At 41.0% G+C, this 169,021-nt stretch carries 142 protein-coding genes, 1 tRNA gene and 1 pseudogene (1 of these 144 only partly in view); 81 read left to right on the top strand and 63 right to left on the bottom strand.

Annotated elements, in window-relative coordinates:
- Positions 1 to 581, bottom strand: partial view of a tRNA (adenosine(37)-N6)-dimethylallyltransferase MiaA gene (miaA, locus tag H6G18_RS00685; protein ID WP_190405148.1) — the 5' portion only. 304 nt of this gene lie to the left of the window's left edge; the window shows 581 of its 885 coding nt (coding positions 1-581); its start codon is at positions 579 to 581; its stop codon lies beyond the left edge, outside the window.
- A 373-nt stretch (positions 582 to 954) separates the two neighbouring features.
- Here miaA and gyrB point away from each other — a divergent pair, with 373 nt between their 5' ends.
- The 3 genes from gyrB to rpoD all read left to right on the top strand — a co-directional run bounded on the left by gyrB (position 955) and on the right by rpoD (position 6,611).
- Complete coding sequence (gene gyrB, locus H6G18_RS00690; RefSeq protein ID WP_190405149.1) at positions 955 to 2,892, top strand: DNA topoisomerase (ATP-hydrolyzing) subunit B; 1,938 nt, start codon at positions 955 to 957, stop codon at positions 2,890 to 2,892.
- A 228-nt stretch (positions 2,893 to 3,120) separates the two neighbouring features.
- A complete protein-coding gene (locus H6G18_RS00695) occupies positions 3,121 to 3,762 on the top strand; it encodes a fasciclin domain-containing protein (protein ID WP_190405150.1) in 642 nt (213 codons plus the stop codon).
- Between the two features lie 1,676 nt (positions 3,763 to 5,438).
- Positions 5,439 to 6,611, top strand: a complete 1,173-nt coding sequence (gene rpoD / locus H6G18_RS00700; RefSeq protein ID WP_190405151.1) for an RNA polymerase sigma factor RpoD — start codon at positions 5,439 to 5,441, stop codon at positions 6,609 to 6,611.
- A gap of 149 nt (positions 6,612 to 6,760) precedes the next feature.
- Here the strand turns inward: rpoD and H6G18_RS00705 are convergent, their stop codons facing one another.
- From H6G18_RS00705 to H6G18_RS00735, 7 genes and pseudogenes are all read right to left on the bottom strand, one after another.
- On the bottom strand, positions 6,761 to 6,940 hold the full coding sequence (locus H6G18_RS00705) for a chlorophyll a/b-binding protein (protein ID WP_010999386.1): 180 nt from the start codon (positions 6,938 to 6,940) through the stop codon (positions 6,761 to 6,763).
- A 238-nt stretch (positions 6,941 to 7,178) separates the two neighbouring features.
- Positions 7,179 to 8,939 carry a serine/threonine-protein kinase gene (locus H6G18_RS00710; RefSeq protein WP_190405152.1) on the bottom strand — a complete coding sequence of 587 codons (1,761 nt, stop codon included), beginning with the start codon at positions 8,937 to 8,939 and terminating at the stop codon, positions 7,179 to 7,181.
- Between the two features lie 234 nt (positions 8,940 to 9,173).
- Complete coding sequence (locus H6G18_RS00715; protein WP_190405153.1) at positions 9,174 to 10,727, bottom strand: YcjF family protein; 1,554 nt, start codon at positions 10,725 to 10,727, stop codon at positions 9,174 to 9,176.
- Positions 10,728 to 11,098: 371 nt separating this feature from the next.
- The gene (gene hetL / locus H6G18_RS00720) at positions 11,099 to 11,812 is read right to left on the bottom strand and encodes a heterocyst differentiation pentapeptide repeat protein HetL (RefSeq protein WP_190405154.1); all 714 of its coding nucleotides are present in this window, start codon (positions 11,810 to 11,812) and stop codon (positions 11,099 to 11,101) included.
- A 238-nt stretch (positions 11,813 to 12,050) separates the two neighbouring features.
- Positions 12,051 to 12,161: pseudogene (locus H6G18_RS00725) on the bottom strand (transcriptional regulator); the annotation flags it as partial.
- A gap of 96 nt (positions 12,162 to 12,257) precedes the next feature.
- The gene (gene crtO, locus H6G18_RS00730) at positions 12,258 to 13,970 is read right to left on the bottom strand and encodes a beta-carotene ketolase CrtO (protein WP_277875548.1); all 1,713 of its coding nucleotides are present in this window, start codon (positions 13,968 to 13,970) and stop codon (positions 12,258 to 12,260) included.
- A gap of 82 nt (positions 13,971 to 14,052) precedes the next feature.
- Complete coding sequence (locus tag H6G18_RS00735) at positions 14,053 to 14,820, bottom strand: LmeA family phospholipid-binding protein (protein WP_190405156.1); 768 nt, start codon at positions 14,818 to 14,820, stop codon at positions 14,053 to 14,055.
- A 530-nt stretch (positions 14,821 to 15,350) separates the two neighbouring features.
- Here H6G18_RS00735 and H6G18_RS00740 point away from each other — a divergent pair.
- The gene (locus tag H6G18_RS00740) at positions 15,351 to 16,328 is read left to right on the top strand and encodes a carbohydrate kinase family protein (protein ID WP_190405157.1); all 978 of its coding nucleotides are present in this window, start codon (positions 15,351 to 15,353) and stop codon (positions 16,326 to 16,328) included.
- An 89-nt stretch (positions 16,329 to 16,417) separates the two neighbouring features.
- On the opposite strand, the gene H6G18_RS00745 is transcribed toward H6G18_RS00740, so the two are convergent.
- The gene (locus H6G18_RS00745) at positions 16,418 to 18,298 is read right to left on the bottom strand and encodes a sensor histidine kinase (protein ID WP_190405158.1); all 1,881 of its coding nucleotides are present in this window, start codon (positions 18,296 to 18,298) and stop codon (positions 16,418 to 16,420) included.
- 366 nt (positions 18,299 to 18,664) lie between these two features.
- Between H6G18_RS00745 and H6G18_RS00750 the strand changes: the two genes are divergently transcribed.
- Positions 18,665 to 20,218, top strand: coding sequence for a DEAD/DEAH box helicase family protein (locus H6G18_RS00750; RefSeq protein WP_190405159.1), 1,554 nt, complete (start codon positions 18,665 to 18,667; stop codon positions 20,216 to 20,218).
- Entirely contained in the window at positions 20,148 to 21,365 is a 1,218-nt protein-coding gene (locus tag H6G18_RS00755) for a DUF790 family protein (RefSeq protein WP_190405160.1), read from the top strand. The genes H6G18_RS00750 and H6G18_RS00755 overlap by 71 nt, the downstream gene beginning before the upstream one ends.
- Positions 21,366 to 21,372: 7 nt before the next feature.
- Here the strand turns inward: H6G18_RS00755 and H6G18_RS00760 are convergent, their stop codons facing one another.
- Positions 21,373 to 21,849, bottom strand: coding sequence for a TspO/MBR family protein (locus H6G18_RS00760; protein WP_190405161.1), 477 nt, complete (start codon positions 21,847 to 21,849; stop codon positions 21,373 to 21,375).
- A gap of 119 nt (positions 21,850 to 21,968) precedes the next feature.
- Complete coding sequence (locus H6G18_RS00765) at positions 21,969 to 22,496, bottom strand: CAP domain-containing protein (protein WP_199311499.1); 528 nt, start codon at positions 22,494 to 22,496, stop codon at positions 21,969 to 21,971.
- A 213-nt stretch (positions 22,497 to 22,709) separates the two neighbouring features.
- On the opposite strand from H6G18_RS00765, the gene H6G18_RS00770 reads away from it, so the two are divergent.
- Both H6G18_RS00770 and H6G18_RS00775 read left to right on the top strand, forming a co-directional pair.
- Positions 22,710 to 23,411, top strand: a complete 702-nt coding sequence (locus H6G18_RS00770) for a DUF6714 family protein (protein ID WP_190405163.1) — start codon at positions 22,710 to 22,712, stop codon at positions 23,409 to 23,411.
- A gap of 535 nt (positions 23,412 to 23,946) precedes the next feature.
- Complete coding sequence (locus H6G18_RS00775; RefSeq protein WP_190405164.1) at positions 23,947 to 24,747, top strand: ester cyclase; 801 nt, start codon at positions 23,947 to 23,949, stop codon at positions 24,745 to 24,747.
- A gap of 92 nt (positions 24,748 to 24,839) precedes the next feature.
- On the opposite strand, the gene H6G18_RS00780 is transcribed toward H6G18_RS00775, so the two are convergent.
- On the bottom strand, positions 24,840 to 26,399 hold the full coding sequence (locus tag H6G18_RS00780) for a cation:proton antiporter (RefSeq protein WP_190405165.1): 1,560 nt from the start codon (positions 26,397 to 26,399) through the stop codon (positions 24,840 to 24,842).
- A 130-nt stretch (positions 26,400 to 26,529) separates the two neighbouring features.
- Between H6G18_RS00780 and H6G18_RS00785 the strand changes: the two genes are divergently transcribed.
- Positions 26,530 to 27,525 (top strand): DUF389 domain-containing protein, encoded by a 996-nt coding sequence (locus H6G18_RS00785; protein WP_190405166.1) that lies wholly within the window; start codon positions 26,530 to 26,532, stop codon positions 27,523 to 27,525.
- A gap of 302 nt (positions 27,526 to 27,827) precedes the next feature.
- Here H6G18_RS00785 and H6G18_RS00790 read toward each other — a convergent pair whose 3' ends face one another.
- Complete coding sequence (locus tag H6G18_RS00790) at positions 27,828 to 30,854, bottom strand: MFS transporter (RefSeq protein WP_190405167.1); 3,027 nt, start codon at positions 30,852 to 30,854, stop codon at positions 27,828 to 27,830.
- Between the two features lie 433 nt (positions 30,855 to 31,287).
- Positions 31,288 to 31,821, bottom strand: a complete 534-nt coding sequence (gene infC, locus H6G18_RS00795) for a translation initiation factor IF-3 (RefSeq protein ID WP_190405168.1) — start codon at positions 31,819 to 31,821, stop codon at positions 31,288 to 31,290.
- Between the two features lie 349 nt (positions 31,822 to 32,170).
- On the opposite strand from infC, the gene H6G18_RS00800 reads away from it, so the two are divergent.
- Positions 32,171 to 33,103 carry an alpha/beta fold hydrolase gene (locus H6G18_RS00800; RefSeq protein ID WP_190405169.1) on the top strand — a complete coding sequence of 311 codons (933 nt, stop codon included), beginning with the start codon at positions 32,171 to 32,173 and terminating at the stop codon, positions 33,101 to 33,103.
- Between the two features lie 17 nt (positions 33,104 to 33,120).
- On the opposite strand, the gene H6G18_RS00805 is transcribed toward H6G18_RS00800, so the two are convergent.
- Positions 33,121 to 33,486 (bottom strand): BON domain-containing protein, encoded by a 366-nt coding sequence (locus tag H6G18_RS00805; protein WP_190405170.1) that lies wholly within the window; start codon positions 33,484 to 33,486, stop codon positions 33,121 to 33,123.
- A gap of 279 nt (positions 33,487 to 33,765) precedes the next feature.
- Here H6G18_RS00805 and ilvN point away from each other — a divergent pair, with 279 nt between their 5' ends.
- Complete coding sequence (gene ilvN / locus H6G18_RS00810; RefSeq protein WP_041456726.1) at positions 33,766 to 34,287, top strand: acetolactate synthase small subunit; 522 nt, start codon at positions 33,766 to 33,768, stop codon at positions 34,285 to 34,287.
- A 173-nt stretch (positions 34,288 to 34,460) separates the two neighbouring features.
- Here the strand turns inward: ilvN and H6G18_RS00815 are convergent, their stop codons facing one another.
- On the bottom strand, positions 34,461 to 34,847 hold the full coding sequence (locus H6G18_RS00815) for a hypothetical protein (RefSeq protein ID WP_190405171.1): 387 nt from the start codon (positions 34,845 to 34,847) through the stop codon (positions 34,461 to 34,463).
- 1,009 nt (positions 34,848 to 35,856) lie between these two features.
- Between H6G18_RS00815 and H6G18_RS00820 the strand changes: the two genes are divergently transcribed.
- Positions 35,857 to 37,419: a phytoene desaturase family protein gene (locus H6G18_RS00820; RefSeq protein ID WP_190405172.1), complete on the top strand. Its 1,563-nt coding sequence runs from the start codon at positions 35,857 to 35,859 to the stop codon at positions 37,417 to 37,419.
- 38 nt (positions 37,420 to 37,457) lie between these two features.
- Here the strand turns inward: H6G18_RS00820 and H6G18_RS00825 are convergent, their stop codons facing one another.
- From H6G18_RS00825 to patD, 3 genes are all read right to left on the bottom strand, one after another.
- Positions 37,458 to 38,501, bottom strand: coding sequence for a M42 family metallopeptidase (locus H6G18_RS00825; RefSeq protein WP_190405173.1), 1,044 nt, complete (start codon positions 38,499 to 38,501; stop codon positions 37,458 to 37,460).
- 184 nt (positions 38,502 to 38,685) lie between these two features.
- Positions 38,686 to 39,732, bottom strand: coding sequence for an SGNH/GDSL hydrolase family protein (locus H6G18_RS00830; protein WP_190405174.1), 1,047 nt, complete (start codon positions 39,730 to 39,732; stop codon positions 38,686 to 38,688).
- A gap of 251 nt (positions 39,733 to 39,983) precedes the next feature.
- Entirely contained in the window at positions 39,984 to 40,331 is a 348-nt protein-coding gene (gene patD, locus H6G18_RS00835; protein ID WP_190405175.1) for a heterocyst frequency control protein PatD, read from the bottom strand.
- A gap of 287 nt (positions 40,332 to 40,618) precedes the next feature.
- Between patD and H6G18_RS00840 the strand changes: the two genes are divergently transcribed.
- From H6G18_RS00840 to H6G18_RS00855, 4 genes are all read left to right on the top strand, one after another.
- On the top strand, positions 40,619 to 42,874 hold the full coding sequence (locus tag H6G18_RS00840; protein ID WP_190405176.1) for a RelA/SpoT family protein: 2,256 nt from the start codon (positions 40,619 to 40,621) through the stop codon (positions 42,872 to 42,874).
- A gap of 207 nt (positions 42,875 to 43,081) precedes the next feature.
- Positions 43,082 to 43,720, top strand: coding sequence for a tRNA (guanosine(46)-N7)-methyltransferase TrmB (gene trmB / locus H6G18_RS00845; protein WP_190405288.1), 639 nt, complete (start codon positions 43,082 to 43,084; stop codon positions 43,718 to 43,720).
- A gap of 189 nt (positions 43,721 to 43,909) precedes the next feature.
- Positions 43,910 to 44,164 (top strand): DUF4212 domain-containing protein, encoded by a 255-nt coding sequence (locus H6G18_RS00850; RefSeq protein ID WP_190405177.1) that lies wholly within the window; start codon positions 43,910 to 43,912, stop codon positions 44,162 to 44,164.
- Between the two features lie 9 nt (positions 44,165 to 44,173).
- Positions 44,174 to 45,850 carry a sodium:solute symporter family protein gene (locus tag H6G18_RS00855; protein ID WP_190405178.1) on the top strand — a complete coding sequence of 559 codons (1,677 nt, stop codon included), beginning with the start codon at positions 44,174 to 44,176 and terminating at the stop codon, positions 45,848 to 45,850.
- Positions 45,851 to 45,942: 92 nt separating this feature from the next.
- On the opposite strand, the gene H6G18_RS00860 is transcribed toward H6G18_RS00855, so the two are convergent.
- Entirely contained in the window at positions 45,943 to 47,784 is a 1,842-nt protein-coding gene (locus H6G18_RS00860) for a tetratricopeptide repeat protein (protein WP_190405179.1), read from the bottom strand.
- A 266-nt stretch (positions 47,785 to 48,050) separates the two neighbouring features.
- Here H6G18_RS00860 and H6G18_RS00865 point away from each other — a divergent pair, with 266 nt between their 5' ends.
- Positions 48,051 to 48,656, top strand: coding sequence for a Uma2 family endonuclease (locus H6G18_RS00865; protein WP_190405180.1), 606 nt, complete (start codon positions 48,051 to 48,053; stop codon positions 48,654 to 48,656).
- Positions 48,657 to 48,672: 16 nt separating this feature from the next.
- Here the strand turns inward: H6G18_RS00865 and rlmN are convergent, their stop codons facing one another.
- The 4 genes from rlmN to lgt all read right to left on the bottom strand — a co-directional run bounded on the left by rlmN (position 48,673) and on the right by lgt (position 52,306).
- On the bottom strand, positions 48,673 to 49,743 hold the full coding sequence (gene rlmN, locus H6G18_RS00870) for a 23S rRNA (adenine(2503)-C(2))-methyltransferase RlmN (RefSeq protein WP_190405181.1): 1,071 nt from the start codon (positions 49,741 to 49,743) through the stop codon (positions 48,673 to 48,675).
- A 132-nt stretch (positions 49,744 to 49,875) separates the two neighbouring features.
- Positions 49,876 to 50,229: a phenylpyruvate tautomerase MIF-related protein gene (locus tag H6G18_RS00875; protein ID WP_190405182.1), complete on the bottom strand. Its 354-nt coding sequence runs from the start codon at positions 50,227 to 50,229 to the stop codon at positions 49,876 to 49,878.
- Positions 50,230 to 50,347: 118 nt separating this feature from the next.
- Positions 50,348 to 51,130 (bottom strand): precorrin-4 C(11)-methyltransferase, encoded by a 783-nt coding sequence (gene cobM, locus H6G18_RS00880; protein ID WP_190405183.1) that lies wholly within the window; start codon positions 51,128 to 51,130, stop codon positions 50,348 to 50,350.
- A gap of 306 nt (positions 51,131 to 51,436) precedes the next feature.
- Complete coding sequence (gene lgt / locus H6G18_RS00885) at positions 51,437 to 52,306, bottom strand: prolipoprotein diacylglyceryl transferase (RefSeq protein WP_190405184.1); 870 nt, start codon at positions 52,304 to 52,306, stop codon at positions 51,437 to 51,439.
- Positions 52,307 to 52,513: 207 nt separating this feature from the next.
- On the opposite strand from lgt, the gene coaD reads away from it, so the two are divergent.
- From coaD to H6G18_RS00960, 15 genes are all read left to right on the top strand, one after another.
- Positions 52,514 to 53,089, top strand: a complete 576-nt coding sequence (coaD, locus tag H6G18_RS00890) for a pantetheine-phosphate adenylyltransferase (RefSeq protein WP_190405185.1) — start codon at positions 52,514 to 52,516, stop codon at positions 53,087 to 53,089.
- Positions 52,975 to 53,667 carry a DivIVA domain-containing protein gene (locus tag H6G18_RS00895; RefSeq protein WP_190405186.1) on the top strand — a complete coding sequence of 231 codons (693 nt, stop codon included), beginning with the start codon at positions 52,975 to 52,977 and terminating at the stop codon, positions 53,665 to 53,667. Before coaD ends, H6G18_RS00895 begins: the two co-directional genes overlap by 115 nt.
- 632 nt (positions 53,668 to 54,299) lie before the next feature.
- Positions 54,300 to 55,481, top strand: a complete 1,182-nt coding sequence (locus tag H6G18_RS00900) for a LeuA family protein (RefSeq protein WP_190405187.1) — start codon at positions 54,300 to 54,302, stop codon at positions 55,479 to 55,481.
- A 276-nt stretch (positions 55,482 to 55,757) separates the two neighbouring features.
- Positions 55,758 to 56,465 (top strand): thiaminase II/PqqC family protein, encoded by a 708-nt coding sequence (locus H6G18_RS00905; protein WP_190405188.1) that lies wholly within the window; start codon positions 55,758 to 55,760, stop codon positions 56,463 to 56,465.
- Between the two features lie 118 nt (positions 56,466 to 56,583).
- Positions 56,584 to 57,297, top strand: coding sequence for an L-threonylcarbamoyladenylate synthase (locus tag H6G18_RS00910; RefSeq protein ID WP_190405189.1), 714 nt, complete (start codon positions 56,584 to 56,586; stop codon positions 57,295 to 57,297).
- Between the two features lie 45 nt (positions 57,298 to 57,342).
- Entirely contained in the window at positions 57,343 to 58,038 is a 696-nt protein-coding gene (locus tag H6G18_RS00915; protein ID WP_190405190.1) for a Sua5/YciO/YrdC/YwlC family protein, read from the top strand.
- A 66-nt stretch (positions 58,039 to 58,104) separates the two neighbouring features.
- The gene (gene leuC / locus H6G18_RS00920) at positions 58,105 to 59,550 is read left to right on the top strand and encodes a 3-isopropylmalate dehydratase large subunit (RefSeq protein WP_190405191.1); all 1,446 of its coding nucleotides are present in this window, start codon (positions 58,105 to 58,107) and stop codon (positions 59,548 to 59,550) included.
- A 17-nt stretch (positions 59,551 to 59,567) separates the two neighbouring features.
- Entirely contained in the window at positions 59,568 to 60,182 is a 615-nt protein-coding gene (locus tag H6G18_RS00925; protein WP_190405192.1) for a 3-isopropylmalate dehydratase small subunit, read from the top strand.
- Positions 60,183 to 60,251: 69 nt separating this feature from the next.
- Entirely contained in the window at positions 60,252 to 61,631 is a 1,380-nt protein-coding gene (locus H6G18_RS00930) for an HlyD family secretion protein (protein ID WP_190405193.1), read from the top strand.
- A gap of 5 nt (positions 61,632 to 61,636) precedes the next feature.
- Positions 61,637 to 62,815 carry an MFS transporter gene (locus H6G18_RS00935; protein WP_190405194.1) on the top strand — a complete coding sequence of 393 codons (1,179 nt, stop codon included), beginning with the start codon at positions 61,637 to 61,639 and terminating at the stop codon, positions 62,813 to 62,815.
- A gap of 4 nt (positions 62,816 to 62,819) precedes the next feature.
- Entirely contained in the window at positions 62,820 to 63,248 is a 429-nt protein-coding gene (locus tag H6G18_RS00940) for a GlcG/HbpS family heme-binding protein (RefSeq protein WP_190405195.1), read from the top strand.
- Between the two features lie 135 nt (positions 63,249 to 63,383).
- Positions 63,384 to 64,394, top strand: a complete 1,011-nt coding sequence (locus H6G18_RS00945) for a sucrase ferredoxin (protein ID WP_190405196.1) — start codon at positions 63,384 to 63,386, stop codon at positions 64,392 to 64,394.
- Positions 64,395 to 64,713: 319 nt separating this feature from the next.
- Positions 64,714 to 65,619, top strand: a complete 906-nt coding sequence (thrB, locus tag H6G18_RS00950) for a homoserine kinase (protein ID WP_190405197.1) — start codon at positions 64,714 to 64,716, stop codon at positions 65,617 to 65,619.
- 16 nt (positions 65,620 to 65,635) lie between these two features.
- On the top strand, positions 65,636 to 66,175 hold the full coding sequence (locus H6G18_RS00955; protein WP_190405198.1) for a hypothetical protein: 540 nt from the start codon (positions 65,636 to 65,638) through the stop codon (positions 66,173 to 66,175).
- A 301-nt stretch (positions 66,176 to 66,476) separates the two neighbouring features.
- Positions 66,477 to 68,090, top strand: coding sequence for an NAD(P)H-quinone oxidoreductase subunit 4 (locus H6G18_RS00960; RefSeq protein WP_190405199.1), 1,614 nt, complete (start codon positions 66,477 to 66,479; stop codon positions 68,088 to 68,090).
- Positions 68,091 to 68,178: 88 nt separating this feature from the next.
- On the opposite strand, the gene H6G18_RS00965 is transcribed toward H6G18_RS00960, so the two are convergent.
- Both H6G18_RS00965 and dacB read right to left on the bottom strand, forming a co-directional pair.
- Positions 68,179 to 68,595 (bottom strand): 2TM domain-containing protein, encoded by a 417-nt coding sequence (locus H6G18_RS00965; RefSeq protein ID WP_190405200.1) that lies wholly within the window; start codon positions 68,593 to 68,595, stop codon positions 68,179 to 68,181.
- A 670-nt stretch (positions 68,596 to 69,265) separates the two neighbouring features.
- Positions 69,266 to 70,729 carry a D-alanyl-D-alanine carboxypeptidase/D-alanyl-D-alanine endopeptidase gene (gene dacB / locus H6G18_RS00970; RefSeq protein WP_190405201.1) on the bottom strand — a complete coding sequence of 488 codons (1,464 nt, stop codon included), beginning with the start codon at positions 70,727 to 70,729 and terminating at the stop codon, positions 69,266 to 69,268.
- Between the two features lie 133 nt (positions 70,730 to 70,862).
- On the opposite strand from dacB, the gene H6G18_RS00975 reads away from it, so the two are divergent.
- Together H6G18_RS00975 and H6G18_RS00980 are read left to right on the top strand one after the other, a co-directional pair.
- Positions 70,863 to 71,291, top strand: coding sequence for a hypothetical protein (locus H6G18_RS00975; RefSeq protein ID WP_190405202.1), 429 nt, complete (start codon positions 70,863 to 70,865; stop codon positions 71,289 to 71,291).
- 60 nt (positions 71,292 to 71,351) lie between these two features.
- Positions 71,352 to 74,018 carry a tetratricopeptide repeat protein gene (locus H6G18_RS00980; RefSeq protein ID WP_190405203.1) on the top strand — a complete coding sequence of 889 codons (2,667 nt, stop codon included), beginning with the start codon at positions 71,352 to 71,354 and terminating at the stop codon, positions 74,016 to 74,018.
- A gap of 683 nt (positions 74,019 to 74,701) precedes the next feature.
- Here the strand turns inward: H6G18_RS00980 and H6G18_RS00985 are convergent.
- Positions 74,702 to 76,117 carry a DICT sensory domain-containing protein gene (locus H6G18_RS00985; protein WP_190405204.1) on the bottom strand — a complete coding sequence of 472 codons (1,416 nt, stop codon included), beginning with the start codon at positions 76,115 to 76,117 and terminating at the stop codon, positions 74,702 to 74,704.
- Between the two features lie 415 nt (positions 76,118 to 76,532).
- Here H6G18_RS00985 and H6G18_RS00990 point away from each other — a divergent pair, with 415 nt between their 5' ends.
- The 4 genes from H6G18_RS00990 (at position 76,533) to H6G18_RS01005 (ending at position 80,054) form a co-directional block, all read left to right on the top strand.
- Positions 76,533 to 76,820 carry a glutaredoxin family protein gene (locus tag H6G18_RS00990; RefSeq protein WP_190405205.1) on the top strand — a complete coding sequence of 96 codons (288 nt, stop codon included), beginning with the start codon at positions 76,533 to 76,535 and terminating at the stop codon, positions 76,818 to 76,820.
- Positions 76,821 to 76,852: 32 nt separating this feature from the next.
- A complete protein-coding gene (locus H6G18_RS00995) occupies positions 76,853 to 78,352 on the top strand; it encodes a UDP-N-acetylmuramoyl-L-alanyl-D-glutamate--2,6-diaminopimelate ligase (protein WP_190405206.1) in 1,500 nt (499 codons plus the stop codon).
- A 159-nt stretch (positions 78,353 to 78,511) separates the two neighbouring features.
- Positions 78,512 to 79,348: a 4-hydroxy-tetrahydrodipicolinate reductase gene (dapB, locus tag H6G18_RS01000; protein ID WP_190405207.1), complete on the top strand. Its 837-nt coding sequence runs from the start codon at positions 78,512 to 78,514 to the stop codon at positions 79,346 to 79,348.
- Positions 79,349 to 79,373: 25 nt separating this feature from the next.
- Positions 79,374 to 80,054, top strand: a complete 681-nt coding sequence (locus H6G18_RS01005) for a phosphate ABC transporter permease (RefSeq protein ID WP_190405208.1) — start codon at positions 79,374 to 79,376, stop codon at positions 80,052 to 80,054.
- A 32-nt stretch (positions 80,055 to 80,086) separates the two neighbouring features.
- Here the strand turns inward: H6G18_RS01005 and H6G18_RS01010 are convergent, their stop codons facing one another.
- The 5 genes from H6G18_RS01010 to H6G18_RS01030 all read right to left on the bottom strand — a co-directional run bounded on the left by H6G18_RS01010 (position 80,087) and on the right by H6G18_RS01030 (position 83,378).
- Positions 80,087 to 80,707 (bottom strand): precorrin-8X methylmutase, encoded by a 621-nt coding sequence (locus H6G18_RS01010; protein WP_190405209.1) that lies wholly within the window; start codon positions 80,705 to 80,707, stop codon positions 80,087 to 80,089.
- A 145-nt stretch (positions 80,708 to 80,852) separates the two neighbouring features.
- Positions 80,853 to 81,662: a TPM domain-containing protein gene (locus H6G18_RS01015; RefSeq protein WP_190405210.1), complete on the bottom strand. Its 810-nt coding sequence runs from the start codon at positions 81,660 to 81,662 to the stop codon at positions 80,853 to 80,855.
- Positions 81,663 to 82,017: 355 nt separating this feature from the next.
- Positions 82,018 to 82,512, bottom strand: coding sequence for a DUF948 domain-containing protein (locus H6G18_RS01020; RefSeq protein ID WP_190405211.1), 495 nt, complete (start codon positions 82,510 to 82,512; stop codon positions 82,018 to 82,020).
- A 74-nt stretch (positions 82,513 to 82,586) separates the two neighbouring features.
- A complete protein-coding gene (locus H6G18_RS01025) occupies positions 82,587 to 82,937 on the bottom strand; it encodes a YtxH domain-containing protein (protein WP_190405212.1) in 351 nt (116 codons plus the stop codon).
- A gap of 114 nt (positions 82,938 to 83,051) precedes the next feature.
- The gene (locus tag H6G18_RS01030; RefSeq protein ID WP_190405213.1) at positions 83,052 to 83,378 is read right to left on the bottom strand and encodes a hypothetical protein; all 327 of its coding nucleotides are present in this window, start codon (positions 83,376 to 83,378) and stop codon (positions 83,052 to 83,054) included.
- 201 nt (positions 83,379 to 83,579) lie between these two features.
- Here H6G18_RS01030 and H6G18_RS01035 point away from each other — a divergent pair, with 201 nt between their 5' ends.
- The 3 genes from H6G18_RS01035 to H6G18_RS01045 all read left to right on the top strand — a co-directional run bounded on the left by H6G18_RS01035 (position 83,580) and on the right by H6G18_RS01045 (position 87,575).
- Entirely contained in the window at positions 83,580 to 84,764 is a 1,185-nt protein-coding gene (locus H6G18_RS01035) for a M20 family metallopeptidase (protein WP_190405214.1), read from the top strand.
- Positions 84,765 to 84,786: 22 nt separating this feature from the next.
- Positions 84,787 to 85,557, top strand: coding sequence for a hypothetical protein (locus H6G18_RS01040; protein ID WP_190405215.1), 771 nt, complete (start codon positions 84,787 to 84,789; stop codon positions 85,555 to 85,557).
- Between the two features lie 518 nt (positions 85,558 to 86,075).
- Positions 86,076 to 87,575 (top strand): aromatic ring-hydroxylating dioxygenase subunit alpha, encoded by a 1,500-nt coding sequence (locus tag H6G18_RS01045; RefSeq protein WP_190405216.1) that lies wholly within the window; start codon positions 86,076 to 86,078, stop codon positions 87,573 to 87,575.
- Between the two features lie 167 nt (positions 87,576 to 87,742).
- On the opposite strand, the gene thrS is transcribed toward H6G18_RS01045, so the two are convergent.
- Positions 87,743 to 89,590 (bottom strand): threonine--tRNA ligase, encoded by a 1,848-nt coding sequence (gene thrS / locus H6G18_RS01050; protein WP_190405217.1) that lies wholly within the window; start codon positions 89,588 to 89,590, stop codon positions 87,743 to 87,745.
- Between the two features lie 408 nt (positions 89,591 to 89,998).
- Between thrS and H6G18_RS01055 the strand changes: the two genes are divergently transcribed.
- Positions 89,999 to 90,316, top strand: a complete 318-nt coding sequence (locus tag H6G18_RS01055; protein ID WP_190405218.1) for a DUF2605 domain-containing protein — start codon at positions 89,999 to 90,001, stop codon at positions 90,314 to 90,316.
- Between the two features lie 241 nt (positions 90,317 to 90,557).
- Positions 90,558 to 90,908, top strand: coding sequence for a DUF2973 domain-containing protein (locus H6G18_RS01060; protein WP_190405219.1), 351 nt, complete (start codon positions 90,558 to 90,560; stop codon positions 90,906 to 90,908).
- Between the two features lie 86 nt (positions 90,909 to 90,994).
- Here H6G18_RS01060 and H6G18_RS24570 read toward each other — a convergent pair whose 3' ends face one another.
- Positions 90,995 to 91,285 (bottom strand): hypothetical protein, encoded by a 291-nt coding sequence (locus tag H6G18_RS24570; protein ID WP_206757206.1) that lies wholly within the window; start codon positions 91,283 to 91,285, stop codon positions 90,995 to 90,997.
- 199 nt (positions 91,286 to 91,484) lie between these two features.
- Positions 91,485 to 93,755 (bottom strand): amylo-alpha-1,6-glucosidase, encoded by a 2,271-nt coding sequence (locus H6G18_RS01065; protein ID WP_190405220.1) that lies wholly within the window; start codon positions 93,753 to 93,755, stop codon positions 91,485 to 91,487.
- A 1,205-nt stretch (positions 93,756 to 94,960) separates the two neighbouring features.
- On the opposite strand from H6G18_RS01065, the gene H6G18_RS01070 reads away from it, so the two are divergent.
- The 4 genes from H6G18_RS01070 to H6G18_RS01085 all read left to right on the top strand — a co-directional run bounded on the left by H6G18_RS01070 (position 94,961) and on the right by H6G18_RS01085 (position 99,898).
- Positions 94,961 to 96,970, top strand: a complete 2,010-nt coding sequence (locus H6G18_RS01070) for a DICT sensory domain-containing protein (RefSeq protein WP_190405221.1) — start codon at positions 94,961 to 94,963, stop codon at positions 96,968 to 96,970.
- A gap of 134 nt (positions 96,971 to 97,104) precedes the next feature.
- Positions 97,105 to 97,524 (top strand): photosystem I reaction center subunit II PsaD, encoded by a 420-nt coding sequence (locus H6G18_RS01075; RefSeq protein ID WP_190405222.1) that lies wholly within the window; start codon positions 97,105 to 97,107, stop codon positions 97,522 to 97,524.
- Positions 97,525 to 97,660: 136 nt separating this feature from the next.
- Entirely contained in the window at positions 97,661 to 99,175 is a 1,515-nt protein-coding gene (trpE, locus tag H6G18_RS01080) for an anthranilate synthase component I (RefSeq protein ID WP_190405223.1), read from the top strand.
- An 84-nt stretch (positions 99,176 to 99,259) separates the two neighbouring features.
- The gene (locus H6G18_RS01085; protein WP_190405224.1) at positions 99,260 to 99,898 is read left to right on the top strand and encodes a Uma2 family endonuclease; all 639 of its coding nucleotides are present in this window, start codon (positions 99,260 to 99,262) and stop codon (positions 99,896 to 99,898) included.
- 180 nt (positions 99,899 to 100,078) lie between these two features.
- On the opposite strand, the gene H6G18_RS01090 is transcribed toward H6G18_RS01085, so the two are convergent.
- The 3 genes from H6G18_RS01090 to purS form a co-directional block, all read right to left on the bottom strand.
- Positions 100,079 to 101,995, bottom strand: a complete 1,917-nt coding sequence (locus tag H6G18_RS01090; protein WP_190405225.1) for a hypothetical protein — start codon at positions 101,993 to 101,995, stop codon at positions 100,079 to 100,081.
- Between the two features lie 364 nt (positions 101,996 to 102,359).
- Positions 102,360 to 103,034, bottom strand: coding sequence for a phosphoribosylformylglycinamidine synthase subunit PurQ (gene purQ, locus H6G18_RS01095; RefSeq protein ID WP_190405226.1), 675 nt, complete (start codon positions 103,032 to 103,034; stop codon positions 102,360 to 102,362).
- A 73-nt stretch (positions 103,035 to 103,107) separates the two neighbouring features.
- On the bottom strand, positions 103,108 to 103,386 hold the full coding sequence (gene purS / locus H6G18_RS01100; RefSeq protein ID WP_190405227.1) for a phosphoribosylformylglycinamidine synthase subunit PurS: 279 nt from the start codon (positions 103,384 to 103,386) through the stop codon (positions 103,108 to 103,110).
- A gap of 145 nt (positions 103,387 to 103,531) precedes the next feature.
- Between purS and H6G18_RS01105 the strand changes: the two genes are divergently transcribed.
- A complete protein-coding gene (locus H6G18_RS01105) occupies positions 103,532 to 103,936 on the top strand; it encodes a Fur family transcriptional regulator (protein ID WP_190405228.1) in 405 nt (134 codons plus the stop codon).
- 16 nt (positions 103,937 to 103,952) lie between these two features.
- Here the strand turns inward: H6G18_RS01105 and H6G18_RS01110 are convergent, their stop codons facing one another.
- The gene (locus H6G18_RS01110; RefSeq protein WP_190405229.1) at positions 103,953 to 104,921 is read right to left on the bottom strand and encodes an SPFH domain-containing protein; all 969 of its coding nucleotides are present in this window, start codon (positions 104,919 to 104,921) and stop codon (positions 103,953 to 103,955) included.
- Positions 104,922 to 104,960: 39 nt separating this feature from the next.
- Complete coding sequence (locus H6G18_RS01115) at positions 104,961 to 105,395, bottom strand: NfeD family protein (RefSeq protein ID WP_190405230.1); 435 nt, start codon at positions 105,393 to 105,395, stop codon at positions 104,961 to 104,963.
- Between the two features lie 255 nt (positions 105,396 to 105,650).
- Between H6G18_RS01115 and H6G18_RS01120 the strand changes: the two genes are divergently transcribed.
- The 3 genes from H6G18_RS01120 to acsF all read left to right on the top strand — a co-directional run bounded on the left by H6G18_RS01120 (position 105,651) and on the right by acsF (position 109,944).
- Positions 105,651 to 107,594 (top strand): PP2C family protein-serine/threonine phosphatase, encoded by a 1,944-nt coding sequence (locus tag H6G18_RS01120; RefSeq protein WP_190405231.1) that lies wholly within the window; start codon positions 105,651 to 105,653, stop codon positions 107,592 to 107,594.
- A 647-nt stretch (positions 107,595 to 108,241) separates the two neighbouring features.
- The gene (locus tag H6G18_RS01125; RefSeq protein WP_190405232.1) at positions 108,242 to 108,505 is read left to right on the top strand and encodes a ferredoxin-thioredoxin reductase variable chain; all 264 of its coding nucleotides are present in this window, start codon (positions 108,242 to 108,244) and stop codon (positions 108,503 to 108,505) included.
- A gap of 362 nt (positions 108,506 to 108,867) precedes the next feature.
- A complete protein-coding gene (gene acsF / locus H6G18_RS01130) occupies positions 108,868 to 109,944 on the top strand; it encodes a magnesium-protoporphyrin IX monomethyl ester (oxidative) cyclase (RefSeq protein ID WP_190405233.1) in 1,077 nt (358 codons plus the stop codon).
- Between the two features lie 70 nt (positions 109,945 to 110,014).
- Here the strand turns inward: acsF and H6G18_RS01135 are convergent, their stop codons facing one another.
- From H6G18_RS01135 to H6G18_RS01145, 3 genes are all read right to left on the bottom strand, one after another.
- The gene (locus tag H6G18_RS01135) at positions 110,015 to 110,722 is read right to left on the bottom strand and encodes a 16S rRNA (uracil(1498)-N(3))-methyltransferase (RefSeq protein ID WP_190405234.1); all 708 of its coding nucleotides are present in this window, start codon (positions 110,720 to 110,722) and stop codon (positions 110,015 to 110,017) included.
- A gap of 77 nt (positions 110,723 to 110,799) precedes the next feature.
- Complete coding sequence (sir, locus tag H6G18_RS01140; RefSeq protein WP_190405235.1) at positions 110,800 to 112,752, bottom strand: sulfite reductase, ferredoxin dependent; 1,953 nt, start codon at positions 112,750 to 112,752, stop codon at positions 110,800 to 110,802.
- A gap of 398 nt (positions 112,753 to 113,150) precedes the next feature.
- Positions 113,151 to 113,687 carry a hypothetical protein gene (locus H6G18_RS01145; RefSeq protein ID WP_190405236.1) on the bottom strand — a complete coding sequence of 179 codons (537 nt, stop codon included), beginning with the start codon at positions 113,685 to 113,687 and terminating at the stop codon, positions 113,151 to 113,153.
- 404 nt (positions 113,688 to 114,091) lie between these two features.
- Here H6G18_RS01145 and H6G18_RS01150 point away from each other — a divergent pair, with 404 nt between their 5' ends.
- On the top strand, positions 114,092 to 115,033 hold the full coding sequence (locus H6G18_RS01150) for an ADP-ribosylglycohydrolase family protein (RefSeq protein WP_190405237.1): 942 nt from the start codon (positions 114,092 to 114,094) through the stop codon (positions 115,031 to 115,033).
- Positions 115,034 to 115,063: 30 nt separating this feature from the next.
- Here H6G18_RS01150 and H6G18_RS01155 read toward each other — a convergent pair whose 3' ends face one another.
- From H6G18_RS01155 to H6G18_RS01165, 3 genes are all read right to left on the bottom strand, one after another.
- Complete coding sequence (locus H6G18_RS01155; protein WP_190405238.1) at positions 115,064 to 116,290, bottom strand: hypothetical protein; 1,227 nt, start codon at positions 116,288 to 116,290, stop codon at positions 115,064 to 115,066.
- Positions 116,291 to 116,308: 18 nt separating this feature from the next.
- Positions 116,309 to 117,166, bottom strand: a complete 858-nt coding sequence (locus tag H6G18_RS01160; protein ID WP_190405239.1) for a hypothetical protein — start codon at positions 117,164 to 117,166, stop codon at positions 116,309 to 116,311.
- 113 nt (positions 117,167 to 117,279) lie between these two features.
- Positions 117,280 to 117,939, bottom strand: coding sequence for an Npun_F0813 family protein (locus H6G18_RS01165; protein ID WP_190405240.1), 660 nt, complete (start codon positions 117,937 to 117,939; stop codon positions 117,280 to 117,282).
- 364 nt (positions 117,940 to 118,303) lie between these two features.
- On the opposite strand from H6G18_RS01165, the gene H6G18_RS01170 reads away from it, so the two are divergent.
- A tRNA-Arg gene (locus H6G18_RS01170) sits at positions 118,304 to 118,376 on the top strand.
- Positions 118,377 to 118,495: 119 nt separating this feature from the next.
- Here H6G18_RS01170 and H6G18_RS01175 read toward each other — a convergent pair.
- Positions 118,496 to 120,289: a DUF1565 domain-containing protein gene (locus H6G18_RS01175; RefSeq protein WP_449224084.1), complete on the bottom strand. Its 1,794-nt coding sequence runs from the start codon at positions 120,287 to 120,289 to the stop codon at positions 118,496 to 118,498.
- Positions 120,290 to 120,531: 242 nt separating this feature from the next.
- Here H6G18_RS01175 and H6G18_RS01180 point away from each other — a divergent pair, with 242 nt between their 5' ends.
- Positions 120,532 to 121,638, top strand: coding sequence for a thiamine phosphate synthase (locus tag H6G18_RS01180; protein ID WP_190405290.1), 1,107 nt, complete (start codon positions 120,532 to 120,534; stop codon positions 121,636 to 121,638).
- Between the two features lie 34 nt (positions 121,639 to 121,672).
- The gene (gene thiS / locus H6G18_RS01185) at positions 121,673 to 121,885 is read left to right on the top strand and encodes a sulfur carrier protein ThiS (RefSeq protein WP_190405241.1); all 213 of its coding nucleotides are present in this window, start codon (positions 121,673 to 121,675) and stop codon (positions 121,883 to 121,885) included.
- On the opposite strand, the gene H6G18_RS01190 is transcribed toward thiS, so the two are convergent.
- Complete coding sequence (locus H6G18_RS01190) at positions 121,882 to 123,090, bottom strand: glycosyltransferase family 4 protein (RefSeq protein ID WP_190405242.1); 1,209 nt, start codon at positions 123,088 to 123,090, stop codon at positions 121,882 to 121,884. The two genes, thiS and H6G18_RS01190, sit on opposite strands and share 4 nt — an antisense overlap.
- 1,077 nt (positions 123,091 to 124,167) lie before the next feature.
- Here H6G18_RS01190 and H6G18_RS01195 point away from each other — a divergent pair.
- Positions 124,168 to 125,145, top strand: coding sequence for a DUF1517 domain-containing protein (locus tag H6G18_RS01195; protein ID WP_190405243.1), 978 nt, complete (start codon positions 124,168 to 124,170; stop codon positions 125,143 to 125,145).
- 217 nt (positions 125,146 to 125,362) lie between these two features.
- Here H6G18_RS01195 and H6G18_RS01200 read toward each other — a convergent pair whose 3' ends face one another.
- The 3 genes from H6G18_RS01200 to H6G18_RS01210 form a co-directional block, all read right to left on the bottom strand.
- On the bottom strand, positions 125,363 to 125,872 hold the full coding sequence (locus H6G18_RS01200; RefSeq protein ID WP_190405244.1) for a GNAT family N-acetyltransferase: 510 nt from the start codon (positions 125,870 to 125,872) through the stop codon (positions 125,363 to 125,365).
- Positions 125,873 to 126,130: 258 nt separating this feature from the next.
- Positions 126,131 to 127,981 carry a bifunctional serine/threonine-protein kinase/formylglycine-generating enzyme family protein gene (locus tag H6G18_RS01205; RefSeq protein ID WP_190405245.1) on the bottom strand — a complete coding sequence of 617 codons (1,851 nt, stop codon included), beginning with the start codon at positions 127,979 to 127,981 and terminating at the stop codon, positions 126,131 to 126,133.
- Between the two features lie 387 nt (positions 127,982 to 128,368).
- Positions 128,369 to 129,094 (bottom strand): ABC transporter permease, encoded by a 726-nt coding sequence (locus H6G18_RS01210; protein ID WP_199311503.1) that lies wholly within the window; start codon positions 129,092 to 129,094, stop codon positions 128,369 to 128,371.
- A 1,039-nt stretch (positions 129,095 to 130,133) separates the two neighbouring features.
- On the opposite strand from H6G18_RS01210, the gene H6G18_RS01215 reads away from it, so the two are divergent.
- Positions 130,134 to 131,219, top strand: coding sequence for a glycosyltransferase family 4 protein (locus tag H6G18_RS01215; RefSeq protein WP_190405247.1), 1,086 nt, complete (start codon positions 130,134 to 130,136; stop codon positions 131,217 to 131,219).
- A 134-nt stretch (positions 131,220 to 131,353) separates the two neighbouring features.
- Here H6G18_RS01215 and H6G18_RS01220 read toward each other — a convergent pair whose 3' ends face one another.
- On the bottom strand, positions 131,354 to 131,752 hold the full coding sequence (locus H6G18_RS01220; RefSeq protein ID WP_190405248.1) for a DUF1499 domain-containing protein: 399 nt from the start codon (positions 131,750 to 131,752) through the stop codon (positions 131,354 to 131,356).
- 162 nt (positions 131,753 to 131,914) lie between these two features.
- Between H6G18_RS01220 and H6G18_RS01225 the strand changes: the two genes are divergently transcribed.
- The gene (locus tag H6G18_RS01225) at positions 131,915 to 133,060 is read left to right on the top strand and encodes an alanine--glyoxylate aminotransferase family protein (RefSeq protein ID WP_190405249.1); all 1,146 of its coding nucleotides are present in this window, start codon (positions 131,915 to 131,917) and stop codon (positions 133,058 to 133,060) included.
- A gap of 353 nt (positions 133,061 to 133,413) precedes the next feature.
- Here the strand turns inward: H6G18_RS01225 and H6G18_RS01230 are convergent, their stop codons facing one another.
- Complete coding sequence (locus H6G18_RS01230; protein ID WP_190405250.1) at positions 133,414 to 135,765, bottom strand: tetratricopeptide repeat protein; 2,352 nt, start codon at positions 135,763 to 135,765, stop codon at positions 133,414 to 133,416.
- Between the two features lie 474 nt (positions 135,766 to 136,239).
- Here H6G18_RS01230 and H6G18_RS01235 point away from each other — a divergent pair, with 474 nt between their 5' ends.
- Both H6G18_RS01235 and H6G18_RS01240 read left to right on the top strand, forming a co-directional pair.
- Positions 136,240 to 136,488, top strand: a complete 249-nt coding sequence (locus H6G18_RS01235) for a hypothetical protein (protein WP_190405251.1) — start codon at positions 136,240 to 136,242, stop codon at positions 136,486 to 136,488.
- Positions 136,489 to 136,539: 51 nt separating this feature from the next.
- A complete protein-coding gene (locus tag H6G18_RS01240) occupies positions 136,540 to 136,767 on the top strand; it encodes a hypothetical protein (RefSeq protein ID WP_190405252.1) in 228 nt (75 codons plus the stop codon).
- A gap of 893 nt (positions 136,768 to 137,660) precedes the next feature.
- On the opposite strand, the gene purB is transcribed toward H6G18_RS01240, so the two are convergent.
- From purB to H6G18_RS01255, 3 genes are all read right to left on the bottom strand, one after another.
- The gene (gene purB / locus H6G18_RS01245; protein WP_190405291.1) at positions 137,661 to 138,956 is read right to left on the bottom strand and encodes an adenylosuccinate lyase; all 1,296 of its coding nucleotides are present in this window, start codon (positions 138,954 to 138,956) and stop codon (positions 137,661 to 137,663) included.
- 216 nt (positions 138,957 to 139,172) lie between these two features.
- Entirely contained in the window at positions 139,173 to 140,081 is a 909-nt protein-coding gene (locus H6G18_RS01250; RefSeq protein WP_190405253.1) for a YihY/virulence factor BrkB family protein, read from the bottom strand.
- Positions 140,082 to 140,395: 314 nt separating this feature from the next.
- Positions 140,396 to 140,632 (bottom strand): hypothetical protein, encoded by a 237-nt coding sequence (locus tag H6G18_RS01255; RefSeq protein WP_190405254.1) that lies wholly within the window; start codon positions 140,630 to 140,632, stop codon positions 140,396 to 140,398.
- 508 nt (positions 140,633 to 141,140) lie between these two features.
- Between H6G18_RS01255 and H6G18_RS01260 the strand changes: the two genes are divergently transcribed.
- From H6G18_RS01260 to H6G18_RS01270, 3 genes are all read left to right on the top strand, one after another.
- On the top strand, positions 141,141 to 142,142 hold the full coding sequence (locus tag H6G18_RS01260) for a cyanophycin synthetase (RefSeq protein ID WP_190405255.1): 1,002 nt from the start codon (positions 141,141 to 141,143) through the stop codon (positions 142,140 to 142,142).
- Positions 142,143 to 142,302: 160 nt separating this feature from the next.
- Positions 142,303 to 143,325 (top strand): L-histidine N(alpha)-methyltransferase, encoded by a 1,023-nt coding sequence (locus H6G18_RS01265; RefSeq protein ID WP_190405256.1) that lies wholly within the window; start codon positions 142,303 to 142,305, stop codon positions 143,323 to 143,325.
- A 117-nt stretch (positions 143,326 to 143,442) separates the two neighbouring features.
- The gene (locus H6G18_RS01270) at positions 143,443 to 144,114 is read left to right on the top strand and encodes a DNA-3-methyladenine glycosylase family protein (protein WP_190405257.1); all 672 of its coding nucleotides are present in this window, start codon (positions 143,443 to 143,445) and stop codon (positions 144,112 to 144,114) included.
- Here H6G18_RS01270 and dapF read toward each other — a convergent pair.
- Entirely contained in the window at positions 144,098 to 144,937 is an 840-nt protein-coding gene (dapF, locus tag H6G18_RS01275; protein WP_190405258.1) for a diaminopimelate epimerase, read from the bottom strand. The genes H6G18_RS01270 and dapF overlap by 17 nt on opposite strands.
- Before the next feature lie 117 nt (positions 144,938 to 145,054).
- Here dapF and H6G18_RS01280 point away from each other — a divergent pair, with 117 nt between their 5' ends.
- On the top strand, positions 145,055 to 145,273 hold the full coding sequence (locus tag H6G18_RS01280) for an Hfq-related RNA-binding protein (RefSeq protein WP_190405259.1): 219 nt from the start codon (positions 145,055 to 145,057) through the stop codon (positions 145,271 to 145,273).
- A gap of 133 nt (positions 145,274 to 145,406) precedes the next feature.
- On the opposite strand, the gene H6G18_RS01285 is transcribed toward H6G18_RS01280, so the two are convergent.
- Positions 145,407 to 147,701 (bottom strand): cation:proton antiporter domain-containing protein, encoded by a 2,295-nt coding sequence (locus H6G18_RS01285; protein WP_190405260.1) that lies wholly within the window; start codon positions 147,699 to 147,701, stop codon positions 145,407 to 145,409.
- Positions 147,702 to 147,971: 270 nt separating this feature from the next.
- Between H6G18_RS01285 and H6G18_RS01290 the strand changes: the two genes are divergently transcribed.
- Entirely contained in the window at positions 147,972 to 149,816 is a 1,845-nt protein-coding gene (locus H6G18_RS01290; RefSeq protein WP_190405261.1) for a vWA domain-containing protein, read from the top strand.
- A gap of 17 nt (positions 149,817 to 149,833) precedes the next feature.
- Here H6G18_RS01290 and H6G18_RS01295 read toward each other — a convergent pair whose 3' ends face one another.
- The 3 genes from H6G18_RS01295 to H6G18_RS01305 form a co-directional block, all read right to left on the bottom strand.
- Positions 149,834 to 150,523, bottom strand: a complete 690-nt coding sequence (locus H6G18_RS01295) for a DUF6745 domain-containing protein (protein ID WP_242040139.1) — start codon at positions 150,521 to 150,523, stop codon at positions 149,834 to 149,836.
- A gap of 8 nt (positions 150,524 to 150,531) precedes the next feature.
- A complete protein-coding gene (locus H6G18_RS01300; protein WP_190405263.1) occupies positions 150,532 to 150,873 on the bottom strand; it encodes a hypothetical protein in 342 nt (113 codons plus the stop codon).
- An 82-nt stretch (positions 150,874 to 150,955) separates the two neighbouring features.
- On the bottom strand, positions 150,956 to 151,573 hold the full coding sequence (locus H6G18_RS01305; protein ID WP_190405264.1) for a TetR/AcrR family transcriptional regulator: 618 nt from the start codon (positions 151,571 to 151,573) through the stop codon (positions 150,956 to 150,958).
- Between the two features lie 298 nt (positions 151,574 to 151,871).
- Here H6G18_RS01305 and H6G18_RS01310 point away from each other — a divergent pair, with 298 nt between their 5' ends.
- From H6G18_RS01310 to H6G18_RS01320, 3 genes are read left to right on the top strand one after another with little or no spacing between them, the layout of a single operon-like run.
- Entirely contained in the window at positions 151,872 to 153,092 is a 1,221-nt protein-coding gene (locus H6G18_RS01310) for an ABC exporter membrane fusion protein (protein WP_190405265.1), read from the top strand.
- An 18-nt stretch (positions 153,093 to 153,110) separates the two neighbouring features.
- Positions 153,111 to 154,322 carry an ABC transporter permease DevC gene (devC, locus tag H6G18_RS01315; protein WP_390824724.1) on the top strand — a complete coding sequence of 404 codons (1,212 nt, stop codon included), beginning with the start codon at positions 153,111 to 153,113 and terminating at the stop codon, positions 154,320 to 154,322.
- A gap of 15 nt (positions 154,323 to 154,337) precedes the next feature.
- The gene (locus H6G18_RS01320) at positions 154,338 to 155,033 is read left to right on the top strand and encodes a DevA family ABC transporter ATP-binding protein (RefSeq protein WP_190405266.1); all 696 of its coding nucleotides are present in this window, start codon (positions 154,338 to 154,340) and stop codon (positions 155,031 to 155,033) included.
- Positions 155,034 to 155,276: 243 nt separating this feature from the next.
- Here H6G18_RS01320 and H6G18_RS01325 read toward each other — a convergent pair whose 3' ends face one another.
- Positions 155,277 to 156,872 carry a nickel-dependent hydrogenase large subunit gene (locus H6G18_RS01325; protein WP_190405267.1) on the bottom strand — a complete coding sequence of 532 codons (1,596 nt, stop codon included), beginning with the start codon at positions 156,870 to 156,872 and terminating at the stop codon, positions 155,277 to 155,279.
- Positions 156,873 to 156,933: 61 nt separating this feature from the next.
- Positions 156,934 to 157,896, bottom strand: a complete 963-nt coding sequence (locus H6G18_RS01330; RefSeq protein ID WP_190405268.1) for a hydrogenase small subunit — start codon at positions 157,894 to 157,896, stop codon at positions 156,934 to 156,936.
- Positions 157,897 to 158,275: 379 nt separating this feature from the next.
- Here H6G18_RS01330 and H6G18_RS01335 point away from each other — a divergent pair, with 379 nt between their 5' ends.
- The 13 genes from H6G18_RS01335 (at position 158,276) to H6G18_RS01395 (ending at position 169,013) form a co-directional block, all read left to right on the top strand.
- Positions 158,276 to 158,542, top strand: a complete 267-nt coding sequence (locus H6G18_RS01335; RefSeq protein WP_190405269.1) for a hypothetical protein — start codon at positions 158,276 to 158,278, stop codon at positions 158,540 to 158,542.
- A gap of 8 nt (positions 158,543 to 158,550) precedes the next feature.
- Complete coding sequence (locus H6G18_RS01340; RefSeq protein WP_190405270.1) at positions 158,551 to 158,775, top strand: hypothetical protein; 225 nt, start codon at positions 158,551 to 158,553, stop codon at positions 158,773 to 158,775.
- Positions 158,776 to 159,007: 232 nt separating this feature from the next.
- Positions 159,008 to 159,991 carry a hypothetical protein gene (locus H6G18_RS01345; protein ID WP_190405271.1) on the top strand — a complete coding sequence of 328 codons (984 nt, stop codon included), beginning with the start codon at positions 159,008 to 159,010 and terminating at the stop codon, positions 159,989 to 159,991.
- Between the two features lie 55 nt (positions 159,992 to 160,046).
- Complete coding sequence (locus H6G18_RS01350; RefSeq protein ID WP_190405272.1) at positions 160,047 to 160,523, top strand: NifU family protein; 477 nt, start codon at positions 160,047 to 160,049, stop codon at positions 160,521 to 160,523.
- 26 nt (positions 160,524 to 160,549) lie between these two features.
- Positions 160,550 to 161,722: a hypothetical protein gene (locus H6G18_RS01355; protein WP_190405293.1), complete on the top strand. Its 1,173-nt coding sequence runs from the start codon at positions 160,550 to 160,552 to the stop codon at positions 161,720 to 161,722.
- Positions 161,723 to 161,815: 93 nt separating this feature from the next.
- Positions 161,816 to 164,209, top strand: a complete 2,394-nt coding sequence (hypF, locus tag H6G18_RS01360) for a carbamoyltransferase HypF (RefSeq protein ID WP_190405273.1) — start codon at positions 161,816 to 161,818, stop codon at positions 164,207 to 164,209.
- A gap of 227 nt (positions 164,210 to 164,436) precedes the next feature.
- Positions 164,437 to 164,685 (top strand): HypC/HybG/HupF family hydrogenase formation chaperone, encoded by a 249-nt coding sequence (locus tag H6G18_RS01365; RefSeq protein ID WP_010994870.1) that lies wholly within the window; start codon positions 164,437 to 164,439, stop codon positions 164,683 to 164,685.
- 30 nt (positions 164,686 to 164,715) lie between these two features.
- On the top strand, positions 164,716 to 165,867 hold the full coding sequence (gene hypD, locus H6G18_RS01370; protein WP_190405274.1) for a hydrogenase formation protein HypD: 1,152 nt from the start codon (positions 164,716 to 164,718) through the stop codon (positions 165,865 to 165,867).
- A 53-nt stretch (positions 165,868 to 165,920) separates the two neighbouring features.
- Entirely contained in the window at positions 165,921 to 166,136 is a 216-nt protein-coding gene (locus tag H6G18_RS01375; RefSeq protein ID WP_190405275.1) for a tautomerase family protein, read from the top strand.
- Positions 166,137 to 166,415: 279 nt separating this feature from the next.
- Positions 166,416 to 167,519, top strand: coding sequence for a hydrogenase expression/formation protein HypE (gene hypE / locus H6G18_RS01380; RefSeq protein ID WP_190405276.1), 1,104 nt, complete (start codon positions 166,416 to 166,418; stop codon positions 167,517 to 167,519).
- An 18-nt stretch (positions 167,520 to 167,537) separates the two neighbouring features.
- Positions 167,538 to 167,879, top strand: coding sequence for a hydrogenase maturation nickel metallochaperone HypA (gene hypA / locus H6G18_RS01385; protein WP_190405277.1), 342 nt, complete (start codon positions 167,538 to 167,540; stop codon positions 167,877 to 167,879).
- A complete protein-coding gene (hypB, locus tag H6G18_RS01390) occupies positions 167,870 to 168,715 on the top strand; it encodes a hydrogenase nickel incorporation protein HypB (RefSeq protein ID WP_190405278.1) in 846 nt (281 codons plus the stop codon). Before hypA ends, hypB begins: the two co-directional genes overlap by 10 nt.
- Positions 168,716 to 168,875: 160 nt before the next feature.
- Complete coding sequence (locus tag H6G18_RS01395; protein ID WP_190405279.1) at positions 168,876 to 169,013, top strand: hypothetical protein; 138 nt, start codon at positions 168,876 to 168,878, stop codon at positions 169,011 to 169,013.
- Positions 169,014 to 169,021: the final 8 nt, after the last annotated feature.

Raw genomic sequence — 169,021 nt, forward strand, 5'->3', positions numbered from 1 at the left:
AATCTTTCTACCTCACAATCCAACCCAATTTGTAAAATCGGATAATCTGGGGGATTTTCTCCTTGCTGTTCAGATATAGGAATACCTGTTACGTAAAATACTTCTAATGCTCGTAAAGTTCGCACAGGATCATGGGGATGAATCTTTTGAGCAGCAATGGGATCAACTTGTTGCAATATGCCGTAGAGTGTAACTTGTCCGAGAGATTCTAGTTGCGATCGCAATTCATAATTTGGCGCTACTCTCGGAATTTTCATTCCCTGGACAATTGAGCGTATATATAAACCAGTACCACCTACTAGCAGGATTGGCGAAATGGGAAGAGAATTAATTAATCCTTGTGCTTGTTCTTGATAATCTGCTACCGTCATCGTCTCTCTAGGATCGCAGATATCTATTAAATAATGAGGAACTGCTTTTTGTTCAGCCAATGTTGGTTTAGCCGTACCAATATTAAACTCACGATACACCTGACGAGAATCAGCACTCAGGATAACAGAACCCAAGCGCATAGCTAAGTTCAAAGCCAAACCAGATTTACCAGTCGCGGTAGCACCACAAATTACAATTAATTTAGTCATGAGTCAACAGTCATTCAATCCCTATTAAGGCTTTTGTGCTAAAATCTTTAAGCCTTTTGCTATTTTTAGATTTTGAGCGATTTCACAGACGATAGATGGAATTAAATGATTCCATTCATAAAATTTTGTTCGGAGACTAAACACTACAAAGTCTTAATCTCTTCTACTCAAAACTTGTTGAGTATGTTATAAATCGGTGAAATTTGCAATAGTAAGGCGATTAATTCAAAAATCTTATGGGGTTACATCCCCTATGTAAACTTCTCACAAAAATGCCCTACAGTCGCCGTTAAGGCTTTTGTGTTAAAATTTTGGAGTGATTTAACTTTTAAGCCTTTGGGCGATTTCCACCCCACGCATCAGGAGAATTTTCATGACGAGCAGTTACAGTGCCGATCAGATTCAAGTTCTGGAAGGTCTGGAAGCCGTCCGCAAACGACCGGGGATGTACATCGGTTCTACCGGGCCGCGAGGACTCCACCATCTAGTTTATGAGGTGGTAGATAACTCTATTGATGAAGCATTAGCAGGTTACTGTACTCATATAGAAGTTGAGATCAATGCTGATGGTTCCGTGGCTGTCACAGATGATGGTCGCGGTATTCCTATCGATACTCACTCGCGGACTGGGAAATCAGCTTTGGAAACCGTGATGACAGTACTGCACGCTGGAGGTAAGTTTGGCGGCGGCGGCTACAAAGTTTCTGGAGGACTGCACGGGGTAGGTATTTCTGTTGTTAACGCCTTATCAGAAGTTGTAGAAGTTACAGTCTGGCGAGATAAAAAAGTTCATACCCAGCGCTATGAACGAGGCGTCCCTGTTACCGAACTCATAACAAATCCTTACAAAGAAGCGAGAACAGGAACATCTGTCACCTTCAAGCCAGATACTCAAATCTTTACAAATAGTATTGAATTTGATTACATCACCCTATCAGGTCGCTTGCGCGAGTTGGCATATCTGAATGCAGGAGTAAAAATTACTTTTACCGACAACCGTTTAGAACTGATCAAAAGCGATACACCAAGAGTAGAAAGTTACGAATACAAGGGTGGGATAAAAGAGTATATCGCTTACATGAACCGTGATAAGCAACCACTGCATGAAGAAATCATCTATGTGCAGGGAGAACGGAACAATGTTCAAATAGAAGTCTCCTTACAGTGGTGTACCGATGCTTACACAGACAACGTACTGGGTTTTGCCAACAATATCCGTACCGTAGATGGCGGTACACACCTAGAAGGTTTGAAGGCGGTTCTGACTCGGACATTAAATACGATCGCCCGCAAGCGCAATAAAATTAAAGAAAATGAACCAAACCTCAGTGGTGAACACGTCCGCGAAGGTTTAACAGCAGTAATTTCTGTTAAAGTACCAGATCCAGAATTTGAAGGACAAACCAAAACCAAACTCGGTAACACCGAAGTCCGGGGTATTGTTGATTCTTTGGTAGGAGAAGTCCTAACTGAGTACCTAGAATTTCACCCTGGTATAGCTGACTCAATTTTAGATAAAGCCATCCAAGCTTTTAAAGCCGCAGAAGCAGCACGCCACGCACGGGAGTTAGTCCGACGCAAATCAGTTCTAGAATCTTCCCCATTACCCGGTAAATTAGCCGATTGTAGTTCCCGCGACCCTAGCGAATCCGAAATTTATATTGTGGAAGGTGACTCAGCAGGTGGTAGTGCTAAACAAGGACGCGATCGGCGCACCCAAGCTATCCTCCCCCTACGTGGTAAAATTCTTAACATTGAGAAAACCGACGATTCTAAAATCTATAAAAATAACGAAATTCAGGCGTTAATTACCGCCCTGGGTTTGGGGGTCAAGGGTGAAGAATTCGACTCCACCCAACTGCGCTATCACCGCATCATTATCATGACAGACGCGGACGTAGACGGGGCGCACATCCGTACATTAATATTGACCTTCTTTTATAGATACCAGCGAGCGCTCATTGAACAAGGTTTCATCTATATTGCTTGTCCCCCATTGTATAAGGTAGAACGGGGGCGCAATTATGAATATTGTTATAGCGAGCGTGAACTACAACAAGCGATCGCCAAATTCCCCGCTAATGCCAACTACACCATCCAACGTTTCAAAGGCTTGGGTGAAATGATGCCAGAACAACTCTGGACTACCACCATGAACCCAGAAACCCGCACCCTCAAACGAGTCGAAATTGAGGATGCTGCCGAAGCCGATCGCATCTTTACAATTTTAATGGGCGATCGGGTTGCACCCAGACGCGAATTTATTGAAACCTACGGTTCTAAACTTAACCTTACAGATTTAGATATCTAATCTGTTAACACTCTGAATATTTGATTTATGAATGGGTAATTGCTTCACATCAATTACCCATTCATTTGTATATGGCAAAACTCACGCAAAACACTGAATTCAATACCATCCCTCATCCTCAAGTTTCTATAAGAATTGTGTAAACTATCCCATTAGGATGAGGGAGTCTCACAAAAATTTCATGACTATTGTCATTAATTCCTTATTTAATGAAGTTTCAGTAAAGCTATGCCAGCAACTAACAGCTTGGTAGGAAAATCCCTATTCAATATTTTGGGTGTGATCAGTCTAATAGCGCTGTCTGCCTGCGCTCAACCGGCGGCAGAAACACCTACCGCCACAGTACCTCCTGACGCTTCAACTCCCGTATCAACTGTTCCTCCCGTCACCCCTAATGACACCACTGGCGATCGCAATTTAGCAGAACTAGCAACTTCAGCCGCGAATGAAGGACAGTTTCAAACATTAACACAGGCAGTAAAAGCCGCAGGTTTAACTGACCAGTTAGCTGCATCAGGGCCTTACACTGTCTTTGCACCTACTGACGCTGCTTTTGCTGCTTTACCAAAAACCACTTTAGATAACCTCCTCCAGCCAGCCAACAAACAGCAATTAGCTAGGCTTTTGGCTTATCACGTCATCCCAGGGCGGTTAACTTCCAATCAACTCAAATCTGGACAAGTCAAAACTGTTGAAGGTAGCCCCGTCACAATCAATGTTGACACCGCCAAAAACAGAGTCATAGTCAATGGTGCTACCGTCACTCAGGCAGACATCCCCGCTAGCAACGGTATCGTTCATGTCGTAGACCAAGTTATTTTGCCTCCCAATTTTCCCAAAGATGTTAACGCGACGCCAACACCACAGTAATGATAATTTAACTGAGGAAAGAGCTGAGAAAAGTCCGCCCCGATGAAAAAATTTCACAGCCAAGCATGAAAGAGGCACCAGGGAATTGAAACAACACACCCTACAGGAACGCGTTCGCGCAGGGAACGTAGAGAAGGGCGAACAGTACTCAACACTTTCAAGCTAGAGGGGGAAAGGGTGAATAAATATTTCCTCCTCTCCCTACTCTTGACTACTAGCAATATTTCATAGAGAAATTTTTTTATCTTTTTATTAGTTCGAGAAAATTGTTTGATAGGATACATAGAGAATACTACGCAAAATCATCAATTTTTCTTACATATACTGATGCACAAAAGTTACTTACTACCAAGTATTTTAAAGGACGACTGTAAAATTTTTATCATTTATCTAAGTAATATAGAACAATATTAGCTTTTGAGTTCTGGGTTAATGTCTCCCACAAACCAAAAAAGTATTTGTTAAGCTTGTAGAGCAAAGCTCAATCTTGTATTTCGAGTAGCATAAGCTTCAGTAAGTAGAGGATTGGAAGTCACAGAATAACAACTTTTTTTGGAAATTAACGTATTTTATTTCACAATTTTTCTCATATCAAGTTAGCTCGCAAAAAGTTTCCAGTCTAATCAGTTCTCTTGGCTTCTGTTTTCACAGAACATCTCTAGCATTAGAAAATATCCTGCTAGTAGCTTGCTATTTCGTCTTTGAAAAGGCTACATATTTTGTCAGTATTCGATAAAGTTTTGCCTTAAGTAGACAAATATCCGTAATTTTAAATGTCAAAGTCCTTTTGAATTGATTAAAATATCGTTGGATACAATAAAAAGAGTTTGTCAAGATTCAGAAGGTGGAAATGTCAGTGGTGCGCTAATGTGTGAATAAGACCAAATTAGTTAAATCTCAACTGCCAGCCTTTCGGCTAGTTTATCCATAGCTTTTACCTTGAGCTAAAAGTGGTGAACACGTAAAAAGTTGAGTATCTGGAAACAGCATCATCTCTTTGGCTGTATGCGCTTCTTTAGAACTCCTATCCAATTCTCCGGACTAATTTATTTATGAAGGAAATGTAAAAATGGGTGGGTTCATGATTTTCGCCTCAGTTAACTTCAAATATACGGTTTCTAAGTAATTTATGTTTCACGTAATACCAGAAATTGTGTAAAGATAACTTTAATTTTCTGAGGATGTAAAGATAATGTCATGGCAATTGCAAAAAGCTTTAGAGAAAATTTAAGGGGATTACTACCATTTTCAATTTCTTTTTGATATTGGGGGCTTCACCTTACTTAATCAGTTCATGATTAACACACAAAAAGAGTGCAATTTCTGTGAAACAGGCTACAATCGGAACAGTCTTTATAAGAAAATATGCCAACAGTCATAAATCATTTGTATGAAGTGGTAAATTTTTTTATCAAGACCAGTCTTTTTTTAGACAAGCCAGTTAAAAGTGATATGCGAGAGCAACACTTTTGGTTTGTACACAGATGAGTAAGTCAGCATTAAATGCGACTTTTCAAACTCACTCAGAAGTTCCTCTTTTTGAGGAACAAAACGTCCGAAAAAGATTAGGGAAATGAACTTAAAACCCTATCTTCGATTGTTAACTAGCTCGTTTTAAAAAGAGCAGTAAAAACATCTTGAGTAATTGATTCTGCAAGGAGCATGAGGAACGCGGCATGAACCAGGCTAACAACGTACTCGATAGCATTTATCAGCCTGACCTAGAAATAATGAATCAGCCTGAAATCGAGTTAGAAGACCTCCTAATTGAAGAAGACGAGGACTTGTTACTCGCTGATGATGGTGACGTTGATGAGTTTTTAGAGCCTCAGTCTGATGAGGACGACGCAAAGTCTGGAAAAGCCGCTAAGTCGCGTCGTCGGACACAAAGCAAGAAGAAGCATTACACCGAAGATTCAATTCGCTTGTATTTGCAAGAAATTGGTCGAATTCGTTTGTTGCGGGCAGATGAAGAGATTGAATTGGCCAGAAAAATTGCGGATTTGCTCGAATTAGAGCGTGTACGCGAGCGACTGTCAGAAAAGTTGGAACGCGATCCTCGTGATAGTGAATGGGCAGAAGCTGTACAAATACCATTGCCAGCATTCCGTTATCGCCTACACGTTGGCCGCAGAGCAAAAGATAAGATGGTGCAGTCAAACTTGCGCCTTGTGGTTTCAATTGCCAAGAAGTACATGAATCGTGGCTTATCATTCCAAGACTTGATTCAGGAAGGTAGCCTTGGTTTGATTCGCGCGGCTGAGAAGTTCGACCACGAGAAAGGTTATAAGTTCTCCACCTACGCTACTTGGTGGATTCGCCAAGCAATCACCAGAGCGATCGCTGACCAATCTCGTACTATCCGCCTACCGGTTCACCTTTACGAAACCATCTCCCGAATTAAGAAGACCACCAAGTTGCTCTCTCAAGAAATGGGGCGCAAACCTACGGAAGAAGAAATTGCTACTCGCATGGAAATGACCATCGAGAAACTACGGTTTATTGCTAAATCTGCCCAGTTACCAATCTCATTAGAAACACCTATTGGTAAAGAAGAAGATTCCCGCTTAGGTGATTTTATCGAATCCGACGGTGAAACCCCAGAAGACCAAGTTTCTAAAAACCTTCTTCGTGAAGATTTAGAAAAAGTTCTCGATAGCCTCAGCCCTCGTGAACGGGATGTTCTCAGACTCCGCTACGGTCTTGATGACGGCCGCATGAAGACTTTAGAGGAAATTGGGCAAATTTTCAACGTTACCCGTGAACGGATTCGTCAAATCGAAGCCAAAGCACTCCGTAAATTACGCCACCCCAATCGCAACAGCGTTCTTAAGGAATATATTCGGTAGTCAAAACTTAATAGTCACGAGTCAACAGTGAAAACTTGTAAACTTTCACTCTTGACTATGGACTATTAGACAAAAACAATAAAAAACCTGGAAGTGTAAATTTACTTCCAGGTTTTTTGTTTATCTTTTATTATCTATTTTTCTAGGTCTTACAGAATACCCCAGAAATGTAGGAAGCCTTGACCAGAGAACAGTTCAATTAATGTGGCTGCCAAAAAGCCAATCATTGCCAAGCGACCGTTCCAGATTTCGGCTTGGGGAGTGAAACCCCAGCGCCAAGAATTACGGTCTTCAACTACTGATGCAGAGATTTTTGTTGTGTCTGTCATGGGTGGCACTCCAAACTGAGTTTGATAAGAATCATTGCCTTATGTAAACTAATATAACAATATTTTGGGAAAATGCAACATTTGTTTATATTTTTATTGTTATGAATTAATTGTCATAGTTAACGCACTAATAGAAATATAAATATGCTTACAGTAAGGGCTTTAGCCCTTACTGTAAGCTTTGAAGTAATATGCGCCTCCCTGGGAGACTAAGATTTAATTATTAACGTTGGTCTACTTAGCGAATATTTACTTCTTGTAACTGAGTCTCAGATTGGACATTGTCAACCTTAACAACAGAATTATGAGCCATCAAAGATTTTGCTCTTTGATTTGCATTGACTACACTATAAGCTACCTTTTGACTTTGGGGTTGTGGGCGTAGTTTTTGCGTGTATTCATTGAGTTTAGCCTGAGCCTGATCATAAACAGGAGTACCTTGGGGAATTTTGCGGAGGTACTTGACAGCATTATCAAAGTTACCAGCTAATGCTTGTTTACTGGCTTGGTGTAAAAAGTAGGCGGCTCTAATTTGCCGTTTTTGATTATATTCAGTCAGTTTTTTTTGCACCAAAGCACCAGCAGAACTTTCTTGGGGAATTTGGCGTAAATATTCTAATGCTGAAGAAAAATCTCTAGCCTCGGCTTTAGCATAAGCTTTGGCTAATAAATCTTTTGTTTCTACTTCAATATTGACATTGGCTTGTTCGACTACATTTTTAATTTTAGATTGCCAATATAAAATATCAGGAACTTCGTTTGCAGCACTGAGGACATCTGACCATCTACTCTCAAGCAATGCTTGTTCAGCTAATGAATATTGTTTTGCTGCTGTTTGCCATTGTTGTTGCCATTCTTCGATGGTTGCTTGAGCGTCTGGATATACATTACTATGAGAAGGTATAAGTTTAGCTAAGGCGATCGCTTGTTGCAAGTCACCGTCTTGATATTCTTTTGTCGCTTTATATAAAATTTCTGTTTCTGTATTGGCTGGAGAATTACTCAGCAATGAATAAGTTCCCAGTCCCATTACTAAAGTATTAATGGCTAGTCCTACTTTCATTCCTGTGAGTAGGGGTGATATTTGTTCAGAAGTATCTTCTGGTTGAGTGTTCTCCATTCGCTGTGCGTTGACAACAGGCGCTAGGGAGGTTTCCCATTTCATCTGTTGGAGTACACGCAATACCTCACCCGCAGACTGGAAGCGCTCTTGGAAATTGTAGCGGATCATTTGGCTGAGAATAGCAGCTAGATAGTCACTAACTGGTGTATCAGCAGAACGCCAAATCATCTCATTAGTATTAGGATCTACTTTTAATTGCAGTGGTTCTAAACCAGTTAACGCCTGGATAGTAATCATTCCTAGAGCATAAATATCACTATTGATCTGGGTTTGACCAATAAATTGCTCTGGCGGTATGTATCCCAAGGAAGTAGCAGGAACTTGATAGATAGATAATTGTTCATCTATGCCAAAATTGACTGACTGGATAGAACCAAAGTCAATTAAAACTAATTTGCCATTAACAGAACGCCTAATTAAATTCTCTGGTTTAATATCGCAATGGATGACACCTTGCGAATGCACAAATTCTAAAATATTTAACGCATCTTCTAAAAATGTAATAACTTCATTCTCGCGCCACAGAGAACCCCAATTTTTCGCAATTGGCAATTCCGCAGTTAAAGCGTGTCCGGCGATGTACTCTTGCACTAAGTAGAAGCGCTCATTTTCCTCAAAACAAGCGATGAAGTTGGGAATTTGGGGATGTTGTCCCAAATGTTTGAGGGTTTCAGTTTCTGTCAAAAAACGTAATCTGATTGTATCTAAGTGGCTAGAGTGGAAACTGTTAACTTTAAGTTGTTTAACAACACATTTAGGTTGATGTGGGTAATTGATATCTACAGCAATGTATGTTTGTCCAAATACTCCTGAACCCAGGTTTTGGACAATTTGGTAGCGTGCTTGCAGTACTTTACCGATCATGTGGTGGTTCATGAGCTGGTTACTGAGTTAGTCCTTATATAAGTATTCTTTTTATTGTCTGCTGTTTCCGGAATAGCTAAAAGACAAATTACTCTAACGTAGAGTCTGAAAATGTCAGCTTAGTTCCTTAAGTATTGTTACTCTCAGTAAAAATGATTCTAATACTAAAACTGCCACCAGTCCTAAGTTAGTTGTAGAGTGGGAAATATACTGAATAAGTGCTTAATAAGTGACAAAGTATAAAATCTAACTATTAGCTTTTTCATCATGTTCCACTACTTCAGATTTATCTGTTAACGGTTTGACAACTCGTGCGATCGCTTCCTGCACAAATGCTTTAATAAACTCATCCCGGCGATTCATCTGAAACTGTTTCTGCACTACTTCCGTCATCCCACCATCACCCCAATCTTGGTCATGGCGAAAATATTCAATAAAACTCTTACCTGCTATTCTGGTTAAATAAGCAGCTGTTACCCCTTGAATGGCTTTTCCAATTACAAAGGTGGCAACATTAAGTTGTAAAGCCGTACTCAGTAATTGAATTGCACCCTTAACAATACCCAAACTGGCAATAGTTTTAGCTAGAGAAAGGGCTAACTCCCGTCCCCGTTCCATGTTTAATTCACAGCCGTAGACTTTGCCAATTTCTACAACCATTTGGGCATTGACCGCCGCCGTTGCCAGTAAATCTACTACAGGTAAAGGCGTAACTGATACTACACCTGCCCCAATCCACTGAAAACGCTCGACAATTTTATCAGCTTGACGACGACGTTGTGCGTCGATGAGTTTGCGGGCTTCTTCTCCCAAACGCAGAGATTGCAAAAGAATATTATCCGCCACCAAATCCTCACCCTCAGCCCGTAAAATCGCCGCCATCCGCCGCAGTAAGGGGATAATATCTGGTTCTGGTTGGAAAGGTTCCCCTGTTTCTAATTGTGCAGCTTCAGGATTAGCAGCGATCGCTACGACATCATTTGTAGCAATAAATCCCAACACCCGTTGACGTAACCTTGCCAAAATCACCTCTTTATCTTCATCTGTATAGAGGTCGGTTTTATTGAGGACTAAGAGCGATCGCTTACCAATTTCCGCTAAACTCTTTAAAGGTTCGTATTCTGACCGTCTTAAGTCATTATCCACCACAAACAACAGTAAATCTGCCTCTGTTGCCAATTCTCTGGCTAATTGTTCTCGTTCTGTTCCCGCCACCCCAGCCTCTAAAATCCCTGGCGTATCTGTAATTAAAATCTTCCTTTCTAAGCCTTTCAACCGCAAACAATAAGTTTCTCCGACTTGGGTTGTCCCCATTGGTGCATCTACTTTACCTACCATCCGTCCCATAATCGCATTGACCAAGGAAGTTTTTCCTGCACTCCCTGTACCAAAAACCACTACTTGAATTTCCCCCCTTGCTAAGTTGGTTTCGATCTCCTGAGAACGACTTAATAAAGCCTGTCGTGTAACTTCATCCTGAATTTGGGCTACCTGTTGCCGCACAGCCTGTAAGGTAGTAGAAGCTGCATCAGACTTAGCCGCAGGAATTTGTGCTGCTGTCACTCGCCTACGATTGCTACGGGAGCGTTGTTCACCAGCCTGCAACATCATGACGTAATAAATAAAGGCAGCAACTAAGCAGCCAATAAGAACAATCAGCAGCAACAACAGCAAATTACCCAGCAGTGGCGAATAAGATAACTGCCAGTAAAGGCGCGATAGGGAATCAATCAGCCACAGGGCAAGTCCCAATATAACAATTAAACCAACAATCAGCGTGACTATGCGCGACAGAGGCATGGGTGGCGACGGTAAAGATTAAATAGGCAGATGCTTCTAATCTTAATAGTTTCAGTATTTTTCACCAGAGTACAACAAGCAACTTTATCAGCAGTCAAAAGTAATAGTAGTATTAAAGTCGTTTAATAATTCCACAATAAATACTTAGTTATATAGAAAATTTATCCATTATCAACAGGTGAGAAAGACTATATGTGACGAAATCACTTAAAATTAAGTAATTTACTTTTTATATCTTAGTATTATAACAAATCAGTGTACACTCAAAAGATGATTTGCGGCTATGCTCCTACTCCGCAGCAATTTTCCATAAACTAGTGCAGTGCAGCGTAAATAAACATACCATTTTAAATCGCGTAAAAGTCCATTCCTCAATCATGTACTGTTCCATCAGGCATAATTGCTCCTCGTAGTTCAGCATCTGTGAGAATTGTTCCGGTTAAGTCTGCTCCTTGCAGATTTGCTTTTCGTAAAATGGCACTATCCAAATTTGCGTAACTCAAATCTGCATTTTGCAAACTAGCACCACTTAAATCAGCCGCCAGATTCCCCCACTGTATTGTTCGGCCAAAATTTGCTCGACACAACTTTGCCCCATCTAAATTGGCGTGATGCAGGGAAGCAGATCTCAGGTCAGCATAGCTTAAATCTGCCCCAGTAAATATCACATATCCTAAATCTGTACGCTGGTTGGAACTGGGACGCAAGTCTGCTTGAAATAGTAAGGAACGTGAGAGATTGGCACTGTTCAAATTAGCACCACACAAACTAGCTTTAATTAAATTGGCTTCTTCCAAACGAGTCTTAACTAATTTTGCACCAGTTAAATCTGCTTCTCGAAGAATAGCGCGATACAAATCTGCATGACTCAAGTCTATTCCCCAAAGGATGGCTTCGCTCAAATCCGCTTCTTGTAAACAGGTGTGGCTGAAGTTGCTTTTACCAAGTCGTGTCTGACGTAAATCGGCATAGCTCAAATCTGCGCCTGTGAGGGTTGCATTTGTTAACTCTACTTCTTGCAGATTGACTCGCTGAAAGTTACGTTTGCCAGCAGCATAAAGTTTAAGAATTTCACCCACATCCATAAATAATTAAAAATTTAAAAATTAATCAATTTCAATTCAAAGGGTATGATACCAACTCTTTAAATTTGTTTTCCTGTAATTCCCGTATTTTCTAGATGCCCCTGTCTAGTATTTATCGCCATGTTAGATTTCAATGGTATGAGGTTGGATGAATTCTGTCATCAGTTCTGCGACGGATATGATGCCCTGGTTGTAGCCAACATTCGTTCCCGAAAATATTAAACCATGTTCTACGTCTTTAGAAAATTGGCGTTTTATCGTGAAGTGCTTTCAGACTCTGTGTTTGTTGTAGTAAACGCTGACTGATGCGATCGCATACTAACTCACAAAGTTCAAATATCATGGGGTCAGTATTATAACTAAATACAATTAAAGTTTGTTGTAAGTAGTCAACAGTCAACAGTTAAAGGTTCTGCACTATGAACTGTTGACTATGGACTGTTGACTATTGATTAATCCCAAACACCGACCCAACCGTTGACTTAATTGAATCCCTAGCATCCTTGAGAGTCTGAGTAATGGGATGCTTCGTTTGTAAAAATACCCGCGCACAGTTACGTCCTGGCATTCCTGAAATCGAACCACCAGGATGAGTTCCTGCACCAGTCAGAAACAGATTGTCAATGGGGGTTTTGTAGTTTGCTATTTCTGGCAAGGGGCGGAAAAAGACCATTTGATCCAAGGTCATGTCAATATGGTAGTAATTGCCTTTGTATGCACCTAATCTTTCACCCAATTCTGCTGGACTTTCTACACGACGGGCAATAGTTGCGGTTTTGACGTTTGGGGCATAAGTTGCCAATTTATCAACTACCTTGTCTGCAACTTGGTTTTTCAATTCATCTGTCCAACCAGTACCTTTCAAACCAGAACCTTCTGCACCAGCGATTTGATAAGGCGCAAAAAATTCAATCCACACTGTATGTTTGCCTGGAGGTGCTAAAGTGGGGTCGAGATAACTAGGCATGACTACATACATTGATGGGTCAGCATCGGGTATTTCCCCCAAGGTACATTTACTATGTGCTTGTTCCACATGAGTAACAGAATCAGCAATTAAGATAGACCCAACTAAATATTCATCTTTATGGGCGTGGAAGGGAAAGCGGAGGGGTTCATCTAACGCCAAATCTATCTTGAGGATGGTTTCATTATTGTTGACAATGCGGCGTTCCAATCTTTCCCATAAATCTGGGTCTGCTGAATCCACATCGCTTTTATCGGTCATTTCTAAAAACAACCGTTTAGCGTCGATATTAGAAATCACACCATATTTAGCACGATATTCTTGGCCACCAGCCACCCGCACACCGACAGCTTTACCATCATCAATCAAAACTTTGTCAACGTGTTGGTCGGTGAGAATCACACCACCTTTACTTATAACCAAATTCACCAAAGCTTTTACCAATGCGCCAGTACCGCCGCGAGGTCTAGCCATACCAGGGTTATGACGCATCGCCATCATGATTGCACCAATGGCTATGGTTTTTTGGGATGGTGGCGCACCTAGTTCTGATGCTAGTCTTGCTAGGGGTGCTTTGAGAAATTCCGAATCAAACCACTCGTTGAGAATATCTTCAGCACTGGTCAACATATTCCGAACAAAGTCCAGGGTTTTGTTGGGAGAACCTATGACTGAAAATAAATCTTTAAATTTTGTGATGTCGTAGTTACCGAGTATATCTATGATTGATTTAGGCGGAGCATTAAACATAGGAATCATTGCACCTATTGCCCGTTGCCAATATTCAGTAAACTCGGCGTATTTTTTAGCATCACGTTCACTATAACGGGCAATTTCTGCACAAGTCTTTTCTAAAGATTTATGAGCTAAAAAGTACTTACCGTCAGGATGAGGACAGAAAACGACTGGATCACATTCTAGATATTCTAAGCCGTATTTTCCCAATTCTAATTCTTCAACTACTGGCCCCAAATGTATAAATTCGTGATCGATCGCACACAAGTTAAATAGAAACCCAGGTGCTTCTTTGGGTAAACACTCCTCTGTTGTGGCTGCACCGCCAGGAACAGGACGCTTTTCCAGTAGCAGGACACTATAGCCAGCCTTTAGCAAATAAGCAGCACAAACTAGCCCGTTATGTCCAGCACCGATAATTACAACATCATACTCTTGCATATTTGTTATTTGCAAATAAAGTGGCTTGGTAATATGAAAAAGGGTAACAAAGAAATGACAACCTTGATAATCAATAGTAACTAAAACTCAGGTATTTTTAATGCTGTGAATTATTATTACCTATGACTGACTCAGGGATTTGCATAACATTAACTTCTAATGATAAAATTAATATTCCTTGACGCATTTCCATATTTTTAATACAAATTTTCATGTCTTCCCAAACAAAATAAGGAAGATTTACTAGATACTTGGCTTTTTGCATCAAGGAGGTAACTAATTCTAAAGAAACTCCTTTCCCTTGAGTACAATGAAAGCTCTCTAGCATTATAGGTTGTGAGGCAGTGCGAGGGCGAATCATGGCAGTAAAACCTAATAGTTGACTATTATTTTTTTGTTTTAATAATAAATTTCCTCGAAAACCCATTTGATAATTACTAGGTAAAAATATTTGGATATGTTCCATTTCAAAATTGACAATTTCTCCATCTACATCCAAGTCAAAATTTTGCATTAACTTGCGAGTAAAATCTGAAGTAAGGGCGGAGTTAATATCTGCTTCGGAGAGGATAACACGAGCAGCTAAATTTACAGGCTTATCTAGTTGAATATCTCCAAAAATGGCGCTTAGAGGGTTGATAGCAATACTATCGGTCTTGACTTGGATTTCTTGGACGCGAATATTTTGTTTAGTGACCAAGCCTTGACCAGCAACTGTAACACCATCTGCTTGTCCCTGCACTACTTTTAAAATGTCAGTTTGTACATAAATATCAATTTGTTCGGCTGTATCTAGCTGATTAAATATACTTCTTTCAGCTACTTGGGATATTAAATGCTCTTCCAAATTTTGCTTGTCTGGCATGAACTCATACTTTCTTAATTTCCTATTACTAGTTACTGTAAACTCTAAATAGGTGTAAATGAATCTATAGGATGGTATATACAAAAAAGAGCATAATTAGTACGCAAATATTTTTGATGAGTAAAGACATTAATTTTCAATGAACCTTAAGGAAGATTTATTAAACAAAAATCATGGTGAGAAGTCAAATCATTCTTGAGGAATAGTTCTGATTAGAGTTGATTTTTTGTAAACTTTCATACGTTATTGTTGAATCTACTGTTAACCAACTCATGCCATTTTGCCCCATCGCTACCTCTGATGGAAAAATTGCGGCAAATTATACAACTACGAGAAAAATTGTCTGTATTTTCGTTGTGTTTTTAAACTAAAAACACCTCTAGAGACTAGAGTCTAGGGAAAAGAGGTTTTCATCCCTGATTGTGGATCATTGCTTGTGGTAAGACGACTAACAGTTAAATATGAGATTACTAATCTAAACCTAAAAATCTAAAATGAGATGAGCAATCCCCGTGAAAAACTAAAATGAGATGAGTAATCCCCGTGTTTTGTGCCTTGGTGAAGTTTTATTCGATTGTTTAGCTGATCAATTAGGGCTAAAGCTGGAAGAGGTGAAGTCTTGGACTCCTTACCCAGGAGGAGCGCCAGCTAATGTGGCCTGTGCTTTGGTGAAGTTGGGAACTCCCGCCGGATTTATAGGCGCGGTTGGTGAAGATGAGCCAGGAAATGAGCTAGTCAAGCTATTACAAGAGGTAGGTGTAGATACAACGGGTGTTCAACGTCATCCTACTGCACCAACACGACAAGTTTATGTGGTGCGAGATTTAGCAGGCGATCGCACTTTTGCAGGCTTCGGTCAATATGATACCTCTGAATTTGCCGATACCCATCTACAAGCCAAGCAATTACCAGAGTCAGTGTTTCGAGAGGCTGATTTCCTGATTTTAGGTACTTTGGAATTAGCCTATCCCGACAGTGAAAAAGCTATTTACCGCGCTTTAGAATTGGCAGAACAGTATGATCTGAAAATTGTATTGGATGTCAACTGGCGACCAGTTTTTTGGCAAGATGAAAATATTGCTCGGCAAAAAATTCAGGAAACATTCAAGCGCATCGATTTCCTCAAACTTGCCAAAGAGGAAGCAGAATGGCTATTTAATACAACTGATCCAGGTGCTATTACTTACCGTTTAGATTCAATTGAGGGAGTGTTAGTGACGGATGGAGATAATGGTTGTGCTTATTGTTTAGGTGAAAATGAGGGTAAAATACCAGCTTTTACCGTTGCTGTAGCAGATACCACCGGTGCAGGAGATAGCTTTTTGGCAGGATTTATTCACCAACTGAGTAAACATGGTATTCACAGCTTGAGTGATGCAGATACAGCAAAACGTATTGTTACTTATGCCAGTGCAGTAGGGGCGCTGACTACCATTAAACCAGGTGCGATCGCTTCTCAACCCACATCTACAGAAGTCGAAATTTTTCTAGCCTCCCATCAAGTTTAAGCAAAAATTCAAGCCACTGGGGTATCAGCTAAAATTGGCTGATACTTCAGGAGGGGACAGGGAGAAGGGAGAGAAAGAACGACTAATGACTAATGACTATTAACAACTTTCATCGGCAAATTAACTATAAAAGTTGCACCTTGTCCAATTCCTGGGCTTTCGGCTTGAACTGTACCACCATGCAATTCTACTAAGTGACGAACTATTCCTAATCCTAATCCTAGTCCGCCGTGTGATCGCGTGGTTGAACCATCGGCTTGACGGAAGCGCTCAAAGACGTAAGGGAGAAATTCGGGGGATATTCCCAATCCTGTATCGCTGATGCGAATTTGGACGCAGGTATCTAGGCGATCTAGTTCTACAGTAACTTTGCCACCTAAGGATGTGAATTTGACGGCGTTGGCAACTAAATTCCAGACTATTTGTTGTAGTCTGTTGGCATCACCCATCACTACCCCTACTGTGGGGTCGAATTGGTATTCAAGGCAAATATCCTTAGCCTCGGTTGCTGGTCTAAGGTTATCAATTGCGGCTTCTACAATTGGTATTAGGTCTACTGGTTGAGTATTAAGACGGAGTTTGCCGCGAATAATTTGGGAAACATCTAAAATATCTTCAATTAGTTGGGCTAAGGACTTACTATTACGCTCGATTGTCTCTAGGGCTAATGCAGTAGTATTTGCGTTAAATACGCGGGTTTTGAGTAGCTGTGTCCATCCGAGTATGGCATTGAGGGGGGTACGGAGTTCGTGGGAGAGTGTGGCGAGAAACTCGTCTTTGATGCGGTTAGCGGCTTCTGCGGCGCTGCGGGCTGCTTGTTCGCGGGCTAGGAGTTGCTCGCGTTCTTGTTCTACTTGTTTGCGTTCAGTCACATCTGTAACTAGAGCCACAAAGCCTTCGACTTGTCCATACTGGCTAAACCGAGGAACGTAAGTGGTACTAACATCGTGAATTACGCCACATTTGTCATGTACTTGGGTTTCAAAAGTTATTTGTTCTCCTGACATAACTATTTCTATATAGGGCAAAATTGACTGATAAACAGATTCACCCAAAATTTCTATAATATGTTTGCCATAAGTTTCTGATGCAGACAGCCCAAATAATTCTTCGTAGCCTTTATTATTAAAACGATAGCGTTGTTGGGCATCAACATAAGAAATCAAAACAGGCACAGAATCGGTGATTAGTCGCAGTTCCTCTTCTCGTTGACGCAAAGTTTCTAGTATCTGATGACTTTTACTGAGTGCGGCTTGCTGTTTGCTAATATCAAGTACAAAACCAATTACCTGTTTTTGATGATCATCTAACAAAGCACTACCAATGAGGACGGGAACACGACTACCATCTTTACGGATGTATTCTTTCTCTAAATGCTGACATACACCTGTGGTTTTCAATTCATAGATAGAGCGATCGCTAATTTCTTGATATTCTGGGGGTGTCATCTCTCGCCATCGTACTAACCCTGCGAGCATATCCTCCCGCGTATAGCCTACCATGTTCAAAAAAGCGTCGTTAGCTTCGGCGATCGCCCCATTGAAATCAGCGATAATTACCCCGATAATGTTCGACTCTACCAACCTTCTAAACCTGGCATCACTTAACTGTAGCTGCTGAGTAGTCAGTTCTAAACGCTGCTTGGCAAGACGTAATTCTGTGTTGAGCCAGTTGATAAATGTTGTCACCAGGATGAACAAACCTAAACGTACTTTGCTATCTGTATTGGCAACATACAACGAAAACACAGGGTCAAAAAAAACGTAACTTACTGCTAGGCTAGATAAAACAGTAGCAAACAGACCTGTTTTGAAGCCACCATACCAAGAACTGACCGCTACAGCCGCAAAAAATAGTACAAAAATAGTTGGTGTCAGTAGTGATTTATATAATAGTGTCAGTAACAAAGCGCCGCTAACTGCTAACAATGCCACAATATATGGCGCAAGCCTGGGGCGTATTCCTTTCAATCTGGCTCCTCCTTTGATGCCTCTAGCTACAGCATTATTCCCAAAATATCTAAGAAAATGCGTTCGCTCAACACCTATTTTGCCTTGGCTAAACCAATGCCTCTCGTTTCTACACCCAGAATCTATCTAAAGTAGTAATAGCTATGATTTTCAAGTGGGACATAATATGAGAAAATTCAAATAATTAATAATTTTATTTAAAATTTTGCTGAGTATCGTCACAAAAAAACACCTAAAAATTTCGGTTTTAAGATGGGCGTAAATCAGTATAAATATTCCTAACCTACAACTAATTTTTAAAGCAGACTATGGGAAATTGGAGACTTTAAATCTAAAATTTCTCAATCTCCAATCCTCAATCTCCAAATGGCTCGTACTCCCACATTAACTTACGATCGCGGCACACTCATATTACATCCACCTCCACGCGGCAAAGCTTGGATGGACTATGCCACATGGGATGATAGGGTGGAAAAGTTTCGCATTCCGGCGATGAGATACCGCGCTGTCGTGGAAGCATTACAGGCGGAAGAGGTCTACTTTCTCGATGAAGCCAAGGGATTTTACCCTGTGGATTTAGTCCCAAGTCTGGAAATGGAACCCTACCAACACCAGAGTGAGGCGTTAGCGGCTTGGAAGTTGGCGGGAAGACAAGGGGTAGTGGTGCTACCCACGGCGGCGGGAAAGACTTATTTGGCGCAAATGGCGATGCAGGCGACACCACGCACTACCTTAATTGTGGTGCCGACTTTAGATTTGATGCACCAATGGTATGCTCATTTAGTAGCGGCGTTTCCTGATGCTGAGGTGGGATTATTGGGGGGTGGTTCGCGGGATAAGTCACCAATTTTAGTTGCAACCTACGACAGTGCAGCCATCCATGCTGAAGCCTTGGGTAATCAATATGCTTTGATTGTGTTTGATGAGTGCCATCATTTACCCACAGATTTTAACAAAGTGATTGCCGAATATGCGATCGCTCCCTATCGTCTCGGACTTTCCGCCACACCAGAACGCACTGATGGTAAACACACCGATTTAAATATTCTCATTGGTGCTGAAGTCTATCGCAGACGTGCTGAGGATTTAGCTGGGAAGGCCTTAGCTGAACACGAAATCGTGCAAATGAAGGTGAAATTATCACAACATGAACGGGAAAGATACAACAATTTAATTCAAATTCGCAATGATTTTTTGCGCCAATCAAAAATTTCCTTAGGGAGTATTCAAGGCTGGCAAATGTTTGTGCAGATGAGTGCGCGATCGCAAGGTGGACGGAGAGCGATGTTAGCCCACCGTGAAGCCAAAGAAATCGCCTTAGGAACTGATGGGAAGTTAAGAATTTTAGCTAATTTACTCGCCAAACATTATCCAGAACGGGTGTTAATTTTCACGGCTGATAATGCTACCGTTTATAAAATTTCTCAAGATTTACTAATTCCCGCGATTACTCATCAAACACCAGTTAAAGAACGCCATGAAATATTAACTAAATTTCGGGAAGGTGAATATAATACTTTAGTTGCTTCTCATGTTTTGAATGAGGGTGTTGATGTACCTGCTGCTTCTGTCGCTATTATCTTATCTGGTACAGGTTCAACTAGAGAATATATCCAACGTTTGGGGAGAATCTTACGTAAAGGAAACATTCAAAATAAGCAGGCGATTTTATACGAAGTTATCGCAGAAGATACCAGCGAAGAAAATACTTCCGCAAGACGCAGAGGTGAAGACAGAAAAGGAAATTTACAGGTAGTTTATGGTAGCGGTAAAGGAACAACTACTAAAGCCGCCGAACAAATAGAAATCAATTATGTAGTCGATAATTCACAAGCAAACAACCAGGGAAATGCTACCAACGGAACTACTAAGCCATCGCTTAAACGGCGAAGAAATAATACCAAAAAGACTGAAGATTGACCAAAAACATCTAGATTTAACTAACGAATTAATCAATTGTTTTCAAGCAGCCAAAGGTAAAACTCTCGGTATGCTAGAAAGTCAACTTTTGGATTTAGAAGGAGACGCTACAGATTATCGAGTCAAGCGAGGATTAGCTTATATTATCAAAAGCAATTTCTGCACCTTTGAGGTAGTGAGTCCGCTAGAACCACCAATGTTAAGAGAAAGAGTCTTTTCTGCGGCTGCAAAATCTGCCCCTAGTAGGGAATCAACACAACTGACATTAAGCAAAATTGCTGATGAATTAACCAAAGAATTAGAACGAGAAGTTTTGCTAGAACAAGTGCGAGATGGACTCTATGCTGACTTATCTGAAAATAAGATTTTAACTAACTTTGATGTACCCACACCAGTAGATATATTAAATCGATATAACTTATCCCAGGTGCAGGGAATATTTTATAAAGCCAGTAAGTTAATTTTAAATGCCCATCGCAATGTTCCAGGGGAATATAAGCTGTTGTTTCGCTATCTCAAGTTATTTCAACTAATGGCTTATATTGAAGGCGATGCTGATCACGGATTTACAATTACCGTTGATGGGCCGACGAGTTTATTTAATTCTAGTACACGCTACGGGTTGGCGATCGCTAAACTCATTCCCGCCCTACTTCATGTCACCAAATGGAGTCTAGCAGCCACATTACAAACTCGTGATGTCTATACAGATACATGGAAAACAGGTAGATTTACCCTCAATTCCGAATGTGGTTTAGTATCTCACTATTCCAAAGGGAAACCCTACGATAGTATGCTAGAAGCATCATTTGCAGATAAATGGGATGCTTTAAAAACAGATTGGGTCTTAGAAAGAGAAGTAGATTTAATTCCCATTCCTGGTAGTGTGATGATTCCTGATTTCCGCTTAGTACATCCTGATGGACGAGAATTTCTCTTAGAAATAGTTGGTTATTGGCGACCAGAATACTTACAAAAAAAGTTTTCTCAAGTGCGGCGTTCTGGTTGTGATAATTTAATTTTGGCTATTTCTGAAAGATTGAATTTGGAAAAAGCCGGAATTAAATTAGATAATGTACCGGCAAGAATTGTTTGGTTTAAAGATAAATTACTACCGAAATCTGTGTTGGCAATAATTGATGAATAGACATGAATTAATTAGAAACAACAGGATTGAGTTGTAGTAATAACCACGTCAGATAAGTACCAAAAGGCCCCCATAAAGCGTAGGGAAGAAATAGCCAAGCAGCTTTTGTAGAAATAGGCTTAACGACAAAAGCCAAAATATAGACGAGTAGTGTTGCTAAACCACCCATGATGATCCCCCCCATCAGACTCCGCAGTTCTACCACAACAGGACTATAAGCGGAAGTAGATATAGCGATCGCCGCATAAATAGCCATTAAAAACCAAGGACGAACACCTTGTCTTGTCTTTTTTTCCCAGACAATAATGGCTGAAATAGTTGTACAAGCCCAAATGAACGTCCAAATAACCGGAATGAGAAATTCAAAAGTCAGCCAGTCAGGACGTTGTAAGTTTTGAAACCAGGGGTCGCGCAGTGATGTAAACAGGTTACCACCAAAAAATAGGGCTGCTGAAACTGCTGTGATGATCCATCTCGCTTTCACAAGGTTTTTCTGTAATATTGGTCTACTTGCAGTTTAAACAATAATGAGCGATCGCTGCACCTATTCATAGGAGTAACGAGTGCTGAGTCCTGAGTAAGAATTTCGCCCCCACTTCCCATTCATGGCCATCCAAGGGGCGATCGCCGCAAGAACAACTGGGTGATATAGTAGGTATTGCCTACTCGCCACACACCTACACCCGTTTCTGCAAATACTGGACGGAGAATATTTTCTCGGTGTCCGGGGCTTTTCATCCACCCTTCAATAGCTGATGGTACAGGTCGAGGAATATTTGTACTTGTGTATAGATTCTCACCTATCACCCAGTAAGAAACACCACCATCACGGACTCTATCTTGTAGGGTACTGCCATCTGCGCCTGTATGGCTGAAAAACTTCTTTTCTGCCATTTGTCGGCTGTAGTTACGCGCAACCTGCGCTAGTTTGACATTATTTTGTAAGGGTTGTAGCCCGTTTTTTTGTCGTACTTGGTTGATACCTTGGCGAACGGCTGTTTCTATTTGGGCAGTTGTGGCCGATTCAGCAGGAATTTGGGGTATGGAGGGCTGATCTGACGGTATTTCCACTACTGGTAGAGGCGGTAAAGATTCAATTAACTGCTCACAGCCAGTAGATAATAAGGCCATAACTCCCCATATTGCCCAATTTTTCTTGAGTAACAAATTTTGACATTGATAACGTATATTCACTTTATCTCCATACCAAAGTAATTTTGCTAATTAATTTTTGGTTATTAATATAAGTTTGAATAATTTCCGAATAGATGAAATTTATTTCTCACCGTTCGCATAATAAAATCTGACTAAGATAATGGTACAAAATATGAATATATTGGCAACATGAATATTGAAAAGCTCTACCCTTGCCCTTGTTGTGGCTACAGAACTTTTAACCTTAAGCCACCAGGAACATACCTTATCTGTCCAATATGCTTTTGGGAGGATGATGGAGATACAGGAGCAGTTTACGGATATAGCAGGGTGGGATCTAATCAAGTCTGTCTACGGCAGGCACAACAAAATTTTATTGCCTTTGGAGCTTGTGAGCCGCAATGGTTGAAGGATGTTCGTTCTCCAACACCAAGTGATGTGCGAGACACCACTTGGCAAACAATTGATGATTTCGCCGAAAAAACTCGATTCGAGCTAATCGAGAAGATTACTGTTGCTTTCAAAGATGTAGTCCTTGAGAATGGAGTCTCACTACATGAAGCACGGGCTTTAGATGATTATGAAGATCGAAAACAGGCACGTGAAATTGATTGCAAAATACGGTGGCAAGAGATTCCCGATGATTGGATTGAGAAATTCCATGATGTTTTTACATTCATGGATGCAAAAGGATTTCGATATGCTATTCCGGCATATATGATTTGGTGTCTGAAGTACAACAGGCATGATACAAATTCCTTTGCTTCAACGGTTATATTTTTAAAATCCTACAATTACCGCAGTAAATTTTTTAGTTGCCTGGACACAACTCAAGAAAAGGTAATATCCGAGTTCCTGGAATTTATTGATATCTTATTCCCTGGATACTAAAGGTATATTAACTGTTGGAATATCTAGACTTTGGAGACTTGGACAATCAATACTGTGATCGCTCTCGACAAATCTAGATTCCTGGCAATGTGTTTTGTGAAAGTTGGTATGCAAAAAACTATACCCTGGCTTAAAATATCAAAGCTAGAGATAGCAATACTTGCCAGTTTTTTTGTGAATTAATGATTTCCGAATTAAATGATGCGATCGCTGAGTTATTTGAATTTATTTTTAGTTATTTAATATTCATATTTTGCATAATTCCTGAGTGTCACAACAATTACCTGTGCTAAATTTGTTTGACATACTTTAATCATCCAATAGCCTCTAAAGTAACAACCTGAATTGAGCTAACTGGCATAATATAAAAGAAGCAAATACAGATAGTCTGTAAGCAGAGTCTTTTCGTAAACATCGCTACAAATTAATGCAAATAAACAGCCAATAATCTGTATATTTAACTGCAAAAATCGAGGGGATTTAGCTGCGAAATTCTGAACCTTATTGTTTTTACATTGATTTTGCAGAGGGGTTTATGAGCCAAATAGACATCGAAAAACTTCATCTTTGGGTACAAGACAGGGAAACTGTGTTGAAATACAGCACTCATGTTGAATGGCGTTATGGTAAAAAACCAGACTATACCCATTCTAATGAAAAACTTGCCCAGGAAAGTACACGTAATCACCCATCCAATTCACTGGAAGCACTAGTACAAAATTTGGTGCGAACTTTTGATATTGAAGCTAACTTCAAAACCAATCCTGCTCAGTGGCTTTCTGTTGTTCCCGATCAATTTCGCATGAGTACCAATGGTGGTTCTCGCCATACCATCACAGACTTGATTAATTCTGGTACTTATAAATTAATGATTGGCAATACCAAACATTATCAAGCAACAGCAGAAAATTTTGAAACTTCCACTGGTCTATTTCATACAGCCTTTCCTGATGGCTTCTTGTGGGAAGTACTAGAAGTTTATTCTGGCCCGCCGGAGATTGTTTTTAAATGGCGACACTGGGGAGAATTTAAAGGTGAATACAAAGGCTATGCACCCACAGGCGAGATGATAGAAGTCATTGGTACAAGCCTTGTTCGTGTCACAGATGATTTAAAAATTCTTTCATTGGAACACTATTACGACAATACCCAGTTCCTCGCCAAACTGACATCAGGTGGTAAATTACTCAAAACACCCCAAAACCAGCAAAAAAAATCCGATTCTCTCTGGCGCAGGTTTTGGAATTTCATTCAAAAACTTTGGGGACGGAAAGAAACATCACCACCAGCAAATCTACAAGCTAGTCGTTGTCCCTTCGCTGCTGTTGTTAAGTGAAGATGAGAAGTAGGGGGGAGAATAGAGAGAATAATTTTTCCCCTTGACTGACAACTCAGCACTCCTCACTCAGTACTTACTTTAACTGTCTACTAATTTTCATCCTGTAAAATATCTTCCAACATAGGAGCCAGTTCTTTATTTAACCGACCAGATTTGACAAATTCTGCATAAGTATCCGCCTCAACTGCTAGTAGTTCATCTCGGAATTGTTCTGTTGTGAAGTGCTGGAGATTGGGGTATTCATTGTGTAATTTATTGATTTTTATTTGCAACTCGTCAATTTCGCCTGAGACAAGTTTTCCTTGGTAACGAATAAACTCTGGGTCAATACCAGGACGTTTCTCTGTTTGGAGATATTGCAACACCCGTTCTAGGGCAACATGACGGGCGACTAGTTGTAAATACTGTTCGCGTAAGGGTGCATCACCGAGCAAATTGAGCTTTTGCAGTAGGGGTTTAATGGTTAATCCCTGAATAAGTAGAGTAAATAAAACTACGCCAAAAACAGTGGCAATAATTTTGTCTCGCTCTGGCAGTGCAATCGGTACACTTAATGCCAGGGCAATGGATACTGAACCACGTAAACCTCCCCACCACAGAATGGTTTGCTCCGGTAAGGAGACTTCTGATTGAGTCATCATGGCGCTCAATTTGCTCAGAATCAGCAGTGCAATTCCTCGCATTAAAATCATTGCGGCTACAGTGATAGCGATGATTTGTAGGTTTTCTCCTAAACTGGCAAATCGGATTTGGTCGCCAATTAAGAGAAAAACAATAGAATTGACAAAAAATGCCAGAAATTCCCAAAATTCGGAAACAATAATCCGAGTCCGGGGATTCATACCTATGCGAGAACCAAAGTTACCTAAAATCAAGCCTGTGGTGACAACGCCTATTACACCGGAACCTCCCAAGTCTTCGGTAACTAAGTAAGTACCGTAAGCAGACACCAAGGTTAAGGATTGTTCCACCATTGGCAAGTCAAAACGTTGGGTGAGGTAGGAAATGGCAAAGCCAATTAAACAACCTATCGCTACACCAATACCAACCACTTGTAGAAGCTGTAACAAAATTGGTTGGAAACCTAATTCGGCATTTCCCAAGGGCAAAGCCACCAAAAAACCAAAGGCAACTACTGCCATACCATCATTAAATAGGCTTTCGCCTTCCATGAGGGTGACAAGACGAGTACCTACACCCAATTCCCGAAACAAAGCAGTGACGGAAACCGGGTCAGTAGCAGCCAAACTCGCGCCGATGAGCAAGGCTGTAGTCAGGGAAATTCCAGCCAGTTGATTAAGTCCAATTGCTACACCGCCAATTGTAATGAGTACCCCAAATACCGCATATAGGCAAATTGGCAACAAATCTCGCTTCAAATCAGACCACTTTAAATTCCACGCGGCTTCAAATAATAGCGGTGGTAAAAAGATCGACAGAATTAAGGCGGGAGATAGGACAACCAGGCGCACATCGACAACGGCTAACCCCAAGCCGACAATTACCAATAGTAAAGTATAGGGGATTTGGCGAAACCAACTAAATACTTGGGGTAAGGTGGCTACACCTAAAGAAACTGACAGTACTAACAGAAACTGCTTGAGATTCGTGGCGATCGCTTCTTCACTAATTGCTGATTCAATTACCATAAGTAAATATCTGGTAGAATTTTGTACTTATTCTCTTGTGATTAGATTCAGATGATGTCATCTGAATCTAGGATTTTAATGATTTAGGCATGAATGATTGACAGTAAATTTAACCAGAAGGAGCAAGGTCTTGGGTCTTAACATTCGAGATCGGTTTAAAAACTTCCGACGCAGGAAAAGACAGCCAGAGCAACTGCAACTGTTGCAAGTAGATTTACTGGCAGAATCTAAGCTGGACATATCTTATATCGCTCTTATTGTTAGTTCCTGTGCGATCGCTACTTTTGGTTTGTTGTCAAATAGTAGCGCTGTAATTATTGGTGCCATGATTATCGCTCCCTTGATGTTACCAATTCGGGGACTAGCTTTTGGTGCTTTGCAAGGTGATATAGTTTTATTTCGCCAAGGTATCATATCAGTAGGCGTAGGTACATTACTGGCACTAGCGATCGCCTTCTTTTTGGGTTTAATGGTAGGGCTACCCAGTTATGGTAGTGAAGTGCTGGCTCGTTCGGAACCCACATTGTTAGATTTAGGTATCGCTGTTGCTGCTGGTGGTATCAGTGGTTATGCCAAAGTTGAGCAAAAAATTTCCGGTAGTTTGGCAGGAACAGCGATCGCTGTGGCGCTGATGCCTCCTATATGTGTAATTGGACTGGGTCTAGCTAAGGCAGATTTCCCACTCAGTTTCGGTGCAACCTTGCTCTACCTCACCAACTTACTAGGTATTAGCCTCTCCTGTATGGTGACATTTTTGGTAGCAGGCTATACTTCCATGAGCCAAGCGCGCCGCCCCCTGATATGGACTTTGGTCATGACAGCTATCCTGCTTGTTCCCTTGGGTATCAGCTTTGCTCGACTTGTGCGACAGACGCAATTGGAAGCTAGTCTACGTAGAGCATTATTGAATCGTACTGTCACCTTTCAACGGGTGCAATTGTTTAGAAGTAGTACCAACTGGTTAGTTAATCCTCCAGAAGTGCGCCTGAGTGTGCGAGCAAAAGACGCTGTTACACCCCGACAAGTACAATTACTAGAAGAATTTGTCGAGCGAGAAATGGGACAAGCTTTCACCTTGATTTTTGAAGTTGGTCAAGTTGAAGAAGTGAGAAATTCTGAACCTTAGTATCTTACCCAGGTAAAAATCGCCACATTATTCAGATTTGCAGAGCAATAAGTAGGTCGGCGTAAATAATTATTGTTGGAATAAGGCAGGGGGCAGGGAGCAGGGAGCAGGGGGAGAAAGAGTTTGAGCTTTATTTACTTTTCTTCACATAGTTTGGTTTTATTGCACCTATTTACTTAGACGTTTTTCAATTAATGATAAAAATTAGTTTTTAAAACTTTAAGTAAGTTAGTGTGAATATTTATCATTGGAATTAGGCAGGAGGCAGAAAGGAAGAGGGTTTTAGTTGAATTTACTTTTTGTTACATAGTTTTGCTTATTTCATTATTAGCTTTAATTGCGGTTTTCTTCCTCAATTCCTGAATTTGCGCCACTACCAGTGGGTGGGAATCTTTTTGTAATTTGGGCAAGAGTTCCAAAAGAACGCGATGAGAAACTACACTTAAATAAGCGATCGCGGCTTCTCTGACAAAGCCTGTAGGATGACGCAAAGCCAACAATATTTCGTTAATTGTCAGGCGAATTCGGCTAACTTGGGCAAAATGAAAGCAGCAAGCCAAGCACCAATCGGAGAGAAAATTACCCAAGGTGAGCATCTTCCGCAATCTTTCACTAGCTGACAACTTTTGATATTCTGTAAATTCTGCCTCCACAAGATAATGCAGCTTTTCTTGGTGCGATCGCTTATCTAAAATATTCAACAACAAAGATTTTGTTGGCAAATTCACTGTATGTTCTAATATTTCTAAACCCCGCGCTAAATTAACCATCGATTCAGAACGGAGATTAAAAGCTGCTGCCTGCATTTTCTCTGGAGAATACAACAGTTTTAATAACAATAATAACCGTTCCCTAATATCCCATTCCATCTCTCCTAAGGCGCGTTGTAGTAAATCACCAATAATCAAAACTCGTTTACTTGTTTGGCTATTATCTAGATTTAATTGTGGTTGTAAATCTAGATAAGCAGCATAAATTTCACCCAAAAATCGTAATTCCTGATCAATGAGATTTTCCACTCGACTGTGCTGAAACCTGTCTACTAAATTGGTGATTTCTGATTGTTTTTGGATTTTCAATAAGCTGCGGAGAATATGATATCTATTACCACCCCAAGAAGATTCCAATTGTAACCATAAGGTCTCTACTGCTTCTGTTGTGGAAATTTGTCCTATAGTTCGCCACGCATACATCCGTAATACTTCTGGTTTATGGGCGTTGGTAGCTAGATGTAATAGCAGATCTAAGCCTTCATTCTCCATTTTGACCAAGGCACGCATAGCTGTAGCGCGAGTTGATTTGTAATAAAGTGCTGTCAACAGTGCAGAATAATATTCTTCCATGCGTGTTGCAGCAATCATTTCCAACACAGCACAACGCACCCGTAAAGATTCATCCTGTAACAAATTGGGGATATGAATCCGCAGAGCCTGTAAATAGACCACTTCTCTGAGGGCTTTCACTCCATTTACTCGTTCTCGTTCTTGCTTATGAGTCAACATCCGGCGTAAGGTTTTTGTCGCGGCTACTTTTTGCATGGGTGTTCCCTGACTCAACAGTAAAGCCGCAGCAGTAGCACGGGTTAATGAGTGGTGGCGTTGGTTGAGGTATTCTTCCAGTTGGCTTAAATTAGGGTTGGGATCAGCTAGCCAGACATAGCGCAACGCTAAGGCAAAAACTTCTGGATCAACGTTCCCTGGGTGACGTTCTAACAACCAACGCACTTCCGATACATGAGTAGGATTAGCATCAGTTGCCAGCATCACCTCTAAACTGTGCCGTTGTAAATCTGGCGGTAGCTTGAATAGTATGGATGCTAAAACATCTGCTGCCCCTTGGGGATCAATTTGAGCTAACAATTCAATACAAGAGTGTTTATCTGCGGTGCTACCTTTTTCTTCTAAAGCTTTGACTACCCCTTGTTTAAAGGCACGCAAACCCACATTAGCGGCACTTAGTTCGCCGCGTTCGGCACTTAAGACTAACAAATCAACATAACGCGATCGCAGTAACCATACTACCTTCAAACAAGCAACGGCTACTACCATTGTTTCGCCGATAAATACCCACTTTTGCATGGTTGCAGGCACTAACAACCCACAAACAAACAAGGTAATAACAATGATGATACCAGCCGTACCAGTGGCGATCGCTTCCGCAGTTCCCCCTGATAATGCCTGCATCCGGCTACGAATGTGTTCAGGGATAGGTTGATATAGTAATGGCCCGCTACTGACAACGAAGGTATAACGCAGCAGTTCATCAAAGAATTTCAACCCTACTAATCCCCAGAAAAAAGCCACCGATTGTATTCCGGGTATGACATAAAGTAAAGCAATCAACCCTGGGACTACAAAGCCTACAGCCACAGGCAAAAGAGCAGCAGTAAAGAACACGCCAAAGCGTTCTATCAGTCGGCTGGAAAAAAACCACTGGGTGGCTAATTCACACAAACCGACGATACCACCAAATATCCCTAAAAAGCTGGCTAGTTCTCGATTACCCAAGTTGATTTTCAGTTCTTGGAGATATTGAAAATCTACTAATAAACCAATGATTTGTAAAAGACCGACAAACGCAAATAACTGTAATGTATAACGCTTGAGTGGTGCTTGGATACGCCGATGACGAGAGGCTTGTTCTTGGGGAACTAAGCGCTGTGGTGCATCGGGAAAGGAGGTACGATACTGATAACTTAAATAGCAGAGAATCGCCGAACCCATAATGATCACTGCACAGGCGATCATAATCACGCGGTTGAGTTTGGCAAACTCCAACAACCAAGGCAAACTAAAGCCACTGATCACATCAGCTACTAACAAACCACTACTAATCAGTGGGTAGGTGCGTTTAATTTCTCGAATGTTAAATAATTGGTTGGCAACGATGGAAGTATTCAAATCGTTGACCACATACAGGGAATCTACCCACAGCCGCAGCAGAAATACCACGATGACTGAAAAGTAGGAGACATTGATTCCCCAGCGTAATAATACTAACAACATTAACGGCACGACCATACAAGGTGCGATCGCCACAACCACCCAACGCAAAGGAAAAACCTTTTGCAGCCAAGAATAGACAAAAACCAGTGCCATACCCATCACCGCACTGGCAATATACATCCAAGGTAGTGGCCCAGCACCATATTCATCTAAAAATAGTGCAACCGTACTATCTTCAGCCCAACGCAACCCTATAGATACAGTCGTGTAGAAGGCGAACATCATCCAAGTCCGTTCGCCTTCTTCTGGTCGTAGATTCACCCATTTTAAAAGTTGTGCCAGCCAACTTGGATTAGCTGCCAACGAATAATTTTTCAATTCCATGTTTTACTTTCTGGTATCTTCACCGTCCGGTGAGGGAGTGAGGAGTGGGAAGCAAGGAAGCATTAATCATTAACTTCCCCCATCTCCCTCATCTCCCCATCTCTCTCCTGACTTTTCACGGAATCTGGAAAACCCCTCTCCAAACCTCTCCCCTACAAGGAGAGAGGCTTTAATTTTTCCCCCTTCCCTCGCAGGGAAGGGGGTTAGGGGGTTAGGTTTTACGTTAGCTTTTCCACATAACGTGAAAGGTCAGATATCTCTCATCTCCCTACTCTCTACTTCCATTCCCAAAATGGCAAAAGTCCTGAACAACTGAGTATTATGTTTCCCACTCAGCGTTCAGGACTATCAAGTTGCAATTAATTTCAACGACGGTGAAGCCGTTTTGATATTTTCAGTGGTGGATTACTTGGTTACAAAAATGCTTAGAGGATTACTTTTTAGGCGATATGAGCATCATCATATTTCGCCCCTCTTTTTTCGGTGCTTGTTGCACTTCACCAAACGGTTCTAGATCCGTTGCCATTCGCTTCAGCAAATGTTCAGCTAAGTCGCTGTGTTGAATTTCCCGACCCCGGAACATGACAGTTGCTTTGACTTTGTCACCATCTTTGAGGAAGCGTTCTGCTTGCTTAACACGCACATTGTAGTCGTGTTCTTCAATTTTGTAGCGCATCTTCACTTCTTTTACATCAGCCGTGTGCTGCTTCTTCCGGGCTTCCCGCGCCTTCTTCTCCTGCTCAAATTTGTATTTCCCATAATCCATGATCCGACATACTGGCGGGTCAGCCTTGTCACTGAGCAGCACTAGATCCAGATCCTTTTCCTCTGCTAGTTGCAGAGCTTCCTGTGGAGTCAGAATTCCTAACTGGGAGCCATCAGTGTCAATAACTCGAATTTTCGGGAAGCGAATCCGTTCGTTAATTTGGGGCAGATCGCGAGTTCTTTTTTTCTCAATCACAGGCATTATGATTTGTGGGAGCTTCTTTGTTAAGTGATGTAATGTGGACTTGATTGGTTGGTTTTGCTTGGTCTGCCTTAGCAGCACAATACTAAAATAACTGAGAACTTAAAAATGAGTCTATAGTTTTGGGGTAGTTAGTCCATAAAATAGTTTATTTGTCGCTGTATTTGTTATTCTACTCACTCTGAGAGAATTTCTCTGCGATCATTAATTTAAATCACACAATCTAGAGAAAAGTTAATTATTGTAACAATTCTTTTGCCAGGGCAAGAATAATAGTTTAATTAACCCCTACACTTCTACATCTGCCCCCTACTTTAAGATAGAAATTAATAACTGAGGAATTGTTACCATGACGGTACACTGGCAGGAACGGGTGGGTAATCAACGGGATTGGGTTTGGCGGGGGTGGCGGACTCGTTACACTTATATTCGTTCTAGCCAAGATTCTCCAGAAAACACGCCTCTGATTTTACTGCATGGGTTTGGTGCCTCTATTGGACATTGGCGACATAATTTAGAGGTTTTAGGCAAATCCCATACAGTGTATGCGTTGGATATGTTGGGTTTTGGTGGTTCGGAAAAAGCACCAGCAAATTACAGCATCGAACTTTGGGTAGAGCAAGTTTACGAATTTTGGCGCGCTTTTATCCGTCAACCAGTAGTATTGATAGGAAATTCCAATGGTTCTTTGATTTCTTTGGCGGCGGCGGCGGCTCATCCAGATATGGTTAAGGGGATTGTGATGATGAGTCTACCCGACCCATCATTAGAGCAAGAAATGATCCCGCCTTTTTTGCGTCCCGTAGTGACGACAATCAAGAATATTGTCGCTTCACCAATATTTTTAAAGCCTGTCTTTTATTTCGTGCGCCGTCCCAGCGTCCTACGTCGCTGGGCTAGTCTAGCTTACGCCAATCCCGCAGCCATTACCGATGAACTTGTGGATATTTTAGCCGGGCCTCCGCAAGATAGGGGTTCAGCTCGTGCTTTTAGTGCTTTGTTTAAAGCAGCGATCGGTGTTAACTTTAGTCCTAGTGTCAAAGCTATATTACCAAGTTTACAAATTCCCATGCTGTTAATTTGGGGGCAGAAGGACAGATTTGTCCCACCCATACTGGCTACTCAATTCGCGCAATACAACAAAAAGTTGCAATTGCTCAACCTAGAAGATGTCGGTCATTGTCCCCATGATGAATGTCCAGAAAAAGTAAACCAAGCAATTTTGGAATGGATGGACAAATCTTTGGGAGATTCCCAACATTTAGTCATCTCCCACAAATGACAGATATTTTCAGGTTTTTAGCCAATATTTACTTGGTTCGTGTCAACGTTTGTAGCACCGTGTACAGAACGCGCCACAGAAATCATTTTATTGAGGATGTCTTGGCTGGGAACGTTGCCTTTTAAAACTACAGTGCTTCCAGTTTGAGCCACCCATAGGGAGTTCATATCATCAAGTTGCTGGTCTTGATCAAATGCTAATGCTACACGCTTGGCTAAACCACTTTGGTCATATTCTCCATTTAACCCCAAACGTTCTGGTGGGATTGATTGGGTAGCAGTAGGTGCATTAGTAGTTGCAGGGGCTTGTGATACTTGTGGAGTGGGATTTACCTGGGCATTTTGAGGTTTTTCCATGCCAAAAAGTCTTTTTAACCAACTCATAAATGCTTTTGTCCTGATTTAAGGTTTGCAATATTACTTACGATAAGAGTTGAAAAAATAATCTACATCTGCCTATCAAAAGATATGCACTCTAAGTGACTTCTGCTTTTAGTTTGATTTAGACACAACTTTTTTGCATAACAGATGAGGAATGCAGGTATTAAGTTTAAAATAAGGTATAAGATTTATAGTTTATTAACCTAGTAAGCAGTACGTGTAGGGCAGTTGTTAGCTAATATTTGCATTAGTTATATGCTGTCTGAGCCTGTGTTGGCAAAGATGAAACATACTCTTTCAGTTCTGGTAGAAGATGAGGCGGGAGTTCTCTCCCGCATTGCTAGTTTATTTGCTCGTCGCGGCTTTAATATTGAAAGCCTGGCCGTTGGCTCAGGGGAAGAGGGCGGAGTTTCTCGTATTACAATGGTTGTACCTGGTGACGATCGCGTGATTGAGCAACTCACTAAGCAACTGTACAAGTTGGTCAACGTCCTCAAGGTACAGGATATAACGGAAACTCCTTGCGTGGAGCGAGAATTAATGCTCCTGAAGGTGAATGCTACTAGCAGCAACCGTTCAGAAGTCATCGAATTAGCTCAGATTTTCCGAGCGCGAGTTGTCGATGTGGCGGAAGATTCTTTAACTTTGGAAGTTGTCGGCGACCCTGGTAAAATGGTGGCGATCGTCCAGGTGCTACAAAAGTTTGGTATCAGGGAAATCGCCCGCACTGGTAAAATCGCCTTGACTCGTGAATCTGGCGTCAACACTGAGTTACTCAAGTCATTAGAAGCCAAGGTTTCGTAAGATTGAGATGATTCATTGGTTCCCAGTCTCTGGCTGGGAATTACAGCAGAATTCAGGAGTCAGAATTCAACATAGTCAAGAAAAGCTATACCTACAAAAGTAAAATAGGCTTGATTCTCTGTTTTGAAAATAAGTTTGTTTACTTGACTAACTGAACATTTGCTGTCAGTTCTCTACAAAATCTGATTAGAATCAAATTTGTCTTTTTTTGGTGAGTATTCAGAACAATTTTTAGCTTCTTCCGTGAGTACAACGCTAGGCTGTACTGCACATTTAAGATAATGATTATTGGCATAAAATTGGCAGTTTTTACAAGGCAATTGATGTAAGCCGTTAACTGTAAAAACCATCTTATTTTCTATAATTGAACGAATTTTACGCAAAATTATAAAAAATATTACCCAACTAAAAACTAATCCCACAGGAGTTAATGATATAGCTATATCGGAAATATCTATACTACTTGGCTGGGTTGTTTTTTGCTGAGATTCAGTACTAGTAACCGAGTTGATATTACTATTGGCTGTGATTTTAGATTGATTTATTACCTCGTAAAACATATTCTTGACCCTTACTTATATATATTAATTGCCTTGTCCGCTTTACTATTTTATTGTGCTTTTAAAACAGAAATATTTATCGATGAATAATATCACGGCTTTATGGATAAGACGTTGAACCTACATAAAGTACATATCAATAATTTTTACTGGAATCCTATAAAGATGTATCATAATTATCACCGTATTTAATTAAAGAATAATTATTTCTAAGCTTCAATTCTATATTTAACAAAATAAGATTTTACTCATCTCTGCCAATAGTTTTGCTTAGAAAATTGGCAGGTATATCTAAAGATATATATTAAAGACTTAATTTTTTAAATATATTTTTTACATTAAAATAAATTAGATAAAAATTTTAGCCATCGTGTATTATATAAAAATTATTCATATTTAAAATAGGGTAGTTAATAAATGTCGAAATTTGTTAAGAAAAACAAATCGACTCAAACAAATATTGATATGTTAGATAAACTAGAAAATATCAATCATACATAAAAATACCGAGATTGGTAAGTACTAATTAGCTCCCAAGGTAGTTATTAGTTTATATCTTGCATATCCTCCATTTTCTGCCAGAGAATGAATCCTCTAGATAACAGCACAAGTCAATGAAGACTGACTCAAGTACTGTTATAACCTGATAAATTTGACTTTGGCTATTAGGTAATAAAATCTTTGATTTTTGCTAAATTTTATCGTGGTAACTGTAGAGTGTCAGGGTGACAACATAGGTATTGAGCAGATTTTTGCTATCAACTTGCATCTGATGGGATGATGGCTGTTGAAGATATAAAATTTAACCCTTACTCTCAGCTACTTTGAACTAAAACTAGGAATCAGGAAGATAAATAGTCCAGAGTAAATACATACTCTACTATTTAAAATTATTCCGGTTTATTGGCGCTATTGGGTGAAAATTGCAAAAACAGTATTCGTATCATAAAAACCCTTAAAAATAATATTGATGAAATCAAGAACCATCAAGATTTCAGAGGAGGAGAAGATGGAAATCTTTGATTATGTAATTCTCGGAGCGGGCTTGGGTGGACTAGCAACAGCTGCTTGTTTAACCAAGCAAGGGTATAATGTGGCAGTTTTAGAAAAACATTATTTACCTGGTGGTTGTTGCCATACTTTTGATTATGGTGAATACAGTTTTTGTGCGGATGTGCATTACATTTCTCAATGCGGTTCCGGTAAAGCTATTACTCAATTTCTCAACTACATTGAGCAAGATGTACCCTTTAATAATCTTGACCCAGACTGCATAGATCGAGTCATCACACCAGAAGCAGATTTTAGAATTCCCTTAGGCTGGGAAAGTTTGCGCTATCGTTTACTATCTAACTTTCCCGAAGAAACCAGTGCTATTAACCGCTACTGCAATGAAATTCAGCAAATTCATCAAGAAATGCGTAATTTAGTCCAGGAAATACGTTGGTTTGACCAAAAGTGGTCTGACTGGTTAAAGTTACCCAAATATTTCCATCTATTTAAAAAGCGGAATTGGACTCTGCAAGATTTGTATAACTATGTCGGGTTATCACCCAAACTGCAAGTTGTGCTGGCGGGACAAAGTGGCGATTATGCACTACCACCAGCAGAAATCGCCCTGCTAACTCACACTTCTCTCGTTTGGGACTATTCTGAAGGTGCTTATTATCCAAAACATCACTTTAAGCACTTTGTTGATACTATTGTCGAGACAATTACCGCCAGTGGCGGTGCAATTGCTTATGCTACAACAGTTAATCATATCCAAGTTAGTGGTGGCAAAGTTCATACTGTAATTGCCGATGGCAAAATCTATCGAGCTACCAAAGCCTATATCAGCGACCTTGACCCCAAATTAACAGTGGAATTGATGCACGATGGTGAAGCCATCAGCCATAAAGAACGACGGCGGCTGACTGGTTATGAATATTCGGCGAGTGCTTTTAATATTTACTTGGGTTTAGATAGCCACTTTGATCCACAACGCTACGGAATTGGTAACTGGAACGTCTGGTATTATCCCACGGGAGATTTAAACAGAGGATATCAACGACAATTGCAAGGTGATTTCAGCAATCCGTGGATTTTCCTTTCTTGTCCGACGATGAAATCTAATCAACCCGGAATGGCTCCAGAGGGTCATCATGTGTTGGAAATAGCCACTGTCTGTCCTTACGAACCTTTTGCCTACCTGCATAAAAATGACCCCGCGGCCTATAAAGCTAAAAAGCGGGAAGTTTACCAGCAAATCATGAACAGTGTTCGGGATATTGTTCCAGATATAGACAATTACATCCGCATGAAAGTTTTCGGTACACCCACCACCAGCGAATATTATCTGGGACAGCCACAAGGCAATATTTATGGTGCGAAATTAGTTCCTAGACAAGTAGGGTTAAATCGTTTGGGATATGCAACAGAGTTACCTAACCTGTTTTTGGTGGGAGCAAGTGCTGGGTATCCTAGTGTTCCTGGGGTAATTGGAAATGGAATGGATGTTGTAGAAATACTAACTGGGGAATCGATACGACGGAAAAACACCACTACTCAACCATTGGTTGGGATGAGGTAAGGTCGTTTTAGTGAAGTACATCGCATTGAGATTAGGTTTCAATCAAACTCAGTTTCGCAAAAAGCTTTCAATAAATTAATACAGTTAGAAATCGCACCTAAATGAGCAATTTCATAACCGTGAGTATTTTGGGTAGGAAATGCTAAACAAGCCGCACGACCAACATGACCGAATTTCATAGCAATGGAAGCATCACTACCAAAGCCACTGAGGGTTGTTAGCTGCACTGACATATTTAATTGCTTGGCACATTGGCGCAGTTCTCCATTGAGTCCTTCATCATATATGCCATAAGCATCCTGAACTAAAAGTACTGGGTTTTCTCCATCTTTAACAGGATATTCCTCAGATAAGGGACAAATTTCTAAAGCAATCAAAGCATCTAATTGTTGATTTTGGGTAAAAAATAAGGCTCCAATTGCTCCTACTTCTTCTTTGGCGGAAGCTACTAAATAGACATCGATCGCTGGCTGTTGCAATTGTTGAGATAAAGCTAATAGAATCGCTACTGATGCTTTGTTATCTAAGGTATAGCTGGCAATATGATTCTGAAGTCTCATCGGACGTTTGCGATGTTTGCCGATGACCATTCTTGTCCCTGGACGAATACCAGCAGCTTCTAATTGCTCTGTTGTAAGTTTGGTTTCAATCCAAGCATTTTCCCAGGTGACTGGTGTATCTTCTTGCTGCGCCTTTTGTGGTGATTCGTGGGAAACGTGGCGAGAACCAAAACTGAGAATACCGCTAATGGTTGCGTTGTCTCCTAATAAATCGACCACACCCTCGCCGTAAACCCAAGGGTAAGCACCTCCAAGTTTGCGGACTTCTACCCGTCCTTCATCAGCAATATTTTTGACGATCGCGCCTATTTCGTCTTTGTGAGCTGTGATAGCGATCGCTCTGTCGTGATTCTTGCCGGGAATTTTGGCAATAATATTATCGGCGCGATCGCTCCACACTTCCACACCCAAGGCTGCAAATTTTTGTAGCAGAAATTGGTTAATTTCTGTTTCTACACCACTAGGTGAATGGTGCATCACTAATTCTTCAATAGTTGCAAATAATTGGTTGTAATTCCACATTAATACTTTTATTTAATCTCTATATCAGCCATATCTAATTATATTCCATTTATTGTCTGGGCAAGCTCTTTAAACTAGAACTACATGGTTATTGTTGGTATATTCGTAATTTAAAAATATCGCTCATTCATTTACATGAATGAGCAAGAGACGGCTAATTATTGAAAATTAACCTTTACCTTTGTTACTGAATTGAAGATTTAATTGATCTCTTTTGTAAGCGTTTGATGCTGCTCATTGCACCTAATGCACCCAAGAATAATACACCAATTGTGGTTGAAGACTCAGGAGTTGTTGCTGCCAATACTGATTCTGCTACTAACTTATGACCATCGGTTGATGGGTGAATATCATCCCAGAAAAAATACTTGCTGGTGTCATTAATACAGTTAGGAAACTGAGACAGACAAGAATCAGTTACATTTTCAAAACCAAATTCGCCCGGAGTTGCCAGCACACGATTAACTAAAGAATAAATATCAATTTCAATGATATTAACTTTTTGGTTTTTCCGAATTTCGTCTAGATTTTTGGCTAAATTTGAGTTGAAATCTTGAGTGGCTTGAGTTAGTATTGCAGGGTTGCGACCATTTGTTCCCGATGCTGGAACCTGACCCAAATCCGGCAAGTTAAACACTAAAATATTTTTAGCACCTATCGCCGCTAAGTTACTGACAGCCTGGGAAATATTAGTATAAGGTTGGGGTTGATTGGGGTCAAGAAATGCAGAACCAAAGAGATAGTCATTGGCTCCACCAGACACAGCATAGAGCGCATTAGAATCAAGATTCTGTTGATTGATCTGGAGTAATCCTTGAAAAGCAGAGACTTGCTCTAAAACTCCAGGTAAAGGGAAACCAAAAGAGTTACCTTCGCCGGAATTAGCACCACCGATAGCGAAATTAATACCTTGGGTAGGAAAGGGTGTAGCAGGAGGAGTAGCAAAATTTAAGGTAGGAAATAGGTTAGTGATGGGTGTGCTTGTTAAACCTAGCTTTTCTCCTAAATAATCTACCCATATTGGACCATTAGAAAAACGCCCTGCAAAGTAAGGAGGGCTGGGGGGAATAGGATTTGATGGATTAAATAAACTGGAAATGTTAGATGTATTACCTGTATCAGATAGACTATCGCCAAATACATAAAGCCCGGTAATAGTTCCAGCAGAAGCTTTTAGCGGCACAATACAAGAGAGGGTAATAAAACTTGCTGCTATGATTTTAGTTTTCATGTTTGATGAAATAAGGAAATGTTATTTTTGGGGAAGTTTGGTAAAGTTAGGCAAAATTTATTTAGTAGTACTAGGTTAGCCAGCACAGCTTAAAGTAATTTCTCTTAAGTAACTTTACGTAGCCATCAATAACATATCAAGAAAAACTAAAATAAGTATTAATATTTATGTGATTTTTATAATTCAAAATCACAAAATTAAGTATCCTTCATAAATGGATCAGATCAATTCTCTAGCATAGGGCAACAGATTTAATCTGGTGACTGTTGTTGCAGTATGGCATCCCCATATTGAATTAAGGTATTGAGGCGATCGCTAATTATCTTCAGTCTTGTTTGCACAGTAGAGGGTTGTCGCGCCCCTTGCAAAAACATGACATCTACCTCTAGAAGACGCAATTGTTTGCTAATTTCTGTCTTGTAGGACTGTATGCGCGAATCTTCCTCAGCCAAAGGTGCAATTTCCTCGGCAAACAATAGCTTTAAGCCAGCTAGGCGCTGATGTAGTTCTACTGCAACGATTTGATTTGTGCTGATCCCAGCACGAAACTCTAGTAGTAATGTTACCAGGAGTTGATATTTTTCAAGATTTAAAGACATCTAGTGCTATTTACGATAGTATTAATGTCAAGAAAATTTATTTATACAATAAACCTAATCGGGCTATTATCAGCATCACCAGCCTCAAGTATTTTGTTGAGGTTGTCCTTGCAATATACATTTTTTACAACTTATGTTTTTTTAAACCCGAAATAGACCACTACCATAGTCTTATAGGGTATCTTACACAGCTTTTACTGCCCACATCAGGGCTACAGCATTACCGTCAAAAGATGCTGTTAATTGCGTCCACCTCTCAACTATCCACCGATCACCTCTTCCATTGTATGAGCAGCATCGCTATTAGTTCCCCAACCGATCTTAGCCTTCCAGACTGGCTGAAGAAATGTTTGCGGGATTCATCAACACATGGCAGCAAAGCAGACGATGTCCGAATGTATAGTGATAACACTTTGATTTGTCGGGCATTTGATTTTGCTTACCAACTGCATCACGGGCAATATCGCAAATCTGGAGAACTATACATTAGTCACCCCATCGCTGTAGCCGGGCTGCTGCGAGATTTAGGGGGCAGTCCTGCTATGATAGCAGCTGGATTTCTTCATGATGTAGTTGAAGATACAGATGTCACAATTGAGGAAATAGAAGAGCGTTTTGGCCCGGAAGTCAAGCAGTTGGTGGAAGGTGTCACCAAGCTTTCTAAAATAAATTTCACAAGCAAGAAGGAAAGCCAAGCTGAAAACTTCCGGCGGATGTTTTTAGCGATGGCGCAAGATATCCGGGTAATTGTGGTGAAGTTAGCAGACCGTTTGCATAATATGCGAACTCTGCAATATATGTCAGAAGATAGCCGTCGCCGTTCAGCCCAAGAAACACGAGATATCTTTGCACCTTTAGCCAATCGTTTGGGGATCTGGCGAATTAAGTGGGAATTAGAAGATTTAGCATTTAAAAATTTAGAGCCGGAAGCTTTTCGGGAAATTCAAAAGTATGTTTCCGAAAAGCGGGATGCACGGGAAGAGAAATTAGCCAAAGCCACATCTATTTTACGCGATCGCCTCCAGCAAGCGGGGATTCGTTGTCTAGATATCAGTGGTCGTCCCAAGCATCTTTATAGCATTTATCAAAAAATGCACCGACAGCAAAAAGAATTTAATGAAATTTATGATTTAGCAGCCCTGCGAATTATTGTGGAGACCAATGAGGAATGTTATCGGGCCTTAGCCGTGGTACATGATGCTTTTCGTCCGATCCCCGGCAGATTTAAAGATTATATCGGACTACCCAAACCTAACCGTTATCAATCATTGCATACAGGAGTTATCGGTTTAACTGGTCGTCCTCTAGAAGTGCAGATTCGCACAATGGAAATGCACCGTATTGCTGAGTACGGGATCGCCGCCCACTGGAAGTATAAAGAAACGGGTAGTTCTAATAGCTTGTTAACTACATCCGATGAAAAGTTTACTTGGTTGCGTCAGTTATTGGAATGGCAAAGTGACCTCAAGGACGCGCAAGAATATCTCGACAGCGTTAAAGATAACTTATTTGAAGACGATGTTTATGTCTTCACTCCCAAAGGTGATGTCATTCCCTTGAGTCCAGGAGCTACCACTGTAGATTTTGCCTATCATATTCACACAGAAGTTGGTAATCACTGTGCCGGGGCGCGAGTTAATGGGCGGATGGTTCCCCTGTCAACTAGACTACATAATGGTGATATTGTCGAAATTATTACTCAAAAGAATAGCCATCCCAGCTTAGATTGGCTCAACTTCGCCAGAACTTCCGCAGCCAAGTATCGAATTAAGCAATGGTACAAGCGATCGCGTCGAGAAGAAAATGTAGCTCGTGGTCGAGAATTGTTAGAAAAAGAATTGGGGAAAACTGGTTTGGATAGTCTGTTGAAGTCAGACGCAATGCAGACTGTCTCAGAAAAGTGTAATTATCACAGTGCGGAAGATTTACTAGCAGGGATGGGTTATGGTGAAGTCACCTTAAACCTAGTGTTAAATCGCTGGCGAGAAGTGGTGAAATCCCAACAGCCAGTAGTAGATACACCGATATTGCTTCCTAAAGAGCCATCCACAGCAAAAACCTCCACACCCATAACCCGTGCGACAGATTCACCAATTGTAGGCGTAGAAGGTTTGGTGTATCACTTAGCCGGCTGTTGTACACCAATCCCCGGCGAAGCCATTATTGGGGTGGTAACGCGGGGTAGAGGAATTTCCATTCATCGCCAAGGGTGTCATAATTTAGAAAGCGTAGAGTGCGATCGCCTAGTCCCAGTCAGTTGGAATTCAGGTGTAGAAATTAGTAGTCGTCCCCACACTTACCCAGTGAGTATCCAAATAGAAGCCCTAGACAGAGTAGGGGTCTTAAAAGATATCTTGTCTCGCCTCAGTGACCAAGGAATTAACGTGCGTTACGCCCAAGTGAAGACAGCTATTAACCAACCAGCATTAATGGACTTAGGTATAGATATACGCGATCGCCCACAACTAGAACAAGTATTCACCCAAATCAAAAAAATGAGCGATATCCTGAATATTCGCCGTGTTGGTCAAATCGACGAATAAGCAGATAGTAACCCAGCATAAACCTTAGTGATGTTGGGTTTCCGCGACTCCTATTAAGAATTACGAATTGGTATAATCCACAAACAGTCAAACAATTTGGGATTTTAGATTTGGGATGTTAGATTGACTCAATAGATATATCTGAGGGCTTGTACCATTAAGGAAGTATTGATCATATTTGCAGTTGTGATTTAAGGAGTGTCAACTTTGTCATTTGTCCGCGTCCGTCAACACGTCAACCCACTAGCAAAAAAATATCTCACACCAGCCAATCCTCTGGAATGGGAAAAAATTTATAGTACTCCCCATCAACCACTACATCTAGATATTGGTTGCGCTAGAGGTAGATTTGTGTTGCAAATGGCGCAGGTAGAACACAACTGGAATTTTTTGGGGTTAGAAATTAGAGAACCTTTGGTAGTAGAGGCGAATCAATTACGTTCTCAGTTGGGTTTAACAAACCTCCATTATTTATATTGCAACGCCAATAACTCATTACAACCGCTATTATCATCCTTACCTACAGGGATTTTACAGCGTGTAACTATTCAATTCCCTGATCCTTGGTTTAAAACTCGCCATGCAAAACGTCGTGTAGTCCAACCAGAATTAGTTACAGATATAGCTAATTATTTAACAGTTGGGGGCGTTGTCTTTTTGCAATCAGACATGGAATTTGTGGCTGTAGAAATGTGCGATCGCTTTGCTGCCAATTCAGCTTTTAATAGAGTTGGCACAGGAGAATGGTTAACCGAAAATCCCCTACCAGTCGCAACAGAAAGAGAAATGACAACTCAAGGTAGGGGTGAACCAGTCTATCGCGCCTTATTTGAGCGAGTGATTTGAATCTTTGTAAACTGAGTTGTGTATGGGAAAATTTGGTAGGTTCTTAGTAAGGACTTTAGTGCTTTATAATCAAGGACTAAAGTCCTTACTGCTTACGAGTATTTGAATTTTTAATTCCTCCAGAGGGTGACTTTTCCACATGACGCGAAAAGTCATGTATTATTTGTGTTGCAGTTACGCTAAACACAGATGAATGAAGATCAACGACGCGCCTATTGGCGTGCTAATACTGCTTTAATTAGAAATCTTTTAATTATTTGGGCGCTTGTTTCGATAGTTTTTAGCATTTTGTTAGTTGAACCATTAAATGGAATACGTTTTTTTGGTGTGCCTTTTGGTTTTTGGATGGCACAGCAAGGATCAATCCTGACTTTTGTGGCATTGATTTTTATTTACGCTTTCCAAATGGACAAGTTAGACCGCAAATATAATATTAAGAAGTAAGGAAAAACTGTGTCAGTTGAAACTTGGACGCTTTTAATAGTTGGACTGTCTTTTGTTGCCTACATTTATATTGGTTGGCAATCACGAGTTAAAAGTAGCAAAGATTTTTATGTGGCTGGGCAAGGTATTCCTTCCATTGCTAATGGTGCCGCCACCGCCGCCGATTGGATGTCAGCCGCTTCGTTTATTTCAATGGCGGGGTTGATTTCTTTTTTGGGTTATGACGGTTCTATTTACCTGATGGGTTGGACTGGTGGCTACGTGCTGCTGGCTTTATTATTAGCGCCATATCTGCGGAAGTTTGGTAAGTATACTGTGCCGGATTTTGTAGGCGATCGCTACTATTCTAATGTGGCGCGTCTAGTTGCAGTGGTAGCAGCGCTTTTCGTCTCCCTTACCTACGTTGCTGGGCAAATGCGCGGTGTGGGCATTGTTTTTAGCCGCTTTTTGCAAGTTGACATCAACACGGGCGTCATCATCGGCATGGTGATTGTGGCTTTTTTTGCGGTGTTAGGGGGAATGAAAGGTATCACTTGGACGCAAGTAGCCCAATATGGTGTCTTGATTTTAGCTTTCTTAATTCCCGCGATCGCGATCGCCTGGAAACTCACGGGTAATCCGATTCCGCAGTTAGCATTCGCATTTAGTGATGTTGCTACTAAACTTAATCAAATCCAAGTTGATTTAGGGTTTCAGGAATACACCAAGCCTTTTGTCAACAAGTCAATGCTTGATGTACTATTCACCACAATCGCCTTGATGGTAGGAACGGCTGGTTTACCTCATATTATTGTGAGATTTTACACAGTCCGCAGTGTCCGGGCTGCTAGGTTTTCTGCTGGTTGGGCGCTGTTATTTATTGCCATTCTCTACACCACAGCCCCGGCGCTTTCTATGTTTGCCCGTTACAATCTGATTACCACCCTACATAATCAAACGGTTACCCAAGTACAGCAGCTAGACTGGGCGAATAAGTGGGAAAAAACTGGACTACTGAAGTTTGAAGATAAAAATCAAGATGGTCGTCTCCAGTTAACGCCAGCAAAAGACACTAATGAAATTACAATTGACAGAGATATTATTGTCCTTTCTACACCAGAAGTAGCACAACTACCGCCTTGGGTAATTGCTTTGGTAGCAGCTGGTGGGTTAGCGGCTGCTTTATCTACAGCCTCAGGGTTGTTACTAGTTATTTCTAGTTCCATAGCCCACGATATTTATTATCGCATCATCGATTCCAGCGCATCGGAGAAAAAACGGGTGTTTGTGGGACGGATTATGGTGGGTTTGTCCGTCGTTCTTGCTGGCTACTTTGGCGTCAATCCGCCGGGGTTTGTAAGTGAGGTAGTAGCCTTTGCCTTTGGTTTAGCAGCTGCCAGCTTCTTCCCTGTGATTGTACTAGGAATTTTTGACAAGCGCACCAATTCCGAAGGAGCGATCGCTGGGATGTTGTCAGGGTTAATTTTTACCACAGCCTACATTATTGGTGTGAAATTTGCCGGGATGCAGCCTTGGTTTTTTGGTGTATCTCCGGAAGGTATCGGCACTTTAGGTATGCTGATTAACCTCATGGTGACACTGATAGTTTCTCGCCTCACCCCACCACCACCAGCCGAAATCCAGGCGATGGTAGAAGATTTACGCTCTCCGATTATTGAAGAAGAAGTGCAACCGATTGGGCATTAGCAGTCTGTTTTCAAGCTGGTGATAGGTTTGTAGTAAGGACTTTAGTCCTTAATTACTTCAGCACTAAAGTGCTTACTACGAACTGACAATTACTAGATATCTTCGTGATATTTTACCAACAATTTCGGAATATAATCATATCCATCTACGCCAATAATTGATATGATTTTCCCTCGGCTTTGTTGTAATAGATTCTGAAAAGATTCTAACCCAATTTGTCCTTGTAAAATAGTTAATAATCGGGCTGGTTGTCGCCATTCACCAGAGGCAATTTGTTCTAATAAATACATTCCCAAGCAACCAGTATAAACTGATTTTTCTAGGTTATGTAATTGATAGTTTGCTTCTGCTAAATAAGCTAAATTTTTCCCTTGGAGGTACAAATCACCGGAAATTTGAGCTATTTTAAAACCATCTTCTAAATATTTAATAGCATCTTGTGGTTGATTAATAACTAAATATGCAATACCTAAACTACTTACACATAAAGCCTTACTTTGAATATCACCCGATTTCTCAGATAACTTTAACCCTTGTTCTAAATAATTAATTGCCCTTTCATAAGTTTCTGGTTCTACTTGTTCCAGCTTTTGTGCTTGCATGACTTCGCTGTAACCTAGATTTACCAGTGCATTAGTCTCACCTGTTTTATCACCTGATTGCCTACTCAACATTAATGCTCTCTGACTATTGTCGATCGCCTGATTATAATCTTGCTCCTGTACATAGGTACGGCTGAGGTGATTGAGATTGGCAATTTCGCAGGGGCGATCGCCTGCATTTCTGGCAATTTCCAATGCTTGCTCATGGAAGCGAATTGAGCGTTGATACTGCCCCAATGCCCGTTGTGAATAGCCTAAAAGTGTCAAAATTCGCGCTTTTTCTTGGGTTCTTTCAACTTTGCTTAAAGGTTCATCCAAATAATCCAGCGCATCCCGCAGATAGCTACCGGAGAATGACGCAAAAATTCCACCATAAAGAGGAAAGTACGGACGCTGGGCAAAGGTTCGCAGAATTTGCAACATGATTTGTGATGAGCCGTTGCTGTATTCTGCTTTATTCTGAAAACCGCTTGATAACTGGCTCCACAGCACTGCAAAGGTTAAGAAAGTAGAAATTGACAATTTTGACCCAGCTTGAATATTATATGCTTGTTGGTCAAACCAATTAACTAACCCCCGTTGTAAATACTGAAAAATGAGGGCAATTTCCACCCAATCGCTGAGGGTGATATTGCTATGTTGTTCTACAAATGGTATAGCTGATTGCTCTACAGCTAGGCTGCGAAATAAAGCTTGGGGTAATTCACTATTGACTTTTTTTGCCCAAGTCGCCCAAGGGCGGCTTTCTCCGGGTACACCACCAAACCCTAAAGCCTGATTTGGCTCATACATCCAACTTACCAAATAGTCTTGTAACCTTTGCCAAGCTGCTAAACCACGGCTAATTCCTTGTGATATTTGCCCAATATCAGGATCAAACTGGGCAAATTGTTGGAGAGATTTGGCTAATTGCTGGATTTGGGTAAAACTTAGGGGATTCTTGAGATTAGGGTCAATAATGCGTAAAAATATAGTCAGGCGATCGCTGGATGATGCTGTAGTGATTTCCTGTACTGCTGAGGCGATCGCTTCTATCGCTTTATTCTGCTCTGCGTATCTTTGCCATTGACTTTGAATCGTCTTAATAGCCCGTAAACCCCGGTTAGCCTTGGCTTTTTTCAGTTCATCTGTTTCACTATCCACCAGAGTTTGCATAGCATTGAGGCGATCACTCAAAACTAACTCAAACACTTCTCCTGTGCCAGCTAATATACCTTTTTGTAGCATTTGATATACCATCTCTACAGAGCTAATTTTGCCCTGGAGAGTAAGCTGGACAATTTCATCAATGAGTGCTAGGTAGCGATCGCGCAATGGCAAAGATTCTGTCACTTTAGCTAATAGAGAATTTCACATCAACTCTAATTCTAGTGTAGGGGCTAGGGACTTATGTTGTTTTACCCAAGTTGTAGGAAATTAGTTAAGTAAATTGATTGCAACGATATATTTCATGAATGGGATTAATCAATTTATCTGTTATGTGCATGATAATTGCAAATTTTGCTAGAGTCAAATTCTTATGTCAAGGTAGAAACAAAAGGGGATATTTTTGCGGGTGCAAAACGTTGTGTGTATCGAGTTTTAGTTACTAAAAAATTATGACGACAAACTTACCCTCCATAGCCGAAATTTTACCAGTAGTACTGCACTTAGAACCAGCGATCGCCATGAGTGACAATCAGTTTTATGAATTTTGTCAACTAAACCGCGATATCCGCATCGAACGTAATGCTATTGGAGAATTAATTATTATGTCCCCGACTGGTTCTGAAACTGATGAAAGCAACTTTAACTTAATTGGACAGTTATGGTTTTGGACACAGCAAGATGGTACAGGTGTAGGGTTTGGTTCTAGTGGTGGGTTTACTTTACCAAATGGCGCAGTGCGTTCTCCTGATGCAGCTTGGATAAAACGCACACGTTGGGAAGCCATACCATCAGAACTGCGTCAGAAATTCGCGCCCATTTGTCCTGAGTTTGTCATTGAGTTGCGTTCTAAAAGTGATAATTTGAAAATCTTGCAAGACAAAATGCAGGAATATATCGATAATGGAACGCAACTCGGTTGGTTAATTGATAGAAAACAACGCCAAGTTTTTATTTATCGTCCTCATACTGAAATTGAGGTCTTAGATAATCCTCAGATCCTTTCTGGTGAAACTTTATTACCTGAGTTTGTTTTAGATTTAAGTCAGGTTTGGTAGAAATATACAGTAGCTTCTACCTTGGTGACTTGGTTCTTAATTGTCCACAAGCTGCATCAGCTTCTAAACCGCGAGAATAGCGGACACTCACAGCAATGTGTTGTTGCTGGAGAACTGTCACAAAGGCTTGAATGCGATCGCCGCTAGGACGTTTGTAGTCTACCTCTGCAATAGGATTATAAGGAATCAAATTAACATGATTTTGAAAGCCCCGCAGATGCTTCGACAGTTCTAAAGCGTGTTCTGGCAAATCATTCACACCAGCCAGCAAGATATATTCAAAAGAAATTCGTCTTCCTGTGATAGCTACATATTCCCGACACTCAGCCAGCAAATCTTCGATGTGATAGGAGTGGGCGCTGGGTATAAGTTTTTCGCGCAGTGCTTGATTAGGGGCGTGGAGACTCACAGCCAGGGTAACTTGTAGATGGTGTTCGGCTAATTGACTGATGCGATCGCGTATCCCTACAGTAGATAAAGTGAGCGATCGCTGTCCAATACCCACATCTTGATTCAAGCATCTCACCGCCGCCAAGACATTATCTGTATTTAACAACGGTTCACCCATCCCCATAAATACAACATGGCTTACCCGTTGCTGAAAATCTTCTTGGACAGTTAACACCTGATCAACAATCTCATGTCTTTCTAGGTTACGTTTGTAGCCACCCTTCCCAGTAGCGCAGAAATCACAAGCCATTGGACAACCCACCTGGGTAGAAACGCAGACAGTCAACCGCTTTTCTGTGGGAATACCGACAGTTTCCACAATTTCACCGTCGCTAAGTTGCAGCAGATATTTTACCGTGCCATCGGGCGCAACAGACCGATAATGAATTGTAGAACGTCCAACAGGGACATCTGCGACAGTCGCCCGCCATTGTTTAGAGAATACCGAAATATCAAAGAGCGATCGCACTCCCTTTTGATAAATCCACTCATGCAACTGCTTACCTCTATAAGCAGGTTGTCCTTGCTGCTGCACCCATGCGGTTAACTCCGCAACTGAAGCACCTAATAAGGGAGGTAGCGTTGTTTTTTCTGAGACAAGTGAGTTAACTGGAGACGCAAGAGGTGTAGCAGACATAAAAAATCACAAATCAAATTGATGCTGGATCTCTATGGTAATTCGTAATTCGTAATTCGTAATTGCTAATTTATGATGGAGGACTGGATAGATTTCTGTTTTTTGTGATTTTTCCCCATCAAGTTGATATTCTTAGGCAAAAGTCGTGCCATTCCAACCCCACATAGCAGCTTTGGCATCAGCAAATTCTATATAAATGCGATCTTTCGGCACTCCTAAAGTTTGATTAATTTGCTGGCAAAAGTCCTGACTCATAGCTTGTGTTTGGTCTGATTTCATAGTACCAATGCTTTTAATCTCGATATAGCAAACTGGGTCAGTATTACCAGCAAATGTCATAGGAATGTCAGATTCAAAAGCGGTCATAACATAGGATTCTGGCTTTCCTAAATGTTTGGCTAACTTAGCTGAGAGGCTGTTTAACATTGCCTCAACTTGAGTTTTTTCAGGTGCAGATACAGAAGTTTGTACTTTAATTAAAGGCATAAGATTAATTGACAATTCCCAGTTTATATTATCGAACTCTAGAGATTTTTGATTTCCCAGTCTTCAATCCCCAGTCCCCTTTCAATTTTAGATTGAATAATCCAAAAGCTAAAATCTCCTAATTGCCAGATCCGCGAAACAGACGACTATACTCAGGATCATACAAGCGCGATCGCCCTGTGGTTGGCGATAATGCAGGACTAATCACATATAGCGTAGTACGAATCAGGTTTTCTTGTTGAGTACAGTCTGCCATCTCCTTCAGGGGAACCACACGGATTTTTTCATCTGGCCATCCTATGCGGAAGCAAATAGCTACAGAAGTATCAGACGGGTAGTGTTCTAGTAGCTTGGCTTGAGCATTTTCCACATGACGCGCACTCAGATATAAGCATAAACTAGCCTGATGGGCTGCTAGGGTGGCTAATTCTTCTGCTTGTGGGACTTCTGTACGTCCGCTAATGCGCGTCAGGATGATAGTCTGTACTAAACCAGGGACAGTCAATTCGACTTTAAGTTTGGCAGCTGCGGCTTGGAATGCACTAATTCCTGGGACGACTTCAAAAGGAATATTAGCTTCCGCGAGGAGTTGCATTTGCTCATTCACAGCACTGTAGAGGCTGGGATCACCAGAATGAAGACGAACTACAGATTTTTGCGATCGCACCTTTTCAATCATCAAAGGCATAATCTCCTCTAAGGTTTTGTTCGCAGTCTGAATAATTTCTGCATCTTTTCGACAAAACTGCAAAAGCTGTTCTGGTACTAGTGAATCAGCAAATAAAATCACATCTGCTACTGACAGTAATTTTTGAGCTTTAACCGTAAGTAAATCAGGGTCTCCAGGGCCTGCTCCTACAATATAAACTGCGGAATCTATCGTATTTATATGATTTTGCATACAAAAATTTATCTAAAGCTTAAGTAGTTACCTGTAGACAGAAAAAATTCAAAAAAGTTTTTTGAGAATTTGCTCCGTATCTTTCCGGATTCACTCTCTAGGCATAGTAGAGAGTAATGGTAGATGCACCCTGGTTAAGCCCTAGAGACAACTCTGGGGCATTTTTTATTTTTGGTCATTGGTCAACATTCCATAGTAATTAGTTCTTCCCTCTGCCCCAGGTTGGTGCGCGCAGTCGTACCACTCCGTGGAAGCAAGCTACGCGTAGCGTCTTGTAGAGAACTACTGCTCCCTGCCCTCTATTTCTCACATCTCCCCAATATCTTTCGTGGCAGTAACCACATCAGGTAAAGGACGTTTACGAACGTACAACCAAGCTAAACCAGCTAATCCTAAAGCAATACCTGTCAGACTGACTATTTGTGCTATTCGTAAAGGCCCTAGCATTAAACTATCAGTGCGTAAACCTTCAATCCATAAACGTCCTAAGCTGTAACTGGCTAGGTAAACCATAAATAATGTACCCACTCGCAGACGTGGTTTATTGGCTAAACTACGAAAAAATAAAGTGATTAGCAAGGCGAACACCATTAAGTCCCAGATGGATTCATAAAGGAACGTGGGGTGAAAGTATTCAAAATTTACTAAATCTGGAGGACGGCGTTCTATGGGAATGTATAGTTTCCAAGGTAAATTGGTAGGACGACCAAAAGCTTCTGAGTTAAAGAAATTACCCCAACGCCCGATCGCCTGCCCTAAAATCAGGGAAGGAGCCACTAAATCGGTTAATTGCCAAAAAGAAACTCGTTTGAGCTTGGCAAAAATTAACGCTGCCAAAGTCCCGCCAATAATGGCTCCATGAATTGCAATTCCTCCTTGCCAAATAGCAATAATCCGTTCTGGATTCTGGGCATATTCTGCCCATTGAAACAAAACGTAATAAATCCGAGCTGCGGGAATTGCCCCAATCACTAGCCAAATAGACAAGTCACTAAGTAACTCTGGATTAACCTGTCGGCGCTTTGCCAAGTATTGGGAGAGGCTAACACCAATTAGCACAGCCGAGGCAATCAACAAGCCATACCAACGAATAGTGATGGGGCCGATTTCCACCAGAACCGGCCCTGGAGAAGTAAACAGAAATGCTAAAGGCAAAGTTGAAAGATCCAGTGCCATGTAAAATTACCTAAGTAAATTATGTGAGTCCATAGTCCATAGTCAACAGTCAACAGTCAACAGTCAATAGTCATTCGTCATCAGTTCTCTTCTCTCCCTGCTATGCCACTTGTTCCCACTCCCTCAACTCCCCAGTTTTTTTGAATTTTGAATTGTTTCCCATTCCCCGGATATAATCACCTCAATAACTTTGATACATCGAAGATTGTGATTGCTATTTATCCTGGTAGCTTTGATCCGATCACTTTAGGACACCTTGATATCATTCAGCGTGGTAGTCGCCTGTTTGATCTGGTGATTGTTGCCGTATTACGAAATCCGAATAAAGTACCATTGTTTAGCGTACAGGAACGCCTAGAACAAATCCGTCGAGCCACTAAGCATTTACCTAATGTAGAAGCAGATGGTTTTGATGGTCTGACTGTCAAATATGCCCAAAATCGACAAGCACAAGTTTTATTACGGGGTTTACGAGCTATTTCTGATTTTGAAGTCGAGCTACAGATGGCCCATACTAATAAAACACTTTCTACTCAAATCGAGACAGTTTTTTTAGCAACATCAAATGAGTATAGTTTTTTAAGTAGTAGTGTGGTAAAAGAGATTGCAAGATTTGGTGGTTCAATCGATCATCTTGTCCCCCCACACATAGCTTTAGATATATACAAATGCTACAACCACAACTATCCAACGGCGAATCCAATTACAACGGAAAGTACTCCCCATCTCCAGACTATGACAACGGAAGCCCCCCAGGAGATACTCCAAGAACGGGAAGTGTAGATATTCAGCAAGAACTCGATCGCTTAGAAGAAATCATTCTATCTAGCTTTCGCGTCCCTCTAACAGGTCGGACACTAATAGATGAAGAAAAGTTATTAGAACAGTTAGATTTTATCAGAGTTTCTTTGCCATCTGTCTTTCAGGATGCAGGAGCAATCTTGGAACAAAAGCAGGAAATCCTTTTGGAAGCCGAAGAATATGGACAGCAGCTAGTTGATGCAGCTCAAGCTAAAAGAGCGCAAATTCTAGCTGAAAGTGATATTGTCAGACAGGCAAAACAAGAGGCTGACCAACTACGCCGACAAGTACAGCAAGAGTGTGAGGAAATGATGGAAGAAACCCTCACAGAGATTGACCGTAAACGCCGTGCTTGTCAGCAGGAGTTAGAAGAAATGCGACAAACCGCGATCGCTCAGGCTCAAGAAATTGAAAATGGTGCTGATGAATATGCTGATCATGTTCTGGAAGGAATCGAACAAGACCTGAAAGATATGTTAAGAGTTATTACAAATGGACGGCAACAATTAAGAAGTGATAGCCAAGCACAGCGTAATTCTCACTCTCAGAAAAAGAAGTAAAGGCTGATACTTGAGTTACTTTAATATTTTTTAGCCTCATCGCTAAATATCCCATACCGGAAGCAGTGGCGCAGGAGATCGCTACGTTGGGGAAAAGGTATGGACTGATACTCATTCACCAAAATTAAGGGACAGATGCAAACCCTGAAACCCAGACTAATTATCACTTTCTTAATTTTGAATTGATATCAATAACATTCAAACTGTGGATTAGTTTGAACTTTATAACTTTTGTAGTCATTGCTGAAACCCCTGGAATTTTTCTTTCAGCCTGTTTTTGCAGCCTTTTCAACTTGTTAAAGTCACATCAGGTTGCAATGGAAAGAGAATTTTTCTGTATTGTTGTCATTTATAAGTAACTTTATTAACTACAGAGCCACAGAGACATAAAGAAGAATATATTCTCAATCTACTTGTGCAATAAATCTTAATCTTTGGTAGACAAGTTAGTGCTGTCTGTAAATGAGATACGGCTTGTCAACTTCTAGCTAAAGGGAGAAAAAATATAAATTTTTGATTGATTGCATAAATTTCTCTCTTCCTACAGATAAATGATTAAAGGTTGCTGAACTCTGTATACAAGAACTCAATTTAACTTGAATTTATAGTTTAGAAAAATCAAGGAGTCATCTATGTTTGAATTGCATAAATTTCGCCAAGTTAACATTTTTGATACAACATTAAGAGATGGAGAACAAGCACCTGGCTATAGCATGACTGTAGATCAGAAAGTAAAACTTGCGGAAGAACTAGAAAGCCTTGGAGTAAATACAATTGAAACTGGATTTCCCATGTCTTCACCTGTTGACTTTGAAGCCACTCAAGCAATTTGCCGGACACTTAAAAAAGCCCAGCCTTGCGGTTTTTCACGTACAGTTAGTAAGGACATTGAAGCCTGCGCTAAGGCAATGGCAGATGCAACAAATCCGCAAATTGAGTTAGCCACGGTTGCTTCTGATATTCACATGATTTATAAACGTAATATGAATCGAGCGCAGGTAGTTAAAGAGGCGATAGATGGGATTAGTTGTGCTAGATCGTTAGGTTTTCAAGACATATCCCTTGGTTTAGAAGATGCTACTCGCGGGGATATGGAATTTATGAAAAAATTAATTGGTGAAGCTATTGAGCATGGGATTACGGCTATTGCAGTACCTGATACTGTAGGCTGTTGTCTACCAGATGAATTTTATAGTTTAGTTAAACAATTAAGAGAATTTGTAGGTGATAATATCCGCATCTCTATCCATTGTCATAATGATATGGGTTTAGCAGTTGCTAATAGTATTGCTGGGATTAAAGCTGGTGCGGATGAGGTGCAAACTACTCTATGTGGTATAGGCGAACGTGCAGGAAATACAAGCCTTGAAGAGTTGATTTCTGTACTTAATACAAAACGAGAAACCCTCTATAAAGTTCATAGTATTGTTAGCCATAAACTTGTTGAAGCCTGCCATTTATTACGCGAAATCTTAGATTTACCAATTCCCTACCACAAACCAATTGTTGGGAGAAATGCCTTTGCTTCCGAAGCTGGTATGCACCAACAAGGACTAATGAAACATCGATTCACCTACGAATGGTTACAAGCAGAGGATTATGGAGCCACTCCTCTGATGATGATTGGTCGTCATAGTGGTCGTAATATCATCAGAAATATGCTGTTACAAAAGGGTATCAAAAATATTGAAAACCAAATTGTTGACTATATTTACGAAGACATTATGGCAAATACTCATGCCGAGAAATATATTGCCAGAGATTTAATTTTTGAAAAATATAAATCTTTAACCCAAGTTACTTGTGTAGCATAATGTATATTTTGAGTTTTCCACAGTCAATGATGTTGATATATGGGGGATTTGACACATCTTAAAATGTTCTTTGTATTACCATTTCAAATTAAGTAAAAATCTCTTCATTTATTTTTTACTTAATTCTTGAAAAAGAATTCAAAATAGGTTGATTCATTGTTTAATTATTCCAATCAAAAGATATATCAACTATTTTGCAGAATTGCAATTCATCATTCTTAGTAGCTTTCGGATAATTTCCAATTAACACAATTCTCGTTTAGGAGTTAATTCATCATGACTATCGAACAAACCATTAAAGCTTGTCAAGCAATCATTGCTGAAAAAAGCTATTCCAGACATCCATTTGTTGCTAATCTCAAGAAAAATGCTCTTAATAAGAATGCGTTGAAAAATTGGGCGATTCAGAAATATTATCAGGTATATTTGCAAAATCAAATATTTAGTGCAATTCATGCCCAAACTTCTCATGAAGAAGTCCGCCAATTCATGATGGAGCAACTAATAGCGGAGGAAACTAATATTAATTGTGGTTCTGATACTCACTACAATTTAATGCGTCGATTCGCAGAAGCCTGTGGAGCGACTGAAGCGGATTTTAATTTAGAATTAGCATCTGAGCCAGTTAAAAACTATGCTGATAAATTAGTTTCTATTTGCCGTACTGAGCATTTTACTCTAGGTTTATTAGCTATATATGCTATTGAAAATCAATCTGGAGAAAGCGTTGCTAAGTTACTGGAATGGTTGAGAGATACAGAGGAATTTACTGAAGAAGAATTAGAGTGGTTTGCTGTTCATTCTGAAGCAGAAGACGAACACGCTAGTAAAGGCTTAACCTTTATTTTCAAGTATGGCAACTCTGTGAAAAACTTCGATAGTCGTGGCTTAAAGATTGTTAACGATATTTGTGATACATGGTTAGCTCTCCACGATTATTACTTCTCTTTGGTAAGTGATAATCAATTAGCTGTGGCTAGATAGATTAGCAAAATGTGCCTAAATTATGCAATTTGGTTTTCTAATTTAGGTACTAAATCCACACAATCATCCTTTTGAGAATAGACAATACACAACGATTTGCTTCAACCCTAACTTAATCATGGCAAAGATACTCAAGGCTCATCAAAATAACTACCTTGAACCTGTAATCAATACGCTACAAGCAGGCGGGGTAATCATTGCTCCCACACCGACAAATTACTGCATTGTTTGTGATGCTACCAATGCTCAAGCAGTCGATCGAGTGTTTCGGATTAAACAGCGCACTAAACTAGGCCCTTTACCTGTTCTTTTCCCTAACATCCGCGCAATTAATGAATATGTCCAGATACCCGACTGGTTTGATCGCACTATCTTAGACAGTATGCTACCAGGGGAAATATCATTTATTTTTTGGCAACGTTACCCCTTTCCCGAAAAATTGACCTGTGGATTACACACAGTTGCAGTCAATTGTACCACTCATTCAGTACTCAAGGCGATCGTATCAAGCATAAACAAACCACTGGCTGCATCATCCGCGAATATTTCCGGTCAAGGTAATATTTTTGTCACCTTAGAAAAGGCGATCGCAGATATTGGCGATGAAGTTGATCTAATCATAGACGCAGGCGAAACCCCAGCACATCAAGCAGATCACATCGAAAATCGAGTAGTTACCATCGTTGATTTGACCTTTGAGAAGCCTTTCCTTTGTCGTCCAGGTTGGGTACCAGTGGAAAGAGTATTGGAATTTATCCCCAATATCGAGACTGATGTTGAGGAATATAAGGTCTTACTAACAAATCGCGCTCAAGGTTGCATAAAAGTCTAAAAATTAACCGATAAATCAAAAGAAATTACCAAAAGGATAGTTGCAATGATTTCTGAAGCTGTGAATTACAAGTATTGGACAAATGAAGAAGCTAATCAAGCATTCAAAACAATCAAAGAAGGCGGTCTAGTCATCGCTAAAGGTGATATTGGTTATGGTTTTTTCGCCACTTCAGAAGCAGCGATACGCAAAATGTATCAGCTAAAAAACCGTCCTCATTCTAATCCTTGCATTGTGATTGCTAACTTACAAACTCTGCCAAAATTTGCTGATATTCCTCATCTGGAAATTCTCCAATGGATTGAAAAAATGGTAAGTTGGACAACGCTAGCAGTTGTATTACCTGTCAAAAAAGATAGTGAAATACTCAACTCTTTACCACCTTGGGTTTATTCACAAAGTGTTACTAATGGAACAGTAGCAGCCTTTCTTAACACTGGTTCTTTCTTGGAGTCTTTGGTACAACGAGCTGATGATGAAGGTTTTCTGTTCGTTGGTACTTCTGGTAATGTTTCTAGCCAAGGTAATACCTATAGTTTTACAGACCTACCAAAAGAATTTACCGAGCAGGTAGATTTGGTCATTGATCATGGAACAGCTAAATATGCAAATGACCAAAAATTAGCTACAACAATTGTCAATTTCACTAACTGGACTATCAAGCGACGTGGAGTTAATTGGGAAACAATAGAGCCTTCTTTCTATCAACTGAAAGAAAAACTGGAAAGTATTAAAGCTTGAGTTTTTTTGTTAGTAAGATTCATGTGAGCAATCATAACTGTCAATTAATCTAAGGAGTTGTGTCTCGTGGGAAAAAGCTTATATGAGAAAGTGTTTGAGTATCACACTATCAAACAATTACCTTCTGGACTCTATCAAATATTGGTAGGATTACATCTCATCCATGAAGCTACTTCCCCGCAAGCCTTCTCCATGCTTCAGGAGCGCAATTTAAATGTCATGTTTCCTGATCGCACCTTCGCCACAGTTGATCACATCATCCCTACATCAGGATGCGATCGCCCTTTGTCAGATCCACTGGCTGAAGATATGTTAGTAGCTCTGGAAAAAAATACTGCTGAATATGGAATTAAGTTTTTTTCTCCTAATACTAACCAGCAAGGAATTATTCATGTAATTGCACCAGAAAAAGGTTTGACACAACCAGGTATGATTATTTGTTGTGGTGATTCTCATACTTCTACTCATGGGGCATTTGGAGCCATTGCATTGGGTATAGGTACCACCCAAATTCGTGATGTTTTAGCCTCTCAAACATTGGCAATGCCAAAATTGAAAGTTAGAAGAATTGATGTCAACGGTAAACTCAAATCTGGTGTTTATGCCAAAGATGTCATCTTACATATTATCAATCATCTCGGTGCCAAAGCTGGAGTAGGTTACGCTTATGAATACGGAGGTGATTTAATTGATAATTTGTCAATGGATGAGCGCATGACTATCTGTAATATGTCTATTGAAGGAGGCGCACGCTGCGGATATATCAACCCAGATCAAAAGACTTATGATTATCTCCAAGGACGAGAATTTGCCCCTCAAGAAAATAGCTGGAAACAAGCTATTGCTTATTGGGAATCTATAAAATCTGACCCTGATACCTATTACGATGATCGGGTAATGTTCAAAGCAGAAGATATTGAACCGATGGTGACTTGGGGTATTAGCAGTGACCAATCTATAGGTATTAATGAAACCATTCCTAGCTTCAGTCAGTTTCATGAATCAGAGCGCAACTTGATTGCAGAAGCTTATCAATATATGTCCTTTCAACCAGGTGCTTCCATCAAAGGTACTAAAATTGATGTAGCATTTATCGGTTCTTGCTCCAATGGTCGGTTTTCAGATTTAGAAACAGTTGCTCAATTATTAATTCAAAATAGAGGACTGAAAGTATCTCCCCATGTCAAGGCTTTAATTGTTCCTGGTTCTCAACAAGTCAGAGCCGAAATAATTAAACATGGTTATGACAAAGTATTCCAAGATGCTGGCTTTGAATTCCGAGAATCGGGATGTTCAATGTGTGTAGGAATCAATCCGGATAAACTCATCGGAAATCAAATTTGCGCCTCTTCATCAACTCGTAATTTTAAGGGAAGACAAGGTTCTCCTCAAGGTAGAACATTATTAATGTCTCCAGTTATGGTAGCTGCTGCTGCTATTGCAGGTGAACTTGTTGATGCGCGAAATTTTTGGAAAATTAATTCAATTACACCCGCATTAGTTGGCGCTTGAGTTAGAAGATAAGCACAATGAAAAATAATAAATCTATTATCTCTGCAACAGCAATTAGTATTCATGGTGATGATATTGATACGGATAGAATTTTACCTGCTCGTTTTGTAAAAACACTAGTTTTTGACAAATTAGGTCAATACATTTTTGCAGATGAAAGAATACAAAAACAACAACAATTTCAAATACATCCTTTAGATAATCCTGTCTATGCTGATGCTCAGTTGATGTTTGTTAATAAAAACTTTGGCTGCGGCTCTTCACGAGAACACGCGCCGCAAGGTATCAAACGATGGGGTAAAGGTATCAAAGCAATTATTGGTGAATCATTTGCAGAAATTTTTTTTGGTAACTGTAACGCTATTGGTCTTTTGTGTCTAACAGCTAGTACTGATATTCTAACGCAACTGATTAACTTGAATAAATGTGATCCGCAAATGAAATTTCATTTAGATATTCAGTCTTTAACTATTGCTTGTGAAAATAACAAATTTCCTGTATGGATGCCTGAAGGATTAAGGCAAAATTTTCTATCTGGTCATCAAGATTCGTTACTGGAATTATTATCAGTTAGGCAGGAAATTATTAATACTGCTGAAAGAGTTCCTTATTTCCAATATTTAGAAGCATGAAGCAAATAAAAATCTTGTTTTAGTGTAGATATTTACATTTTTTTGAGTGTTAACTGTGGAAAAACGTCAATGAGTAATGATAAAAATTCAGTTGCAGATATGAAGATTGAGCAACTTAATGGAAGTAACTCGGTAACTACAATTATTAAAGAAGAAGAAACTCTCACTAACAATTTAACAAAAGAACCTAGTCCAGATTCTGTAAAAAATCCTGAGCATCAATCAGATTTTCGATTTAAGAAACAATTTTTGATTTTATTATGTGGTTTAGGTATAGTAGGGCTATTAGTAGCCTTCCTCTGGCAAAGACAAGGGAAAGTAAAAAGTATTCAAGCCTTTATTAATAGTGAAATTGTCTACGTTCGCGCTCCTATACCAGGAAAATTATCTTTAACAACTCAGCCAGAATTAGGTCAGCAACTGACAAAAACAAAAGTAATTGGTAGTATTTCCGGTGATGTCGAAAACCAATTGGTATCATCGCTAAAAATCAATCAACAGACGCTAACATCACGTCTTGATAATAATCGAGAGCGCCTAGCCGGACTCAATCAACAACTGAGAAATCGCACTAATTTACTAACGCAATTTAGTAATGCTAGTCAAGAACAACAAAAACTTCAGATTAAATTTGGACAATCTCAAGTTGATCAATTTGAAAATGATTTGATGAGAGCGCAAGCTGAGGCTGATATAGCTCAATCTGATGCAAAGCGTGCGGATTTTTTACTGACAGAAGGTGCTATCAGCAAAGCAGCTCAAGAGCAGAAAGTCACACAAGCAAGACAAGCTCAAGCAGCATTATCAGCAGCGCGTTCCAGAGTTGAGCAACATAAACTCAGTTTGAATGCTGCGGCTAAGGGGTTACAGTTAGATGGCCCTCGTAGTTATAGTTATCCAGATATTCGCACCATTGAACTGAAGACGGAAATTGCAGATTTAAAAAATCAGATTTCTGACTTGCAGATTGAAATTCGAGGTAACGAAGCTGAGTTAGCTAGAGTACGTCAGGAGTTGAAAACCCAGAATCACATTTTAGTGCGATCGCCACAAGAAGGAGTGATTTGGTCGATTGAAGCACATTCCGGCGAAGTTCTTACAGCCAATGCTCCTATTTTGAAGTTAATTAACTGCAAGAACGTATGGGTAGAAGCCTTTATTGATGAGCGAGATGCTATTGCATTACAAATTGGACAATCTGTAGATGTTCATCTCATTGGCTCTCAAAAGATGTGGCCGGGAAAAATACAAACTATCAGAGCCGGTACAGGACGAGTGACAGTTGGACAATATGTTGTCGAACCACCCCCAGAAATTGAACGTCGCCAACTTCCCGTTCGTGTTGTCACTGCAAAAATTCAAGTTGATTGGTCAGACTCTTTGGACGCAGATAATTTCTGTAGTGCAGGTAGGAGTGTTGAAGTTAAAATTCGGAAAAATCAAAATTAACTGGTATGAAATCTAATATTTTCTTTTTCTATTCATACCGAATTATATCAAGAATGTATTTCCATTTACCTGTGTTATTTCTGCACTTATTCTTATCAGGTATGGGTATTTTACTCACCGAAACATTGCTGATGGTTTATGGTTTATCAATTATGTTGAATACCAAAACAAATTCCTTTTTGTTAAACTATATGCCACAAAAATCTGTGATCGCTTTAGGGGAACTATTAAAGGCGATCGGTTTGTTTCTCATTATTTGGGGAACAAGAGTAGGTAATACTAACTTTTGGCTACCTTTTTTGGGGCAAATAATCGGCGGAAGTGGATTTAGTTTAGCGATTAGTAGTGATTCTAGTTTATTACGTTCAATTACTAGTAAATCTTCAACAGACTTATTTAATAATATTCAATCTAAATCTCAAAGCTTGATGTTCTTGTCTACTCTATTAGCAGGAGTTATCGGTAGCATTTTATTTGATTATGAAGCCCATTGGCCTTTTTATATCTCAATGTTGGCGAATGCTATGGCAATTATATCTATTTTGTTAATTTCCGAAGAACCAAATTTAAGTAAGCAAAAAACATCCTCCTCTAAAACTCACAATTCAATTCAAAAGCCCAAAATTACTGCGGAACAAGGATTTTGGATGAATTACTATGCTTTATCTCGTGCTTTTTTACTAGCATCCTTTGTAGGGTTCTTACCTTTTTTCTTTTTGATGCTGCAAGTAGATATACCATTTTTTGGTCTAGTTCTCAGTTTATTTAGTATAGGTGCATTTTTTTCCGCACTTTATAGTTCTCAACTGATGAAAGTCATTGGTATTAATAATTTTATAATTATCACTATGGGATGTACTTTAATTTCTATGATTTTGTTTAGTATATTTGAGGATTTTGGTATTAGCTTAATTGCTATATTATTGCTGGGATTTGGCTCAGGCTGCATACGACCACTGACAATGAAAAACTTAGACCTCAGCAACCTAAATCCTCAACAGAGAGCAAGTATTTTATCTACTATGGAACAACGTTTTAGCATAATAAATGCCGTGTTGTTATTAGTAGGTGGATATATATTGATTGAATATAACTTTCAATCTCTCATGATTCAAATAACAATAGCCTACGTCATAGCTATTCTTATTGGATTTACATCAAGTACAATGACAAGCAGGAGTTAAATTCATGGCTAATTTAGTTACCAAGCAAAGCATTTCTCAAGAACTAGCTCAAAAATTATTAAATGAGGCTGAATTTAAAGCACAAGAATTAGGCATACCTGCATCGATTGCAATATGTGATGAAAGTGGTGTACTTAAAGTGTTTGCTCGGATGGACGGCGCGCCTTTAATGAGTATTGAATTAGCAATTAAGAAAGCAAAAACATCTGTAGGATTTGGATTATCTACTGCTGATTTATTTAACTTTATCAAAAATGATCCTCCATTATGTATGGGTGCGCCACACATTGAAGATTTGGTTGTTTTTGGTGGCGGTCATCCTATCAAGGTTGATGGTCAAATCGTCGGAGGAATTGGAGTTAGTGGTGGCCACTATTCTTATGATGTCCAATGTGTCGAAAAAGCTTTAGAACTTCTTGAAAATTCAGTTTAAAAACTAAATATCTAAATATTTGGGATAGTTATAAATTTTTATATAACTATCCTATTTTTTTAAATTTTTCGTAAAACTGCATATTTTTAATAAAAATCATAGTTATTTATATATGATTTTTATCTTGATTTTATTATGACAAGTACTTTCTTTTGTTCTCATCAATCAAGACTGGCAAGCGAATCACTTATTGGCAGTGCTAATAATGTCCAGGCTTATATTTTAATTGAATGTCCTCCACCTTGGGAATCAGAAGCGTTTGATTCTAAATATATCCCTAGTGACTTAAAAATTCTGGTAAATGAATGTAAAACAGCTAAATTACCTATCAAATTTCTTCTGATCGCTAACAATAATTCTGAAAAATCAGGGCAGACAAAATTATTAATTTATCACAGGAAAGCTGGGCTAAGTAATGGATATAATAAGCGAGAATTCAACCTAAAAAATATTGAAGAAGTAGCAGAAATTGTTAGAGCATGGTTTTGGGGAAAAAATATTAGCAATGAAGTAGATATAACTGTAAGCAGAGATATTTTAGTTTGTACTCATGGCAGTCATGATAAATGCTGTGCTAGATATGGAAATCCCTTTTATTATCATGCTGCGGCTACTATTACTGATTTAAATTTGAAAAATGTGCGTATTTGGAAATCAACTCATTTTGGTGGACATAGGTTTGCACCGACAATGATCGACCTACCGGAAGGAAGGTATTATGGTGTTCTTGAGCAGAATTCATTTAAGTCAATTTTGACTCGCACTGGCAATATTAATCTTTTGAAGGATGTTTACCGGGGATGGAGTATTTTTCCTAGTTCACTTCAAATTCTTGAAAGGGAATTGCTTTTACGCTATGGATGGGACTGGTTTAACTACAAGGTAGGGGGGAGAATTATTGAACAGAGTTCAGACCAAAGTATGATTTTAGCTGAACTGAATTTTGAAAATACTGGTGGTGATCAATTTACTTACCAAGCTGATATTTTAAAAGATGAAACTTTAACTGTGAGCTTGAAAAATTCTTGCCATGCAATGCTAGAGTCAGTAATTTTTCAATATTCCATATACAATCTGAAACAAGTAGGCAATAGAAATAACTTATTAGAAGCTGCCAACAATTCACTACTGACAACGCTGATTTAATTAAAAGTTTAGTGAAAACACTGTTAAACATGATTACTGCTCTGATTCTGGAAATCTTGCTTGGTAACGCGGTGATAACTCTAGCAGTGGCACTATTGAAGCTAGGCTTTTCTACTACATCTGCGTTTTGGCTCAGTCTTGGTTAATTGTGTTTGTTGTCTGGTGATGGGGAGATATGCGTTTAGCGATGTGGATAATGACTAATTGACCAATTACGTGGGATGCTGGTTGATTGGTGAGGTGAGTAGTCTATAGTCCAAAAGCTAGTAACTAATGACTATTGACTAATGACCAATGACTGTTAGGTGAGTATTTAGCAATGTCTGTTGTTTCTTCTGTCACAGTAAAGGTTCCCGCCACAACTGCTAATTTGGGGCCTGGTTTTGACTGCATCGGTGCAGCCTTGACTATATATAATCAGTTCCAGTTCAACCGCTTGGATGAAGGGTTAATTATTCAGGTCACGGGCGCAGAAGCGGAACGAGTGCAAACAGATGAGAGTAATTTACTTTATCAGGCGTTTGTCAAGTTATATCAATATATAGATCAGCCAACGCCAGGAGTGAAAATAGAGATTGAGTTGGGTGTACCTTTGGCGCGGGGTTTGGGTAGTTCGGCCACAGCCATTGTTGGGGGTTTGGTGGCGGCGAATAGATTAGCGGGTGAACCCCTATCTCAAGAGCAGGTGATGGAATTAGCGATCGCCATTGAAGGACATCCTGATAATGTAGTCCCAGCTTTGTTGGGGGGATGTCGTCTGGCTGCTACTAGTGCTAAGGGTTGGGAAATTTGCGATGTTCCCTGGCATAGTGATGTTGTTCCAGTGGTAGCGATTCCTGATTTTGAATTGTCAACCTCAGAGGCGCGGCGAGTTTTACCAACAGAATATAGTCGTGCAGATGCAATTTTCAATACTGCCCATTTAGGTTTATTGTTGCGTGGCTTGGAAACAGGTAAGAGAGAATGGTTAAGGGCAGCTTTACAAGATAAGTTACATCAGCCTTATCGCCAAGCTTTAATTCCTGGTTACGATGCTGTGAATACTGCGGCTGTGAAGGCTGGTGCTTACGGTATGGTGATTAGTGGCGCGGGGCCAACATTGTTGGCTTTAGCTAATGTATCTCATGCGGGAGCTGTTGAGGCGGCAATGTCCACAGCTTGGCAAGAAGCAGGAATTACGGCTGTAGTGCGATCGCTTGCTCTCGATACTCATGGCGCAACTTAACAATTCAAAATTCATAATGAAAGAACTTAACCCCAGTTTGCCTTTAGAGCAAATTCAGTCGGAGATGACGGCGCTTAAGTCACAAATCCAAGTGCTTGAGCAGGAACGTGCTGCACTCACCATTAATAATGATGTGATTACTCACGAGAATGATTCACCTTTCGCAATTGTCGAAGCTTATCGCCGCCAAGCGCGGGAAAATGCCCAACTATTTGCTGAACTCAAAGGCATAGAAGATGCGATCGCTGCTTTAGACTTGCAGTTACAGTACAAAAAAACTGAATTAGCCCGTTTACCAAGAAGACTTCAACAAATTAACCAAGAACAACAGCTAGAAGCAGCCAAAGAAGTCGCTCAAGTCCATGCTGAACGAATCAATCAAATAGCGGGGGAATTAGCCACGGAAATTCGCCTGCTCAAAGCTTGTGCCGATGAACTCAGTCCCTTGTATTGGCAAGTGTATTACAAGCCTTTCATCACGGGATTCAAAACGATCTCAGTTCCTTATGTCCGTTCAGATGGGGCAGTTTGGACTATTGTCAATCGCATTGTTTAGCAAACCTTGACATTTTGATCGCTGATAACCATATAGAAGTAGGCGTAATATTACAATTCGTGACGGTGGTCTGAGCCACCGTTTTTTATTGACGTTGCAAAACTTTACAAATACAATGAGTCAGCGACCAATTTTGATGAGTATTTATTCCTTTTTATGCTGATAATTGCCATTGTTATGGGTATATATTCTTATCAACTCTCAAAATTTAATTATTCAGAGATAAATAAAGTTTACAAAAGTACGAATTCCTTAATATAATGTAATTAAAAGCGAAAACAAAAAAAGATTGTCAGAAGTAATGAATCTTATTCAATTTCCCTGGCTAACAGCCATAATTGCCTTGCCCTTGGTGGCAGCCCTAGCCATCCCCATAATTCCCGATAAAGAAGGAAAAACAGTCCGATGGTATGGTTTAGGAGTCGCATTTGCAGACTTCGCCTTAATGATTGCTGCCTTTTGGCACTACTACGACTTTCAAAACTCGACCTACCAATTCGTAGAGAAATATGCCTGGGTTCCTCAAATAGGGCTGAATTGGTCCGTAGCAGTTGACGGCTTATCGATGCCCTTACTGTTGTTAACAGGCTTAATTAACACACTCGCAATCTTCGCGGCTTGGAAAGTAACCAACAAGCCGCGATTATTTTATGGGTTGATGCTGGTGATGTACAGCGCCCAGTTGGGTGTGTTTGTAGCCCAAGACTTATTGTTATTCTTCTTAATGTGGGAAATCGAGCTAGTTCCCGTCTACTTGCTGATTTCCATCTGGGGAGGCCCCAAACGCCGTTATGCAGCGACCAAATTCATCCTATACACTGCTGCTGCTTCTATATTTATTCTCTTATCCGGATTTGCTTTAGCATTCTCTGGAGATACCGTCACTTTTGACATTGCAGCTCTGGGAATGAAACAATATCCCAAAGCGATCGAATTATTAGCTTATGCAGGATTTTTAATTGCCTTCGGTGTAAAACTACCAATATTTCCTTTACATACTTGGCTACCTGATGCCCACGGTGAAGCATCTGCACCTGGTTCCATGATTCTGGCTGGTGTGTTGTTAAAGATGGGTGGTTATGCCCTAATCCGCTTCAACATGGAAATGTTGCCCGATGCTCATGTTTACTTTGCCCCAGTCTTAGCAGTCTTAGGTGTCGTTAACATTGTTTACGGTGCTTGCTGTGCCTTTGCTCAAACCAACCTCAAACGCCGCCTAGCTTACTCTTCAATTGCCCACATGGGATTTGTGCTAATCGGTCTAGCTTCCTACACAGAAATTGGTGTTAGTGGAGCCATGCTACAAATGGTTTCTCACGGTTTAATTGCTGCTAGCTTGTTCTTCTTAACTGGTGTAACTTACGAACGTACCCACACCTTGTTGATGGACAAAATGGGTGGTATTGGTAAAGTCATGCCCAAAACCTTCGCTCTTTACACAGCAGGCGCAATGGCTTCTCTAGCTTTACCTGGAATGAGTGGCTTCGTCGGTGAGTTGATGGTGTTCATCGGTATCGCTACCAGTGATGTTTACAGTTCCAGTTTCAAGGTTGTAGTTGTCCTACTCTCAGCAGTGGGTGTAATTCTGACTCCGATTTACTTACTGTCTCTGTTACGCCAAGTATTCTACGGCAAACAAAGCGAAGAGTTACATCTCGATGCCTTTGTTCCTGATGTCAAACCTCGTGAGTTGTTCATCACCGCTTCTCTGTTGCTTCCCATCATCGGTATTGGTTTGTATCCCAAGTTAATCACACAAACTTATGATGTGAAGACTGTAGAAATTGCTACCCATGCTCGTCAAGTGCTACCAGTGGTTGCCAGACAACAACCATCAAGTCTGTACTCCCAGATTTTTACAGCGCCAACACTGGCTAATGCTCAAGTTGAAAGTTTAGTTAATATCTCTAAGTAAATATATCTCTCAGCAATGGTGCTGAATGTAAATCCTAAATATGACTAACATTAGGGGTGGTTGCAAAACTACCCCTAAAATTTTTTAGTTATTTTGGCAATTTTTTAGACCATTCCTGAAAATCATGTTCATAAGATTCTCCACTAGTTTTATAAGCATTCATACCAGAAAAGAATAAACCTAATCCCCAACCCAACAGGGGAAAAATTGCCCAGAAGTAGGAAGGACTTGTCAAGAAATTCAACACAATCAAAAATCCATTGACACCAATAAAAGAAATCAGGTGTGTTTTAAACTCTTCACGTCGTTGAGCATGAAATCTTTGCCGCTTCTTTTCTCCTATTTCTTGAGTCAACCATTCTTGTTCAGCCGCTTGTAGAGATGCTGATGAAACCCCTAATTCCGAAGCAATTTCTATAATTTGCTGTCGTGAAATTTCTCCCTGTTGCTGACGAGTAAAAGCTTTTTGAAGAATCTGCTGCATTTGTTCTGAATTGTAAGTCATATAAATACCTCAAAAAGGAGAAAAGATAAATTTTGGAACTTTAGCTACAAAACCCTTAAAAATATATTTACCTGTTGTTACGAACTGCTAAGACTCACATTTTATATCTGAAAAAATAATCCATACAGTAATTGAAAACACAAATATATAAGACAATTTTTTTGTTAGAGTGCCTTACTTAGAGCCTATTTATAAAGTAAATATTAAGTAGGGGAGGCAAAAAGCGGTGTAGATCTTCTTCCCGCTTTATTGCCGTTGTGTTACGGCAGCGTGAGGACTTGAGTATGAACGACAGTATAAATTGCCGTAACGCACCATAATCACACGGTGCGTTACGCGTTGCTTTAATACACCCCACAATTTAAGCTTTATGCCGAAAATATCGCTTGGGGAAGAAACTATCACCCAAAACTTAAAATTCAGGTAGTAGTCTTTCGGAGGTGATAAATTGAGATTTTGATCATCACTTCTAACAAACTTGTAAAATGTAAACAGTGAACAATTATTTTCACCTTATGACTGTAAAAAATCAGCCTGAAAAAGATAAATTGGACGCAAGTGCTAACATAAATACCAACCAAGAAATAGAAAAAATTTTATGTTCTCATTGTCAGCGTACAGCTACAAACGGAATTAAATGTAAAGGAATCTGTATAACTGACAATGAATATTAACAAGATTTTAACTGTGTTAGTAATACAACTATTTCATCAATGGCTTGCCGTAAAACACTCGCTGGCTGTCCAGATTGATTCACCATAACACTAAAAACTAAAGGTTCATACGTAGGAGGATTCACATATCCAGATAGAGAAATTGCACCGCTTAAAGTGCCTGTTTTTGCTTGTACAATTCCCTCCGCAGGAGTATTACGCAAGCGGTTTCTCAACGTACCACTTTTCCCAGCCACAGGTAAGGAAGCACGATATACATTGGCGACTGGTGTTTTGCTTATTCCTTGCAAAGTTTGTACTAAAGCTTCAGGAGTTATTAAATTACGTCGAGATAAACCAGAAGCATCTACCAAAACATAACCTGTGGGATCAACACCTAATTGATTTAAGTTTGTTTTAATAGCTTCTAAACCAATGTCAGCAGTAGTTTTATTCTGCAATCTGGGTTGTTTAAATGCTAATGTTCTTAATAAAGCCTCAGCATACAAATTATTACTATTTTGATTTGTCTCTATCAACAATTGTGATAAAGGCGGGGACTGTACAGCAGCTAATTCCTGTTGATTAGCAGCACTAGAAGCAACTAATGTTGTACCCAAACTAATTTTTTCTGTGGATAAGGCACTACGAAAACGTCGCAGGAAGTAATAATTAGGATCAACTACGGGCAATTCTACTAAATATGGAGTGGAATTAGCTGCAACTTGTCCTTTAATTCGCAGCACTTTTCCTGTTAAATCACGGCTAACATCAATATAACTTGGTTGATTTGCTGCAACTGTTACAGATTGATTGATTATCAACCATTGTCTTGCTTCATTGGGGTCATTCCACAACAATTGTGGAGTCTTACCTACAGTTTGAGGAATGAGTTTTAAACCAAATACATTTTGATTCAAAATAAAACTATTGACTGGCGCACCATAATTTGACTGCACATCTTCCCATTGCCAAGTCGAGTTAACAATATCCCCTTGAATATAACTATCATCAGCAATTAGCTGACTAATTTGGGTGATACCTTTCTGTTTTAGTTGTTGTGCTAGTGATTGCAATTGAGTATCGCTGAGGCTAGGGTCACCTCTACCAACAACAGTGAAATTGCCATTACCATTTTGATAAACTGAGGTACGAATACGAAAGTCTGCACCTAGTTGTTGTAAGGCAGCAGCTGTAGTCAGCAATTTAGCATTAGAAGCGGGAGTGAAGTATTTCTCTGCATCTCGACTGTAGAGTGTTTGCACGGATGAGAGAGGTTTTACTAAGATACCCCAGCGCACTCGATTAAATAAGGGACGATTAACTATTGTATCTATGGCTGTTCTCAGTTCCGCCGGACAAATAGATTTTGTGGTGGGTGTAGGTGCGGTTGGGGTTTGGGCTTTAACTAGTTGCTGGGTAACACTAACTTGAACACTAATAAATAATGCCATCAAGCCAAGAGAAATTTTTCGGGGCATACAGAGTGATTAAAACTACTTGACGATGATAGCTTGCTTATGAATTGAACCACTAGGCGCGGGAAAGCATTATTCTCTATTGAGAGGCTGTTAAACTGTGAAAAATCAGTATAATTGCGCTTTTATTGAGTTTATGTCATTAACTGCTGCTGCGATCGCTACTTTAATTGCCACTAAGGTCTTTGAAACAACCGTAGAGAAAATAACTGAAAGTACAATAGACAAGCTGAAACTGCTACGTCAGAAAATTTGGGACAAGTTCACGGGTAAGCCGAAAGCGCAAGAAGCTTTAACAAAAGCTGAACAAGGTTCTAAGGAAGATTTAAACTTGGTTACCGCCTACCTACAGGTAGAAATGGATACAGATAGTCAATTTGGCGAAGAAGTTCAAAGCCTTGCCCAAGAAATTCACCAAGAAATTAATATTGGTAAGATTCAAGGTAAAAATGTCCAAAATGTTTATGGAGGGCAAGGTTTTCAGAATATTGATAGTAAAGCACCCATCTTTCAAGGTGTAGAAAATAGCCCGATTACTATCAATTACAATAATTCTTCTGATTGACTACAGTCGCCTGAACGGGAACGGGCAGAGTTAAATCCCCATAGTAGAATACCGGAGAATTTGCCCCTGAGTGGGGTAACAAAATTTGTTGGGCGGGAGGAGGAACTGCACACCCTCCGCCAACTTTTACAGAAAAATGACCGTGTAGCCATTGCGGCTATTGCGGGGATGGGTGGACTGGGTAAAACAGAACTGGCGTTGCAATATGCCATCCAGCATCGTGAAATTTATACGGGGGGAATTTGCTGGTTATTGCCCAAGTCTGGGGATGTGGGGCTACAAATTGTCCAGTTTGCCAGAACTTATTTTGATTTAAACCCACCGGATGATTTAGATTTACCCGGACGGGTGCAGTATTGCTGGCGGCGTTGGCGTGAGGGTGAGGTGTTGCTGGTGGTGGATGATGTCAGCGACTATGAGGAAGTCAAGCTTTATCTTCCGTCCTCATCTTCTCGGTTTAAAGTGTTGTTGACTTCCCGCCAGCGTTTGGGAAAAATTGCCCAGTTATCTTTAGATGTGCTGCAACCAGAGGCGGCGTTAGAGTTGTTGGTGTCGATTATTGGCAAGGAACGGGTTGAAAATGACCTAAACCCCCTGCCCCCTTCCCTACTAGGGAAGGGGGAGAGTGATTCCCCTCGCCTTGTAGGAGAGGGGTTAGGGGAGAGGTCAGAGGGTGAATTAGTGGCGTTGGGGTTGTGTGAGTGGTTGGGGTATTTGCCTTTGGCTGTAGAGTTGGTGGGACGGTATCTGGCACGAAAGCAAGATTTATCGCTGGCGGAAATGTTGCGACGGTTGGAGAATAAGCGACTAGAACAACGCGCCTTGATGAAGGCAGAAGCTGATATGACAGCAAAACGAGGTGTGTTAGCTGCTTTTGAGTTGAGTTGGCTGGAATTAGAGGAAAATGATCAGCAATTGGGTTGTTTATTAAGTTTATTCGCCGCCGCGCCTATCCCTTGGAAGTTGGTGGAACAGTGCTTACCAGAGGAAGATGAGGAAGATTTAGAAGATATTAGAGACGATAAGTTGCTGAATCTGCATTTACTCCAGCGTAAAGGTGAGGGAATATATCAACTGCATTCCCTGTTGCGGGAGTTTTTCCAATTTAAGCTTAGAGGTTTAGAACAGGCAGAGGAATTTAAGCATTCTGTTTGTAGAGTGATGATAGCAGTTGCTCAAGATATTTCTTATACTTCCACACTTGTGCAAATTAAGAATGTCGCCCCAGCAATACCTCACTTAGCAGAAGTAGCAACCAATCTCTTTCAGTATATTAGTAATGATGATTTAATTTGGGCATTTGTTGGCAACGCTTTTTTTTATCATGGTCAAGGACTATATGATAAAGCAGTACCTTGGTTTGAGCAGTGCCTAGAAATTACCAAAAAACACTTAGGGGAAGAACATCCATCTGTCGCCACTAGCCTCAACAACCTAGCGTCACTCTACAAATCCCAAGGGAAATACAGCAAAGCCGAACCCTTGTACATCCAAGCTTTGGCTCTGTATCGCAAACTCTTAGGTGAAGAACATCTAGATGTCGCACTCAGTCTCAACAACCTCGCAGCACTCTACGACTCCCAAGGGAAATACAGCGAAGCCGAACCCTTGTACATCCAAGCTTTGGCTCTCAAGCTCAAACTCCTGGGTGAAGAACATCTAGATGTCGCACTTAGCCTCAACAATTTAGCAGAACTCTACAAATCCCAAGGGAAATACAGCAAAGCCGAACTCTTGTACATCCAAGCTTTGACTCTCAAGCGCAAACTCCTGGGTGAAGAACATCCATCTGTCGCACTTAGCCTCAACAACCTCACAGCACTCTACCACTCCCAAGGGAAATACAGCGAAGCTGAATTCTTGTTCATCCAAGCTTTGGCACTGCGGCGTAAACTCCTGGGTGAAGAACATCCTGATGTCGCCCAAAGCCTCAACAACCTAGCTCTACTCTACAAATCCCAAGGAAAATACAGCGAAGCCGAACCCTTGTACATCCAAGCTTTGGCTCTGTGTCGCAAACTCCTGGGTGAAGAACATCCTGATGTTGCCACTAGCCTCAACAACCTAGCTCTACTCTATGACTCCCAAGGGAAATACAGCGAAGCCGAACTCTTGTATATCCAAGCTTTGGCACTGCGGCGTAAACTCCTGGGTGAAGAACATCCTGATGTCGCCACTAGCCTCAACAATCTAGCTGGACTCTATGACTTCCAAGGGAAATACAGCCAAGCCGAACTCTTGTACATCCAAGCTTTGGCTCTGTATCGCAAACTCCTGGGTGAAGAACATCCTGATGTCGCCACTAGCCTCAACAACCTAGCGTCACTCTACTACTCCCAAGGGAAATACAGCGAAGCCGAACCCTTGTACATCCAAGCTTTGGCACTGCGGCGCAAACTCCTGGGTGAAGAACATCCTGATGTCGCCACTAGCCTCAACAACCTCGCAGCACTCTACGACTCCCAAGGGAAATACAGCGAAGCTGAACCCTTGTACATTCAAGCTTTGGCACTGCGGCGTAAACTCCTGGGTGAAGAACATCCTGATGTCGCCCAAAGCCTCAACAACCTAGCTGAACTCTACGACTCCCAAGGGAAATACAGCGAAGCCGAACCCTTGTACATCCAAGCTTTAGATATTTTTGAGCAACAGTTAGGAGTAAATCATCCTAATACGGTGACTGTGCGTAAAAATTTAGCATATTTGCGTGAGTGTTTAAACTCATAAGCAGAATAATCAGGTTCATTCTTAAATACGCGATGCTGGCGGCGATGCTTTTCTACATTTAAACACAAACTTTGGTGTTCTAACCTCGAACTTTCGTGTTCTGAACTCGAAGTTTTCTGTTTCAAGTGAGAATGTTTCTGTTTCAAGTGAGAATGTTCTTGTTTCAAGTGAGAATGTTTCTGTTTCAGGTGAGAATGTTTCTGTTTTAAGTGAGAACATTCCTGTTTTAAAGGAGAACATTTTTGTTTTAAGCGAGAACGTTTTAGTTTCAGGTGAGAACGTTCCTGTTTTAAGGTGAGTTCGACGAATAAAAAACCCCTCTCGAAACCTCTCCCCTGCAAGGAGCTACGGTGTACACACAAGTCTGATAAACTTTGCCCTATAACGTTTTGATCCCCCCTAACCCCCCTTAGAAAAGGGGGAACAAGAATCAAAGTCCCCCTTTTGAAGGGGGATTTAGGGGGATCAAACTACATTTTGCACCTAGCACAAGGATGTGTGTACACGGTAGCCTGCAAGGAGAGAGGTTTTAAAACCCTATTTTTCACTGATATTTTAACTCTTTACTCCCCTCTCCGCGTCGGCTGGGGGAAAGGTCAAAATCAAGTTGTTTTAAGGTGCAATTGCAATGATGATGTTTTGAGAGTAATCGTTAGGCGATCGCTTCACAGTGTTTTCCAGATTTAAGTGGGTGAGGTAGTTCCTATCTTCATTTGCACTATTACCATAGTGCCTTCATCAATCTTGCTTCTGACATTAATAGAACCCCCACAATGCCATAACAATCTCTGCACAATGGTTAATCCTAAACCTGCGCCATTTGTCTCATCAATTAGCCCCGATCGCACACGATAAAAACAGTCAAAGATTTTGGGAATTTCGGTTTCAGAAATCCCGATACCTGTGTCACGAATTTCTAGTTGGACATATTCGCCTTGGACTTTAGCTCTGACCCATACTTGACCGCCCTTGGGTGTAAACTTCAGGCTGTTATGTAGCAGATGAATAACAATTTGCCGCAAGCCACCATTGACACACCAAACCGTGGGTAAGTCTGTAGGGATGGTGTAGCCTAGCATGATGCCTTTTTCTTGGGCTACTGGTTGGTAAGTGCTGACGACTCCAGGGACAATATCTACAAGCTTGACTAATTCTAAAGTTGTAGCTTCCAAATTATGCTCTAGTTCTACCAACGTCATGAGACCTGTAATCAAAACACTTTGGCGATCGCACTGAGTATTTAGCATTTGCAAATAGCGCTGTCGCTGATGGGGTTTGAGCGTCGGCGAATTTAACAGCGAAAGTGCAGTCTTCATTTGCGTTAGGGGTGTACGCAATTCTTGACACACATTGGTTAAATATTCATCTTTCAGTTGCTCTTTTGTTTGCAGTTTTTGATTGTGCTGCTGCAATTTAGCAATGCGTTCTACACTAATTCGCCGATTAATTTCATTTTGTCGCTGGAGTTGCTTGGTGAGAAGTTGGCTGATGAGTGCTGGTTCGCAAGCGTTTGGACAGATGAAATCACTGGGTGTAATTGGCTTTGATTCTGGGACAATCTCTTGTTTGATACCATCTAATACACGCTGAATTACTTGATTATCAACTGAAGTAATGGTAAATAAAGGTTGATTTTTACTATTTTGAGCCTTATCTAAAGTACTGATTTTATTATTTTGGCGCGGACGATAAGCTGCAATTAAACTGCAAAATCTTGGCGATAATACTAACAAAAAGTATTCTCTTGGCAGATTATTATTTGGTAGTAATCGCACATCTAGATAATGGTCATATAAACTAGATAAAGATATTAACTTTTCTTCCCCTAATTCTAATTTTCCTTCCCCTACTTGACAATTGTAAATATTACTAGATTCACCCATAGATGACTGATAACGGACTAATTCTGAAGTCCAAATTTTCCCTGGTGGAAGTTTAATCCACAGCGTTGCACTGATCTGCTGCTCAATTAGTAAGTCTATTTGCGCTCTCACCAGTGATAACAACGTAGCCGGATTGAGAGTCACTGTTTGGGAAGGCGCTTCCACTCCTAAAGCCAGCTGATAAACGGATAAATCCTTATGGAGAGAGTCATTCATGAGTTAAGCACAACCAATAAAAATCATGGTAAGGAAAAAATAATTATCGCCTTTCTGGCAAGGCAGAAGGCAGAGGGCAGCAGGGAAGAAAAAAGTTTTAAGGTATGCCTTGTTGCTTTGACCAAACTAGGTTTAATACCCCCACTAAATCGTAGATTCATTGGTCTACAATTACTGGGGGTAAGAATCCCCTTGTAATTGAACCTTCTGGTTTCTTCAATTTATCGATTTTTATCCTTATTCCTTATATATATGTTTTTTACACAAAAGCCCCGGAAACACAATAAATTATGAATCACGAAATTACTAAATATTACTATTTTTAATGCAAATGACCACTTTATATTTCAAAGCTTATAGATTTATAATATATTTTTTACAATAGTAGTTATAAAACATTTGTAGTATTCAGTAAATGCAATTAATTTTATACAGTAAACCCGGTTGTCATTTATGTGAGGGCTTACAGGAAAAACTGGAACAGATCCAAAATTTGAGTTTTGAGTTAGAAATTCGTGACATTACAACTCGTGAAGATTGGTTTATGGCATACCAATATGAGGTTCCGGTTCTTTATCTGGTAAAGCCTGAAGACGAGCAAGAGCGAGCTTTGCCCCGGCCTTCGCCTCGTGCTAGCGTTCAGCAATTGGAGCAAATGTTGTGTAAGTATTTAGCCAATCCGGAAAAAAATAATGCAGAATAGGCGCAAGAAAGGCGTGTGTCGAGGTTCACAACATGAAATTGCGGGAATTATTAGCGACAGTAGACAGTGTGGAAAATTTACCTCAAGCTTTAGGGGATGCGGAAGTAAAAGGAATCAAGACTAATTCCCATGCTTGTGGTGCAGGAGATTTGTTTATTGGAATGCCAGGAACACGGGTAGATGGTGGAGAATTTTGGCCTAGTGCGATCGCTTCCGGTGCGATCGCGGCGATCGTCTCTCCTCAAGCTGTGGAAAAAAATCCTCCTAGTGATGAGGCTGTTGTCATTAGCGCTAACGACATGACTAAAGCTTGTGCCGAAATTGCCGCAGCTTTTTATGATTATCCTGGGCAGAAACTCAAGCTGGTAGGTGTCACTGGTACTAATGGTAAAACTACCACGACTCACTTAATTGAATTTTTCTTAACCAAAGCGCAATTATCCACTGCTTTGATGGGGACTCTCTACACTCGTTGGCCTGGGTTTGAACAGACAGCCACCCACACCACACCCTTCGCAGTGGAACTACAACAGCAACTAGCACAAGCTGTCAACGCTGGGTGTGAGTTCGGAGTCATGGAAGTCAGTTCCCACGCCTTAGCACAAGGTCGGGTGCTTGGTTGTCCCTTTGAGGTGGGGGTATTTAGCAATCTCACCCAAGATCACCTGGACTATCACAGCGACATGGAAGATTATTTCGCAGCGAAAGCGCTGTTATTTAGTCCTGACTACCTCAAAGGACGAGCAATTATCAATGCTGATGATACCTACGGTCAAAGATTAATTAAGGCATTGAGTCCTGAGAAGGTGTGGAGTTATAGCGTTAATGATAGCAGTGCTGATTTATGGATGAGTGATTTGAGTTATGAGCCAAACGGTGTCAGTGGAATATTGCATACACCAGAAGGTGATGTCAGTTTCCGTTCCCCCTTGGTTGGTCAATACAATTTAGAAAATCTCTTGGCGGCTATAGGTGCAGTTTTACACTTAGGACTAGACTTACAATTAATCGCCAATGCTATCCCAGAGTTCCCCGGTGTCCCCGGACGAATGGAAAGGGTGCAGATTCATCCTGACCAAGATATTAGCGTCATTGTCGATTATGCCCATACCCCAGATAGTTTAGAAAACTTACTCAAAGCTGCTAGACCATTTATTCCTGGGAGAATGATTTGTGTGTTTGGCTGTGGTGGCGATCGCGATCGCACCAAGCGCCCCAAAATGGGTAAAATCGGGGCTGAACTAGCCGATTTAGCTGTGGTGACTTCAGATAATCCGCGCACGGAAGACCCAGAACGAATCTTAGAGGATATTCTGGCGGGAATCCCTGACACCGTACAACCGATAGTTATAGGCGATCGCGCTTCTGCCATTCGTACTGCAATTTTACAAGCCCAACCCGGTGATGGAGTACTACTGGCTGGCAAGGGTCATGAAGATTACCAAATTCTCGGTACAGAAAAAATCCACTTCGACGACCGAGAACACGCACGCGCCGCTTTGACTGAGAGAGTAAAAACATCCGATAAATAGAGCTTTTTAAACGCAGAGTGACGGGGAGGTTACAATACATCCTGCCCGTCCTTAGTTATTAGCACCGTTTTAAGATAATCTGAAAAATCAGGCTAGATACTAGCTCACACAATGTCTAAAATGATTCCCTTGTTAGCTTAAAAAAGCGTTTTCCTAATTATGACAAATCAAGCTCCTATCCCAGTTATTGTCAATGGTGCTGCTGGCAAAATGGGTCGTGAAGTAGTCAAAGCAGTAGCCCAAGCGCCAGACTTAAATTTATTGGGTGCAATTGACCACAGTCCCGAACATCAAGGTAAAGACGCTGGGGAACTAGCTGGTTTAAGTGAAGCCCTAGAAGTTCCAATTACAGACCAATTGGAACCAATGCTGGGTTATGTGGCTGGTGAAAGACAAGGGCCACCAGGGGTCATAGTAGACTTTACTCACCCTGATTCAGTTTATGATAATGTTCGCAGTGCGATCGCCTATGGTATTCGTCCAGTGGTCGGAACTACGGGGTTAAGTCCATCACAGATTGAAAATTTGGCAGATTTTGCCGAAAAAGCTAGTACTGGTTGTCTCATTATTCCTAACTTTTCCATTGGTATGGTGTTGCTGCAACAAGCCGCCATCACCGCATCACAATATTTTGATCATGTAGAAATTATCGAATTACACCACAATCAAAAAGCCGATGCGCCCAGTGGGACAGCGATTCAAACCGCGCAATTACTAGCGGAGTTGGGTAAAACTTTTAACCCTGCAATTGTGGAAGAAACGGAAAAAATACCCGGAGCTAGAGGTAGTTTAGCTGGCGAAGGCATTAGGATTCATAGCGTCCGCCTACCAGGATTGATAGCCCATCAAGAAGTGATTTTTGGCGCACCAGGACAAATTTATACCTTACGCCATGATACAAGCGATCGCGCCTGCTATATGCCAGGAGTTTTGCTTGCGATTCGCAAAGTCTTACAGCTAAAGTCATTAGTATATGGTTTAGAAAAGATACTATAAACTCACCACTCCCCACTCCCCACTCATGTTAGTTCCACTGACTCGCCAGAAATTTGAACAAATAATTCCCCTAATTGCCACTGGCCCGCAGTACAAGTACTACTGGGGAAAGTTTTCCAACTTTTTGCAGCGCCTGTTAATTTCTGTAGTTGCGATAGTTGTGATTCTGCTGATTAGAACAGTTTTTCGGTTAGATTTTGGCCTTATCGTCTTTTTTGTGGGAGTATTCGCCGCCTTTTTTTGGTTATGGTATCCCGTTCTTCAGGCGAGTCTAAGGAATGCAAAATGCCGTCGTTACAAATACAGTGGCTTTTTCCGTGGTCGAATTCTAGATTGGTGGATTACAGATAAGTTGATGGGTAAACAAGAAACCGTCAACAGCAAAGGCGAATTGGTAATTGTGGAAAATCGAGAAAAACGGATCAACATTGAAGTAGGTGACGATACAGGATTTAGCATCGAGTTAGAAGCACCTCTACGTCCTTTTCATAAAGAGATCGCCCGTGGTCAAATAGCAGAAATGATTGTCCTGTCAAATCGCCCCGATTTAAGCAGGATAGAAGAATTTAGTGATGTTTATATTCCCAGTCGTAACATCTGGGTAAATGATTATCCCTATCTACGAAGGGATTTCTTTAACGAAGTCAGCGATCGCCTACGCGAAGACCGACAAAACAGACCACGCCGCCGCCGCCGGAATAATTAGGGGAGTGAGGAGAAGAAGCACAAGAGCATGGACTATGGACTAATTTTCCCGTAGGCTTGCCAAGCCAAATCTATCAAACCACCAGCGATCGCAGCTGCTACAACTGCGTTTCCTTTGCGGCTGTCAATTGTGATATTTGGAACTAAGGAATCTTGCAAGCGTCTTTTGGCATCTTCCACATCTCCTAATCCCACAGGAGTAGCAATAATTAAAGCTGGGTTAATCTCTTCTGCTTCAAATAAATCAACGAGTGTAGTCATTGCTGTTTGCGCTTGACCTACTATAAAAATTCCTTCTGGATAGCGTGTGGCTAAGGTTTCAATTCCCCAAGCTGCGCGAGTTTTATTTGTTTGGGGACGGGTCAAAGCTTCCATGCTGCAATACACCGGATTAGCAAAAGTCTTTTGAACATCGGAGGCAATACCTACTTGCACCATCGGCACATCTACCACAATAGTAGTTCTAGCTGCCAATGCTGCTGCCCCAGCTTGCAAAGCACGTTCAGAGAACCGGATTAAAGATTTGTACTCAAAGTCAGCCGTAGCATAAATCACTCGGCGGACAATTTCATATTCTGCTGGCGAGAACACATGATCGCCAATTTCGCTATCGATGATTGCTAAACTTTGAGCATCAGTTACGTGCCATTCCATTGCTATTAACTGCTGAGAGACTAGCTTTCAGCTTATCAGTTTGAGCGATCGCTAGGTAAGAGGGACTAAGACCGCCATGAAGTCCATAGTCATTGGTTTTCTCCTCCCCCTTCCTTGCCTCTATTCCCTACTCCCTACGCCTCATTTAAGAATTCGCATTAGAGGAAGGACGACTGAAAACTGGGGATAAATAAGCCACCAAAGCCCCAATAAAAAAACCAGAGATATTACGCACTAGAGGTAGCCAGTCACTGGTACGTGTAACCACAGGCCCAATACCAAAGGCAATAAACAAAATTCCCCACAAAGGCGAGAAAATTAAAGCCCATTGCCAAGCAAAAACTTGCCCTTCCGTCCGGGGTTGAGCTGCGAAGCCACAAATAATCCCACCAATGACTGATGTAATTAAGGTTAAAATCCACTGTTCCCTTGGTAGCCCAGGAACAACGTTACAACCACCTCTAATTAAACAGCCTTTAACTGAATCTAAGGCTTGTAAAATCGCCTGGTCTTCCCCTTGTTCTCGAACAAAATACAAATTTCCAAAGCGGGTTTGTAATTCTATCCAAAAAGTCCGGGGTAAAAGTTCATAAACTGCGTCACCCACACTAAAGCTGAGGATGTTACCCCCACGGGAGTCAGCAACCAAGAGAATGCTTTTGTCATCCAATCCCCAGTAATTGATTACAGCCCTACCCGGAGTCCGGTCATATTGAGTCAGTACGCGCAGTTTCCAACCAGTATCCGCTTCAAATTGCTCTATTTCTTGGATGAGCTTTTCTTCTTGCGGATCAGGTAGGGATTTAGCTAGGTCTACAACTGGGGTAAAAAAATTAGGTAACAACTCAGGATTGTCATAAGCCAGCGCAGGGGGAGAACTCATCACCCAAAGTGACCCAGCCAAGAAAAATACTGTAATAGATACTAAAATTCGTCGCCAAAAACGAGACTGCATGGACGTTCTTATACAAATATCAACAGTAAAAGTGAACAAGTTGCTTTAAAACAGTATGAGAAAAGTGATACTTTGTTACACTTGTTTACTTTACTCTAATCTTAGGGTTGAAAGCAAAGATTATTGTTAGGAAGTAGGAGTCGGGAATAGAAGCAGAGGAACAGGGTAGCCACTGCGGTCTTCTCTACGTTCCCTACGGAGAAGCAAGCTACGCGGAACGTGTCGGAGACATACGCGCGCGCCGCGTTGGCGGAAGCCTCTCGTAAAGAAGGGGTCTCCCCAAGTGGAGCAAGTGGCGTAGCCGGGATTAGGGAGAGAAGAAAACTCATGATTATGAACTATGGACTATTGACTATTAACCATCATGAGAACGGTATGCTTCTGCTTTGGGGCGGCGATTTTCTGGTTTCAGTGTCTCTCGTTCTCGGAGGGTTAGAGAAGATTGTTCTGTGATGGATAAACGCTCAACCGTTCGCCTTGTAGGTTTTTGGCGGGTAAAGGTCTTCCAAGCTGCTTTGACACCAACAAATATGCTACGTGTACCTACTTGTAAATTTTGAGCTTGTTTTCTCGCACCATCTAAGCTTTGGTCAACTTGTTTCACAACTTGACCGGCACTTTTGACTCCTTCGCTGACATCATCGGTCAAATCGGTAATTTCTAAGCCTGTGGTGCGGATAGCTTCTAATGTGGGTGGTAGTTCTCGTGAGAGTGTATCAAATAACTTTTCTGCACTGCGGGCTGCTCTTGCCAATTCCTGCAAAGCAGGTATCGCCGCTACCAAAACAGCAGTTAAGCTGGTAGCGACTAAGACAATAGACAGTCCCAACCAAAAAAGGGGTTCAATCACGGCGATAAAAATTCAAAATACCCTACGGGAAGCAAGTTACAAAATTCAAAATTAGGAAACCCATATCACTATAATTATGAGCGTTCTAATTCTTGAGCAAGAGGATCTGAGTCTTGGTTAGCTTGTTGGCGTTTCAAGACCTGGCTTTCGCGCTGACTAGCATCTATACCAGATGCGATCGCATCCCGTAATCTATCTAAAGTTTCATCCCAATTTCGCAAAGCTGAGGCAGAAAGTCGATCTGCTTGGATTTGCACACTTGTTGACAAATCTTCCGCTAGTTCGGGGATGGCATCAGCAGATTTTTTCAAAAGTTTACGAGTTTCGCGCCCTGTGCGTGGAGCTACAAGCACACCTGTTAAAGCACCGATGGTAGCTCCCAGCATCAAACCGCCAATAAATACTCCGGAACGGTTATTAGACATCTTATACTTTTTCTCTCTTTACAACCATTTTAGGTGGTTTTCGTTCATTGAAAAACGCAAATAATTTAATCTAATTAGCTTATCGTGACAATATATCCAGCCAAAAAGTTGCTTTCAGGAGTTGATTGATTTTATCGGCTTCTTTTTGCCAACATAACGCTTCCAGCTACGCTGACCAAGTAATAGTAAACTAACAATTTGCCTTAGTTGTTGAATTTGTATTTGTAAACTTTGGTTACTTTGTCTAAGATTCAAAAGATTTTGCTGCCCAAGATAGATATTTTCTGGTGCTTTATATAGCAAATCATGACTACAGCGTTCATAGTCAAGTAAGCGATCGCCGATAAATGCGATTTTTCCTTTTAGTCGCCACACTTGCCAAGCTACACAAAGCAGTGTCAGTGAAATCAGCAAGTTAATAACCACAACTACTGTTACCATCGTTGACCCCCACCAATGTCAGCGAAGAATGATAATGTGCGCTTGACTTGGTTCTGATTTGATCATAACGGCATCGCTTCATATTATTTGAGATGACCACATATCGCATATCTCCAGAACAAGCAAGTTCGTAGTCAGGACTTTAGTCCTTTTTATTCCCCTCTTATCATGGAAACTAAGCCTGTCATCTAAAATTAAGCAATGCTCACCCTTATTAAAGACTTAGCCACAAAACTAGCGCCTCGCCTCGTTGAGATTCGTCGTCACATCCACTCTCATCCAGAACTTAGCGGTCAAGAATATCAAACTGCTGCCTTTGTGGCTGGTGTCTTATCTTCTAGTGGTCTGCGTGTACAAGAAGGTGTCGGTAAAACAGGTGTAGTTGGTGAATTACAAGTTACTAGTAAAAATCAGAGTTTCTTGGCAATTCGCACAGATATGGATGCTTTACCCATTCAAGAACGTACTGGGTTGGAATATGCTTCTCGGACAGAAGGGGTGATGCACGCTTGTGGTCACGATATTCACACTACTGTTGGTTTGGGGGCAGCCATGATACTGTCTCAGATGACAGAGGAGTTAGGCGGAAATGTGCGGTTTTTGTTCCAGCCTGCGGAAGAAATTGCTCAAGGTGCAAGCTGGATGGTAGCAGATGGAGCAATGAAAGACGTTTCCGCTATTTTAGGTATTCATGTTTTCCCTTCGATTCCGGCTGGCTCTATTGGGGTACGTTACGGGGCTTTAACGGCGGCGGCTGATGATTTAGAAATTGTGATTATCGGCGAATCTGGACATGGTGCGCGTCCCCATGAGGCGGTTGATGCGATTTGGATTGCGGCACAAGTAATTACTAACTTGCAGCAAGCCATTAGCCGTACCCATAACCCCTTACGTCCTGTGGTGTTATCTATTGGGAAAATTACTGGTGGGCGAGCGCCGAATGTAATCGCTGATAAAGTACAGTTATTGGGAACAGTGCGATCGCTCCACCCAGAAACCCGCACTCAACTTCCCAACTGGATTGAAAAAATTGTCGCCAATGTCTGCAATTCTTACGGAGCGCGTTATCAAGTCAATTATCGTCAAGGTGTCCCTGGTGTATACAATGATTATGCCCTGACTCAGTTGTTTCAATCAGTAGGTGAAGAAGCTTGGAATAGCGATCGCGTCCAGGTATTACCAGAACCTTCCTTAGGCGCGGAAGACTTTTCCATATATTTGGAACACGCCCCTGGTTCGATGTTTCGTTTGGGTGTAGGCTACCCTGACCGAATTATTAATTATCCCTTACATCACCCAGAATTTGAAGTAGATGAATCTGCAATCATTACAGGCGTTGTGACGATGGCTTACGCTGCTTATAAATATCTTTTAAGGATAAACTAAACATTTATTACGGAAATTGCCAATGCAACTTCTTGAATTCCCCAGTATTGCCATCATTGCCGGAGAAAATGCTGTTCCTGTTGCTCAACTACCCACTGTGTGGCAAGACATTGCTAAGGGTACAGCTAACGTCGGACTCTGCAATCCCCAAATTTATCTTGAGATGGCACAGTTGTTCTTATACAAGTTAGAACAGGGTGATGTTGACTTGTTTAATGAACGTCCAGAATTAACCCACCTCAAGCCCTCATTTTGTCAGTTATTTGGACAATTAGCACGAGAAACTCTTGAGTTCTACGGTTATGATTTCATGACTCATAACTATCCCAACTTTGAAGAAATTCTGCGGGATGTGGCATCTCAGGATGCTGATTACTCGAAAGTTGCCCGAATTGGCTTAGAACTCTTCCAAGAGTTTGGTTATGAACTACCAGCTAGTTTCTATCATGTGCATCTAGCGCCAATTTACCGAGATCACGTATTTGAAGAACGCGCCCTGAGATTTGACAAGCGCGACATCGAACATAAACGTTCTTGGGATGCTATACTCCATGCTGGCAAAGTATTTGCCATGCAAATGAAAGTGCAGAGTATCGCCTCCAAATACGGTTTTACTTACCAGCATGGTTGTGGTTGTAACTCTCACCTATCTTCAATTGATGAATCTCGCGGCGTCTTTGCTTATGAACTGAGCCAAGAAAAACGCGATCGCTGGATTCGCAGTTTTATCTGGACTGCTTGGTATGAGTATGCCTTTTTCCCCATTGTGCCAAATACAACTTATCTAGTTTAAGAATATGGGGATATTATCTATAGGCATCCGATTTGATTCTTGAAAAAGTAACCTACTCTTGAAGCTTAAGTGTTGGGTGGGAATCGCCTACCCAACTCGTATTTCCCAAATCAAACTTTTAGCCAGACGCTCATGTGATAACTCACACAACAAGGATATGAAAATCTCACTTCTTTAGGCTCTAGACCTATTTTCATTGCTATTAAAATTTTATTGATAAATCTTGCTGAAGGAGTATAAATTTTTAATAAACATACTACTATATTTTCAGTAATAGGAAATATTTTAACCAGTCCCTAATATAATAGCAATTTTCAAAAATAATAAGGCGGATGGATGCCCAAAAGCTAGATACAGAGGGGAATTTGCAGTCCAAAATCTAAAATGTTATAAGATTTAACAATTACATCATCTAATAAATTTGTAGCTAATTATCTGCCTTCCTTTGTCTTTCAATCTCCACCTCAATCCGCCAATTTTTACGCAAACATGAAATTAAAATAGGCAAAAACTTAACTATGAATACTGAAATCAGATTGCAACAAAATGTCCAGAACGAAAACTCATCCCATGACGCAACTGACGAGCAATTGCAAACAGAAGAAAATATCTTCCAATGGACAAAGCAGTGGTATCCAGTAGCAGTAGTAGAGTATCTTGATCCTAGTCGTCCCCATGCCATGCAATTATTAGGCAAGGATATTGTCTTGTGGCGGGATGCTTCTGCTCAATGGCGATGCTTTGAAGATTTTTGTCCCCATCGACTTGTACCCCTTTCAGAAGGTCGAGTCGAAGCCGATGGTACAATTTTATGTGCTTATCATGCTTGGCGCTTTGATGCTCAAGGAAATTGTGTGAGTATGCCCCAGTCTGAAAATGAACAGACTATGGCTAAGAACTGTGAAAATCAGAAATCCTGTGCAGTAGTTTATCCTACCCAAGAACGCCAGGGGCTATTGTGGGTATGGGCTGAAGCTGGAGAAGAAGCCAAGGTAGAAAGCCAATTGCAGACACCGCGTCTTGTGACTGAATTAGAAGATAACTCAGATAAGGTAGTGAAATCCTTTTGGAACTTCCGCGATGTGCCTTATGGATGGGACTATTTCATGGAAAATGTCTCAGACCCAGCCCATGTACCAGTTTCCCATCACGGGATTATAGGCGATCGCTACAAGGATGCTAAATACTACGATATGATTCCTGTACGCAACATATCCACTCAAGATGGGTTCGCTTTTGAAATTCAACCAACACAAGGCAATATAGTCAAGGCAATTCACGATTTTCAACCACCTTGTTACATGAAAATTGTCTCCACCTCTCAAGATGGTGGACAGTTAATATTAGCGTTGTATGCTACACCAACCCGTCCTGGGTGGTGTCGTCATATTGGTTGCCAAGTTTTCGTCAAAAATTCCCAAGGAAAGAAACCCCAAGGATTATCTTTCTTTGGACTACCACTACCTACTTGGTTGGGTCATGTGTTAGCATCCTTATTCCTGCACCAAGATGTGGTATTTCTGCATTACCAAGAAAAGATTATTGCTCAGAGAAGAAAGGGTAAATGGCTAGATGCTGTGTATACACCAAATCCTCAAGACAAGATGGTAATTACATTGCGTAAGTGGCTGGAGAAACGAGCTGGTGGTGGTATACCTTGGGCAGAAGGATATAGCAGCGACATACCTCAAGCTGAAGCAGATAAGCAGAAGTTGTTTGATGTGTGGACAACCCATACTCAAAATTGCACAGTTTGCCAAAATGCCTTGAAAAATATCAATCGCCTGACTGTATCAGCTTATGTGGCTGCTGCTATGTGCTTGTTTCTGGCAGTGATTTTAGATGCAAGAACTGTAGCAGTACAAGCTGCGTTGGGTGCATCTGTATTCACTATTCCGCCGATGGAATTTTGGTTAGCCCTTGGGGGTGGGATCTTGTTGGCAGTAGTAGGATACCAACTAAAAAGGTTCAGTCGGCTATTTTATGTCTACGAATTTGAACACGCCCGTAATGATTGATATCAAGTCCGGCTAATTACTGACAATGGTTAGCCGGATGTTTGTGGCGAAATCGCCCTTATCCTCGCTTTTTTCAAGGATAACTAACAACTGAAACGCACAACGCAGTCAAGATATCGAAAGAAGTAGCTGAGGATACTATGACTTATGACTTAGCCTGCTAATTGTTAGAAGTTATCGAAGTTAGCGATCGCATTCTTCATCTTCTCCACCACTTCATCTACAGCTATAGCGCCTAACTCCCCAGAAGCGCGGGTACGGATGCTTAAGGAGTTAGTTTCAACCTCCTTAGCTCCGACCACCGCCATAACTGGTATTTTATCTTTCTCAGCATTGCGGATGAGTTTACCCAAGCGATCGCCACTAGTATCAACTTCTGCCCGAATACCCAAAGCCCGCATCTTTGCTGCTACCTCTTTGGTAAAGTCTAACTGTACTTCGCCTACAGGTAGCAATCTCGCTTGCACTGGTGCTAACCATAAAGGGAAATCCCCTGCATACTCTTCAATTAAGATCCCAATCAACCGTTCTAGAGAACCAAAAGGTGCGCGGTGAATCATCACTGGACGTTTGCGGGAACCATCTTCGGCGACGTATTCTAAATCAAAGCGTTCAGGTAAGTTGTAATCTACCTGGACAGTTCCTAATTGCCACTCTCTCTCTAGAGCATCGCTGACAATGAAGTCTAATTTAGGCCCATAGAATGCTGCTTCCCCTATACCTTCAAAGTGATCCATCCCCAAGGTTTCAACTGCACGGCGAATAGCATTTTCGGCTTGGTTCCAAGCTTCATCTGAACCAATGTATTTGTCGCTAGCTGGATCACGGAAACTGAGTCTCGCTTTAAAACTGCCTAATTTTAAAGTCTTAATCACCGACAATATCAAATCTACGACGTTGAGAAATTCTTCATCTAACTGTTCTGGTGTGACAAATATATGAGCATCATCTTGAGTAAAGCCACGTACACGGGTTAAGCCCCCCAATTCCCCAGATTGTTCATAGCGGTAAACCGTGCCGAATTCCGCTAATCTCATAGGCAGATCCCGATATGAGCGTAACTCACTCTTATATATTTGAATATGAAAAGGGCAGTTCATTGCTTTGAGAACAAAGCCTTGTTCCTGTGCTGCTGCTTTTTCATCCTCTGCCATCATAGGAAACAGATCATCTTTATATTTCTGCCAATGTCCAGAGGTTTTAAATAAATCAACTCTGCCAATGTGGGGAGTCACAACCTGCTGGTAGCCACGCTTGATCTGTTCCTGCTTGAGATAGTCTTCTAAAATACTGCGTAACAAAGTACCTTTGGGTGTCCACAAAGGTAAACCAGGCCCTACTTGCTCAGAAAAGATAAATAATCCCAGTTCTTTACCAAGTTTGCGGTGGTCACGCCGTAAGGCTTCTTCTTTCCGCCGCTTATACTCAGCCAGTTGTTCTGGAGCTTCCCAAGCAGTAGCATAAATACGTTGCAGTTGGGCTTTGGTTTCATCTCCACGCCAATAAGCACCCGCCACACTTTCCAATTCAATGGCTTTGGGGTTTAATTCTTTGGTGTTTTCTACATGAGGCCCGGCGCACAAATCCCACCACTCATTGCCCAAGTGGTAAATGGTAATCGGTTCTTCTTTAATATCTGCCAGGATTTCTAATTTATAAGGTTCCTTGATTTCCTGAATGCGCTTTTGGGCTTCTTCGCGGCTAACTTCTTCCCGAATTACTGGTAGTTTGCGATTAATAATTTTCACCATCTCTTTTTGGATGGCTTTGAGATCCTTGTCAGTAAATGGCTCTGGATTGTCAAAGTCATAATAAAATCCATTCTCAATCCAAGGGCCGATTGTAACTTGCGCCTTGGGGAACAGCTTCTGCACTGCCATTGCCATCACATGGGAAGCGGTGTGGCGAATCTTTTTTAATGACTCTGATTCGCTGGTACGAGGTAAATAGATTTTTTCAGGTTGTTCTGGCTGATTGTTGGGGTCTTGATTAGGCGACATCGGCTGCTGAACCATTAGCGAAGTGACTGCAAGAATAATTTATCAATTGAAGTTCTTAAAATCTACCCAAATATAACATGGGCTTATGTTCCTGCTGCGTCAGCATTTCCTTGTTACCAAGCTGCTTTGGCATCAAGCAGGAATATGGGGCTAAAGATTGTCTGAGATTTTTTCATTGTAATCAAAACAGCCGATTGACTTCTTGTCGTCAACTCTGAGATGGGGGAGTGCTGAGTAAGTAGTCCATTGTCAATCGTCCCAGTTTTTCCCTCCCACTCACTGTCTTAAGTAGTTGCCGAGAATATTTTTGTATTTATTTTTACAGAAAAGATTAAATAATTCTTTAGAGATAGCATATAGTAATGTTAAGAAACGTAAATAGAGTTAATATTAATAAAGAAATTAGAAGTATCCCTCTCATTTATGTCAGACTCGAACTTATCGGGAACTGAGGTGCTGAAGACGGTTTTAGAACCGTTGTTAGAAGATTTTCATTATTGGTTTACGCGATCGCGTGACTTTTTGGAAACAGAACGGCTCTCATTTATGGATGAACAAGAGCAAATAGACTTGCTCTTACGAGTTAAGCAAGCCCAGGAAGAACTAAAGACGGCAAAAATGCTGTTTACTGCGACTGAGGGACAAGTCGGAATTGATATGGCAACAATGACACCTTGGCATCAATTAGTAACTGAATGCTGGAATGTGGCAGCACGCTTTCGTTCTCAGCAATCTACTTAAAAGATTACAAGACATCATATAACTTGCAGTGATGCTAGATAATCCTTAACATTATTTTAATTAAAAAATAATGTATTCTATGCTACAGTATTTGCAATTCATGTTGACAAATTTCCCTACATACACGTAGATGCACCTTTAAGTGTATCAAGCATCTATCCTCGCCAATGGTAATAAATAAGCGAAACAAAACGTTTAAAGTATAAATTTAAAAAATTTGCTGTCTCTGGAGGAAAATCCGATGTTACACCTGCTTTACATTCTGGCTTTTACAATTCTTGCTGTTATAGCTGTTGCTAATTTAATTCGCAACTTAATCATGTTTAGTTTTGACCGTGATGGGATGCGCCCTGGCGTGGCTGGGAATTACTCAGGCAGAAACTCACAAGTTGGGAATCAGGGAGGCTTTGGCTATGTATCATCAAATAGACAGATAACTCCACACCCAGAATTATTAGATAGCACAGGTAAATTTATTAAAGAACCTCTTTTGGTGATGCGTTCAATTAATGTTGAAGACGCGCGTCAACAACTTGATGCACTTTATGAATCCTCCCCAGGGCATAAGAGTGAAAACTCGGAAGAAGCTTAACAATTGAAAATTCAACAATAAATAAAAATATGTAGCATCGAATTTAATATTTGGTTTCGGTGTTTAAGAAAAAAGCTTAATCCGAATTATATCCTGAACGTTTTTAGTAAATGTTCAGGTTTTTTCTTGTCTAGATAATTGCTAATTATCCTTACCCTGACTATCAGGCTCAATTGTGGCACAACCTCACCAGCCAAGCTAGCCAAATCCTGTTGACTCATACCCAAGCGGGTTCTGATTTGTTTTAAGTTGTTGCGAAGAACTTCTTGTTTCACCACATCTTGGTGATTATTTTTTTGAATTGAATTATAGAACCAAGGTGATTTAAACCCATATTTAACCAGTATTACTTGTCCACTGAAAGACAGAATATACATAGCTAACATCACACCAGCACTACTAACAATTGCAATGCAGATATACTATTGGCATGGTTAAACTGTACTTGCAACTGGCGATATCAGCGATCGCTTGTCCTTGAGAAATAACTAATAGATGGGTATAGGGGTTAAAAGCTTTTATCCCCCTAATACCCTTATCTCCTCACACACCTACCCAATCAAGTCCTGTATTGTTTCAAGCCTCAATCACGACTCGCAAATTGCCACGTTTTCTAGCAACGCGACAGGCGGTAGTACCACCGGAACGCTCAAATTCCAGATCCAAGACGGTAGTACCAACTTGTAGATTGTGCAATGACAACTTACTGATTGACTCTGGCAAAGCAGGGTCGATAATTCTGAGGCAATTGTTGGGCGCATCAGGTACTAGATTGACAATCATTTGAATTAATTGAAAGATGCTACCAGTAGCCCAAGCTTGGGGTGTACAAGCAACAGGATATTGTACAGGAGAGCGATCGCCGTTACGTTCATAACCACAAAATAGTTCTGGGGGACGCTGGTAAGGTTGCTGACTTGTCATATCCAACAAACCTTGGAATATTTCTAAAGCTTGGTCGATTAAACCAAGCGATCGCAATCCCATAGCAATCAAAGAATTATCATGAGGCCATACCGAACCAATGTGATAACCCATCGGATTATAGGCTGGTGACAAACTACTTAAAGTCCGTATCCCCCAACCATTAAACATATCTGGGGCGCGTAAACGTTCTGCCACACTGTAGGCTCTCTCTGGAGTGAAAAGGCCCAACAGCAAGCAATGACCAGGGTTAGATGTAATACTATCTACCTGTTTACCCGCACCATCCAAAGCCAAAGCGCAGAAATCTTGGTCTTCGAGCCAAAAATCCCGATTGAAACGCTCCTTCAAGCTTCTGGCTTCATCTTGCCAGCGTTCAGCTAAGTCTAGGCGTTTTTTCATCCTGGCAATTTCTGCCAAACGGGTTTTGGCGGCGTAAACGTAAGCTTGTACCTCACTCAAAGCTATGGAACCATTGGCTAAATCTCCCTGGCGGTCTACGATACAATCACCAGAATCTTTCCAGCCTTGGTTATCCAGACCACGTTTAGATTTGCGGTGGTAGGTGAGATAGCCAGTTGGTCGCATATTACGGTCAATCCATTCCATCGCTGCTAGGGCATTAGGCCATAGTTGCTCTAGAGTTTCCCGGTCATGAGTCCAAGAATAGTACTCAGAATACAACATCAACCAGAGGGGAGTAGCATCCACTGTACCGTAGTATGGTGTATGGGGAATTTCCTGACATCTTGCCATTTCTCCCAACCGCAACTCATGTAAAATCTTCCCTGGTTCTTCTTCGCGCCATTCATCATCATTTTTGCCTTGGTAAACCGCCAGCAACATCAAAGTTTCTTTGGCAATTTCGGGGTTAAGCATCAGGGTTTGGGAAGCTGTGATCAGGGAATCTCTCCCAAACAAAGCCGAAAACCAAGGTACACCGGCAGAAACAGTCTTGTATTTGTCAAAAGATTGGCGCAACAAATACATATCCTGTTCAGCTCGTTCAATCACCAGATTGAAGATGCTTTTATCGGCGCGAATGTTGGTAATTTTCTGCACCCAGTTCTGCTCTTCCATCATCTCAGATGCTTTGGCTTGGACTAAAGTTACAGCCGCATTCACCGTAGAACTAGAGTTGTTGTTGGTGAACAGATTCACCCGATAGCCCAACTTTTGAGTGGAGTGAGAAGGCAAATCTAAGCGCCAAATCGCCGTATAACCCTTGAAATAGTCTGGTTGACGATGTTGAAATTGGATACGAGATTCCATCACAGAACCATCTAGACCTTGATAAGCTAAGGTTAAAGACTCTTCTTTGTGGGCAAAATGCTGTGTATGAGGGGTTACTCCATCCTCAGGGATTGGTTCCACTAAGCGTAAAAGCCTACCCCGTTTGTCTCTGTCGTAACCTCTGACTTCAAATAAATCCACAAAATCGGCATCAAAGCTAATACTGAGTTCAAAAGCAACAGTAGTTGTGCTGTAGTTAGCCACCTCTATTTCTTCAAATAAAGCACCATTTAGTACCAATTCCCGCCGAATACTTACAGTCTCAGCCTTCATCCGTTCATCAATTCGGGGATTAGTACACAACACCGACAGAGCAAAGCCTTTATCCGCACTACTACTGAGAAGTACAGGCGATCGCCCATCAATTTGTAACTCTAAACGATTGAGAAATCGCGTATCACAGCAAAATAGCCCCATACTAGGATTACCGCCATCATTCAGGGAACAGCCAGAGATATTCCCGATGGTGTCTGTGACTAAAAATAAATCATCATCCTTTACCGTCAGAGTTGGTTGTGGTCTTTCACTCACCACACAAGGCCATTCTGGAATCGGTAATTGATCTGCGGGGATAAAAGTTTTACCATCCAATAAGATTTTGTCCGGGGTAGTCAGAGTGTCCGGTGTCATTAGCCAAAATTCCGTTTACAGGTCTAAATTTTTGCGATCGTATCAACTTCAAAAGGCAAAATTATGATTTAAAAATCTTCATCCCCTTGTGGGTGGAGATTTTTTCAGTTGTCGGTGGCAAAAGATGTCTCAAATTTTGTGCATCTTTAAGTCAAGGTGGAAAATGAGATTTTTATACCAATTTGAAAAATGAGTACGACAGATGGAATCATACAACTCATATACAGAGAGGAGTTTTCAATCCAGAATCAGTCTTGAAAAGTGTGCTTCGACGAGGGAAAACCGCCCACGCAACTTTTCGCAAAATCTAAAATTCAAAATGGTATTACTTGACCTATCCCCAAATCAAACAACACAAGCCTGAAGAATAACGAATATTCAACTAAGATACAACTTATTTAAGGCTGAGGCCGCAGAGTGATTTTTGATATTGGGACGTTAAAAATGGAGAGTTTTGAGAAAAGAATGAAAAGTTAAGTCTTATCCTTTTTTCCCTGCTCCCCCACTCCCCTCCTTACCAGTGTAGGTTTTTAATAAAGTAATGAGTCATGACTATAAAATCAACCTAAAAATTATAGTTCCATCAACCCCTACACCCTAAGGGACTTCCAGATAAAAAAATATCCAACTAGGTTGGGTAGGGTGCGTCAGTGGGAGAAAACTTAGCTGTACCAAGAAATTATTCATACTGACACACCCTACTAACCGTCAATTTGGAATAATTTATTTTTTGGTGTTCCCTAAAATATTGATTTTAGGGACAAATTGCCAAAAATTGACATCAGTGAGCCACTCCCTACTCCCTATTTCTAGCCCCACTTAGCCAAAAAACTTCTCAACAGTGTGATAGGAGAGCTGTTCGAGAATGTATATTGGGCTTAGTAGCCTATTTTGGGAAAAATTACGATGCAAATAACTGGATAAACAATATTTTAATGATCACCAAAGTAGCTATGATCTGTCTATACCTCAAAGAAACCGACGCTTAGACAAAAAAATTCATTGCTGTTGTTGGTCTACTAGTGACTCTATGTTCTTAAATCTGTACACCAATTTATTAGCACTCCTATAAATGCTTTTATGGAGGTGTGATTTAAAAATATTTACATATTGCAACAGTTTACTTTACTTGAAAGTCCGTTGTAATTTGTACAATGCAGCTGTGACGTGGATCTTGTTCAGACTGGGCTTCCTTAAAGATATTCATGAGCATTTCAACTTCCGTGCTGAGTGATCTACTACAGTCCCTACCTTACCTGCGGCCTCAGCTATATTTCAAAGCTTCATTGACGGCCCTTTCCCACGCGATGGAAGATCAGGTGTTGGCTGCGACTTTAGACCAGCCTTTAGTGATTGCTAGCTTTCAAAGAGAGAGATTCTATCGCCAAGAAGCTCATCGCTATCAGCGATTGGCACAACGTAGTAATCAAATATACGTTTTATCTGCGCCGGAAACAGATTTTACTAATAGTTCGGAATACTATGAAAAAGTAGCATTTGAGCCTGATGATGCTTTGAGTCAAGAGTGGCATTTGGTCGTAGTGGCTGACAATTATGCTACTTGCTTAGTTTGTAGAGAAAGCCTTGGCTCCATCGCTAGAAATAAGCAAATGCCAGAGTTCAGTCCTAGCCTAGATATGGACGCAGGACGGCGATTTGAAGGCATTTGGACATCAGAACGGGGAGTAAGTATCAAAGCAGCCCAATTGCTATTAGATAGGATTTTGGTTTATCGACCAGACTTGGCGAAAAAAGTGCTAAAGGCTCGTCAGCGATTTGGTATTGGTGAGACAAAAATTTACTCCGCCACCAATGTCCTGACGGAATACGCTTGTGATATAGATACTGACCCCTTTGTGCAACGCTTAGTTACTTACTTGCAAGCAAGTCAGTACAAATTACATAAAGCCTACCGTTCCATTGCAGCACAAGCACGAAAAGAGCGTTTAGTCAACTCAATTAGTACAGCAATTAGGCGATCGCTCGACCCCCACCAAGTACTACAAATCGCTGCCCAAGAATTAGGGCAACATCTAGGAGCTAGTCGTTGTCTGATTTATCGCGCCCAAGCCAGCGATGCTCAAGCGGTGATTGAACATGAATTTTTAACTCCTGGTGTTGTTTCTGTTAGCGGTCAAAACTGGGAGTTAAGCAACAATCCTCTATTCAACGAAGTAGTAGATCATGGTGAAGGTGTCTGTGTCAGCGATACCTGGAATGACTTTCGGGTGACTAATTCCCCTACTTTGTCCTTGATTGCCAAAAAATTGGCGATTCGTTCCTGGTTAATCGAACCAGTTTTATTTCAAGGACGATTGTTAGGCATTGTAGAACTACATTATTGTTCCTCACCACCGCACCAATGGCAACCAGGAGAACTGGATTTAGTCAAAGCGATCGCCACTCAAATCGGAGCCGCCTTAATTCAAGCAGAAGCCTACGCTAACTTAGAAGAACTAAACCAACAACTAGAAGCCCTAGACCGTACTCGCAGCAACCTGATAGCCATTACTGGCCATGAACTCCGCACGCCTTTATCAACGATTCAGGTATGCTTAGAAAGTTTGGCTACCGAACCCGATATGCCCTTGGAGTTGCAGCAGGTAATGCTTAACACTGCGTTGTCTGACTCAGAACGGATGCGGAAATTGGTACAAGATTTTTTAACCCTCTCTAATTTAGAAAGCGGTCGCGTAGAATGGCATCCAGAATCCTTAACCTTACAAGAGTGTATCGATTTAGCCCTCAGTCGTCTCCGCACCCGTTCAGCCACAGAAAAACCACCCACAATTAAAACCAAAATTGAAGAAAACTTGCCTTTGGTAAGAGCAGACGGTGATTGGTTAGTAGAGGTGTTGGCAAAACTCGTGGATAACTCCTGTAAATTCACACCACAACAAGGCGAAATCAAAATCAGCGCCACTCACAACGGTAGTCAAATGGTAGAGGTCACCGTAGCTGACACAGGACGCGGTATAGAGCCAAATCGCCTAGAAATAGTTTTTGACCGTTTCTACCAAGAAGAAGGAGCATTACGCCGCACAGCAGGCGGTACTGGACTAGGTTTAGCGATTTGCCGCCAAATCGTCAACGGCTGGGGTGGTGCAATTTGGGCAGAGTCAACTGGTAAAGACCAAGGCAGTCAGTTTCATTTCACAGTCCCCATCGCCCAGAATAGTCAGGAAGAAAGTCGGACAAAAGTCAAGAGTAAATAGTCAATAGTAAACAGTTAAAGAATGAGATTTGGTCTATGGGCTAATGACTAAAAACTGTTACAGACTATGACGCGATCGCAATATGATCGTAATGACGGTGTTACGATGCCCTAAAAACGTTGAGAGAATCCCTTATGGCGGAAACACTTTCTGGTAAAACTCCCCTATTTGCTGGCAGCACTGGTGGCTTGCTCACAAAAGCAGTAGAAGAAGAAAAATACGCTATCACCTGGACTAGCCCCAAAGCGCAAGTTTTTGAACTGCCTACAGGCGGCGCGGCTACTATGAACCAAGGTGAAAACCTCCTGTACATCGCTCGCAAGGAATATGGTATTGCTCTAGGCGGTCAACTCCGTAAATTCAAAATCACAGATTACAAAATTTACCGGATTTTACCCAACGGCGAAACCACATTCATTCACCCAGCTGATGGCGTATTCCCAGAAAAAGTAAATGCAGGTCGTGAGAAAGTACGTTTTAACGCCCGCAGCATTGGGGAAAATCCCAGCCCCGCACAACTTAAGTTCTCTGGTAAAGCTACCTACGACGCTTAGAGACTAGGGAATAGGGACTGGGAAAGCAGGGGAGTAGGGGCGCAGGGGAGCAGGGAAGAAAACTTACCCAATCTCCCCATCCCCAATTCCCCATCCCCAGTACCCAATCCCCCATAACCACACTTACAAATTGCCGATGATTTTCCCAGATTTTTCCGAATTTTCTCAGCTAGCTTCGCAAGGTAATTTTGTGCCAGTGTATCAGGAATGGGTCGCCGACCTAGATACACCCGTTTCGGCTTGGTATAAAGTTTGTGCTGGAGAGCCTTATAGCTTTTTGCTGGAATCGGTAGAAGGTGGGGAAAAGATTGGGCGCTACAGTTTGGTTGGGAGTGATCCTTTATGGGTGTTGGAAGCCAGGGGTGAGACGACAACCCAGACACACCGTGACGGTTCGCAGGTTGTATTTACAGGTGATCCGTTTACAGCCTTAGCCGAGTGTCTTGCACCATATAAACCAGTCAAGTTACCCCAACTACCACCGGGGATTGGTGGTTTGTTTGGCTTTTGGGGTTATGAATTAATTCGCTGGATTGAACCACGTGTACCAGTACATCCCCAAGATGAACGCAACATTCCTGATGGGTTGTGGATGCAGGTAGACCACCTATTGATATTTGACCAGGTAAAGCGGAAAATATGGGCGATCGCCTATGCTGATTTACGTGATGCCAATGTAGATTTAAAAGCAGCGTATCAAAAAGCGTGCGATCGCGTCAGCCAAATGGTCAGCAAACTATCTTTGCCAGTGTCGCCACAAAAAACCATATTGGAGTGGACACCCCCAAATAATACAAAAGTAGGGGAAACACAAGAATATACAAGCAACTTCACCCGTCCAGAATTTTGTACCAGCGTCCAAAAGGCCAAAGAATACATCAAAGCAGGTGATATCTTTCAAGTAGTCATTTCTCAACGCCTCTCTACCCAATACACAGGCGACCCCTTCGCCCTTTACCGTTCCCTACGTCAGATAAATCCCTCGCCTTACATGGCATACTTTAACTTCCAAGATTGGCAAATCATTGGTTCCAGTCCCGAAGTTATGGTAAAAGCTGAACTTGATACAGAAGGTGAAGTAGTAGCGACAGTCCGTCCAATTGCGGGGACACGTCCACGGGGTAAAACAACCAAGGAAGATGCAGAATTAGCAGCAGATTTACTCCAAGACCCCAAAGAAATCGCCGAACACGTCATGCTGGTGGATTTAGGACGGAATGATTTAGGTCGTGTTTGTGCAACCGGAACTGTGAAAGTTGATGAATTGATGGTGGTGGAACGCTATTCCCATGTAATGCACATTGTGAGTAATGTGGTGGGAAAATTAGCAAAAGGTAAAACCGCCTGGGATTTGTTGAAAGCTTGTTTTCCCGCCGGAACAGTTAGCGGCGCACCCAAAATTCGGGCGATGGAAATTGTAAATGAATTAGAACCAAGCCGCCGGGGGGTGTATTCTGGGGTATATGGATATTACGATTTTGAAGGACAATTAAATAGTGCGATCGCTATTCGCACAATGGTAGTTAGAGATAACACAGTCACAGTACAAGCCGGTGCAGGTTTGGTGGCTGATTCTGAACCAGAGAAAGAATATGAAGAAACTTTAAATAAAGCTAGAGGACTTCTATTAGCTATTCGTTGTTTGCAGTGAAAAAAATCACCAGAGATTTTGTTCTAGTCTGTGTATCTTTGGGGTAAAAACCACTAGCAAATTTCTACTAGGAGATAAGAAATAATGGTCAACAGTCTAAAAGAACTTTTAAATGAACCAGAACTTTCTCCTATTGATGACCCAGAGGAAAAGTTTGTTACTACTGGTGTCAACTGGCAAATATATGAGGCATTATTAGTAAAACTAGCAGATAATTCCCATTACCGTGTAACTTATGTAGATGGAATTTTAGAAATTGTGTCACCGTCTATCAGACATGAGAATCTGAAAAAACGTTTAGCTATTTTGATAGAACGCTATCTCTATTTAAAGCGAATTCGCTTCAGTCCTATGGGGAGTTCTACTATTAAAAAACAACTCAAGCAAGCAGGAGTAGAACCAGACGAATGTTACTGCATTGGTGAGAAAAAAAATATTCCGGACTTAGCCATAGAAGTAATTATTACTAGTGGTAGCATTGACAAGCTAGAAATTTATCATCGCTTGGGAGTTAGTGAAGTTTGGGTTTGGCAAATTAATCGACTCAGACTTTACCATCTACGCGAAGAAACACCATCCCAGTTTTTAGATACTCATGGCTACGAACAGATTACTAATAGTGAATTATTACCTAAATTAAATATTGCTTTATTAGAAGAATGTATCCAAATTTCAGACGATATTGAAGCTATCGACCAATTTGAACAGGGAACGATTATCTAAATGTTGCAAAAAAAATTGTAGCGACTGTCTTAAAATATTGGTTTGTTAAGTGTGAAAAAACCAAAACTTCATAATAATTGATTACTTAACCCAACAAATTAGAATAGACGCGATACTACATCTAATGTACTATTTTAGCTTTGTCACGCCACTACAAATATTCTTGAACGAGTAGTATTGTTAACGATTTGGATAAACATGGCGCATTTCAAAGCGGCTTTGTTCCCACAGTGGTAGTAATGCTTGCTTGGCTGCATTTAACTGGGCTTGGGAGAATCTTATTTTCCCATGTTCGATAATCCAGATAAATATGCGCGTGATTAAAACCGCTTTAAAACTATACTCATATTGATAATTATTGATTCTGCCTACTTGAGCATCTAGATAATAAATTACATCTTTAAAAGTCCACTTTTGAAAATTACTTTTAATACTATCTTTTGTATTGTCAGCTTCAATTAAAGATAAATTACGGATAATGTAGTCCATACCTTCTATTGATGAATCAGTATTCCGTACTAAATTTGTCAAAGCTCGGTAATATATCCTTAATAAAGTAGCTGTAATATTTTCTTCGTAATTATGTAGCCAAGATTGTATATATTGCAAATAAAAAATTAATTCTTTAATGTCATTAATTTCTATTATCGGGGTACGGTTATTATTATTTATGGTTATGTTACTTAATAGTTCTTCCTCAGATAAATGATATTTTTGGGAATAGTAATCAATCACCTTGGGAATAAATTGATTTAATAACCATTGTTGAGTATATCTTGCTGTCCAAGTTCCGCGCGGGCCTATATCTTGTTGCCATGTATGTAGTTCTCCTTTTTCTAAAGATTGGAGATGAACATCATTTATTTCATAAACTATGTTAATTGTGCCGTTGGGTAATATGGATAAATAATTGACGGGTTTGGGTAGAATAAAAGCATGATCACGAATCCCTCTACTGACACGAATGGAAATATCTTCTTGCTGGAATAAGTGCCATTCTGATTTGCCTTGGGCGTAATTAAATTCATTGGCAAAATTGTGCATTAATCGCCATAGTTTTGCATCTACTGAAAAAAGAACGACTCCCCTCACACCTAAAAATTCTGTAAATTCAAAATTCCATGTTTCTAAAGCATTTTCAAAAGCAATAATAGATTTTTGATATTCTTGGCAAACTATATCAATACATAAACATAAGTCTGCTGTTTCTAAGTCGGATAAAATTACTGTTATTTGACCTAAGTGAACTTCAAAAGCATTATCATCTAATTGTTTTAAAAAACTCCGACAACCCCATTCTGGACGGGTATCTAGTCCAGTCATTAGTTTTCCTAAAATATAGTGATGATTTAAACTAGCCTTCAGACCTCTTAGAATGACACTACTAAATTGAATTTGACAATTACCTTCTCCACAAGCTTTGGGTAAGTTACATTCTATGACTACTTTAGGCTTGACAACAGTGAGGCGATCGCCTTCTCGAAAAATAGCTGGTCTAAAGTCAGTATTAGCTACAATTTCTTGTAAATTATATCGTCTTAATGATTTTTCTATTAGGCTATATTGTGTATATTTTAATATATTAGCTGTGTTTTTATCAATATTTTTAAGTACATTAAAATTGAAATTCTGATAAAATTCTGTAGCTATATTTGTATTTTTTAAAGAATCAACACTTTTATCAAAGATTAATTCTTCTTTATGATAAATAAAATATTTAAAAATTTTCACATGATAACCATTAGTCATTAAAAAAAATAATGGCTTTACATAAGTACTATAAAACCTTGCCCTTTCGATAGCTTCTATAAAATTATTAGAGTTTGGTTCTAAATATATGGCAAGAATTAAAGATGTTTCTGAGTTTTGTTTTAATGCCTCATCAGTAGAAAAATATATATAAATACTTTCTATATTTTTTTCGATATTTTGACTATTTAAAGGATAGTTACATGAACAATATCTCTCTGGATAACAGAGATGAAGAAACATCGGTACAACAAAATTTATCTCTACATCATCCTTGTTTTTTAAAACACGATAATCAAAAGATTGTATCCATTGAATAAATTTTCTAGTTTCATTAGAAATTGACATTAGACTAATTCGTAATACCCCACGGGTAGGCTTACGCCTGCGTAGCAACGCAAGCTACGTAATTGATAATTAATTGATACAGTATGTTTTTAGACTTTACCTTATTCCTCATTGATAGTTAAAAAAAGCACCTAATAAAAATTTAGAAAGGCACAGCCTGACTGTGCCTCTATATTGTTTAACTATGGTGGGTGCGGAGGCAATACGGTTCGGATAAGCAGGAGGTGCAGGGGAGGCAGGGGAGGGAAGAGAGTTATTATTAAGCAATTTCTCTTCCCCTGCTTCTATTCTCCCCCTGCACAAGAACAGCTCGCCTCAACAGATAACTCTGTTAACCGAACCGTATTGGGTGCGGAGATCAACATTATGCCAACGCCACCACCTTCTCAAGCAATCCTTGGAATAACTTTAATCCATCGCTACCACCAAGCACAGGGTCAGAGGCTCTTTCTGGGTGTGGCATCATCCCTAAAACATTGCCTTGACGATCGCAAATCCCGGCAATATTATTCAGAGAACCGTTAGGATTTTCACCCGCATAACGGAACACCACCTGCCCATTATCTTCAATCTCCGATAAAGTTGCCTCATCAGCATAAAATCTCCCTTCACCGTGGGCAATTGGGAGAGTGATGACTTCACCAGAGTTGTAAGCTTGAGTCCAAAGGCTATTGGTACTCTCAACGGTGAGAGGAACGCGATCGCAAATAAAATGCAAATCCCGATTTCTCGCCAATGCTCCTGGTAACAGTCCGGCTTCAGTTAATACCTGAAAACCGTTACAAATACCCAGAACCAACTTGCCTTTTTGGGCGTGTTCCACCACCTGCTGCATCACAGGCGAGAACCGAGCGATCGCACCACAGCGCAAATAGTCACCGTAGCTAAATCCACCAGGGATAATCACCACATCTAAATCAGCAATATCTGTGTCTTGATGCCAAACCATGCGAGTTGGTTGTCCTAGCAAGTCTCTAGTGACATAGGCAACATCGCGATCGCAATTAGAACCAGGAAATACAACAACGCCAAATTTCATGATTAGTCAGTTGTTAGTTGTCAGTGGTCAGTTGTCAGTGGTCAGTTGCTATTGTTGTTTTCTTACCTAGTCTCTAAAATACTCCGGTCTGGGTTTCGACCTCAATCAAATCAAAGCGGTAATTTTCGATTACTGGATTAGATAACATTTGGTCACAGATGCGCTCTAAATCTTGACGCGCTTTGGTCTCATCAGAGGTAGTAATGGTAAGTTCAATATACTTACCAATACGTACATTTTCTACGTTATCGTATCCCATTTGCTGGAGGCCCGATTGTACAGCCACACCAGCAGGGTCTAAAACTGAAGGACGAAGCGTCACGAAAATTTTGGCTAGATACTTAGTTTGCACGGTGTTTTGGTGAAAGCTGCGATCGCTATACTATAACTTTCTGTTCCAACTGAGTAAAAATAAGTTAATTGAGACGTTAAAGTTAATTTATTAGTTAGGCAGTAGAACAGCTTCTAAATCCAGTGGCATATTTAAATAACAGTCTATGAGAGCTATACGCACCCGCAGTCAAGAGCGCATTCTAAACCTGTTGCAAACCCTCAAACAAGGCATTTCTGCTCAAGATATTTATGTAGAACTCCGTAACCGCAATCAGAGTATGGGGTTAGCAACAGTTTATCGCTCTTTGGAAGCCTTAAAACTAGAAGGTCTAGTGCAGGTGCGGACTTTATCTAATGGTGAAGCCCTCTACAGCCTAGCCCAGCAAGACAAGCATCACCTAACTTGCCTGCAATGTGGTGTATCTATCCCTATTCATCAATGCCCTGTCCACGACTTAGAAGACCAGTTACAAACTGCCCATAAGTTTAAAGTTTTTTACCACACTCTAGAGTTTTTTGGTTTGTGTGGTAAGTGCCAAATGAATCAAGTTAGTGAAATTGCTCAATAGTTGAGTTTTCAATTGACTAACGACCATTAATTATCGGGTCTTGATGATCTGAAACAATAGCGCGGATACCCTCTAAAGTCGCGGGAATGGTGCGGGGATCCATAAACATGACTTTGCTGCTATCGCTCTTACCGATTGTTGCGCCCATATCCAGATAAGTCAAAGCCAACAACACCTCTAAAGCTTGTTCAGCAGTACCATTGGAACTGATTTTTTGGGCAATGATTTCTGCTGACTCAGCGATCGCCTGAGCTTTGAGGACTTGTTGCTGACGTTCGGCTTGTGCTTTGAGAACGATCGCTTTTTGTTCCGCCTCTGCTTGTAAGATTACCGACTTTTGCCGGGCTTCTGCATCCAAAATTTGGGCTTCGGCCTTACCTCTGGCAGAGTTGACAGCCGCTTCTCGTTCACCTTCAGAATTTAAAATTGCTGCCCGTCTGCGGCGTTCTGCTGACATTTGTAATTCCATCGATTCCCGCACTGCTTGAGAGGGGATAATATCTCGCAGTTCTACCCGTGTCACCTTCACACCCCAAGGATCGGTAGCAATATCCAATTCCCGTAATAAAAGTTCATTGATTTGAGAACGAGCAGTAAAGGTTTGGTCTAACTCCAACTGTCCCATTTCCGAACGAATTTGAGTAAGTACCATGTTCACCATTGCCGAGTGGAGATTTTCTACTTTGTACCAAGCCTTCTCCATATCCACAATCCGCCAGTAAACCACTGCGTCTACTTCAATGCCTACGTTGTCACGGGTAATACATTTTTGGGGCGGAATATCTAAAACCTTTTCTCTGATAGTTTCTTTATAAACAGTTTTATCGATAAAGGGAATGACAAAATTTAGCCCAGGTTCTAGCTTTTTGTTATAGCTACCCAATCTTTCTACTAATACTTCATTACCTTGATTAATAACTTTCACAGACCCCGCTACAGCAGAACCACCAAGCGCTAAAACAATGAGTAAAAATAACTGATCCATTGTAAATCTCCTGTTATTTAAGAGACGTTGTGTACAACGCTACATTTGCAACAAATTTTCTGGCATCACAATTAAAGTAGTACCTTCTCTTCTGACTACATAGACCCTTTGGTGAGGCGCAATGGTTATTTGGTCGTCGTCACATTTTGCCCGCCAAGAATTTCCTTCGTATAAAACTCGCCCTGATTGTCTAGGTGGAATTTCTGTTAAAGTTTCTGCGACGATCGCATCTTGAATTTTTGACTTACGTCGTCGTGGTTGCAAAAACCGTCGGGAAAGGACAATCAAAGTTGTAGAGATTAATAACCACGCTACAACTTGCAGCCATATACTGGACACACCAATTTGAGACAGTAGCGCCACAATTAAAGCACTAATCCCCATCATAAATTCGACAAAAGCCGACGGGAAGAACAGTTCCATTAAACAAAGAACTGCTCCTGCTACTAGCCAGATTAAGGTATAAATTGGCATAGTCTATAGTCCATAGTCTATAGTCCATAGCCTATCGTCTATCGTCCATAGTCCATAATCAAAACCCTAATTTTTGGCTCTTAACTCATGACTGTTGACTGTTGACTCATGACTAATGACTATTGAATTTGATTAAAATCAGTAACAATGTGTAGCCACAGGTACACAAAACCAGTCTATTCTAGCCTTCAAGCCTTTGACAGCTAAAGTTAATCGAACTTCACGAGTTAATTTAATTTTTAAATTTATACCTATATGCTTTCTAGCGAACGAATAATTTATTGCATAAATCAAAACTGTGATCATCCGGTTAATCCCGTAGGAGAGAGATTTTGTAGCAGTTGTCAAACTCCTCTAGTCCACCGTTATCTTTGGGCTACTGGCTCATTAGCAACCGAAATTCCACTAGGTACAAAAGTAGTAGATAGATATGAGGTAATTAGCCCACAGGTTTGGTTAGATACTCAACCAGGACTCCCACCAGAAGCACCACAAGAATTACCTCCAGATGTTATTCCCTATCTTCGCTTGTATCCAGAGCGATCGCATCTCCCCCAAGTTTATGGTTTTGTTCCCTCTTGGCAAGAAGGCACAGACGATATCCTCTTATTAGAAAATGTCCCCATAGACCAAGAAGGCAATCTCTATCCAACTATCATTGATGCCTGGGAGCAAGCCAAACCAGTCAGACAGGTTTATTGGTTATGGCAAATTCTTCAACTGTGGACACCTTTACTGGAATTAGGGCTAGTTCACAATTTGCTGAGATCAGATAATTTACGAGTCCAAGGCTGGTGTGTGCGACTGTTGGAACTGAACCCCACAATAGCCACAGAACAGCCTAATTTAAGAGATTTAAGCTATTCCTGGCAACCGTTACTGGAGTTAGGCCAAACACCAGTCACCCCAGAGTTGCAAAACATCCTCCAGCAGATGGCTAACTCAGAAGTAGAGTTAGAAACTATTGCTACTCAACTCAATGCTTTATTACTTGCAGCAGCCGGAGAATTACCCTTAACTATAAACATAGCAGGAGCAACAGATACAGGCCCCCAACTCACACAAAATGAAGATACTTGCTACCCCAACACTGCTGTTGATTCCCCTGAATTATTAGTACCAAATTTGGCGATCGTTTGCGATGGTATTGGCGGACATCAAGGGGGCGAAGTAGCCAGTCAATTGGCGGTGCAGTCTTTGAAATTACAGATGCGTGCTTTACTGTCCGAGGTGACAGCACAAACTGAAATTGTCCCGCCTAAATTGTTGCAGGAACAAATAGAAGCTAGTTTGCGCGTAGCTAACAACCTGATTAGTTCCCGTAATGATGAACAAAAGCGCCAAGGTCGAGAACGCATGGCTACAACTCTGGTGATGGCATTACAAGTACCCCAACGAGTATTAACCACCTCTGGATGGCAATCAGATAATGCCCATGAGCTTTATTTGGCTAATGTGGGTGATAGCCGTGCTTATTGGATAACTCGTAACTACTGCCAACTACTCACAGTAGATGATGATGTCATCACCAGGGAAGTCCGCCTGGGCCGGAGTTTGTATCGGCAAGCCCTCCAAAGGCCTGATGCCAATGCCCTAACTCAAGCTTTAGGAACAAGAGATGCGGAATCTCTGCGACTGATGATTAAGCGATTTATCATCGATGAAGACGGGATTTTATTACTGTGTTCTGATGGGTTAAGTGATCACAACTGGGTAGAAAATTCTTGGCAAGATTACGCCGTACCACTGTTAACTGGTCAGATGACAGTTGAAGATGCTACCCACCATTGGATTAATCTTGCCAATGAAAAAAATGGTCATGACAACATCTCTGTTGTATTGACTCTGTGTCGTATTTCTAAAGAATATTTAGTGCCAATCACACCACCACAACCACTGGTAAAGGTTTCAGAAGCAGAACCAGCAGAATTAGAAACATATCCAGAAGAATCTATCTTGACGGAAAGTTCTCAAGCACTACTAGATTTGGAACTACCCGACGAACCCAGTCCCCCCCCAGTACCAAAACCAAGTAGCCGCCGTAAACCTTTAGTACTAGTTGGGGGATTATTAGCATTGTTAGTAGGCGGTACAGGTTTAGGATTATTTGCTTGGTGGCAACTAAATCCCCAAACATTTCAGCAGATGTGTCAAAAACTGCCCCCAGGAGTACAGCAATATTGTCCGCCGAGTAGGTGAGAGGCAAAGAGGCAAAGAGGCAGGGAGCAGGGGAGAATAACTGTTGACCAATGACCAATGATTATGGACTAATGACTATTTATTGTAGAATTGATTCTGTCGTTAAAGCGCACAGCAAAAGCAAAGTGAGTTTTTACTCGCCGTGAGCATATTCATACTCTCAAAAGTACTTCTGAGATACCTGTGAGCGTGGACAATTGCTTTAAAAAACACAAGCAAGATTCTCCAGCCAATGAGCTTACTGCTCGGCGGAAATCACTGCTCGGAGTTTTTGCCTTGTTACCTCAGGGACTAGGAAAAAATAAGTTTTCCTACTTGCTTGTCAATATATATAAGTCTACTCAGAAATTCTCATGTTGCTGACTAATTGCGCTCAAAGCCTGCACAGGCAGGCTTTGTTTGTATAGCAGTTACAGAGGTGAAAACGGAACATCTGTAAATATTTATACCAATTCGAAAAAGAATGTGACAGATACATACGGACATACCCTTATTCTGTTTGCCTTTCTTAATTTTGAATTTTGCGGAAAGTTCTGTAGGCGGGTTTCCCGCCGTAGGAAACTTTTCAAGACGAATTTTGAATTGGTATTAGTGCTATGGGAGTTGCTGTTGTCAACAAGACTATTGGTCAAAAAGTTCAGTGAGGGATGGCTGTGGAGATACTTGTCGAAAAAGGTGTGAATTTTGTTATGAAAGTTGGCGATCGCGTCCGTGTTAAAGAATCGGTGGTAGTTTATCATCATCCTGAACATCGTGGTGAAGCTTTTGACCTCAAAGGCTCAGAGGGCGACATTAAAGAAATTGTCACCCAATGGCAAGGTAGACCTGTTAGTGCTAACTTACCCTTGCTCGTCCAGTTTAGTAAAAAGTTTAAAGCTCACCTACGCGAAAATGAGTTAGAGGTTATTTGAAATACCATCATTTTTCAGTAGTGGAGTAGATATAGGTTTCTGATTTGATCCACAACAGCGTGTAGGTTGTTTACACTTTGCCCAAAAAACCCTTGCTTAGGGTTTAGCGGTGTAAGGGTGTAGGGGATAAAATAAACTTTCCCCCCTGCTCGCTGCCTCTTAGTTGACAATTCATCAAGGGATTCTGCGAATCTTGAACTATTGTTGCAACTCTTAACGTTTTACCTACCAGTTTCCCTCTGTACCTTGGTAGACTGAAATTTATACAAATTAATTATTGTCGGCTGTTGCGCCTTGTGAGAGCCTAAACTTTGGCTCTTCTGGTGTACTCAAGATAATCAAGACAAAAGAGCAATTAGGACATGGTAGATTCCCTAAAAAAGCCAGGCTTTGAAGAAATCCGTCCAGGGATTAAAGTTCCGGCCAAAGAAACTCTGTTAACACCCCGGTTTTACACCACTGATTTTGATGAGATGGCGCGGATGGACATCTCTGTTAATGAGGATGAGTTAAGAGCCATTCTGGAAGAATTCCGCGCGGACTATAATCGCCATCACTTTGTTCGGGATGCCGAGTTTGAACAATCCTGGGATCACGTTGATGGGGATACTCGCCGCTTGTTCGTGGAATTTCTCGAACGGTCTTGTACGGCAGAATTCTCCGGCTTTTTGCTTTACAAAGAACTCGGTCGTCGTTTGAAAGACAAAAGTCCTGTTTTGGCAGAGTGCTTTAACCTGATGTCACGGGATGAAGCACGTCATGCGGGCTTTTTGAACAAAGCGATGTCAGACTTTAACCTGTCTCTAGACTTAGGGTTTTTAACTAAGAGCCGCAGTTATACCTTCTTTAAACCAAAATTCATTTTCTACGCTACTTACCTTTCTGAAAAGATCGGTTACTGGCGCTATATCACCATTTATCGCCACTTAGAAGCAAATCCTGAAGACAGAATTTATCCAATTTTCCGGTTCTTTGAAAACTGGTGTCAGGATGAAAACCGTCATGGAGATTTCTTTGATGCGATTATGAAATCTCAGCCGCAAATGTTGAATGACTGGAAGGCGAAACTGTGGAGTCGCTTCTTCTTGTTGTCAGTGTTTGCCACAATGTATCTCAACGACATCCAGCGTAAGGACTTCTACGCCTCAATTGGTCTAGATGCACGGGAATATGACATCTACGTGATTAAGAAGACCAACGAAACAGCAGGTAGAGTCTTCCCTGTGATTTTGGATGTGGATAGCCCAGAGTTTTATGAGCGTTTGGATATTTGTATTGAGAATAGCGAAAAATTGAGTGCGATCGTTAACTCCAATACGCCCAAATTCCTGCAATTTTTCCAAAAAATTCCTGCTTTCATCTCTATTGGCTGGCAATTATTGCGCCTGTTTTTGATGAAGCCAATTGATGCAGTTTCCGCCCAAGGCGCGGCTCGCTAATTTGTAAATTTTTGCAAATACTTGAGTGGTTCTGTGACATACAGAGCCACTTTTTATTTTTTGAATTTTCCTATGCCTCACAAGCTGCGCTAATTAGAGATAAGGCTACTAATGGGGCTGTGACTGCTCGGAGGATGCGCCTACCAAGGGATACTGGTTGAAAGCTACAGGCGATCGCTTCCTCTAGTTCTCTGTCTGTCCATCCTCCCTCTGGCCCTATAGCAATCGCTATTTCCCCTGATATTTGTGTAATAGCATTTTTCAAATGGTCGTATTCACCACGCGCCTCACAAATATAGCTGTGGGTGGCTGTAACATTGGTCACTGCATGACTAAAAGTCACAGGTTCTAAAATCGTCGGTACAAATGCACGCTCCGATTGTTCAGCAGCTTCTGCTGCAATACGTCGCCAACGTTCCAGCTTTTGCGGACTCGGATTTAGTAAAGTGCGATCGCTCAATATTGGAGCAACGCTAGCGACACCCATCTCCGTACAACTACGCACAACGTCATCAAATCCACTGCCTTTAGGTAAAGCAATCATTAGCGTAATTGCTATAGGTAATTCGGTTTCTACAGCTAATTCTTCTAAAACCTGGGCTTGTTCCCCAGCTATCTCGGCTAACCACCATTTCCCCAATCCATCCATCACAATCAAGCGATCGCCTTCACACAAGCGCAGTACTCGCCTTAAGTAATGTTGTTGTTGGGGTGTGAGGAAAATTTGCTGTTGTTGGAGTTGGGAGGGGGTGATCGTAATTCGTTGTAATTGAGCCATGAGATTTTATAAAACAAGTGAGGAAGTAGGGAGTAAAAGTTCAGTAAATCTTGACTCCCCACTCCTCATTCCCTTCTTTAAGGAAGGTTTTGGAAGTAAGTCTCTAGTGCTTCTTTCACCAACTCAGTCATCGACCTGCCTTGACTTGTAGCTGTTGTCTTCAGCTTGTTATACAAATCATCATGCAGGCTCACGCGATACCGGGCTTTGCGAGATTTAGAGACAGCTTGAGGCTGCTCTGGTTCTATTGTGACTGGTGTTGTTTCCGGTTGATACTGGGCAACAAATTCGCGGATAGCATCAAAACCGACGCGATCGCAAAAATCACCGAAGCTTTCCCCAGACTGCCGAGATTTTTTGAAATATACAAAAATTGGCTCTAGAAAGCTTTCTATGTCGTCGTGGTGCAATCGCTCTACATAAGGCTGTGCCAAGCGTGTTTGGTTGGGTGAACCCCCTAACCATACTTGGTAACTTTCCGGCGCACTACCGACAAAACCTAATTCTGCCATGTAAGGACGGGCGCAACCGTTGGGGCAGCCTGTCATCCTTACCACAAAATGTTCATTCTGTAAACCAACTTTATCTAAAAGAGTGCGAATCCTCTCCAAAATTCCGGGGATTGCTCTTTCTGATTCGGTGATTGCCAAACCACAAGTAGGTAAAGCTGGACAAGCCATTGCATAACGCACTAAAGGCTCGATGGTTGTGGGATCAGAAACCACGCCACAACGGTCAAGAATTTCTTGAATAGCTTGCTTGTTCTCTGGAGTAATTTCGTAAAAGATGAGGTTGTGGTTGGGGGTGAGGCGGATGGGTAAGTTAAATTGCTGGACAATTTCCTTTAAGGCAGTTTTCAGTTGAAAAGAGCCTTCATCTTTTACCCGACCATTATCGATGGAAATACCTAAAAATAGATTGCCATCGCCTTGTTCATGCCAACCAAGGAAATCTTCATATTTAAACTCTGGTAATGCTTGGAAAGGTGCAAGGGGTTTGCCAAAATATTCTTCCACCTTGGCGCGGAATTTATCCACACCCCAATCGTTGATTAAGTATTTTAACCGAGCGTGACGGCGGTCAGTGCGATCGCCATAATCTCTTTGGGTGGCGACAATGGCTTTCACCGCATCATACACATCTTCCTTGGCTACATAACCAATGGGATCTGCTAGTCGAGCAAAGGTTTCTTCTTTGTTGTGTGTCCTTCCTAAACCGCCACCAGCAAAGATATTAAATCCTTCCAAGCTGCCTTGTTTATCAGTAATGACGACTAAAGTTAGGTCTTGGGAATATAAATCAATAGAATTATCCCCTGGTACAGTTACGCTGACCTTGAACTTCCTTGGCATATAGTAAGTGCCGTAGAGGGGTTCTTCGGAGTTGTGAATGATTGTCCCGTTACCATTCCGGTCTCTTGCGGCTTTGACTTCTGGGCTTTCTTCCGCACTAATAGCTTTTTCCCCATCTAACCAGATTTCGTAATAAGCGCCAGTTTGGGGTGATAGTAAGTCAGCGATATTTTGGGCATACTCCCAAGCGTACTGGTATTCAGCCCGATTTTTAAAAGGAGCAGGGGGAGCCATGACGTTACGGTTGATGTCGCCACAAGCACCCAAGGTTGAACCTAGATTTTTGATTATAGAAGCGATCGCGGCCTTCAGGTTTTTCTTTAAAATCCCGTGGAGTTGAAAACCTTGGCGAGTAGTGGCTCGTAAAGTATGATTGCCATATTCATCAGCTAGCTTGTCTAAAGCTAGATAAAGCTGCGGCGGAACCAAGCCACCAGGATTTTTTGTCCGCAGCATAAACTGGTAATCTTTCTCTTGACCTTTGGTGCGATTATCGCGGTTATCCTGTTGATAAGAACCGTGAAACTTCAGGATTTGTACCGCATCTTCACTAAAATGAGTAGTATCCTCAAGGATTTGCGTAGCTACAGGTTCGCGTAAAAAATTGCTGTTTTCTTTCAGCCCTTCAACTTTGGAAGGTTTACGGCCAGTGGTAGGAGGAGGAGCAGATTTAACCATCAGAGTTCTATAGGATTCTCAATAAGGCATCGGTAATCGCCGAAGCAGCAAACTAGCAGCGTTTTATTTGCTCATAGTTTCCCGGTAATCCGGTCGGAAATATGAATAATAACTCAATCTTAACACGGACAAAATCCGGACTAGTCAGTGATTCTACACTTAATTAAACCAGTAGGGACGTTGCATTGCAACGTCCCTACTGGCGTTATTCTGCTGAAAAGTTATCTGATCTCAACCCTATTGCTTATACCATTGCACTAAAATTCTGATACAGATCCAAATCCAGAAACCTTTGCAAAATATAGGTTTCTTAATTTTGAATTTTGCGGAAAGTTCTGTAGGCGGGTTTCCCGCCGTAGGAAACTTTTCAAGACGAATTTTGAATTGGTATTACATCCTTACCTAAAGCGATAACCTATGCCACCATTGATGCTAACAGCAGAAGCCCCATCATTTTGGTAAGAACGGAGTCCTACCTTGGCGTTAGTGTAAATCAAAAAGTTATTAGCAATTTCTGACTCCACACCAGCACCCAACACTACAGCATCTCTGTTGCCTATGGGAGTGGCAGAACCATTCTTCTCCACAAAGGAATAGCCAGCAGTAGCGAAAGCGTTGGTACGATTAGCAATTGGCACATCGAAGGACACTTCTGGAATGATCGCACTAGTTTCATTAGTCCAGATCACATTACCGCGTGCAGAAAATGGTGTATCTCCTAGTTTTAAGCGGCCTGTGAGATTACCACCGAAGTTATTTGAGTTATTATTGGCTCCACCATCGGTAACACCCACTGCTATACCAGCACCAACATAACTAGCATCAGTACCTTTCTGAACTTCCGCAGATGCTTGACCAGCGTTAAGTAAAATAGGTGCAATTATTAAGGAAGACAATGCAGAGATTGTCAGCAAAGACTTGAGTATATTTTTCATAAATTTGAAAATCTTTTTGTGTTTTCACTGTTACCTTCTTAGTCGAAAAATATACGAAAAGGTTCCAGATATTTTTTTGAATTTATCAGCTATTTGGAAAATGTATGAAGCAGGAGTTAGAGAGCAGTTTGTGGTAGCTTTGCGCGGGATAGAGAATGAAAAAAATTTTAAAAATCAGTACTCATAGCTTAATCTTAATTACTTTGAAATCACCGTATGCAGTTTATTAACTGTCACAAAATAAATGTTTATTTTTAGTAGATATAACTTTCAAAATTATGAATTACAAATTAAAAACATTGTGCTTCACATAGACATCAACTGTGAGATGTAGCAACTATGGCAACAAGCTTTCAAGGAAATCTATAAAGTGGATTTTTGATAGTCTACATGGAGATTAGATAATGCTAACCGCGCCAAAAACTTTATCTGGTTTGATGGGTTTGTGTGTCGGTGATGCGTTGGGTGTACCGGTGGAGTTTACTAGCCGTGCCGAACTAGTTAAATCTCCTGTGACAAAGATGCTGGGCTACGGTACATGGAATCAGCCCCCAGGAACTTGGTCTGATGACAGTTCGCTGACGTTTTGCCTGGCAGAAAGTCTATGTAGAGGGTATTCGTTAGATGCGATCGCTCATTCTTTCTGGCGCTGGTACAAGCAGGCTTACTGGACACCCCGTGGAGAAATATTTGGCATTGGTGAAAGCACTCATGCAGTGATTATGCGTCTCAAACAGGGAATTTCCCCGTTACACGCAGGAGGAATCAGTGAGATGAGCAATGGCAATGGTTCTTTGATGAGAATTTTGCCAATGGCTTATTGTCATAAAAACTTAACTTTCCCTGAGTTAATTCAGCGTGTGCATGAAGTTTCTGGCATTACCCACGCTCATCGTCGTTCCCAAATGTCCTGTGGCATTTACATTAGTGTTGCAGTTGAGATGCTTCAGGGAGCAGATATTCTTACAGCTTATTTACAAGGGCTAGAAAATATCCAAAAAATTTATTCGACTGAGGAATATATTCGAGAACAGCCACACTTTCATCGAGTCTTCAGTGGAGAAATTGCTCAGTTACCAGAAGCAGAGATAAATTCTGGTGGTTATGTGATTGATACCTTAGAAGCGTCTCTTTGGTGTTTGTTAAATAGTTCCTCTTACTCTGAGGCTGTGCTGAAAGCGGTCAACTTAGGAGGGCATACAGACACAACGGCGGCGGTAACAGGGGGGTTAGCCGGGATTTACTACGGAATGGAATATATTCCCCAACAGTGGGTCAATCAAATTGCTCGTAAGCAAGACATTATTAATTTGGCGAATCGTTTTGCGGCGGCTGTTTATATATAGGGGCGCACAGCTAGTTGTGCGCCCTTACACTTATACCAAAGACAAAGAGTAGACCTGACCATCAATTAACAGGCGGGTGATACCTTTGGCTTGCAGATGGGTACGAGCTTTGTGCAGCATTTTGCTATCGGGGACTTTAATCACGCGATCGCGCTTGGTAGAAAAGCGTTTAGCAACACGGTGATTATCAAATATCGGTAGCGTTCTTTGCTGGGTTTCTAGGTTAGGAATTTGCCCCAAATCACCAAAGTCTTTGAGTGGTCGGGTAATTAATTCCGAGGAGCGATCAATTACTAGATAGCAGGTCTTAGGCAAAGATGCTACTGACAAGGGTAAAACTTGGACTGGCGCTTCTCCAAATCTCCTTCTGGTGACTAGAGGTCTGGATTCCTCTAAGTCGTCTTCCTCGTCTTCGTAGTCTTCATCATCTAAGTCTTCCTCTAAATCGTCCATATCTTCTGATTCGTCTAGCAAGTCTTCGCCTAACATGGCGGCGATTGTTGTGACTTCAGAATTGTCATCTTCTAGTAAGGGACTGGAAATATTGGCGATTTCCTGGGGTTTGCCTACCGGGATTTCCAATTGCCGTGCTATTGGCTCGCCATCTTCTTCTTCCATTGAAGAACGCCGCCGCACCCTTCTAATCACTGGGGTAGGTTTGTCGTCATCAGCAAAAGACTCTGGTTTTGCTTGCCGCGTCCTTCTAATTACCGGGGTTGGTTGATCTTCTTCCTCAGAAAAGGCTCCGGGTTTGGCGACTTGCCGCGCCCTTCTAATCACTGGGGTAGGTTTTTCCTCCTCTTCTGGTAAAGGTTCAGGTTTGGCGACTTGCCGCGCCCTTCTAATCACCGGGGTAGGTTTTTCCTCCTCTTCTGGTAAAGGTTCAGGTTTGGCGACTTGCCGCGCCCTTCTAATCACCGGGGTAGGTTTTTCCTCCTCTTCTGGTGAAGGCTCCGGTTTTACTACTGGCTGCGGTAGCGCAACTTTCTGACTGCTAATGACAGGTACTTCTGGCTCTGGCTGACCCAAAAAAGGAATTTGGTCATAACTCACCTGCGCTCTGCCTTCAGGAGTTCTAGCAGCACGTTTCAAAGAAACGAGGTATTCGTACTCATCTTCTGGCAATGTGCTTTTAAGCAGGCGGCTAATTGTGGAATTGCTCACGTCATAGCGCTCTGCCAAAGTTGAGGTCGTTTCAGCAGTTTCTCGATATAGCTTGAGAATTTCTTGTTTGTCAGAACTTGTTAGTTTTCTCACGGTAGATACCAATCTTTCCTATGCTCGTTTTCTTCCGCGCTCCCGCCGAGTCCGGCTTAATGATGCGTCATATTCTAGGGCAGCGCCCATACCAAATAACACTCCACTAAACACCCAAAACACTTCTAGTATTTCTCCACTTTGATAATTGGGACCTTGAGCGTATTTAAACCACATATCTGCAATGTAGAGCGAAAAGGCGGCGGCCGCAATCATTCTCCAGGATTGAGAAACACGTCCTCCCCAAAAAGCTAGTAACAGGGTGGTGGCGATGATTAATAGCAATACGTCACTCACGATGTAAAACCAGTTCAAAATCAGGACTATTGTTTCTTGAGAGTTTGTTGCTTGCTGCATAGAAATCCACCATGCCAACAAGCTACCAAATACTCCAATTGCCAAGACAATGAGCCATTGCCATTTTTCTAGATTAATTCGCCTGGCAGCTACTGCTAAAATCATGCCTACGCCTAGAGATACATAACTTAATACAAAAAACACGTCGCCAATAGACGCATCCGGTTCTTCTTTTAAAACTATTTCTGTATAGCCAAAAAATATCCCCCCCAGGAAATAAGAAATCATCCCTATGGCGATCGCTAGCCACACATTACGACTGCTCACAATTTGTGGACTCCGCCAGTTCCGTAAGCACAATATGCCGGCGTTCAGGTAAGCTAAGGCTTCAAAAATATTTGTCCCCAAAACATACCACTCAGCCCGACTTTCAACACCATTTGGCCCTGGGACTTTGGCACTGAATAACAAAAAGTATAGCAGTGCCAGCACACCCCAACCAATGCTAGCCAAAACGATGTTCTGGGTGGTGAAAAACGATTTGGCTAGTTGAGAAGAATTTTTGTAAGAACTATTCATAGGACTTGACTAAATGCACTCTGGCAATATTTTGTGGTGGAGTAACTTGTAGACTCACAACTGTGAGTAGATAGCAACTACCAATAGTTACTTTTCTTTCAACAAGTTTTATGCTATTGCCACAGTTTACTCAGTGAAGATTGATTTAGCCAAGATATGAATAGCGATCGCTCACCTTCTGGCATATCTTGTAACTTATCAGCTACTTGACGGGCAAAGTTGGCGTTACCAAAATACGTTTTTCCTAGTTTATGCAGTTCTTGCAAGAAGCTAGTCACATGATTTTCTTTCCAGGAAGGGAGTTTAGCGGCTTCCAAGGGATTATTCGCTACCCAATATTTGACTGCTTCAATAGAGGAAGTTTCTGGGAACTGCTGTTGTCGCATGACTTCAGCAATATCTTTTTCAAATAGTGCTGCTTGCTTAGTACCCAAAAAATCTTCAATATCCATGTGAACGGCTTGTAACAGCAAAATGCTAGCTTGAACAAAAACCCCATTTTTACTGTGACCACCAGTATCATTACCTAACTGGTCTAAACGTACCTTACCCCAGACACTAAAGCGATCGGGTTCTTCGAGTAAGACACAAGCTTTACCTCGGTTATCGGTTAACTCTCTCCATAAGGCTCTAGCTTCTTCCTCTTGTCCAGCTTTAAACACGCTAATCAAGCGAAAAGTCTGCCCCTGATAATGGAGGATCGGCACTTGCTGATCCTTTTTTGGGTGCTGAATGCTTGATATTTCAACATCCTGCCGTTTTAAAATAAACATTGCACTAGCAAATAACTCCTCTCAGGGGCTTTGTAGATAAGCGATTTATAATCTGATTTGGCAGCATCGCCAAGAGTGCGATTACTTACGTGATGTGGGTTGAACTTGTCCGACACTTGTAAAATAATTTACTATAGAGTAACTTATCTAGTGCGCTTTAGGTTCAACAGGCAAATAACTATCTGTTGACCACACAATATAGCTAAACAATTGCCAATTTGCCGCATTTTTAATCTAAATCAACTGACTTGCGACTAGCATCTTAGCCTTGCTATTGGTAAATCTGCAATTTTTTGTTTGCTTCTTAGTAGAGAGAACGATATAATAGTTTAGATGACTCCAATAGGAGCCTGGGTATTAACTTGGGCGCGTAGCTCAGTGGATAGAGCCACGGATTTCTAATCCGTTGGTCGCAGGTTCGAACCCTGCCGCGCTCGTTTTAGTTAAAAATAAAAACTCCATCCCCTTGTGAGTGGAGTTTTGTTATTTATTTAGTGTTGGACATAGGTTAATTGTCTATGCCCAACACTCAGGTTTTATGCGCGTAGGTCGTCAATTAATTTAACGTCTCTACAATGGTTCTTAAGCCACTACTGTTGAGGATTTTGAGCATTTCATCAGCGTTGCTGCGATCGCTAAAAACTCCTACTTGCATGACTCTACGACCTTGCCTGATGGTGAAGAATGCACCAGGAGCTAGAGATTTCACTAATTCTTGCTCTCTGTCATTGGAGGCTTCTACTACCACGCGATAGCGTACAGATGCACTTCTGGTGGCTGATAAATAATTGCCACCATAACCTGTTGTATTAGTTTGAGGCACTGATACTTTTTGTAGATTGCGGGTGTTACCAAGGGGAATATTACCAGTGGGAACAAGTAGAACATTAGTATCACTAACTCTTGGTTGGGAGGAGACACCCAATGGCAATGATGGTTGTTGTGCTTGGGGTGCGACAAACTCAATGGTGTTCGAGTCAATCTGCACATAATTTAGCTGTGCTGTCTGACTTTTAACTGTTGGTATATCTTGGTTTGCTACTCGGTTGGGAATCGGGGCTGGCGGTTGTTGATTGTATCTCGGTATAGATAGTGGGGCATCGGCTGATACTAGTGCTGGTAATTGGCTGTTACCTTGGTTACGAACCACACGCTGGCTGGGTTGATTAGTTGGATTAGATACACTAGGAGCGGTAAATATAATTTCCCCATTACTAGCGATTGTGGGCGGCGGACTATTGGATATAGCGGCAGGTTGGGCGTTATTAGCCACAGGTACATCTTGGGCGTTGAGAGCTACCTGACCAACAATCCGTTTGCTGTCAATCGTATTACCAACTGCGGCGATCGCCTGTTTAGCGGCACGAGCATTAATATCGTGACGGCCATTGTTACGAAATTCATTACCACCTGCTTCGGTAGCGTTACCCAAATCTGGCATTGCTTGAGCGATCGCTACTAAGCCATCTTCTTTATTGCCTTGAATTAAATTATGCCGTAAAACTGGGCGAGCATTAGCTTGGACAATAATTCCTGCGCGATTATTTTGAATTTGATTGCTCACCAACATTGGTACGGCATTTTGGGCTATATTGATGCCAAAACCTGTTTCCTCAAACACATTTTCTCGCACCTGGGCTGGGGAATTACCGCCAATAGTGATGCCGTTGGCTCCATTACGATAAAAATAATTTTTGGTAATGGTGGTAGCACTGTTACCAGTCACAGAAATGCCATCTTGGGTATTGCCTGTAAAGGTATTTTCGCTAATCACTGGATTAGTCGATTCAATCCACAAACCATAACCACGGGGATGGGAATTAGTGACTGTAACTCCTGTTAAGCCGGCTTGATTAGCAGCGACGATGGTGACATTCTGCCCACCAAAGCTGCGGCTAAGAAATTGTCCTCCGCCTTGAATTGTGATTCCCTGTCCTTTGTTACTGGTGTCTCCCTGAATCGAAACACCTGGTTTGAGCATTAAAGGAAACATCTCTCCTGTTTCAGCACTGTAATTACCTTGTGTTAGTTTGATTACCGTGCCAGGGCTAGCAACCTTTAAAGCTTGGGTAATCGTCTTTAATGGTGTGCTTTCATTACCGTTGCCAACTGTGTCATCTCCGGCACTTGGGTTGACAAACACTACATTAACCTGAGAAATTGTTCTTTCACTTAGGGGCATCTGAGCATTAACACTGCCAGGGATAGTACTCAGCACCGTTATGCTGCATACTGCCAGAGTAGACAGTATGGACAGGCTAGAAACTGCATACCTTGCTAATTCCAGAGAAGTTGGCTTAACTCGCCAGGTTTTTAACCGATGATATCTAAACAAAATGGGGGAAATCAAGTTCGCACCACTCCTTAGAAGTAATAATAAAGTTTCATACTCGCAATATTCAGTATGTCGATAATGTTATCCGCTATATTGACCTATTGGCTATTTTGAATACAAAGTAATTAATAAAGGTATTGGGGACTAGGACTAGGGACTAGAAAAAAATGTTTCTCATAACCAACACCCAATACCCAACACCCGATACCCAATCGCCAATACCTATGCAAATCCATGATGCGAGAAACATTGCAAATATGAAAGAGGCTGGCTATTACGATGAAAGCATCACTAATAGGGTAGTTGTAATGGTGGAGCCATACAGCCAACAAAAGCAAATACAGCAGGTTGTTTACCGCATATTAGATGCCAATTTAGACCGCACTCGTGAAGGGTTGCGAATTATTGAAGAATGGTGTCGCTTTGGTTTAAATAGCGCTCAGTTGGCGGGGGAATGTAAGTACTTACGCCAAGAGTTAGTTATTTGGCATACGGAAGAATTGCGGGCAGCGCGAGATACACCAGGTGATCCCGGCACTGATTTAAGCCATCCGCAGGAAGAACAACGCTCTAGCATTAAGGCATTGTTACAAGCTAACTTTTGTCGTGTAGAAGAAGCTTTGCGAGTGTTGGAGGAATATGGTAAGCTTTATCACCCAAAAATGGGACAGGCTTGTAAGCAGATGCGATATCGAGTTTACAGCCTGGAAACTAATTTAATGGGTTATCAACGCCATCAATTACTGCGGCGATCGCGTTTATATCTTGTCACTTCCCCGTCAGAAAGTTTGTTGTCAACTGTCGAAGCTGCTCTCAAAGGTGGATTGACATTACTGCAATATCGTGATAAAGATGCTGATGATACTGTGCGTCTGGAACTGGCGACCAAACTCCGTCAACTCTGCCATACCTACGGTGCTTTGTTTATGATCAATGACCGGGTGGATTTGGCTTTGGCGGTAGATGCGGATGGGGTGCATTTGGGACAGCAAGATATGCCGATCGCCGTTGCTAGACAACTACTAGGGCCACAGCGCTTAATCGGTCGTTCTACTACCAACGCTGATGAAATGCAAAAGGCGATCGCTGAAGGTGCAGACTATATAGGTGTGGGACCTGTATATGAAACTCCTACCAAAGTAGGTAAGGCGGCGGCTGGCTTAGAATATGTTAGTTACGCTGCTCAAAATAGTTCAGTTCCCTGGTTTGCTATTGGGGGTATAGATGCCAATAATATCAATGATGTGATTGATGCAGGAGCAGAAAGGGTGGCGGTAGTGCGATCGCTGATGCAGGCTGAACAACCTACCTTAGTTACACAATATTTACTCTCTCAACTTAATCGGATCAAGCCAGAAACTTAATTAATTGACAATTTAAAGTTGAAGAATTAGTCCCATGTCCGATCCAATTACATTACAAGTAAATGGGGAAACACATAATTGTTTACCCCAAGTTCTTTTACCCGATTTACTCCGGCAATTGGGTTTCAATCCCCGATTAGTGGCAGTAGAATATAATGGGGAAATTTTACACCGCCAGTTTTGGGAACAAACTAAAGTACAATCAGGCGATCGCTTAGAGGTGGTCACTATTGTTGGTGGTGGTTAATTGTTATACAAGGAACGGTGTAGGGTTTTACGCTTGGCTAATTCTTTGCCTTGACGACCAAGTTGTTCGCGCAATTGCTGATTTTGGGACAATTGTTTGAACGCTTGCAAAACTTCGTAACCAGACTTGGGATTTACCAGCAGTCCATTTTCTTCGTGGCGTACTATATCAATTAAAGAAGCGTGACGAGAAGCAATTACGGGTTTACCAAAGTAACTGGCTTCTAAAAAGACAATCCCAGACCCTTCTATCTGGCTGGCTTTAGTGTTTGATAAAGTCAGCATGGCAAATATGTCACAAGTTGCGTAATAACCTGCTAGTTCCTGATTGGCTACGTATCCAGCAAAATGTACCCGCTTATCTACGCGCAAGCGCTCTGCTAAGGATTTTAATTGAGATTCACAAGGCCCTTGACCACAGATGATGTAGTGAACATCTACACCAATAGTTAAAAGTAGTGGTAAATTGTCAATGACGCGATCAAAGCCTTTTTGTTTAATTAAACGCCCTACGGAAAGGATGACTACTGCGGTTTGGGGAATATTGTAAACTTGACGAAGCCTATTACGTAATTCATTTAGTTTATTGTCGTTGCTCCCCAAACCAAACTTTTCTGGTCTGATTACTGGATGAATGACGTGGGTAGGGGTTTGTAAGCGGAAGGTATTTTGTAGGTAATCTTGTGTTAAGGAACTGTTACACACAATCCCTTCAGCGCGTGTGAGTGTTAATTTAAAGAGCGATCGCCATAAAGGATTGCCTACAGCAGAAGCCAGATCATTGCCGTGTAAGTAAATGAAGAAGCGTACAGGTAAGATATAGCTTAACAATAAGAGTGAGGGAAACTCGTAGCCGTGTCCCCATTCAATATAACGGTAATGATAGCGAAAATAGAGTTTAATGGCTAGAAAAAATGTCGCCACCAAATTAAACAAAGGTTGTAAATAACTTCCTAAAAAATTACCAAGCCAGTATTTCAGGTTTGGCCAGCGATAGATAGGAAACTGTTGCCCTTGGTCAAATAGTTTATCACCTCCACAACTAGCCGCCAGAACAATTACTTCCTCTGGATCTTGAAGACAGCGATTGTAGAGATATTCCCCAATTACAGCTTCTTTAGGCAAGAAAAAACGTGATATTACTAAAATATCTGGGGATGCAGTCGTGTCTCTGATTTTTGTTGCCAGTTGCGAGATATGTTCCATTTTAAGTGTAGTAAAGTTAGTTCAAATAAGTTGTAATAGTTCAAACTGCAACTAAAGCAAAGTAACTAGTGTCGGCTTGCTTGTTGTGATCAAAACTAAGAGCTACTGCATCTGTACTTATATTGGACAGTACTTACAAGTGAGTATCAATATGGTGTTATTATTCATACACTTTCTTTTGGAAATCATCAATCCTACTGGTGAATTTACTTAAAGGAATACTGCTCTTGTATCTAATTTTCTCCTGTTTTTTCTGTTTAGCCAATATTTAGGCTCAAAAATCTAAGTATTTACAGATTTTTTTAATAAAGTTTTACAAATTGTAATTAATTCAATCTGAAAAACTTATGGAGTTGTGTTATTCCATACTTCTTATTTTTAATAAAGGGAATGCAAGTATTCGACCACAACTCTATTTTAAAATAGGAAATATAGATATTTATTTATTAATTTCGTGAAGTATATGTTAACTAGATATTTTATTTATTTTCTATTTTTATCTTTGCTCACAATCGTAGCAATGAACATCATTTTAAGAAAATGAAAATTAATAATTATATTTATAAAGGGAAAACTGAAGCAAAAAATACTAAAGTTATGACTTATGCCCATAATATCTTGAATACATAACAAGATCACGCCAGAATGCCCCATAGTGTAAATATTAGGGAATCTTGTGGTTTACGAAAATATACAGCGTTTCTTGGAGAGAGGCTAGAGGCGAGGGACTAGAAACTAGGATAATCTACCTCATCTAGATAAAACGTGCTGTATTTTGGCATTACATATAGTTTTGGAAATATACGTAGTTTGGGGATAATTATTAATTCATCCCAAAGTTCCCTCAAAGGGGATAACTTTTGAGGTACGGTTATCTACTACAGAAATCCCCCCTCGGTTTGCTGCCTAGCCAAGGCAAGACGCGCTAGATTGAATATGTAGCCAAAAAAGACACCGAGCTACTACCAATCATCAAACTCGCTGATTTAATTACTGGCTGGCATCACATAAGCACTGTAATGCTTCTACCAAAGATAAGAATTAAATAAGTAATAACGTTTTCAAGCGAATGTGACTATGCCTAAAAAACTACTACAAACTATCAAACCTCTGTTAAAAACTGTCTTTACCCTGGGACTAGTGTTGGTTTTGGCGTTGGGAAACGCTGATGGCGCATTAGCCGCTCGTAGTGGTGGACGGATAGGCGGTGGTTCCTTTAGAGCGCCTTCTAGCCGCACTTATGCACCACGTTATGCGCCTCCTGGTGGTGGATATGGTTATTCTCCCTACCCTGGTGGTGGTTTTGGCTTTCCCTTCTTGATACCTTTCTGGGGTATCGGGGGAGGATTTGGCGGTGTATTTAGTATTTTAATATTTTTGGCGATCGCTAATTTCCTAGTACAAAGCTTCCGCCGTGCTTCCAGTGGTGAAGTTGGTGAAGATGTGGGTTACAGCAGCAACCCTACTGTAACTGTGTCTCGCTTGCAAGTGGGCTTGTTAGCGCAAGCACGAGATTTACAACCGGAACTCAACCACATTGCGGAAACGGCTGATACCAATTCCCCAGCAGGACGAGCAGAAATACTACAAGAAGCCAGCCTAGCTTTACTGCGTCACCCTGAATATTGGGTATATGCAGGTGCTGGTACACAACAAGCGAAGTTAAATTCTGCGGAATCCCAATTTAACCGCCTAGCCTTAGCAGAACGCAGCAAATTCAGCGAAGAAACCTTGTCTAACGTCAACAATCAGCTAAAAGCGGCTCGAACTCCAGATGCTTTACCATCGGCTGATGAACTAGATAACCCAACCCGTCTAATTACTGAAGGCCCTGGCGAATATATTATTGTCACTCTATTGGCGGCGACATTAGGTAAGTTTGAACTCCCATCTGTCAACACCACTGATGACTTGCGCCAAGCTTTACGGCAAATTGGTAGCATTCCATCTGAACAACTTTTAGCTTTTGAAGTGCTGTGGACTCCCCAAGCTGAAGGCGATACTCTGACATCTGATGATTTGTTTGCTGAGTATCCCGATTTGAAATTGGTTTAATTCCCCAGAATAGATGAATAAGTAGGGGCGCAAGGAATTGCGCCCCTATAGATTTAGGGCGTTGCATAAATGCAGGATGATTTCAATATTTGGTGTTGATGAATCGAGGGATGATTTAGCAAGTTATAAAATTTCTCCCCCTGCTTCCCCTGCTTCCCCTGCCTGCCTAAATTCATCCCCCTGTTCTGCAATGCCAGATTTAGATTCTCATGGGGTGTTATGGGCTTTTCAAATCGGTTTTTAAAATTACATCTGATAAATGATGTGTTTTCCCTGGACATACTTCAGCCGCCGTACCTAATTTAATGAATGCAGATTTTTCATAAAATGAAATGGCAGGCAAGTTATCATAATTTGTGAATACCCAAAGTTCCTGAAATCCCAATTCTTGCGCGTAGGATTTTAATTTTTTCATCATGATTGAACCCCATCCCTCTCTACGAAAGTTGGGACGCAAACCAAACCAGCCCACCCAAACAACGCTAGATGGGCTATCGATACACTGATAAAGACCCATGACACCTATAGGTTCTTCATCTAGTTTTACTAGATAAACTTGCCAAAAAATTAGTGTTTTATCCCACTGACCAATGCCGCACCAATTAAGCATTGCTAGACTAAATTTATCACCAAATTCTAACTCTTTTAAAAGAGGTACAAAATCTGTAATTTCTTTTGTTTGGGTGATTTTTAAGCGATTTTGTGAAAGATGTGCATGATTTTGCATACTTATTTTTTTAATTTAAATAAAGTAGAATAGGCTAAATAATTAAAGTTCTCTCTGCGTTCTCTTTCGAGAGGCTACGCCAACGCATAGCGTGTCGTAGACAGACGCTCCGCGAACCAAAAAGGACTAAAGTCCTTACTACGAAACGAATCTTATTATTTTTACATTACTTAATATAGTTTTTTTCCAGTCGTTCTATTAAACACTAAGTGAACTGCTATTGCAGGTCATTTATCATCTTGAACTATTTAGTCAAATTTAACCTGGGGAAAATACCACCCGAAACCCGCATATCCTCAAGCCGCCATCTGACTCATTCCAACTGCGGCTGGCGCTGCGACACAGTTCTGCACCAAAGTTCCAAGAACCACCACGCAGTACCCGGCGATATATATCACCGCCTGCTTCCCACACACTACCATCTGTGGGTGCGCCATTGTAGTTATTGTGCCAAGGGTCAGCGCACCATTCCCAAACTAGCCCGTGCATATCGTACAATCCAAAGGTGTTGGCTACGCGAAAACTGCCGACATCGGTAGTTTCTTTGCGGTATCTGCTTTTGGGTTCAATATGATGACTATCGCTGTCGCTAAAGTTGGCTAAGTCAGGTGTAATGGTTTCGCCGAAGTGGAAAGATGTGGTAGTTCCAGCACGACAAGCATATTCCCATTCCGCCTCACTAGGTAGGCGATATTCTCGTCCAGTTTTCTCTGATAGTCTGGCACAAAATTCTAATACCTCGTGCCAAGAGACGTTTTCTACTGGTCGATTTTGACCTTTGAATTTTGAAGGGTAGGGATTTAAGGCTTGTTTAATTTTGGGTAAGCCAGCGACAGCTCGCCATTGAGCCTGGGTTATTGGATATTTTCCCATAAAAAAGGGTGCGATCGCTACTTGATGTTGGGGGCGTTCGTCAGCATCCCCTTCAAAGTTGGGTGAACCCATCAGGTATGCACCACCGGGAATGGACACCATTTCTAGTGTGATGTCTTTATTTAATTCTTCTACCAGAAATTGGGCATTGGTGCGATCGCGGTTCACCACTCGACCGGCTGTATCTACTGTAACTACTTCATACTCAAAGGTTTGTAAGGGGGGTAATGGTCGTTTGGTTTTTTGTGTTGCAGGTGGTAATGGGACTAATGTTGGTTGAGTTGTTGGTAAAATTTGGGTTTCTACCGCAATGGTTGTGGATACTTTTAAATCAGAGAGAACTTCTGCTGCTGATTGATATCTTTCACTAGGCAAATGCTTCAGCAATTTATCTAAAATTTGACTTAAATCATCGCTAATCGTAATACCCCTTTCCTGCAAATACTCTTGCCATAACCATTTACCATTCATGGGATCATAAAGACCATCGTCAATATGTCCATAAGGATTTTGTTGTGGTAAGCATTGTGTTAATAACCGGATACAGGTCACACCCAAAGCATACAAATCACTAGCATGACAAGCAAAACCCGCCATTTGTTCGGTTGGTGCATAACCAATAGTATAAATAGCTGTTGCTTGTCTAGCTATACTCGTTTGGGTGACTTGTTTTGCACCACCAAAATCAATCAATACTAATTTGTTATCACCATCACGCCGGATGATATTTTCTGGTTTGATATCGCGGTGAATGACGTTATGAAGATGAATAAAATCGAGAATCGGTAATAAATCAATTAATAGTTGCCGAATTTTTTCTTCATTAAAAGTTTCTTGCTGGACTTCTTGTAAAAGAGTTAGTCCTTTAATAAATTCTTGGACGAGATATAAGCTAGAACCTTGTTCAAAATAAGCCAACAACCTCGGTATTTGACTATGATTTTCTCCTAGTTCATACAACCGAAAGGCTTCTTCTTTAAAGAATTCTGCGGCTTTACTGCGTTGTCCGGTTCCTTGAATTTGTGGGAAGAACTGTTTGATGACGCAAGGCGCGTCTAGTCTGTCTGCGTCTTCAGCTGCGTAGGTTTTGCTAAACCCACCTTCACCTAATAATCCTAGTACGCGATAGCGATTTCTCAGTAATTTGCCAAAGTTGCTTTGTCCGCAACTCATACAAAATCTATTGCCATCAGGATTGAATGGGTTTGAGCAATTGGGATTTTGGCAGATTTGCATAATGAAGGGATAATAGCATCTTGTCCAAACTTAACCCCAATATTATCGAATTGAAAAGCGATATCTAGACAAATAAATATTAATAATTATCACCTGTATGAATACTGAAAAGGCGGATACAGATGAAATTATTTAGTTAATCTGTTACTTGTTACTGGGTAGTTTTTGAAGATACATTTGCAGGTGGATAGGTTAACTTAAATTTTATTTAAGTTTGTAGCGAGTGATTCATAACTCATAGTAGAGGCAACTAGGAATGAAGTCCTAACTACAAACTTTAACTCACTTAAATTTTGCCTACTTACTATGTATGAGTTAACAGATATTCCTTACAAAAATGATAATAGAATTAAATTATTGAGTTTGTCAAGTATGTTTATATTTTGTTTATTTTCGCTCTCCTAATGAGCGAATTGATTCTGCTATAACGGCGACAATTGCAGATATTAAAATTAACAACATACTGAGGGCATTAATATCAGGTTTAACACCACTTCTAATGCGACTAAAAATTTCCATTGGGAGGGTGTTGTAACCGCTACCTGAGGTAAAACTAGCAATAAGGAAGTCATCCAAGCTGAGGACGAATGCTAGTAGACAGCCAGCGATAATTCCTGGCATTAACTGAGGTAGTAATACTTGAATAAATGCTTGTATAGGTGTAGCACCTAAATCTAGTGCAGCTTCTTCCAAGTGGGGGTCTAAATTAGTCAGTCTTGATGAGACTACTAAACCGATATAAGCTAAACAAAATACTATATGAGCAGCCACAATTGTCCATAGGCTAAGGGGGATAGCGAAAGTAGCAAGGAAGACAAGAGTCGCAACTGCGATCGCAATATCGGGAATAATTAATGGTAGATAAGCAACACCACGATACAATTTCTTCCCAGGGAACTGATAACGCGCCAAACCTACTGCCATTAAGGTTCCTAACACGGCGGAAATACTCACAGCACAAAAGGCTACTAGCAAACTATTTCTCAAAGCTGAGAGGATGCGATCGTCGCTTAATAATTTGTAATACCAATCAAGGGTGAAGCCTTGCCAAGTCGCACTGTAAGGTGATTGATTAAAGCTATAAAATCCCAGTACCAGAATAGGTAGGTACATGAATATAAATAGGATTATGGAGAAAACCGCCTGCCAAGAGACAAGCGGTTTATTATGCGATGGAGAAATATTCACGTTTTTGTGATTTTATAATGTTGCCAAGTTTAAAATATATGCGACTAGATATTAAACGTCAATATCATAGCCAAAATTTAACCTAGTAGGCTACAAGAACTATCTAATACAAAAATATATAACTGCTATAGCTTACTTTCATAACGAAGAGAATAAATGATTAAAAATCTCCACCCATAAGGGAATGGAAATTTTGTCAGTGGTCAGTAGCATTCGCGTGGCGTATTCCCTTGGGACAAAGAGGTTTTATAATCGCTCACTAAGAGCTAATTTGTAAACTAAAGTAAAATACTTACCATGTAAGGGTTTCAGGAATTCGGGTTAATACAGCACTTATTCGCTGAAACTTAGACCTAGTAATGATTTGAATCTCCTTAAGATTTTCTTTACGAATCAGCTCTAAGAAAGCATTAGGACAGAACAAAAACAACTGGCAAATCACAAGCGCAAGGCAGCAAATCAGAGCAAATGTATAAATAGCCGTGTAACCGACAAAAGAAAATATAAAATTGCTTACTTCTGGAGCTTTTAGTGATAAAAATTGCAAAAATATTCCTCTAATTATATATATATCAGATTTGATTATTGAGGAAATCTTAGTATCTCTAGGAATGCTCACCAAAATCACTACAAGGTGGGCAATGCGATCCTACACATATTTTCCAAATTAAGTATGAATAATATAGATTTATTAACTCTGATAATGCAATAAATGATCTTTGATTGCCAATTTAGATGTAAACATTACGTAAAGTATAAGATAAAATTTATCTCTTGGGAATAGAGTGATTTCTCTACTAGGATAGACAAGTAATCAAGAATATAAAGCATAAGATGATGAGGTAGTTAGTTTAAAAATTGGTGTTAAAACTAGTTTCTAGTGCAAACTTATTTATTTGTTAAGCACTCTGGAAACAAAAAACAAACACACCTAATTCAAAGCTTAGTTTGTAGGAGGTTTGTGATGCGAATTGCTCAAGTAGCCCCATTATGGGAGAGAGTACCCCCGTCAACTTATGGCGGTATAGAGTTAGTGGTGGGGTTACTAACAGATGAGTTAGTCCGACGTGGACATGAAGTCACACTGTTTGCATCGGGAGATTCTGTCAGTTTAGCAAAGCTAGTATCAGTTCATCCCCGTGCGCTAAGACTTGATTCTAGTATCAAAGAAACTGGCATTTATGAAATGCTACAACTCGGTACAGTATATGAACGTGCAGACGAGTTTGATATTATTCACTCACATATGGGCTGTGCATCACTACCTTATACAAACCTAGTGAAAACACCCACTGTTCACACCCTACACGGCATTTTTACCCCTGACAACGAAAAGATGTTTCAGTTTGCCAAGGTTCAGCCTTTTGTAAGTATTTCCGATGCACAACGGGAATTGGAATTAGGACTGAATTATGTGAAAACAGTTTACAACGGCATTGATGTTAGTAGTTATCAATTTTATCCCCAACCAGATGAGTCTCCGTATTTAGCCTTTTTAGGTCGAATATCTCCAGAAAAAGGTACACATCTAGCGATAGAAATTGCTAAAAAAGCTGGTTGGCGCTTAAAAATAGCGGGTAAAGTAGACGTTGTTGATGTGGAATATTTTGAACAAGAAGTTAAACCATTAATTGATGGTAAGCAAATAGAGTATTTAGGTGAAGCCAACCATACACAAAAGAATGTACTGATGGGAGGTGCAGCAGCAACCTTATTCCCCATCACCTGGAGAGAACCGTTTGGTTTGGTAATGGTTGAGTCAATGGCATCAGGTACACCAGTTATTGCCATTAAACTTGGATCAACTGTAGAAGTAATTGATCACGGTAAAACAGGTTTTCTGTGCAGTAATGTAGAAGAGTGCGTCAGTGCGATCGCTAAAGTTGCAGATTTAGACCGTTATGCTTGTAGGGAGTATGTAGAGAATCGTTTTAGCTTGCAAGCAATGACTGACGGTTACGAAGAAGTTTATCGGCAACTTCTGCAACAGCGTTTTGCTAATAACGGGCATTATCGTAGTACGTATGATTTGAGTAAAATTCGCGCCTAAGTAAGTTTTGTGGATGATGGGTAATGGATGCTGGGAGTATCTGTTACCTATGATTTTTAATTAGGGAGAAAAACGCAAAGGAACGCTGAGGAAAGCGCGGAGGTACGCGGAGAGTTTGAGATGAATGAGGATGGTTAGTTAAGTTCGCTGAATTTGGCTCTAATTGTTTCAATTCTTTTACGGTTAACGCCTAAATCACTTTGACCTAAGCGGGATGCAGAACGCACTTGAATTAAGTTGGTATTTCGGTCTAGATAAAACTCTACATCATCGATAAATCCCATTAAGGCGCTTTTAAATTCAGCATACAAATAATCTGGATTTTCGGTGATGATTTTAGTCCTTGGTAAGGATTGAATCACATTTTTGAGATTGGCGATCGCTTCTTCTGGAGTCGAGGTGAAATTTAGGGGTGCTATTTGGTGGACTGCATCGGTACTTTGGCTAGAAACGCAATTAGGAGAGTTAGGACAGGGTGCTAATTTGCCGTCACGCACACCTAGATTATTTGGGCGTTTACCTGTAAAAATCATAATTGGGTACTATTACTTAAATATGTAAGATTTTTGAGCGATGCTGTTGGTTAACTTTAGACTACATCTTTAGGTGACAGAGGAAAATAATTCTCTAGACTGAGTAAAACATGGGTGATGCGATCGCTTTATGATGCGGTAAGTATTATATAGGCGATCGTTATGGCGCAGATAATCTCAATCAATGACAATCAACGCTTACAACTTGAACCTCTAGAAGTCCCCTCCCGTCTGCTGTTGGGGCCTGGGCCATCAAATGCCCATCCAGCCGTCCTGCAAGCGATGAATATATCACCAGTGGGACATCTTGACCCCGCTTTCCTGGCGCTGATGGATGAAATTCAATCTTTACTGCGCTATGTTTGGCAAACCGAAAACCCCCTTACCATTGCTGTTAGTGGTACGGGTACAGCCGCAATGGAAGCAACCATCGCTAATGCTGTAGAACCAAATGACGTGGTTTTGATTGGTGTAGCTGGTTATTTTGGCAATCGCTTGGTAGATATGGCAGGCAGGTATGGCGCAGACGTTCGCACCATTACCAAACCTTGGGGACAAGTATTCTCATTGGAAGAACTCCGCACCGCTTTAGAAACCCATCGTCCAGCGATTCTGGCTTTGGTTCATGCGGAAACTTCCACAGGCGCACGTCAACCTTTGGAAGGTGTCGGTGAATTGTGTCGAGAATTTGGCACTCTGCTATTAGTAGATACAGTCACCAGTTTGGGCGGTGTCCCCATATTTCTGGATGCTTGGGGAGTAGATTTAGCCTACAGTTGCAGTCAAAAAGGTTTAGGTTGTTCTCCTGGTGCTTCACCTTTTACCATGAGTCCCCGCGCAGTTGAGAAGTTGCAGCAACGCCGCACCAAAGTAGCAAATTGGTACTTGGATATGAATTTGCTGGGTAAGTATTGGGGTAATGAAAGAGTATATCACCACACAGCACCTATCAACTTGTATTATGCTTTGCGGGAAGCGTTGCGTTTAATTGCCCAGGAAGGGTTAGCAAACTGCTGGCAACGTCATCAAAAGAACGTAGAGTATTTGTGGCAAAGCTTAGAAGATATTGGATTGAGTCTGCACGTAGAACGAGAGTACAGACTACCAACCTTAACTACAGTTTGCATTCCCGCCGGAGTTGATGGTAAAGCAGTCGCCCGTCAGTTACTCAATGAACATAACATTGAAATTGGCGGTGGTTTGGGTGAATTAGCCGGTCAAGTCTGGCGCGTAGGACTAATGGGTTTCAATAGTCGTAAAGAAAGTGTAGACCAATTGATACAAGCCCTACAGCAAGTTTTAAGTTAGGAATTGGGCGCTGGGGACTAATCAATTCCTAATTAAAGAATTCCTGCTCCTCAGCCCCCTACCCAATCTATCTGTCGCCTTTTTTCCAACTGATATTAAGAATTAAGTAATTTTGGCGGGAAAAGTTTGTGATCATCTCCGCTTGGTGCGTAAGTTATTTGGCTGATGATATAGATCCGAAATTATTGCCAGAAGCCAGCAAATAGCAGAGGTAAGAGTATTAAGGCTGAAGCAATGAGAACCAGGGTTCCTGGATCAATTTTGATGTGGTTTTTATCTGGGTTAGACATTTGTTAGTTCCTTATCCATTGAGTTTATAATGTCAGTCTATTAAGCTTTGTTAGTGATGAAATTTAACTGTTTTCCAGACTTGCCATTGCTGTTTGTACTTTTTCTACTTGCTTGGGTGCAGGCATATCATTGAAAATAGCGATCGCCTGACTAAATGTCTCTCTACTTTGATTAATTTCACCCATTCTTTGATAAGTTATTCCTAACTGATAGTATGCTTTGGCTAAATTGCATTTATCAGACACCGTATTCATATTAGCGATCGCTTCTAAATGTTTATCTACCGCCATTGTAAACTCCCCCCTTTCTCGATATAACGATGCTAAACAAGATGTAGCCCTCGCTTCTAAAAAACTAAACTGATTTTGCCGACAATGGTTAATAGCCTGGTGACACATTTCCAAAGCAGTTTCTATCAAACTTAAATTCTTATAAGTCAAGCTGAGAAATAGTAAACTAGTTCCCATGCCCCACGAAGTTAATCTGTGATTTGATAGTCCTGCCTCCGCTTCTCGTAGCATATAGGTTACATTTTGATTCTGCCCAATAGAAGAATCTAAATAGGCTAAACAACACAGAGAATAAACAACATATTGATAATAATTTCTGTCTGTTGTTGCTAAATTCTTCACGTAGTAAAAAATCTGACTTGCTCTGTCAGTTTCCCACAAGTCTGTGTAACAAAGACCTAAATTAAAGCTACTAGATATTCTTTCTTGTAGAAAGTCAGACTTTTCCGCAATTTCTTTAGACTTGTGGTGGCATTCCAAGGCAGATTTAATATTACCTACTTGGTGATAAGCTCTACCTAAGAGGTTATAAAGTATGTTCAAATGGTAGTCGGAGTTTAAGTTTTGAATTAGGGGATTAATTACAGAAATCAGTGTTTCTAATAAACCCAACCTGTTAAACAAAACTCCTAAAGAGATACTGTTATCCCATTTATTTGGTCTACCACGAATAATTACATTAGCTGCTTGTTCAAAATCCCCAATTTCCATATAGTGATGATAAGCCTCCAATGCCATTAAAGCATCCTGAGGATTTTCAACTTGCACAGCGCTATTATTCCAAAAAATGGCAGCTTTTTGATTAGATATTTGCCATTCACAGCTTTGCTTCAAACGAGCGATCGCCTCTGTACAAATTACTGGATGTAGCCAATATTTTCCCTTCCGAAATTCTATCAATAAGCGGTCAGTCAGGTATTTAATTACTCGTCTAGCTTGTTCTTCAGGGACATCCCAAAGTAAACATTGCAATCCCTGAAGACTCACATGAGTTACATCTTGATAGCGATAGCATCCCAATCGGCAAAGCAATCGATATGCTTGACTATCCATTTGTTCTAAACGGTCAAACTGACTAGCAACTAAATTCTTGAGTTCTGGTTCAATTAATAAATCATTCTTATTTTCTCGCCAATAAATATCAGCATCTCCTTCAAAATCTGTAGTGATTGCACCACTAATAATTTGCATGGCTTTAGCATTTCCACCAAAAGCCTTGCACATTTCACCGAGTGCTGTTGAATCAGATTTAATTTGACAACTAGTAAAAAATTGTTGCCAAGTACACTCATCTAAACCTCCTAGAGGATAGAAAGTCACATCTACCCCTGATTCATACAGGCGTTCACGGCTAGTAATCAGGGTGATAGATTGGATGGTAGGGTCTGCTAATACTCGTAACAGTTCTACATAAGGACGACGAGAAGCAATAATTTGACCGTTTCTATCTAAAGCTGATTCAAGATTATCAATCAGAACTCCTATCTTACGAGTTTCGTCCCGCAGCTTGCGCCGTAGCCTATCTAAATTGATCCCGAACTCTTTACCTGGTTCTTCGTTAAAATCAACCCTCAGCCATTCCTCAACTACACTTTCTACAGAAACAATATGTTGACTTTCCTTAGCCATCCACAACTCTAGGAAATAAAAACCTTGAGTTTTAAAATACCTACGCGCTAAAGTAGTTTTGCCAACACCGCCTTCACCTTGGATGAGGATAATTTTTGCGCCTCGAACAATATAGCTATTGAGTTCAGCTATTTCGCGATCGCGCCCCACAAAGTTATAATCCAGTTCTTGTGGCTTGCCATTATCGAGGACTGGATTTAAAATAGGCGACATCCTTTGTAGTCTCTGCAATCGCCAACATCTCTGAACTACTGAGTAAAAATTAGATTTAGAGACTTTTTCGCCCAAGACATTGGTCAGTAGTTGCCACAATTCTGCACCAACTGCTTTTAAATGCGCTTCCGTATAACCACAAATGTCAGCTATATTTTGATAAGTCTGTTTTCTATCCTCCCATAAATTACGTAAAATTATTCTTTGAGTAGTATCTAAACGTTCTCCTGTTGTCTGAAAAACCAAGCTATCCAAAAGCTCTAGAGCTTCTTCTGCACCCATCGATCGCCTGACTGTATCATTTGTGCTTAATTATAACCATATTTTCACGATTTCTCCCTTGGCAGCACTACCACAAACTACTTTTTCCTACTGAGTAGGAAATTAGATGTCTTACTTTATCCAACTGCAAATTCCGTAAGATTGTATTACTCTTGTAATTAATACAGGCGAAGTTAAGTTAACTGCCAGGAGATACACGGTTGAGGAGAGATGTTATACCAATTCAAAATTAAGTAAGCCCGATTTCACAAGGGCTTCTAAGTTTGGATCTGCTACTGAATTTTGGATAATTGGTATTAGTGGTAAAGCTAAAACCTTTGGCTTACTACATAACATATATAGCTGAATAAGTCGTCATTCCTACTCAATATTTATTTAAGTAGGTTCTAATATATAGGCGGTAGGCATTAACTAACTAGATTCTGTAGAGCGTGCAAATAGTTATGTTCCTCTCCACCCTACAGGAGTTCAATAATGTTGAATAAAGATTGTCATCATGACTGCAATCAGAGTTATTGCCCATTTGCTCAAGATAATAACAATGCCAATAGATATGTCTGTCTCAAATGTGGTACTGAGCGAGAAATAAATAGATATTCTTCTGGTTTTGGCTCATTTTTAATGTTGTTGTTGAGTTTGTTTATTGCCTTCCAACTATTAGTTACCTATGAAAGACAAAACAATCAACCACAGCAAGAGTCTCCCATCTCTTCACAGAGTTAGACAATTAATTCCTTGTCAAAAGATATTTACCCCTGAATTGTGAGGAAAATTATGACCACAAATGAAGATACCCTGCTATTTCGCTTAGTTTCTAAATTGTTGAAATACTTCTTGTTGATGCTGTTTGGCGTGGCGATCGCCTATGTTCTCTCTAAAGCTTTAGGTGCTTTACACATCATTGAGATATTGGTTGCTGTTTTACAAACTGTGTTTGTCCCTCTGGGAGTTATTCTCCTGTGTTTAATTACAATTATGGTCATTTTTGAATCTGTGCGCTAGTAAATAGAACATAGGATGTAAGAGTTCAAGGATGAAAAATCTTTGTACTCCTACATTATTTTCTTGCAGCTAACTCATTTTTTCCCAGGCCATTTAGTACCCATTTCAGTCAATGCAGAAAAAACGAGGTACACAATAAGCAAACCCACACCTACAAAAAAAGCTAGTAAGTCATTATCCATACAAACAATAAAAAAGCCCGCATGAGCGGACTAAAGTAGAAGGGTCAAATGATCGAAATTGACTATGAGATTTTTAAATCCCTTCTTTATTTTTAGCAATTCGTTCTTCAAATGCAAGCATTAAACAACAAATTTTTAGACATAATTACGGTAATTATGTCTTTTGATATATATATTTTCTCCTAATTGAATAGGAAAAACAATATTTTTTAATTTTGTCAATATCCACAAGAAGTATTTATATTAGGAGATGATTAATTGTTATGTTTCAATAGAAGTCACAAATTCAGTAGCAATTTAAAAGAATTATTTTTTATTTTTTAATTGTTATTCTCTACTCCCAGTCTACGCAAGTCATACCGAATTTATGCAACGCCTAAATATCAGGAACTTCAAGATAAAAAATATCCAACCTGTAGGGTGCGTCAGTGCGATAGAACCTAACTATACTCAGAAATTATTCATACTGACGCACTCTACCTAACCATCAATTGCGGATAATTTATTTTTTGGTGTTCCCTTAAACAATTGCAGATATAACAGCCATAGCTAATCTCTGATTCGCTATAGAAATAGGATGATTCCAGAGAGAGCGATCGCATTGCTGTTGCGGAATTCGGATTAAGCGATCGCAATAACTTTACTGGTCGTCTACGATGAGGGGGATGAGGGAGATAGCAATTCTTCCTCAGATCCTCTCAATCCCCAGTTTTAAATATCCAGCCTTTGGTAAACCTGATCCAAATGCTTGAGATGTTGCTGTGGGTCAAAACACAGGGCAATTTCTGCTGGTGACAAGTTTTGAGTAACACGAGGATCTTGAATTATCAAGTCGTGGAAGTTACCTTCTGGCTTATTCCAAGCAGCATGGGCGTTTTGTTGCACAATCGCATAGGCTTCTTCCCGGCTTAATCCTTTGTCTACTAATGCCAGCAGCACTTTTTGGCTGAACACAACGCCACCATAGCAGTTGAGGTTCCGCGCCATGTTTTCTGGGTAGACTAACAGGTTTTTCACCAAATCGGTGATTTCCTTTAGCATGAAGTGGGTCAAAATACAAGCATCTGGCAGAATTACCCGTTCTACAGAACTATGGGAAATATCTCGTTCGTGCCATAGTGCCACATCTTCTAAAGCTGCGCCGGCATGACTTCTAATTAACCGCGCCATCCCCGTCAGTCGTTCTGAACGGATGGGGTTACGTTTGTGTGGCATTGCACTAGAACCTTTTTGCCCTTTCGAGAAAAATTCCTCGACTTCCAGAACGTCTGTTTTTTGTAGATTGCGGATTTCTACAGCAAAGCGTTCAATAGAGGCGGCGATTAGGGCTAATTGCTGCACAAAGTCAGCATGGATATCGCGGGAAATGACTTGTGTAGAGGCTGTATCAGGCTTGAGTCCGAGTTTTTGACAGGCGATCGCTTCTACGCGGGGTTCGATGTTGGCGTAGGTTCCTACTGCGCCAGAAATCTTACCCACCGCGATCGTTTCGCGGAGAATCGTCAGCCGTTGTTGGTGACGTAACACTTCAGCCAACCAACCAGCCAGTTTAAATCCAAAGGTGATCGGTTCGGCATGAATCCCATGCGATCGCCCAGCCATGACTGTATAACGGTGTTCCCGTGCTTTTTGGCGAATCACCTCAATCAAATCTTCTAGGCGTTGCGCCAAAACATCCAAACTAGCAACCAATTGTAAAGCTAGAGCTGTATCTAGTACATCTGAACTAGTTAATCCCAAGTGAATGTAACGTCCAGCATCACCTACGTACTCATTGACATTAGTCAAAAAAGCAATGACATCGTGACGGACTTCCGCCTCTATTTCCAGTACCCGTTGCGGATCAAAATTAGCTTTAGCTTTGATTTCCTCAACAGCAGCAGATGGAATATAACCCAATTCCGCTTGGGCTTCACAAACTGCAATTTCCACCTGAAGCCAGGTTTTTAGTTTATAAAATTCAGTCCACAGGTTGCCCATTTCGGGCAGAGTATAACGCTCTATCAACGTTCGCGGCAGAATACAACTGTCATATTTTAACCCGCATTGGCAGGCAATGGTCATGATAGTTCAGTCAGATACTCAAGTCCGGTGTTTGGGGTGGGTGGAGGTTTCGCCTTTTAGTCGTTTTCCCATTTGTTACTAACAGTAACAATGGTGGATTCAAGAAACGCTGAAATATAGCAACCAGTTCATAATTTGTAATTATCTAGTTTCTAGTCCTTAGCTTCTCCGATTCTCATTGGCAGAATTTTTATTATTCAAAGGCATGGCGTGACGATCTGGAACAATGCGTCTGCCATATTTCCTAGCATAAACTTGAGTAAATTCAGCACCAAAAAATAGAATTTGGGCAGTATAATAAACCCAAGCCAAAATCAACACCACTGAACCAGCAGCGCCGTAAGCTGAACCAAAACCAGCATTACCTAAATACTGTCCTAATAAAAACCTACCAATAGAAAATAAAATTGAAGTAATAATCGCTCCAACTAAAACATCACTCCAAGTAATCCTCACATCGGGTAAGACTTTAAAAATTAATCCAAACAGCAACGTAGTAACGACAAAAGAAATAATAAAGTTAAGAATTTGCCAGAGAAAATCTACACCCGGTAATAAGCCACCAAAATAATTTACTACCGTTGATAATACTGTACTAACTACTAAAGAAACTAAGAGCAGAAAGCCAATACCTAACACCATCCCAAAAGATAAAAAACGCTGGCGAAAAATAGTTTTAACACCGCGTCCGGGTTTTGGTTGTACTTCCCAAATCGTGTTGAGGGAATCTTGTAACTCGATAAAAATACCAGTTGCACCCAGTAGTAAAAGGGCGATACTAATCAGGGATGCTATAGTACCTGTTTGTGGTCTATCTACATTTTGGATGGCAGTTTCAATAAATTCTGCCCCTTCTCTACCGACTAAACCTTGAATTTGTTGAACAATTTCACCCCTAGCCGCGTCTTGACCGAAAATTGCACCGGCGATCGCAATTACAATAATTAACAACGGTGCAATAGAAAATACCGTGTAGTAAGCTAACGCAGCCGCTAAACGTGAGGCTTTATCATCACTCCATTCTTGAAACGCCTCTTGAAAAAGTTGCCAAATCGCTTTTAAATTCATTTCCTCATTCTCCCTTTTAGGAAGATGCCGCTTTATCACCTGATATATTTGATACTGATTTGTCCAGTATTGGCATCTTTCCCTGGGTACTTATGCAGTTACCTTGAGGAATAATTTTCTGATCTAGATTTAAAACTTAGTGCGATCGCACTGAAATTACATAATTTATGCCATTTACAACTTTCTTTCAAATGTAAGTATGTAGCTTAGGGGTTAGGGGATGAAAATCAAAACACCTAAATCATATATTAAATTAACTGCGTTCTCCTACACCCTGATACCCCTATACCCTTAGCCATAACCACACTCAAACTTTAAATCGCTGCTTCTTCACGCTGACAGTCAAACACAACCATAAAGGAAGCATTCGGTATTACTTGACGTAGATGCTGTACATAACCATCAGCATCAGAACGACTACGAAAGCGAGCCACAATCTCACGTTGTGTATCGGGAAGTAAACGCGCAATAGCCCAAGAATTTAGACGTTGTTTATAGGCGATTGGCTGAGTTTCGGACTTTGTTGCTGTGTATTCGGTGTTTTGTGGCATGATTATCTTAACCGTATTAAGTTTCAGTAAGGGTGTTAGTAAATATCTGAGCAGAAATTTACTAGCCCCTTTTTTTTATGATCTGCCACCTTGTTATTCCATTATTAAAAAATTGTCAACACTGAGTGATACATTTTAGACTGAACTTAAGTTATAAATTACAAATAGCACTGAATTTACAATCTCCAATAAACTATGCCTTGTCGTCAGTGAAAAGAAAAGTAAAACTTAAAATTCAGTTTATTTAACTGAGGGTTACTAAAATCTTTTGTATAAAATTTATCGAACAAACCTAGTACTGGTATTAGAAAAATATGTGTTGTATTAAATCTTACGATAAGGTCAAAATTTTTGTAAATTTTCAGCGCTTGTGTAATTATTGAGTGTTTAATATTACTAAAATCTAGCTAAAATTTCTCAAGTAATTTCTTAGGATTTACATAAATCTTGACCAATGTTTAGAGGTTAGTTAAAATTTCTGCATTAAATTATACTTTTAAATCATCAAATGTCATTAGTAACATCAATAATTCAGAAGATAGCGCCCCAAATAGGTGCAGTTGTCGTCATAGATCCAGAATATGAATTAGTAGGACATATTACATTTAAAAATGGCAAAAAATCCCTTTTTAGTACTAACAAATTAAATATTAATGGTTTTGGTTCGGCAGAGATAGCAAAAGATAAAGGTTATTCTAAATTTTTTCTGAAACATTTTGGCTATAAAGTCACTGAAGGGCAAACATTTTTTAATCATAAAGTGTGTGCAAGAATAGGTAATGGGAAAAATATTGATGCTGGATTTGAGTATGCTAAAAATTTGGGCTTTCCTGTAATTATTAAACCCATCAATCTCAGCCAAGGAAAACTAGTTACAAAAATTCATAATAAAACAGAATATTATCAGGTAGCTAAAAAGATATTCCGAATTAATGCCGGACTAATTATTGAAAGATTCTACGTTGGTAGAGACTACAGAATTGTTGTTATAGATGATGAAATAATAGCAGCATATCAAAGGCTACCCCTATCTGTAATAGGAGATGGGAAATCGAGCGTTGCTGAGTTAGTCCAAAATAAACAAGAAAGCTTCATTAGAAGTGTGAGAAAAAAACTTATAGATGTTGACGACTTTCGGATAAAACGCAAATTACAGAAACAAAATCTGAATTTTAACAGTATTATTCCCAACGGGAAAATAATTTATCTTTTAGATAATGCTAATTTATCGAGTGGTGGTGAGGCAGTAGATGTTACAGATAGTATCCATCCTGACTTTCAAAAATTAGCTTTAAATGTCACAAAAGATATGGGTCTGAGATTAATGGGGTTAGATATTATTACTCAAGATATCACCAGGCCAATGGTAGATTATGTCATCATCGAAGTTAATGGTTCTCCTGGCTTGACTCACTATGCCTCAATTGGAGATGTTCAAACTAAGAGAGTAGAATATTTATATCTTAAAGTTTTAAAAGCATTAGAAATAGGGTATAACAACGAAAATTAAAGAGACTTATATTTAGAAGATAAAATGATGTACTTCATCCAGATAAAAAGCTCTGTAGTAGTAGGGAATAGAAAATACATTGGACAGAATATAAAGTAAATCTCACTAAAAACTATGATGAGAAAAATAAAATTTTAATTATCAATGTATTAATTCAAATATGAAATTTTTAAGCCACACTCCTATCATTCACATATCCAAGCCAAGTGCTGATTTCTACTCTGTTTTTTCTCAAGCAGAAATTCTAGAAATAGTTCAGACCTTAGAAGTTCAACGAGAAATACCTCTTAAGTATTCTTATAAAGGTAGAGGGGCAAAAATTTGGGATAATTTTTATCTAAAATATATTATTCCCACATGGTATCGGAAATCAAATATAGAGATTGACTTGTTAGAAGCAAATTTTGAATATATTAATGGTAACTATCAGAAATGTGAAAAAATTAATATTATAGATGTAGGTGCAGGTAACTCCTATCCGGTAAAATCATATATTGATAGACTGAATAAAATAAATAAAATTAACAAATATATTGCTTTAGATATTAGTGAAGATTTGCTTAAGGTATCTAGCAAAAATATAAAAAAATGGTTTCCCTTAATTGATTGTGCCAATTACAGAATTGATATAGAAAATACTTGTGTGCCAAAAAATATTTTAGAAAATCAACATAAAAAAATAGCTAATATATTCTTACATTTAGGTGTAACGATCGCCAATCATCAAAATAGAACTCAGGTATTCAAAAACTTTCGAGACAGCATGAATGAAAATGATTTACTTGTCTTCACTAATGAGATTGGTTCTAGTTCTCAATGGGATGGGATAGCTAGGGGTGGTTGTAAGCATCATGCAGACCAAGTATATAGATGGATTACAAATAATATTGGGATTAGAAGAGAAGACTGTGAACTTGTAAGAAAATATGATCTAGCAACAGATAGTATAGTTGCTAATATGAAATTTCGGCAGAATTACACAATAAATTTCAGTTATTTAGGAATAGATAAAAATATCGAAATATCGGCAGGTGAAGAAATTACTATTTGGAGACATCATAAGTTTGAAATAACCGCACTCATACAAGAAATTGAAGAAGCTGGATTAAAACTTGTCCACTATAGTACTAACAAGTATTCATCTCATCTCATGATGATTTGTGAGATTGAAAATAATTCGTAATTAGGGATTTCCAGATAAAAAAGTATCTAAAATGTAGGGTGCGTCAGTGCAATAAAACCTAACTGTACCAAGAAATTATTCATACTGACGCACCCTACTAACTTTCAAACAGCAAATATGAATCCTAGATTTATACAAATATCTGAATTAGAATTGCTCACACCAGTAAGTTTTAACCATGCTTTGATAGTGCTGGCAAATCTTGATAGTGATTTGGCGCGGGTTTTAGAGACCCTGGGAACTCCTCCCTTATGGAAAAGGGAAGCGGGGTTTCCTACACTAGTGCAGATAATTCTGGAACAACAAGTTTCCTTGGCTGCTGCAAAGGCTGTTTTTAATCGTTTATTGGAAATTGTTAAACCCCTAACACCAGAAAATTTTTTGCAATTCGATGATGAGCAATTCAGATTAATTGGTTTTAGTCGGCAAAAAAGTTTATATTGTCGAGGATTGGCAAATGCTATTGTCAGTAATCAACTTGATTTAACCAAATTGCCAACAATGGATGAAAATGCCATTAGAACTCAGTTAAAGCGAATTAAAGGCATTGGTGACTGGACGGTTGATATTTATCTACTCATGGCGCTACAACACCGTGATGCCTTTCCTAAAGGCGATTTAGGGCTGTTAATTGCAGCACAGCAGGTTAAAGGTTTGGCAACACGTCCTACACCTGTACAATTAGAAGCGATCGCTCAAAATTGGCGACCGTGGAGAGCAGTAGCAGCCAGAATACTCTGGCACTACTATTTAAATAATCATGGTAAAGCCGTTACAGTTTACCAGTGAACACCCGATCAGCCGGGCCAGTCATGTAAATTCGTTGGTCTGTTTCTGACCATTCAATTTCTAAGCAGCCACCAGGTAATTCTACAGTAGCCAGGCGATCGCTTCTGCCAGTCAACACAGCAGCCACCAACGCAGCACAAGCACCAGTACCGCAAGCTAGAGTAATCCCCGCGCCTCTTTCCCAGACACGCATTTTTAAATAATCACGACTCACAACTTGAATAAATTCGGTGTTCGTCCGTTGGGGAAACGCTGGGTGATGTTCAAATTTAGGGCCGATGCTTGCTAAAGGAATCGCTGCTACATCTTCCACAAAAGTAATACAGTGGGGATTCCCCATGCTCACACAGGTAACATCCCAAGTTTGCCCCTCTACATCTAGAGGTTGGTTCACTACTTTAGCATCAACAGCAGCCAGATTTGTAGGAATTTCCCCAGCCAGTAACCGAGGTAAACCCATATCCACCTTGATTTGTCCATCGGGGGTGAGTTGGGGCGTAATCACACCAGCCAAGGTATGAATGCGATAGGTATCTTTGCTGCGAGACATCCCTTCCAAGTCAGCCAGGAACGCAGCTAGACAGCGAATACCGTTACCACACATTTCCGGTTCTGAACCATCAGAATTAAAAATCCGCATCGTGTAATCAGTACCGTTTTCTCCAGGTAAAGCAAAAATTACACCATCAGCCCCGATACCAAAGTGGCGATCGCACCACTGCACAGCTTGCTCTGGAGTGATTGCAGGCGTTTTAGCAGAGCGATTATCAATGAGAATAAAATCGTTGCCTAGACCGTGATACTTAGTAAATTCGATTGCCATTTTTCCCATGATGAATTATCAATGATTAGGTATTGGTGATTGAGAAGAAATTTTCCTCTATTACCCATTACCCATTACCTATTACCTAATCCATCAATTATTTCATCATTATCAAAAATGACTATAACTGAATTTGACACCTCATTACCTAGCATTCGGCAAGTACAAAACCTAATTAAACAAGCAGCAGCAGTAGAATTCAAACTAGTGACAGGAGACACAATTACAGGTAGGGTTTTATGGCAAGACCCAAACTGTGTGTGCATTGCCGATGAAAATAGCCACCAAACTACAATTTGGAAACAAGCGATCGCCTATTTACAGCCTAAAGGATAAGAGGCAGGGGGCAGGGAGCAGGGAGCAGGGGAGGCAGGGGAAGCAGGGGAAGAGAAAAAAGCTTAACTGAACTGTATTGCCCTACACTTGTCAGACACCCTATCCCCTACACCCCTATACTCTGTTCATTTACTTAAACGACTTCTTTCATCACGGGAATAGATGCAGGTATTTCGCTGACGACAGCAAACAAAGGCTGCATTTGATTCAAACTTGGGAGACTACCACATAATAGAACTTGATCGCCAGTCCGTAAGTCTATACTGCCATCGGGAGAACGCATAAACTTACCATCTCGCCGTATCGCCTGGACTTTGATTCCCGTTTGTGGTTCCAATGCCAAATTAGCCAAAGTTTTACCCACAATCGGGGAATTAGCATCCACTGTTACCCATTGACAAGCGTTATTTTCTCCTGGGACAGCCACCTTACCTTGGGCAAATTCTTCTAAGGCTGCTACTTCTTCATTAGCGCCGACAATCAACAAGCGATCACCTGCTTCTAGTTTGGTTTGATTATTGGGATAATCAATTTCATCACCGTTAGTGCGGCGAATTGCCATCAAACTCACCCCTGTTAAATAGCGCATATCTGATTCTTCTAAACTCATACCAATCAGGGGAGAATCGGCTGGTAAGTCATACCAACGGCGATTTAAATCTTGAGTTACTTGCTGTAAATGGCGGGAAACCTCCTCAGCATTCCGTTCTGGGCGAAAATCTAAGTAATGATCGCTGCGGATTTGCTGCATTTCCTGTTGTAATACACTTGATGTCCAGCCGATATCAGTTAATAAATGAGTCGCCATTTCAATACTCGCTTCAAACTCCGGCTGGACTACTTCCCTAGCACCTAGTTGGTAAAGCAATTCAATATTTTTGTCTTGGGTAGCACGAACCACCAAATCGAGTTCAGGACACAGTTCCAAAGCCCGTTTCACACACAGACGGGTACTCATAGGGTCAGGGAGAGCGATCGCCATCCCTTTGGCATAATTCACCCCTGCTGTTTCCAGGACGTGAAAACTGACGCAATTACCATATACATAAGGTATTCCCGCTTCTCGCACCTGTTGAATCCGGCTTTCTGATTGATCAATAACCACTATGGGCAAATTGTGTTGCTGCAACAGCTTCACCAAATTCTTACCCACTCGCCCATAACCGCAGACTACTATATGATCCTGAAATGGTAAATCTTCTGATACATCTAACGCCTGACCTTCCCCGTCTAGGTAGGGTTTGAGCCAAGGGATAGATTCGGCAAAGTTAAATAAAAATGGTACTAACCGCAACACAAATGGGGTGAGCATGAGTGTAACGGCTGTAGTTCCCAAAATCAGTAAATATATGCGTCGGGACACCAACCCTAAAGCTTGTCCTTCACTGGCTAACACAAAGGAAAACTCCCCAATCTGTGCCAATCCCAATCCAGCAATTAAGGCTGTTTTCAACGGGTAGCGGAATAGTTTGACTAAGGGAGTGATAATTAAGAACTTGCCAACGAAAACTAAAGCCACCAACCCTAAAATTAATTCTAGATTCTGCCATAAAAACACCGGGTCAATTAACATCCCAATGGCGGCGAAGAATAAACTAGCAAAAATATCTCGTAGTGGTTCTACATAGGTCAAGGTTTGGTCAGCATATTCCACCTCAGAAATCATCAACCCAGCGACGAAAGCCCCCATCTCAATGGAGAGTCCCATATATTCCGTCAGTAGAGCAATACCCAAACACAACGCCACCACACCTAACAAAAATAGTTCTCGGCTTTCCGTGCGGGCTAAAAGTCGTAGCAAAGGCGGGATGACCCAAATCCCAGCCACCACAGCCCCAGCCGCAAATAAACCAATCCTGACCAAAGCTGTGAGGACAGCCACACCAATGACTTCCCCTGGTTCATGCAAAGCTGGTAACACCGCCAGCATTAATCCCAGCGCCAAATCCTGCACAACCAGAATCCCCAGCATAACTTGACCGTGGGGCGTTTCCGTTTCGTTGCGCTCCATCAAACACTTGAGGACGACGGCTGTGGAAGATAGGGAAAGAATTGACCCCAGAAACACGCCCTTAGCGGGTAATGTCCCCCAAGCTCCCGTTAACCCACAAACCAGCACCGTAATTAAGATTGTCAGGGCAATTTGCAGCCCACCACCACCGAGGGCGATCGCCTTTACCTTCTTCAACTCAGCAAAGGAAAATTCTACACCCAAGGCAAATAACAAGAAAGCAACGCCAAACTGTGCCAGAGTCTCTACTTGAATCACCTCTTTAATTAGCCCCAGCCCAGCCGGCCCCACCACCATCCCGCCGATGAGATAGCCCAGCAGCACGGGTTGTTTGAGCAACGCCGCAAACAATCCGCCACAAGCAGCAACGGCAAGAACTGACACTAAATCAACAATTAATCTAAAATCTTCTTGCACCAGTTTTTCTAAGAACTATTAAGACCTATTAACTTTAGAATACAAATTTTTAACTATCTGCGGGAAGGGAGACTTCAAAATTCAAAATTCCAGGTATTGATTAGGCGATCGCTTCCATCAAGCCAATATCTTAGGACAAATTTTATACTGAATACTTGGCTACCCTCTGCATGATGAACACACTGATTTCTGGGTAAACTAAAAAAAGCTTAATGTTTATATACCATCAGGTTTACACCTGATGACAAGTAACTCAGAAGGGGAAATCAAATGGTAAAGACAAGTTATGAATTTGACCAACCCATCCTACCTACGGGATTTTCATTAAAGACTAATATTTTGCTGCGTTTTCGGGCTGATATACCGGAATCTCCCCGACGTAACCTGAACCTTTCTCTGGTAATTGATCGCTCAGGTTCTATGGCTGGCGCAGCTTTAAATCATGCGCTGAAGGCTGCTGAATCTGTAGTAGATCAACTTGAGTCAAAAGATATCCTCTCAGTGGTAGTTTACGATGATGCAGTGGATACGGTTGTGTCACCCCAGCCTGTAACCGATAAATCTGCGCTCAAAAAATCTATACGTCAGGTGAGAGTGGGTGGTATTACTAACTTGTCTGGGGGATGGCTGAAGGGTTGTGAGTATGTGAAAAACCAACTTGACCCACAAAAAATCAACCGTGTACTGCTGTTGACTGATGGTCACGCCAATATGGGTATTCAAGACCCGAAGATACTCACAGCAACATCAGCGCAAAAAGCTGAGGAAGGAATTACTACAACTACTCTAGGTTTTGCTCAAGGTTTCAATGAGGATTTGCTCATTGGGATGGCTAGAGCCGCCAGTGGCAATTTTTACTTCATCCAAAGCATCGATGAAGCGGCTGAAGTGTTTAGCATTGAACTAGATAGTCTCAGAGCAGTGGTAGGTCAAAACCTGAAAGTAACATTAGAGTTGGCTGATGGTGTGAGTTTGGTTGATACCTTAAGTCTGGCTAAAGTTAGTCAAAATGAGGCTGGTCAACCAGTGATGACTTTGGGTGAGCTTTACGAGGGAGAGGATAAGCTTTTGGGGTTGAGTTTGATGATATCCTCGGCTCCAGTAGGTGAATTACCCGTGATGAAGCTGCATTACAGTGCTGATGTGGTGGAGAATGACATTATTCAAAGTGTGTCAGGAACAACCGATGTCATCGCCAGAGTAGGGACTGTTGAGGAATCAGCCTTAGCCTCTTCCAGCCATATTATCCTTGACCTCAGCCGCCTAACGATCGCTAAAGCCAAAGAAACAGCCCTCGATTTAGCTGAACGTGGTCAGCATCAAGAAGCTGAAAAAATCTTGCGTGATTTGGTGCAGCATCTCCGTGAACAAGGCTTGAATGAGCATTTTGAAATTGCTGAGGAAATCGATCAATTGGAGTATTTCGCGGGTCGAATTGCTCAACAAGCTCTAGGTAATGCGGGACGTAAAGAACTACGCGATCAAAGTTACCAGACAATGACACGCAATCGTAGTGATTTGGCGGGTCGTGGTGTTACGGCTGGTGATGAAGTATATGGAATGCCGATTGTCAATGAAGTCGGTTCTGGTGTGGAACTTTCCTGCGTTCGAGAAGGCGGTAAGTTGCGAGTTAAAGTTGTATCCGATGGTTACGATACAACTAAAAATGTGCAGTTTCCGCGATCGATTCGTGCCGAGGGTGCGCGGTACATTGTTGAAGGATTGGAACTTTCCAGCGATCGCACTTTTTACCGTGTAGTTGGCAAAATCAACCGTTTCGCTAAACCCGGTGAAGCCGATATTTTCATCGCACCCAGGCAATCCAGGTCAACTAGCAGTGGTAAAGCATCCAAAGCCCCAGCCACCGCCGCCGACCTTGTAACCACTGATACTATAGATGATGGAGTTCTAGTTCAATGTGTCAAAGATGGCAGCAAGTTACGAGCTAGGGTAGTTTCTGACGGATATGAACCAGATTGGAATATGCGTTTCCCCCGTTCCATTCGTGAGGAGGGAATGCTTTATGTCGTTGATGAAATCAAAACCGCACCTGATGGCAAGTCTTATATTGCTTGTGGTGATATTAAGCGATTTTTACAACCTAATACAAATTGATGGCTGTTGGATTAATATTACGCCTCAATCAGGGGGTGATAGTCGTCGGGGTTGGTAAAACCAGCAACCCAGGCGGCTGCTTGATGGCAAGTTTGCATATAGGGGGGGACACGGAGGATATGGATGTGTGCTGTTGATGGACAGGTGACTTTTAAGACCATGAGGGGTTCGTCATCTTCAAAGGGGATGTAGATTAGTTGACGTTCCCCGCCAGCATCTTGATCGCGATCGCGTACTAATCCCCCCACTTGCTGCAAAAATGTTTCGTATCCTAGACGCTCAATTAGCACTCGCCGCAATTCAACATTGTCTATTTTGAGGATATCTTGCCCTGTGATGGATTGAGATGCAAAGGCAATACTATCGCTTACTTCCACACCTCGCCAGCGTAATATAAAACCATGTCCCTCGCCTAAACTTGTAATCCCACTTCCAGCCAACTCAATCCAACGGGTGACATGAAGACCTTGGGGAAGGTTGGTTAGGTTCACACAGTCACTAATATCTAGACTTTCACAAGTAAGATTTTCCGGTAGATTATAAAGCTCTATCGCACCGCTTAAATTTAGATGTCCCAAAACGCGCATCCCATCCCATGCGCGATGTTCCAGGAGCAGTTTTCGCGCTAGTTGAGGCGATACAGGCTCGTAATTTTCCCTTTGTTTTTGCGGCGATCGCTTCTTCGGGACACGCCCATTTGACATCATGTTCAGCATTAATCCTCTACCTCCATGTAAGCATCAGGACGATATTCTCTTTGTCTCCAAACGCGGTAAATTCCTTGAGGTAATTCAATTGCTCGATGTTCTTCATGAATCAGGGTAGCACTCTCTTGTTTAACCTCAAGAAACATCTCACTACCATGTACCCACAACTGAACACCATGAGATTCCTGTATGCGATGGCTGTGTCCTGTGACTTCACCATGAGCTAAAGTAGTACCTGCTCGTTTTTGGGCAGCATTCGGTATGTTATCAATACGTCTTAGCAAAACGTCGCCATGTCTGTAAAGCGCATTGGCTTGGTTAATTGAGGATTTGTTGCCGTTATTCAGCATACAGTTTGATGGAAAACTGGTATTTCAGCTTTTGAATGTCAGTATATTATAGTACAAAATTACTAAGAAGCCCTTTTTTGTCTCACTCCGCACAATTGATAATTAAATGGGTTAAGGCATCGATTAGGCGATCGCTCTCCATTGGCATAATATCTTTACCGTGCATAATCTCTTGTGTCATTACGAAATGCACTAATGAACCAATCAAAATTCTGGCTGTGGCTTCTGGGTCTGGGATGTTAAGTTCGGGACGAGAAGCTATATATTTACTAATGGTGTCTATGGCTGGCTTGGCAATACTACCGATAAAAATTTGCGCTAAGGCTGGAAAACGCGCAGATTCACCAATCAACAAGCGCTCAAAGGACTGATATTCTGGGTCATCAATCATTTGATTTAAGGCTGTTTTCGCTAACCGCCTCAGCACTATATATGGTTCACCCTGCAATGCTTGAGTTCCCAAAATAGATTGAAACCGTTTTCTTGCTAATTTCTCTATTAATGCTTTAAATAAACCTTCTTTATCTTGGAAATGACTATATACTGTTGCTTTGGAAACCCCAGCAGCTTCCGCTACTTTATCCATGCTAGTAGCAGCGTAGCCGTTCGCTAAAAATTCCTGCATCGCACCTTGCAGAATTTTTTCTACTTTGTCTGTTGAATTTGAACGATCTGTTTCCCCAATTTTTGGGCGAGCCATTTTTAAATAATCCTTAAAGGTTATGAATAAAATCAAGAGTCCACAGTCTAAAGCAATAAGTAAATGACTATTGACTAAACTAGTCGGTTTAGTATAATCATATTATATAACTATACAGTTTAGTTTTGTATATCTCAGATCAGATATCGAGTAGAGCTTGAGCATATAAGAGAAGCTGTATCAGTTAAGAAATAAGGGTGTAGGGGGAGTAGAGAACTAATGACCAATGACTATTGACTAACTTAATAAAATTCGATTTGAGTCAGCGAAGTTGAAATTGCTACAAAGGTATGCGATTGTGCAGAATTCAAAGCTTGACCGTTCAATTTCTCCTCAATCGATTTTACGTCCTGTGATTTTTTTAGCTTGTTTTGCATCGTTTGTGGCGATAGGAATCAGTTTTTATATAGGTTTAAATTTTCGGGAAGCATCTAATCAAAGGGTACAAGCACCAGCAGCATTATTACCAGAGCTAAAAACGGTTACAGCTTTAGGACGGATTGAACCAAAGGGGAAAGTGATTAAACTGTCGGCGACTACATCTAATGAAGGTAGTCGGGTAGAACAACTGTTAGTCAAAGAGGGGGATAGGGTAAAACCGGGACAATTGATTGCAATTTTGGATAGCCGCGATCGCTTAGAGGCTGCGTTAAAAGAAGCCCAAGAACAGGTAAAGGTAGCTCAAGCCAACCTCAACCGTATCCAAGCTGGAGCCAAAGGAGGAGAGATTGCGGCTCAACAAGCCACAATTGCCAGGTTAGAAGCCGAAGGGCGGGGTAATATTGCGGCTCAACTAGCTACTGTAGCGCGGTTACAAGCCGAAGTCAGAAACGCTCAAGCCGAAAACCAACGCTATCAAACACTCTATCAACAGGGAGCAGTTTCCGCATCTGAGGGCGATCGCAAGCGGTTAAACCTAGAAACTGCCGAAAAAACCCTCCAAGAAGCCCAAGCCAACTTGCAGCGCATCCAAACTACTAGCCAGCAACAACTGCAACAAGCCAAAGCCACGCTAGCACAAATCACTGAAGTTCGTGGAGTAGATGTAGAAGCCGCCAAAGCCGAAGTCAATCGCGCCATAGCAGCGATGAATCAAGCGAAAGTGCATTTACAACAAGCCTACGTGCGATGGCCTAAAGACCTGGGAAAATCATCTTCCCAAGATGCTCAAGTGTTTGAAATTCACACCCGTCCAGGGGAATTAGTCTCAAGTGATGGGATTGTCGATATTGGACAAACTCATCAAATGTACGTAGTAGCAGAAGTATACGAAAGCGATATTAGCAAAGTCAAACCAGGACAACAAGTACGAATTATTGGTGATTACTTACCTGTAGAAATGCAGGGAATCGTTGAACGTAAAGGCTTACAAATAAGGCGGCAAAATGTAGTCAATACTGACCCTGCTAGCAATATTGATAACAGAGTGGTAGAAGTTCAAATCCGTTTAGATCCTACTTCTAGTCAAAAAGCTGCTGATTTAACAAATATGCAGGTTAAAGCCGTCATCGAGTTGTAGGCGTTGCTAAACCAAATTATGAAAATCTCACGCAGAGGCGCAGAGAAATTACCTATGATGGGAATTTTCCAACAATTGCGGCGACGAACGCCTTTAGGATGGCTACAACTGAGTCATGAAAGAAGTCGGCTTTTAGTTGCATTGTCAGGTATTGCTTTTGCTGACTTGTTAATGTTCATGCAGCTGGGATTTCAAGCGGCGCTGTATGACAGTAACACTAGATTACATCGCGGTTTGCAGGCTGATATTATTGTTATCGGTTCTCAAACTCGCAACCTGCAACGCATTTCTACGTTTTCCCGGCGGCGACTTTACCAAGCAATGGATGTCCCAGGGGTGAAATCGGCGGAGACGATGTATGTCAGTAATATGGTGTGGAAAAATCCCCAAACACGACGTGATACGGAAATTTTAGTCATCGGGATTAATCCAGATAGGCCAGGTGTGAGCTTTCCTGAAGTTACTCAAAAATTATCAGAAATTAAGCTACCAGATACAGTTATATTTGACCGTGCATCTAGAGGCGATTACCAAGAAACGATCGCCCAACTAGAACAAGGTCAAACTGTCAAAACCGAAGTAGAACGGCGTACAGTGACTATTGCTGGTTTATTTAAACTAGGGGCTTCTTTTAGTGCTGACGGTACTCTTATTACTAGCGATCAAAACTTTTTGCGCTTGTTTCCGCGACAACTAGCTTCTAGTGTCAGCGTGGGTTTGATTCAGTTGGAACCTGGTGTGAACCACCAACAGGTGGTAGCAGCATTACAAGCACGTCTGTCAAATGATGTGAAAGTGCTAACTCATCAGGAATTTATCGAATTTGAAAATAACTTTTGGCGCACTAACTCCCCCATAGGATTTATTTTCAGCATCGGGGTATCAATGGGCTTTGTAGTTGGTGTAATTATCGTTTATCAAGTCTTATCTACAGATGTGAATACTCACCTGCGAGAGTACGCCACCTTCAAAGCCATCGGCTACCGTCATTACTACTTACTAGGTGTGATATTTGAACAGGCTGTAATTTTAGCTCTACTAGGCTTTATTCCTGGATTAACAGTCTCTTTAGGACTTTATCAGATAACTCAAACTGCCACAAACTTACCCATGTATATGACAGCCATTCGGGGATTGCAAGTATTAATCTTAACTATCGTTATGTGTACAATTTCGGGAGCGATCGCCACCCGTAAACTGCAAGCAGCCGATCCAGCCGATATGTTTTAAACCCACGCCCCAATCATGCTGAAAGTCATTTCCATTCGGAATCTTGACCATTACTTTGGTAATGGTTCACTGCGTAAGCAAGTTTTATTTAATATCAATCTAGAGATTAGTGCTGGTGAAATCGTTATTTTGACTGGGCCTTCTGGTTCTGGTAAAACTACCTTACTTAACTTGGTGGGTGGATTGCGAGCGCCCCAGTCTAGCAGTTTACGCGTGTTGGGACAAGAACTTTGTGGGGCTAGTGCGGAAAGATTGGTACAGGCGCGACGGCGTAACGGTTATATTTTTCAAGCACATAATTTGCATGGTAGTTTAACCGCACTCCAGAACGTCACAATGGGGTTAGAACTACACCCATACATTGAGTTAGAAGAAATACAAACTCGTGCATTACAAATTTTAGAACAGGTGGGACTAGGAAACCGTCTGCATTACTACCCCGATCAACTATCGGGAGGACAAAAACAACGAGTGGCGATCGCTCGTGCTTTAGTCAGTCGTCCGCAGCTTGTGTTAGCCGATGAACCGACAGCATCCCTAGATAGCCAATCTGGACGGGACGTAGTTAACTTGATGCAAAAACTCGCTCACGAACAAGGCTGTACAATCCTTATGGTGACGCATGATCATCGTATTTTAGATATAGCTGATCGGATTGTCCAGATGGAGGATGGTAAGCTGATAAATGCTACCCCAGCCACAATTAGTTAAAATTGTTCATCTTTTCGTCGTCAATTTGTAATATAGTCGCCACAACTGTGTGTCATATTCAATGTTGTATTTGGTTACAAAATGCTTTTTTTTGGGTTAAAGGTAGGGATTCCTGCCTTTTTTTTTATTTTTGAATTTTGAATTGGGATTATGAGTGTGTCTGCAAGGCGATCGCTCATCTCTCAAAACAAAATATCAGTTATCAGTTTCATCAGCACCGATAACTGATAGATGTTCATTAATTTAAGCCGTCCGAAAACGTGCCAATTCCTCACCAGTCTTCGCATCATGGGCGTGGACTGTACACACCAGACAAGAATCAAACGATCGCGCGACGTGTCCCACTTCCACAGGATCGCTAGAATCTTCGATAGGTGTTCCTATCAACGCTTCCTCAATGGGGCCTCGGACTCCTTCACTGTCACGGGGGCCGACGTTCCAAGTAGTGGCGGCTATCACTTGGTAATTCTTAATCTTCCCACCTTCTATATCTATCCAGTGACACAAAGAACCCCGTGAGGCTTCCGTTGCACCCCAACCGCGACCGTCTTTTTCTTTAGGTTTGATATACCAAGGATCATTTAAGACGAACTCACGCAGACATCTTTCCGCTTGGCGGTACAATTTGACAATTTCATGAACTCGTGCTAGCTGACGCACATGAATACTAGCACCACCCATTTTTTGGAAAACATCTAGGATAAATCCGTCATAGTGTTGCCAAGATTCGCCATGCTGACCACCTGCAACTAACTGACGTGCTAGGGGGCCGACTTCCAAGCGTCCAAAGTCTTGGTGTAGTACCGCAGTTGACCAAGAATAGGCATTTTTGAAGTCTTTAGTATTTTTCTGGGTGGGGTTGGTGGTGCGGTCAAAGGGATGAACGTCTGCGTTACCTTCGTCATACCAAGAGTGTGTGGTATTCTCACGGGCGAAGGAATGATCCATCAAAGTGTGTGTATTCTCGAAGCTGTCATACACACCGCTTTTCATAATCATGGCGGCGTTGCGTCCTTCGATGGTGGGTTTTTGGTATTTATCTTCATGGGGTAAGTATCCCCAAGACACGTATTTACCCACACCAGCGCCGTATCTATCCAAACCGATATCTAAACCCATGCGCCAATAGAAACCCAAGTCTGACTCACGATGTTTGATGTCTGCTTCTAACCAGTCCATGAAGTCATCGTAAGTTTGGATTTCTTCGTAGCGTTCCAAGGAACAACCCAACCATACAGGTTCTAACCAGTTGGTGCGGAAGTATTCGAGAATTGCCCAAGCGCGGGTAATGTCCGTTAAGGTGGGGGCGCACATCACACCACCAGGCACCATATAACTGCTGTGCGGCCATTGTCCACCAAACAGGGCGTAAATTTCTACGGGTTTGCTGGAAATAGTCACACCAAGTTCATAGGATTTGCCTGTGAAGGCGGCAAAGCGACGGACGGCTTCATCGTAGAAGCGGCTACTACGGTATTTTTTGTTTGTTAAGTCAATGGCAAACAATCCATAGAAGTAACGGGGGATGCTTTGGATTGTTTCGACAATTTGACCGAGGTTTCTGGCTAAGATGGCGTTGCGGGGGACTGTTGTACCCCAGGCTGTATCTAATGCCCAGGATGCAGAAGTTAAGTGAGAAGCACCGCAGATACCACAGATCCGAGGGGTGACAATTAACCCGGCTTGGGGGTCTTTACCCCGGAGAATAATTTCAAACCCGCGAAAAAGTTCGGCGTGTGTCCAAGCGTTAACGACCTGTCCATCTTCAATTTCCACGCGGACATCTAAATCACCCTCGACTCTACCGACTGGTGAAATATCTAATGTTTTAATTGTCATATTTGTCAGTTGTCAGTTGTCGGTTGTCGGTTGTCGGTTGTCAGTAGTAACTGACTATTGACTAAACAGTAAAAAAGTCTTCTTCTGCCCATTTGGGGGCTGCTTCTTTGGCAACCATTGTGAGGACAGCATAGTTTTTATTGCTTACTCCTGGTGGTAGTTCTTTGGGTACTCCCATGACTGTTTGGGTTTTAAATACAGTTCCGGGTTTGAGGTCAAAGAAGGGGAACTCTGGTTCTGTGCAACCTAAACAGGGCATTCCGGCGCGGGTTTTGGAGGATACGCGGTTCCAGAGGATGCGGTTGCAGGATGAATGAGTCATGGGGCCACGACAACCCAAATCGTAGAATAAACAACCTTTGCGTTGTCCAAATTCGGCGGTTGTTGCTTTGTAGGCGAAGTGGACGTTACGAGTACAGCCGGTTTGGGTGAAGGTGTTGAAGAAGGTTTGGGGGCGATTGAGTTCATCGAGGGCGATGTCAGCAATGCGTCCGGTAGCGATCGCCACTAATATCTGCGTAATCCAATCGGGATGGGCTGGACAACCGGGGATATTGATGACTGGTAGTCCTGATTTGGCTACGAAGTCTTTACCTAAGAAACCGCCTGCTTTACGTTTGAGGAATTGTAGTCCTTGGGATTCGCTGGGGTTGGGGGACATGGCTGGGATTCCGCCCCAGGTGGCGCAGTCTCCCACAGCGACGACAAAGCTAGCGGCTTGGGCGAGGTCGGTTAGCCAATCTTTCATGGGGCGATCGGCAAAACGGTTCCATTCACCTGTACCGTTGGGGGCATTCACTACAGTACCTTCAAAGACCAAAATATCTAAAGGTATTTTGCCTAAGATGCAATCCCAGAGTAAGGTTTGTACGTTGTTGCCTAGTTCTAATCCTAAGGAAGGATGCCAAAGTACCTTAATGCCAAAATCAGCAATTAAATCGCAGACTGTCGGTTCTTCGGCATTAAGAAAAGACATGGTGTTGCCCGAACAAGCACCACCTTGCAGCCAGAGTACGTTAGTCATTGGCTATCTATTTATATATTGTTTATCCGATGTGATGCAGGTTTTGACGCTTGTAGAGGTTCACCTGTTTATAAGGTTTACTTTTCAGAATACGGTATTTTTTTATTATATTTATTTTCATTAAATAAAAATTAATCTTTAGAAAAAATTAAATCAAAATTATATTTATATAAATGGTAAATATACCAACATATTTTAATTTTTAAATTTGCATAATCCTGAAAAAATTGTGAATTATGATAGGCATAAATGCTATTTGTAGCATGAAGTGTTTTTGATTGAGGATAACCCTCTAGAATTATATATATATGGTGATTTATATTAAAAAATTAATGAGGAATTTTTCTATACTCTCATCAACAGAGGAACATAATAGCAAATGACGGAAATTTTTAGTAACTTTAACCTCAGCGAATTTCTCGCCAGTATGGTAACAGGTGATGTCACTCTCATCACAGGATTATTCTGGTTAATTACAGCCACAATTATATCAATGATTGGCGGTGCTATTGGTGGGATGATCTTAGCCGGAAAAGATATAGGCTATGGTTTTTCAGCAACGCTGGGGGCATTGTTTGCACCGGCAGGAGCAATTCCTGCCATATTATTAGGTCTTGGTTTACTAAATTTCTTGAGTAATTATTAGGAGGCAATATGTTGGAATTAGGCTGGTTATCAGTTAAGTTATTTTTTCAAGGCAAGCTACTCCGTGACCCCATATATTTTATGAAGCAAACCATCATAGGTACTACTATAGGTTTGCTAGTACTAGTGTTACTTGCCCAGGCAGAAATTCCTTTTTGTTTACCAGTAACTATTTCTAGTTTAACTACAGGTCTAATCATGCCTTTCCTCCTCAAGGATTTCAAAATGAAGTGATTTGTTAGTTAATTGTCAGAGTTGTATTTCCAGTCAGAGTAGTATTAACTGATAACTGACTAATGGCAAGGCTTGAAAATAGAGATTAGGGCTAGAGAAGAAATATTTTCTATCCCTTTTTGTCTGCAAATAGCCTGTGGGTTTCTAGCTTCAAAAAGTTCTGATTCTTGAGTATAAATACTACTCTTTAGCCTCTAGCCGTCAGTCTCTACTACCTCATAATTAACCTTAGATGACCGCCAGCATTACAGATTCAACAGTAAAAGCCGCATTGGCAGCCATTGCATCGGAATCAGCAACAACTGAAGAAAAAATTCAGATGTTGATTGAATTAGCACAAGGCTTGCAGAAAAGACCCAAAACGCCTGAAGATTTGTGGAATGCTGTTGAGTTATATCAACAAGCGATTAAAATGTGCGGTGGAGATTATGCCCTATGGAAAGCCCGTTCTCAAGCAGGGATGGCTGGGGCGCTAAAGTCTATTCCTGATGAGGGGACGCAATTACTGCTACAAGCTAAAGCTGGTTATGAGGAGGCTTTACCCATTCTTCAACAGTTAGCTGTGCCGGCAGAAGTAGCAGAAGCACAGATGAATTTAGGGTTGGTGTTGCAGTCTTTAGTACCTTTTAATTTGGCGAGGATAACGGATAGCATTACTGCTTATCAGGAGGCGATGCGGGTATTTACAAGCCAGGATTATCCTCAAGAATACGCGATTTTGGCTAATAATGTAGCGATCGCTTATCTTTCTATGTCCGGTGGTGCAGAACAGCAAAATCTTTATGAAGGCTTGGCTGTACAGACATTTGAGTCGGCACTTAAGCATATTAACTTGATTGACCATCCCAGGGAATATGCGATGTTGCAGAATAATTTGGGTAATGCTTTGCAATATTTACCAAGTTCCCATCCTGTGGAAAATAATTTACGGGCGATCGCTGCTTATAATGAATCGTTAAAGGTGCGTACTTGTCAAGATACACCTGTGGAGTATGCAAACACTATTGCCAATAAAGCTAATGCTTTATTTAATTTACCTGATAACCCCGAAAAGCCAGAGTTAGGTAATTCCCAAAATCTTTTACAAGCCCGTGATTACTATCAAGAAGCTTGGGAAATATTTAGTCAATGTCAGCAAATGGAACAGGCGGAGGCGGTAGCCCAGGCTTTGCATGAGGTGGCGGCAGAAATTAGGGTGAGTATGAGTAATGAGTAATGAGTAATGAGTGATGAGTAATGAGTAATGAGTGATGAGTAATGACAACTGACAAATGACTAATTTAGAAGATTTGGTGACGGAAATTAGCCGCTATGAAGCTATTATCTCGGAATGGGATGAGAGTCAGCGCGGGGTGGTAGTTGGGTTGAAAAGGGCTATTGAGGAGTTGCATCAGGAGGCTTTGACGCGGTTGATTAAGAGTGTCAAACAGGAATGTTTGTCGGCTTTACAAAATGCGGTGCAAGATGAGGTGGTTTATGGGGTTCTACTTTATCATGGGTTGGTGAAACAGCCGCAACCGCCGCTTTTACAACGTGTGGAAGCTGCTTTGGCGGAAGTCCGTCCGGGGTTGAAAGGTCATCATGGGGATGTGGAGTTAGTGGCTATTAAACCACCGGATATGGTAGAGGTGCGGTTTATCGGGACTTGTGGTAGTTGTCCGGCTTCTACTTTGACGTTATCTCAAGGGGTGGAACAGGCTATTAAGGCGCTGTGTCCGGAAATTATGACGGTTATTGCCGTGAAGTAAACAAATTAACAAATTACTATAAGACTTTGCAACCAGAATTAACAAAAATTCCGCCAAATTTCCCCCTTTCACCTCTAGGCGCGGCAGTGATTTTAGGTGATATTCCTAACCCAGAATTATTGGCGATTCCTCTAGCGCCTACTCCTAGCACAATGTTCGGCCCCCGTGGTGCTTGTTTGGTATCGGAAACAGGGGCGTTATGGGTAGCAGATACCGGACATCATCGGTTGTTGGGTTGGCGCAATTTACCCACAAGAGATAGTCAACCGGCTGACTGGGTAATTGGACAACCAGACTTTTATCACGAGGGACAAAATGCTAAAGGTACACCAGGAAGGGCTACTGTAAGTGTACCGACGGGTATTTGTGTATGTGGTGGAGGTTTAGCGGTTGCTGATGCTTGGAATCATCGGGTTTTGATTTGGCACAAGTTACCAGAGGATAGTAATGTACCAGCAGATGTGGTGTTAGGACAAGCTAATTTTACTAATAATGAATCAAATCGAGGTAAGCAATTACCAGATGCCAATACTATGCACTGGCCTTATGGTATTTCCTATCATCAAGGGCGGCTATTTGTAGCTGACACTGGTAATCGCAGGTTGTTAATTTGGCAGCATTTACCAACGGAAAATGGTCAACCGGCTGATATAGTTTTGGGACAGCCAGATATGACTTCTCGTAATGAGAATGGCGGCGGTTCTCCCACGGCTGCGAGTATGCGCTGGTGTCATGATATTGCTTTTTGGGACGATAACTTGGTTGTCACCGATGCGGGTAATAATCGGGTGATGATTTGGCAGGGAATACCTACAGCCAATAATACCCCTTGTGCGGTGGTGTTAGGGCAGAAAAGTTTTGAGTTTGTGGAAATGAACCAAGGGGTTTATTTTCCTAGTGCAAGTAGTTTGAGTATGCCTTATGGGGTGGCGGTGGCTGGGGAATGGTTAGTGGTTGCGGATACTGCCAATTCTCGGTTGCTAGGATGGAGGAAGCCAGAGTCAATATTATTATTGCAGGGTGGGGCAGCTGATGCGATCGCTGGACAAAAGACTTTTCAAAGTAAAAGTGAAAACCGCAATTTTGGGCTACCCACACGGGATAGTTTAAATTGGTGTTATGGGGTGAAAGTTTGTGGTAATACGGCGGTAATCTCTGATTCTGGAAATAACCGAGTTTTGCTGTGGCAATTTCGGTAAGGTTTTTAAATGCAAGGGTATGCAAAGGTAAACGCACAGAGACGCAGAGTGTTTCCCAGGTTAATGTTTTACTGAGGTATGCAACGGTAGTTTATGGCGACTGAGGCAATCAGAGTTCGTGGTACTGTGCAAGGTGTGGGTTTTCGTCCTACTGTGTGTCGTCTGGCTAAAGCTTGTGGGTTGCGGGGAGATGTTTGTAATGATGGACAAGGGGTATTAATTCGTGTATCTGGTAGTGAAGCGGCTTTAACAGAATTTGTTTTCAGATTACATCAAGAATGTCCACCGTTAGCGAAAATTAATGAACTTATCAGAACACCCTATGAAGGTGAATTGAATATTGATGATTTTGTGATTTCTCATAGTGTCAGTGGTACTGTAAGGACAGAAATTGCCCCTGATGCGGCTACCTGTCTCCAATGTCAACGAGAAATTTTTGATCCTTTTAGTCGTTTTTATCGTTATCCCTTCACAAACTGCACACATTGCGGCCCCCGGTTGAGTATTATTCGTGCCATTCCTTATGACAGATGCAATACCAGTATGTCTGCGTTTGTTATGTGTCCCGAATGCGAGAAAGAATACCATGATATTGAAAACCGTCGCTTTCATGCCCAACCTGTAGCCTGTCATACCTGCGGCCCTGAAGCTTGGCTAGAACGTGCTGATGGTAAACCTGTGACTGCTTCCATGTTCTCTATGTTGGATGATGTGGATGCAGTGTGTACGTTATTACAAAAGGGTGAAATTGTCGCCATTAAGGGGATAGGTGGTATTCATCTCGCTTGTGATGCAACACAAGAGGCGGCTGTGCAGAAACTACGTCAGCGTAAAAGAAGGTATGACAAACCCTTTGCTTTAATGGCGCGAGATATTGCAGTTATTGAAGAATACTGTTTTGTTAACGTTAGGGAACGAGAGTTATTAACCAGTCCCGCCGCACCTATTGTTTTGTTGGAAACAAGGAACCAGGACGCAGGACGCAAAAGAGACAAGCTAGAAAATTATGCCCCTACTATCCTATGTATCGCCCCTTCTGTTGCACCAGGGCAAAATACACTCGGTTTTATGCTACCTTATGCGCCTTTACATCATTTGATTCTCAAGCGGATGAATCGCCCGATTGTTTTTACAAGTGGCAATCTTTCTGAGGAACCGCAGTGTATTAATAATGATGAAGCTAAAGAAAAACTAGGTCATATAGCTGATTATTTCCTTTTACATAATCGGGAGATTGTCAACCGAGTAGATGATTCAATTGTGCGGGTAGTTAACGATAAAATCCAAATCATTCGTCGTGCTAGAGGTTATGCTCCAGCACCTATTAAATTACCAGCAGGATTTGATAATATTTCCCAAGTTTTAGCAATGGGTAGTGAGTTAAAAAATACCTTTTGCTTGTTGCGAGATAATGAAGCAATTCTGTCTCAACATTTGGGTGATTTAGAAAATGTATCAGCCTTTAATACATATCAAGATACATTAAATTTATACTTGAATTTATTCGCACACCAACCTCAAGCGATCGCCATTGATTTACATCCTGAATATCTATCAAGTAAACTTGGTAAAGAATTAGCAGCAGCTAATCAAATTCCACTGCAATTGATTCAACATCATCATGCCCATATTGCTGCTTGTATGGCAGAAAATAGTGTTCCGTTAGATTCTTCACCAGTTTTAGGTATTGCTGGCGATGGGCTAGGTTATGGTACAGATGGTAAACTTTGGGGAGGAGAATTTCTTTTAGCTGATTACCGTCAATTTAAACGCCTTGCCACATTTAAACCAGTTGCCATGATTGGCGGTACACAAGCAATTCGTCAACCTTGGCGGAATACCTACGCTCACTTATTAAATGCCAATCTTTGGGATAATTGTCAACAGAAATATAGTGAATTAGAAATTATCAAATTTTTGCAACGAAAGCCGACAGATTTACTCAATCAACTGGTGGAAAAAGGTATCAATACCCCTCTGGCTTCTTCAGTAGGACGGCTATTCGATGCTGTAGCGGCGGCTATCGGGATTTGTCCAGAAGAATGTAGCTATGAAGGACAAGCCGCGATCGCACTAGAAGCCATAGCCGACATCTACACATTAAATAATCCTAAAGAAACAGCAATTTATCCTTTTCACTTTACCTTTTCCGATAATATTTATTGTATAGACTCACGTCCTATATGGCAATTATTACTTGATGACTTACAGCAGCAAACTCCTCAATCAGTTATCGCTGCCAAATTTCATTTAAGTTTAGCTAATGTCATTGTGGAGACAGTCAAGTATCTTAGTCAACAAAACTTATTTAATCAAGTCGTTCTGACAGGAGGAGTCTTTCAAAACAAGATTTTATTACAACTAGTAACTAAGCAATTGCAGAACCTAGAAATAAACGTACTCACCCACAGCTTAGTTCCTACAAACGATGGCGGTTTATCACTAGGTCAAGCAATAATTACAGCCGCAAGATTACTAAAAGAATAGATACTTAAGTAGAACAGGATAAATAATTAAAGTTTTGTAGTGTATCTTTACGGGGAAGTAAGCTACGCGCCAGCATCTGTCTAGGACACGCTACACGAACGTAGAGAGAACTTTAGTTTTCTCTACGAGACGCCCCGCGAACAAAAAAGGACTAAAATCCTTACTACGAAAAAAATATTTATTTTGAATTTTGAATTGATTCATCTCTTCACTAAGGAACAATAAAAATGTGTTTAGGAATCCCCGGACAAATTACCGAAATCACCGACATTAACCACAAACTAGCCATCGTCGATGTGGGTGGAGTAAAACGCCAAGTCAATATCGCCTGTATAGTAGACGAACAACATCCCCCTGAAGCGTGTCTAGGAGATTGGGTATTAGTTCATGTAGGCTTTGCTATGAATAGAATCAACGAACAAGAAGCAGCCGAAACCCTAAAATTATTACAAGAAATCGCCGCCCTGCAAGCATAAATATTTTCTAATAATTACGAATTAAGAACTATGAAATATGTCGATGAATTTCGGGAACCAGAAAAAGCTGAAGCCTTACGCCGTGAGATAGAAAAACTCAGCCAGCAATTAGATAAACATATCAAAATTATGGAAGTATGCGGCGGACATACTCATTCTATTTTTAAATACGGTATTGAAGAAATTTTACCAGCCAACATAGAACTAATTCATGGGCCTGGGTGTCCAGTATGTATCATGCCTAAAGGGAGATTAGATGATGCGATCGCTATCTCTCAAAATCCCAACGTCATTTTAGCAACCTTTGGCGACACCATGCGCGTCCCCGGTTCCAAAACCAGTCTGCTGCAAGCTAAAGCCACAGGCGCAGATATCCGCATGGTTTACTCTCCCCTAGATAGTCTGCAAATTGCCAAAAATCATCCAGATAAAGAAGTCGTATTTTTTGCTTTAGGCTTTGAAACCACAGCCCCCAGCACCGCCTTTACTATCCTCCAAGCTGCGGCGGAAAATATTACTAACTTTAGTATGTTTTCTAATCACGTCCTCGTGATTCCCGCCCTGCAAGCTTTATTAAATAACCCTGATTTACAACTAGATGGCTTTATCGGCCCTGGTCATGTCAGTATGGTAATTGGCACTGATCCTTATGAATTTATTGCCCAACAATATCATAAGCCAATTGTTGTTTCCGGATTTGAACCATTAGATATTCTTCAATCAATTTGGATGTTGTTACAGCAATTAGTAGAGAATCGCTGTGAAGTAGAAAATCAATATAATAGATTAGTACAAAAAGCAGGGAATCAAATAGCACTAGAAGCTATGAACAAAGTGTTTGCAGTCCGCGACACATTTGCATGGCGTGGCTTAGATGAAATTCCTGATTCTGGGTTAAAAATTCGTTCAGAATATGCCCAATTTGATGCTGAATTAAAATTTACTATTCCTAACCTCAAAGTTGCTGACCATAAAGCCTGTCAATGCGGCGAAATTCTCAAAGGAGTCCTCAAACCTTGGCAATGTAAAGTATTTGGCACAGCTTGCACTCCAGAAAGCCCAATAGGTACTTGCATGGTGTCATCAGAAGGGGCTTGTGCAGCATACTATAAATATGGCAGATTTTCGACAACTTTGCAAAAGCAAGTAGCCGAAAAGCCAAAAGTGACTATCTCTTCATAACCTCCAAAAAGCAGCAATAAACTCCACATAAAAACACTGCGAGGAAAATTTGTATGCCATTTGTCACCGTCAAAATTGCCAGAGGACACTCCATCGAAAAAAAACGGCATTTAGTAGAAGCAATTACTAATGCCTTAGTGATAGCATTAGATACTAAACCAGAATGGATAACTATTCACATTGATGAATTTGAACGAGAAAATTGGGCTGTTAATGGTATCTTACATTGTGATAGACATCGTGGTAGACACGATGAAACAGGTAGATAAAACTCCCCAATAAATAGTAGGCTGCGTTACCAATAGCGTAACGCACCTTCTACAACTTAAAAATAAAAAACTTCTTAGAGATTATTTGTAAAGTAAAAATAAAATTACTGTAGGGTGTGTTAAGCGCATATTTTGATCTGATTTATCACGAAAAATATAAGTTAAGCGCTTAACGCACCGCCACATAGCATGGTGCGTTAGGCTAAAGCCATAACACAAGAACATCTACAGATTTACTTGATAAATGGTTTCTTAATTACTAACTACGAATTATAAAAAATGGATGTTTCCGAAACTAACTCAGTACCAAATCCTCTATTGCAAAAAATTGAACAATTCCGCCGTCGTCCAGCTAAAGTAAGAGATACTCACATTACGCTGGCGCATGGTAGCGGCGGTAAAGCCATGCGCGACTTAATTGATGATATTTTTGTCAGTAATTTCGATAATCCTATTCTCTCCCAATTAGAAGACCAAGCGAGCTTCAATTTATCTAGTCTTTTACAACAGGGAGATAGGCTGGCTTTTACTACAGATTCTTATGTTGTAGACCCTTTATTTTTTCCTGGTAGCGATATAGGTGAATTAGCAATCAACGGTACAATTAATGATCTAGCTGTTAGCGGTGCTAAACCTTTATATCTTACCTGTAGTGTAATTTTAGAGGAAGGACTACCAACAGAAACTCTCCGCCGTGTCGCCACCAGTATGAAATTAGCCGCACAGAAAGCTGGAGTGCAAATTGTTACTGGTGACACCAAAGTTGTTCATCGTGGAGCGGCTGATAAACTCTTTATTAACACGGCTGGTATTGGTATTATTCCCACCGGAGTTAATATTTCTGCACACAATATTCAACCGGGAGATGCCATAATTATTAATGGTGAATTAGGTAATCATGGGGCAGCAATTTTAATTGCTCGTGGGGAATTAGCCCTAGAAACTAATATAGAAAGTGATTGTCAACCTTTACATGATTTAGTAGCAACAATCCTTAAAGTTTGTCCTCAAATTCATGCTATGCGGGATGCTACACGGGGTGGTTTAGCTACAGTTTTAAATGAATTTGCTCTAACTTCTAATGTAGGAATACGTATTAATGAAGCATCTATTCCAGTACGTGAGGAAGTCAAAGGAATTTGTGAAATTTTGGGTTTAGACCCATTATATTTAGCCAATGAAGGCAAATTAGTATTAGTAGTGAAAAGTGAGCAAGCACAAACAGTTTTATCTGCCATGAAATCTCATCCAGCAGGTAAAAGTGCGTGTATTATTGGTGAAGCTATTGCATCTCCTCCAGGGGTGGTACTTTTAAAAACTACTTTTGGTACAGAACGGATTGTTGATATGTTAGTTGGCGATCAATTACCACGAATTTGTTGATAATAAGTAGAGCGTTTCATGCACGAACTCGGAATTACTCAAAATATCGTAGCCATTGTTATTGAATATGCTCAAGGCTCAAAAGTACGCCGTGTTTTAGTAGAAATTGGCAAACTTTCAGCTATTATGCCAGATGCTGTACAATTTTGTTTTGATATTTGTACTAAAGGGACAACTTTAGAAGGTGCAACCTTAGAAATTACTGAAATTCCGGGGTTGGCAAAATGTCGCCAATGTGGTGCAGAAATTGCTTTAGAAAAACCATTTGGAATCTGTAGCTGTGGTAGTGTGCATTTAGATTTAATCACTGGGGAAGAACTCAAAATCAAAGAAATAGAAGTAGAGGAAGTATGTGTGTAACCTGCGGTTGTTCTGATGAGGCTGAAAGCACAATTACTAATTTAGAAACAAGTGAAATGGAACACAAGCAAAATCTTCATACTCACACTTTACCCGATGGTACTATCATGACTCATGCCCACCGTCATGACCATGAAACATCACAAATTCATGCCAAAATTCATAACACTACCATATCATTAGAACAAGAAATTTTAGGGAAAAATAACCTGTTGGCTGCCCAAAATAGGGGATGGTTTAAAGGTCGAAATATTCTTGCTTTAAATTTAATGAGTTCCCCTGGTGCAGGAAAAACAACTCTATTAACTCAGACCATCAACGACCTAAAGCAGCAACTACCTATAAGTGTGATTGAAGGCGACCAAGAAACAATTAATGATGCCCAAAAAATCAAAGAAACAGGCTGTAAAGTTGTCCAAATTAATACTGGTACAGGCTGTCATTTGGATGCTTCCATGATTGAAAGGGGTTTACAACAATTAAACCCACCTATCAACTCAGTTTTGATGATTGAAAATGTCGGTAATTTAGTTTGTCCAGCTTTATTTGATTTAGGCGAACAGGCAAAAGTCGTAATTCTCTCGGTGACAGAAGGAGAGGATAAACCAATTAAATATCCGCATATGTTCCGTGCTAGTGAGATTATGATTCTCACCAAAATTGATTTGTTACCTTATGTGCAGTTCGATGTGCAGCGTTGTATAGAATATGCACAGCAGGTAAATCCCAATATGCAGATTTTTCAAGTTTCTGTAACTACAGGTCTGGGGTTAGATAATTGGTATAAATGGCTGACGGAGAAAGTCGCCAATTCATTACAACCAGTTGTGGTGTAATCACCAACTTTGCGTCAACCTATAGATGTTTCTCAGCAACGATGAAATGTTCTGCTGGAAAAGCTTATGCTATATGTGTTTGAACAGGTTTTTACGCGAAATTAGGTTGACGCAAGTACACAAACTTCTTGCTGGAACTGCTTTTCACGCATTTTGTAAGATGCTACTCTTGACAAAGCGATCGCTCAAAAGCTACTTTGGCGTTGCTGAATCACAATATGAATTATGCGATCGCCATATTCTCAGGGGGGCAAAGCCTCGGCATTGGAATACAACGATGTTTAAGATAATAAACTAACAATCTAA

The sequence above is a fragment of the Anabaena subtropica FACHB-260 genome (assembly GCF_014697105.1).
GTDB classification, from domain to species: Bacteria; Cyanobacteriota; Cyanobacteriia; order Cyanobacteriales; family Nostocaceae; genus Trichormus; species Trichormus subtropicus.

Bases quoted from the DNA above. Each gene is read 5' to 3' on its own strand.
- gyrB (WP_190405149.1), top strand. From the start codon at position 955: ATGACGAGCAGTTACAGTGCCGATCAGATTCAAGTTCTGGAAGGTCTG.
- H6G18_RS00695 (WP_190405150.1), top strand. From the start codon at position 3,121: ATGCCAGCAACTAACAGCTTGGTAGGAAAATCCCTATTCAATATTTTG.
- rpoD (WP_190405151.1), top strand. From the start codon at position 5,439: ATGAACCAGGCTAACAACGTACTCGATAGCATTTATCAGCCTGACCTA.
- H6G18_RS00705 (WP_010999386.1), bottom strand. From the start codon at position 6,940: ATGACAGACACAACAAAAATCTCTGCATCAGTAGTTGAAGACCGTAAT.
- H6G18_RS00710 (WP_190405152.1), bottom strand. From the start codon at position 8,939: ATGAACCACCACATGATCGGTAAAGTACTGCAAGCACGCTACCAAATT.
- H6G18_RS00715 (WP_190405153.1), bottom strand. From the start codon at position 10,727: ATGCCTCTGTCGCGCATAGTCACGCTGATTGTTGGTTTAATTGTTATA.
- hetL (WP_190405154.1), bottom strand. From the start codon at position 11,812: ATGGATGTGGGTGAAATTCTTAAACTTTATGCTGCTGGCAAACGTAAC.
- H6G18_RS00735 (WP_190405156.1), bottom strand. From the start codon at position 14,820: ATGCCAGACAAGCAAAATTTGGAAGAGCATTTAATATCCCAAGTAGCT.
- H6G18_RS00740 (WP_190405157.1), top strand. From the start codon at position 15,351: ATGAGTAATCCCCGTGTTTTGTGCCTTGGTGAAGTTTTATTCGATTGT.
- H6G18_RS00750 (WP_190405159.1), top strand. From the start codon at position 18,665: ATGGCTCGTACTCCCACATTAACTTACGATCGCGGCACACTCATATTA.
- H6G18_RS00755 (WP_190405160.1), top strand. From the start codon at position 20,148: ATGCTACCAACGGAACTACTAAGCCATCGCTTAAACGGCGAAGAAATA.
- H6G18_RS00765 (WP_199311499.1), bottom strand. From the start codon at position 22,496: ATGGCCTTATTATCTACTGGCTGTGAGCAGTTAATTGAATCTTTACCG.
- H6G18_RS00770 (WP_190405163.1), top strand. From the start codon at position 22,710: ATGAATATTGAAAAGCTCTACCCTTGCCCTTGTTGTGGCTACAGAACT.
- H6G18_RS00775 (WP_190405164.1), top strand. From the start codon at position 23,947: ATGAGCCAAATAGACATCGAAAAACTTCATCTTTGGGTACAAGACAGG.
- H6G18_RS00780 (WP_190405165.1), bottom strand. From the start codon at position 26,399: ATGGTAATTGAATCAGCAATTAGTGAAGAAGCGATCGCCACGAATCTC.
- H6G18_RS00790 (WP_190405167.1), bottom strand. From the start codon at position 30,854: ATGGAATTGAAAAATTATTCGTTGGCAGCTAATCCAAGTTGGCTGGCA.
- infC (WP_190405168.1), bottom strand. From the start codon at position 31,821: ATGCCTGTGATTGAGAAAAAAAGAACTCGCGATCTGCCCCAAATTAAC.
- H6G18_RS00800 (WP_190405169.1), top strand. From the start codon at position 32,171: ATGACGGTACACTGGCAGGAACGGGTGGGTAATCAACGGGATTGGGTT.
- H6G18_RS00805 (WP_190405170.1), bottom strand. From the start codon at position 33,486: ATGAGTTGGTTAAAAAGACTTTTTGGCATGGAAAAACCTCAAAATGCC.
- ilvN (WP_041456726.1), top strand. From the start codon at position 33,766: ATGAAACATACTCTTTCAGTTCTGGTAGAAGATGAGGCGGGAGTTCTC.
- H6G18_RS00815 (WP_190405171.1), bottom strand. From the start codon at position 34,847: ATGTTTTACGAGGTAATAAATCAATCTAAAATCACAGCCAATAGTAAT.
- H6G18_RS00820 (WP_190405172.1), top strand. From the start codon at position 35,857: ATGGAAATCTTTGATTATGTAATTCTCGGAGCGGGCTTGGGTGGACTA.
- H6G18_RS00825 (WP_190405173.1), bottom strand. From the start codon at position 38,501: ATGTGGAATTACAACCAATTATTTGCAACTATTGAAGAATTAGTGATG.
- H6G18_RS00830 (WP_190405174.1), bottom strand. From the start codon at position 39,732: ATGAAAACTAAAATCATAGCAGCAAGTTTTATTACCCTCTCTTGTATT.
- patD (WP_190405175.1), bottom strand. From the start codon at position 40,331: ATGTCTTTAAATCTTGAAAAATATCAACTCCTGGTAACATTACTACTA.
- H6G18_RS00840 (WP_190405176.1), top strand. From the start codon at position 40,619: ATGAGCAGCATCGCTATTAGTTCCCCAACCGATCTTAGCCTTCCAGAC.
- H6G18_RS00850 (WP_190405177.1), top strand. From the start codon at position 43,910: ATGAATGAAGATCAACGACGCGCCTATTGGCGTGCTAATACTGCTTTA.
- H6G18_RS00865 (WP_190405180.1), top strand. From the start codon at position 48,051: ATGACGACAAACTTACCCTCCATAGCCGAAATTTTACCAGTAGTACTG.
- rlmN (WP_190405181.1), bottom strand. From the start codon at position 49,743: ATGTCTGCTACACCTCTTGCGTCTCCAGTTAACTCACTTGTCTCAGAA.
- H6G18_RS00875 (WP_190405182.1), bottom strand. From the start codon at position 50,229: ATGCCTTTAATTAAAGTACAAACTTCTGTATCTGCACCTGAAAAAACT.
- cobM (WP_190405183.1), bottom strand. From the start codon at position 51,130: ATGCAAAATCATATAAATACGATAGATTCCGCAGTTTATATTGTAGGA.
- lgt (WP_190405184.1), bottom strand. From the start codon at position 52,306: ATGGCACTGGATCTTTCAACTTTGCCTTTAGCATTTCTGTTTACTTCT.
- H6G18_RS00895 (WP_190405186.1), top strand. From the start codon at position 52,975: ATGCTACAACCACAACTATCCAACGGCGAATCCAATTACAACGGAAAG.
- H6G18_RS00900 (WP_190405187.1), top strand. From the start codon at position 54,300: ATGTTTGAATTGCATAAATTTCGCCAAGTTAACATTTTTGATACAACA.
- H6G18_RS00905 (WP_190405188.1), top strand. From the start codon at position 55,758: ATGACTATCGAACAAACCATTAAAGCTTGTCAAGCAATCATTGCTGAA.
- H6G18_RS00910 (WP_190405189.1), top strand. From the start codon at position 56,584: ATGGCAAAGATACTCAAGGCTCATCAAAATAACTACCTTGAACCTGTA.
- H6G18_RS00915 (WP_190405190.1), top strand. From the start codon at position 57,343: ATGATTTCTGAAGCTGTGAATTACAAGTATTGGACAAATGAAGAAGCT.
- H6G18_RS00925 (WP_190405192.1), top strand. From the start codon at position 59,568: ATGAAAAATAATAAATCTATTATCTCTGCAACAGCAATTAGTATTCAT.
- H6G18_RS00930 (WP_190405193.1), top strand. From the start codon at position 60,252: ATGAGTAATGATAAAAATTCAGTTGCAGATATGAAGATTGAGCAACTT.
- H6G18_RS00935 (WP_190405194.1), top strand. From the start codon at position 61,637: ATGAAATCTAATATTTTCTTTTTCTATTCATACCGAATTATATCAAGA.
- H6G18_RS00940 (WP_190405195.1), top strand. From the start codon at position 62,820: ATGGCTAATTTAGTTACCAAGCAAAGCATTTCTCAAGAACTAGCTCAA.
- H6G18_RS00945 (WP_190405196.1), top strand. From the start codon at position 63,384: ATGACAAGTACTTTCTTTTGTTCTCATCAATCAAGACTGGCAAGCGAA.
- thrB (WP_190405197.1), top strand. From the start codon at position 64,714: ATGTCTGTTGTTTCTTCTGTCACAGTAAAGGTTCCCGCCACAACTGCT.
- H6G18_RS00955 (WP_190405198.1), top strand. From the start codon at position 65,636: ATGAAAGAACTTAACCCCAGTTTGCCTTTAGAGCAAATTCAGTCGGAG.
- H6G18_RS00960 (WP_190405199.1), top strand. From the start codon at position 66,477: ATGAATCTTATTCAATTTCCCTGGCTAACAGCCATAATTGCCTTGCCC.
- H6G18_RS00965 (WP_190405200.1), bottom strand. From the start codon at position 68,595: ATGACTTACAATTCAGAACAAATGCAGCAGATTCTTCAAAAAGCTTTT.
- dacB (WP_190405201.1), bottom strand. From the start codon at position 70,729: ATGCCCCGAAAAATTTCTCTTGGCTTGATGGCATTATTTATTAGTGTT.
- H6G18_RS00975 (WP_190405202.1), top strand. From the start codon at position 70,863: ATGTCATTAACTGCTGCTGCGATCGCTACTTTAATTGCCACTAAGGTC.
- H6G18_RS00985 (WP_190405204.1), bottom strand. From the start codon at position 76,117: ATGAATGACTCTCTCCATAAGGATTTATCCGTTTATCAGCTGGCTTTA.
- H6G18_RS00990 (WP_190405205.1), top strand. From the start codon at position 76,533: ATGCAATTAATTTTATACAGTAAACCCGGTTGTCATTTATGTGAGGGC.
- H6G18_RS00995 (WP_190405206.1), top strand. From the start codon at position 76,853: ATGAAATTGCGGGAATTATTAGCGACAGTAGACAGTGTGGAAAATTTA.
- dapB (WP_190405207.1), top strand. From the start codon at position 78,512: ATGACAAATCAAGCTCCTATCCCAGTTATTGTCAATGGTGCTGCTGGC.
- H6G18_RS01005 (WP_190405208.1), top strand. From the start codon at position 79,374: ATGTTAGTTCCACTGACTCGCCAGAAATTTGAACAAATAATTCCCCTA.
- H6G18_RS01010 (WP_190405209.1), bottom strand. From the start codon at position 80,707: ATGGAATGGCACGTAACTGATGCTCAAAGTTTAGCAATCATCGATAGC.
- H6G18_RS01015 (WP_190405210.1), bottom strand. From the start codon at position 81,662: ATGCAGTCTCGTTTTTGGCGACGAATTTTAGTATCTATTACAGTATTT.
- H6G18_RS01025 (WP_190405212.1), bottom strand. From the start codon at position 82,937: ATGTCTAATAACCGTTCCGGAGTATTTATTGGCGGTTTGATGCTGGGA.
- H6G18_RS01030 (WP_190405213.1), bottom strand. From the start codon at position 83,378: ATGGTAACAGTAGTTGTGGTTATTAACTTGCTGATTTCACTGACACTG.
- H6G18_RS01035 (WP_190405214.1), top strand. From the start codon at position 83,580: ATGCTCACCCTTATTAAAGACTTAGCCACAAAACTAGCGCCTCGCCTC.
- H6G18_RS01040 (WP_190405215.1), top strand. From the start codon at position 84,787: ATGCAACTTCTTGAATTCCCCAGTATTGCCATCATTGCCGGAGAAAAT.
- H6G18_RS01045 (WP_190405216.1), top strand. From the start codon at position 86,076: ATGAATACTGAAATCAGATTGCAACAAAATGTCCAGAACGAAAACTCA.
- thrS (WP_190405217.1), bottom strand. From the start codon at position 89,590: ATGGTTCAGCAGCCGATGTCGCCTAATCAAGACCCCAACAATCAGCCA.
- H6G18_RS01055 (WP_190405218.1), top strand. From the start codon at position 89,999: ATGTCAGACTCGAACTTATCGGGAACTGAGGTGCTGAAGACGGTTTTA.
- H6G18_RS01060 (WP_190405219.1), top strand. From the start codon at position 90,558: ATGTTACACCTGCTTTACATTCTGGCTTTTACAATTCTTGCTGTTATA.
- H6G18_RS24570 (WP_206757206.1), bottom strand. From the start codon at position 91,285: ATGTATATTCTGTCTTTCAGTGGACAAGTAATACTGGTTAAATATGGG.
- H6G18_RS01065 (WP_190405220.1), bottom strand. From the start codon at position 93,755: ATGACACCGGACACTCTGACTACCCCGGACAAAATCTTATTGGATGGT.
- H6G18_RS01070 (WP_190405221.1), top strand. From the start codon at position 94,961: ATGAGCATTTCAACTTCCGTGCTGAGTGATCTACTACAGTCCCTACCT.
- H6G18_RS01075 (WP_190405222.1), top strand. From the start codon at position 97,105: ATGGCGGAAACACTTTCTGGTAAAACTCCCCTATTTGCTGGCAGCACT.
- trpE (WP_190405223.1), top strand. From the start codon at position 97,661: ATGATTTTCCCAGATTTTTCCGAATTTTCTCAGCTAGCTTCGCAAGGT.
- H6G18_RS01085 (WP_190405224.1), top strand. From the start codon at position 99,260: ATGGTCAACAGTCTAAAAGAACTTTTAAATGAACCAGAACTTTCTCCT.
- H6G18_RS01090 (WP_190405225.1), bottom strand. From the start codon at position 101,995: ATGTCAATTTCTAATGAAACTAGAAAATTTATTCAATGGATACAATCT.
- purQ (WP_190405226.1), bottom strand. From the start codon at position 103,034: ATGAAATTTGGCGTTGTTGTATTTCCTGGTTCTAATTGCGATCGCGAT.
- H6G18_RS01105 (WP_190405228.1), top strand. From the start codon at position 103,532: ATGAGAGCTATACGCACCCGCAGTCAAGAGCGCATTCTAAACCTGTTG.
- H6G18_RS01110 (WP_190405229.1), bottom strand. From the start codon at position 104,921: ATGGATCAGTTATTTTTACTCATTGTTTTAGCGCTTGGTGGTTCTGCT.
- H6G18_RS01115 (WP_190405230.1), bottom strand. From the start codon at position 105,395: ATGCCAATTTATACCTTAATCTGGCTAGTAGCAGGAGCAGTTCTTTGT.
- H6G18_RS01120 (WP_190405231.1), top strand. From the start codon at position 105,651: ATGCTTTCTAGCGAACGAATAATTTATTGCATAAATCAAAACTGTGAT.
- H6G18_RS01125 (WP_190405232.1), top strand. From the start codon at position 108,242: ATGGCTGTGGAGATACTTGTCGAAAAAGGTGTGAATTTTGTTATGAAA.
- acsF (WP_190405233.1), top strand. From the start codon at position 108,868: ATGGTAGATTCCCTAAAAAAGCCAGGCTTTGAAGAAATCCGTCCAGGG.
- H6G18_RS01135 (WP_190405234.1), bottom strand. From the start codon at position 110,722: ATGGCTCAATTACAACGAATTACGATCACCCCCTCCCAACTCCAACAA.
- sir (WP_190405235.1), bottom strand. From the start codon at position 112,752: ATGGTTAAATCTGCTCCTCCTCCTACCACTGGCCGTAAACCTTCCAAA.
- H6G18_RS01145 (WP_190405236.1), bottom strand. From the start codon at position 113,687: ATGAAAAATATACTCAAGTCTTTGCTGACAATCTCTGCATTGTCTTCC.
- H6G18_RS01150 (WP_190405237.1), top strand. From the start codon at position 114,092: ATGCTAACCGCGCCAAAAACTTTATCTGGTTTGATGGGTTTGTGTGTC.
- H6G18_RS01160 (WP_190405239.1), bottom strand. From the start codon at position 117,166: ATGAATAGTTCTTACAAAAATTCTTCTCAACTAGCCAAATCGTTTTTC.
- H6G18_RS01165 (WP_190405240.1), bottom strand. From the start codon at position 117,939: ATGTTTATTTTAAAACGGCAGGATGTTGAAATATCAAGCATTCAGCAC.
- H6G18_RS01180 (WP_190405290.1), top strand. From the start codon at position 120,532: ATGAAAGAGGCTGGCTATTACGATGAAAGCATCACTAATAGGGTAGTT.
- thiS (WP_190405241.1), top strand. From the start codon at position 121,673: ATGTCCGATCCAATTACATTACAAGTAAATGGGGAAACACATAATTGT.
- H6G18_RS01190 (WP_190405242.1), bottom strand. From the start codon at position 123,090: ATGGAACATATCTCGCAACTGGCAACAAAAATCAGAGACACGACTGCA.
- H6G18_RS01195 (WP_190405243.1), top strand. From the start codon at position 124,168: ATGCCTAAAAAACTACTACAAACTATCAAACCTCTGTTAAAAACTGTC.
- H6G18_RS01200 (WP_190405244.1), bottom strand. From the start codon at position 125,872: ATGCAAAATCATGCACATCTTTCACAAAATCGCTTAAAAATCACCCAA.
- H6G18_RS01205 (WP_190405245.1), bottom strand. From the start codon at position 127,981: ATGCAAATCTGCCAAAATCCCAATTGCTCAAACCCATTCAATCCTGAT.
- H6G18_RS01210 (WP_199311503.1), bottom strand. From the start codon at position 129,094: ATGTACCTACCTATTCTGGTACTGGGATTTTATAGCTTTAATCAATCA.
- H6G18_RS01215 (WP_190405247.1), top strand. From the start codon at position 130,134: ATGCGAATTGCTCAAGTAGCCCCATTATGGGAGAGAGTACCCCCGTCA.
- H6G18_RS01220 (WP_190405248.1), bottom strand. From the start codon at position 131,752: ATGATTTTTACAGGTAAACGCCCAAATAATCTAGGTGTGCGTGACGGC.
- H6G18_RS01225 (WP_190405249.1), top strand. From the start codon at position 131,915: ATGGCGCAGATAATCTCAATCAATGACAATCAACGCTTACAACTTGAA.
- H6G18_RS01230 (WP_190405250.1), bottom strand. From the start codon at position 135,765: ATGGGTGCAGAAGAAGCTCTAGAGCTTTTGGATAGCTTGGTTTTTCAG.
- H6G18_RS01235 (WP_190405251.1), top strand. From the start codon at position 136,240: ATGTTGAATAAAGATTGTCATCATGACTGCAATCAGAGTTATTGCCCA.
- H6G18_RS01240 (WP_190405252.1), top strand. From the start codon at position 136,540: ATGACCACAAATGAAGATACCCTGCTATTTCGCTTAGTTTCTAAATTG.
- H6G18_RS01250 (WP_190405253.1), bottom strand. From the start codon at position 140,081: ATGAATTTAAAAGCGATTTGGCAACTTTTTCAAGAGGCGTTTCAAGAA.
- H6G18_RS01255 (WP_190405254.1), bottom strand. From the start codon at position 140,632: ATGCCACAAAACACCGAATACACAGCAACAAAGTCCGAAACTCAGCCA.
- H6G18_RS01260 (WP_190405255.1), top strand. From the start codon at position 141,141: ATGTCATTAGTAACATCAATAATTCAGAAGATAGCGCCCCAAATAGGT.
- H6G18_RS01265 (WP_190405256.1), top strand. From the start codon at position 142,303: ATGAAATTTTTAAGCCACACTCCTATCATTCACATATCCAAGCCAAGT.
- H6G18_RS01270 (WP_190405257.1), top strand. From the start codon at position 143,443: ATGAATCCTAGATTTATACAAATATCTGAATTAGAATTGCTCACACCA.
- dapF (WP_190405258.1), bottom strand. From the start codon at position 144,937: ATGGCAATCGAATTTACTAAGTATCACGGTCTAGGCAACGATTTTATT.
- H6G18_RS01280 (WP_190405259.1), top strand. From the start codon at position 145,055: ATGACTATAACTGAATTTGACACCTCATTACCTAGCATTCGGCAAGTA.
- H6G18_RS01290 (WP_190405261.1), top strand. From the start codon at position 147,972: ATGGTAAAGACAAGTTATGAATTTGACCAACCCATCCTACCTACGGGA.
- H6G18_RS01295 (WP_242040139.1), bottom strand. From the start codon at position 150,523: ATGATGTCAAATGGGCGTGTCCCGAAGAAGCGATCGCCGCAAAAACAA.
- H6G18_RS01300 (WP_190405263.1), bottom strand. From the start codon at position 150,873: ATGCTGAATAACGGCAACAAATCCTCAATTAACCAAGCCAATGCGCTT.
- H6G18_RS01305 (WP_190405264.1), bottom strand. From the start codon at position 151,573: ATGGCTCGCCCAAAAATTGGGGAAACAGATCGTTCAAATTCAACAGAC.
- devC (WP_390824724.1), top strand. From the start codon at position 153,111: ATGAAAATCTCACGCAGAGGCGCAGAGAAATTACCTATGATGGGAATT.
- H6G18_RS01320 (WP_190405266.1), top strand. From the start codon at position 154,338: ATGCTGAAAGTCATTTCCATTCGGAATCTTGACCATTACTTTGGTAAT.
- H6G18_RS01325 (WP_190405267.1), bottom strand. From the start codon at position 156,872: ATGACAATTAAAACATTAGATATTTCACCAGTCGGTAGAGTCGAGGGT.
- H6G18_RS01330 (WP_190405268.1), bottom strand. From the start codon at position 157,896: ATGACTAACGTACTCTGGCTGCAAGGTGGTGCTTGTTCGGGCAACACC.
- H6G18_RS01335 (WP_190405269.1), top strand. From the start codon at position 158,276: ATGACGGAAATTTTTAGTAACTTTAACCTCAGCGAATTTCTCGCCAGT.
- H6G18_RS01340 (WP_190405270.1), top strand. From the start codon at position 158,551: ATGTTGGAATTAGGCTGGTTATCAGTTAAGTTATTTTTTCAAGGCAAG.
- H6G18_RS01345 (WP_190405271.1), top strand. From the start codon at position 159,008: ATGACCGCCAGCATTACAGATTCAACAGTAAAAGCCGCATTGGCAGCC.
- H6G18_RS01350 (WP_190405272.1), top strand. From the start codon at position 160,047: ATGACTAATTTAGAAGATTTGGTGACGGAAATTAGCCGCTATGAAGCT.
- hypF (WP_190405273.1), top strand. From the start codon at position 161,816: ATGGCGACTGAGGCAATCAGAGTTCGTGGTACTGTGCAAGGTGTGGGT.
- H6G18_RS01365 (WP_010994870.1), top strand. From the start codon at position 164,437: ATGTGTTTAGGAATCCCCGGACAAATTACCGAAATCACCGACATTAAC.
- hypD (WP_190405274.1), top strand. From the start codon at position 164,716: ATGAAATATGTCGATGAATTTCGGGAACCAGAAAAAGCTGAAGCCTTA.
- H6G18_RS01375 (WP_190405275.1), top strand. From the start codon at position 165,921: ATGCCATTTGTCACCGTCAAAATTGCCAGAGGACACTCCATCGAAAAA.
- hypE (WP_190405276.1), top strand. From the start codon at position 166,416: ATGGATGTTTCCGAAACTAACTCAGTACCAAATCCTCTATTGCAAAAA.
- hypA (WP_190405277.1), top strand. From the start codon at position 167,538: ATGCACGAACTCGGAATTACTCAAAATATCGTAGCCATTGTTATTGAA.
- hypB (WP_190405278.1), top strand. From the start codon at position 167,870: ATGTGTGTAACCTGCGGTTGTTCTGATGAGGCTGAAAGCACAATTACT.
- H6G18_RS01395 (WP_190405279.1), top strand. From the start codon at position 168,876: ATGCTACTCTTGACAAAGCGATCGCTCAAAAGCTACTTTGGCGTTGCT.